The 228,763-nt window shown below is 67.3% G+C and carries 199 protein-coding genes, 1 pseudogene and 1 riboswitch (1 of these 201 cut by a window edge); of the genes and pseudogenes, 86 read left to right on the top strand and 114 right to left on the bottom strand.

The genetic code is table 11. The features are described 5' to 3' along the window. Positions 1–137: the 5' portion of a TetR/AcrR family transcriptional regulator gene (locus BCO18175_RS16735; protein ID WP_174982567.1), read on the bottom strand. The gene continues 553 nt to the left of window position 1, outside the view; 137 of the gene's 690 nt are visible here — the first part of the coding sequence; its start codon is at positions 135–137; the stop codon falls past the left edge of the window. A gap of 606 nt (positions 138–743) precedes the next feature. Here BCO18175_RS16735 and BCO18175_RS16730 point away from each other — a divergent pair. From BCO18175_RS16730 to BCO18175_RS16705, 6 genes are all read left to right on the top strand, one after another. Beyond that, positions 744–1,259, top strand: a complete 516-nt coding sequence (locus BCO18175_RS16730; RefSeq protein WP_174982565.1) for a hypothetical protein — start codon at positions 744–746, stop codon at positions 1,257–1,259. A gap of 74 nt (positions 1,260–1,333) precedes the next feature. After that, on the top strand, positions 1,334–2,707 hold the full coding sequence (locus BCO18175_RS16725; RefSeq protein ID WP_254608101.1) for an NAD(P)/FAD-dependent oxidoreductase: 1,374 nt from the start codon (positions 1,334–1,336) through the stop codon (positions 2,705–2,707). Between the two features lie 255 nt (positions 2,708–2,962). Continuing rightward, positions 2,963–3,466: a YbaK/prolyl-tRNA synthetase associated domain-containing protein gene (locus BCO18175_RS16720; protein ID WP_174982563.1), complete on the top strand. Its 504-nt coding sequence runs from the start codon at positions 2,963–2,965 to the stop codon at positions 3,464–3,466. Positions 3,467–3,528: 62 nt separating this feature from the next. Then, positions 3,529–4,167: a helix-turn-helix transcriptional regulator gene (locus BCO18175_RS16715; protein WP_174982561.1), complete on the top strand. Its 639-nt coding sequence runs from the start codon at positions 3,529–3,531 to the stop codon at positions 4,165–4,167. 61 nt (positions 4,168–4,228) lie between these two features. Beyond that, positions 4,229–5,203: a threo-3-hydroxy-L-aspartate ammonia-lyase gene (locus BCO18175_RS16710; protein WP_174982559.1), complete on the top strand. Its 975-nt coding sequence runs from the start codon at positions 4,229–4,231 to the stop codon at positions 5,201–5,203. 117 nt (positions 5,204–5,320) lie between these two features. Continuing rightward, positions 5,321–5,569 carry a hypothetical protein gene (locus BCO18175_RS16705; protein ID WP_174915545.1) on the top strand — a complete coding sequence of 83 codons (249 nt, stop codon included), beginning with the start codon at positions 5,321–5,323 and terminating at the stop codon, positions 5,567–5,569. A 35-nt stretch (positions 5,570–5,604) separates the two neighbouring features. On the opposite strand, the gene BCO18175_RS16700 is transcribed toward BCO18175_RS16705, so the two are convergent. The 5 genes from BCO18175_RS16700 to BCO18175_RS16680 are packed head-to-tail and all read right to left on the bottom strand — an operon-like array spanning position 5,605 to position 9,345. Next, positions 5,605–6,429 (bottom strand): SDR family NAD(P)-dependent oxidoreductase, encoded by an 825-nt coding sequence (locus BCO18175_RS16700; RefSeq protein ID WP_174982557.1) that lies wholly within the window; start codon positions 6,427–6,429, stop codon positions 5,605–5,607. Between the two features lie 5 nt (positions 6,430–6,434). Next, entirely contained in the window at positions 6,435–7,310 is an 876-nt protein-coding gene (locus BCO18175_RS16695) for an SDR family NAD(P)-dependent oxidoreductase (RefSeq protein WP_174982555.1), read from the bottom strand. Positions 7,311–7,341: 31 nt separating this feature from the next. Continuing rightward, positions 7,342–8,334, bottom strand: coding sequence for an NADP-dependent oxidoreductase (locus BCO18175_RS16690; protein ID WP_174982553.1), 993 nt, complete (start codon positions 8,332–8,334; stop codon positions 7,342–7,344). A gap of 44 nt (positions 8,335–8,378) precedes the next feature. Further along, a complete protein-coding gene (locus tag BCO18175_RS16685) occupies positions 8,379–9,011 on the bottom strand; it encodes a Dabb family protein (RefSeq protein ID WP_174982551.1) in 633 nt (210 codons plus the stop codon). After that, positions 9,001–9,345, bottom strand: a complete 345-nt coding sequence (locus tag BCO18175_RS16680) for a hypothetical protein (RefSeq protein ID WP_174982549.1) — start codon at positions 9,343–9,345, stop codon at positions 9,001–9,003. Before BCO18175_RS16680 ends, BCO18175_RS16685 begins: the two co-directional genes overlap by 11 nt. A gap of 167 nt (positions 9,346–9,512) precedes the next feature. Here BCO18175_RS16680 and BCO18175_RS16675 point away from each other — a divergent pair, with 167 nt between their 5' ends. The 4 genes from BCO18175_RS16675 (at position 9,513) to BCO18175_RS16660 (ending at position 14,876) form a co-directional block, all read left to right on the top strand. Next, complete coding sequence (locus tag BCO18175_RS16675; RefSeq protein ID WP_174982547.1) at positions 9,513–10,550, top strand: helix-turn-helix transcriptional regulator; 1,038 nt, start codon at positions 9,513–9,515, stop codon at positions 10,548–10,550. 109 nt (positions 10,551–10,659) lie between these two features. Further along, a riboswitch (cobalamin riboswitch) is annotated at positions 10,660–10,852 on the top strand. Between the two features lie 342 nt (positions 10,853–11,194). Further along, positions 11,195–13,123: a TonB-dependent receptor domain-containing protein gene (locus BCO18175_RS16670; protein ID WP_174982545.1), complete on the top strand. Its 1,929-nt coding sequence runs from the start codon at positions 11,195–11,197 to the stop codon at positions 13,121–13,123. A gap of 223 nt (positions 13,124–13,346) precedes the next feature. Then, a complete protein-coding gene (locus BCO18175_RS16665; protein WP_174982543.1) occupies positions 13,347–13,916 on the top strand; it encodes a YdeI/OmpD-associated family protein in 570 nt (189 codons plus the stop codon). A 114-nt stretch (positions 13,917–14,030) separates the two neighbouring features. Beyond that, entirely contained in the window at positions 14,031–14,876 is an 846-nt protein-coding gene (locus BCO18175_RS16660; RefSeq protein ID WP_174982541.1) for a GNAT family N-acetyltransferase, read from the top strand. Between the two features lie 415 nt (positions 14,877–15,291). On the opposite strand, the gene BCO18175_RS16655 is transcribed toward BCO18175_RS16660, so the two are convergent. Continuing rightward, on the bottom strand, positions 15,292–15,969 hold the full coding sequence (locus tag BCO18175_RS16655; protein WP_174982540.1) for an NUDIX hydrolase: 678 nt from the start codon (positions 15,967–15,969) through the stop codon (positions 15,292–15,294). Between the two features lie 679 nt (positions 15,970–16,648). Between BCO18175_RS16655 and BCO18175_RS40615 the strand changes: the two genes are divergently transcribed. Next, positions 16,649–16,786: a DUF6331 family protein gene (locus BCO18175_RS40615; protein ID WP_254608100.1), complete on the top strand. Its 138-nt coding sequence runs from the start codon at positions 16,649–16,651 to the stop codon at positions 16,784–16,786. Here BCO18175_RS40615 and BCO18175_RS16645 read toward each other — a convergent pair. Continuing rightward, positions 16,783–17,415, bottom strand: coding sequence for a LysE family translocator (locus BCO18175_RS16645; RefSeq protein WP_174982536.1), 633 nt, complete (start codon positions 17,413–17,415; stop codon positions 16,783–16,785). The two genes, BCO18175_RS40615 and BCO18175_RS16645, sit on opposite strands and share 4 nt — an antisense overlap. A gap of 116 nt (positions 17,416–17,531) precedes the next feature. Here BCO18175_RS16645 and BCO18175_RS16640 point away from each other — a divergent pair, with 116 nt between their 5' ends. Next, complete coding sequence (locus BCO18175_RS16640; protein WP_174982534.1) at positions 17,532–17,993, top strand: Lrp/AsnC family transcriptional regulator; 462 nt, start codon at positions 17,532–17,534, stop codon at positions 17,991–17,993. A gap of 121 nt (positions 17,994–18,114) precedes the next feature. On the opposite strand, the gene BCO18175_RS16635 is transcribed toward BCO18175_RS16640, so the two are convergent. Beyond that, on the bottom strand, positions 18,115–19,416 hold the full coding sequence (locus BCO18175_RS16635) for a collagen-like triple helix repeat-containing protein (protein WP_174982532.1): 1,302 nt from the start codon (positions 19,414–19,416) through the stop codon (positions 18,115–18,117). Positions 19,417–19,778: 362 nt separating this feature from the next. Between BCO18175_RS16635 and BCO18175_RS16630 the strand changes: the two genes are divergently transcribed. Beyond that, complete coding sequence (locus BCO18175_RS16630) at positions 19,779–20,243, top strand: cupin domain-containing protein (protein WP_174982530.1); 465 nt, start codon at positions 19,779–19,781, stop codon at positions 20,241–20,243. A 96-nt stretch (positions 20,244–20,339) separates the two neighbouring features. Here BCO18175_RS16630 and BCO18175_RS16625 read toward each other — a convergent pair whose 3' ends face one another. The 3 genes from BCO18175_RS16625 to BCO18175_RS16615 all read right to left on the bottom strand — a co-directional run bounded on the left by BCO18175_RS16625 (position 20,340) and on the right by BCO18175_RS16615 (position 22,262). Beyond that, positions 20,340–21,131 carry a DUF2182 domain-containing protein gene (locus tag BCO18175_RS16625; protein WP_174982528.1) on the bottom strand — a complete coding sequence of 264 codons (792 nt, stop codon included), beginning with the start codon at positions 21,129–21,131 and terminating at the stop codon, positions 20,340–20,342. Further along, a complete protein-coding gene (locus tag BCO18175_RS16620; RefSeq protein ID WP_174982925.1) occupies positions 21,128–21,772 on the bottom strand; it encodes a DUF1326 domain-containing protein in 645 nt (214 codons plus the stop codon). Before BCO18175_RS16620 ends, BCO18175_RS16625 begins: the two co-directional genes overlap by 4 nt. Positions 21,773–21,962: 190 nt before the next feature. Beyond that, entirely contained in the window at positions 21,963–22,262 is a 300-nt protein-coding gene (locus BCO18175_RS16615) for a hypothetical protein (RefSeq protein ID WP_085037508.1), read from the bottom strand. Here BCO18175_RS16615 and BCO18175_RS16610 point away from each other — a divergent pair. Further along, positions 22,195–22,470 (top strand): hypothetical protein, encoded by a 276-nt coding sequence (locus tag BCO18175_RS16610; protein ID WP_174982281.1) that lies wholly within the window; start codon positions 22,195–22,197, stop codon positions 22,468–22,470. The two genes, BCO18175_RS16615 and BCO18175_RS16610, sit on opposite strands and share 68 nt — an antisense overlap. 56 nt (positions 22,471–22,526) lie before the next feature. On the opposite strand, the gene BCO18175_RS16605 is transcribed toward BCO18175_RS16610, so the two are convergent. The 6 genes from BCO18175_RS16605 to BCO18175_RS16580 form a co-directional block, all read right to left on the bottom strand. After that, on the bottom strand, positions 22,527–22,775 hold the full coding sequence (locus BCO18175_RS16605; RefSeq protein ID WP_174915528.1) for a hypothetical protein: 249 nt from the start codon (positions 22,773–22,775) through the stop codon (positions 22,527–22,529). A 109-nt stretch (positions 22,776–22,884) separates the two neighbouring features. Next, positions 22,885–23,412 carry a transferase hexapeptide repeat family protein gene (locus BCO18175_RS16600; protein WP_174982526.1) on the bottom strand — a complete coding sequence of 176 codons (528 nt, stop codon included), beginning with the start codon at positions 23,410–23,412 and terminating at the stop codon, positions 22,885–22,887. A gap of 3 nt (positions 23,413–23,415) precedes the next feature. Further along, entirely contained in the window at positions 23,416–24,360 is a 945-nt protein-coding gene (locus tag BCO18175_RS16595; protein ID WP_174982524.1) for an electron transfer flavoprotein subunit alpha/FixB family protein, read from the bottom strand. A 16-nt stretch (positions 24,361–24,376) separates the two neighbouring features. Continuing rightward, on the bottom strand, positions 24,377–25,126 hold the full coding sequence (locus BCO18175_RS16590; protein ID WP_174982522.1) for an electron transfer flavoprotein subunit beta/FixA family protein: 750 nt from the start codon (positions 25,124–25,126) through the stop codon (positions 24,377–24,379). 38 nt (positions 25,127–25,164) lie between these two features. Then, entirely contained in the window at positions 25,165–25,953 is a 789-nt protein-coding gene (locus tag BCO18175_RS16585; protein ID WP_174915524.1) for an SDR family NAD(P)-dependent oxidoreductase, read from the bottom strand. Positions 25,954–26,020: 67 nt separating this feature from the next. Then, the gene (locus BCO18175_RS16580) at positions 26,021–26,857 is read right to left on the bottom strand and encodes an alpha/beta fold hydrolase (RefSeq protein WP_174982520.1); all 837 of its coding nucleotides are present in this window, start codon (positions 26,855–26,857) and stop codon (positions 26,021–26,023) included. Positions 26,858–26,994: 137 nt separating this feature from the next. Between BCO18175_RS16580 and BCO18175_RS16575 the strand changes: the two genes are divergently transcribed. The 6 genes from BCO18175_RS16575 (at position 26,995) to dmpG (ending at position 33,770) form a co-directional block, all read left to right on the top strand. Beyond that, a complete protein-coding gene (locus BCO18175_RS16575) occupies positions 26,995–27,774 on the top strand; it encodes an SDR family oxidoreductase (RefSeq protein WP_174982518.1) in 780 nt (259 codons plus the stop codon). 154 nt (positions 27,775–27,928) lie between these two features. After that, on the top strand, positions 27,929–29,494 hold the full coding sequence (locus tag BCO18175_RS16570; protein ID WP_174982516.1) for a DUF1302 domain-containing protein: 1,566 nt from the start codon (positions 27,929–27,931) through the stop codon (positions 29,492–29,494). Between the two features lie 40 nt (positions 29,495–29,534). Next, entirely contained in the window at positions 29,535–30,917 is a 1,383-nt protein-coding gene (locus BCO18175_RS16565; RefSeq protein ID WP_174970044.1) for a DUF1329 domain-containing protein, read from the top strand. 109 nt (positions 30,918–31,026) lie between these two features. After that, positions 31,027–31,809, top strand: coding sequence for a 2-oxopent-4-enoate hydratase (gene dmpE, locus BCO18175_RS16560; protein ID WP_174915519.1), 783 nt, complete (start codon positions 31,027–31,029; stop codon positions 31,807–31,809). Between the two features lie 13 nt (positions 31,810–31,822). Then, a complete protein-coding gene (locus BCO18175_RS16555; RefSeq protein ID WP_174982514.1) occupies positions 31,823–32,722 on the top strand; it encodes an acetaldehyde dehydrogenase (acetylating) in 900 nt (299 codons plus the stop codon). 16 nt (positions 32,723–32,738) lie between these two features. Beyond that, positions 32,739–33,770 carry a 4-hydroxy-2-oxovalerate aldolase gene (gene dmpG, locus BCO18175_RS16550; protein ID WP_174915518.1) on the top strand — a complete coding sequence of 344 codons (1,032 nt, stop codon included), beginning with the start codon at positions 32,739–32,741 and terminating at the stop codon, positions 33,768–33,770. Positions 33,771–33,870: 100 nt separating this feature from the next. On the opposite strand, the gene BCO18175_RS16545 is transcribed toward dmpG, so the two are convergent. Next, positions 33,871–35,319: a DUF1254 domain-containing protein gene (locus BCO18175_RS16545; RefSeq protein ID WP_174982512.1), complete on the bottom strand. Its 1,449-nt coding sequence runs from the start codon at positions 35,317–35,319 to the stop codon at positions 33,871–33,873. Positions 35,320–35,603: 284 nt separating this feature from the next. On the opposite strand from BCO18175_RS16545, the gene BCO18175_RS16540 reads away from it, so the two are divergent. Next, positions 35,604–36,935 carry an MFS transporter gene (locus tag BCO18175_RS16540; RefSeq protein ID WP_174982510.1) on the top strand — a complete coding sequence of 444 codons (1,332 nt, stop codon included), beginning with the start codon at positions 35,604–35,606 and terminating at the stop codon, positions 36,933–36,935. 48 nt (positions 36,936–36,983) lie between these two features. On the opposite strand, the gene BCO18175_RS16535 is transcribed toward BCO18175_RS16540, so the two are convergent. The 3 genes and pseudogenes from BCO18175_RS16535 to BCO18175_RS16525 all read right to left on the bottom strand — a co-directional run. Then, complete coding sequence (locus BCO18175_RS16535; protein ID WP_174982508.1) at positions 36,984–37,232, bottom strand: hypothetical protein; 249 nt, start codon at positions 37,230–37,232, stop codon at positions 36,984–36,986. Further along, positions 37,229–38,476 carry an alkaline phosphatase family protein gene (locus BCO18175_RS16530; protein ID WP_174982507.1) on the bottom strand — a complete coding sequence of 416 codons (1,248 nt, stop codon included), beginning with the start codon at positions 38,474–38,476 and terminating at the stop codon, positions 37,229–37,231. The genes BCO18175_RS16535 and BCO18175_RS16530 overlap by 4 nt, the downstream gene beginning before the upstream one ends. Positions 38,477–38,645: 169 nt before the next feature. Further along, positions 38,646–38,798 (bottom strand): annotated as a pseudogene (locus tag BCO18175_RS16525) (AraC family transcriptional regulator); the annotation flags it as partial. 147 nt (positions 38,799–38,945) lie between these two features. On the opposite strand from BCO18175_RS16525, the gene BCO18175_RS16520 reads away from it, so the two are divergent. Further along, the gene (locus tag BCO18175_RS16520; protein WP_174982504.1) at positions 38,946–39,743 is read left to right on the top strand and encodes an alpha/beta fold hydrolase; all 798 of its coding nucleotides are present in this window, start codon (positions 38,946–38,948) and stop codon (positions 39,741–39,743) included. 176 nt (positions 39,744–39,919) lie between these two features. Here the strand turns inward: BCO18175_RS16520 and infA are convergent, their stop codons facing one another. The 23 genes from infA to BCO18175_RS16405 all read right to left on the bottom strand — a co-directional run bounded on the left by infA (position 39,920) and on the right by BCO18175_RS16405 (position 62,583). Then, positions 39,920–40,183, bottom strand: coding sequence for a translation initiation factor IF-1 (gene infA / locus BCO18175_RS16515; RefSeq protein WP_011355053.1), 264 nt, complete (start codon positions 40,181–40,183; stop codon positions 39,920–39,922). Positions 40,184–40,652: 469 nt separating this feature from the next. Next, on the bottom strand, positions 40,653–40,856 hold the full coding sequence (locus BCO18175_RS16510; RefSeq protein ID WP_006483056.1) for a cold-shock protein: 204 nt from the start codon (positions 40,854–40,856) through the stop codon (positions 40,653–40,655). 285 nt (positions 40,857–41,141) lie between these two features. Beyond that, the gene (locus BCO18175_RS16505; protein ID WP_174982502.1) at positions 41,142–42,221 is read right to left on the bottom strand and encodes a Rieske 2Fe-2S domain-containing protein; all 1,080 of its coding nucleotides are present in this window, start codon (positions 42,219–42,221) and stop codon (positions 41,142–41,144) included. Positions 42,222–42,289: 68 nt separating this feature from the next. Further along, positions 42,290–44,752: an efflux RND transporter permease subunit gene (locus BCO18175_RS16500; RefSeq protein ID WP_174982500.1), complete on the bottom strand. Its 2,463-nt coding sequence runs from the start codon at positions 44,750–44,752 to the stop codon at positions 42,290–42,292. Between the two features lie 55 nt (positions 44,753–44,807). Then, positions 44,808–45,779, bottom strand: a complete 972-nt coding sequence (locus tag BCO18175_RS16495; protein WP_174982498.1) for a WD40/YVTN/BNR-like repeat-containing protein — start codon at positions 45,777–45,779, stop codon at positions 44,808–44,810. 150 nt (positions 45,780–45,929) lie between these two features. Further along, positions 45,930–47,135: an acetyl-CoA C-acyltransferase gene (locus BCO18175_RS16490; RefSeq protein ID WP_174982496.1), complete on the bottom strand. Its 1,206-nt coding sequence runs from the start codon at positions 47,133–47,135 to the stop codon at positions 45,930–45,932. Between the two features lie 18 nt (positions 47,136–47,153). Continuing rightward, the gene (locus tag BCO18175_RS16485; RefSeq protein ID WP_174915594.1) at positions 47,154–47,639 is read right to left on the bottom strand and encodes a MaoC family dehydratase; all 486 of its coding nucleotides are present in this window, start codon (positions 47,637–47,639) and stop codon (positions 47,154–47,156) included. After that, positions 47,639–48,439: an SDR family oxidoreductase gene (locus BCO18175_RS16480; RefSeq protein ID WP_089447760.1), complete on the bottom strand. Its 801-nt coding sequence runs from the start codon at positions 48,437–48,439 to the stop codon at positions 47,639–47,641. Before BCO18175_RS16480 ends, BCO18175_RS16485 begins: the two co-directional genes overlap by 1 nt. Then, entirely contained in the window at positions 48,436–49,638 is a 1,203-nt protein-coding gene (locus BCO18175_RS16475) for an acyl-CoA dehydrogenase family protein (protein WP_174982494.1), read from the bottom strand. The genes BCO18175_RS16480 and BCO18175_RS16475 overlap by 4 nt, the downstream gene beginning before the upstream one ends. Then, entirely contained in the window at positions 49,635–50,873 is a 1,239-nt protein-coding gene (locus tag BCO18175_RS16470) for an acyl-CoA dehydrogenase family protein (protein ID WP_174982492.1), read from the bottom strand. Before BCO18175_RS16470 ends, BCO18175_RS16475 begins: the two co-directional genes overlap by 4 nt. A gap of 3 nt (positions 50,874–50,876) precedes the next feature. Beyond that, positions 50,877–51,755 carry an SDR family oxidoreductase gene (locus BCO18175_RS16465; RefSeq protein WP_174982490.1) on the bottom strand — a complete coding sequence of 293 codons (879 nt, stop codon included), beginning with the start codon at positions 51,753–51,755 and terminating at the stop codon, positions 50,877–50,879. Positions 51,756–51,788: 33 nt separating this feature from the next. Then, positions 51,789–52,940, bottom strand: coding sequence for an acetyl-CoA C-acetyltransferase (locus tag BCO18175_RS16460; RefSeq protein WP_174982488.1), 1,152 nt, complete (start codon positions 52,938–52,940; stop codon positions 51,789–51,791). Then, complete coding sequence (locus BCO18175_RS16455) at positions 52,940–54,007, bottom strand: acyl-CoA dehydrogenase family protein (RefSeq protein ID WP_174982486.1); 1,068 nt, start codon at positions 54,005–54,007, stop codon at positions 52,940–52,942. The genes BCO18175_RS16460 and BCO18175_RS16455 overlap by 1 nt, the downstream gene beginning before the upstream one ends. Positions 54,008–54,042: 35 nt before the next feature. Continuing rightward, positions 54,043–55,212: an acyl-CoA dehydrogenase family protein gene (locus BCO18175_RS16450; protein ID WP_174982485.1), complete on the bottom strand. Its 1,170-nt coding sequence runs from the start codon at positions 55,210–55,212 to the stop codon at positions 54,043–54,045. Further along, on the bottom strand, positions 55,209–56,018 hold the full coding sequence (locus BCO18175_RS16445) for an enoyl-CoA hydratase family protein (protein ID WP_174982483.1): 810 nt from the start codon (positions 56,016–56,018) through the stop codon (positions 55,209–55,211). The genes BCO18175_RS16450 and BCO18175_RS16445 overlap by 4 nt, the downstream gene beginning before the upstream one ends. Positions 56,019–56,043: 25 nt before the next feature. Beyond that, positions 56,044–57,132 carry an NAD(P)H-dependent flavin oxidoreductase gene (locus tag BCO18175_RS16440; RefSeq protein WP_174982481.1) on the bottom strand — a complete coding sequence of 363 codons (1,089 nt, stop codon included), beginning with the start codon at positions 57,130–57,132 and terminating at the stop codon, positions 56,044–56,046. Then, on the bottom strand, positions 57,129–58,055 hold the full coding sequence (locus tag BCO18175_RS16435) for an enoyl-CoA hydratase (protein ID WP_174982479.1): 927 nt from the start codon (positions 58,053–58,055) through the stop codon (positions 57,129–57,131). Before BCO18175_RS16435 ends, BCO18175_RS16440 begins: the two co-directional genes overlap by 4 nt. An 8-nt stretch (positions 58,056–58,063) precedes the next feature. After that, positions 58,064–58,861, bottom strand: coding sequence for a CoA-transferase subunit beta (locus BCO18175_RS16430; RefSeq protein ID WP_174915497.1), 798 nt, complete (start codon positions 58,859–58,861; stop codon positions 58,064–58,066). A gap of 10 nt (positions 58,862–58,871) precedes the next feature. Beyond that, entirely contained in the window at positions 58,872–59,765 is an 894-nt protein-coding gene (locus tag BCO18175_RS16425) for a CoA transferase subunit A (RefSeq protein ID WP_174982477.1), read from the bottom strand. Between the two features lie 9 nt (positions 59,766–59,774). Then, on the bottom strand, positions 59,775–60,671 hold the full coding sequence (locus BCO18175_RS16420; RefSeq protein ID WP_174982475.1) for a VOC family protein: 897 nt from the start codon (positions 60,669–60,671) through the stop codon (positions 59,775–59,777). A 199-nt stretch (positions 60,672–60,870) separates the two neighbouring features. After that, positions 60,871–61,341, bottom strand: a complete 471-nt coding sequence (locus BCO18175_RS16415) for a type II toxin-antitoxin system VapC family toxin (RefSeq protein ID WP_174982473.1) — start codon at positions 61,339–61,341, stop codon at positions 60,871–60,873. Continuing rightward, a complete protein-coding gene (locus tag BCO18175_RS16410) occupies positions 61,274–61,510 on the bottom strand; it encodes a FitA-like ribbon-helix-helix domain-containing protein (protein WP_039351245.1) in 237 nt (78 codons plus the stop codon). The genes BCO18175_RS16415 and BCO18175_RS16410 overlap by 68 nt, the downstream gene beginning before the upstream one ends. A gap of 395 nt (positions 61,511–61,905) precedes the next feature. After that, the gene (locus BCO18175_RS16405) at positions 61,906–62,583 is read right to left on the bottom strand and encodes a hypothetical protein (protein WP_174915493.1); all 678 of its coding nucleotides are present in this window, start codon (positions 62,581–62,583) and stop codon (positions 61,906–61,908) included. 1,006 nt (positions 62,584–63,589) lie between these two features. On the opposite strand from BCO18175_RS16405, the gene BCO18175_RS16400 reads away from it, so the two are divergent. Then, on the top strand, positions 63,590–64,315 hold the full coding sequence (locus BCO18175_RS16400) for a lysozyme inhibitor LprI family protein (protein ID WP_174982472.1): 726 nt from the start codon (positions 63,590–63,592) through the stop codon (positions 64,313–64,315). Between the two features lie 54 nt (positions 64,316–64,369). Here the strand turns inward: BCO18175_RS16400 and BCO18175_RS16395 are convergent, their stop codons facing one another. The 7 genes from BCO18175_RS16395 to BCO18175_RS16365 all read right to left on the bottom strand — a co-directional run bounded on the left by BCO18175_RS16395 (position 64,370) and on the right by BCO18175_RS16365 (position 72,654). Next, positions 64,370–65,143 (bottom strand): SDR family NAD(P)-dependent oxidoreductase, encoded by a 774-nt coding sequence (locus BCO18175_RS16395; RefSeq protein ID WP_174982470.1) that lies wholly within the window; start codon positions 65,141–65,143, stop codon positions 64,370–64,372. 32 nt (positions 65,144–65,175) lie between these two features. Then, a complete protein-coding gene (locus BCO18175_RS16390; RefSeq protein ID WP_302480656.1) occupies positions 65,176–66,762 on the bottom strand; it encodes a FadD3 family acyl-CoA ligase in 1,587 nt (528 codons plus the stop codon). Between the two features lie 39 nt (positions 66,763–66,801). Next, a complete protein-coding gene (locus tag BCO18175_RS16385; protein ID WP_174982466.1) occupies positions 66,802–67,851 on the bottom strand; it encodes a ferredoxin--NADP reductase in 1,050 nt (349 codons plus the stop codon). 15 nt (positions 67,852–67,866) lie between these two features. Then, positions 67,867–68,385, bottom strand: a complete 519-nt coding sequence (locus BCO18175_RS16380) for a flavin reductase family protein (RefSeq protein ID WP_085037932.1) — start codon at positions 68,383–68,385, stop codon at positions 67,867–67,869. After that, positions 68,382–70,142 carry an FAD-dependent oxidoreductase gene (locus tag BCO18175_RS16375; RefSeq protein WP_174982464.1) on the bottom strand — a complete coding sequence of 587 codons (1,761 nt, stop codon included), beginning with the start codon at positions 70,140–70,142 and terminating at the stop codon, positions 68,382–68,384. Before BCO18175_RS16375 ends, BCO18175_RS16380 begins: the two co-directional genes overlap by 4 nt. A 10-nt stretch (positions 70,143–70,152) precedes the next feature. Then, on the bottom strand, positions 70,153–71,346 hold the full coding sequence (locus BCO18175_RS16370) for an acyl-CoA dehydrogenase family protein (RefSeq protein WP_166952133.1): 1,194 nt from the start codon (positions 71,344–71,346) through the stop codon (positions 70,153–70,155). A gap of 168 nt (positions 71,347–71,514) precedes the next feature. Next, entirely contained in the window at positions 71,515–72,654 is a 1,140-nt protein-coding gene (locus BCO18175_RS16365; protein ID WP_011355016.1) for an LLM class flavin-dependent oxidoreductase, read from the bottom strand. Positions 72,655–72,914: 260 nt separating this feature from the next. Between BCO18175_RS16365 and BCO18175_RS16360 the strand changes: the two genes are divergently transcribed. Continuing rightward, positions 72,915–73,265, top strand: coding sequence for a VOC family protein (locus BCO18175_RS16360; protein WP_011355015.1), 351 nt, complete (start codon positions 72,915–72,917; stop codon positions 73,263–73,265). Between the two features lie 51 nt (positions 73,266–73,316). On the opposite strand, the gene BCO18175_RS16355 is transcribed toward BCO18175_RS16360, so the two are convergent. Continuing rightward, positions 73,317–74,177 (bottom strand): LysR family transcriptional regulator, encoded by an 861-nt coding sequence (locus BCO18175_RS16355; protein WP_174915485.1) that lies wholly within the window; start codon positions 74,175–74,177, stop codon positions 73,317–73,319. Between the two features lie 159 nt (positions 74,178–74,336). Here BCO18175_RS16355 and BCO18175_RS16350 point away from each other — a divergent pair, with 159 nt between their 5' ends. Then, entirely contained in the window at positions 74,337–75,725 is a 1,389-nt protein-coding gene (locus BCO18175_RS16350) for a DHA2 family efflux MFS transporter permease subunit (protein ID WP_174982462.1), read from the top strand. A 9-nt stretch (positions 75,726–75,734) separates the two neighbouring features. On the opposite strand, the gene BCO18175_RS16345 is transcribed toward BCO18175_RS16350, so the two are convergent. Beyond that, complete coding sequence (locus BCO18175_RS16345; RefSeq protein WP_174970009.1) at positions 75,735–76,115, bottom strand: DUF4377 domain-containing protein; 381 nt, start codon at positions 76,113–76,115, stop codon at positions 75,735–75,737. 240 nt (positions 76,116–76,355) lie between these two features. On the opposite strand from BCO18175_RS16345, the gene BCO18175_RS16340 reads away from it, so the two are divergent. From BCO18175_RS16340 to BCO18175_RS16330, 3 genes are all read left to right on the top strand, one after another. Further along, a complete protein-coding gene (locus tag BCO18175_RS16340) occupies positions 76,356–77,531 on the top strand; it encodes a helix-turn-helix transcriptional regulator (RefSeq protein WP_174982460.1) in 1,176 nt (391 codons plus the stop codon). Positions 77,532–77,642: 111 nt separating this feature from the next. Beyond that, complete coding sequence (locus BCO18175_RS16335) at positions 77,643–78,398, top strand: SDR family NAD(P)-dependent oxidoreductase (protein ID WP_174982459.1); 756 nt, start codon at positions 77,643–77,645, stop codon at positions 78,396–78,398. Between the two features lie 94 nt (positions 78,399–78,492). Beyond that, a complete protein-coding gene (locus tag BCO18175_RS16330; RefSeq protein ID WP_174982457.1) occupies positions 78,493–79,686 on the top strand; it encodes a tyrosine-type recombinase/integrase in 1,194 nt (397 codons plus the stop codon). 46 nt (positions 79,687–79,732) lie between these two features. Here BCO18175_RS16330 and BCO18175_RS16325 read toward each other — a convergent pair whose 3' ends face one another. The 4 genes from BCO18175_RS16325 to BCO18175_RS16310 form a co-directional block, all read right to left on the bottom strand. Further along, complete coding sequence (locus BCO18175_RS16325; protein WP_174982455.1) at positions 79,733–80,131, bottom strand: lysozyme inhibitor LprI family protein; 399 nt, start codon at positions 80,129–80,131, stop codon at positions 79,733–79,735. Positions 80,132–80,324: 193 nt separating this feature from the next. Next, the gene (locus BCO18175_RS16320) at positions 80,325–80,546 is read right to left on the bottom strand and encodes a YXWGXW repeat-containing protein (protein WP_174982453.1); all 222 of its coding nucleotides are present in this window, start codon (positions 80,544–80,546) and stop codon (positions 80,325–80,327) included. A gap of 58 nt (positions 80,547–80,604) precedes the next feature. Further along, complete coding sequence (locus tag BCO18175_RS16315) at positions 80,605–81,762, bottom strand: DUF1501 domain-containing protein (protein ID WP_438820501.1); 1,158 nt, start codon at positions 81,760–81,762, stop codon at positions 80,605–80,607. A gap of 2 nt (positions 81,763–81,764) precedes the next feature. Next, positions 81,765–83,159, bottom strand: coding sequence for a DUF1800 domain-containing protein (locus BCO18175_RS16310; RefSeq protein ID WP_174982450.1), 1,395 nt, complete (start codon positions 83,157–83,159; stop codon positions 81,765–81,767). Between the two features lie 388 nt (positions 83,160–83,547). Here BCO18175_RS16310 and BCO18175_RS16305 point away from each other — a divergent pair, with 388 nt between their 5' ends. Both BCO18175_RS16305 and BCO18175_RS16300 read left to right on the top strand, forming a co-directional pair. Next, positions 83,548–83,697, top strand: coding sequence for a hypothetical protein (locus BCO18175_RS16305; RefSeq protein ID WP_174982448.1), 150 nt, complete (start codon positions 83,548–83,550; stop codon positions 83,695–83,697). A gap of 109 nt (positions 83,698–83,806) precedes the next feature. Next, the gene (locus tag BCO18175_RS16300) at positions 83,807–84,613 is read left to right on the top strand and encodes an alpha/beta hydrolase (protein ID WP_174982446.1); all 807 of its coding nucleotides are present in this window, start codon (positions 83,807–83,809) and stop codon (positions 84,611–84,613) included. A gap of 142 nt (positions 84,614–84,755) precedes the next feature. On the opposite strand, the gene BCO18175_RS16295 is transcribed toward BCO18175_RS16300, so the two are convergent. From BCO18175_RS16295 to BCO18175_RS16280, 4 genes are all read right to left on the bottom strand, one after another. After that, complete coding sequence (locus BCO18175_RS16295) at positions 84,756–85,259, bottom strand: periplasmic heavy metal sensor (protein WP_174982444.1); 504 nt, start codon at positions 85,257–85,259, stop codon at positions 84,756–84,758. Next, positions 85,256–85,672, bottom strand: coding sequence for a hypothetical protein (locus tag BCO18175_RS16290; protein WP_174982442.1), 417 nt, complete (start codon positions 85,670–85,672; stop codon positions 85,256–85,258). The genes BCO18175_RS16295 and BCO18175_RS16290 overlap by 4 nt, the downstream gene beginning before the upstream one ends. Next, the gene (locus tag BCO18175_RS16285; protein ID WP_174982440.1) at positions 85,669–86,433 is read right to left on the bottom strand and encodes an RNA polymerase sigma factor; all 765 of its coding nucleotides are present in this window, start codon (positions 86,431–86,433) and stop codon (positions 85,669–85,671) included. The genes BCO18175_RS16290 and BCO18175_RS16285 overlap by 4 nt, the downstream gene beginning before the upstream one ends. Before the next feature lie 247 nt (positions 86,434–86,680). Then, positions 86,681–86,980 (bottom strand): YXWGXW repeat-containing protein, encoded by a 300-nt coding sequence (locus tag BCO18175_RS16280; protein WP_174982438.1) that lies wholly within the window; start codon positions 86,978–86,980, stop codon positions 86,681–86,683. Between the two features lie 322 nt (positions 86,981–87,302). Here BCO18175_RS16280 and BCO18175_RS16275 point away from each other — a divergent pair, with 322 nt between their 5' ends. From BCO18175_RS16275 to yddG, 3 genes are all read left to right on the top strand, one after another. Further along, positions 87,303–88,988 (top strand): purple acid phosphatase family protein, encoded by a 1,686-nt coding sequence (locus BCO18175_RS16275; RefSeq protein ID WP_174982436.1) that lies wholly within the window; start codon positions 87,303–87,305, stop codon positions 88,986–88,988. Positions 88,989–89,085: 97 nt separating this feature from the next. Beyond that, positions 89,086–89,373: a hypothetical protein gene (locus BCO18175_RS16270; RefSeq protein ID WP_174982434.1), complete on the top strand. Its 288-nt coding sequence runs from the start codon at positions 89,086–89,088 to the stop codon at positions 89,371–89,373. Between the two features lie 207 nt (positions 89,374–89,580). Beyond that, complete coding sequence (gene yddG, locus BCO18175_RS16265; protein WP_174982432.1) at positions 89,581–90,525, top strand: aromatic amino acid DMT transporter YddG; 945 nt, start codon at positions 89,581–89,583, stop codon at positions 90,523–90,525. A gap of 72 nt (positions 90,526–90,597) precedes the next feature. Here the strand turns inward: yddG and BCO18175_RS16260 are convergent, their stop codons facing one another. Both BCO18175_RS16260 and BCO18175_RS16255 read right to left on the bottom strand, forming a co-directional pair. Next, positions 90,598–91,230: a LysE family translocator gene (locus BCO18175_RS16260; RefSeq protein ID WP_174982923.1), complete on the bottom strand. Its 633-nt coding sequence runs from the start codon at positions 91,228–91,230 to the stop codon at positions 90,598–90,600. 105 nt (positions 91,231–91,335) lie between these two features. Continuing rightward, positions 91,336–92,250 (bottom strand): LysR family transcriptional regulator, encoded by a 915-nt coding sequence (locus tag BCO18175_RS16255; protein WP_174982431.1) that lies wholly within the window; start codon positions 92,248–92,250, stop codon positions 91,336–91,338. Between the two features lie 320 nt (positions 92,251–92,570). On the opposite strand from BCO18175_RS16255, the gene BCO18175_RS16250 reads away from it, so the two are divergent. Then, entirely contained in the window at positions 92,571–93,419 is an 849-nt protein-coding gene (locus tag BCO18175_RS16250; protein WP_174982429.1) for a sulfite exporter TauE/SafE family protein, read from the top strand. Positions 93,420–93,771: 352 nt separating this feature from the next. Here BCO18175_RS16250 and BCO18175_RS16245 read toward each other — a convergent pair whose 3' ends face one another. Further along, positions 93,772–94,728: a LysR substrate-binding domain-containing protein gene (locus BCO18175_RS16245; RefSeq protein ID WP_174982921.1), complete on the bottom strand. Its 957-nt coding sequence runs from the start codon at positions 94,726–94,728 to the stop codon at positions 93,772–93,774. 88 nt (positions 94,729–94,816) lie between these two features. On the opposite strand from BCO18175_RS16245, the gene BCO18175_RS16240 reads away from it, so the two are divergent. From BCO18175_RS16240 to BCO18175_RS16230, 3 genes are all read left to right on the top strand, one after another. After that, entirely contained in the window at positions 94,817–96,157 is a 1,341-nt protein-coding gene (locus BCO18175_RS16240; RefSeq protein ID WP_174982427.1) for a D-serine ammonia-lyase, read from the top strand. Between the two features lie 53 nt (positions 96,158–96,210). Continuing rightward, on the top strand, positions 96,211–96,465 hold the full coding sequence (locus BCO18175_RS16235) for a hypothetical protein (protein WP_027791787.1): 255 nt from the start codon (positions 96,211–96,213) through the stop codon (positions 96,463–96,465). Positions 96,466–96,745: 280 nt separating this feature from the next. Beyond that, positions 96,746–97,045 carry a DUF4148 domain-containing protein gene (locus tag BCO18175_RS16230; RefSeq protein WP_089447804.1) on the top strand — a complete coding sequence of 100 codons (300 nt, stop codon included), beginning with the start codon at positions 96,746–96,748 and terminating at the stop codon, positions 97,043–97,045. A 99-nt stretch (positions 97,046–97,144) separates the two neighbouring features. Here BCO18175_RS16230 and BCO18175_RS16225 read toward each other — a convergent pair whose 3' ends face one another. The 3 genes from BCO18175_RS16225 to BCO18175_RS16215 form a co-directional block, all read right to left on the bottom strand. Then, positions 97,145–98,947: a GGDEF domain-containing protein gene (locus BCO18175_RS16225; RefSeq protein WP_174982425.1), complete on the bottom strand. Its 1,803-nt coding sequence runs from the start codon at positions 98,945–98,947 to the stop codon at positions 97,145–97,147. Further along, positions 98,944–100,074 carry an extracellular solute-binding protein gene (locus tag BCO18175_RS16220; protein ID WP_174982422.1) on the bottom strand — a complete coding sequence of 377 codons (1,131 nt, stop codon included), beginning with the start codon at positions 100,072–100,074 and terminating at the stop codon, positions 98,944–98,946. Before BCO18175_RS16220 ends, BCO18175_RS16225 begins: the two co-directional genes overlap by 4 nt. A 157-nt stretch (positions 100,075–100,231) precedes the next feature. Then, complete coding sequence (locus BCO18175_RS16215; RefSeq protein WP_174982420.1) at positions 100,232–100,954, bottom strand: FadR/GntR family transcriptional regulator; 723 nt, start codon at positions 100,952–100,954, stop codon at positions 100,232–100,234. A 268-nt stretch (positions 100,955–101,222) separates the two neighbouring features. Between BCO18175_RS16215 and uxuA the strand changes: the two genes are divergently transcribed. The 6 genes from uxuA to BCO18175_RS16185 all read left to right on the top strand — a co-directional run bounded on the left by uxuA (position 101,223) and on the right by BCO18175_RS16185 (position 108,148). Beyond that, the gene (gene uxuA, locus BCO18175_RS16210; RefSeq protein ID WP_174982419.1) at positions 101,223–102,287 is read left to right on the top strand and encodes a mannonate dehydratase; all 1,065 of its coding nucleotides are present in this window, start codon (positions 101,223–101,225) and stop codon (positions 102,285–102,287) included. Between the two features lie 71 nt (positions 102,288–102,358). Beyond that, positions 102,359–103,669: an MFS transporter gene (locus BCO18175_RS16205; RefSeq protein WP_174982417.1), complete on the top strand. Its 1,311-nt coding sequence runs from the start codon at positions 102,359–102,361 to the stop codon at positions 103,667–103,669. Positions 103,670–103,798: 129 nt separating this feature from the next. After that, positions 103,799–105,232, top strand: a complete 1,434-nt coding sequence (locus BCO18175_RS16200; protein WP_174982416.1) for a PLP-dependent aminotransferase family protein — start codon at positions 103,799–103,801, stop codon at positions 105,230–105,232. A gap of 110 nt (positions 105,233–105,342) precedes the next feature. Next, entirely contained in the window at positions 105,343–105,738 is a 396-nt protein-coding gene (locus BCO18175_RS16195) for a hypothetical protein (RefSeq protein WP_174915461.1), read from the top strand. Between the two features lie 197 nt (positions 105,739–105,935). Further along, complete coding sequence (locus BCO18175_RS16190) at positions 105,936–107,720, top strand: nitrite/sulfite reductase (RefSeq protein ID WP_174982414.1); 1,785 nt, start codon at positions 105,936–105,938, stop codon at positions 107,718–107,720. After that, positions 107,717–108,148: a DUF934 domain-containing protein gene (locus BCO18175_RS16185; protein WP_174982412.1), complete on the top strand. Its 432-nt coding sequence runs from the start codon at positions 107,717–107,719 to the stop codon at positions 108,146–108,148. Before BCO18175_RS16190 ends, BCO18175_RS16185 begins: the two co-directional genes overlap by 4 nt. A 78-nt stretch (positions 108,149–108,226) precedes the next feature. Here the strand turns inward: BCO18175_RS16185 and BCO18175_RS16180 are convergent, their stop codons facing one another. From BCO18175_RS16180 to BCO18175_RS16165, 4 genes are all read right to left on the bottom strand, one after another. Further along, positions 108,227–109,510, bottom strand: a complete 1,284-nt coding sequence (locus BCO18175_RS16180; protein WP_174982410.1) for a virulence factor family protein — start codon at positions 109,508–109,510, stop codon at positions 108,227–108,229. Continuing rightward, entirely contained in the window at positions 109,507–112,101 is a 2,595-nt protein-coding gene (gene mprF, locus BCO18175_RS16175; RefSeq protein ID WP_174982408.1) for a bifunctional lysylphosphatidylglycerol flippase/synthetase MprF, read from the bottom strand. The genes BCO18175_RS16180 and mprF overlap by 4 nt, the downstream gene beginning before the upstream one ends. A gap of 424 nt (positions 112,102–112,525) precedes the next feature. Continuing rightward, a complete protein-coding gene (locus BCO18175_RS16170; protein ID WP_174982406.1) occupies positions 112,526–112,960 on the bottom strand; it encodes a hypothetical protein in 435 nt (144 codons plus the stop codon). Between the two features lie 80 nt (positions 112,961–113,040). Continuing rightward, complete coding sequence (locus tag BCO18175_RS16165) at positions 113,041–113,955, bottom strand: LysR family transcriptional regulator (RefSeq protein WP_174982919.1); 915 nt, start codon at positions 113,953–113,955, stop codon at positions 113,041–113,043. Between the two features lie 95 nt (positions 113,956–114,050). Between BCO18175_RS16165 and BCO18175_RS16160 the strand changes: the two genes are divergently transcribed. After that, positions 114,051–114,488, top strand: a complete 438-nt coding sequence (locus tag BCO18175_RS16160; RefSeq protein ID WP_174982404.1) for a GlcG/HbpS family heme-binding protein — start codon at positions 114,051–114,053, stop codon at positions 114,486–114,488. Between the two features lie 4 nt (positions 114,489–114,492). Beyond that, positions 114,493–115,269, top strand: a complete 777-nt coding sequence (locus BCO18175_RS16155) for an SDR family oxidoreductase (protein ID WP_174982402.1) — start codon at positions 114,493–114,495, stop codon at positions 115,267–115,269. Between the two features lie 45 nt (positions 115,270–115,314). Here the strand turns inward: BCO18175_RS16155 and BCO18175_RS16150 are convergent, their stop codons facing one another. Genes BCO18175_RS16150 through BCO18175_RS16135 form a run of 4 tightly spaced genes read right to left on the bottom strand, consistent with a single transcriptional unit; the run spans position 115,315 to position 123,849 of the window. Continuing rightward, positions 115,315–119,502: a bifunctional nitrate reductase/sulfite reductase flavoprotein subunit alpha gene (locus tag BCO18175_RS16150; protein WP_174982400.1), complete on the bottom strand. Its 4,188-nt coding sequence runs from the start codon at positions 119,500–119,502 to the stop codon at positions 115,315–115,317. A gap of 16 nt (positions 119,503–119,518) precedes the next feature. Beyond that, entirely contained in the window at positions 119,519–119,866 is a 348-nt protein-coding gene (gene nirD, locus BCO18175_RS16145) for a nitrite reductase small subunit NirD (RefSeq protein WP_174982398.1), read from the bottom strand. Between the two features lie 38 nt (positions 119,867–119,904). Then, the gene (gene nirB / locus BCO18175_RS16140; protein ID WP_174982396.1) at positions 119,905–122,502 is read right to left on the bottom strand and encodes a nitrite reductase large subunit NirB; all 2,598 of its coding nucleotides are present in this window, start codon (positions 122,500–122,502) and stop codon (positions 119,905–119,907) included. Positions 122,503–122,523: 21 nt separating this feature from the next. Continuing rightward, positions 122,524–123,849: an MFS transporter gene (locus BCO18175_RS16135; protein WP_174982394.1), complete on the bottom strand. Its 1,326-nt coding sequence runs from the start codon at positions 123,847–123,849 to the stop codon at positions 122,524–122,526. 665 nt (positions 123,850–124,514) lie between these two features. On the opposite strand from BCO18175_RS16135, the gene cobA reads away from it, so the two are divergent. The 7 genes from cobA (at position 124,515) to BCO18175_RS16100 (ending at position 130,550) form a co-directional block, all read left to right on the top strand. Further along, complete coding sequence (cobA, locus tag BCO18175_RS16130) at positions 124,515–125,285, top strand: uroporphyrinogen-III C-methyltransferase (protein WP_174982392.1); 771 nt, start codon at positions 124,515–124,517, stop codon at positions 125,283–125,285. Between the two features lie 156 nt (positions 125,286–125,441). Next, positions 125,442–126,038, top strand: coding sequence for an ANTAR domain-containing response regulator (locus BCO18175_RS16125; protein ID WP_174915449.1), 597 nt, complete (start codon positions 125,442–125,444; stop codon positions 126,036–126,038). 5 nt (positions 126,039–126,043) lie between these two features. After that, a complete protein-coding gene (locus BCO18175_RS16120; RefSeq protein WP_174973970.1) occupies positions 126,044–127,096 on the top strand; it encodes a CmpA/NrtA family ABC transporter substrate-binding protein in 1,053 nt (350 codons plus the stop codon). A gap of 122 nt (positions 127,097–127,218) precedes the next feature. Next, entirely contained in the window at positions 127,219–127,818 is a 600-nt protein-coding gene (locus tag BCO18175_RS16115) for a uracil-DNA glycosylase family protein (RefSeq protein WP_174982390.1), read from the top strand. A gap of 61 nt (positions 127,819–127,879) precedes the next feature. After that, the gene (locus tag BCO18175_RS16110) at positions 127,880–128,665 is read left to right on the top strand and encodes a YkgJ family cysteine cluster protein (protein ID WP_174982388.1); all 786 of its coding nucleotides are present in this window, start codon (positions 127,880–127,882) and stop codon (positions 128,663–128,665) included. Positions 128,666–128,784: 119 nt separating this feature from the next. Then, entirely contained in the window at positions 128,785–129,726 is a 942-nt protein-coding gene (locus BCO18175_RS16105; protein WP_089442303.1) for a helix-turn-helix transcriptional regulator, read from the top strand. Positions 129,727–129,851: 125 nt separating this feature from the next. Beyond that, positions 129,852–130,550, top strand: coding sequence for a fumarylacetoacetate hydrolase family protein (locus BCO18175_RS16100; protein ID WP_174982386.1), 699 nt, complete (start codon positions 129,852–129,854; stop codon positions 130,548–130,550). A 63-nt stretch (positions 130,551–130,613) separates the two neighbouring features. Here BCO18175_RS16100 and BCO18175_RS16095 read toward each other — a convergent pair whose 3' ends face one another. The 6 genes from BCO18175_RS16095 to BCO18175_RS16070 form a co-directional block, all read right to left on the bottom strand. Next, the gene (locus BCO18175_RS16095) at positions 130,614–131,153 is read right to left on the bottom strand and encodes a DUF4303 domain-containing protein (RefSeq protein WP_174982384.1); all 540 of its coding nucleotides are present in this window, start codon (positions 131,151–131,153) and stop codon (positions 130,614–130,616) included. Positions 131,154–131,288: 135 nt separating this feature from the next. Further along, positions 131,289–132,500, bottom strand: a complete 1,212-nt coding sequence (locus BCO18175_RS16090; protein ID WP_174982382.1) for an MFS transporter — start codon at positions 132,498–132,500, stop codon at positions 131,289–131,291. Positions 132,501–132,726: 226 nt separating this feature from the next. After that, positions 132,727–134,307 (bottom strand): trypsin-like peptidase domain-containing protein, encoded by a 1,581-nt coding sequence (locus BCO18175_RS16085; protein WP_174982380.1) that lies wholly within the window; start codon positions 134,305–134,307, stop codon positions 132,727–132,729. Positions 134,308–134,643: 336 nt separating this feature from the next. Then, positions 134,644–135,546: a hypothetical protein gene (locus tag BCO18175_RS16080; RefSeq protein ID WP_174982378.1), complete on the bottom strand. Its 903-nt coding sequence runs from the start codon at positions 135,544–135,546 to the stop codon at positions 134,644–134,646. 87 nt (positions 135,547–135,633) lie between these two features. Beyond that, the gene (locus tag BCO18175_RS16075; protein ID WP_174982376.1) at positions 135,634–136,479 is read right to left on the bottom strand and encodes a CPBP family intramembrane glutamic endopeptidase; all 846 of its coding nucleotides are present in this window, start codon (positions 136,477–136,479) and stop codon (positions 135,634–135,636) included. Positions 136,480–136,906: 427 nt separating this feature from the next. Continuing rightward, positions 136,907–138,379 (bottom strand): PLP-dependent aminotransferase family protein, encoded by a 1,473-nt coding sequence (locus tag BCO18175_RS16070; protein ID WP_174982374.1) that lies wholly within the window; start codon positions 138,377–138,379, stop codon positions 136,907–136,909. Between the two features lie 188 nt (positions 138,380–138,567). On the opposite strand from BCO18175_RS16070, the gene BCO18175_RS16065 reads away from it, so the two are divergent. Further along, complete coding sequence (locus BCO18175_RS16065; RefSeq protein WP_254608098.1) at positions 138,568–139,770, top strand: GNAT family N-acetyltransferase; 1,203 nt, start codon at positions 138,568–138,570, stop codon at positions 139,768–139,770. 32 nt (positions 139,771–139,802) lie between these two features. Here the strand turns inward: BCO18175_RS16065 and BCO18175_RS16060 are convergent, their stop codons facing one another. After that, positions 139,803–140,282, bottom strand: a complete 480-nt coding sequence (locus BCO18175_RS16060; protein WP_174982370.1) for a DUF3331 domain-containing protein — start codon at positions 140,280–140,282, stop codon at positions 139,803–139,805. Between the two features lie 38 nt (positions 140,283–140,320). Then, positions 140,321–141,568, bottom strand: coding sequence for an MFS transporter (locus BCO18175_RS16055; RefSeq protein ID WP_174982368.1), 1,248 nt, complete (start codon positions 141,566–141,568; stop codon positions 140,321–140,323). A 565-nt stretch (positions 141,569–142,133) separates the two neighbouring features. Between BCO18175_RS16055 and BCO18175_RS16050 the strand changes: the two genes are divergently transcribed. The 4 genes from BCO18175_RS16050 to BCO18175_RS16035 all read left to right on the top strand — a co-directional run bounded on the left by BCO18175_RS16050 (position 142,134) and on the right by BCO18175_RS16035 (position 147,342). Next, positions 142,134–143,198, top strand: coding sequence for a 2,3-butanediol dehydrogenase (locus tag BCO18175_RS16050; protein WP_174982917.1), 1,065 nt, complete (start codon positions 142,134–142,136; stop codon positions 143,196–143,198). 459 nt (positions 143,199–143,657) lie between these two features. Continuing rightward, complete coding sequence (locus tag BCO18175_RS16045) at positions 143,658–145,595, top strand: sensor histidine kinase (RefSeq protein ID WP_174982366.1); 1,938 nt, start codon at positions 143,658–143,660, stop codon at positions 145,593–145,595. Positions 145,596–145,737: 142 nt separating this feature from the next. After that, positions 145,738–146,394 carry a VC0807 family protein gene (locus BCO18175_RS16040; RefSeq protein WP_174982364.1) on the top strand — a complete coding sequence of 219 codons (657 nt, stop codon included), beginning with the start codon at positions 145,738–145,740 and terminating at the stop codon, positions 146,392–146,394. 81 nt (positions 146,395–146,475) lie between these two features. Further along, the gene (locus tag BCO18175_RS16035; RefSeq protein WP_174982362.1) at positions 146,476–147,342 is read left to right on the top strand and encodes a CPBP family intramembrane glutamic endopeptidase; all 867 of its coding nucleotides are present in this window, start codon (positions 146,476–146,478) and stop codon (positions 147,340–147,342) included. Between the two features lie 20 nt (positions 147,343–147,362). Here the strand turns inward: BCO18175_RS16035 and BCO18175_RS16030 are convergent, their stop codons facing one another. From BCO18175_RS16030 to BCO18175_RS16010, 5 genes are all read right to left on the bottom strand, one after another. Beyond that, positions 147,363–148,343: an aldo/keto reductase gene (locus BCO18175_RS16030; RefSeq protein WP_174969031.1), complete on the bottom strand. Its 981-nt coding sequence runs from the start codon at positions 148,341–148,343 to the stop codon at positions 147,363–147,365. 186 nt (positions 148,344–148,529) lie between these two features. Next, the gene (locus BCO18175_RS16025) at positions 148,530–149,201 is read right to left on the bottom strand and encodes a MarC family protein (protein WP_174982360.1); all 672 of its coding nucleotides are present in this window, start codon (positions 149,199–149,201) and stop codon (positions 148,530–148,532) included. Between the two features lie 138 nt (positions 149,202–149,339). Next, positions 149,340–150,140 (bottom strand): enoyl-CoA hydratase-related protein, encoded by an 801-nt coding sequence (locus BCO18175_RS16020; RefSeq protein WP_174969030.1) that lies wholly within the window; start codon positions 150,138–150,140, stop codon positions 149,340–149,342. A gap of 38 nt (positions 150,141–150,178) precedes the next feature. Then, on the bottom strand, positions 150,179–151,501 hold the full coding sequence (gene paaK, locus BCO18175_RS16015; RefSeq protein ID WP_174982358.1) for a phenylacetate--CoA ligase PaaK: 1,323 nt from the start codon (positions 151,499–151,501) through the stop codon (positions 150,179–150,181). Between the two features lie 59 nt (positions 151,502–151,560). Beyond that, positions 151,561–153,117, bottom strand: a complete 1,557-nt coding sequence (locus BCO18175_RS16010) for a 3-hydroxyacyl-CoA dehydrogenase (protein WP_174982356.1) — start codon at positions 153,115–153,117, stop codon at positions 151,561–151,563. Positions 153,118–153,668: 551 nt separating this feature from the next. Between BCO18175_RS16010 and BCO18175_RS16005 the strand changes: the two genes are divergently transcribed. Beyond that, complete coding sequence (locus BCO18175_RS16005; RefSeq protein WP_174918589.1) at positions 153,669–154,757, top strand: calcium:proton antiporter; 1,089 nt, start codon at positions 153,669–153,671, stop codon at positions 154,755–154,757. Positions 154,758–154,842: 85 nt separating this feature from the next. Here BCO18175_RS16005 and BCO18175_RS16000 read toward each other — a convergent pair whose 3' ends face one another. From BCO18175_RS16000 to BCO18175_RS15965, 8 genes are all read right to left on the bottom strand, one after another. Continuing rightward, complete coding sequence (locus BCO18175_RS16000) at positions 154,843–155,976, bottom strand: transporter substrate-binding and LysM peptidoglycan-binding domain-containing protein (RefSeq protein ID WP_174982354.1); 1,134 nt, start codon at positions 155,974–155,976, stop codon at positions 154,843–154,845. Between the two features lie 20 nt (positions 155,977–155,996). Continuing rightward, the gene (locus BCO18175_RS15995; protein ID WP_174918587.1) at positions 155,997–156,773 is read right to left on the bottom strand and encodes a hypothetical protein; all 777 of its coding nucleotides are present in this window, start codon (positions 156,771–156,773) and stop codon (positions 155,997–155,999) included. Positions 156,774–157,439: 666 nt separating this feature from the next. Beyond that, a complete protein-coding gene (locus BCO18175_RS15990; protein WP_174982352.1) occupies positions 157,440–158,264 on the bottom strand; it encodes an amidohydrolase family protein in 825 nt (274 codons plus the stop codon). Continuing rightward, entirely contained in the window at positions 158,261–159,283 is a 1,023-nt protein-coding gene (locus tag BCO18175_RS15985; protein ID WP_174982350.1) for a hydroxyacid dehydrogenase, read from the bottom strand. Before BCO18175_RS15985 ends, BCO18175_RS15990 begins: the two co-directional genes overlap by 4 nt. After that, positions 159,280–160,350, bottom strand: a complete 1,071-nt coding sequence (locus BCO18175_RS15980) for a LacI family DNA-binding transcriptional regulator (RefSeq protein ID WP_174982348.1) — start codon at positions 160,348–160,350, stop codon at positions 159,280–159,282. Before BCO18175_RS15980 ends, BCO18175_RS15985 begins: the two co-directional genes overlap by 4 nt. 22 nt (positions 160,351–160,372) lie before the next feature. Beyond that, positions 160,373–162,259, bottom strand: a complete 1,887-nt coding sequence (locus BCO18175_RS15975) for a TRAP transporter large permease (protein WP_174982346.1) — start codon at positions 162,257–162,259, stop codon at positions 160,373–160,375. Positions 162,260–162,262: 3 nt separating this feature from the next. Continuing rightward, a complete protein-coding gene (locus BCO18175_RS15970; RefSeq protein WP_174918582.1) occupies positions 162,263–163,291 on the bottom strand; it encodes a TRAP transporter substrate-binding protein in 1,029 nt (342 codons plus the stop codon). A 281-nt stretch (positions 163,292–163,572) separates the two neighbouring features. Then, complete coding sequence (locus BCO18175_RS15965; protein WP_174969022.1) at positions 163,573–164,481, bottom strand: LysR substrate-binding domain-containing protein; 909 nt, start codon at positions 164,479–164,481, stop codon at positions 163,573–163,575. 113 nt (positions 164,482–164,594) lie between these two features. Between BCO18175_RS15965 and BCO18175_RS15960 the strand changes: the two genes are divergently transcribed. Further along, positions 164,595–165,533, top strand: a complete 939-nt coding sequence (locus BCO18175_RS15960) for a 2-hydroxyacid dehydrogenase (RefSeq protein WP_174982344.1) — start codon at positions 164,595–164,597, stop codon at positions 165,531–165,533. A gap of 72 nt (positions 165,534–165,605) precedes the next feature. After that, positions 165,606–166,970: an MFS transporter gene (locus tag BCO18175_RS15955; RefSeq protein ID WP_174982341.1), complete on the top strand. Its 1,365-nt coding sequence runs from the start codon at positions 165,606–165,608 to the stop codon at positions 166,968–166,970. Between the two features lie 49 nt (positions 166,971–167,019). Here BCO18175_RS15955 and BCO18175_RS15950 read toward each other — a convergent pair whose 3' ends face one another. Beyond that, positions 167,020–167,988: a LysR family transcriptional regulator gene (locus BCO18175_RS15950; protein ID WP_174969019.1), complete on the bottom strand. Its 969-nt coding sequence runs from the start codon at positions 167,986–167,988 to the stop codon at positions 167,020–167,022. 364 nt (positions 167,989–168,352) lie between these two features. Between BCO18175_RS15950 and BCO18175_RS15945 the strand changes: the two genes are divergently transcribed. The 4 genes from BCO18175_RS15945 (at position 168,353) to BCO18175_RS15930 (ending at position 172,698) form a co-directional block, all read left to right on the top strand. Next, positions 168,353–169,528, top strand: coding sequence for an HPP family protein (locus tag BCO18175_RS15945; RefSeq protein WP_174982340.1), 1,176 nt, complete (start codon positions 168,353–168,355; stop codon positions 169,526–169,528). Between the two features lie 132 nt (positions 169,529–169,660). Continuing rightward, positions 169,661–170,074: a MarR family winged helix-turn-helix transcriptional regulator gene (locus BCO18175_RS15940; protein WP_085037382.1), complete on the top strand. Its 414-nt coding sequence runs from the start codon at positions 169,661–169,663 to the stop codon at positions 170,072–170,074. Between the two features lie 20 nt (positions 170,075–170,094). Beyond that, on the top strand, positions 170,095–171,882 hold the full coding sequence (locus BCO18175_RS15935) for a chloride channel protein (RefSeq protein WP_174982337.1): 1,788 nt from the start codon (positions 170,095–170,097) through the stop codon (positions 171,880–171,882). 480 nt (positions 171,883–172,362) lie between these two features. Then, positions 172,363–172,698: a hypothetical protein gene (locus tag BCO18175_RS15930; protein ID WP_059240325.1), complete on the top strand. Its 336-nt coding sequence runs from the start codon at positions 172,363–172,365 to the stop codon at positions 172,696–172,698. Positions 172,699–172,789: 91 nt separating this feature from the next. Here the strand turns inward: BCO18175_RS15930 and BCO18175_RS15925 are convergent, their stop codons facing one another. Together BCO18175_RS15925 and BCO18175_RS15920 are read right to left on the bottom strand one after the other, a co-directional pair. Continuing rightward, on the bottom strand, positions 172,790–173,110 hold the full coding sequence (locus BCO18175_RS15925) for a pyrimidine/purine nucleoside phosphorylase (protein WP_006478890.1): 321 nt from the start codon (positions 173,108–173,110) through the stop codon (positions 172,790–172,792). A 209-nt stretch (positions 173,111–173,319) separates the two neighbouring features. Then, positions 173,320–174,222, bottom strand: coding sequence for a LysR substrate-binding domain-containing protein (locus tag BCO18175_RS15920; RefSeq protein WP_174918575.1), 903 nt, complete (start codon positions 174,220–174,222; stop codon positions 173,320–173,322). Between the two features lie 182 nt (positions 174,223–174,404). On the opposite strand from BCO18175_RS15920, the gene BCO18175_RS15915 reads away from it, so the two are divergent. The 3 genes from BCO18175_RS15915 (at position 174,405) to BCO18175_RS15905 (ending at position 177,725) form a co-directional block, all read left to right on the top strand. Next, the gene (locus tag BCO18175_RS15915) at positions 174,405–175,589 is read left to right on the top strand and encodes a M20 aminoacylase family protein (protein WP_174982335.1); all 1,185 of its coding nucleotides are present in this window, start codon (positions 174,405–174,407) and stop codon (positions 175,587–175,589) included. Positions 175,590–175,633: 44 nt separating this feature from the next. Beyond that, entirely contained in the window at positions 175,634–176,953 is a 1,320-nt protein-coding gene (locus BCO18175_RS15910) for an MFS transporter (protein WP_174982333.1), read from the top strand. A 229-nt stretch (positions 176,954–177,182) separates the two neighbouring features. Next, positions 177,183–177,725, top strand: coding sequence for a cysteine hydrolase family protein (locus tag BCO18175_RS15905; protein WP_174982331.1), 543 nt, complete (start codon positions 177,183–177,185; stop codon positions 177,723–177,725). A gap of 455 nt (positions 177,726–178,180) precedes the next feature. Here the strand turns inward: BCO18175_RS15905 and BCO18175_RS15900 are convergent, their stop codons facing one another. The 6 genes from BCO18175_RS15900 to BCO18175_RS15875 all read right to left on the bottom strand — a co-directional run bounded on the left by BCO18175_RS15900 (position 178,181) and on the right by BCO18175_RS15875 (position 188,060). Next, positions 178,181–181,942 carry an ATP-binding protein gene (locus tag BCO18175_RS15900; RefSeq protein ID WP_254608097.1) on the bottom strand — a complete coding sequence of 1,254 codons (3,762 nt, stop codon included), beginning with the start codon at positions 181,940–181,942 and terminating at the stop codon, positions 178,181–178,183. 938 nt (positions 181,943–182,880) lie between these two features. After that, the gene (locus BCO18175_RS15895) at positions 182,881–183,987 is read right to left on the bottom strand and encodes a porin (protein WP_011354901.1); all 1,107 of its coding nucleotides are present in this window, start codon (positions 183,985–183,987) and stop codon (positions 182,881–182,883) included. Positions 183,988–184,050: 63 nt separating this feature from the next. Next, entirely contained in the window at positions 184,051–184,470 is a 420-nt protein-coding gene (locus BCO18175_RS15890; protein ID WP_174982327.1) for a DoxX family protein, read from the bottom strand. 184 nt (positions 184,471–184,654) lie between these two features. Continuing rightward, entirely contained in the window at positions 184,655–185,932 is a 1,278-nt protein-coding gene (locus BCO18175_RS15885; protein ID WP_174982325.1) for a cytochrome c, read from the bottom strand. A 2-nt stretch (positions 185,933–185,934) separates the two neighbouring features. After that, positions 185,935–187,554, bottom strand: coding sequence for a GMC family oxidoreductase (locus BCO18175_RS15880; RefSeq protein ID WP_174916495.1), 1,620 nt, complete (start codon positions 187,552–187,554; stop codon positions 185,935–185,937). Beyond that, on the bottom strand, positions 187,554–188,060 hold the full coding sequence (locus BCO18175_RS15875; RefSeq protein ID WP_041493268.1) for a sugar dehydrogenase complex small subunit: 507 nt from the start codon (positions 188,058–188,060) through the stop codon (positions 187,554–187,556). The genes BCO18175_RS15880 and BCO18175_RS15875 overlap by 1 nt, the downstream gene beginning before the upstream one ends. Before the next feature lie 306 nt (positions 188,061–188,366). Here BCO18175_RS15875 and BCO18175_RS15870 point away from each other — a divergent pair, with 306 nt between their 5' ends. From BCO18175_RS15870 to BCO18175_RS15845, 6 genes are all read left to right on the top strand, one after another. Continuing rightward, positions 188,367–194,414: an alpha-2-macroglobulin family protein gene (locus tag BCO18175_RS15870; protein ID WP_174982324.1), complete on the top strand. Its 6,048-nt coding sequence runs from the start codon at positions 188,367–188,369 to the stop codon at positions 194,412–194,414. A gap of 10 nt (positions 194,415–194,424) precedes the next feature. After that, positions 194,425–196,662 (top strand): penicillin-binding protein 1C, encoded by a 2,238-nt coding sequence (gene pbpC, locus BCO18175_RS15865; RefSeq protein ID WP_174982322.1) that lies wholly within the window; start codon positions 194,425–194,427, stop codon positions 196,660–196,662. A gap of 270 nt (positions 196,663–196,932) precedes the next feature. After that, positions 196,933–197,220 carry a hypothetical protein gene (locus tag BCO18175_RS15860; protein ID WP_174982320.1) on the top strand — a complete coding sequence of 96 codons (288 nt, stop codon included), beginning with the start codon at positions 196,933–196,935 and terminating at the stop codon, positions 197,218–197,220. Positions 197,221–197,390: 170 nt separating this feature from the next. Continuing rightward, positions 197,391–198,080, top strand: coding sequence for a hypothetical protein (locus BCO18175_RS15855; protein WP_174982318.1), 690 nt, complete (start codon positions 197,391–197,393; stop codon positions 198,078–198,080). 470 nt (positions 198,081–198,550) lie between these two features. Continuing rightward, on the top strand, positions 198,551–201,763 hold the full coding sequence (locus BCO18175_RS15850) for a DEAD/DEAH box helicase (RefSeq protein WP_174982316.1): 3,213 nt from the start codon (positions 198,551–198,553) through the stop codon (positions 201,761–201,763). A 3-nt stretch (positions 201,764–201,766) separates the two neighbouring features. Continuing rightward, entirely contained in the window at positions 201,767–202,711 is a 945-nt protein-coding gene (locus tag BCO18175_RS15845) for a hypothetical protein (RefSeq protein WP_174982314.1), read from the top strand. Positions 202,712–202,810: 99 nt separating this feature from the next. Here BCO18175_RS15845 and BCO18175_RS15840 read toward each other — a convergent pair whose 3' ends face one another. Next, positions 202,811–204,064: a multidrug effflux MFS transporter gene (locus BCO18175_RS15840; protein ID WP_174982312.1), complete on the bottom strand. Its 1,254-nt coding sequence runs from the start codon at positions 204,062–204,064 to the stop codon at positions 202,811–202,813. A 366-nt stretch (positions 204,065–204,430) separates the two neighbouring features. After that, a complete protein-coding gene (locus BCO18175_RS15835) occupies positions 204,431–205,327 on the bottom strand; it encodes a glutamate/aspartate ABC transporter substrate-binding protein (protein WP_174982310.1) in 897 nt (298 codons plus the stop codon). A 421-nt stretch (positions 205,328–205,748) separates the two neighbouring features. Here BCO18175_RS15835 and BCO18175_RS15830 point away from each other — a divergent pair, with 421 nt between their 5' ends. The 3 genes from BCO18175_RS15830 to BCO18175_RS15820 all read left to right on the top strand — a co-directional run bounded on the left by BCO18175_RS15830 (position 205,749) and on the right by BCO18175_RS15820 (position 211,687). Further along, positions 205,749–207,386 (top strand): S8 family peptidase, encoded by a 1,638-nt coding sequence (locus BCO18175_RS15830; RefSeq protein WP_174982308.1) that lies wholly within the window; start codon positions 205,749–205,751, stop codon positions 207,384–207,386. A gap of 714 nt (positions 207,387–208,100) precedes the next feature. Next, on the top strand, positions 208,101–210,866 hold the full coding sequence (gene mgtA / locus BCO18175_RS15825; protein ID WP_174982307.1) for a magnesium-translocating P-type ATPase: 2,766 nt from the start codon (positions 208,101–208,103) through the stop codon (positions 210,864–210,866). 77 nt (positions 210,867–210,943) lie between these two features. Further along, positions 210,944–211,687 (top strand): transporter, encoded by a 744-nt coding sequence (locus BCO18175_RS15820; protein ID WP_174968992.1) that lies wholly within the window; start codon positions 210,944–210,946, stop codon positions 211,685–211,687. A 57-nt stretch (positions 211,688–211,744) separates the two neighbouring features. On the opposite strand, the gene BCO18175_RS15815 is transcribed toward BCO18175_RS15820, so the two are convergent. Both BCO18175_RS15815 and BCO18175_RS15810 read right to left on the bottom strand, forming a co-directional pair. After that, positions 211,745–212,029 carry a transcriptional regulator gene (locus BCO18175_RS15815; RefSeq protein WP_174916507.1) on the bottom strand — a complete coding sequence of 95 codons (285 nt, stop codon included), beginning with the start codon at positions 212,027–212,029 and terminating at the stop codon, positions 211,745–211,747. Between the two features lie 98 nt (positions 212,030–212,127). Further along, positions 212,128–213,003, bottom strand: a complete 876-nt coding sequence (locus BCO18175_RS15810) for a LysR family transcriptional regulator (RefSeq protein WP_174982305.1) — start codon at positions 213,001–213,003, stop codon at positions 212,128–212,130. A 51-nt stretch (positions 213,004–213,054) separates the two neighbouring features. Here BCO18175_RS15810 and BCO18175_RS15805 point away from each other — a divergent pair, with 51 nt between their 5' ends. The 6 genes from BCO18175_RS15805 (at position 213,055) to BCO18175_RS15780 (ending at position 217,575) form a co-directional block, all read left to right on the top strand. Beyond that, complete coding sequence (locus BCO18175_RS15805) at positions 213,055–213,354, top strand: hypothetical protein (RefSeq protein WP_174982304.1); 300 nt, start codon at positions 213,055–213,057, stop codon at positions 213,352–213,354. 242 nt (positions 213,355–213,596) lie between these two features. Further along, positions 213,597–214,691, top strand: a complete 1,095-nt coding sequence (locus BCO18175_RS15800; protein ID WP_174968988.1) for a serine hydrolase — start codon at positions 213,597–213,599, stop codon at positions 214,689–214,691. A 41-nt stretch (positions 214,692–214,732) separates the two neighbouring features. After that, the gene (locus tag BCO18175_RS15795; protein WP_174916511.1) at positions 214,733–214,966 is read left to right on the top strand and encodes a DUF7661 family protein; all 234 of its coding nucleotides are present in this window, start codon (positions 214,733–214,735) and stop codon (positions 214,964–214,966) included. Positions 214,967–215,037: 71 nt separating this feature from the next. Continuing rightward, positions 215,038–215,493: a MarR family winged helix-turn-helix transcriptional regulator gene (locus BCO18175_RS15790; protein ID WP_174968987.1), complete on the top strand. Its 456-nt coding sequence runs from the start codon at positions 215,038–215,040 to the stop codon at positions 215,491–215,493. 67 nt (positions 215,494–215,560) lie between these two features. Beyond that, on the top strand, positions 215,561–216,124 hold the full coding sequence (locus tag BCO18175_RS15785; RefSeq protein ID WP_174982302.1) for an isochorismatase family protein: 564 nt from the start codon (positions 215,561–215,563) through the stop codon (positions 216,122–216,124). Beyond that, complete coding sequence (locus BCO18175_RS15780; RefSeq protein WP_174982300.1) at positions 216,121–217,575, top strand: DHA2 family efflux MFS transporter permease subunit; 1,455 nt, start codon at positions 216,121–216,123, stop codon at positions 217,573–217,575. Before BCO18175_RS15785 ends, BCO18175_RS15780 begins: the two co-directional genes overlap by 4 nt. Positions 217,576–217,620: 45 nt before the next feature. Here BCO18175_RS15780 and BCO18175_RS15775 read toward each other — a convergent pair whose 3' ends face one another. Further along, the gene (locus BCO18175_RS15775; protein ID WP_174982298.1) at positions 217,621–218,220 is read right to left on the bottom strand and encodes a LysE family translocator; all 600 of its coding nucleotides are present in this window, start codon (positions 218,218–218,220) and stop codon (positions 217,621–217,623) included. Between the two features lie 95 nt (positions 218,221–218,315). Here BCO18175_RS15775 and BCO18175_RS15770 point away from each other — a divergent pair, with 95 nt between their 5' ends. Beyond that, positions 218,316–219,191: a LysR substrate-binding domain-containing protein gene (locus tag BCO18175_RS15770; RefSeq protein ID WP_174982296.1), complete on the top strand. Its 876-nt coding sequence runs from the start codon at positions 218,316–218,318 to the stop codon at positions 219,189–219,191. A gap of 12 nt (positions 219,192–219,203) precedes the next feature. Here BCO18175_RS15770 and BCO18175_RS15765 read toward each other — a convergent pair whose 3' ends face one another. Continuing rightward, positions 219,204–220,922, bottom strand: a complete 1,719-nt coding sequence (locus BCO18175_RS15765; protein ID WP_174982294.1) for a SulP family inorganic anion transporter — start codon at positions 220,920–220,922, stop codon at positions 219,204–219,206. Positions 220,923–221,417: 495 nt separating this feature from the next. Between BCO18175_RS15765 and BCO18175_RS15760 the strand changes: the two genes are divergently transcribed. After that, complete coding sequence (locus tag BCO18175_RS15760; RefSeq protein ID WP_174982293.1) at positions 221,418–222,668, top strand: mechanosensitive ion channel family protein; 1,251 nt, start codon at positions 221,418–221,420, stop codon at positions 222,666–222,668. 55 nt (positions 222,669–222,723) lie between these two features. On the opposite strand, the gene BCO18175_RS15755 is transcribed toward BCO18175_RS15760, so the two are convergent. Beyond that, entirely contained in the window at positions 222,724–224,145 is a 1,422-nt protein-coding gene (locus BCO18175_RS15755; RefSeq protein ID WP_174982291.1) for a PLP-dependent aminotransferase family protein, read from the bottom strand. Between the two features lie 155 nt (positions 224,146–224,300). Here BCO18175_RS15755 and BCO18175_RS15750 point away from each other — a divergent pair, with 155 nt between their 5' ends. Both BCO18175_RS15750 and BCO18175_RS15745 read left to right on the top strand, forming a co-directional pair. Continuing rightward, positions 224,301–226,625, top strand: coding sequence for an FdhF/YdeP family oxidoreductase (locus BCO18175_RS15750; protein WP_174982289.1), 2,325 nt, complete (start codon positions 224,301–224,303; stop codon positions 226,623–226,625). Between the two features lie 12 nt (positions 226,626–226,637). Then, positions 226,638–227,558 carry a bestrophin family protein gene (locus BCO18175_RS15745; RefSeq protein WP_174982287.1) on the top strand — a complete coding sequence of 307 codons (921 nt, stop codon included), beginning with the start codon at positions 226,638–226,640 and terminating at the stop codon, positions 227,556–227,558. Between the two features lie 462 nt (positions 227,559–228,020). On the opposite strand, the gene BCO18175_RS15740 is transcribed toward BCO18175_RS15745, so the two are convergent. After that, entirely contained in the window at positions 228,021–228,668 is a 648-nt protein-coding gene (locus BCO18175_RS15740; RefSeq protein WP_174982285.1) for a DUF3466 family protein, read from the bottom strand. Between the last annotated feature and the right edge of the window lie 95 nt (positions 228,669–228,763).

Raw genomic sequence — 228,763 nt, 5'->3', positions numbered from 1 at the left:
ATTTTGTTCACGGTGTTCTTGCCGCGTTCGGTCAAGACGCGTCCGTTATCGAGAACCGCCCTCTTCACGAATTCCTCCTGCTGCCCTGTGAGCGAATGCCCGGGCAATGGTGCTGATGACGCGTCGGCGCCGCTCATGCCCGGCCGCATACCGACCGCACCGCGCCCGCTCGGTACACGGGTAACCGGGATATAGGTTGGTCGACCGGATATTGCGAAGCATCGATGCCTGACACTGGGTCGTGTCGATCGACCTGCATTTGCCGTCGGCTTCCAGGCACCGGTCCATTGTGGAAGCCGAGATGCCGAACCTGACGGCGACATTCTACGCAGGTTTCCGAATCGCGGAGACGAGACGGTATCCATCGGCGAGCGTACATGCGACTCGTTCGGCGCCCGTCTCAAGCATCGGTGCACGTTCATCGCCGATGTTGCACAAATAGGTCACGTGACATATTATCGTCGTTACGCACCGGCGTATTGCATACGGGGCAGATTGCCCGACACCACGCACACGGGCTCACAAGGATCACTTTCCTCGCGGGACGCGGTACGGAGTTGTCGAGCGCGAGGCTGACAGCGTTTCCAGCGGTCGAGTACCCAACCCATCGTTCCGGCCATTGATGGATGCCAGACCTTAATTTTTAGGATTGCTTTTCTATCACTCGAATCGACCGACATGCCGGCATGGCAGGGAACCGCTTTTCCTGCCAAGCGCCGGCCTTAAATGAGCGGGATATCTTGATGCCGACCAACGCATTCACCGCCGGATTTCACTACGAGATCCAGAACCGCGCGTTCGCCTTGCGCGCCATTGGGAGACTTGCGGGGCGCCTCGACGGTGATCCGCGCCAGCGACTTTGGGCCGCCTACCTGAAACTGGAAGCGTTCAATGCGCCGATTTACCACGCCGCGGCAACGCGCTGGGGGATGGATGCTACGCCCTCGTTGACCACGCGGGTGAAGGCCTGGGTGGTGGGTTCAGTCCCGACGAGCCTGCTGACGCCGCTCCTGAAGTACGTCTACGCGGAGACTATCGCCTACTGCGAAGTGTTGCGTCGGCTTCGAGACATCGGCCCTTCCGATGTGCGTGCCTTTCTCGACTACATGGTCGATCAGGAGGAATTCCAGATCGACATGATGAGGCGCTCACTGGATGGCGATGATGCGGTGCTGGCAAGCCGCGTCGACGCGTTCATTCTTCAGAACGAGAAAATTATTATGGATACCGAAATCAATAGCCGAAATCAACAAGTGTGAGCCCTTATAACCCGTGAAATCGACCGCTGCGCCCTCACCGTCATTCGTGGAGCGGCGACCGGATCTCCCCACATGTGAGCATCGTCATGGCATTCGACCCAACATCACCGCTGCAGGCCAGGTCATTCTGGCAGCAAGCCTACGGAGAATATGCGCCCAACCCGTCGCTGATCGGGGATCTCAAGGTCGATGTCGCCATCATCGGTGGCGGCTTCACCGGGCTGAACACCGCGTTTCAATTCAAGAAGGACAATCCCAACGCCCGAGTCGTCGTGCTGGAAGCCGCCATCGTGGGATTCGGCGCCAGCGGTCGCAACGCCGGGTTCAGCACGAAGATGTTCGGCCTGGAGCCGGAAATGGTCGTGCTGCGCTGGGGCAAGCAAAAGATGGTCGATGCCCATCACTACCTGAAGCTCGCCGTGGCGCACACCCGGCAGCTCATCGACCAACACGGCTTTCAGTCCGACTACTGCCATGGCGGCCTGGTTCGCGCGAGCTACACGAAACAGCAATTGGGCCGCATGCAGAAGACGTTTGAATTGTTCCAGCAGCTGGGTATCGACACGGACATGGTGTGGCACGACGCGCACCAGTTCCAGCAGGACTTCCATTCCGAACGCTTCGCAGGCGGCATCTACGAGTCGGACACCGGGTATCTCGACCCGTGCAAGCAGGTCCGGTCGCTGAAGGCCCTGGCGATGTCGAGCGGGGTCTCGATCTACGAGCTGACACCCGTCACGAGCCTGGAAAGAACGCGATTGGCGGTACGCATCGCGACGCCGCACGGCCGGATCGAGGCGGACAGGATCGTCGTGGCGACGAATGCCTATTCTCGCCAGGTTCCCGGCTCGTCGAAGCTGAAGACGCGCCAGTATCCGCTCTGGACGTATCAGGTCGTCACCGAACCCTTGAGCGATGCGCAATGGGAAAGCATCGGCTGGAAGGAACGACAGTCCTTCGGCGACAACCGGCAGATGCTGCACTATTTCCGGCCGACGGCCGATGGTCGCATTCTCATGGGAGGCGGGGATGCGATCAGCTACAGGACGGATGCCACGGAAGAAACGCCGGCCCCCGCGGCGTGGCGGCATTGCGAGGAGCACCTGAAATGGATCTACCCGCAGCTACGAAACACGCGCATCGACTACCGATGGGGCGGCCCGGTTTCGGTGACGATGGACATGGTTCCGGAGATCGGTTTCGTCGATGACGAACGCATCATCTACTCGGGCGGATGCTTCGGTCATGGCGTCGCCTTGACACACCTCAACGGCCGAACGATCGCGGATCTGCTGAGCGGAAAGCAATCGGCCTTGACGGACTTCTGGATCGTGAACAGGAAATCGATGTCGATGAAGAGCGACACCCTGTCGTTTCTGTTCGGCAGGGTGGCCCGTCAGGCACTGAAGACGTGGGACCGATGGGAGGAACGAGGATTGACGAAGTAACGGCGGGCGGTCGCGCGTTCCCGTCGCAGCCGGCGGCACGACGGCGTCGTCGCGATCACCGCCCCGCCCCATTCCGCAACGCCCCATTTTTCGACGAGCCCCTTTTCGCCCGCCACTCGCTCCACTCCCCGGCCTCCCGCCCCTTTGCCACACTCATGACAAAACGTCTATAATTGGACAATCCATCGACCGGCACGCTGAAGCATTCGAACCCGAGCGCGCCTCGATTCCCCGGCCCCATTTGCCCGGAGCGACATGAGCGACCACCCCGTTTTCGACACGCTTTGCGATCTGCTGGTTACGTCCGGCGCACGATTCCGCGTGCTGGAGCATCCGGCCGAAGGGAAATCCGACGCGATTGCCGCGCTGCGCGGTACACGCCCCGAACAGGGCGCGAAAGCGATGCTCTGCACGTTCAAGGATGGCGGCGACGCCACCGCGCTCGCGGTGATTCCCGGCCATCTGAAGATCGATTTCCGCAAGGTCGCCGATGCGGTCGGCCGCCGCAAGGCAACGCTCGCGTCGCCCGACCTCGCGGCCACCGTCACGCGCTGCGTGATGGGCGCCGTGCCGCCGTTCGTGTTCGACCCCAGCGTGACGCTCGTCGTCGATCCGGTACTGGTCGAACGCAACACCGAGATCGCCTTCAACGCGGGCCGCCTCGACCGCTCCGTCGTGCTCGACGCGGCCGACTACGTGCGGATCGCGCAACCGCTGCTCGCCGACATCACGCGGCCGGAAGCCGCGGACGGTGAGTAACACGCCGGTTGCCCCGTTCCCGAAGCCGTCGCCTCGATCCGAAACCTGAACGCGAAACCATCATGACCACCACCCGGAAACTCGTGCTGTCCGAGCAGGCATCGCTGATCGAACAGGTTCAGCGCATTGCCGAAGGGCTCGGCGCGATGTTCGCGCCGTTCACCGAGGTCGTGGTCCACGACCTGCGCACGCCGAAGCACGCGATCCTCGCGATCCACAACAACCTGTCGGGGCGCGCAGTCGGCGATCCCGCGACCGAGCTCGGCCTCGCCCGCATCGCGGACGACGATTTCCCGCCCGTGCTCGCGAACTACCCGAACCGCTTCGCCGACGGCCGCACCGCGAAAAGCACGTCGATCGGCATCAAGGATTCGACCGGCCGCTATGTGGCCGCGCTGTGCCTGAATGCCGACGTCACGCTATTCCGCGGCTTCCAGGGCATGCTGAACCAGTTCTGCAGCACGGACAGCGAAGCCATCGCCGAAACGCTCGACCCGGCCGGCGCGGATGCGATCCGGCAACGCATCGACGCGTTCGCGATGCGCCTCGCGACGACGCCGCGCGAACTGAAGACCGACCAGCGCCGCGAGCTGATGCAGACGCTGAAGGCTGACGGTTTCCTCGAAGTGCGCCGCGCGATGGAGATCGTGTCGCAGCATCTCGGCGTCTCGCGCGCGACCGTCTACAACGATGCGAAATAGCGCAAGCGCGATACTCGCGCTGCTTTCCTGCTGACCGATTTTCATGACCACCGGGCAACCCATGAACTCTCCGACTCTCCCCACGTACGACGACGTTGCCGCTGCCGCGGCGCGGCTCGAAGGCCATGCGCACCGCACGCCGGTGATGACGTCGCGGACGATCGACGAAGCGCTCGGCGCGCAGGTGTTCTTCAAGTGCGAGAACCTGCAGCGCATGGGCGCATTCAAGTTCCGCGGCGCGTTCAACGCGCTGTCGCGCTTCGACGCGGAGCAGCGCCGCAACGGCGTCGTCGCGTTCTCGTCCGGCAACCATGCGCAGGCGATCGCGCTGTCGGCGCGCATGCTCGGCATTCCCGCGACGATCGTGATGCCGCAGGATGCACCGGCCGCGAAAATGGCCGCGACGCGCGGCTACGGCGGCAAGGTCGTGACCTACGACCGCTACACCGAGGATCGCGAGCAGATCGGGCGCGATCTCGCGGCACAGCACGGGCTCACGCTGATCCCGCCCTACGACCACCCGGACGTGATCGCCGGCCAGGGCACGGCGGCCAAGGAACTGTTCGACGAAGTCGGCCCGCTCGACGCGGTATTCACGCCGCTCGGCGGCGGCGGGCTGCTGTCGGGTACCGCGCTCGCCACGCGCGCGCTGTCGCCGAAAGCGACGCTGTACGGTGTCGAGCCGGAAGCCGGCAACGACGGCCAGCAATCGTTCCGCTCCGGCGCGATCGTGCATATCGACACGCCGCGCACGATCGCCGACGGCGCGCAGACACAGCACCTCGGCAACCTGACCTTCCCGATCATCCGCCGCGACGTCGACGACATCCTGACCGCAACGGACGCGGAATTGATCGACTGCATGCGCTTCTTCGCCACGCGTATGAAGATTGTGGTCGAACCGACCGGCTGCCTGTCGTTCGCCGCCGTGCGACGGATGAAGGACGTGCTGCAGGGCAAGCGCGTGGGCGTGCTGATCAGCGGCGGCAACGTCGATCTCGAGAACTTCTGCGCGCTGGTGTCGGCGCCGGCATGAACGTCGCGGCGCGCATGAACATTCCGTCATCCGCGCCGCACCACACCTTCACGTCGCGTTAAGTTTCGCGCCCTAGACTGATTACGTTGTCCCGTAGTCAGTCGTGAAGGAGCCACCATGAAATCGCACGCGATCGTCGCCGCCGCCCTGGCGGCCGCTTCCCTTTCGGCGTTCGCTCAACCGGGCGTGACGTCATCCGGTTTTCCCGCCGCGTCGCCCCACGACGCCGTCGCGCAAGCAACGCACCGCTCACCCGGCGCGTTGCCGCACGCCGGCTTCGTGCTCGCGAAGATCGATCAGAACAATACGCCACCCGATCGCGGCGGCGACCCGAGCGGCCGCACGCATTCCGGTACGCACATGTGACGGTACGCGCCGGGCGCGGCTGCCGCGCCCGGCCCTCAGAACGACGGCAACGACGGATCGCGTGAATCGAGGATGTCGTCGGTGCGCCGCTGCAGCGCGCCGTCGATCGTCTCCGGTTGCGGAATCAGCCAGTAGCGCCCTGCACGGATGCCGTCGAACACCCGCTCGGCGAACGCGTCGGGCGTGAGCCCGTGCGCGTTCAGCATCGAGCGCATCGTGTCGACGAAGCCGCGCACCTCGGGCCGGTCGTGCGCCGCGCCGAACGGATCATTGAAGATGCCCGACTGCACGGGGCCCGGTGCAAGCAACGACACGCCGACCGGCGCACCCAACATCTTCAGTTCTCCATACAGCGATTCGGTCAGCGCAACCACCGCAAATTTCGTCGCCGAGTAAGGCGACATCAGCGGGCTCGGCAGGAACCCGCCGACCGACGCGGTATTCACGACGCGCGCCGGCACGTTGCGTTCGAGCATCCTCGGCACGAAGCTGCGGATCCCGTTCAGCACGCCGTGCACGTTGATCGCGAAGCTGCGCTCGAAGCGTTCCGGCGTGATTTCCCAGGTGAAGCCGGTCGCCATCACGCCCGCGTTGTTGAACAGCAGGTCGACGCCGCCGAAGCGCTGCCAGGCCGCCTCCGCCAGCGCGTCGACGGCTTCCGGCCGGCTGACGTCGGTCGGCACGCACAGGACGTCGGCGTCGAGCGTCGCGGCGAATGCTTCGAGCTTTACCGGGTCGAGATCGGCGAGCACGACGCGCATGCCGAGCCCGGCTGCGTGGCGCGCGAGCCCGCTGCCGATGCCGCTGGCCGCGCCGGTGATCACGGCGGTGCCGCCGTCGAAGCGAATCGAGTTCGTCATATCAATCAGAGTCCTGTCGGGTCGATGTGGGGATGCGCATACGCGGGAATCACCGGCGGCGGCAGCGCCGTGCGGCCGTCGAGCGAGCGCACCGCGAACTGCTGCGCGAGCGGGAAATGCAGGCTGTGCGTGACGAGGCCCGTGCGTTCGCGCGCCGGCAGGCTGCACAGCGCGAGCGCGGTTTCGGCGAGGTAAGCGACGTCCTCGGTCGGATAGCCTTCGGGGATGTAGCGCGCGGCGCCCGGCGTGCGGATCGCCGTGCTCGGCGCGACGAGATTCACCGCGATCCCGTCGGCTTCGAGTTCGGCCGCGAGCCCCTGCGTGAAGCGCGACAGTGCCGCCTTCACCGCCGCATAGACGGTCGCGCCGCCCGCACGCGAGAAATCGTCGAACGGCCGCAGCGGCGGCAGCGCCGTCACCGAGCCGACGTTCACGATCCAGCCGGCGCCGCGTGCGCGCATCAACGGGATCGCGGCTTGTGCCAGCGCGAACGGAATCCGCAGATAGTGTTCGATCGTCGTGTCGAACATCGTCATCGGCATCGCGTCGACGCAGGCGTAGTCGGCCACGCCCGCGTTGTTGACGAGGATGTCGAGGCCGCCGGCCGCCTGCGCCGCGCGCCCGACGAGCGCATCGCGCTCGGCCGCGTTCGACAGGTCGGCCGCAACCGCGATCGCACGGCCGCCGGCCTGCTCGATCAGCGCAACCGTTTCGGCGAGCGTGCCGGCGGTCGTCGCCGATTGCACGAGGCTGCGCGCCGTCACGACGACGGTCGCGCCTTCCGATGCGAGGCGCTGCGCGATCGCACGGCCAATGCCGCGGCTTGCGCCCGTCACGAGCGCGCACTTGCCGGCCAGTACGCCGGTTCGGGTATCGGTCATCGTTGTCTCCTGTGATGTGCGTGCGGGCCGCTCAGCGGGCGATATCCGCAACATGAAGCACCAGCTTCGTTTTCGCCTCGCCCGTTTGAACGAGATCGAGTGCGCGGGCCGCCTGTTCGAGCGGGAAGCGATCGAAACGCGGCACGCGCAGCGTGCGCTGCTCGAGTTGCGTCGCGATCCGGCCGAGCGTGTCGCCGCTCGGCATCCGGCTGTAGGTCATCGCGGTGCGCAGGCCGCGTCGTGCAGCTTCGGCCGCCGTCGCGGCGAGCCGCTCCGCATCGCCGGCCGCGAGCGTCATGATGTTCACCAGCGTGCCGCCCGGCGCCAGCAGGTCGAGCGCATCGGGCAGCGTGTCGCCGCCGACCGCGTCGAGCACGAGGTCGACACCGCCGGGCGCCCATGCGCGCAGCGCCGCGGCGATGTCCTGCGCGCGATAGTCGATGCTGGCCGCCGCGCCCAGCGATTCGACCGTCTCGCGGTTGCGCGCCGAACACGTCGCCGCGACGCGCGCGCCGGCCTGCACCGCGAGCTGGATCGCGAACATGCCGACCGCGCCCGCGCCGCCGTGCACCAGCACGGTCTTGCCCGCCTGCAACCCGCCGTCGTCGAACAGGCCGGCCCACGCGGCAAGCGCGGGCGTCGGCACCGTGGCGGCTTCCGCCAGGCTCACCGCGTCGGGCACGCGCACGACCGAGTCGTGCCGCACGGCCACGTATTCCGCATACGCGCCCCAGCGCCCCGCGCCGACGTCGGTCTGCGCGAACACACGCATGCCGGGCGCGAAACCGTCGACGCCGTCGCCGACCGCTTCGACCACGCCCGCCGCGTCGAAGCCGATCACGAACGGAAACGTGTATTGCATGAATGCGCCGAGGTGGCCTTCGCGGCATTTCCAGTCGGCAGGATTGACGCCTGCGTACGCGACGCGGATCAGCACGTCGCCGGGGCCCGGCGTCGGTGCCGGCACGTCGGCCATCCGGAAAGCGTCGGAATGACCGACGCGATCGATCAACAGGGCTCGCATCTTCGTGTCTCCAGGGTTGTTGTCAGCTTGATGTGTGCGGCGCGTCACGCCGCCGTATCGGCCAGCAGGCTCGACGCGAGCGGACAGAACGCATGCGAGATCGCATCGACCGTCCAGTCGGGGCTTTCGGCATCGAACCGGCGGTCGACCCAGCCCCAGTGATACGGGTGCATCAGGTATTCGCCGAGCAGATCGCCGACGTGCGCGAATTCCTGCTGCCACACGTGCGTCCATGCGTCGGGCGTGTCGATCCGGCTCAGTCGCCAGTTACGGATGCCGGGCATGAACGCGGGCATCTGCAGCAATTCGCGTTCGAGCGCGGCGATCTGCGCCGCGCTGGCCTGCGGGCGCACGCGCAACATCAGCGTGCGCCACACGCCGTCGCGCAGCGCCGGATCGCGCAGGCCGCCGCCGATCGCACGGCATCCGGCGCCGTCGATGCGCTCGATGCCCGGCAATTGCGCCAGCGCGGCGAAATTCCCCGTGCGGTCGGCCGCCGACTCGTCGCGCAGCACGTCGAGCGTGTAGTCGCCCGCGCCCCAACTGCCGTCCAGATTGCGTGCCAGTGCCACGCGTTTCGTGCCGGCCAGCGCGTGCGCGGCTTCGTGCAGCGCACGTTCGATGGCACCGGCGTTGCAATCCGCCGACACGAATACCTGTGCCGTGTCATGCCGCATGGTCGACCTCCGTCAGCGCGGGCAGCGGCGCATCGGCGTCCGTCATCACATGGCGGCGGCGCACGTCGCACAGCGCGTCGACGGCCATCCAGAAGCCGACCACGCCGGCATCCGTCAGCGCACGCATCCGGTAGTAGGACAGCGCGTCGGCCACGTGCCAGGTCAGCCACAGCGTGCTCGGCTGCCCCGGCACCGCGACGGGCGGCGACACCCAGCGGCCGGCCGCCGTCAGCCCGCGTGCCGCGTGGCCCGGCAGGTAACGGTCGCGCAGCAGTGCAAGCACGTCGGGAATGCGCTCGGGCGCGAGCGTGATTTCGTCTACGATCTGGATCATTCGCGTGTCGTCCGTGGTCGTTCGTAACAGGGATGCGCGGCCGGCCTACGCCGTTCCGGCGAGGCCGAAGGCGGTCGGCGTGGATAGCATTCTTGCGTGGTGACGGTCAGCAGACCCCTACCGGCTCGCTCACCGGCCCCTGTCGCAACGATCAGATCGGGAAACACATGAAACAGCGCGCCATGCCGGCCCGCGGCCGCGTCCTGCCGGGCCTCGGCGCGCGCCTGCTGAGCGAACTCACGCGCAGCGGCGCGCCGCCTGCCGACCGCGATGCGCAGCCGCCGCAACCGGCAGCGACGCCGGGCGATTTCGTCGCGCTGTACCGCGACGCGATCGAGCGGCTCGAGGCGCAGGTCGCGCGCGGCGACGGGCACCCGCCGATGCGCAAGCGAGAAGTCGACCTGATGTGCCGCTGCCTGTTGAGCTGCGCGACACTGGCCGACGCCATCCGCTGCGCGCGCGAATTCTGCGAGATGCTGACGCCGCGCGCCGGTGCGCTGTCGCTCGCCGTGCGCGACGGGCGCGCGACGTTCCGGATGGATTCGCTGCGCCGCACGCGCAGTCCGGCCGCGTGCCTCGTCGACCTGACGGGGTTGTTCTGCTATCTGCAGCTGTTCGGCTGGCTGATCGGGCAGCCGCTGCGGCCGAGCGACGTATGGCTCGGTCATCCGCGCCGCGACGACGCGATGCCGCTGCTCGGGTTGTTCAATGCGCCGGTGGAGGTGGGCCGCAAGACCTACGGCTTCGCGTTCGATGCGACGCGGCTCGAGTGCCGCGTGATCCGGCAGCCGGCCGAGCTCGACGCGTTTCTCGTCGATTTTCCGTTTCGTCTGATCGATGCGGCGCCGGCCGTCGTGTCGTGGGCGCAGCAAGTGCGCGGTTTTCTCGATGCGGCGCTCGCGCACGAGCAGGCGTTGCCGGCGCTCGCGGATCTGGCCGCGTGGCTGGGCGTGAGCGAGGCGACGTTGCGGCGGCGGCTGGTGGCCGAAGGAAGCGGTTATCACGTGCTGCGGGAGCAGTGTCTCGCCGAGGCCGCGCAACGCTGGCTGCGCGAGTCGGACTGGCCGGTCGCGCGGATTGCCGCGCATCTCGGGTTCGGCGGCGAGGAGGCGTTTCGCCGCGCGTTCGTCAGGTGGACGGGTGTCGCGCCGAGCCGGTTCAGGCGCGATCGCATGGCCGCGAACACCCCGTTTCGTCAGACATGAAACGCGGTACCGACGCATGAAAGAAAGGATTTCGAAAGTTTTTGCTCGCCGGTGACGTTTTTTCGCATCCCCGCGCAGCCGGACAATTGACGCGCCCGAGCGCACGCCATTACCCTTGCGCGCTGATGGTTCCCAGGGATGGGATCAAAAGGGAACGCAGGAGAGGCCACGCCTCGAATCTGCGGCTGCCCCCGCAACTGTGAGCGGCGAATCCGTGCCACCGCATGCCACTGGGAAACCGGGAAGGCCGGCACGAATCACGACCCGCGAGCCAGGAGACCTGCCATCGACCCGAGGTCCAAGCAGCCGCACCGGGCGGGGTGTCCCGGAGCGCCAAGCACCGCCGTTGGCGGTCGCCCGTTGCATGGACGGCCCGACCTCAGGATCCGCCCGATGTCCACTGTTACCGCATCCGCTTCCGCACCGGAAGCGCCGCGCCGGCACGCCGCCGGCATGCACGGCCCGCCCGCTCGCGCGCGTCGTTCCCTATCGATCGCGTCCGCCGGCATGCGCTGCGCCGACGCTGGCGACACCGGCCCGCTCGGTCCGGTCGCCCGATAACCCGATCACCGATAACAAGTCCGGCGCTGCCCGCCGCCCGCTCACGATCGCCGCATGCGCAGCCCGACGACAACGACAGCCTCATGAAGATTCGACACCTCCTAGCCACGTCCGCCGCGACCGCGCTCCTCTCGCCCCTCGCCCACGCCGCCGGCGACACCGCGGCTTCGCAATCGGCCCCGGCCGCCGAAGGCGCCGACCTGCCGACGATCAATGTGACCGACACGCGGCGACTGCCCGAGTCGTTCGACCAGCGCTATGCGACGACCCAGGTGCTCACGCGCACCGATCTCGACCGGCTGTCGCCGAGCGACCCGAGCATCACGCAGGCGCTCGCGACGCTGCCCGGCGTGACCGTCTCGCAGAACGGCGGACCCGGTTCGTCGGCGTCGGTCAGCATCCGCGGCTCGTCGGCCAGCCAGGTCGCCGTGTTCATCGACGGCATCCGGATCGGCTCGCCGACCACCGGCATCGCGCCATGGGCCGACCTGCCGACCGAAGCGTTCGAACGGGTGGAAGTGATTTCGGGGCCGGCCGCCGCGTCGTTCGGCGCCAATGCGATGGGCGGCGTCGTGCAGCTCTTCACGCGCCGCGCGGCCAACCAGCCGAACCAGACCACCGTGTCGTTCGGCGGCGGATCGAACAAGACGTTCGACACGCAGCTCCGCACGTCGGGCACGGTGCCGTCGACCGGGCCGCTCGCCGCACTCGGCGGGCTCACCTACTCGCTCGGCCTGCACTCGTACAACACGGCCGGTATCGACTCGACGCGCCCCGTGTTGCCGTACCACGAGGATGGCCGCAATCCGTACCATGCGCAGGATCTCGATGCGCGCCTCGGCTACGCGCGCGACAACTGGTCGGTCTCGACGTTCGCGCTGTATCACCGGTCCGATCTGTCCTACGACAACAGCGGCTATGCGAACCGTCAGCTCGATCATCAACTGACGACCGGTATCGCGTTCCACCTCGACATCACGCCCGATACGCAGTTCGACCAGTCCTTCGGTTATTCGAACGATCGCCAGTTCCTCTATGCGAGCAATCCGGCCATCCCGACCGACCAGATCAATTCGCAGCGCATCAGCACGTCGACGTCGCTGACGCATCAGGAGCGCGGATTCCATCTGTTCGGGCTGCCGCTGTCGGGTGAAACCAAGCTCGCTTACGACTTCACGCGCGAGCAGGCGTTCCTGCCGATCGACAATCCGGGCGGCGTGCCGACCCGCAACGATTCCGCGTTCTCGCTGCATCAATCGGCGACGCTCGGCAGCGTGACGATGTTCCTCGCGGGGCGTCATGAAATCATCGCCGGGCAGTCGGTGAATACGGGCAACGCAGCGCTGGCGTGGGCGATCACGCCTGTTTATACGGCGCGCGTGTCGTACGGCAATGCGTTCAAGCTGCCGTCGTTCAACGACCTGTACTACCCCGGCTACGGGAATCCGAATCTCCGCCCGGAACGCAACACGTCGGTCGAGGCTGCGCTCGATGCGAACACGTCTTACGGCACGTTCTCGGCCGCGATCTACGACACGCGCGTCACCAACCTGATCGCATACAACCCGGCGACGTTCTCGCCGATGAACATCGGCCGCGCGCATATTCGCGGCATCGACCTGTCGTACAAGGGGACGATCGGCCGCTCGACGCCGGTGAGCCTCGCGATCGGGATCCTGAATCCGCAGGACAAGACCAACGACACGTGGCTCAACCGCCGGCCGCGCCAGACGGTCAGCCTCAACATCGATCACACGTGGGATGAGTTGCACCTGCATGCGTTGAGCACGGGGGCATCGCTGCTTTACGGCGGCACGACGTTCGACGATCCGGCGAACTCGACCTATCTGCCGTCGTATCTGACGGTGGGCCTGCGCGCGTCGTACCGGATCAATTCGCACCTGACGGTGTCGGCAACGGTGTCGAATCTGTTCGATCGGCAGTACATGACCGCGTATGGGTACAACACACTCGGGCGGACGGCGTTCGGGAAGGTGAGTTATACGTTCTGATTTGGGATGGGGAGGCCTTGGCGCAGGGTGTGGTCAGGCCTCCCTTTGGAAAAGGGCGCCACTGGATTGTTGAAACGGGTGATTCCGACCCTAACCAGGCAAAGTGCGAGTGGCTACCGAAGGGCCGGTCTTTGGTTCCGCCACGGACGTTGATGTCAGTATCGACGCTGTTAGACTGCGGACGCCTTCCCCGCACATCTAGTCAACCATTCAGGACCGTGACATGACCGAATGCGCGCTAACCTTTACCAGTCAGATCGAATGGGAAAGCTGGTTAGGGCAAAACGGCACCACTTCGACCGGAGCATGGCTGCGTCTGGCGAAAAAAAGCACCTGCCAGCGCACCGTCACCTACGAACAGGCGCTGGAAAGCGCCCTCTGCTATGGCTGGATCGATGGTCAAAAGCGGGCTGAGAACGAGCAATACTGGTTACAGCGCTTCACCCCGCGCTCCGCAAAAAGCATCTGGTCCCAACTCAACAAAGACAGGGCTGAAGCACTGATTGCCTCAGGCAGAATGCGCCCGCCCGGCATGGGCGAAGTCGAGAAAGCCAGGAAGGACGGCCGCTGGCAGGCCGCTTATACGTCGGCAAGCAATTCGACCGTGCCGGACGACCTGCAGGCCGCTTTGGACGCCAATCCGGGCGCTAGGAAGTTTTTCGCAACGCTGAACAGCCGTAACCGCTATGCCATTCTGTTTCGGGTACAGAATGCCAAAAAGCCGGAAACACGGGCGCGTAAAATCGGGGAATTCATCGACATGCTGAACCGTGGCGAAACCATCCATCCCTAGATTTTTCGCTGACGGAGAGGTTGCCAAACTGGGCATATAACCCGTCATGGCCGCTTCGGGTCGGCAGCCGGTAACGCAACGCGCGCTCTCGAGCGCAGCGACTGAGGGTGAACCATGGATCAAGGCGGAGACTTCATCGTACGCACCATGTCGGCCGACGAGGTCGCCATGTCGGTCGAATGGGCGGCTGCGGAAGGCTGGAATCCCGGCCTGCACGATCCATCCTGTTTCAGGGAAGCAGACCCGGCCGGGTTCTTCGTCGGCGTCTGGCGCGGCGAACCGGTCGCGTGCCTCTCCGCTGTCGCCTACGACGAACGCTTCGGCTTCATCGGCCTCTACATCGTCAAACCCGGGTTTCGCGGCCAAGGCTTCGGCATGCGAATCTGGCAACACGGCATGCGTTACCTCGGCGACCGCAACATCGGGCTCGATGGTGTCCTGGCCCAGCAGGCGAACTACAGGAAGTCCGGGTTCGCGCTCGCGTACCGCAACATCCGCTATCAGGGGCGCGTGGACGGCATCGGATGCGCGCACGCGGCGGCAGCGGCCGACGTGCCGTTCGAGCAGTTGCTTGCCTACGATCGCGAGTGCTTTCCGTCGGCACGCGAGCGTTTCGTGTCCACCTGGATCGCGCAACCGGATGCCGTTGCGCTCGCAACGGTCGACGGCGGCCGTGTCGCCGGATACGGTGTCGTGCGCCGCTGCAAGGCGAGCTGCAAGATCGGCCCGCTGTTCGCCGACGACGCAGGCGTTGCCACCGGGCTGTTTCGCGCGCTCGCGGCACGCATGCCCGGCGAGGTCGTCGTGCTCGACGTGCCGGAAACGAACCCCGCGGCCGTCGCGCTGGCGGAGCGCCACGGCATGACGAGCGTGTTCGAAACCGCACGGATGTACACGAAAGAAGCGCCGGCGATTGCGATCGACCGCGTGTTCGGGGTGACGTCGTTTGAACTCGGGTGATCGTCACGGGCATCGCGGATGCTGGGATGGCGGCGGAGCGCGCTTCGATCTGGATCACGGGACTGCTTTCGCCGTTGTCCGGCACACGGATGAATGGCGGCTCGTGGCCAACCGCCGCCCGACGAGACAGGAAGTGTTGGCCCCGAGCCAAGGTTCGCCGTGCGCTGGAGCCGCCGTTTCGGCCATACGTCGGCGTTGCCACTCAACCTCATTTGCTCCCGGTAGGCGAGCCCCTTGGATTACCGCCTTCCAGCCGTTGCCGACTCTGGTCGCTCCTCGCACTTTCGCCGTTGAATCCGGTTTTTTGTGAAACCGCCCCCGGTTACAGCGTTTACCCGGACATCAACAGCTGCTTTACGTTAGCCCGATTCCGCCTGTGCCAATAACGAAATAGCGCACCGCCCAAATCGATCACCTACTCTTTCAGACCAAAAATATCAACTCGCAGGTATTTGAGGACGTGATAATACCAATTTATGGCACTATTGCTTTCCCACTTTTTGATTTTGTCCCATGTCGCTTGATCCGCGATATTCCAGCACTCGACCCTTTCCAGCTCATTATCCACCGGCCATGGAGAAATATTATTTTTCCGAACAAACTCAATAACCTGATCGTATTTCGTGTATTTCTTGCTCTTTATTTCCGCAATAATTCTTTTTGAATTTGGAAGCGATTTTTGAGATATTTCGTCAACCACCTTCCGCACATCCCCAAGATCCGCACGGAAATACACTCCCGAGTAGGCTCCGCCTTCAAATGATTTGACTATATCCTTGTAAAATCCCGTACTCTGCGGCAAGTCCACTCCAGTCTCTTCCCGAAATTCACGCCGGGCACATGCCCTGGGATTGTTCTCTTTATCTCCTCCTCCGGGCAACGCATTCAATCCCGGGCCTTTTGAAGGAGGAAGTTTATATCCATTATAATAAACGGACCCCGTACCTCCACTTAAAAAATAGTACGATTCCATAACCTTCGTCGCCACGAGAAATTTACGATCGTTATCGTATAGAACTGCGTAAGCAGACGGCGTCGACACCGCGAGAGACGGCTCACCCTCTTCGCGCACAGCTTGCTGGTCAGAAGACATGATGATTTCCCATATTTAAGTTAAATAATATGCCATCCAGCCCACCACTATCCTGATGGGCAATTACGCCACCTTTGACGCGCAAATAATTTAAACGATCAACAACTTTATTTCTCCGACAGGAATAAGCTTGAGCACAACGCACGAAAGTCTGCACACGTCATGAATATCTGATCTCGCTCGCATCGTCCATTACACTCAATTACACATTGGCAACGCAATCATATTGAGCAATTAGGACGTAAATGAATTGGCTAACAAAACTGCATATCATTCAACTAATGCGATCGTCTCCATAACATGCAGTCTGGCGACCAGGGGAGGCGAACGTGTCGTTCACTGCGGCGGCGATCCTGATCTCCCTGCTGGCCAGATGGCACGCCAGCCCGATCACGTCGAACGGCGCCGCCGCACACATGCGGACGAGATTCCGCGCCGTGTGATCGTGCTCGACCGCAGCGTACTGGCTAGCGATCGCGCAATCGGCGGCCGCGACCTTGCCGGCCGGTACCGTGCCGTTTATCGATGCACTGGGGGCAGACTTGTCGCCGGATATTGCGGCATCGGCGCGTTTGTTTTCTGACCGGAAGAAATGGCATCTGCGATGAGCACGTAGGAACGCGATGCGCTGGCGCGACTCGCCGACGATCTGCTGTCGGTTCAGCGTTCGATCGACGCGTTGCCATCCGATCTCGTCGTCAGCACACGAATGAACCAGTATTTCCGGAAAGCGGTCGTGCTCGAGTTGCTCGCGCATATCCGGACGACGATCGATGCCATCCGGTCGCAACGCGATACGTGCGGCGCATCGACCTAGATGACACCGCGCACGCCCGCGACCACCTGAATCACGCCGAATACCGCGATGACTGCGGCCGACACGCGCGACAGCCCATGCATGAACGCGAACGACATCTTCGTGCGCAGCGCGGCGGTCGTACCGCTCAGGCACAGCCACCATGTCGCGGAGCCGATGAACACACCGGCGACCATCAACGTCACGGCCGGCCACATCGCCCCTTGCCGCGCCCCCGACAGCGGCCCAAGCGCCGCGAAGATCCCGACGAACGACAGGATCGTCATCGGGTTCGACAGCGTCAGGCCGAACGTCGTCACGAAATCGCGCAGGACGGTCGTGCGCGGCAGGTCGCGCTGCGCCGTCGACGCGGCCGGCGCCTGGCGCGCGATGGTCCACGCCAGCCACACGAGAAACGCGCCGCCACCGATTTTCAGGCCGACGGTCAGCATCGGGAATGCCGTGACGATACCCGCGATGCCGAGCGCACCGAGCAGGCCGTAGATCGCATCGGCGCATGCGGCGCCGACGCCCGTCGCGAATCCCGCCTGAAAACCGCGGCTCAGGCTGCGCTGGATGCACAGCATGCCGATCGGCCCGACCGGCACCGCGATCGACAGCCCCATCACGACGGATTTGATGAACAGCATCGCCTGCTCCTTGCGAGATGCAACGGGTGGAACAGGCATCGTAGGGAAAGTCCCGTCATCGCTGAATGCGGTTTTTAAGGAAAAATAGCTACTCCACCTTAAAAATTCCCGCCTCGATGGACGATCTGGACTGGAAGGTACTGTCGCTGTTGCAGGCCAACGGCCGCATCAGCTACACGGAACTGGCGCGCCAGGTGCACCTGTCGGTGCCGGCGGTGACGGAGCGCGTGAAGCGCCTAGAGTCGGCCGGCGTCGTCGAGGGCTACACGGCCCGGATCAATCCTGTCGCGGCCGGCTATCCGGTCAGCGCGCTGATCGGCATCACGGTGTCGCAACCGGCGAAAGCGAAATTCCTCCGGTTGCTGGAGACGATTCCCGAAGTCGTCGAATGCCATCACGTGACGGGCGCGGACTCGTACATGCTGCGGCTCGCCGCGATCAGCATGACCCATCTCGAACAACTGATCGAACGCATCAACCTGTACGGCGAAACACGCACGTCGATCGTGATGTCGACGCCGCTGCCCGCACGCGGATTGGCGCGGCCGCCATCGCAACGCAACGTCATTCGCGATTGACGCATCGAGAGGCCCCGTCGATCCGCTTCCCGCAGGAGATCATCCAGCCATTCCGGTCGGCGGTAACCGGAGGCCGAGGTTCGCTTGGCCGGTTACCGCCGTGACGATCGGAATCGATCGGCTACTTGCCGGCCAAGCCGCCAAGCAGGCCGCCCACCAGCCCCGTAATGGGCGCGAGCGGATTGGAGAGCCCGCCCAACGGTGAACCGCCGCCCGTGCCGGTCGCGGAACCGTTGTGGACGGTCGCCGGAATGCCGCCGACCACGCTCGTCACCAGGCCGGCGACCGGCACCGCACCGTTCGCGCCGCCCGGGTTCACGAGGCCGCCCGCATTGGTCACGGTGTTGCCGACCGCGCGCACGAGTTCGCCGACGCCGCCGACCAGCGGCTGGGGCGACGTGGACGTCACCTTCCATCCCGCCGACGTGATCGCGCCGCCGATCTGCCCGAGCAGGCCCGCGACGGGCTGACCGAGGCCGCTCGCCGTGCCGACCTGCTGCGTGACCTGGCCGACGGTCGTCACGAGCGGTGTAATCGCCGTGCTGATCGCCTGAGTCGCCTGCTGGACCGGGCCCGACGAAAGGGCCGAGCCGAGCATGGTGCCGCCCGTCTTGATGCCGCCGGCCACGGTGTCGAGCAGGCCACCGACCGGTGTCGTGAGCGGCGCCAACGGCGACAGCGGGCCGGCGCCGAGCGCCTTTACGGTATCGCTGAGGCCAGTGACCGGATTGCTGACCGAGCCGACGATGGAGCCCAGCCCGGCGACCGTCGTGCCGACGGGGTTCGCCGTGAAGCCGGTTTGGCCGATGCCGTTGCTCACGGCGTTCGTCGTGTCGCGGATGATCGTGCCCGCGCCCGTGACCGTGTTGCCGAGACCGGTGGTCACGCCCTTGCCCACTGGTGGGCTCACGCCGCTGATCGTGACGCCGGCGTCCATGACGACCGCGCCGACGGAGCTGATGATGCCGTTCGTGCCAGGGGTGCCGCTGGTTCCGCTCGTACCGCCGGTTCCGCTTGTGCCACTGGTTCCACTCGTGCCACTGGTTCCACTCGTGCCACTGGTTCCACTCGTGCCACTGGTTCCACTCGTGCCACTGGTTCCGCTCGTACCGCTGGTCCCACTCGTACCGCTGGTCCCACTCGTGCCGCTGGTTCCGCTCGTGCCGCTGGTTCCACTCGTGCCACTGGTTCCGCTCGTGCCGCTGGTTCCGCTCGTGCCACTGGTTCCACTCGTGCCACTGGTTCCGCTCGTGCCACTGGTTCCGCTCGTGCCACTGGTTCCGCTCGTGCCACTCGTACTCGTTCCGATGTTGTTACCACTCGGCTTTGGCGCCGCAACATCGCTGCCGCCACACGCAGCCAGTGCGCAAGCCGCGGCAATGGCAGCGAGCGCAACGTTCGCCTTGATGAAATGATTTTGCATGGAAGCCCCCGTTCGCTTTTCAGCTCGATCATCCCGACAAGCATCTATCGTGCCATTGCGATCGGCATCCCCGACGGCTACACACCCATGCCAGACTGCCGCGCCCCGACGGCCGTCCGTGGCGCGACGCACTGCATCCGTGCCCGACCTCGCAGCGCCGATCAAGCCTTGCGGCCCGGGTAACGCGTGCGTAACGCGAGCCCTGCGTTACGTAGCATCGCGTGGCGAAAGACGCAGCCCTGCCCCTGTCGCCATCTTTCAGGCACGCGTAACGATGCTGCCACCAGCCCCAGCCCCCCATAATTCACACTCGCCGCACCACTGCCGCCCCGATTCCCGGACAGGAAAGGACAGGAACGACAATGAACACCCCGCGTGAAGTGCTGAAAGCCGCCGACATCGCGGCGATGGAACCGGAACATTCCGTTCATCCGTTGAACGAGAATGCCGTCCGCCTGAAGCAGTCGCTTGGCGACGCAACCGGGCTGACGCAACTCGGCTTCCATCTGATGACCTTGATGCCCGGGCACGAATCCACCGAATACCACCGGCATCTCTACGCGGAAGAATGCGTCTACGTCCTTTCGGGAACCGGCGAAGCAATCGTCGACGGCCAAACCTGTGCGATCGGCCCGGGCGACTTCATGGGATTTCCGCGCGGAGGCGCCGCGCACACGATGCTGAATACCGGAGATCTGCCGCTGGTCTATCTCGTGGCGGGCGACCGGCCGGAACACGACGTGTGCGACTATCCGAAGCTCGGCAAGCGGCTGTACAAGGCGGGCGCCGACAAGGTCTTCGTGAATCTCGGCACCGCCCCTGAGTGATACACCGGCATCGCTCGACGCAAGACCGGCCGCAGCCAGCCGTCACACGTACACAGCGATTCCTCATGTCCGCGCCGGCTTGCCCATTACAGGCCGTCACACGATCAACGTCACGCCGGCCCAAGCAATCAGCACGACGCCCAGCGCACGCCCGATGCGTTCACCGCCGGGCAGGATCTTTTCCGCGAACACGAAGAACGACAGCACAGCGATCCACACGACATTCATCACGCCGCCGACGAACAGCAGCGCCATCAGCAACCAGCAGCAGCCCACGCAATACATGCCGTGCCGCGTGCCAAGCAGAAAACTGCCCGCGACGCCCGGACGCCAGTGCGCGACCAGGAACCCGGCCGGCGCCCGGCATTGCCGAAGGCACGCGCGTTTCAGCGACGAGAATTGATAGAGCCCGGCGAGCGCCAGCACGATCGCGGAAAGGACGGCGCTCTTCGACCACAGCATCATCGCGGAGATCAGCCCGGCCGGCTGCAGCATCGCCTGAACCAACGCAGCGCCGATCGAGAAGGCGAGCCATGCGGCCAGGTAGCCCGCCAGCAGCGACACCGACGTGAACGTCGAACCCGCCCCGTCCGCGCCGTGCTGCCGCAATACCCGCCGGTACAGCATCACGAGCGGCGCCGCGCTGGGCGTCATCATCGCGATCATCATCACCCACCACATCACGATCACGGCCGGCAGCGACGGATCCATGCTGCCCATCGCGTCCGTCAGGCGATGCGGAAAGAGCGCGACGGTGGTCATCTCCAGCGCCGACATGCCGGTTCCCGCCCCCGTCCAAAGATAGAACCAGCACAGGCCGACGAGCGCTGCCATGCCGAGCAGCGTGATGACGCGCTCGCGCCCGAGCCAGTGGTCGACGGGAGTCATGCCGCGACGCGATGCCGGACCACCCCGTGGTTGTTCAGGTGCAGTCGCGCGAACTGCGCATAGGTGCCGTCGAGCGTCAGCGGAATGTGGCCTTGCGAGCGCGATGTACCGGAGCCGATCTCGGCCAGCTCGTATTCGAAACCGTGCGGCAGGTCGATCCGTGCGCGATGCTCGGCACCCGTCACCGGATTGCGGATGGGATCGCCCGCGAGATCGAACACGCCGTCGACGTGAATCCGGCCACGCCGCGCATCGACATCGACGTCGAAATCGATCTTCGCGAAGATCGGATCGAACGCCTGCTCGAGCGTCGCCGCGTAGACCGAAAACATCGTCGCAAACGGATCGGTATCCTGACCAGTCATGATCTTCAGCACCGCCTCGCGCTGCGCCGGGCTGGCGCGCTCGTCGACGATCGGCTGGCACCGGCCCCGGCCCTCGTGGACCGCCCCGGGCCACTCGAACACGACCGCAATCCTGACGCCGTCGAGCACCACGTCGCCGTAGTGGCCGCTGTCGATCGAAATCGCCCCCATCGCCGCGCAATTGCCGTTGGTCGGCAGCGCATTGAACTGGCACGGGCAACCGTATGAGCAATTGCAATTCATCAATTCGGTGCCCTGAATCTCCCACGGCGTCATGGTTTCACCTCGCGCTCGGTTGCACATGAATGTTTCGAATCTAGTGCACCGCACTGGGGAAATCAAAGCCGTCATGGCGGCCCGAATCGACGCATGAAAACCGTCCGTCGAGCGCTCGCGGAAGACGTTTCGACACGCTCGTGCAAGACCGCACCGGCGGACGTCGGCTCATGCGAATCCTGCACGGATCTCACACGACCAGCGACGCGACGATCGCACACCACAACGCACTTGCACCGCACAGAAACACGCGCCGCGCGACGAACATCCGCGACTCGTCGTCGGGTGTCTTCATCGGCGATGTGGCGAGAAACGGCACGCTGACGAGGCACGCGAACCCGGCCAGCGCCGGCAGGATCACGATGTAGTCGCCGAACCGCCAAGGCAGCGGCTCGTGCCAGCCCCAGTAGCCGAGAAACAGCATGCCCATCGAAAACATCGTCGCGGCGGCCGAACTGAGCGCGACCACCGATCCCGTCGGAAATTGCATGGGAGCCTCCCCTCGCGCGGCGTGCGCGACGCCGGATCATTATCCCGGCACGGAAGGAAAAAGCACAACGACAGCCGATGGCGGCGGATGGGTGACGAGTGCCGGTGTCCGCGCCGACCATCGCGTCGACAGACCGGAATCCGGCCCCGTTGCTCCCGCGGCGCGGGAATCCGGAAGCGGCATTGACGATTGCGGCGATGCCGCATGAATGATCGTTGTCACGGATTGACAGCAATCGGTTTCAGGTGAAGGAAATGGCCGCCGTCAACCCGGCTTCTTCGCGGCCTGCATGACGGAAATCCAGCCCACCACCGCCGCGGCGACCCAGCAGCAGGCGATCATCAGGTCAAGATCCATCCAGCCTTCGAAATTCGTGCTGTTCTCGAAACTGCAACGCTGATGGCCCCTGACCCACACGCAGCCACTGATGAACTGCTCGATGTGCATGTAAACGCTGTAGACGGCAAAAGCCGACGCAATGACTGTGAGCCGCAAAAGGACGTTCTTTTTCATGTGACGCGGGTGCCGGTGGGAAAGCCTGTGCCGATCTTACGGCAACGGCAACCCGCCCGGCAATCCGTCGCTTCCTGAGCCGCCCGGATGCCGGTTGTTCACCTGCTGCTCACCCGTCGATCCGCCTGATCGTCCTCAGGCAGTCCGCCGCCAACTGCTGATAGATCCGCGTGCCGTTCGCCTTCGCTTCGATCTCCGCGTCGCTCAGCCGCCGCACGACGCGCCCCGGCATGCCCGCGAGCAGCACGCCGCGCGGCACGTCGTAGCCGGCCTTCACGAACGCGCACGCGGCGACGATCGTCGTGGCGCCGATCGTCGCGCCATCCATCACGACCGCATTCATCCCGATCATCGTGTCGGGTTCGAGCGTCGCGCCATGCACGATCGCGCCGTGGCCGATGTGGCTGTTGACGCCGAGCCGGCACGTCTCGCCGATCCCGACATGCAGCACGCAGCCGTCCTGCACGTTGCTGCCGTCTTCGACGACGATCGCGCCGAAGTCGCCGCGCAGGCTCGCATGCGGGCCGATGTAGCAGCGCGCGCCGATCGTCACGTCGCCGATCACGACCGCGCTCGGATCGACATACGCGGACGGATCGACGCGCGGCCGCATCCCGTTGAACTCGAACAGCGGCATCGGTCAGAGCGCCGCGGCCGCTTCCGGCACGAGCGTGAACAGGTCGCCGACGAGGCCGTAGTCGGCCACGCTGAAGATCGGCGCCTCCGGATCCTTGTTGATCGCGACGATCACCTTCGAATCCTTCATGCCGGCCAGGTGCTGAATCGCACCCGAGATACCGACCGCGATGTACAGCTGCGGCGCGACGATCTTGCCGGTCTGGCCGACCTGGTAGTCGTTCGGCACGTAGCCGGCGTCGACTGCGGCGCGCGAGGCGCCGAGCGCCGCTTGAAGCTTGTCGGCCAGCGGCTCCAGCACCAACGCGAAGTTCTCGCCGCTGCCCAAGCCGCGACCGCCCGACACGACGATGCTTGCGCTCGTGAGTTCCGGACGGTCCAGCTTCGTCACTTCACGGCTCACGAACTGCGACTTGCCGGCATCGGCTGCCGCTTCGATCTTCTCGACCGCCGCGCTGCCGCCTTCGGCCGCCACCGGATCGAAACCCGTCGCACGTACCGTGATCACCTTGACCGGATCGCCCGACTGCACCGTCGCGATCGCATTGCCCGCATAGATCGGGCGCTCGAACGTATCGGCCGACACCACCGCCGTGATCTCGGAGATCTGTGCGACATCCAGCTTCGCGGCAATGCGCGGCGCGATGTTCTTGCCGTAGGCCGTAGCCGGCACAACGATGTGCGAGTAGCCGTTCGCGACGCTCATCACCGTCGCTTCGACGTTCTCGGCCAGACCGTCGGCCAGCTGCGGCGCATCGGCCAGCAGCACCTTCGACACACCGGCAATCTTCGCCGCTGCGTCGGCCGCCGCCTGCGCGTCGTGTCCCGCGACCAGCACATGAACGTCGCCGCCGCCCGCAGCATTAAGCGCCTGCGCGGCAGCGACGGCATTCAGTGTCACGGCCTTGATCGACGCGTTGCCGTGTTCCGCAATCACCAGAATCGTCATTTCCTTGCGTTCCCTGTTACAGCACCTTGGCTTCGGTCTTCAACTTCGCGACCAGCGTCTGCACGTCCGGCACCTTCACGCCGGCCGCGCGCTTCGGCGGCTCGTTCACGTTGAGCACCTTCAGGCGCGGCGTCACATCCACGCCGAGGTCGTCGGGCTTCACGACGTCCAGCGGCTTCTTCTTGGCCTTCATGATGTTCGGCAGCGTCACGTAACGCGGCTCGTTCAGGCGCAGGTCGGTGGTGATGACGGCGGGCAGTTGAAGCGACAGCGTCTCCGCGCCGCCGTCGACTTCGCGTGCAACCGTCGCACGGCCGTCGGCCACCACCACCTTCGATGCGAACGTCGCTTGCGGCAAACCCGCCAGCGCCGCCAGCATCTGGCCCGTCTGATTCGAATCGTCGTCGATCGCCTGCTTGCCGAGAATCACCAGTTGCGGCTGCTCCCTGTCGACCAGCGCCTTCAGCACCTTCGCGACGCCGAGCGGCTCGACGCCTTCATTCGATTCGACGAGGATCGCGCGATCCGCGCCGATCGCGAGCGCCGTGCGCAGCGTTTCCTGCGCCTGCGCGACGCCGACCGACACGGCAATCACTTCGGTCACGACGCCGGCCTCCTTCAACCGCACGGCCTCTTCCACCGCGATCTCGTCGAACGGGTTCATCGACATCTTCACGTTCGCGATGTCGACGCCCGTCCGGTCGGATTTCACGCCGACCTTCACGTTCGCGTCGACCACGCGCTTTACTGCCACGAGCGCTTTCAACTGCCTGTCTCCTGTTCCGTTGCGTGCGCCGCGTCGCGTCAGCGCGCGGTAAATCCGCCGTCGATCACGAGCTCCGCGCCCGTCACGTAGCGGCCTGCCGGCGACACGAGATACAGGATGCCCGCCGCGATATCGCGCGGGCTGCCGATCTTCGCCATCGGCACGGTGGTCTGCATGTACTCGAAGGCCCGATCGGGGTCCTGCCCCATCTGGCGGAATGCTTCCTCGAGCATCGGCGTGCGGATATAGCCGGGATGCACCGAGTTCGCACGGATGTTCTTCGCCGCGTACAGCATCGCGTCGACCTTCGCCATCATCCGTACCGCGGCCTTCGACGCGTGATACGCGGGCACGTCGGGCCCGCCGACGATCCCGTACATCGACGACAGGTTCACGATCGAGCCGCCGCCGGCCGCGTCGATATGCGGAATCGCGGCACGCGTGCACAGGAACACGCCATTGACGTTCACGTCCTGCACGCGCTGCCACTGCGCGAGCGTGAGCTCGTGCGTCGGCACGTTGTGGCCTTCGATGCCCGCGTTGTTCACGAGCACGTCGAGGCGCCCGAAGCGCGCGACGATCTCGCCGAACACGCGCGCCACATCGGCCTCGTGCGTCACGTCGAGCGACCAGAACGCGGCCTGGCCGCCCTGCGCGCGGATTTCCTCGACCAGCGCTTCCGCCGGTTGCGACAGCACGTCGAGAATCGCGACGCTCGCGCCGGCGGCAGCCAGCGTGCGCGCGGTCTCCGCGCCGATGCCCCGTGCACCGCCGGTGATCGCGGCCACCTTGCCGCGCAGGTCGAACAGGTCTTCGATGAGTTTCATGTCGTCTCCATGGTTTTGTTCAGACGGGCTCGCCCGCATCGGGGCCAGCCCTCAAGGGCATCTGGCGTTATCGCGTATTCCGCGTCGCAAGAAAATCGAGGCATTCCCGATTGAAATAGTCGGCGTGTTCCACCATCACCCAGTGGCCGCACCGGTTCATCAGCACGAAGCGCGCGTCGCGGCAGCGTTCGAGGAACTTCAGCGCGCCGCCGACCGGATTGAAGCGGTCGTCCGTGCCCCAGAAACCGAGCACCGGGGTACGCAGGTCGCCGAGCGCGCCGGTCAGGTTCGGCACGCTCATCGTCGACAGCACTTCGGTCGGCTGTTCGGCGCACACCTTCATCCGCTCCGCGACCAGCGCGTCGGTGACGATCGCCGGGTCGTGCACGAGCAGCGTCAGCAACTCGCGCATCGTGTCGTCATTCATCTGGCGATTGGTGAACAGCTTCACCATCCGCTGGATGCCTTCCATCCGGAAATAGGTGTCGCGATCCTCGACGCCGCCCGGCGCCATCATGATCAGCCCGTCGACTTCGTCCGGATAATCGAGCGCGTACTTCAGCGCGATCGCGCCGCCGAGCGAGTTGCCGAGCAGCACGGCCGGCCCGATGCCGAGCGCGGTCAGCTGCGCATGCAGCGCGCCGACGAAGAAATCGAGCGTATAGGCGACGTCGGACGGCTTCGACGACTGCCCGTAACCGGGCAGGTCGACGACGATCGCGCGATAGCCGGCCGCCGCGAAGGCGGGCACGTTGTGCTTGAAATTGCTGAAACCGCTGGCGCCCGGGCCGCTGCCGTGGATGAACACCACGGGCCGGCCTGCGCCCGCCTCGTAGTGGTGCAGGCGCAGGCCGCCCGGCACGTCGGTAAAGATGCCGGCCGGCGGCGTCGTGGGGATCGTCATCGCGGATTGTCTCCTTCGTCGTTCGATGGATGTCTGCCACGATGATTGCGCCGCCGGCGCTGGCCGGCATCATCCTTTCAGACTACGAAGCCGCGCGCGCTTCTTCCTATCATCGGCCCACCGAAACGGAGGCAACGATGAACGGATTCGACTACAGCGGCAAGACGGTGCTCGTGACGGGCGGCACCAAGGGCATCGGGCGGCGCATCGCCGAACGGTTTCTCGCGGCGGGGGCGCGTGTGTTCGTCTGCGGACGCAGCGCACCCGACACGCCGGCTTCGGCCGGCGGCCGCACGGCGACATTCGTCGCGGCCGACCTGCGCGACATCGAACAGGTCGACGCAATGCTCGCGACGATCCGCGATGCGGCGGGCGGCCTCGACGTGCTCGTCAACAACGCGGGCGGCTCGCCGTTCGCGCTCGCGGCCGATGCGTCGCCGCGCTTCACCGAATCGATCGTGCGGCTGAACCTGATCGCGCCGCTGCAGCTCGCGCAGCGCGTGAACGCGATCATGCAGCCGCAGCCTGACGGCGGCGTGATGCTGTTCATCGCGAGCGTCAGTGCATCGCGGCCCTCGCCCGGCACGGCCGCGTACGGCGCCGCGAAAGCGGGCCTCATCAACGCGGTCACGTCGCTCGCGGTCGAGTGGGCGCCGCGCGTGCGCGTGTGCGCGATCAGCCCGAGCCTCGTGCAGACGGAATCGGCTACCGAAGGCCACTACGGCGATGACGATGCGCTCGACGCGATCCGCGCGACGATTCCCGCCGGACGGCTCGCGACACCCGACGACGTTGCCTCTGCGTGCCTGTTCCTCGCATCGCCCGAAGCGTCGTACACGTCGGGGGCGAACCTGCGGCTCGACGGCGGCGGCGAGCGGCCCGCGTTCCTGGCGGCCGCGCAGGCGGTTGCGCGCTGATGCGCACATGGCAAACGGTACGGCACGAATCGTTGCCAGTCCTAGGGAAGTCATCTAGTTCATTTTGACGATTCCCTGCTACCGCGATCTCCCTACTCTGCCTCTCACGACAACACACAGTCGACCGTCGTCGATACCCCCAAGAGGAGACACCATGCATCAACGGATTTCGCGCCGTACCGACAAGCGGGCAACCGCCACGCTGTCGACGCTGGCCGCCGCGCTGCTGACGTGCGCCGTGCCCAGCGCACACGCAGGCAGCACGATCGAGCTGGGCGCCGACACGACGCTGGACTACACGTTCACGCTCAGCTACGGCCTCGGCATGCGTACGCGTGCACCGAGCGGCAATCTCCTCACGCCGGCGAACATCAACGGCGACGACGGCGACCGCAACTTCGCGAAGAACAAGCTGATCGAGAACCAGGTCAGCCTGCTCGGCGAAGTGAACCTGAAGCACGACGACTGGGGCGTGTTCGTGCGTGCCGACACGTTCTACGACCAGGCGTATCACCGCCCGAACTACAACGATGCGCCGGGCACCGTGAACCAGTCGGGCCAGTACAACAACTTCACGAGCGACGCGCGCTACTGGTCGGGCGGCCACACGACGCTGCTGGCCGCGTATGCGTACAACACGTTCCACATCGGCTCGACGAGCCTGAACGTGAAGGTCGGCGACCAGGTCGTCGCGTGGGGTGAAAGCCTGTTCTTCCCGAACATCGCGGGTGCGCAAGGGCCTGCCGACGCGACCAAGTCGTACATGGCCGGCGCCGAGGTGAAGGACATCCTGCTGCCGGTGCCGCAGATCTCGACGCAGTGGCAGATCACGCCGAACTTCAGCCTGCTCGGCTACTACCAGTTCTCGTACCAGCAGAACCGCCTGACCGCACCCGGCACGTACTGGAGCTACTCCGACGTCACGGGCCCCGGCGCGCAGTTCATCATCGGCCCGGGCGGAATGATCATTCCGCGCGGCCCCGACGACAAGCCGAGCGCCCGCAACCAGTGGGGTATAGGCGCACGTTTTCGCGTACTCGGCGACACCGAGCTCGGCCTGTACCACCTGCACTACAACGACATGAACCCGAGCGTCGTCACGACGTACTTCCCGACGCTCCAGTACCAGCAAAAGTATTTCAGCAACATCAAGCTGACCGGCGCGAGCTTCTCGACGCAGGTCGGCCCCGTGAACGTCGCGGGCGAAGTGTCGTACCGCCAGGGCGCGGCCGTGCTCGTCAACACGCCGACGGGCCTGCAGTCGACCCGCGCGAACGTGCTGCAGACCAACCTGTCCGGCATCTACTCGATCGGGCCGAGCTTCCTCGCGAATTCGCAGTCGCTGATCGGCGAACTCACGTACGTGCATGCGGGCAGCATCTCGGAGCTCGACGGCTCGACCACGCTCGCGAATTCGCGCAACGCGCTCGCGATGGAGATCGCGTGGACGCTCAGCTACAAGAACGTGTTCAACGGCTGGGATCTCGACGTGCCGCTGACCTATACGCACGACCTGACGGGCACGTCGCCGCTCGCCGGCGCGCTCGGCTCGCTGACGGGCCAGGGCGACCACCGCGTGACGGCCGGCGTGACCTTCACGCGCCTGAGCAACCTGCAACTGTCGCTCGTCTACGCGAAGTTCCTCGGATCGCCGAACCCGGTTACGCGCCCGCTCGCGGATCGCGACTACGTGCTGGCCACGGCGACCTACCACTTCTGAGCGGCCCAGCCGCTCGTCATTCAGCACTATGAGGACCGATATGAAACGCATTCATCTCCCCCTCCTGCGCGCGTCGGTGATGGCCGCGTGCGCGGTCGTCGCGACGGCGTCGTTCCCGAAGGTCACGCCGGACGACCTGAAGGCACTCGACGGCCCGCTGACGCCGATGGGCGCGGTGCGCGCCGCGAGCAAGGACAGCGGCGTGCCCGAGTGGTCGGGCAAGTGGCTCGGCACGCCGCCGGACGTGCAGTACAAGCGCGGCAGCCGCTACCCCGATCCGTTCGCGAGCGACAAGCCGGTCGCGACGATCACCGCGGAAAACATGGCGCAGTACGCCGAGCACCTGACCGACGGCCAGAAGGCGATGTTCAAGCGCTACCCGGCCACGTTCAAGATCAATGTCTACCCGAGCCATCGCGACTTCCGCTACGGAGATTCCGTCTACAAGGACATCCGTGCGTACGCGCCGGATTCGACGATGACGTCCGACGCGAACGGCCTCACGAACGCGCCGCCGACGGTGCCCTACCCGATCCCGAAGACCGCCGCCGAGCTACTGTGGAACCAGCGCTTCTCGTCGGCGATCGGCGCCGAGCAGGCGACCTACGATCAGGCGGTCGTGTACTCGGACGGCAACATCGCGTGGGGCAAGGTGCGCTACGATATCTACTCGCCGCGCAACTCCGGCAAGTTCGACGTGAAGAGCGACGCGAACAACCGCACGTACTACCGCAACGCGACGGAGTTGCCGCTGTCCGACCGCGGCTCGCTGATCGTCGGCTTCACGAACTGGGACAAGGCCGGCGCGGACAACTCGTCGCGCACGTGGATGTACAACCCCGGCACGCGCCGCGTGCGCCAGGCGCCCGAATACGGCTATGACCAGCCGCAGGGCCCGGGCGGCTTCCGCACCGTCGACGACGACCGCCTGTACAACGGCCCCGGCGACCGCTACGACTGGAAGATCGTCGGCAAGCGCGAAATCTACGTGCCGTACGACAACTACAAGGCGATGGACAGCTCGGTGAAGTACGCCGACCTGCTGACCAAGGGCCACGAGAACCCGTCGTACCTCCGCTACGAGCTGCATCGCGTGTGGGTGCTGCAGGCGACGCTGAAGAGCAACTACCGTCACCAGTATGCGAAGCGCGTGCTGTATATCGACGAGGATTCGTGGATGACGCTGCTCGCCGACAACTACGATGCGCGCGGCCAGCTGTGGCGCACCAACGTCGCGACGACGCTGTATGCGTATGACGCGAAGGTGTTCTACCCGGGCGTCGTTTTCTATCACGACCTGATCTCCGGCGCGTACATGGCCGACCGCCTGACGAACGAAGGCCCGATGCCGAAGCTCGACAACAGCCCGCAGTTCAACGAGGCGTACTTCTCGCCGGACGCGATCCGCAGTTCGGGTAACTAAGCAACCTGTCGACGCGGCACGCCCGCGACCCACGCGCCGGAGCCCCGCTCCGGCGCCCGACGCCGCCCGCGACGGCGGCCTTTTCCATTCGAGATTCGAGGGCCCTTTCATGTCTTCCCGCCTGCATACGACGCTCGGCGACGAGCTGTACGCCGCGTGGCACGCGCGTGCGCCGGTCGCGCCGCTGTCGAGCCGCCCGCGCCGCCTGTCGCTCGACGACGCCTACCGCATCCAGCAGCGCTTCATCGAACGCCGCGTCGAACACGGTGAGGCTGTGGTCGGCAAGAAGATCGGCGTGACGAGCCAGGCCGTGCAGGACATGCTGAACGTGCGCCAGCCCGATTTCGGCATCCTGCTGTCCGGCATGCACTACGCGGCCGGCGAAGCGATCGCCGCCGATTCGCTGATCGCGCCACGCGCCGAGGGTGAAATTGCATTCATCCTCGCGCGCGACCTGCGCGGCCCCGGCATCGACCGCACCGACGTGATCGCCGCGACGGCTGCCGTCGCGCCCTGCTTCGAGATCGTCGACTCGCGCATCCGCGACTGGGCGATCCGCATCGAGGACACCGTCGCCGACAACGCATCGTGCGGCGTGTACGTGCTCGGCGACGCGCGCGTCGATCCGCGCACGCTCGATCTCGCCGCGTGCGAGATGACGATCGACAAGAACGGCGAGCCAGTCGCGCAAGGGCGCGGCGACGCGGCGCTCGGCCATCCCGCCGATGCGGTCGCGTGGCTCGCGAACACGCTCGCCGCGTACGACGTGCCGCTGCTCGCCGGCGAGATCGTGCTGTCCGGCTCGCTCGCGAAACTGATTCCGGTCACGGCCGGCGACGCGCTGTCGATGCATATCTCCGGCATCGGCAGCTGCGACGTCCGCTTTATCTAAAGGAAGAATCGTGATGAAGAAAATCAAATGCGCACTGATCGGGCCCGGCAACATCGGCACCGACCTGCTCTACAAGCTGCGCCGCTCGCCGGTGCTCGAACCCGTGTGGATGGTCGGTGTCGATCCGGCGTCCGACGGCCTCGCGCGGGCGCGCGAGTTCGGCCTGAAGACCACCGACAAGGGGGTCGACGGGCTGCTGCCGCACGTGGCCACCGATGATATCCGCATCGCGTTCGACGCGACATCGGCGTACGTGCACCGCGACAACTCCGACAAGCTCACCGCGCTCGGCGTGAAGATGATCGACCTGACGCCCGCCGCGATCGGGCCGTACTGCGTGCCGCCGGTGAACCTCGACGCGCACCTCGACAGCGCGCAGGCGAACGTGAATATGGTGACCTGCGGCGGCCAGGCGACGATCCCGATGGTGTACGCGGTATCGCGCGTGCAGCCGGTTGCGTACGGCGAGATCGTCGCAACCGTGTCGTCGCGCTCGGTCGGCCCCGGCACGCGCAAGAACATCGACGAATTCACGCGCACGACGTCCGGCGCGATCGAACAGGTCGGCGGCGCACGCAAGGGCAAGGCGATCATCGTGATCAATCCGGCCGAGCCGCCGCTGATCATGCGCGACACGATCCACTGCCTGACCGACGGCCCGCCCGACGTCGACGCGATCACCGCGTCCGTGCATGCGATGGTCAAGGAAGTGCAGCGCTACGTGCCCGGCTACACGCTGAAGAACGGCCCCGTGTTCGACGGCAATCGCGTGTCGGTCTTCATGGAAGTCGAAGGGCTCGGCGATTACCTGCCGAAGTACGCGGGCAACCTCGACATCATGACCGCCGCCGCGGCCGCCACGGCCGAGCGTTTCGCCGAACAGATGCTGGCCGCGACGGCCGCCACCGCTTGAGTTGAGGAGCCACGCGATGTCACTTGCAGGCAAGAAGATCACCGTCCACGACATGTCGCTGCGCGACGGGATGCACCCGAAGCGCCACCAGATCACGCTCGACCAGATGCGCAGCATCGCGCGCGGGCTCGACGCAGCCGGCGTGCCGCTGATCGAGGTCACGCACGGCGACGGGCTCGGCGGCGCATCGGTCAACTACGGTTTCCCCGCGCATACCGACGAGGCGTACCTGAGCGCCGTGATTCCGGAGCTGAAGCAGGCGAAGGTGTCGGCGCTGCTGCTGCCGGGTATCGGCACCGTCGAGCATCTGCGCATGGCGCACGAACTCGGCGTCGGCACGATCCGCGTCGCGACGCACTGCACCGAGGCCGACGTATCGGAGCAGCACATCGGCCTCGCGCGCACGCTCGGGCTCGATACGGTCGGCTTCCTGATGATGGCGCACATGTCGTCGCCGGAGCAGCTCGTCGTGCAGGCGAAGCTGATGGAATCGTACGGCGCGAACTGCATCTACATCACCGATTCGGCCGGCTACATGCTGCCCGACGACGTGACCGCGCGCATCAGCCAGGTGCGCGACGCGCTGAAGCCGGAGACGGAACTCGGCTTCCACGGCCACCACAACCTCGCGATGGGCGTCGCGAACTCGGTCGCAGCAGTCGCCGCCGGCGCGAACCGGATCGACGCGGCCGCGGCCGGCCTCGGCGCCGGTGCCGGCAACACGCCGATGGAAGTGTTCGTCGCGGTGTGCGACCGGATGGGGATCGAGACGGGTGTCGACGTATTCGCGATCTCGGACGTCGCCGAGGATCTCGTCGTGCCGATCATGGACGCGCCGATCCGCCTCGACCGCGACGCGCTGACGCTCGGCTATGCGGGCGTCTACTCGTCGTTCCTGCTGTTCGCGAAGCGCGCGGAAGCGAAGTACGGGATTCCCGCGCGCGACATCCTCGTCGAGCTGGGCCGGCAACGGCTCGTCGGCGGGCAGGAAGACATGATCGAGGACGCGGCGCTGACGATGGTGCGAGCGCGGGAAGTGGCGGCGTAGTCGACGTACTCAACGCGGTATCGGGTTGCATCGCCCGATACCGCGTCGATCATGTGAAACGGGGCGCGATGCGCCCCGTTTTCTTTTCTGAGTGCGCCGGCTATTGCACCGGCTCCGCCGACGGCATCGCGAACGTCCCTTGCAGCACGCTGCCGGTCGGCTCATAGGCCCGCGCGAACAGCGTGAACGGCCGGCCGTCGGCCGGCGTCGGCAGCCAGTTCGATGCCGACACGCCATCCGGCTGCGACGCCTGCAGCACGATATCGATACTGCCGTCCGGATTGACGGTCAGGCCGCGCGTGCGGCTGCTGATCTGGTATCGGCCGATCGGATTCGTATTCAGGAACTGGCCGTCAGGATCGACCGCGTACAGCGACACCGACCAGAATGCGTTCGACGGAATCCCGCCCGGCGGCAGGCGCAACCGATAGCGGCGGCTGCCGAGCAACGGCTGCGCGTGCGCGTCGCGGAACGTGATCCAGTAATTGGCTTCGTCGCGGCTCACGCCAAGGATGCCCATCCCCATCGCCAGGGCGAGCGCACGCAATGCGTAATCGCGCTGTTCGGTCGTACCAAGTTTCGAACCCGGCGGGTTGTAGTTGATCCAGCCATGCGAACCTGCCGCGGCGAGGTAGGTCTTCACGAACTGCTGCTCCAGTCCGGGATAGGCCGCCGTCCACGCGGCGCGGACGTCGTCCGGCAGTCGATCCCACGCACATTCGGCGCCACAGATGCCGATGCGGCGATACCGTTCAATCAGCGCGCGGTCGTGCGCGGGCGGCGGATCGAGCGCCAGCATCTGGTTCGCGATCGCGACGAAGTTCTGCGCATCGTCGTCGCGCGGCCGGATGCGCGCCGGCGCGTGCGCGTTCATGTCCGTTGCGGCAACTTCGGGCGTAATGCGAAACCCGTCCTGCACGGCATGGGCGGCCGCGAGATCGGCCGGCCCGTCGACCGCGACACGCAGGTTGACGTAGACGTCGTTGGCCGGCGCACGAACCAGCCTCACGCCCTCCGGAACGGCCCCCTGCCAGCCGGGACCGGCCAGCAGGTAATGCTGCGGCGCGGTGCCCGTCGTGCGATGCCCCGCATAGAGGAACGTGTTCGAGTAGAAATCGATCAATGTCAGGACCGTATAGCGCCCGGCCGTGTCGGGCGTATCGATCATGACCGGGCCATGTGCGAGATCGATCCAGGCGATCGAATACAACGCGTCGACGATCGGCGAATTGGCCCAGCGGTCGTCGGGCGTCGCGATCGCGCGCGCGTGCGCGAACCGGTTCAGCGTCGTACTGGTGCGTGCGCCGGTCGTTTCCAGCGCCGTCCAGCGGTACTGCGACAGCTTGAAAAGCGGAAACGCGTAGTCGTAGGCTTCGCGGATCAACGCGCCGGTTGCCGGTTCGTTCGCGCGGGCAGCCGGCGCGGACAGCATGACCGACACCGCGAGCGCGGTGGCACAAACGATGCGCCGAACCAATGGACGACGGGTGAAAGGCGCGCGGCGGGAGAACGGGGCCGAACCGGTCGGCTTGCGGGCGGACAGTGTCATGCGGATCCTCTGTCGATGATGACGGATGGCGGGGGCGCACGTATACGCCATGACAGACGCTATCGCCCGCGTACCGGCGCCGAATCGTCCGAGCGGATGACCGACCGCCCGGCATGAATCGTGCAGATCGTCCCGCCTTGGCGCACCCGATGCAGCGCCTGCTGACAGCACGTTGTCAGCAGCCGCGGCGCAGCATGGATCGAACGACGTTCAAGGAGCGACCTATCGTGCCGAATTCTGGTCATCTCGCCCCGGCCGCCTGTGCCACCGCCGAACGACGCGGCATGACGCTGCTGACCCTGTGCCTCGCCGTGCTCGTCGCACAGGTCGACACAGCCGTCGTCAATCTCGCGACACGCGCGATCGGCGACTATTTCCATGCGGGCGTCGGCGCATTGCAATGGGTGGTCGACAGCTACAACCTCACGTACGCGGTGCTGCTGCTGACCGGTGGGCTGCTTGCCGACCTGTACGGCCGGCGCCGCATCTTCATCGCAGGCACGGCCCTCTTCACCGCCGCATCGCTGCTGTGCGCGCTAGCGCCTTCGGTATCGGTGCTGATCACCGCCCGCGCGCTGGCCGGCGTCGGCGCCGCGCTGCTGCTGCCAGCGTCGCTCGCGATCGTGCGCGTGGTGTGGCGCGACCCGGTCGAGCGTGGCCGCACGCTCGGCATCTGGGCCGCGTGCAACGGTGTGGCGATGGCGATCGGCCCGACGCTCGGCGGCGTGCTGATCCGGCACTTCGGCTGGCGCGGCATCTTCTTCGTCGTCGTGCCGCTGAGCGTCGCCGCGATGCTGCTCGCGATCCCGGCGGTGCCCGAGTCGTCCGATCCGCGCGGCCGGCATGTCGACGTCGGCGCGCAAGTCACGGGCGCGCTCGCACTCGGCGCGCTTGCGTATGCGGCGATCGTGTTCCGCGATTCGCCTGGCGTGTGCGCACTCGCGGGCTGCGTCGCGATCGCTTCGCTCGCCGCATTCGTGTCGATCGAACGGCGTCACGGCGCGGCCGCGCTCGTGCCGCTCGAACTCTTCCGGATCGGCGCGTTTCGCGGCGCGATCGCCGCCACCATGGGCATGACGTTCGGGATGTACGGCGTGCTGTTCCTGCTGCCGCTCTACTGGCAAGGCAACGGCCGCCTCGATTCGACCGGCGCGGGCCTCGCGCTGCTGCCGATGGCGCTCGTGTTCGTCGTCGTATCGCCGTGGTCGGGGCCGCTGTCCGAGCGCATCGGCTCGCGCGCGACGACCTCCGGCGGTGTCGGACTCATCGCGAGCGGGCTCGCCATGATCGGCGCGTCGGCCGATTCGTCGAGCCTGCTCGGTGCCGAACTCGGGCTTGCGTTGACAGGACTCGGCATGGGGATCGCGACGGGGCCGCTGATGACCGTCGCCGTCGGTACGGTCGACGCCGCGCGCTCAGGCACCGCGAGTGCGCTCGTCAATGTCGCGCGAATGACCGGCGCGACGCTCGGCATCGCGGTGCTCGGCACGCTGTTCGCGGCCGCGCATGGCGGTGCGGCCGGCTTGCGCGCGGCGATGTTCGCCGGCGCGGCCGTTCAGTTGACGGGCGCCGCGGTGTCGGCGGTCAGCATGCAGCGGGCGCGGCACGCGGCGTGACGCAACGCATCCGGGTTGATGCGAGACAGATATGCGCCGCCCTTGCCGTCAATGATGCTGCCCGCCGTGCCGCTTGCGCCGATGCGCTTCGCGCGCCTGCAGCAGCGACGGCATCAGTTCCTCGATGTATTGCCGCGCCTGCCCGCGCGTCACGATCTCGCTGAAGCGCTGATGGGCCTTGTCATGGCCGACCAGCGCCGCATGCGCTTTCTTCAGGATGTGCAGAAACGCGAGCAGGCTCGTGCCGTCGTGCACGGGCAGCGCATCGCGCGGGTCGGGTGCCGGTGTCGTACTCATGATCCGATCCTTTGCGGGCAGTCGGTGCGGCACGTCGTGGTGACGAGCGCCAGCAGGTCGTTCGCGAGACGGTCGCGGTCGGTCAGCGGCGCGAGGCCGAACAGCCGCTCGAGCGTCGCGGCCACCGACGCGTGATCGTACTGCGTATGGTCGACCTGCCCGGCCGCGACCCACGGCGAAATCACGATCGCCGGCACCCGCACGCCGTATACGTCGAACCCGAAGCCGTTCGCATTCAGCGTCGCCGCCGCGCCGTCGTTCGGCGGCGGCGCGGCACCCGGCCTGACCGAATCGTAGAAGCCGCCATGCTCGTCGTAGCAGATCACAAGAAGGCTGCTGTTCCACACCGGCGAATTGCGGATCGCGTCGTACACGCGCGCGGCGAGCTGGTCGCCGCCGGCCAGGCCATCCATCGGGTGTTGGGAGCTGCCGTTCTGGTAAGTGCCGTGCACGATGTCGCCGTAACCGGGCTCGATGAACGTATAGCGCGCCGTATAACCGGCCGCGAGATCGGCCTCGAAATGCGCGAGGTCGTCGACGTCGAAGAAGCTGATGCCCTTCAGCGACGCGACCTGCGGCACGTGGCCGAGCGGATTGCCCGTCTGGTCCTGGTAGATGCGCCAGTTGCCGTCGCCGAGCGCGGCGAAGATCGAACCCTTCGGATAGGGAAAGCCGCCGAACGCACTCCACCCGCCCATTTCTTCCGTGGTCGGCGAATGGTCGAGCCCGGCCGACGACGCGCCGTGCAGGAAAAAGCGGTTCGGCCAGGTCGGCCCCGGCATCGACGCATGCCACGCATCGCACAGCACGAACGCGTTCGCGAGCGCGGACAGTGACGGCGCCTGCGTCGCGATATTGACGCCCTGCATGATCTTGCCCGCATCGGCCGACTGCGGCGGCGTGCCTTCGGAATGCGAGGTCGCGTAGTTCGACACGAACCCGGTGTTGCTGACCGGCGGATACGGCTGCCCTTTCACGAACGGCGCGCCCGCGCCGCAGAGCTGTTCGAGCACGTCCTTGAATTCATGGCACGGATCGGTCGGCATCCGGTCGGGTGCACCGCCGCCGAACGGATAGACCGCGCCGCCATACGCGTTGCTGTTGCCCGGCGACGCGGCGACGATGTCCGGATAGCCCGACAGCGCGAACAGGTGATCGAAGGAACGGTTCTCGAGCATCAGCACGAACACGTGCTGGATGCGGTCCTGAACCGACGGGGATGCGGGGGCTGCGTCTGCACTCATGGCGCCTCCTGGCGTCGCGCGACGATAGTCCTGCTGGCACGGGCGTTGGCCCGCTGAAAGCCACTGAAGGGATTGAAAGCCACGGCGCGGGCCGCGAATTGCCGACGAGTGTACGACCGCGCCGGCCCGCGCGTAAAGCCGCACGCGAACCGCGTTGCGGCGTGTGCGTTCAGCCGTCGGCTGCGGCGGTTTTCAGCGTGACGACATCGCGCCGCGGCGGCGCACCGAACATCCGCGCGTATTCGCGGCTGAACTGCGACGCGCTTTCGTAGCCGACGCGATACGCGGCCGTCTCCGCATTCGCCGCGCCCGTCACCATCAGCGCATCGAGGTGTCGGGCGGGATGGCGCTCTGAGCGTTGACTTTCGCCGATCGGCCCGATACGATCGATGCACTTTCAAGACGCCCTCCCGGTCCGCCGGGAGGGCGTTTCGTTTTGGTTCCTCCAACCAAAAGGAAACCCCTTGAAATGAACCGTATCGACACCCTCGCCTCCCGCCCGAACGGCGGCCTCGGCTACCTGCGGCACGGCACGGGCCCCGAATGCGTGATGGTCCTGCACGACTGGCTCGGCGACCATACGAACTACGCGGCACTGCTGCCGTATCTCGACGAAGCGGCGTTCACGTACGTGTTCGTCGACCTGCGCGGCTACGGCGAATCCATCCACCTGACCGGCACCTGTACCGTCGACGAGATCTCGGCCGACTGCCTGGCGCTCGCGGATCGCCTCGGCTGGCAGCACTTTCACGTGATCGGCCATTCGATGACCGGCATGGCGACACAACGGCTCGCCGCCGACGCACCATCACGCATCAAGAGCGCGATCGCCGTGTGCCCGGTGTCGGCGGCCGGCAATCGCCTGAACGACGACGCGCGCGCGTTCTTCGCGAGCACGGCCGTCGATGACGATGCGTTTCGCCGGCTCATGCGATTCGTGACGGGGGGATTGTCGGCGCGCTGGGCCGACGTGAAGCTGCGGCAGAACCGCGAGCGCGTGGCGCCCGATTGCAGGCTCGCGTATCTCGACATGCTGACCAAAACGGATTTCGTCGACGACATCCGCGGGCTCGACGCACGCTTCCTGGTGATCGTCGGCGACAAGGATCCGGGGCTCGACGCAGCGGCGATGCAGGCGACGTTCCTCGCGTGGCATCCGAACGCGCGGCTCGTGACGATACCGAATTGCGGGCATTACCCGATGCAGGAATGTCCGCCGTACTTCGCGATGATCGTCGAGGATTTCCTGCGGGACGCGGCCGCTTGAGCGTTGCACACGCGCGGCGGCCGGTGAAGGCTGTGTCGGCCGCCTCGGCATGACGACGCCGGCGGCGACCGGTGAACGGCACGCGATGTGTCGTCCACCCGGTTCGTCCGGCCTCGTCGGCCGGACGGGATTCGATCGGCGAGGCGGTGCTGCGTGCCCGCGCCGATCGTTACCGCTTAACGGCGCGGCTGGCCGGTTCGCGGCGGACGCGGCGAATTCGCGTCCTTGTGACGGAAGTTGATGCGGCCCTTGGTGAGGTCATAGACCGACAGTTCCAGCGTCACGCGATCGCCCGCGAGAATGCGGATGTGGTTCTTGCGCATGCGGCCCGACGCGTAAGCGCCGACCACGACGCCGTTTTCCAGCGTGACACGGTATTTGCTGTCCGGCAGCACTTCGTCGACGATTCCGTCCAGTTCCAGCAGTTCTTCTTTTGCCAAACCAATTCCTCCAGACAAGGTAATTGACCGCAGCCGCGGCGATCTGCCCGGCGCCGTGTCCCGCAACGGGACGGCGGCCGGCAGGCTGCCGGGGATCGGTTCGTTCAGACGGGCCATGGGCCTGTCTTGCGATCGGAGCCCGGCGCGTTACGGCGTTCAGGCGGTCGGTGGCGGCGGCGTATTGAGCGCCGCGCAAGTCGGGACCGCGCCTGCTACGGCATGGCGGCGGTCTGCTCGGGTTGATGCGTTGAAGCGGTGATGCGCTCGCGAAACGGCGGGCGCTTCACGAAGGCGTTGCGTCGCACGCGGGTCACGCATGCGATGAGGGAGGCGTCACGACCGATGCATCGTGGATGTCGCGATGCATCGGTCGTGCGCATCGGAAGCGCGCCGGCTGCCGCCAAAGCGGCGCCCTGCGCGCGAATCCGTCCGGCGGCGGCCACCGTTTGGCGGCTGCCGCCGATGCGGCTTACTGCGGCGTGATGTTCGACGCTTGCAGACCCTTCGGGCCGCGCTTCACTTCGAAGCTGACCTTCTGGCCTTCGGCCAGGGTCTTGAAGCCCGTGCCGCGAATTTCAGAGAAATGGGCGAACAGATCGTCGCCGCCGTTGTCAGGGGAGATGAAACCAAAGCCCTTGGTTTCGTTGAACCACTTGACGGTACCGGTATCCACAATTACTTCCTTAATACAATTGACGATTGAACATGCGCCCGCAACGGGCACAGAAAGAATCAAAGAGGGAGAGACCAACGACCGCCGCACGGAGTGCGGCCAATGATGAGCAATCGAACTTCTTGAACACTTCGGTCATGGACACTACGCGACAGTGGCCGTTCCGTCAAGCTATTTTGATGCGGCGCACAAGCAAGCCCGCCGCGTGCGCCTTATGCGGCGGGTGTTGCCGGCCGACGGAACGTATTTCGATGCGCCCCCCTTTTTCGGCCGGCCCGCCGGCTTTTACTGCGGCTCGAACACGTGATGCAGTGCCGGCGGCGCGTCGCCTTCGCGAATCCGCATCTCGAACGCCTTGCGCGCGACGCTCGTCGGCCGCACGTCCGCCACGTCCAGGTAGAACTGCGAATACCAGTCGCGCATCTGGTACAGCGGCCCGTCGCCTTCGCACAGCAGCGGGTTGTCGATCCGCGTCTTGCTGTGCCAGATGTCGACGTCCTCGTAGAACGCGCGCTGCGCTTCCTTCACGTACGCGTTCGCGATCTCCATGTTCTGCGCGTCGGTCAGCCCGGCCACCTTCTTCACGATCACGCCGTAACGCAGCTCGAAGCTGTTCATGTCGATCGGCACGTGGCAGTTCAGCAGCACCGAGTGGATCGGCTGCCCGCCGCTCTGCCCCGTCATCTGCGTGATGTGCACGGCCGGCCCGAAATACGTCGACAGCGCGGTCAGGGCGTCGCCACCGAGCTTCTCGCTGCGGCCGACCATCAGCTGCGTCGCCTTGTGGTCCTCGAACAGGTTCGCGAAATAGTCGATCGGCGCGTGGTGCACGGTCGCGAAGTGCGCGACGTCCGAGATGTTGTCGACCAGCTCGCGGCAGTTGGCCTGGATCACCATCTTGTCGACGACCCAGTCCGACCATTCGTCGGAGAAGCACACGTCGAGGCGCGGAATCGCGACTTCCTCCGGCGGCGCATTGCCTTCCGGGTCGTTCCACACGAACAGCAGGTTGTTTTCCTCGCAGGTCGGCCATGCACCGATGCGCGCCTTCGGCGGGATCCGCTTGCAGTACGGGATCGATGCGCACTGCCCTTCGCCGCTCCATGCCCAGCCGTGGAACGGGCACACGAGGTTGTCGCCCTGCACCGTGCCGAGGCTCAGGTCGGCGCCCATGTGCGGGCAGTACGCGTCGACGATGTTGACCTTGCCGGTCGAATCGGCGAACGCGGCGAGCTTGCGGCCGAACGCGTTCAGCGTGTGCGGCTTGCCGTCCTTGAAGTCGCGGGCGAGCCCGAGGCAGTGCCAGCCGCGCGCATAGCGCTGCGCGAGCGGCTGGGCTTCGATCTTGTAAGGGCGTGCGGACATGTGGGTTGACTCCTCTTGTGGAGAGCGCGCGGCAGCCGGCCGCGCGCGGGGGAAATGGGGGGCGCCGGTCAGCGCATCGGGTTGCCGGGTTCGAGCGCGGGCGACGGCTTCAGCGGTGCCGGGGCCGCCGGCGACGGCTGCTGCCTGTGCAGCGCGCGGCGCTCGGCACGCTCGACGCCGAGCCAAGCCGCGAGCGCGGGCAGCACAAACACCGCGCCGAACAGGTTCACGAGGAACATGAACGCGAGCAGCACGCCCATGTCGACCTGGAACTTCAGCGCGGAGAACGCCCACGTGCCGACGCCGATGAACATCGTGACGGCCGTGAACAGTGCCGCCGTGCCGCGCTGGCGCATCGCGTCGGCGAATGCGTCCGGCAGCGTCGCGCCGTGACGGATGTCGTGCTGCAGGCGCTCGTACAGGTAGATGCCGTAGTCGACGCCCACGCCCACGCCGAGCGTGATCACCGGCAGCGTCGCGACCTTCAGCCCGATGCCGAGCAGTGCCATCACCGCGTTGCACAGGATCGACACGAGCGTGAGCGGCACGATGATGCACAGCACCGCGCGCCACGAGCGGAACGTGACCGCGCAGAGCAGCGCGATCGCGCCGAAGATCGACAGCAGCATCGCGATCTCGGCGTCGCCGACGGCCTCGTTGGTCGCGGCCATCACGCCGACGTTGCCGCCCGCGAGCCGGAACGCGACGTTCGGCGTCGGGTTCTCGGCCGCGAAGCGCTTGATCTCGTCGACGATGTGCGCGATGGTCGTGCCTTCGTGGTTCTTCGTGTAGATCAGCACCTGGATCGCCTTGCAGTTCGCGGTGTTCATCCCGTTGTCGGGGTCGAACGCGTTGGAACCCTGCGTGAGCCCGTCGCTGGAGCGCGGCAGCGCGGCCCAGCGCGGGTTGCCCTCGTTGAACGCGGCGATGAACACCTTGCCCTGCGACGACACGCTCGTCACCGACTGCACGCCGGCCACGCCGCGCATGTTCATCTCGAACTTCTCGATCGCGCTCATCACCGGGTAATGCAGGCACGCGTCGTCGAAGCCGGTCGTCTCGACGATCACCGACAGCACGTCCACACCGATGTTGTACTGGTGCGTGATCGCCGCGTTGTCGACGTTGTAGCGCGAATTTGCACGCAGTTCCGGCGCACCGGTGCCGATGTCACCGATCTCCAGCTTGCGCGATTCGAGCGTGCCGTATGCGAGCAGCGCGAGCGCCACCGCGAACACGCCGAGCGCCGGCGCCGGCCGCGCGAACACCGCGAAGCGCGACCACATCGGGCTGCCGCCGGCCGCCGCCGTGCGCTGTGCTCGTGCCAGCGTGCCGCGTTCGAGACGCGTGTACGACAACAGGATCGGCAGGAACACCTTGTTCGTCACGATCATCAGCAGCACGCCGAGGCACGCGGTGATGCCGAGTTCGCGCACGATGTCGATCCTGATCCGCATGATCACCATGAAACCGAGCGCGTTGGTCAGCAGCGCGACCGTGCCCGGCACGAACAGCTTGCGAAACGCGTCGCGCGCGGCATCGACCGACGACGCACCCCGCACCAGCGCCTGCTTCCATGCGTTGGTCATCTGCACCGCGTGCGACACACCGATCGAGAAGATCAGGAACGGCACGAGGATCGACATCGGATCGATGCCGAGGCCGAGCAGCGGCAGCGCGCCGAGCAGCCACACGACCGGCAGCAGCGCGACGACGAGCGCCAGCACGGTGGTCTTCAATGACCGCGTGTAGGCGAACAGCAGCGCGGCCGTCACGAGGAACGCGAGCGCGAAGAACGCCATCACGCCCGCGATGCCGTTTTCGACGTCGCCCACCAGCTTCGCGAAGCCGATGATGTTCACGTCGATGCCCTGCTTCGCGTACTTCGCGCGGATCTCCTCGAGCTGGCGCGCGACCGCGCTGTAGTCGAGCCGCTTGCCGGTGGCCGGGTCGGTCTCGCGCAGCTCCGCGCGGATCAGCGCCGACTTCAGGTCGTTGCCGACGAGGCGGCCGATCTGCCCGGAACGCGCGACGTTGCGGCGCACCTTCGCGAGATCGTCCAGGTTCGCGCTCGAGAACTGGCCCGGCACGACCACGTCGCCGCGAAAGCCGGCTTCGGTCACCTCGGTGTAGTGGACGTTCGGCGTGAACAGCGAGAACACGCGCGAGCGGTTCACGCCGGGGATGAAGAACACGTCGTCGGTCGCGTGGCGCAGCGCGTCCATGAACGTCTGGTTGTAGATGTCGCCGTCGCCCTTCCAGCGCAGGCTCACGAGGATCGTGTTCGCGCCGGGGAACGCACCCGCATAGCGTTCGAACACCTGCATGTACGGGTGCTGCATCGGGATCATCTTGTTGAAGCCCGGATCGAGCTTCAGGCGCGTCGCGGACAGCCCGAGCGCGAGCGTCACCGCGACGCACAGCAGCATCAGCAGCCGGCGCTGCCGGATGATCGTGTTGGCGCAGCGCTCGACGAACGCGGCGAGGCGCGATGCGGAAACGGCTTCAGGGGGGCGTGACAGGTCGTTCATGGAATTCTCTTGTCGATGCGAAACGAACGGAAGCAGGCAGCAGGACCGCCGCGCGTCAGGACGGCGTTGACGCAAGCGAGCCGGCCAGCGGTGCGACGCCGGCCTCGCCGCCGAGCAGCAGCGCGCCGTGGCCCATGTCGAGCACCGCCGCAAGACTCTGCACGCCGCCGAGCTTGCGCACGTCGAAGGTCAGCCCGCCGTCGCGCGACGCGACGATCGCGCCGCCCTGGCCCACCAGCACGAGTTCGCCGTCGGCGAGCTGGGTCGCGCCGAAGTACGACACCGGCACGTGGCTGTCGACATGCGCCCAGGTCGCGCCGCGATCGGTGCTGCGCACCACGTTGCCGCGCATCCCGTACGCAACCCAGTCGCCGTTCGCGAGCATCAGCGCGCCGAACAGCGAACCCGCGTACGGCGACGGCAGCTTGTCCCACGTCGCGCCGTTGTCGGTCGAGCGCAGCAGCGTGCCGCTCTCGCCCGCGACCAGCAGGTTGCCGTGGCCATCGCCGACGATCGCGTTCAGGTGACGGTCGCCGGCCGGCGTCTTCACGGTCTGCCAGTTGAGGCCCGCGTCGTCCGAGCGCAGCAGCTGGCCGAAGCTGCCGGCCGCGAACAGCGGGCCGTCGGCCGTGCCCCACACGGACAGCAGCGGATCGGAATGCGCGTGGTCCATGTGCACTTCGCGCCAGTGCATGCCGGCGTCGTCGCTGCGCATGATCCGGCCGTCGTGGCCGACCGCGATCCCGAGCGTCGGCGTGATGAAGCGCACCTGCGTGAGTGTCGATGCCTGGTCGGGTGTGATCGATGCCGGACGCCAGTGGGCGCCCGCGTCGTCGCTGAGCAGGATCACGCCGCGTTCGCCGACCGCGACGATGCGCGCGCCGGCCCGGGCGAGCCCGTTGATCTGCAGCCGGTCCGCGTGGATCGCGGTGACCGGGAACGCCGGCAGCGGGCGCGGCGAAAACGCGAACAGCGCGGCGCCGAGCACGAGCGCCGACATCGCGAGTCCGGGCAAAGTTCGTTTCATCGCTTGTCTCCTGTGTCTGCGTTCGACGACGGTTCGCGCCATCGCGCCCACCGCCGTCGCCAGCAAGTCTCCGGGCCGTCGGTCGTTGCCGCGGCCTCGAATGGTCCTGAATGGAGGGCCGCCCATACGGTGCGGCCCGTCCGCGTACCGCTACGCGCCGACTTCGAACAGCGCGGCGGCACCCATCCCGCCGCCGATGCACATCGTCACGACCGCGTGCCGCACGCCGCGCCGCGCGCCTTCGAGCAGTGCGTGCATCGTCATCCGCGTACCCGACATCCCGAACGGATGGCCGAGCGCGATCGCACCGCCATCGACGTTCAGACGGTCGTCGGGGATGCCGAGCGTGTCGCGGCAGTACAGCGCCTGGCACGCGAATGCTTCGTTCAGCTCCCACAGCCCGATGTCGCCGACGGTCATCCCGAAGCGCGCCAGCAGCTTCGGAATCGCGAACACCGGGCCGATGCCCATCTCGTCCGGCTCGCAGCCGGCCACCGCGAGGCCGCGGAACGCGCCGAGCGGCGTCAGCCCGCGGCGTACCGCTTCGCTACGCGACATCACGACTACGGCCGCCGCGCCGTCCGACAGCTGCGACGCATTGCCGGCCGTCACGAACTCGCCCTGCTCGACGACCTTGCCACCGCTCCACGACGGCTTCAGCCCCGCGAGCCGCTCGGCCGTCGTGTCGGCGCGCACGCCTTCGTCGCGCGCCGCGTTCACGTCCTCGTAACCAGCCGGGTTGCCTTCCTTGTCGAACAGCGCGCGCCGCACGTCGAGCGGTGCGATTTCCGTGTCGAAGCGGCCCGCCGCCTGGGCCTCTGCCGTGCGCTGGTGGCTCTGCAGTGCGAATTCATCCTGTGCGGCGCGCGAGATCCCGTAGCGGCGCGACACGATCTCGGCCGTTTCCATCATCGCCATGTACGCAGCCGGCTGGTGGTCGAGCACGGCCTGCGAACGCGCGCGATACGCGTTCTTGTGCTTGTTCTGCGTGAGCGAGATCGACTCGACACCGCCCGCGACGACGATCCGCGCATCGCCCGCGCCGATACTGCGCGCGGCGCTCGCGATCGACATCAGGCCGGACGAGCACATGCGGTCGATCGCCATGCCGGGCACCGACGCCGGCAGCCCGGCCGCCGCGGCCGACAGGCGGCCGATGTTGTAGCCCTGCGTGCCCTGCTGCGCGGCGCAGCCGATCAGCACGTCGTCAACGTCGGCCGGCGCGATGCCCGCGCGTTCGAGCGCGGTGCGCACGACGTGGCCGCCCAGCGCGGGCGCCTCGGTGTCGTTGAACATGCCGCGAAACGCCTTGCCGATCGGCGTGCGTGCGACGGAAACGATGACTGCGTCTTCCATGTGTCTGGCTCTCTGAATCTAGAAGTAGTAACGGCTGATCGTGTCGGCCACACAACCGGGCTTGGCTTCGCCTTCGATCTCGACGGTCACGCGAATCCATGCCTGCACGCCGCCTTCGAGCGGCTCGACGCGCAGCAGCTCGCCGACGCCGCGCACGCGCGCGCCGACCTTCACCGGCGCGGGGAAACGGATCTTGTCGCAACCGTAGTTGACGCCGAGCCGCGCACCGTCGATCCGCACGATCTGAGGCAGGAAGTAATTCACGAGCGACAGCGTCAGGTACCCGTGAGCAATGCACGCGCCGAACGGGCCGTCCTTCGCGCGCAGCGGGTCGACGTGCACCCACTGGTGGTCGCCCGTCGCATCGGCGAAACCGTCGATGCGGATCTGGTCGATCGCGAGCCACGCGCTTGCGCCGAGCGTGTCGCCGACGGCCGCCGCCAGTTCGCCGGGATGCGCGAACACGCGGGGCGTCGCCCGCACGGGGTCGAGGGTCGTGCTCATCATGCGTGCTGGCTGCTGACCGACAGCACTTCGCCCGTCATGTACGACGCGTAATCGCTTGCAAGGAACACCATCACGTTCGCGACCTCCCAGACTTCGGCAGCGCGCCCGAAGGCTTCGCGCGACGCCAGTTGATTCAGCAAGTCGGCAGGGGCCGACTTCTTCAGAAAATCGTGCATCGCGATGCTCGGCGCGACCGCGTTGATGCGCACGCCGTACGGCGACGCCTCGAGCGCCGCGCAGCGCGTGAGCGCCATCACGCCCGCCTTCGCGGCCGCGTAGTGCGCCTGTTCCGCCTGCGCGCGCCAGCCGAGCACCGATGCGTTGTTGACGATCGCGCCGCGGCCTCGGGCCTGCATGTGCGGCAGCATCGCGCGCGTCATCCGGAACGTCCCGGTAAGGCTAATGTCGATCACGCGCGACCATTCGGCATCGTCCATATCGACGATGCGGGTCGAGCCGCCGAGCCCGGCGTTGTTGATCAGCACGTCGACGCCGTCGAGCTTGTCCTGGGCCTCCGCGACAAGCGCCTGCACGTCGGCCTCGACCGCGACGTTGCACAGGCGGCCATAGACCTGTTGCAGCCCCGTTTCGGCGCGCAGCGTCTCGACGGCCTGTTCAAGGCGCTTTTCGTGGATGTCGGAAATGAACAGCGCGCGGCAGCCTTCTTCCGCGCAACGGCGCGCGGCCGCGAAGCCGATGCCGGCACCGGCGGCAGCCGTGATCAGCACCGATTTGCCGGCGAGCAGCTGGTGGCCCGGCACGTAGGCCGGCGCTTTCTGGATCTGGGGTTCGGTCATGCTGTTCCTCTTGCTTCCCTGGGCATGCCGAGCCCGCGCTCGGCCATGATGTTGAGCTGGATTTCGTTGGTGCCGGCGTAGATCGTGTCCGCACGGGAGAACAGGAACACGCGCTGCAGATGGGTGAGCTTTTCGTCGGCCGGATCGATCACGTTCGCGCGGGGCCCAAGCGCATCCATCGCGAGCTGGCCGAGGTCGCGGTGCCAGTTCGACCAGAAATACTTGTAGATCAGCGCCTCGCGGCGCAGCGGCGCGGCGGCCCCGCCATCGGCGTCGTCCGCGCCGGACAGCATCCGCAGCGCGTTGTAGCGCATCACGCGCAGCCCGGCCCACGCGCGGCCGATCCGCTGGCGCAGCACGGGGTCGCGGTCCGCGCCCGATTCGCGCGCGGCGTCGATCACCCATTCGAGCTCTCGGACGAACTGCATCTGCTGGCCGAGCGTCGACATTCCGCGCTCGAAGCCGAGCAGCGTCATCGCGATCCGCCAGCCGTCGCCGGGTGCGCCGACGAGGTCGCGGGCTTCCGCGCGCGCGCCGTCGAAGAACACTTCGTTGAATTCCGCGCCGCCGTTGAGCTGCTTGATCGGCCGGATCTCGATGCCCGGCTGGTCGAGCGGCATCAGCAGGAACGACAGCCCCTTGTTGCCCTTCGACGCGGGATCGGTGCGCGCGAGCACGAAGATCCAGTCGGAATCGTGCGCGAGCGACGTCCAGACCTTCTGGCCGTAGACGCGCCACGTACCGTCCGCATCCTGTTCGGCGCGCGTGCGCACGTTGGCCAGGTCGGAACCCGCGCCGGGCTCCGAGTAGCCCTGGCACCAGAACTGCGTGCCGGCCAGGATGCCCGGCAGGAAGCGCGCGCGCTGGTCGTCGGTGCCGCACGCGACGAGCGTCGGCCCCAGCAGCCCTTCGCCGATGTGACCCATCCGCCCGGGGCCGCCGGCGCGTGCATATTCCTCGTGGAAGATCACCTGCTCGGCGACCGAGAAGCCACGCCCGCCGGCATCCGTCGGCCAGCCGAGTCCGGTCCAGCCGCCCTTCGCGAGTTCCTGCTCCCAAGCCTTGCGCAGTTCGGGCCACGCTTCCTCGTCGCCGGGGCCGCCGCGGTATTTCAGGCGTGCGAATTCGCCGGTCAGGTGTGACTGCACCCAATCGGCCACTTCGTGCCGTAATTGCTGTTCGCGCGTTTCGCTGTTCATTGCAGGGCTCCTGCGCGTGCGGCCGATGGACGGGATGCCACCGCGGCGGGGGGTGCGAACGCTTCGTCGCGATGCGATGCGGCGCCGTCAATCGCATGGGACGCGATCCATTCGAGCAGTTGCGGCGTGCTGCCGAACTGCGCACCCGACGCCTGTGCGCGCTTGAAATAGAGATGCGGGTCGTATTCCCACGTAAAGCCGACACCGCCGTGCAGCTGGATCGCTTCCTGTGCGCAGAACGCATACGCGTCGTTTGCGGCAGATTTCGCGGCAGCGATGTCGGCGCGCAATGCGTCGCTCGGCAGCACGCTGCCGGCTTCCGCGTCCCACGCGTGCGCGGCGCCGAGCACGGCCGAACGCGCCGATTCGATCAGCACCATCATCTGTGCGCAGCGGTGCTTGACGGCCTGGAACGACGCAATCGCGCGGCCGAACTGCACGCGCTGGCTCGTGTAGTCGAGCGTCAGGTCGAGGCATTGCTGGGCGCCGCCGAGCTGTTCGGCGGCCAGCGCGAGTGCTGCGAACCAGGCGGTGCGTTCCAGCCCCTGTGCTGCCACCGAGCCGCAGGCGAGCAGCGCGTCGCGGCTCATGCGGGCTTCGTTGAATTCCACGCGTGCGATCGGCCGCGTGCCGTCGAGCGTGTCGAGCGGCGTGACTTTGAGCCCCGATGCCGTTGAGACATCGATTGCGAACAAGCCGATCGACTGCCCTTCGTTCGCGATTCGCGCGGGCACCAGCAGCAGGTCGGCTCGCGCGCCGTCGACCACCTGCTCGATCGTGCCGGACAGCGCATAGCCGCCCGCCGTTTCTTCCGCGACGACCGGCAACGACCGTAAAACGATCGACAGGTCGAACGGCAGCGCGAGCGTCGCACTGCACGCGCCTTCGGCGATCTTTGCCAGCCAGCCTGCCGCTAGCGGCGTATCAGCGCAGCCCGCCAGCGCGGTCGCCGCGAGGCACGCCGTCGAAAAATACGGCACGCACGCGACACGCCGGCCGAGCTGTTCCATCAGCACCGTCTGCTCGACCGCACCGAGCCCCAGCCCGCCGGCCGCCTCGGGCAATGCGAGCGCATTCCAGCCGAGTTCGCCTGCCAGCGTGCCCCACAGCGCATCGTCGCGGCCGGCCGACTGCTCGATCGCGCGGCGCACGTCGGCGGACGCGCTGCGTTCGGCGAGCACGTCGGCTGCCGCGTCGCGGATCATCGCCTGTTCGTCGGTGAGCGCCAGATCCATCGGTCAGCTCCCGTACACGCGCTGCGCGGGACGCGCATCGGCGAGCAGTTGCGCGACCGCCGGGCCGACCTCGGCCGCCGCCCAGCGCGTGCCGCGATCGACGCTCGGGCCCGTACGCCAGCCTTCCGCAACCGCGATCATCCCGCCCGCGACCTCGAACACCTGGCCCGTCACGTCGGCCGACAGCGCGCTGCCGAGCCACACGACCAGCGGCGCGACATTGGCCGGATCGAAATAGTCGAAGCCGCCGTCCTCGGGCTTCTTCATCATGTCGGCGAACACGCCTTCTGTCATCGACGTGCGTGCGGCCGGCGCGAGCGCGTTCACGCGCACGCCGTAGCGCTGCAGCTCGGCCGCCTGCATCAGTGTGAGCGCGGCGATCCCGGCTTTCGCCGCACCGTAGTTCGACTGGCCGATCGAGCCTTGCAGCCCGGCGCCCGAACTCGTGTTGACGATCCGCGCGTCGACCGTGTGGCCGGCCTTCGCGGCGTCGCGCCACACACGCGCCAGCACACTCGACAGGCAGAAGTGGCCGCGCAGGTGCACGCGCATCACGTCGTCCCAGTCGGTTTCGGTCATGCTCGTGAACATCTTGTCGCGGCAGATGCCCGCGTTGTTGACGAGCACGTGCACGTCGCCGAACGCTTCGCGTGCCGCGTCGACGATCCGCTGCGCCGTATCGACGCGCGTGATGTCGTCCGCATTCGCGAGTGCCCGGCCGCCGCGCTGCGTGATCTCGTCGCACACGGCCTGCGCGGCCTCGTGCCGGATGTCGTTGACGACGACCGCCGCGCCTTCGGCCGCGAACGCAAGCGCGTATTCGCGCCCGAGCCCGCCGCCCGCGCCGGTGATGATGACGGTGCGTCCGTTACAGATTCCCATGCTTGTGCCTCGTGGATCGTGAAGGTGACGCGCTCACAGGCGCTCGATGATCGTGACGTTCGCGAGGCCGCCGCCTTCGCACATCGTCTGCAGCCCGTAGCGGCCGCCCGTGCGTTCCAGCTCGTGCAGCAACGTCGTCATCAGCCGCGCACCGGTCGCGCCGAGCGGATGGCCGAGCGCGATGCCGCCGCCGTTCGGGTTGGTCTTTTCGTGCGGGAAACGCGTGTCGGCGAGCCACGCCTGCGCGACCGATGCGAATGCCTCGTTCATCTCGACGACGTCGATCTGCGACCAGTCGAGGCCGGCTTTCTCGAGCGCGGCCTTCGTCGCCGGGATCGGTGCGGTCAGCATCCACAGCGGATCGTCGCCGAGTACGCTCAGGTGATGGATGCGGGCGCGCGGCGTGAGGCCGTAGCGCTTCAACGCGTCCTCCGACACGATCAGCAGCGCCGCGGCCGCATCGCAGGTCTGGCTCGCGACGGCAGCCGTCAGCGAACCGCCCGGCGTCAGCGGTTCGAGTGTCGCCATCTTCTCGAGCGACGTGTCGGGACGCGGCGTCTCGTCGTGCATCACGCCTTCGAGCGGCACGATTTCCCGCTTGAAGTGCCCGGCCTCGATCGCCGCAACCGCGCGGCGATGGCTTTCGAGCGCATAGCGCTCCATCGCGTCGCGCGACAGGTTCCAGTGATCGGCGATCCGCTGCGCGGCGACGAACTGCGACACCGGCGCATCGCCGAAGCGCGCGCGCCAGCCGTTGCTGCCCGAGAACGGGTCGTTGAAGCCGAGCGGCGCCGCGCAGGTCATCGCGGACGAGATCGGGATCTGCGTCATCGTCTGCACGCCGCCCGCCACCACCACGTCCTGCACGCCGCTCATCACGGCTTGCGCGGCGAAATGGACGGCCTGCTGCGACGACCCGCACTGACGGTCGACCGTCACGCCCGGCACCTGCAGCGGCAGCCCGGCCGCGAGCCAGCAGGTGCGCGCGATGTTGCCCGCGAGCGGGCCGATCGTGTCGACGCAGCCGAACACCACGTCGTCGTATTCGTCGGCGGGAATCGCGTTGCGCCCGACGAGCGACTTCAGCACGAAGCCGCCGAGGTCCGCCGCATGCACATGCGCGAGACCGCCCTTGCGGCGGCCGGTCGGCGTGCGCAGCGCGTCGACGATATAGGCTTGTTTCATCAGTTCAATTCCTCGAGGTCGAAGGTCTGCGCGGGGCCGATCGGCAACGCGTCGCCGAGGATCGCGTCGGCCACGCGGGCCTTGTGGAACGCGCTGTCGCCCCAGCTGCCCGAGAGCGCCCAGATGCGTTTCATGAAGATCTGCAGGTCGAGCTCCCACGTGTAGCCGATCGCGCCGTGCACCTGCATCGAGTGGCGCGCGGCCAGTTGCGCGGCCGACATCGCCGCAAGCTTCGCGTGCGACACGAACACCGCGCGCTGCGGGTGATCGTCGGCGATCGCCTGCGCGGCGCGTGCGACCACCGGCCGTGCGAACTCGTAGCGGATCGCCACATCGGCGAGCAGATGCTTGAGCGCCTGGTACGAACCGATCGCCTTGCCGAACTGCTTGCGTTGCGCGCTGTAGTCGATCGCGACGTCGAGCACGCGCTGCGTGAGCCCGAGCAGTTGCGCGGCGACCGCGAACGCGCCGTGGTCGAGCGCGCGGTTCAGCAGCGGCGCGGCTTCGTCAGCGCTCGCGATGCAAGTGGCCGCCGACGGCTCCCAGTCGAGCGTGAACAGCCGCCGCGACGGGTCGACGCTGTCGACGCCTCGCCATGCGCACTGGGCCGGATCGACGCGGTGCAGCTCGCCGCGGTGCTCGCACAGCAGCGTCTGCGCGACGTGCACATCGGCCGCATACGGGTTCACCGGATGCACGAGCGCAACGCGTGCACGCCCTTCGGCGATGTCGCGCAGCAGCGTGTCGCGCCAGTCGCTCGCCGGCAGCCGCGCCAGCACGCCGGCCGACACGAGCGCCGTGTCGAGCAGCGGCTCGGGGCTGCCGAAATAGCCGTAGGTCTGCGCAAGCAGCGCCCATTCCGCTTCGGTCAGGCCGAGGCCGCCGTGCGCCTCCGGCACCGACACGGCGGTCAGCCCCTGCGACGCGAACAGCGCCCACAGGTCGTCCGACCGCCCGGTCGGCGTGGCCCAGAGCTCGCGGATCAGCTCGGGCGTCATCTCGGTCATCAGCAGGCGCTTCACGCTGTCCGCGAGCGCTTCCTGGTCTTCATCGAATACGAAATCCATACGATGTCCGTTCTGTAAGGGTGGCGCCGGCGCGCTTACGCGCGCGGCATGCCGAGCATCCGTTCGGCGACGATGTTGCGCTGGATCTCGTTGGTGCCCGCGTAGATCGTGCCGGCCTGCGCGAACAGGAAGCCGTCGAGCCAGTGGCCGAGCGTCGCGTGCTGCGCGGCCGTCTGCGGGACGACCTCGCCGTGCGCGCCGAGGATGTCGAGCGCGGTCTGGTGCATGCGCAGGTCGAGCTCCGACCAGAACACCTTGTTGGTGCTCGACTCCGCGCCGATATGGCCGCCCTTCAGCAGCCGGCTCGCCGTCGCGTAGGTCGACAGCGCATACGCCTGCGCATCCATCCACGCCTGCACCACGCGTTCGCGCAGCGTCGGATCGCGGTCCGCGCTGTCGCGGTGAGCGAGATACAGGTCGCGCAACGCCTGCGCGGTGCGCTGGAACCGTGCCGGCGAACGCAGCATCAGCCCACGCTCGAACCCGGCCGTCGCCATCGCGACCTGCCAGCCCGCGCCTTCGGCCGCAAGCCGGTTCTCGACCGGCACGCGCACGTCGTCGAAGAAGATTTCCGCGAAGCCCGTCTGCCCGTTCAGCTGGCGGATCGGCCGCACCGTGATGCCCGGCGCGCACAGCGGCACCATCAGGAACGTGAGCCCGTGGTGGCGCGACGATTCGGGATCGCTGCGGAACAGGCCGAACAGCCAGTCGGCCCACACCGCGCGCGTCGACCAGATCTTCTGGCCGTTCAGCACGTATTCGTCGCCGATGCGGGTGGCCGTCGTGCGGATCGCGGCCATGTCCGAGCCTGCGTTCGGCTCCGACCAGCCCTGCGCCCACACGTGCTCGCCGGCCGCCATCGCGGGCAGGAAGCGCGCCTTCTGCTCCGGCGTGCCGAAATCCATCAGCGTCGGGCCGAGCAGGAAGATGCCGTTCTGGTTCACGCGCATCGGCGCGTCGGCGCGCCAGTACTCTTCCTCGAAGATCAGCCACTCGATCAGGTCGCAGCCGCGCCCGCCGAGTTCGCGCGGCCACGTGACCATGCTCCAGCGGCCCGAGTGCAGCGTGCGCTCCCATTCACGGTGCGCGGCGAAGCCTTCCTCGGTGTCGAAGCTCGGCAGCCGCTCGCGCGGCACGTGCGCGGCGAGCCATTCGCGGATCTCCGCGCGGAACGCCTGTTGCTTTGGCGTATAGGTCAGGTTCATGCGCGTGCCTCCTCGGCGGTTGCCTGCGCGTCGAAACGCGCGTCGCGCTTCTCGACGAACGCGGCGCGCGCCTCCGTCGAGTCGTTCGTCATGTACGCCTGTAGCGTGAAACCCTGCTCCCAGCGGTACTTGTCCTCGAGATCGCCGTCCTCGACGCCGTTCAGCGCCTCCTTCGCGAGCCGCACCATCGCCGGGCTCTTCTCGGCGATCTTGCGGGCGATCGCGAGAGCCGCGTCGCGCAGCGTGTCGCGCGTCACGACCTGCTCGACCGCGCCGAGCCGGTACGCTTCGGCCGCGTCGATCATGTCGCCGGTGAAGTACATCGCGCGCACCTTCTGCACGCCGAACAGCCGCTGCAGATGCGCGCCGCCGCCCATCGCGCCGCGGTCGATCTCGGGCACGCCGAAGCGCGCGCAGTCGGCCGCGACGACGATGTCCGCCGCGCCGCAGATGCCGATCCCGCCGCCGAGCACGAAGCCGTGCACGGCCGCGATCACCGGCTTCGGGTTGCGGTGCACCGCGCGAAACGTCTCGTAGTTGCCTGCATTGACCGCCACGATTCGCTCCGGATGCGCGGCCAGTTCCTTGATGTCGACGCCCGCGCAGAAGCCGCGCCCTTCGCCGCGCACGACGATCACGCGCACGTCGTCGTCCTCGCCGAGCGCATCGAGCGCGTGCGAGAGCGCGTGCCAGCCCTGCGCGTCAAGCGCGTTCACGGGCGGATGGGCGATCACCAGTTCGGCGATGCCGTCGGCGCGATCGATCCGGAACGGCGTCGCGCCGGCCGGTTGGTTGGATGCTGTCATCTCGTCTGCCTCCCTGTGATTGTGTTCACGCGGCCTGTGCGGCCGGCGTGCCGCGCATCGCCGCCAGCGCGTCGAGCCGCTCGCCGGCTTCCGCGACGATCCGCGCGATCAATGCGTCGCATGATTCGATCGCACCGATCATCGCGGCCGCCTGGCCGCTCGGCAGCACGCCTTCATCCGGGCGGCCTTCGACGATCGCGCGCTGGATCAGGAACGGCGCGTTCGCCGCCATCAGCGTCTGGCTCGCGGTGTAGTCGTGCGAGCGAAGCGCCTTGATCGCGAGGCCGAGCATGTCGCTGGTGCTCAGCCCGTTCTGGCGCCGCCACGCTTCGGCGGTCTTCAGCGCGAACCACGTGCGGCGCAGCGGGCCGAAGCGTTCGAGCTTCAGCAGATACGGGTTGTCGATCATTCGTTGCGGCAGCCCGTCGAGTGCGTCCGATACGCGGATCCGGGCCGGGTCGCCGACCGCGACGTAACGCTCGAGCGTCTCGCGCGGCACCGGCGATTCGGCGCTCATCAGGAAGCGCGTGCCCATCGCGATGCCGGCCGCACCATACGCCAGCGCGGCGGCCAGCCCGCGCCCGTCGAAGAAACCGCCGGCCGCGACCACCGGCACCCGCACCGCGTCGAGCACCTTCGGCAGCAGCAGCGTGGTCGGCACCGAGCCGGTGTGGCCGCCGCCTTCCGCGCCCTGCACCGTCACGATGTCCGCGCCGAGTTCGACCGCCTTGGCCGCATGCTTCGGCGCGCCGACGGTCGGCATGCAGACGATGCCGGCATCCTTGAAGCGGCGGATCGTCTTCGCATCGGGCCCGCGGCCATAGCTCACCGCGCGCAGCCTGTGCTTGATCGCCAGCTCGACGACCTGCTGCGCGTTCTTCTGGAACATGTGGAAGTTGATGCCGAACGGCTGGTCGGTCAGCGACTTCACTTTCAGGATCTCGGCCTCGACCTGCTCGGGTTCGAGTGTCGCGCCGGCCAGGAAGCCGAAGCCGCCGGCGTTGCTGGTGGCCGCGACGAGCCGCGCATCGGCCACCCAGCCCATCGCGGTCTGCACGATCGGGTAGCGACAGCCGAGCAGGTCGCACAAGGGCGTATGCAGCGTCGTGCTCATGCGGCGGCTCCGTTGACGGCGACCGGTGCCTGCGTCTGCGCGTCGCTACGGTCCGCGCCGTTCGGCTGGCGCTGCGAGCTGGCCATGCTGCGCGCGTCGTAGCCGCCGAGGCGGTCGCCGCTCACCAGCTCGTTGTGCGCATGCGCAAAGTGATGCCACGCGAATGCCGCATCCATCGCCGCGCGCTTGCCCTGCAGCTCCTCGACGTGATTCAGTGCCTGCTTCGTCAGCGTGAGCCCGAGGCGCGGCATCGTCGCGATCTTCGCGGCGATCGCGTAGGTCGCGTCGTGCAGCCGCTCGCGCGGCACCACGCGGTTGACCATCCCCATCTGGTACGCGCGCTCGGCCGGCATCCGCTCGCCGAGGAACAGGAACTCCTTCGCGATGCGGGGGTTCAGCTCGTACGCATGCGCGAAATACTCGACGCCCGGAATCCCCATCCGCACGACCGGATCGGCAAAGAACGCATCCTCCGACGCGACGATCAGATCGCACACCCACGCGAGCATCAGCCCGCCGGCGATGCACGCGCCCTGCACCATCGCGATCGTCGGCTTCGGCAGGTCACGCCAGCGCCGGCACATTCCGAGGTACACCTCCTGCTCGCGCGCATAGAGGAATTCGCCGCCTTCCTTGTCGACGTGGTCGTACCACAGCGATGCGCGGTCGAACGACTCGTGGATGTCGCGGCCCGGCGTGCCGATGTCGTGGCCCGCCGAGAAATGCTTGCCGGCGCCCGCGAGCACGATCGCCTTCACCGCGTCGTCGTGCGCCGCGCGCCGGAACGCCGCGTCGAGCGCATACGTCATCTTCGAGTTCTGCGCGTTGTGATACTCGGGGCGGTTCATCGTGATCGTCGCGATGCCGCCTTCGACCGCGTAGTCGACGACACCGTCGCCGAAGGTCACCTGGGTCGCTTCCATGTCTGACCTCATCCCCGGCGCGGCGCCGGATTGTTGCGCACGATCGTCGCGCGCAGGTTGTGCGGATCGAGCGCGCGCACGATGCGCAGGTCTTCCGCGTTCGGCGGGGCCGTCGTGCCGAGGTCGGGCGCAGCGATCAGCGGGAAGCCCGTTGCGTCCTGCACCTCGTCGAAGCTCACGCCCGGATGCAGCGAACGCACGCGGATCGCGTGGTCCGGGCCGCCAAAGTCCATCACGCACAGATCGGTGACGATGCTGCGCAGGTCGACGAAAGTCTTCATCCCGGGCAGCCGGCGCGCCGGGTTGTAGCCGACCGTGCACACCATGTCGACTTCGCGTTCGACGAACGTGCGCTTGCCGTGGCCGCTGACGAAGAACGAGTTCGCGTGGTTCGTCGTGTTGCCGGGGAAGCCGCGCGCGCCGAGCAGTTGGGTTTTCGGACGCGCATAGTCGTCGCCGAGCCACGAGATGTTGGCCTGGCCGAAACGGTCGATCTGTGTCGGCATCACGAGCGCATGACGGCGGCCGTGCCACAGGCAGTCGAACACGCGCTCGTAGGTCATCCAGCCGCTCGCCTTCACGCGATAGCCGTCGGGGCGCGGGCCGAGCGGCACCGGCTCCTCGACGAGATACGCTTCGCCGTCGGTCAGCATCAGCCCGTTGTTGTACGCGAGCCGCGCGAGGCCGGCCGCGAGCCGCGGGCCCGTGCCGATGCCGGTCGCCAGCACTTCGCCGTCGTCGCGCCAGAGTCGCGCGGACGCGACGATCATCAGTTCCGCGAGGGAATGGTCGAGAGATTCGCTCACAGGCGCTCCTTTACAGAATCGGCAACGGCAGCGTCGTCACGTGCGACAGCCCGCCGACGCCTTCGAGGTACTGGCGTTCGTCCTGGCCCACCACGTCGCGCAGGTACGCCGTCGTTTTCGCGTCGTCTTCCGCGCTGGCGCAGTACGCGCGCAGGTGCGGCAGGTCCCAGCCGTAGGCCGGCCCGCACGACGTCGGGTGCGCGCCGCCCGGCGCCTGCACGACGCCGGTGACGAGCGAGCGCTCGAACGGGTTGCGTTTGGCGGCGTCGAGGTCTTCGCTCGCGAGCGATGCGTCGACCGTTTCCGCCGACACGTAGCAACGCTGCGCGGCACGCGCCATCCACGCGTCGAAGAACGGATCGGGGCCGTCGATGCGCGTGTTGCCCATCCGGTCGGCCGCGTTCACGTGCAGCAGCGCGACGTCGAGTTCGATCGCGGGCATCGCGAGCAGCGTCTCGCCGTCGTCGTACGGCGATTGCACCGTGCGCAGTTGCGGCGCGTGATCGAGCAGCGCCGTGCCGAGCCCGGCGCGGGTCGGCAGGAACGGCAGGCGCGCGGCGGCCGCGCGCAGGCCGAGCTGCAACATCCCTTCGTCGAGTTCGAGCACGTCGACGCGGCCCTGCTCACGGGCCCGGCGGAAATGCGGTTCGAGCGGAATCACGTCGAGCGACACGAAGCCGAACACCACCTTGCGCACCTTTCCGGCCGCGCACAGCAGGCCGACATCGGCGCCGCCGTACGCGACGATCGTCAGGTCCTTCAGGGTCGAGCGCGCGATCTCGCGCACCAGCGCCATCGGCTTGCGCCGCGGCCCCCATCCGCCGATGCCGATCGTCATGCCGTCGGCGAGTTGCGCGACCACGTCGCGCGCGGACATCGTCTTGTCGAGAGGTTTCATCGTCATCGTGCTGGCTTACCGGTATCCGATGCTGAAATCGTGGCCCCACTGGCTCACCTTCGTGGCCTCGAACACCGCGTGCTTCGACCAGTCGACCGTGAGGCCGCCGAAGCCGTATTCGAGATCGAAGCCGCCGGGGGTCTTCATGTAGAAAGAGATCATCTGGTCGTTGCAGTGACGACCGAGCGTCGCGGACATCTTCACGTCGTGCGCAGCCACGCGGTCGAGCGCGCGGCCCACTTCGTCCATCGAGTCGACCTCGGCCATCACGTGCACGCAGCCCGACGGCACGGCCATCTCGAACAGCGCGAGGCTGTGATGGCGCGCGTTGCGGCAGTGCATGAAGTGGATGCGCTTCTCGGGTTCCGCCGGATCGGGCGTGAACTTCACGCGAAAGATGTCGGACAGCTCGAAGCCGAGCACGCCGCGCACGAATGCGTCGGTCGCGTCGAACTGCGGCGCGGGCAGCACCGCGTGGCCGAGGCCCATGTCGCCGGTGACGAAGTGCGAGACGCCCAGCGGCGACACGAAGCGGCGGAAGTCGCAGCGCGCGCCCCAGTACAGCTCGTGGCGGTTGCCGGACGGGTCGGTGCACCACGCCATCGCCTGCACGCGGCGCAGCGCGGCTTCGTCGCGGGTCGCGCGCACCGGCTCGACGCCCGCACGCTGCAGTGCCGCAAGCGCGGCGTCGAACGCCACGCCGTCGGGCAGTTCCCAGCCCGATGCGAAATAGCGGTCGGTCGAGCCGGGAACGATCACGTAGCGGAAATCGCGCTCGTCCATCTTCAGGTACAGCGCGCCGTCGGGCGCATCGAGCGCCTGCATGCCCAGCACGTCTTCCGCGTAGCGGCGCCACGCATCGACGCGCGTCGCCTCGACGACGACATAGCCAAGCGCACGGACATCGATCATGTCGGCCTCCTCCTGGTTCAGAATCCGTTGTTCGTGAAAGGATTCTGGCCGGTCGGGGGTGGCGTTACATCGTCTGTTGGGACGAGAGGCGGCGGGGAATTCGCGCGGCGTGGGCGCAGGCGGAAGCCCGGCGGAACGGGCTAGGCGTGCGGGAGGGGACAGGGAACAGGTGCGGGTTGCCGCAGCGCGGCAATCCGGGTCAGTCGAACGGGTTCAGCAGCCTGACGCCGGTGCGGGCGAAATCCGTGACATTGCGCGTCACCACGGTGAGATCGTTGATCAGCGCGGTGGCCGCGATCAGCTTGTCGAGTTCGTGCGTTGGATCGGGCACGCGCAAATGCCCCCACATCTGGCTGATCTCGATGTCGACCGGCAGGATGTTCGGCGCATAGCCGGACAGGATGGTCGCCATCCAGGCCTCGAGCGCCGACGCCTGCGGGAGATCGCCGCGATGACGGATCAGATCGACGCCACGGCGAAGTTCAGCAACCGTTACGACGGACAGGTAAAGCGGACTTGCGTCCGCCGCGGCCTGCCTGAAGAACGCCCGCACGCCACGGTTGGTTCGCTTGCCCTTCCTGATTTCGCTGATGACGTTCGTATCAATCAAATACACGCCTGGCCTCGCCGGAATCCTGAACACGTTGAAAATCCGCGTCGTCGCCAACATCGGGCATGCTCATCAGCACTTGCGCAAATGTCTTTCGCTTCGGCCGGCCAAGCGCATCGGCCAGAATGGCTCGATGTTCGGCCTCGGCACTCCTGCCATTTGCCGCAGCCTGCTCGCGCAGGCTCTGAACGATACTGTCATCCACGTTACGCACCAGTAGATTTGCCATGATTCCCTCCATCCAGGTTTGATATCAATGATAGCGACACGACTGCGAATTGCAATCATTGCTATCACCGACATTGACGGAAGGAGGACGGTGGTTGGCGTCGGCGACCGGCAACGGGCCGCATGAATCCTCCCGGCGCGCGCTGCTCGCCCGACACGTCGAACTGCTGTTTGAAAGGTATGCCGGATCGGAACGGCGGGAAAGACGGCCGATCGGCCATTTACCGCTGAAACGCCTGCGCGGGCGCGCGCCGATCGAAGCGTGGCGGCGGCATTCAGCGCCGCCGCACGCCGTACTCGCGACAGCCGTCAGCCGCCGCACCAGCCCCCGGTGCCCGCCCGTATCGGCGCTGCCGGCAATCCCCCGCCCGGCACGCGCAACGCCAGCTCAACCGCTCAGAACCGATACGAAATCCCGATCTGCAACACCGGGTACCACCGATAGCGCGACATCACCTGCCGCAGCGAATCCAGCCCGCTCGCGACAAGGATCTGGCTCTTCGCCGGCCCAACCGCGGCCGCCAGTTCCGGCGACAGCGTGTACGAACATTTCGGTATCCCGTACGCCACGCCGAGATCGGCGACGAATCCCAGCCCTTTCGACGCCGGCCGGTGCCCGTAGCCGATCCCGAAGTACGGCATCACGGTCGGATAGCGCGCTTCCGCCACCGCGTTCATCCCCGGCATCGCCGGATAACGCTTGCCGCCGAACACGTAAGTCCCATTGGTCGGCACCGATACGCCGCGAATTTCGTCGTCGTTGAAACGCAGGCCGAGCGTCGCCCGGAAGCCGCTGCCGCGCCACGGAAAGATGTCCGCGTACAGGCCGCCCTGGCGCAGCTTCAGGTCGTCCTGATAGCGATTGCCGGCCACCGTGAAGTCATGCGAAAGGTCGATCGCATTGAAGTCCGCATGCGCACCCAGCATCGAATTGAAGCTCACGGCCGCGCCGATGCCGACGCCCTGCGTGCCGCCCTGCAGGTAGATCTCCTGCGCGTGCGCACTCGCGGCGCACATCACCGCGACCGCTGCCCATTGGTTCACTCTCGTTTTCACGGGCGCCTCCCCCGACATGTGCCGGGCGCGCCTCGCCAACGCATGGGGCCTACGCCGCCCTGCGTGATGCGAACCCCGGCACGACACCTTGCAAGCACGCTTGCTGTTCGACGGATCGGGAACGCGTTGCCCCGTGCGCATGGCCGATACGACATGCGCGGCATGTACGCCGCTCCACGCAGCGCCCACGGCCCGATCCGATTCCCCGTTTTTTTCGATGTCGTTGCATGCCGCCGATGCGTTCATCGTTGTTGCGCGTTTCGTTTGCACCGGCGGCACCGCGTCCACCGCAAAGCGCGTGCCATGCGGCGCAAACCGAAGCGGGACAAGCGTCATCGCAAAACGCGGACGGTCACGCAGGCTTGTAATCGGAGGAAATGTTTCAGGAACGCATCGCTATTCGGCAGACGAAGCCGGAGCACGGGATCCGACGTGTCGCGCATCGATGCCGCAATGCGTGTTGAACTAGGCGGGACGGACTTCAGCGCATATGCGTCGTCGTTGCCGTCAACGGCGTGCGGCGCAATACGCCGACGAATACGTTGCAGGGATGTGACCTCGCGCCGGTCGAGCGCGAGGCCGATGTGCGATTGCGCGTGGCGATGCAGGGTGAATACCGATGCCGGCGGGTGTTTTTCATTTGAATGCCACCACGACGCTCTAACTTATTGGCTTTCTAGATCACCATCCGAACAGGGCAGCTTGGTACAATCCATCGACCAAGACCAAGCCGACTTATATATCAATCCGGCCACCGGAAAATTGCAGACGAGGCATTTCACCTCGAATATCCGCGCCAACCATCGGCAATTTATAGGACCAATCGATTAGCGGGGGAACTGTGAAACACATCGCAATTCTTTTGTTGGTTGCAGCCACTGTTGCTGGTTGCAATTCGAAACAATCCGACAGTAGCGCTCAGTCGTCAGCGACGAGTCCCAGCACGTCAAGCGACACTTCCACGCCACAGCAACCACCTCAAGTGGTGGCTCCAGCACCTCCGCCTCCCTCCCACAACTACGCAATGAGTCAAGATGGCACATATGGTTACGAGCCTGCGCTTAGTGAAGATGACGTGAGAGCAGGGAAAGCCACGAAGGCGCTTGTCATGATGCGCTACGTTGGCCTTAGGGATGGCAGCTATATTCTGCTTCTGGTCGATGAAGACAATCCGAATATTTCGAATCGCATTACTTGTTCCGCTCCGTGCAATTTCGCCAAATCGCAAACGATGGCCGGCGATTCGGTTCTAAAAACTGAAACCATACGGGTTGTACCTAATTCCCTGATCGGCGCGATGATCGAAGACGCGATGTCAGGGCAACTGACACCCTATGGTCAACACACGGCAACGTTGAACCAATCTCAACAGTCAGCTACTACGGCACTCTCGACACAATCGAATTTGCCTATTGCTCAGCCGGTGGCGAATCAATCCGCAAGCGACGCTGCGGCCTCCCCGCTGCAACAAACCAGCTTCGACTGTGCTAAGGCAAAGTCCATTCCGGAATTTCTGATCTGTCACGATTCCGATCTTGCGGCTTCAGATCGGGATCTTGCCGCGACATACCAACAAGCGAAAGATGCCGTCATCGACAAGACTGCCTTTGTTGAACGGACACGCAAACAATGGAATTTTCGCGAAAAGAATTGTCGCGACAAAGACTGTCTGACATCGTGGTATGCGTACCAGAAGCGTGTTCTGACGAAGATCGCCCAAACCGGCGATGTCAACGTTCAAGACAACTGACCCGACTCAAGCGACGCTAAAGCCTGCTCGTCCGAGCAGGCTTTTTTGCCCCCGCTACAACCCATACCCCCCCGACACATTCAACTGCTGCCCGGTAATGTAATTGGCCCGGTCCGACGCCAGAAACACCGCCGCCCGGCCGACATCGTGCTCCTTCCCCCAGCGCTTGAGCGCGAGCATCTTCTGCGTCTCGTCGATCCACACCTGGTCGAACTGCCCCTGTTCGAGCAGCACCGGAAACATCCCGGCCTCGATCACGCCGACCAGGATCGAATTCGCGCGAATGTCGTAACGCCCCTCCTCGCGTGCCAGCCCCTTGACCAGCGCCTCGTTCGCCGCCTTCGGCGCGACCGACAGCCCGTCGCGGTCGGGCCAGCGCAGGTGCCCGGCCGAGCCGAGCGTCACGAACGAGCCGCCGCCCGACGCGCGGAAGTGCGGCAGCGCGGCCTTCGCCGCCACGAAGAAGCCGATCGTCTCGACGTCGATCGCGCGGCGCCAGTCGTCGTGCGTCATGTCGCCGATATGGTGCTGGTTCACGAACGGCCCGGCTGCCCAGACGACCGTGTGCACGCGGCCATGCGCGCCGATCGCGGCCGCGAGTGCGGCGTCGACCTGGGCGGGATCGGTCACGTCCACGCAATGCGTGGTGGCCGCGACACCTTCACCGCGAATGTCACGCGCGACGCGCTCGGCCACGTCGGCCTTGCTGCGATAGCCCACCGCGACCGGCACGCCGGCGCGCGCGAACTCGAGCGCGACACCCTGCCCGATCCCGCCGCTGCCGCCGAACACCAGCACCGCGCCCTGCGGAAACCCGTTGTCGTTCATGCGTTCATCCCGTTCGTGTGTCGCGGCGGCGCTCAGGCCGCCGCCTCGGTTCCCGCCCGCAGGCGGTACTTCAGCACCTTGCCGGCGGCACTCGTCGGCAATTGCTCGACGAATGTGAAATGCCGCGGCACCTTGTAGTTCGCCATGTTGCGGCGGGCCCAGTCGTTCAGTTCGTCGGCATCGGCATGTGCGCCCGGCCGCAGCACGACATACGCGTGCCCGACTTCACCGAGCCGCGTATCGGGCACGCCGACCAGCGCAACCTGTGCGATCGCCGGATGCGCGGCAAGCAGTCGCTCGATCTCGGCCGGATAGCAATTGAAGCCGCCGACGATGAACATGTCCTTGATGCGGTCGGTGATCTTCAGGTTGCCGTTCGCATCGACGCAGCCGAGATCGCCCGTATGCAGCCAGCCATCGGCATCGACGGTTTCGCGCGTCGCATCCGGCTGGTTGAAGTAGCCGCGCATCACGTTGTAGCCGCGCACCCAGATCTCGCCGGTCTCGTCCGGCCCGAGCGGCTCACCGCCTTGGCCCGCGATGCGCAGTTCGACATCCGGCATCGGGCGCCCCGACGTATAGGCAACTGTTTCCGCATCGTCGCCCTGACGGCACAGCGTCGCGAAGCCGCACGACTCGGTCAGTCCGTAGCCGGTCAGCACCGTCTCGAAGCCGAGCTCCGCTCGCATCCGCTCGATCAGGCTCGGCGCGATCGCCGCCGCGCCCGTCACCGCGATCCGCAGCGACGACAGGTCGCGCGTCGCGCGATCGGGCGCGTCGAGCAGCGCGAAGTACAGCGTCGGCGGGCCGGGCAGCACCGAGACGCGGTCGTCGGCGACGCGTCGCAGCACGTCGGCCGGCTGGAACACAAGATGCGGCAGCACGGTCGCGCCGCTCGACAGCGCGGCGAGCCAGCCGGCCTTGTAGCCGAACGTGTGGAAGAACGGATTGACGATCAGGTAGCGGTCGTCGGCGCGCACGCCGGCGATCGCCGCCCACGCCTGCGCGGCGCGCAGGTTCTGGCCGTGCGCGGTCATCACGCCCTTCGGGCGGCCCGTCGTGCCGGACGTGAACATCAGGTCCATCACTGTGTCGGGCCTCACCTGTGCCTCGCGGTCGCGCACCGAGGCCAGCGGCACCTCGGCGCCGCGCGCGAGGAACGCGTTCCAGGTCTCGTCGCGCGCGCCGGGCGGCGGCTCGCCGTCGAACACGACGACCCGCTCGAGCGTCGCGGGCCGGTGCGGCGCGAGCATCGCCGGATAGGATTCGCCGAGGAAGGAGCCGCAGCAGAACAGCAGCCGTGCGCCGCCGTCGTGCAGGATGCCGCCCACCTCCATCCCCTTCATCCGCGTATTGACCGGCACGAGGATCGCGCCGACCGTGTGGATCGCCAGTGCCGCGACGATCCATTCCGGCAGGTTCGGCGCCCACACCGCGATGCGGTCGCCGGCCTCGATGCCGCTCGCGAGCAGCGCGCGGGCCGCGTCGAGGCGGGCCGCGTCGAGTTCCGCGTAGGTCAGCCGGCCATGCTCCGACTCGATCGCCGGATGCGCGCCGTGGCGCGCGGCTGCCCGCGCGATCAGCGCGGGCGTGGTCAGGATTTCGTTGTCCATCGTCATAGATCAGGGTGGCCGTGCGCGCCGCCGGCGCGCCGCGGCTCAGTCGGGAAACACCACGCGCAGCGCATCGCTCGCGGGTCGTGCGCAACAGGCGAGCGTCCAGCCGGCCGCGATCTCGTCGTCGTCGAGCACGTGGTTGCTGTCGAGCGCGACCTCGCCGCGCTCGATCCGGCACATGCACGCGCCGCATTGCCCCATCCGGCAGGAATTCGGCGCCGGCACGCCCGCGCGCAACATCGCGTCGAGCAGCGTTTCGCCAGGCGCGCTGTCGAAAGCGAACGCGTCGCCGTCGAGCACCGTCTCGATCGCCGCGCCGTCGCCGGACGCTGCGGCCGCCGCTGCGTTCGACGCCGCCGTATCAGCAGCCTGCACCGGCGCATCGGGCAACGACGCAAAGCGCTCGACGTGCACGCGCGCCCTCGGCAGCCCGAGGCCGAGCATCGCGGCCAGCGCGTTCTCCATGAACAGCGCGGGCCCGCAGATGAACGTCTCCTGCTGGCTGAACGGCCGAGCCAGTTCCTCGAGATGGCGCTGCTGCGGGATTCCCTGCACGCTGTCGAGCCAGTGGATCACACGCACGCGGCCCGGATGGCGCTGTGCGAGCTGCTGAAGCTCGGCGCGGAAAATCACCGAACGTTCATCGCGGTTCGCATAGATCAGCGTCAGCATCCCGCGCCCGTGCACGAGCGCCGATTTCAGGATCGACAGCACCGGCGTGATGCCGCTGCCGCCCGCGAACAGCAGCAGGTCGCCGTCGAGCGTGCGCGGCGTGAACACGCCGGCCGGCGGCAGCACATCGAGTGTGTCGCCCGCCTTCACGCGGTCGCACAGCCAGTTCGACGCGCGGCCGTCGCGCACGCGCTTGACGGTGATCTTCGGCGCGGCGTCGATGCCCGGCGCGCTCGACAGCGAATAGCAGCGCGCGACGGTCGCGTCCGCGCACGGCACGTTCAATGTCAGGAACTGACCGGGCCGGTACGCGAAGGCGTCACGCAACGCGGCCGGCACGTCGAACACGAACGAGCACGCGTCGTCGCTTTCGGCAATCACTTCGGCAACGGTCAGCCGATGGAAGCGCGAATCGCTCATGGCCGGCTCCTCACGTCACGCGGCCGCACGGGCCACCGGCGCGCCGGGCGTCGTGTAGGCACCGTCGAGATAGACGAGCGGATCGACGTCGCCGCTCATCAGCACCTCGCGGATGCGCCCGATGAACACCGTATGCGTGCCGTATTCGAAGCGGCCGTCCTGCTCGCACACGAGGCTCGCCTGTGCATCACGCAGATACGGCACGCCGTGCGGCGACGTATGCCAGTCGCCGGTCGTGAAGCGCGCCTCGCCCTTCAGGCGGCCGCTGCAGTCGATCGCGATGCCTTCGTGGGCCGCCGACAGCACGTTCACGCAGAACCCGGCGCCCGCGTCGAGCGGCGGATACAGCGATGCGGTGCGGTTGATGCAGATCAGCAGCGAAGGCGGATCGGTCGACAGCGAATCGACCGCCGTCGCGGACATCGAGTAGCGCCGGCCGTCGTGCGCGCTGCTGATGACCGTGACGGAGCGCGCGAGGCGGCGCATCGCGAGCAGCATGTCGGTGCGCAGCGGATGGGTGGTGAGATCGCTCATGATCGGACTCCGTCAAGTTCAGTCGTGGATGGCCGGGCGGGCTGCCCGCCGGCGTCGGCTGCGCGAGCAGCCAGGTGGTCGGCGGCGAGATACCCGAAGGTCATCGCCGGACCGAGCGTCGAGCCCGCGCCGGGGTAGCTCGCGCCCATCATCGAGGCGCTGGTGTTGCCGATCGCGTAGAGGCCGTCGATCGGCTCGCCGTCGGCGCGCAGTACGCGAGCGTGCACGTCGGTGACGAGCCCGCCCTTCGTACCGATGTCGCCCGCGTCGATCCGCACCGCGTAGAACGGCGCCTGGTCGACCGGCCCGAGGCACGGGTTCGGCTTGTTCTGCGGATCGCCGTAGTACGTGTCGAACAGGTTGTCACCCTTGCCGAACGCTTCGTCGATCCCGGTGACGGCGTAGCGCGCCATGTCGCGCAGCGTCGCGTGCAGGCCGGCCGCGTCGACGCCGATGCGCGTGGCGAGCGCGTCGATCGTGTCGGCTTTCACGATCACGTCGCGGAACGCGGCCGGAATCCGCGAATCGGGCATCATCGACGCCGGCATGATCGGCCCGCACGGATACTTGCGGCGAAACCGCGCGTCGAACACCATCCATGCCGGCACGCTCGCACCGGTGCGCGCATGGTCGCGATACATCGCCGGCACGAATTCCGAATACGGCGCGGCTTCGTTGACGAAGCGCTTGCCGAGGCTGTTCACGATCACGCAGCCCGGCAGGTTGCGTTCGACGAACAGCGCGCGCTGCTTCTCCTCGCCGGCGACACCGACCGTCGGCGCGCCCCACACATGCTCCATCAGCGCCAGCGCGCCGCCGAGCCGATGGCCTTCGGCGATCGCGTCGCCGGTATTGGCGGGCGGCGTCGCACTCCACTGCGCCTGTGTCGGCTGCGGCAGGTAGCGCTCGCGCATCGGCTGGTTGCGCTCGAAACCGCCCGCGCCGAGGATCACGCCGCGCCGCGCGGCGATCGTCACGGGTTGCCCGAAGCGCTGCGCGCGCACGCCGGTCACGCGGCCGTCCACGTCTAGCAGGTCGCGCATCGGCGTGTCGAGCCACACGGGCACGTTGCGGTCGAGCAGCGCGCGGCGCAACCCGCCGATCAGCGCGTTGCCGAGCGTCAGGCGCCGGTCGCGCCGCGTGCGGCGGCGCATCCCGATATCGAGCCAGTAGCGGCCGAACTGCGCGATCGCGAGCTTCATGAAGCCCGGCCCGCGCGCGAACAGCGTGTGCGCTTCCTTCGACGTCACGGCCACGCGCCCGCCGATCAGCGTACCGGGCGACGCCGGCCGCAGCCGGTCGAATTCGTCGCCGAGCAGCCCGCCGTCGAACGGCATCGGATCGAGCGCGCGGTAGCCCGGCATCGCGCCCGGCACCTTCTGGAAATAATCCGCGTACTTCGGCAGCGACTGGTAACGCACCGGCGTCTTCGATTCCAGGTAGCGCAGCATCTCCGGCGCGCGGTCGAGATACGTGTCGATCTTCTCGGGCGTCGATTCGCCGGCCACGCAGGCGTCGATGTAGCCGCGCGCGGCCTCGCGCGAATCGGTCGCGCCCAGCTCGGCGATATGGTGGTTGCACGGCACCCAGATGCCGCCGCCCGAGACGGCCGACGTGCCGCCGTACAGCGCCGTCTTCTCGATCACGACGACGGACAGGCCGCGGTCGGCCGCGCGGCACGCGGCGAGCAGCGCGCCCGCGCCCGAACCGACGACCACCACGTCGAACACGTATTGCTGTGCTTGCGGGTCGTTCATCGTGTCCCCGTCAGATGAAGAAGTCGGTGTTCTCGCGGCCGAGCATCACGGCGCCGAGGTTCTGGCCGAAACGGTCCACGTTGTTCGCGTAGTGCGCGCGGGCCGCATGCAGGTCGAGGAAGCGGCGCACCAGCGGATTGCGGTGATAGATGCCGTTGCCGCCCGCGTAGCGCAGCAGCGCGTTCGCGGCCTGTGCGCAGCGCTCGGCGACCTGCGCGGACTGGTAGCGGAAATGCACGCGGCGCTCGATCGACACGGCCGGGCCGCCGGTGACCGACGCCATCAGTTCCGCGAAATTGCGCTTGAGCAGCACCTTCATCTCGTCGATCGCGACGGCCGCGTTCGCGCACGCGTTCTGCGCACCCGGATCGTCGGTCGTCTTCGCACCGCTGTTGGCCGACACGCGCGTCGCCGCATAGCCGGTGAAATCGTCGAGTGCGCCCTGCAGCGCGCCGATGCACGACGTGCACACCGCGCGCACGAAGATCTGCGCGAACGGCAGCTTGAACAGCGGCGCATCGTTGACGGCGAGGCCGGGGCTCGTGCCCATCATCCCGTCGATCGCCTTGTGCGTGCGGTACGCGGGCACGAACACGTCGTCGACGACGATGTCGTGGCTGCCCGTCGCACGCAGGCCGAGCACGTCCCAGTCCTGCTGGATCCGGTAGTCGGATTTCGGCAGCAGGAACGTGCGGTATTCAGGCGGCTGGCCGGCTTCGGCCGGCGGCACGAGCGCGCCGAGGAACACCCATTCGCACAGTTCGCTGCCGCTCGAGAACTTCCAGTGGCCCGACAGGCGGAAGCCGCCGTCGACCGGCGTCACGCGGCCGACCGGCATGTAGGTCGACGCAATCAGCGTCGCCGGGTCGTTGCCCCACACGTCCTGCTGCGCGCGCTCGTCGAACAGCGCGAGCTGCCAGTTGTGCACGCCGACGACGCCGTACACCCACGCGGTCGACATGCAGCCGCGCGCGAGCGCCATCTGGATGTCGAAGAACGCCTGCGGATCGAGCTCGTAGCCGCCGTAGCGCTTCGGCTGCAGCACCTTGAAGAAGCCGGCTGCCTGCATGTCGGCGATCGTCTCGGCCGGGATGCGGCCCTGCGCTTCCGCCTGCGCGGCGCGGCCGGCCAGCGTCGGCGCCAGTGCCTCGGCCCGGGCGATCAGCGTGGCGGCCAGTGCGTTCGAATCGTTGTCGCGATGCACGGATGTCTCCTGTGAAGCGGGTGATGCGCCGCGGCGCGTGCCCCGCTCTCGTTCAAAGTTGTTCGGCGCGGCCTGGCCGCGGGCGATGCTCGCCACCACCGATGGTCGGCTTCGCACGACCGCGCCGCATCGTCCGACCGGACGGGACGACGGGCGCGGCCCGGTGCATCACGCGCAGGCGCGCTCCTTCTCCTTGTTGAAGAACGGGATCACGTGCTCGCCGATGTTGCGGATCGTCTCCATCTGCGCTTCATGCGGCACCGTGCCCATCTGGCACAGGAACAGCACTTCGTCGACACCGGCTTCCTGCAGGCGGCCGACATAGCCGATGCAGTCGTCCACCGTGCCGTACGCATGGTTCGGGTTCATCATCGCGAGCGCCGGGTCGGCGAAGTTCACGACGACTTCCTCCGACGCAAAGCGCGAGCGGATCACCATCTCGCCGGTATCGGCCTGCACGAGGTCGTCGCCCCACTTCGCCGGGTCCGGACGCTCGCCGCCCGTGTACCAGTACGCGAGCGATTCCATGAAGTAGCGCTGGCCGCGGATGCCGATCTTGCGGGCGGCCTGGCCGTCGGCCATCACGACCGTCGGGCACAGTGCCGCGAGGTGCTGGGTCGGGCGGAAGCCGACCTGGTCTTCCGGCTTGCGGTTCGCCCATGCTTCGCGGTACACGGCGTTCTTCTTCGCGACTTCGTCGGGGCCGCCGAAACCGAGCACCAGCGCGCCCATCCCGCGCTGGCCGGCGCGCAGCAGCGCGTCGGTGTTGGTGCACGCGAGGTACATCGGCGGGTGCGGATCCTGGAACGGCTTCGGATGGATCGGGCGCTTCGGAATCTTGATGTACTTGCCGTCGTGCTCGATCTCGTCCTGCACGAACATCTTCGGCACGAGGTACATCGATTCGTCGATCATCGGCTGCAGTTCGTTGAGGTCGTAGCCGAACGCGCCGGCTTCCTGCTGGCTGCCGCCCTTGCCGACGCCGAAGTGCACGCGGCCGCCGGACAGGATGTCGAGCAGCGCGACGCGCTCCGCGACCTTGATCGGATGGTTCATCGCCGGCGGCAGGCACACGACGCCGTGGCCGAGACCGATGCGCGTCGTGCGGCCGGCCAGGTACGCAAGGAAGGTTTCCGGCGCGCTCATGTGCGCATAGTTGGTCAGCGACGTGTGCTCCACGCACCAGATCGTGTCGAATCCGACCTGCTCGGCGAGCAGCGCCTGTTCGACCGTTTCCTTGAACACCCGGTGGTCGCCCTCGCGCGATGCGTCGGTGGTCTGGGCTTCGTAGATGAGGGAAAACTTCATTGCGTGCGTCTCCATGTATGTTGGACGAGTCGGGGTCGTGCAGCCCGCCCGCACGATACGGACGAAGCGCGACGGTCCACGAATGGAAGTGTCGGCGCGCCGGCTGGCGCGGGCATCATCTGTTCGGAGTAGCTACACGCCTGCGGGGACAGAGGGGTTTCACCGTCGTCCGATCGGACTGCGTAGGCGCGCGAACGGCGCGCTAGCATCGAACGGCGGCGCGTTGCACGCCGCCCACATCAAGACAAGGGAGATCCGGGATGAAGGTATCGATGCTGCTGTATCCGGTCGACGACATCGACACGGCGCTGCCGCTGTTCGTCGACGGGCTGGGCCTGAACGTGAAGTTCCGCGACGGCGACCGCTATTGCGCGCTCGACGGCGGACCGCTGACGATCGCGCTGGTCGCGGGCGACGAGCAGATCGTCGAGCGCGCGGCGCTCACGCTGCGCGTGGACGAGGACGACGACCTGTATGCGGCGATGGCGCGGGTCGTGAAGGCCGGCGCGTCGGTGCGCGTGCCCGTGCAGGCCGGGCCGCACGAATACCGCGCGGTGCTGGAGGACAAGAACGGCGCGCTGCTCGTGATTTCGCAGAAACGGGCCGCATGACCTCATACGGCACGGGCGCCGGATGCGGGTACCGCGCGCGTGGCGAGCCGGTTACGCGTCTGCGCCCGGCGTGCTCAGGTCGCTCGCTTCCAGCAATTCGAGCAGCGTGCGCGCCGGTGGGCTGAGCCGCTTCGCGGCCAGCGCGATGAATTCGATGTCGGGCAGCACGGGCAGCGCGTCGCCGTTGACCAGCGGCGCGAGCCCGCGGGTCGACAGATAGTGCGAGGTCGCGGTCAGGCCGAGCCCCGCGCGCGCGGCCGCGATGCAGCCCGGCTGGCTGCTGCTCGAACACACCACTTCCCAGCCGATCCCCTTCTCCGCGAGCGCGTTCAGGACGATCGCGCGCGTGACGCTCGGCTCGGCGACCAACACGAGCGGCAGCGGCCGCTCCGGATCGACCACGGTGCCGGGCCGCGCGACCCATTCGAGCCGCGTGCGCAAGAGCGGCGTGCCGCGCCGCTCGCCGAGCCGCCGCTTGCCGATCATCAGGTCGAGCGCCCCCGCGTCCAGCCCTTCGTAAAGCCGGCTCGTCATGCCGGTGGTGATCTCCAGTGCGACGTCCGGGTGCGCGGCGCGAAACCCGGCGAGCACGTCCGGCAACGCGACGAGCGCGAGGTCGTCCGGCGCGCCGAGCCGCACCAGCCCCTGCAGCCTCGGCTTACGGAACTGCGATTCCGCGCGGTTCAGCGCCTGCAGGATCACGTTCGCATGCACGAGCAGCGCCTCGCCGTCGGCCGTCATCGCGATCGAATGCGTGTCGCGCACGAACAGCCGCCGGCCGACGCTCTCTTCGAGACGGCGGATGTGTTCGCTGACGCTCGACTGGTTGAGCCCGAGCTGCCGGCCCGCTTCGGTGAAGCTGCGGCAGTTCGTGACGGTCGCGAACGTGTTGAGCCAGACGGGATTGAGCATCCCGCATTGTCATCGGCATTCCCGATGACAGTCAACGTCTTGAGGCGGCTTCCCGATGACCAAAGGAATCGGTACCATCGTGCGCTTGAGGACCGGCAGGCGCCGCGCGACCGCGCAACGGCGCCACCCGCGCCGGGCCTTCGCACCACCGATTTCGCCATGTCCCGGGAACCCACACACTCCGCGCTGCTCTGGATCGTCGCCGCTGCGTTCTTCATGCAGTCGCTCGACACGACGATCGTCAACACCGCCTTGCCTTCGATCGCGCAAAGCCTGCACGCGTCGCCGCTCGCGATGCAGCCGGTCGTGGTCGTCTATACGCTGACGATGGCGATGCTCACGCCGGCGTCCGGCTGGCTGGCCGACCGGTTCGGCACGCGCCGCGTGTTCTCGCTCGCGATTCTCGTGTTCGTGCTCGCATCGATCGGCTGCGCGGCGTCGCATACGCTCGGCCAGCTCGTCGCCGCGCGCGCGCTGCAGGGTATCGGCGGCTCGATGCTGCTGCCGATCGGGCGACTCGCCGTGCTGCGCCGCGTGCCGGGCGAACAGTACGTCGCGGCGATCGCGTTCGTGTCGATCGCCGGCCAGCTCGGCCCGATCGTCGGGCCGACGCTCGGCGGCTGGCTCACGCAGGCGATTTCGTGGCACTGGGTGTTCATCGTCAACGTGCCGGTCGGCGTGGTCGGGTTCGTCGCCGTGCAGCGCTACCTGCCGCACGACCAGGCGCAACAGCCGCCGCCGTTCGACTTCGTCGGCTGTGCGCTGCTGTCGGTCGCGATGATCGCGCTGTCGCTCGCGATCGACCCGCCGATGCCCGCGCATCGCGCCGCGTGGGCGGCCGGGCTCGCGGCGGTCGGGCTGGCGAGCGCGCTTGCGTACCTGCCGCATGCGCGGCGCCGCGCGCAGCCGCTGTTCCGGCTCGGGCTGTTCCGCGAGCCGAACTTCGGTTCGGGGCTGCTCGGTAACCTGCTGTGCCGGATCGGCACGAGCTCGGTGCCGTTCATGCTGCCGCTGCTGATGCAGGTGCAGCTCGGCTATACGCCGCTGCAATCGGGGCTGATGATGCTGCCGGCCGCGATCGCGGGTGTCATCGCGAAACGCTGGATCGCGCCGCTCGTGAAGCGTTTCGGTTACGCGGCGTTCCTGGTCGTGAATACGGGGATCGTCGGGTGCGCGATCGCGGGGTTCGCGCTGGTGTCGGCGCGGCCCGCGCCGCTACTGGAAGGCGCGCTGCTGATCGTGTTCGGCGCGGCGAACTCGATGCAGTTTGCGGCAATGAACGGCGTGACGTTGAAGGGGCTGTCGCATGCCGACGCCGGCAGCGGCAACAGCCTGTTCACGATGATGCAGATGCTGGCGATGGGGCTCGGCGTGTCGATCGGCGGCGGCCTCGTCAACCTGTTTGCCGCCTATTGGGGCTCGATGGCGCACGGGTTCATGCTGTCGTTCACGTGCATGGGCGTGGTGACGCTGCTGTCGTCCGTCGTGTTCCGGCGGATCGATACGGCCGCGCCGCCGGCCAGTGCGGCAGCGCGCCCGTCCGCGTGAGCGCGGCCGTCAGTTCGCCTGGCGGCGCTCCACAACGCGCTTGAGCACCCAGCGAATCGAGGAACCGTCGGCCGGCGGCTGCGCGACGCGGTATTCGTCGATTTGGAGCGTGTACAGGTAACCGGGCTGGTACGCGAAGCCTTCGATACCGGCGTACCACAGGCTCCACGGCTCGTTCGGGCTGTTGCGCACCTGCAGGCACTCCATCGGCGCGACGCCCGTGCAGCGCGCGGATTGCGGCGCGACATAGACAGTCTTGGTCACCGGCTTGCTGTCGGCCGGGCGCACGGCGTTCGACGCCGTGGCGACTGCGTCGGTCTGGCATCCGACGAGGAGCGTGCTGCCGGCAATGATGGCCGCGCCGAGCAGCGTTCTGGATTGGCGAATCATCTGATGTTCCTCAGGAAGCGTTGGAGGGCCGATTAGAGGCCCCCTCGGCAAGAAAGTTCACAAACAGCTTACAGAAGACGATCCGCCACATTCATTCGTGGGATGTCGCGCGCGAGCCGATACGTTACCGTGATCCGGTTCAGCCGCGCGCATCGCCGCCGGCGGCTCGCACGTGCACACCGGGCGACGGGGCCTGTTCCCACCCTGCCGACCCGGTGGCCGCAACAGGAGACAACCCGAATGACCACGGCGCCCGCGGCCCTGCCGCCCCATCTTGCCCAGTCGAAACTGACGCTCGAACAGTTCGACGCATTGCTCACGACGATCTACGAAGGCCCGCTGGAAGACGTGCCGTGGGGCCGCGCGCTGGAGCAGATCCGTATCCACCTGCACGCGAACTACGTGACGATGATCCTGCGCTGGCCCGCCAGCGGCCATGCGGGGCTGATGATCAATGCGTCCGAGCACAATGCGCCGCTGCCGGGCGTCGCGTCGTACAACACCTACTACTACGCGCTCGATCCGTTCGTGAACCTGCCGAGCGATCGCGTCGTCACCGTCGACGAACTGCTCGGCGTCGGCGTCTGGCGCAACAGCGCGATGTATCGCGAGTTTCTCGAGCCGTTCGACGTCGGGTACCTGATGGGCGCGGACCTGCGCACGCCCGACGGCATCGAGTGCCGTTTCCGCGTGTGCCGCTCGCATCGCGGCCGCGCGTTCTCGGCGACCGACAAGGCCGTCTGCAACGCGCTGCTGCCGCACCTGAAGCGCGCGGTGCGGCTGCACGCGAAGTTCGGGATGGTCGAATCCGAGCGCACGCTGTACGCGAGCACGATCGACCGCATGCTCGTCGCCACCGCGATCCTCGACGAGCGCGGCGCGATCATGAAGACCAATTGCGTCGCGGACGAGATCTTCGCCGAATGCGACGGCCTGCGCGTGCGCGGCGACGCGCTCGAAGCGTCGTATCCGCTGGAGGATCGCAAGCTGCAGAAGCTGATCCGGCAGGTGCTCGCGGAGCGCGCGGGCGGCGCGCCGTCGGTCGCGCAGGCGATCGCCGTGCCGCGCCCGTCCGGCAAGCCGCCGCTCGGCGTGCTGATCCGCGCGGTGCCGCTCAGCGAATGGTCCGAGGACAATCCGCGCCGGCCGGCGTGCGCGATCTTCATCCGCGATGCCGAGCGCAAGTCGCAGGCATCGCACGACATCGTGCGCAAGCTGTTCGACCTCACGCCGGCCGAAACCGCGCTGGCGCTCGCGCTCGTCAACGGGCAGACGCTCGAGGAAGCGGCCGACGAGCTCGCGATCAGCAAGAACACCGCGCGCTCGCATTTGCGCGCGATTTTTTCGAAGACGGGGGTCACGCGGCAGGCGACGCTCGTCAGGACGTTGCTGAACAGCGTGCTGTCGCTGGGGTGATGCTTTCGTGATGACGGCCCCGCCATCGAATCCGCCTAGTCCGTTTCAACGTCGAAGCACCGGCGCTTGCCGCCTAACCTGTCTCTCCACTCAGTGCCCCAGGAGACAGGCATGGAAAGCTTCGCAGGAAAAGTCGCCGTCGTGACCGGCGCCGCGACCGGCATCGGACGACAGGCCGCACTGTGCTTCGCCGAAGCCGGCGCGCGGGTCGCGCTGCTGGACACTGTCGTGTCCGCTGCCGAAGACGTCGCGCACGCGATCGAGCGCACCGGCGCGAAGGCGATCGTGCTGCGCACCGACGTATCGCGCGCCGACGACGTGCGCGACGCGATCGACACGACGGTCGCCACGTTCGGCCGCCTCGACATCGCATTCAACAACGCAGGCATCGCGCCTCGCGGCGCGCCCGTCGCCGAATTCGACGAGGACGAATGGGATCGCACGATCGCCGTGAACCTGAAAGGCGTGTGGCTGTGCATGAAACATGAATGCCGGCACATGCTGTCATTCGGCGGCGGTGCGATCGTCAACACGTCGTCGATCATGGGGCTCGTCAGCGGGCCCGGGCTCTCCGCGTATTCGGCATCGAAGAGCGGTGTCATCGGCCTCACGAAATCGGTGGCGATCGACTATGCGGGCCGCGGCATCCGCGTGAATGCGGTATGCCCCGGCGGCATCGCCCATACCGCGATCACCGACCGCCCGGAAAACCGCGACGACATGGCACGACTGACGCAGGCCACGCCGATGGCGCGGCTCGGCGAGCCGCGCGACATCGCGGAAACGGTGATGTGGCTGTGCTCGCCCGCCGCGCGCTTCGTCACCGGTCAGGCAATCGCCGTCGACGGCGGATTCACCGTGTGGTGATCGTGTACCATCGGCGCTTCCCGATACGCTTGATCGCGCTGCGTTCGTCTGCCCGATCACGAGCGTACGATCCGCACACCGCACCCCGCTTCGCATGACCTCACCCGTTCCGTCCGACACCGCGCTGCGCCCGCTGCCTATCGATGCGCTGACCGTGCCGGCCGCACTCGACGGACGCACGGGCACCAACCGCTCGAACAGCGCGCATCCGCAGATTGCCGCGACCAACGACCTCGACGCGGTGCGCGCCTGGCTCGCACGCTTCGTCGATACGCCGACCACGTTCCAGAACTATCGCAAGGAAGCCGAACGCCTGCTGCTGTGGGCCGTGATCGCGTGCGGCAAGCCGCTGTCGTCGCTCACGCACGAGGATCTGGTCGTCTACCGGCAGTTCCTGCTCGCCCCCGCGCCGGCCGAGCTGTGGTGCGCGAACGGCGGGCGCAAGCATCCGCGCGACGATCCGCGCTGGCGGCCGTTCTACGGGCCGCTGTCGGCGGCCAGCCAGCGGCAGGCTTTGGTGATCCTGAACGTGATGTTCTCGTGGCTCGTGCAGGCCGGCTATCTGGCCGGCAATCCGCTCGCGTTGTCGCGGCAGCGACAGCGCCGGCCCGCGCCGCGCGTCACGCGCCATCTCGGGCAGCCGCTGTGGCAGTCGGTCAAGGACGCGATCGCCGCGATGCCGCGCGACGACGCACGAGCAGGCTTCCATGCGGATCGTGCGCGCTGGCTGTTCACGCTGCTGTATCTCGGCGGGCTGCGCATCACCGAAGCGGCCGACACGACGATGGGCCAGTTCTTCTGCCGGCGCGACACGGACGGGCGCGACCGCTGGTGGCTCGACGTGACGGGCAAAGGCGGCCGGCAGCGGCTCGTGCCGGCCACCGATGAGATGATGGCCGAGCTGTCGCGCTACCGGCGCGCGCATGGCCTGCCCGCATTGCCTTCCGACGGCGAGCCCACGCCGCTCGTGCTGCCGGTCGGCCAGGCGCGCAAGCCGCTCACGCGCGCGGCGCTGCACCGGATCGTGAAGCAGGTGTTCCGGCACGCGGCCGACCGGCTGCGCGCGAACGGCGAAGCCGGCGAGCAGCAGGCGCGCGTGCTCGAACAGGCGTCCGCGCACTGGCTACGCCACAGCGCGGGCTCGCACATGGCCGACGGCCGCGTCGACCTGCGGCTCGTGCGCGACAACCTCGGCCACGTGTCGCTCACGACGACGAGCCAGTACCTGCATGCGGACGACGATTGGCGGCACCGCGAGACGGAGGAGAAACACCGGATCGGGTGGTAGGTGTGCACCGATCCGACGGGTCGCGGCTCGCGCAACGCGTCCGCGCTCAGTGATCCAGTTCGAGCCCGCCCAGGCCGCCGTTGCTGCGGCATTTCGCGCGTTCGCTTTTCTCCGGCACATCGATCTGGCCGCACAGCACGTCGATGCGCTTGCGGTAACTGTCGATCAGGCACTGCGTCGTCGTGCAGCGGTTACGCGCCTTCAGCCACGCCCTCTGGGTCGCCATGAACTGCTCGTACTCGGGCGGATCCTCGACCGGATAGTTGCTGAAATCGTAGAGCATGTGCTGGTAATCCGCGTTGAGCGCATCGTCGAGACGCGACAACGTCGGATTGGCGCAGATTTCGCGCTCCACGAACGTGGACGCCTTCGCGCAGTTGAACGACGCGGCGTGCGCGCCGGTCATGCCGGCCGCGACGGCCAGCGCAACGAGCCATGCTTTCATGTGGGTGCCGTAACGAAGAAAACGGCGGCCGCGGATCGGCTCGCCGTGACGGGACGAACGGGAACGTCCGTCGCCGGATGCCCGTCGCCGGGACCCGGCAGCTTAGGCCAACGCGCGTCGCATTTCAATACGCTGCCCCGCATCCCGGCACCTGCGCCGCATGGCATGGCATGGCACGGCACGGAATGCCCGATCAGTACACGGCCACCCAGTGCCCAGGCACCCACGCCCAATGATTGCCGGCCCAGCGGTAATGCCCCTTCGCCCAGTGATAGCCTGGCGCGGGCATCGGCGGCGCCACCTCGACGACGGGCGCCGGCTGCGGCGGCCGCACCGGTTCGACCACGCACGCGGACATCAGTGTCGCACTGGCCGCTACCAGCACGGTGAGCGAAACGGTTCGGATCTTCGTCATGTTGCATTCTCCCTTTTGTGTAATGGATGGGTCGCTGGCGATGCGGCAACGCGTTACGTCATGCGGCTCCGCGAATCAAGCCGCTCATCGGCCGCGCCGCACCGCTTTCCGCGAACAACGCGGACGCGGTACGGTGCGGATCGAGCCGCAGGCTTTCGGCGGCGGCGCCCGCGATCAGCGCGTCGAGCGACGCGGTCGGCTTCAGGTCGCGCCCTTCGTACAGGTCACCCGGCCGCAAACCCGGCCAGTCGGCAATCACGCGGCCGCCCGCGACCGCACCGCCCGCGAGCATCGCGACCGACGCCTGCCCGTGATCAGTCCCGCCCGTGCCGTTCGCGGCGGCCGTGCGGCCGAACTCGGTCGCGACCAGCACCGTGGTCTGCTGCCACACGGGCCCGAGGCCGTCGCGCAGCGCGGCGAGCATCGTGTCGAGCGCTTTCAGCTGATTCGCGAGCCGTGCGTTCTGCGCGCTGTGCGTGTCCCAGCCGCCCGTCTCGATCATCGCGATGCGCGGGCCGTCGTCGCGCGCGAGAAACGTCGCGGCGAGCTTGCCGACACCCGCCGGGTCCTGCCGCGCATGCGCATCACCGGCGAGGCCGCGCGCGTCCATCGCCGATTGCCACAACGGGCCGAGCTGCGCATCGGCCTCGTAGAGCGCCGACACGCGCGCGAGCAGGTCGTCCGGCGCGGCCGGCAAGCCGGACGGCGCGTACGACGCGGCCTGCACGGTGCCGCGCAACGCGAGCGGCACGGTCGGCGCGAACGCGATCGCGCTTTCACGCGTGGCCGGCAGCAGCGCGGCGAGCCGGTTCAGCCAGCCGTCCTTCACCTGGTATGGCGCGCGGCCGCCCGTCTCGAGCACGTTCTGCCCGTCGAAGTGCGAGCGGTCGCGATACGGCGATGCAATCGCGTGAACGAACAGCGCATGCCCGTCGCGGTACAGCTGCGCGGTCTGCACGAGCGACGGATGCAGCGCGAACGTGCCGTCGAGCCGCGTCGCGGCCGCCGTGTCGATCGCGAGCGGGCCGCGCAGCGACGCATACGCGGGTTCCGCATACGGGACGACGATGTTCAGGCCGTCGGCCGCGCCGCGCTGGATCACGAACACGAAGCGCCGGTCGGTCTCGACGTTCGCGAACACGATCCGCGGCGCGACGAGGATCGCGCCCGCGCCGGCGGCGGCCACGCTCAGGAATTGTCGGCGGGACAGTGTCATGGTCATCTCCGTTGGAAATCAGGCGATACGAGCAGCAGCGCAAGCGATGTGGTTGCGCTTTCGGCGCGCGACAGCGCGGTTGCCGTCGGCGCGCTCAACGAACCGGCGAGCAGCGTGTTACCGAGCGTGCGCGCGTCGAGCCGGTCACCCGTGCGCGCGGCCAGCCGCTGCGCCAGCTCGACGCGGCGCACGAGCGCGTCGGGCGCGGCCCAGCTCGCGGCAACGTCGTCGTAACCGGCCGGCGAGCCCGGCCGCCACACCGGCTGGCCGAGCTGCGTGAGCAGCGGCGCGGCCTTCAGGTCGCCGGTGTCGTGCCAGCCGAGCCCGCGCAGCGACGACACGGCCCACTCCCACGGCGTCTTGAACTTGCGGTTGACCGGCGACCACGCATCGGGTGCATCAACGAGTGCGCGATAGACGGTCGGCAAATCGCCGCCGCTCGCATCGAACGCGCGGGCCAGCCGGTCGGTCAGCGCGGGCGGCGGATTGTCGGCGACAAAATGACGGGCAAGCTGGAACGCGATATGCCGGCCGGTCGCCTCAGAATGCGCGAGGTCGTGCAGGATCGCGCGCGCCTGCGCTTCGCCGGGCTGGTCGTAGCTGCGCCCCATCACGGTCCGCGCGCCGGGCTCGTGCAATTTCGGGCGGAACACGAACGCGCCGGGCGCCGCATCGCCGGGCTGCGGGCCGCGCCCGCCGGCGATGCTCCAGCCGGTCAGCGCACGCGCGAATTCCGTTACGTCGGCCTGCGTGTAACCCGTGCGTACGCCGAGCGTGTGCAACTCCATGATTTCGCGCGCGAGGTTTTCGTTGAGCCCGCGCCTGCCCGACGGATTGCGCGCTTCGGCACGCAACGCGGCCGGGCTGTCGGGGCCGACCGAGCGCGCCTGGTCGAGGAAGAGCTGCATCGCGGGATGCTGCTCGGCGGCGACCAGCATGTCCTCGAAACGGCCGAGCACGTGCGGGCGGATCGCGTCGCGTTCGAACGCGCCCGCGTAGGCCGCCACCGGCCCCTTGTCGATCGACACCGCGAAATGGTTCGCCCAGAAATGTACGAGACGCTCGACGAACGGCGCGGGCGTGTTCAGCGCACTGTTCAGCCGCGCGACGACGGCGCTGCGATACGTGTCGTTGCCGTCGCGCCGGATCGACTGCTCGGTCGCGCGCTTCGTTGCCGGATCGTCGCCGGTCATCGCATTGCGCGCGTTCGCGAAGCGCGTGGCGAGCGCGACCGCGTCGGGCTCGCCGGCCCACGCGGCCGGCCGCGCGTCGTAACGGTCGAATTGCGCGACGAGCGCCGCCTTCGGGTCGGCTGGCGGCGCTTCGTCGGCCCGCGCGCCGAGACCGAAGCGGTTCAGCGCGATGGCGGCCGGTGTGATGTCGTTCGGGTGGTCCATGACGGGGCTCTCGCGATGCGTACCCGTGTTTAACGTCGGTCGGCGGGAAATCCGTCGCTGCGAAGACGAATTTTCTGGATTCGTCGCGTGGGGTTGAATGCGTGCGGGCTGCCGTCTTAATTTCCATCGCGGATTCGACTGACGGATGCAGCGAATCGCGGGATCGCCCAGCCGCCGAATCGTCGTTCCGTGCGTTGCCGCAGGCTGTGCATGCTTCGAAATCCGGGTGAAAGGTCTTCACCTTTCACAAACCTGACCGGCTCGGATCGACACGCTCGCGGGTGGAAACCCGGAATCGGCGCATCCCTGCTCGCCGCGTCGAAGCCGCCAGGCGCTTGCCCTTCCCGGAAAGCGATCTAGACTCGTGTAACGACGTTCGTATGAAGGCATGAAGGACGGCACGCGCTGCCTCAAGCGCGATAACGGCGAAATCGTTCAGTTCGTCGAATCGCATTGGGCGCCGCGCGTCGGGAAGAAGACGACGGTTCGGGCAGCCACGGCCCGGCACGATCGCGTCGACGTGGCGCCACTACATTGACCAGGAGAAGCTGCCGCACTCCGGCCGGCCACGGCGGAGTGCGCCGGCCACCGTCACGATGCCAAACCGTCCCGTCAGCCTGCGTGCGCGATTTCGTCGCTTCCGTTCGATGCGCCCGCCTTCGCGCTGGACAACCGCGTGGCTGCTCGCCGTCGTGTTGACGCTGCACGGCCATGCGGTGCATGCGCAGAACCAGCCCAAGGTCGTCGACATTCCGACCCGTCCCGGCGTGACTCAGCGGTTTCTCTTCATCGCGCCGGACGCACCGAAGGCCGCGGCCATTCTTTATGCCGGCGGACACGGCGGGCTGCAACTGGAGCCGTCCGGACGGTTCGGATGGGGCGCAGGCAACTTTCTCGTCCGCACCCGGCAGCTGTTCGTGAATGACGGTATCGCTGTCGCGGTCATCGATGCACCGAGCGACCGCCAATCCGAGCCCTACCTCAACGGCTTTCGACTCTCGAAGGAACATGCCGACGACGCACGCGCGGTGATCGCCTGGTTGAGGGAGCAACTGCACGTACCGGTCTGGCTGGTCGGGACGAGCCGCGGCACGCAGTCCGCTGCTGCCATTGCGATTGCGCTGGCCGGCGGCGGCGGGCCCGACGGTATCGTGCTGACGTCCACCATCCTCCGCGAAGGTCGAGGCGGTACCGCGGTCACGGACATGAACCTTGCCAGCCTCAGGATTCCGGTGCTCGTCGTGCATCACGAGAAAGACGGCTGCAGGAATTGTCCGGTATCCGAAACGGATACGCTGATGAAGAAGCTGGACCAGTCGCCGAAAGCCGACCTGATGATCGTGTCGGGCGGCACGTCCCGGGGCGATCCGTGCGAAGCATTTGCCTATCACGGCTTCAATGGCCTGGAGAACGGCGTGGTCGACGCGATCTCCACGTGGATGCTTGCCCGTTGAATGCGCCCGCCGCGTAACGACTCGCGGCTTCTTTGCGATCCCTTGCTGAAGCGTGCCCGCAAGCGTTGCCGATCAGCCTTCAGCACATGCGTTGCACATGACTGACAAGGCGCGCCGCCGCGCGTCGTCCGCGCGGCGTTCCTTACTGACTCCCCGCGTCACCCTGCTTCTTCTGCCACTTCGGCGGCAGCCGCCAGTTGCCGCTACGCCGCAATCCGTCGACGAACTTCGCACGCTCGTCCGGCGTCAGCGTCGCCGCGAAATCGACGACGCTGCGCTCGACCTGCGCACGCAGCGCGGTATCGGCCGCGCGCGTGCGGTCGAGCGCGGCGTCGATCGCCGTACGATCGAGTTGCGGCGCGGCGAGCAGATCGAGCACGGTGATCCGGTCGTCGCGCCCTTCCCGCGCGAAATCGCGGCCGTCCTTGCGCGCCGCCTTCAGCGCCGCGACGAATTCCTGCTGGCGCGCGTCCGGCAATCCGTCCGCGGCGAAACGCAACGCGGTGCGCGACGCCGGTGCGCCCGCGGCCCGCAGGTCGCGATGCGTCGAGAACCACTGATACGCACCGCCGCCGATCGCGCCGAGCATGAATACGTTCAGCACGACCGAACCGACGAGGACGAATTTCCAGCCACGCTCACTCATTCATCACTCCAGTCCACGCTCGGTCCGCCGAACGTCGTTGTCAGATAGCCCGGCTCATGCGCAGGCGGCACGCTGCCGAGCATCAGCATCGACACGGCCACCGCGCCCGCGAGCGCGCCGGCCAGGCCCACGCCCGCGAATGCCGCGCCCGACCACCACACGTTGCCCCGCCGCCGCGCGCGGCGCGGTGCGGGCGCCGTCGCGACGATGCGCTCGACGAGCGCCGGCGCGGGCGGTGCGACCGTATCGTTGGCGAGCCACGCATCGAGTTCGGCGGCATCGTCCAGCGCGGCCAATGCGTCGCCCGGATGCGCGCGCGCCCATGCCTCGGCGGCTGCGCGCTCGCCGTCCGGCCAGCGCCGCGCATCCGAGCCGTACGCGGCGACGATGGTACGAAATCGTTCGGGTGTCATCGGATGTCCTCGCTAGGTGAATCGCCGGCCAGTTGCGCGCGCAAGTTTCGCCGTGCGCGCGCGAGCAGGCTTTCCAGCGCGTCGACGGTAATGCCCATCAGGTTGGCCGCCTCCACGTTCGACATTTCCTGATAGTACTGGAGCACGAGCGCTTCGCGCTGCCGCGCGGGCAACGCCGCGAGCGCCTGCCGCACACGCGCGTCGCGCGAGCGGATCTCCGCGCGGGTAGCCGGCTCCGGTTGAGGATCGGGCACGTCGGGCAACACGTCGACCGGTTCCTCGCGGCGGCCGCGCAAACGGTCGTAGCACAGATTCAGCACGACGCGATGCAGCCACGTGTCGAACCGTGCCTCGCCTTCGCGCCAGCCCGGCGCCTGTTTCCAGATCCGCAAGAACGTCTCCTGTGCGACGTCCTCGGCTTCCGTGCGGTCGCCGAGCATGCGCGTCGCGAGTGCGAGCAGCCGCGGCAGCTTGCGCGCGACGAGCATGCGCACGGCCGACGCGTCGCGCGCGCCGACCCGTGCCACCAGTGCCGCGTCCGGATCGCCGTCGCTCAACGCAGGGCGCTCCAGTGCATCGCGCGTCTGTGCCGCGGCGCGATCGTTGATGCGCCCGCCGGCAGACTGAAGCTCATCGTCGTGCTCTCCTTGCATGCGCCGCGCCATTACCCGGCCCCGCCACACCGGCGGTTCGGGATCGCCGCACGCATCGCGCACGGCCTCGGCAAGGTCCGTTTCATCGGCATCCGTTTCAGGCTGCATGGCGATCGTGTCGATCGGGTGCCGGCCGCCCGGTCGCGTTCGCGTGAGCGGCGGCCGGCGCGCTCAATATACGACGACCGGCGCGGGCCGGTAATAGGCCGGACGCGCCGGCACCACGACACAGCCGGCCAGCACGATGGCTGCGGCCGCCAGTATCACCACGGTTCGAAAAGGCATGGTCGCGCCTCATGACGTTGCGGGAAAGAGCCGCCGCGCCGGCACCGCGTGCCGTGCGGCGACATGCGCATCAGGCCCAGTGGCCCGGAACCCAGCGCCACGCCGGGCCGCGCGCGGCCCAGTGGCCCGGCACCCAGTGATAGCCGACGCGAACCAGTTGCCAGTGGCCCGGAATCCACACGTAGCGGCCCTGCCGCCAGTGCCAGTGGCCCTGGTCCCACACATAGCCCGCGCGCGGCGCCGGCATCACTTCGACGCGAGGCGGCGGCGGCGCGTAAGGCGCGACGATGACGGCCTGCGCGAAGGCGGCGGACGCAGCGAGCGCGGCCATGCATGCGGCGGCAAACCGCAACGGATTGGAAAGCTTCATGAAAGACTCCGGGGTAGCGGGTATCGACCGGAAGCGGCCGTTCATGCGTTAAACGGCGCGGGCAAACAGAATCCGTCGCGACGCCGGCAAATAAATTTCGGCCGAACCGGATGCACGTCGGCGCAGGCCGGATGCCGCGATCCGCACGCTCGGGCAGGTGCCCACGCTCACGCGGGGTTGCCGTGCTGTCACAACCCGGCAAAACTGCCCTCCGACAATGTTCGCACCGGGATCCCGCTCGTTTCCGGCCCACGCCCCGGCCACGTTCGCACGCGGCCAGGCGGTTCCACATCTCGCGTCTCCACCAACGAAAACACCGACCATGTCGAACCAGGACAACTCCCCGATCCAGCCGAACGAGCCGGCCGCGTCCGTGTCGCGTCGCGGCTTCCTGAAACTCGCCGGCGTATCCGGCCTCGCCACCGCCGCAGGCGGCCTCGCGGCAGCCAGGGCCGCCGCGTCGAACCCGGACGGCACCCCCGAACAGGTCCACCTGACGTGGGGCAACGACCCGACGTCGGAAGTCGTGATCTCGTGGGCCTCGCTCGCGCCGGCCGTCAATCCGCGCGCGCGCATCGTCGCCGACGGCGAGCCGGCACGCACCGTGCACGGCGTCCAGCGCCTGTACACCGACGGCCTGAACGGCGAAACCGTGTTCGCGTACCACGCTCGCGTGCACGGGCTGAAGCCGAATACGCACTACCGCTACGAGATCACGGCCGACAACGACAGCAACGCCGCGCAGCCGTTCTCCGCGAATTTCTCGACCGCGCCGCGCGGCCGTGCGCCGTTCCGCTTCACGAGCTACGGCGATCTCGCGACGCCGAACGGCGCGTGGGTGCTGTCGTCGCCGCAGAGCCGCTTCGCGGTACAGGCCGTCGAGCAGTTCCAGCCGCTGTTCCACCTGCTGAACGGCGACCTCTGCTACGCGAACCTGAACCCCGCGCACCAGCCCGAGGTGTGGCGCGATTTCGGCAACAACAACCAGACGTCGGCCGCGAATCGTCCGTGGATGCCGTGCCCCGGCAATCACGAGATCGAGTTCAACAACGGCCCGCAGGGGCTCGACTCGTATCTCGCGCGCTATACGCTGCCGGAGAACGGCACGCGCTTCCAGGGCCGCTGGTACAGCTTCCGCGTGAGCTCGGTGCTGTTCGTCTCGCTCGACGCCGACGATGTCGTGTACCAGGACGCCGCCGCATTCGTCGGCGGCCCCGCGCCGCTCGTGCCGGCCGCGAGCACCGGCCACCCGCCGATCGAGCCCGGCACGTCGTTCTACGTGCGCGGCTACAGCAACGGCGAGCAGACGCGCTGGCTCGAACACACGCTGCGTCACGCCGCGCATGACGACGACATCGACTGGATCGTCGTGCAGATGCACCAGGACGCGCTCAGTTCGTCGAAGACGGGCAACGGTTCCGACAAGGGCATTCGCGAAGCATGGCTGCCGCTGTTCGACCGTTACGGCGTCGACCTCGTGCTGTGCGGCCACGATCACGACTACGAGCGCAGCTACCCGGTGCGCGGCTGCAATCACCGCGCGGGCGTGGACGCGACGACCGGCGAAGTCGTCGAGACGCTGCAGCCGCGTCCGGTCGGCTCGAACGACCCGGACCGCACGAAGTTCGACACGAGCCACGGCACGATCCACCTGATCCTCGGCGGCGGCGGCACCAGCGCGCCGCTCGACGTGTACGGCGAGAACCCGGCGACCGGCTTTGCGCGGGCGAAGGTGTTCACGAAACCGAACCGGCCGGTGCCGGGCACGGCGCCGAATACGTTCGTGCGCCAGCCGGCCGACGCGCTCGAGGATGCGATCTGGTCCGCGCGCCGCGATACGGGCACCGGCTACGGGATCGCGGTGTTCGACCACGACCCGGGCAAGCCGGGCGGGCACACGACGATCACGATGCGCTACTACCACGCGCCGGGCGCCGACCAGCACCCGACCGCCGACTACGAGCTGTTCGAGACGATCGAACTGAGCAAGAAGCGGAACGAACGGTGATGTGGCAGGCGCCCGTTGCGACGGGCGCCTGATATCGTGCCGTTGCCGGACGTTGTGCGATGACACGCGCTAGACTGCGCGCCTCGCATACCGGCCCATGAAGATGAGTTTCGAATACCGCATCCACACGACGCCGTCGGCCGACGCATTCGATGCCATCGCGAATGCGTTGCGGCAAGCGCACGACGATATCGACATCGATCCCGACCGGCGACAGCTCGAAGTCCGTGGCGACGCCGGCGGCTGGCCGCTGATCGCCCTGTCGACCGACAAAGACGGTTTCTTCGTTGTCACGACACTCGGGCCGACGCGAAACGCGATACTCGACTCGATCGGCCACGCGTTGTCGGCAATCGGCGCGGCATGGCGCATCGACGACGCGTGACCGGTTGCCGCGCGACACCCGTGCTCCCGGACCGGCCGCAAGCGCCGGGCTGATCACCGCCAACGCCGCGGCTCGATCTCCGTCACCCCGTTAAACTACGCGTTTTCGTCGACAATGGCCGTCCCGCATGCCGAATGCGCGCGTGGCTCATGCAGGCGGAACCGAATCATCCGAAATCGAATTTGAATGTTGAAACAGGCAGGAAGCATGAAGCGCAAGAATAAGGCAACGCTCGCCGGGCTCGGCGCGGTGTTGTTGTGGGCCTCCGTGGTCGCCCTCGTTCGTGGAGTCAGCGAAAACCTCGGCGCGACCGGCGGCGCCGCGATGATCTATACGGTGGCATCCGTGCTTCTGCTGTTTACGATCGGCTTCCCCGATCTGAGCAAATTCCCGAAAAACTACCTGATCTGGGGCGGGTTGCTGTTCGTCGCGTACGAGCTGTGCCTGTCGCTCGCCATCGGCTATGCGAACACCGGCCAGCAGGCGATCGAAGTCTCGATGGTCAACTATCTGTGGCCGAGCTTCACGCTGGTCGCGGCGATCGTGTTCAACAAGCAGCGCGCCAACCTGCTGGTCGTGCCCGGCGTCCTGCTGTCGATGCTCGGAATCTGCCGGGTGCTCGGCGGCGCCCAGGGCCTCGACCCGGCCGGGATGCTGCACAACGTCGCGGACAATCCGCTGAGCTACGGCCTCGCGTTCTTCGGCGCGCTGATCTGGGCCGGCTATTGCACGGTGACGGCGCGTATCGCCGACGGGAAGAACGGCGTCACGCCGTTCTTCATGCTGGTGGCGCTGGTGCTCTGGATCAAGTTCGCGATCGAAGGCGGCGGCGGCATGACGTTCAGCCTGCATGCGGTCATCTACATCGTGCTGGCGGCATCCGCGCTGGGGTTCGGCTATGCGGCCTGGAACACCGGCATCATGCACGGCAACGTGACGGTCATCGTCGGCGCGTCGTACTTCACCCCGGTGCTCGCCGCCATGCTCGCCGCGACGCTGCTGCATGCGCCGCTGTCGATCGAATTCTGGCAAGGCGCATCGATGGTATGCGGCGGGTCGATCCTGTGCTGGCTCGCGACCCGCAGCCGGCGCAGTGCAAAAGCCGCACCCGTCCGGGTCGGCAACGAAGCGCAGGGCAATTGCCAGGGCTGACGATGCCGGGGGCTTTCGCCGGGATGCAGTTCGGACGCACACGACGCCCCTGCAAACCGGCAACGACTCGCGCTAGCTGCGCGATTCCAGCGCGATACGCACGGCCAACCCGGCCAGCACCGTGCCCATCAACCAGCGCTGGGCCGACGCCCAGACCGGCCGCCCCGCCAGAAAGCCCGCGATGCCACCGGCCATGCAGGCAATCAGCGCGTTTACGCTGACGCTCACCGCGATCTGCACGCAGCCGAGCGCCAGCGATTGCGCGAGCACACTGCCGTGCCCCGGCGTAATGAATTGCGGCAGCAGCGACAGATACATCACCGCGATCTTCGGATTCGCGAGGTTCGTGACGAAGCCCATCGTGAAGAGCCTGGCGCGGCTATCGTGTGGCAGCTGCCTGACCTGGAACGCCGAGCGACCGCCCGGCTTCAGCGCCTGCCACGCCAGGTACGCCAGATAAAACGCACCGGCAAAGCGCAACGCGTCGTACGCAAACGGCACGGCCATCACCAGCGCGGTGATGCCCAGCGCCGCGCACACCATGTAGAAAACGAACCCCAGCGCGACGCCGCCGAGCGACACCAGTCCGGCACGGCGCCCCTGGCAGATCGAACGCGAAACCAGGTAGATCATGTTCGGCCCGGGTGTCAGCACCATGCCGAGCGACACGAGTCCAAATGCAAGCAAGGTGGGCAAGGCCGGCACGGCAATCTCCTTCGGGGCGAAGCGGTCAGGGGGCGGGTCCGAACAATGTAGTGCATCCCAACGACCATCGGCATGAATAAAGTTCAAGTTGCCCATGAGCGCGGTTCATCGCACCGGCCGTTCGTTACTGCCCTTTCTCGCACGCGCGTGGATCGCCTTCGCCGCCTTTGCCCGTTGCGCGTCGACGAGCCGCACGAACGCGTCGGTGATCGCATTTCCGGCCGCATTCCACGACAACCGCACCGAGCGATGCAACCTCGGCGACAGTTCCAGCACGCGACCACCGAACGGCGTATACGTGAGCGTGATGCGCGGAACGATCGACACCCCCATGCCGGCTTCAGCCATCGACAGAATGGTACGCATCTCGACCACGTTGAACGCAGCCCGCAGCGGCACGCCGCCGCGCGCGAAGTAATCCGCGATCACCGGCCCGCAGCCCGCCTTCGAGAAAATGAACGGCGCCGCGGACAACTGCTTTGCCGACACGCTCTTGCGGCCGGCGAACATGCCGTCCGCCGCCACCGCGACAAAATCCTCGTCGAGCAGCGGCAGGTTGTGCGCGAACGTCTTCGTGCCGGCCACCACGCCGACATCGGCCGTACCGTCGTCGATCCACCCTTCGACCTCGCTGTCCGTGCCTTCGAGCAGCACCGCCGACACGCCCTGGTGCATCTCCTTCAACGCCTCGAGCGCAGGCACGACGAACGCCAGCGACACGCTCGGCAGCGACGCGACCACCAGCTTCCCCTCGAGCTTGCCGCGCGACAGGCTGAACTGCTGGCGCAGCAGCTGCGCTTCCCGCACCACGTTCTGGACGTACGGCCACAGGCGCTCGCCCGCCGCCGTCAGGACGACCGGCTGCCGGTCGCGCCAGAGCAGCTTGACCTCCGTGATGTCCTCCAGCTCGGTCAATGCATGACTGATCGCGGATTGACTGCGGCTCAACCGGTCGGCCGCGGCCGTGAGTGAGCCGAGTTCGACCACGGCCGCCAGGGCCTGCAACTGGGCAAGCGTCATCGGGTCTCCTTGTTCAAGGGTATGTATGCCACGCATGAGGCGACAAACTTTCATGAATTATATTGAACCGTGGAAATGATCGCGCCGACGCTACCGATGGCGCGCCGCCGCCAGTGCCGCATGTCCTCCGCAACGCTCAGGTAAGATGCATCCTCGAATCGCCTGTCGATTGCCTGCTGACCCGGCCGCACGACGGTACGGCGCCATGCGATCGACTTCCGGTTCAAGCCAACCCAGAACAAATGCGTGCGACACGCACGCGACCGCAACGGGCTGAGTCGACAGCGCTCGCTGCCGGATATGCCGCGACATGCCATTCCATGATGCATTTCAATCTGACTGAAGGTGTGCTGGTCTCCAGCCTGCAGGGGCTCAGTGCGTTCGATCTGGCCGGCATCGCCGTCGCGCTGTTGCTGGGCGGCATGGCCAAGGGGATCACGGGCATCGGCGTGCCGCTGATCGCGATGCCGATACTCAGCCAGTTCCTGCCGATCCGGCATGCGGTGCTGCTGCTGTCGATGCCGATCATCCTCGGCAACATTCCGCAGGCGCTGGAAGGCGGCCAGGTGCTGGCGACGGCACGCAAGATCGCCGCGCCGATCGCGGGCACCGTGATCGGCAACATCGTCGGTGTCGCGATCCTGCTGTCGCTCAATCCGGGTCATGCGCAGGCGGCGTCCGGCGCGCTGCTGATCGTCGCCGCGGCGCTGATGCTCGCCGCGCCGAAGCTCAACCTGCCGGACGCGTGGCAGAAGCCCGTCGGCTTCGCGCTCGGCTTCGGTGCGGCGCTGATGGAAAGCATCGCGTCGGTTCCCGGCCCGCTGCTCGCCACCTACCTGATTTCGTCCGGTGCGACCGGCCGCGTCTTCACGAAGCAGATCGCGATCATCCTCGTGGTGTCGATCGTCACGCTGATCACGACGTTCAGCGGCGCCGCGCACGCGAGCGGCGCCGACCTCGCGATCTCGGCGGCGGCCAGCCTGCCGGCCATTGCCGGCATGTGGCTCGTTCGCCCGCTGCGGGACAAGATGTCGCCCCGCCTCTTCAGGATGGTCGTGCTGCTGTTCGTGCTCGTCGCGGCATCGCAGATGATCTGGAAATCGGGCGTGTTCCGGCACGGCGGACCGCACGTTACCCAGGCCGGCAACGCGCACGTGGGCAAGAACTAGCAGGCGACGCATCGCCATCGATCGCGCATGCGTTCTGAAAGCTGCCAGGCGTAGTATTCGCGGACTCGGCGTATCGCCCCGCCCGACGGTGCGGACGATACGTCACCGACTTTGCTGCTCGCGCGCCGATGCCCACATTGGCGCTGCCGCGCTTTCAGAGGCATGACATGGAAACCTACGTATTGCTCGGCTGCGGATTCGGCCTCGGCCTGTTGATCGCCGTCTGGGGCATCTGGCAACTCAAGTAACGCTCGCCAGCGCCGTCCGCGCGCAAGCGATCCGTATGGAGATGGACGGGAAACTGTAGTTTGCGGCGACGTTCATCGCCCAATTATTTCGCACTCCGATCGAGCTACCCGTGTCGGCTTCCGTTCGAAAGCAAGCGCGATCGAGCTGCATCGAAGCGCCCGCACTCGGTCTTGAGCCAGTCCGAAAAAGCCGCAGTACGCGGATCGTCGGGATTGCGCGACAACAGCATGTAGCGCGCCGGCGCACGCACATGCCTGCCGAAGACATCCACGAGCCGTCCGCTCGCGATCTCGTCATGCACCAGCGCGGCGCGCCCCATCGCGACGCCCTGATGGTTCAGTGCGGCCGTGATGGCCAGGCTGGAGAAATTGAACTGCGGGCCGTCAAGTTGCGCAGCCCAAGCCGGACGGACTGCTTCCAGCCACGTGCGCCACTCCACGAACTCGGGTGCACCGCCCCACGGAGCAGCGTCGTGCAGCAGGACGACGCCGTCCAGCGATTCCCCGCTGGCAAAGGACGGATGCTGCGCCAGATACGCAGGCGTGGCGACCGGAAACAGGATTTCGTCGAGAATGGCCTCGGCATGCAGACGATCGTATTCCACCGGGTCGTAGCGCACCGCCACATCGATGTCGTCGGTCTCCATGGCCTGACGATCCAGCACCTGAAACTCGGCCTTCACGCGAACCGGCACGTTCGGTTGTTGCCGGTGAAATTCGGACAGGCGCGGCATCAGCCATTGCAGCGCGAGCGACGGCAGGCAACTCACCTGCAGTGGCGCGTCCGACATGCCAAGCGCCTGAAGCGTGCGATTGATGTCGACGAACGCGCTCGACATCGTCCCGAGCAGGATTCCGCCCTTCTCGGTCAGCTTCAGCCCGCGCGCCTGGCGCACGAACAGCGGATAACCGAGCCGGTCCTCCAGGTGGCGGATCTGCTGGCTCACGGCGCTCTGCGTCAGGTTGAACGCCTGCGCCGTCTTCGTGAAGCTCAGCAACCGGCCTGCCGTTTCAAAGCAGAGCAACGCACCAAGGATCGAACCGTCGAGTCGCATAAATATAAGCCAGGCTAATGCATCCATTAGAAATCGGCGCTTTTGCGCAGCCGTCCTGAATCGTAGCATTCCGGCCATATGTCCCACATACCAGATGAAAGGCCGATCCATGACCATCACGCTCCAGCCCGCCGATCTATTAGCCAAACTGCAATCTCTCCACCCGCTGCTGTGGCTGAATCCCCATGCCGGCGGCCCGCTGCCGCACGACGCGCCGGGGCTCGGCGCCATCTCGATGGCCGAAGCGCGGCTGGCGCGCTGCGAACCGCTGATGGCCGAGCTGTTTCCCGAGCTCGCGGCGAGCGCGGGAAAAATCGAATCGCCGCTGATGCCGGCAGACAGGCTGCAGCGCATGCTGTCGCTCCCGGCAGACGCACACGGCGCGTGGTTCATCAAGCGCGACGACGCGTTGCCGGTCGCCGGTTCGATCAAGGCGCGCGGCGGCTTTCATGAAGTGCTCGCACTCGCGGAGTCGATCGCGATCGAGCACGGGCTGCTCGCCCCCACGGGCGACCGGCGGATCCTCGCATCGGCCGCCGCACGCGACCTGTTTGCCGCGCACACCGTCATCGTCGGCAGCACCGGCAATCTCGGCCTGAGCATCGGCGTGATCGCCGCCGCGCTGGGGTTCGAGTCGGTCGTTCACATGTCGACCGACGCAAAGCCGTGGAAGAAGGCGCGCCTGAGAAAGCGCGGCGTTCGCGTAATCGAACATGACGGCGACTACGCACAAGCGGTCGCGGCCGGACGCGCGCAGGCACGCGATCGGCCGCGCAGCCACTTCGTCGACGACGAAGGCTCGCTGATGCTGTTCCTCGGCTACGCGGCCAGCGCCCGGTATCTCGCCGCGCAGCTCGCCGAGGCGGGCCGCCGCGTGGACGCGACGCACCCGCTCTTCGTCCATATCCCGTGCGGCGTCGGCGGCGCACCGGGCGGCATCGCGTATGGTCTCAAGGCGCTATTCGGCGAGCACGTGCATTGCTTCTTTGCCGAACCCGTCGCTTCGCCGTGCATGCTGGTTCAGCTGGCCGCCGGCCCCGGGAAACCCGTGTCCGTCTATGACGCGGGGCTCGACAACCGGACCGAGGCCGATGGCCTGGCCGTCGCACAGGCATCGCACCTCGTCAGTCCGCTGATGGCTTCCCTGCTGTCGGGCGTCTTCACCGTCAGCGACGCGCAGCTCTACGCCCAGTTGCTCGCGGTTCAGCGCGCGACGGGCGTGGAACTCGAGCCGTCGGCCGCCGCTGCCATCGGCGGTCCCGGCTGGCTGACGCAGTCCCCGGCCGGCCGCGACTACGTGCATCGCCACGCGATCGACCTGCGCCAGTCGACGCACATCATCTGGGCAACGGGTGGCTCGCTCGTGCCGCCGGAAGAACATCGCCGCTTCCAGTCTCATGCGAAAGCGCTCGCCGGTGCTGCAGTCGACATGTGACGCGTTGGGGCCGGCGTCCAGCCTCGTTCCCGAAGACACGTTAGACTGTCTCGATGGAACAATGCCGTTATTGCCAGAGAATCCGCGATGAATGGGATTGCCACGGTGACGAATGCCGCCGGGCAATCGCCAAGGCGCTGCGCCGGCAGCGTGCGGGCCTGCCCATGGTGCCCGATCGCATCCGCAACGAACTGCCGTCCGGCGCGCCGACCCAGCAGGTGATCGCCGTGCTGTCGCGCCAGCGCCTGCGCGCGCGCCGCGGCAACGAGGAACGCCGGGAGCGCAAGGAAATCGACGACGACGTCTGATCCGGCAGCGTCGCCGCCTGTCCGCCTCCCCTCCGCCCGCGCCTCCGCCGCCGGGCGCCCATCCGTGCGCGTCATCCGCGCGGCGCACGTCCGCCCGCTCCCTTGCAAATCCGGCAACGCCGAATAGGGACAGAACGCATTTATCTCGAAATTATTGTCTCGGCTGCAACGATCTTTCGCCAAAACTCACGTTTACCCTAGGTCGACCGGCGCCTACGATGTAATCAACCGCTTACGACATGGTGTCGAACGCGGAAAGCCAAAAACATCGGAGGTCATCATGAAATCGCTCGTTTCCGCAGTCGTTGCCGCTGTCGCCCTGTCCGCCTCGTTCGGCGCATTCGCCCAAAGCACCGTGACCCGCGCCCAAGTGCGCAACGAGCTGGTCCAGCTCGAAAGCGCCGGCTACAAGCCGAGCCAGTCGAGCCCGTACTACCCGGCCGACATCCAGGCCGCACAAGCACGCGTGCACGCCGCCGACAACAGCGGCTACGGTGCGCAACCGGCCGCGACCGTCCAGGGTGGCGCACCGGCAGCCAAGGTGCAAAACCCGCGCGACTCGGTCTACTTCGGCCACTAAGCCAGCCGCTGCGCGCCTTCGCGCGCAGTCCGCACCGGCAACGAGCCCGTCCCGCGACGGGCTCGTTGCGTTTGCATCGTACCCGTCAGCCGCCGGCCGTCACCGGCTGCCGCCCGACGCGACACGGCCGGCCGCTTCGTCCGTCCCGCTGCCTGTGCCGCCGCCTGAGCCGCTCCCGCTGCCGACCAGTTCCTGATAGCGCACGAACGCGCACTGCGTGGACGCCTTCGCCGCGTACATCGCAGCGTCGGCCTTGACGAGCAGTTCCTCGGCCGACGCGCCATCGGCCGGAAACTCGCTGACGCCGATGCTCGCGCCGACGGCCACGCGCCGGTCGCCGAACTCCAGTTCCTCGGCCATCACGAGCTGGATGCGCGACGCGACGTCACCGATCACCGACGGCGAACGCACGTCCGAAATCAGCACGATGAATTCGTCGCCGCCGAGCCGCGCGACCATGTCACCGCCGCGCAGCGCGAGGCTCAGCCGCTTGGCGACCGCGACGAGCGCGCGGTCGCCGGCCGAGTGCCCGTGCTGGTCGTTGATCTGCTTGAAGCGGTCGAGATCGACGAACATCACGGCCAGCCCCTCATGCACCGCGGCCGCCCGCCGGATCGCGGCATCGAGATGCTCCATGAACAGCAGGCGATTCGGCAGCGCGGTCAGCGCATCGTGGCCGGCGAGGTGCGTGAGCTCCAGCTGCTTCGCACGCAGCATCCCGACCTGCGTGCGGATCTCGACACGCATGCTGTCGAAACAGCGCGCGAGGACGCCGATCTCGTCGGCGCGCCCGACCGGCAACTGCTCGGCGACCGGATCGTCGAACACGTGCGTCGCGGCGCGCGCGAGTGTCTGCAGCGGCCGCGTCATCGCACGCGCGAACAGGATCGCGAGGATCACCGCCATCAGGCTCGACACGAGCACCATCCGGACGATCCGTTCGCCGAGCATGCCGGCCGGCGCCAGCACATCGGTGAGCGGACGCCCCATCCCGAGCACGACGAAGCGGTTGCCTTCGTCGTGACCGAACGGCGTGCGCGCGAACGCGAACATCTGTCCCGGCGCTGCGTCGGGCTCCGCGAGGCCATTGAGCGTCACGCTCGCGCGTGCGCTGTCGAACAGCGCGCGGGTGGCGGCAAAGCGGTCCTGCATCAGCACGCGCCTGCCGCGATCGAAACCGAACGTCTGCGACGGATCAGGGTGCACGAGGAAATCGCCCCACTCGTTCGCGAGATACACCGCGTAGTCATCCGGCAGGTCGCGCTCGAGCCGGGCGAACACGCGCGACAGCTCGACGTCGACGACGAGCGCGCCAACCGTCTGGCCCGACGCATCGACGACCGGCGTGCCCACGCGCAGGATCGGCAGCCCTTCGGCCGCGTGCGACCCCGTCTCGTGGTTGATCACGATCGGCGACAGGTAGATATGACCGGGCGCCGTCGCGAGCGTATCGAATACGTAGGAAAACTGTCCTTTCTCCTGGAACGCACTGTCCGGCAGCACGACGATGCCGTGCGCATCGCGATCGACGCGGATGCGTTCGAGCCCGAAATCCCCGCGCGCGATCAGGCGGATCTGCAGATACTCCGGGTGATTTCTCATAAAGCTGACGAAGACCTGCTCGAGCCGCGCGCGTGGCGCGCCATCCTGGTTGCCGCCGCCCGAGACCAGAGCGCACGACGGCAGCTGCGCGAGCACGAGCGCATCGTCAGCGACGTCGGCCAGCGCCGTGGTGAAGCGTTGCCCGAGCAGTTGCGTCGACATCAGCAGGCTGTGCTGCGCTTCCTGCACGAGCATCGTGCGGTTCGCGCGATACGCGTAATAGCCGGTCGTGCCGGAGGCGATCACGCCGATGCACGCAAACAGCACCGACAGTTTCGACGTGAGCCCGAGCCGGATCATTTTCCGAACCGCTCCGGACGGTCGCCCGACACGATGCGGCTCCACAGCGATTCGCGCCGCGCGATGTCCTCGACGGGCTGGAGCCAGACGAGATGCTGGTGCCCGGTGTCGAGGCCCGGTGGCGCCGCGAGCGTGTTCGCGAGGCCCTGGCGTTCGGTCAGCAGCGCACCGATCGCCGGCTCGAGCATGTAGTTGATCCATGCGAACGCGAGCTCGGGATGTTGCGCGCCGCGCGTGACGGCCCAGCAGTCGAGCCACGCGAGCGCGCCTTCATCCGGAATCACGTAGCCGACGTCCGCGCCGGCCCGCCGCAGCAGTTCGACCTGCTGCGTGCCGTAGTTGCCGAACATCAGCGCCGCGCGATGCTGGACGAACAGCTCGGTCGCCTCTTCAGGAAGCGTGTAGTACGTCAGCAGGTTGCGGCGCAGGTCGATCAGCTTGTGCGCGACGGCGAGCGTCTGCGCAGGCGACAGGCGAAACGGATCGGAATAGCCGAGCGCCAGCGCCGCGAACGAAAAATTGTGCTGCGCGCTGTTGAAGTCGAGCACCTTGCCGCGGTAGCGCGGATTCCACAGCTCCCGCATCGAGCGCGGCGCGGCCGGCACCTGCTTGCGGTCGTAGATCAGCCCCATCGATGAATACGTGAACGGGATCGCATACGTGGCGCCCTCTTCGACGAGCCCGTCGATCGTCGCGAGCTGCTGGAAGTTCGGCAACTGGCGCCGCCGGTTCGGGATGCGCGACAGGTCGATCGGCGCGAGCAAGCGTTCGTGCGCATAGCGCTGGATCTCGGCCGTGTTCGCGGCCAGCACGTCGTACGGCGGTGGCGCCGCGCTGTGCATCCGCGCCCACAGTGCTTCGTCGGAGTCGACGAACGTCACTTCGACACGTGCGTGAAATTGCGCCTCGAACGCGCTGACGACGTCGCTGTCCGCATAGCCGGGCCATGCAAGCACGCGCAGCACGTTGTCGTTGACGGCTTCGGGAGACGCGGCGAACGCCGCGAGCGCAGGGGCAAGCAAGCCCACTGTCAAAATGATGAGCAGCCTGCGCACGGCGATACGTACGCGCGTACGTGCGCCGATTCCCCTGATGAATAGGACCCCGTGTGAATCGCCCGGCTGCATTCGACTGTCCTTTTTCGAGTCGATGCGATATCCCGCAACAAGACCATAAAACCTACGGTCGCGCAATCGGAAGAAGCCGTACAAGGGGTGTGCGCCGGTCGCCACCGCCGCATGAGGGTGGCGTTACGCCGGCCCGTTTCCTCTGATGGAACGAACGTCAGCGCCACGCCTGCGTGAATTCCGCGATCACGCGCGACAGGTGTGCACGCATCGCTTCGCGTGCCGCGGCCGCGTCGCGCGCCATGATCGCCGCGAAGATCCGCTGGTGATCTTCCTGCGACGCCTCGCGCAGCGCGGTCGAGTGAAAATGCTCCTCGATCTTGTCCCACAGCGGATCGCTGCGCGCGCAGTCCCACATCGCGGTGACCATGTGCAGCAGCACCGTGTTGCCGGTCGATTCCGCGATACGCAGGTGGAACTGGCGATCGGCCGCGTCATACGCGGCCTTGTCGTCCATCTGCTCGCGCATCGTCGTCAGCGAGAAAAACAGCCGGTCGAGATCCGCATCCTTGCGTTCGGTGGCCGCGAGCGCCGCGACTTCCGCCTCGATCAGCCCGCGTGCGCGCAGCGTCTCGATCGGCCCCGGGCCGCGCGGCACCTCGAACGTCACCGGCCGCGCCGCGTCGGCCGCCGATACGTAGATGCCCGAGCCGATCCGCACCTCGACGATCCCCTGCACCTCGAGCGCGATGATCGCTTCGCGCACCTGCGTGCGGCTCACGCCGAACTGGTCGGCCAGGCTGCGCTCGGACGGCAGCCGCGCGCCCGCCTCGAACGCACCGGCGGCCACCATCGCGTGAATCTGCCGCGCAAGGCCGATATAGGAGCGGTCCGCGGCATCGGTGTCGCGGCTGGCTGGCAGGCTGGAAAGATCGGTCATCGAAAGGCTCGCAACAGGCTGGCCGGCGCCGTCGCGGCGCCGGATCGCCAAAATGGTACACCAATTCCGGCCAGCATCCGATTCCGCTTGTTGACCGGTGTGTACGGGCTTTTCCTGAAGCGCCATGCCAGCCAGATCTGAACCCGACAACTGGTAAACCACTATCCCGCACAACTGGCATACCAATCATAATCCGCACACCGGAGACGGGCCGGCACGCTGCCGCCCGTCCGCCCGATGCAACAACCGCCAGCCAGGAGCCGCTCCAGTGAAGATGTCATTCCGTTGGTACGGCGAGTCCGATCCGGTCTCGCTGCAATACATCCGCCAGATCCCGGGCGTCACGCATATCGTGTCCGCGATCTACGACGAACCGGTGGGCGAAGTCTGGCCCGCGTACAAGATCGACGCGCTGAAGGCGACGATCGAGCGCGCCGGCCTGCAGTTCGAAGTCGTCGAATCCGTGCCCGTCCACGAGGACATCAAGCTCGGCAAGCCGGGCCGTGACCGCCTGATCGACAACTACCGTCAGACGATTCGCCATCTCGGCGCGGCCGGCGTGCGCGTCATTTGCTACAACTTCATGCCCGTGTTCGACTGGACGCGCACCGAGCTGTCGAAGACGCTCGACGACGGCTCGACCTGCCTCGCGTTCAGCACCGACGCGGTCGACCGGATCGATCCGGACGACGGCATCGCGCTGCCGGGCTGGGATTCGAGCTACCGGCCCGAACAGTTGAAGGCGCTGCTCGCCGAATATCGCGACGTCGACGAAGCGGCGCTGTGGGCGAACCTCGAATACTTCCTGAAGGCGATCATCCCCGTCGCCGAGGAAGCCGGCGTGAAAATGGCGATCCACCCCGACGATCCGCCGCGCCCGATCTTCGGGCTGCCGCGCATCGTGAAGAACCGCGACGATCTCGCGCGGATCGTGCGCATCGTCGACACGCCCGCGAACGGGCTGACGCTGTGCTCGGGCTCGCTCGGCGCGGGCCCGCAGAATGATGTCGAGGCACTCGTGCGCGAATTCGGCGCGATGGGCCGCATCCATTTCGCGCACATCCGCAACGTGAAGGTCGACCCGAACGGCGATTTCGAGGAAACCGCCCACCTGTCGAGCTGCGGCTCGCTCGACATCGCCGCGATCGTGAAGGCGTACCACGACACCGGCTTCACCGGTTACGTGCGCCCCGACCACGGCCGCATGATCTGGGGCGAGACGGGCAAGCCCGGCTACGGCCTCTATGATCGCGCGCTCGGCGCGGTCTACCTGAACGGCCTGTGGGAAGCGCTCGCGAAGTTCGACCGCACGCCGTCGCAAGCCACGCGATAACTCGCCCATCGAGGCCGCCGGCGCTGCGGATCGCCGACGGCCCGCCACGACATTCCGCGCGGAGACACCGCATGCCACGCATCCGATGGGCCATGATCCTCATGTGCTTCCTGGCCAACGTCATCAACTTCATCGACCGCGCGAACCTCGCGATCGCGGCGCCCAGCATCCGCGCCGATCTCGGCCTCGACGCTGTCGGCATGGGGCTCGTGCTGAGCGCGTTCTTCTGGACCTACGCGTTCCTGCAACTGCCGGCCGGCTGGTTCATCGACAAGGTCGGCGTACGCGTGAGCCTCGCGCTCGCGGTCGGCTGGTGGTCGGTGTTTACCGTCGCGACCGGCGCCGCGCGCGGCCTCACGCAGCTCGTCGGCGTGCGGCTGATGCTCGGCGTCGGCGAAGCGGCCGCGATCCCGTCGTTCGCGAAGGTCGCGTTCAACTGGTTCCCGCGCAGCGAACGCGGGCTCGCAAGCAGCATCTTCGACAGCGGTTCACGCGTCGGCTCGGCGCTGTCGCTGCCGCTCGTCGCCTGGCTGATCTCGATCGTCGGCTGGCGCGGGTCGTTCGTGATCACGGGCGGCATCGGCATCGTGTGGGCACTGGCGTGGTGGTTCATCTATCGCGACCCGGAACGCTATCGCGCGATCGCGCCCGACGCCGTCGATGCACTGCTCGCGCAACGCGGTGCACCGACCGTTGCGGCCGCAACCGACGGCCCGAAGGTGTCGTGGCTCGACCTGTTCCGCTACCGCACCGTGTGGGGCATGATGATCGGCCTGTTCTGCCTGAACTTCGCGATCTACTTCTTCATCACGTGGTTCCCGAGCTACCTGCTGCAATCGCGCGGCTTCTCGCTCGCGTCGCTCGGCACGTGGGGCATGCTGCCCGCGCTGCTCGCGATTCCGGGCGGCTGGCTCGGCGGCTATGTGTCGGACAGCCTGTTCCGCCGTGGCTGGAGCGCGACCGCCGCGCGCAAGACCTGCCTCGTGCTCGGGATGCTGCTGTCTTCGTCGATCGCGCTGTCGGCGTTCGTCGAAAGCGTGTGGGCCTGCCTCGGCCTGTTCGCGCTGGCTTATGCGAGCCTGTCGTTCGCGGGCGCCAACGTGTGGACGCTCGTCGGCGAAGTCGCGCCGACGCCGGCGCATGTCGCATCGCTCGGCGGCATCCAGAACTTCGCGGGCAACCTCGCGGGAATCTTCATCACGACGTTCACGGGCGTGATGCTGTCGATCACGAAGGGCTCGTTCGTCGTGCCGCTCGCGGTGGCCGGTGCGTTGTGCGTGGTCGGCGCACTGTCGTACCTGTTCATCGTCGGCAAGGTCGAGCCGTTGCCGCCGCTGCGCGGCGGTGCGAACCCGCGAAACGTCGAGCCGAACGCGGCCTGACGCGGCAGGAAAGCGCGGCCGACGCGCCCGCGCTTTCCTTTTCGGGCCGCGCATCGGACAATGAGCCGCGCCCGCCGGCGCGGCGCCACTCCGGCCCGCGCGCGGCGACGGCGCGCGCCACCCTCGCCGATGAAACGCTACGAAACCCTCGCCCACACGATCGCCGACGACATCCGCAACGGCAACCTCGCCGTCGGCACGCGCCTGCCGTCGCTGCGGCAGATCATCGCGCAGCACGGCGTGAGCCAGTCGACGGTGTTTCGCGCGTACTACCTGCTCGAACAGTGGGGGCTGATCCGCGCACGCGAACGCTCGGGCTACTACGTCGCGCCGGGCGCCACGCCGGAGGCGAGCCCCGCTGCCAAGCGCCGCGCAAGCCGTCCCGGCGCCACGCGCAAGGTCGACATCAGCAGCCTCGTGTTCTCCGTCCTCGATGCGGCCACGCAACCCGGCATCGTGCCGCTCGGCTCCGCCTTCCCGTCGCCGCAACTGTTTCCGCTGCCGCGTCTCGCGAAATCGCTCGCGCAGGCCACCCGGCTCGTCAGCCCGTGGAGCACGGTCGTCGACCTGCCGCCCGGCAACGAGGCACTGCGCCAGCAGATCGCCCGGCGCTATCTCGCGACGGGCATCTCACAGCCCATCGACGAGATCGTCGTCACGAACGGCGCGCTCGAAGCGCTGAACCTGTGCCTGATGGCCGTCACGCGGCCCGGCGACGTCGTGGCCGTCGAGGCGCCCGGCTTCTATGCGGCACTGCAGGCAATCGAGCGGCTCGACCTGCGCGCGGTGGAGATTCCCGTCGATCCGCGCACGGGCCTCGATCTCGATGCGCTCGCGCACGCGCTCGACCGGCACGACATCCGCGCGTGCTGGTTCATGACCAATTTCCAGAATCCGACCGGCGTCACGCTGTCCGCCGAGAAAAAGCGCGCGCTCGTCGAGTTGCTCGCCGCGCGCGACGTGCCGCTGATCGAGGACGACGTGTACGGCGAGCTGCATTTCGGCCCCGACTATCCGCTGCCCGCGCGCGCGTTCGATCGACACGGCCTCGTGATGCACTGCAGTTCGTTCTCGAAGACGCTCGCGCCCGGCTACCGGATCGGCTGGGCCGCCGCCGGCCGGTTCGCGGAGAAGGTGCAGCGGCTCAAGCTGATGACGACGCTGTCGGCCAGCATTCCCGCGCAGGTCGGTATCGCGAACTATCTCGAGCACGGCGGCTACGACCGGCACCTTCGCAAGCTGCGCGGCGCGCTGCACACGCAGCTCGACCAGATGGACGACGCGCTGCGGCGCTGGCTGCCGGCCGGCGTCGAGTGGGTGCGGCCCGAAGGCGGCTATTTTCTGTGGCTCGCGTTTCCGGACGCGATCGACGCGATGGAGTTGCATCGCCAGGCGATCGCACGCGGGATCAGCTTTGCGCCCGGGCCGCTGTTTTCGGCCGCGCACGGCTTCGAGCGTTGCGTGCGCGTGAACTTCGGCCATCCGTGGAGCCGCGACATCGAGCGCGCGATCCGTGTGCTCGGCGAGCTCGTCGCACAGCCTTCGGTCCGCAAGGGCGGTTGAATCGCACACGATTCACGCGATGCATGTGATGCGCACTGCCTGCGCTACGACGATGCACGCAATCCACGCGCGGGTTACAGTGCTGATCCCGCCGCCCTTCATGATTTCCGATGAGTCAACTGCCCTACCTCGATCACGACGCGCTGTTGAAACTGACGGCTGAAGCCGCGCACGTCACGCAGCCGTGCACCTGCACGAAAACGCCGCTCGCCGGATGGACGACCCTGCCGTTGTCGCTGCAGGACGCGCAACTGACCGAAGTCGCCACGCTCGCGCCGCCCGGCGAGACGGAGCCGACCTACGCCGAATATCATCCGGGCGGCACGCGTTACGCGTCGGACGACGCGCCGATCGCCCTGCGCCATTTCCCGTACAACCGCTGCACCGTCAACCGCTGCCGCTCGTGCGGCCGCCTGTTCCTGCGCTACCAGGAAGGCGGCGGCTACTTCATCGACCAGCGCATCCGCGCGCTCGATCCAGCACTCGTCGTCGACGCCGCCGCATAAACACCCGCCACGGGCATGCGCGCATGCCCGGCCCGCGCCGTCGTCACGCCGGCCATCTGCTGCGCCCTTTTCGTCCCCATCTGCTGCTTGTCCCGCCTCACTGCGTTCCCTACGCTGTCTCCGGTTGCCTGACACCCGTCGCAACGTCTCTCCCGAGCCGCGCGCTTCGCGCCGTGGCTCCACTCGCGTATCACGTCATGTATCGATATACCGTTTTCGACCGGGCGCTCGTGCACAGCCGCGCCGCCCAGTTCCGCGACCAGCTCGAACGCTGGCAGCACGGCACGCTGAGCGAAGATGCGTTCCGGCCGCTGCGCCTGCAGAACGGCTGGTACGTGCAGCGCCATGCGCCGATGCTGCGCGTGGCCGTACCGTACGGCGAACTGTCGAGCGCGCAGTTGCGCGTGCTCGCGCGGATCGCGCGCGACTACGACGTGCCCGACGACGCCACCTACCGCGCCGCATGCGACGCACAGTCCTTGCTCGGCACGCTGCGCCTGCCGACCCGCAGCGCGCACTTCACGACGCGCACCAACGTGCAGTTCAACTGGATTCCGCTCGCAAAAGCCGCCGACGTGATGGACCTGCTCGCGACCGTCGACATGCATGGCATCCAGACGAGCGGCAACTGCATCCGCAACATCTCGTGCGACGAACGCGCCGGCGTCGCGCCGGACGAGATCGCCGATCCGCGCCCGTTCGCCGAAGTGATGCGCCAGTGGACGACGCTGCACCCCGAGTTCGCGTTCCTGCCGCGCAAGTTCAAGATCGCGATTACCGGCGCGGCTGAAGACCGCGCGGCCACCGACTGGCACGACGTCGGGCTGAAGCTCGTGCGCGACGAAGCGGGCGCGCTCGGCTTTCGCGTGAGCGTCGGCGGCGGAATGGGCCGCACGCCGATGATCGCGACGCTGCTGCGTGCATTCCTGCCGTGGCAACACGTGATGAACTACATCGAGGCGATCGTCCGCGTGTACAACCGCTACGGACGGCGCGACAACAAGTACAAGGCGCGCATCAAGATCCTCGTGAAGACCGAGGGGCAGCGCTACATCGACGACGTCGAGGAGGAGTTCCGCCAGATCGTCGATCACGACGGCGGGCTGCACACGATTCCGCAGGTGGAATTCGACCGCGTCGCCGCATCGTTCGTCCCGCCGCGGCTCAAGCCGCGCACGGCCAGCCTGCGCGATGCAAACCTGCGCATGTCCGCCCAGGCGGCACGCCATCCGGCCTTCGCGCGCTGGCTCGCACGCAATGTCGCCGACCACCGCGACCCGGCACTGCGCATCGTCACGCTGTCGTTCAAGCGCCGCCTGCAGGCACCGGGCGACGCGTCGCCGGACCAGCTCGACGCGCTCGCCGATCTCGTCGACCATTTCTCGGCCGGCGAGGCGCGCGTCACGCACACGCAGAACGTCGTGCTGCCGTGGGTGCACGTCGACGACCTGTTCCTGCTGTGGGAAAACGCCCGCACCATCGGGCTCGCGAGCGCGAACGTCGGACTCCTGACGGACATGATCGCGTGCCCGGGCGGTGACTTCTGCGCGCTTGCCAACGCACGCTCGATCCCGATCGCCGACGCGATCACCGAACGCTTCCAGGATCTCGACATGCTGCACGACGTCGGCGACATCGACCTGCACATCAGCGGCTGCATCAACTCGTGCGGCCATCATCACAGCGGCCACCTCGGCATCCTCGGCGTCGACAAGGACGGCGCCGAGTGGTACCAGGTCACGCTCGGCGGTTCGGACGGCTCGACCGCGAGCGGCCCCGCGCGGCCGGGCAAGGTGATCGGCCCGTCGTTTTCGGCGGACGAGATCGTCGATGTCGTCGACGCGATCGTCAACGCGTATCTCGACGCACGGATCGATGACGATGGCCGCAGCGAGCGATTCATCGACACCGTCCGCCGCGTCGGCATTGAACCCTTCAAGGCCGCCGCGAACGACGCGCGCCATCAGGTGGAGCACGCATGAAACAAGCGCACCCGACCGACCGCATGCGGCTGCTGACGCCGGCCGAACACGCCGGCGACGCGCAGCAGCACGACGCGGCGACGCTGACGATCGGCAACGACGAGGAACTGCCGCCGCTCGCGGGGCAAATCGCGCAGGCTGCGCGTATCGACCTGGCGTTCCCGTCGTTCACCGACGGCCGCGCCTACAGCCAGGCGTACCTGCTGCGCAAGCGCTATGGCTTCGCCGGCGACTTGCGCGCGACCGGCGAGGTGCTGGTCGACCAGTTGCTGCTGATGGAGCGCACGGGGTTCTCGAGCGCGGTGCTCGGCGACGGCACGGACATCACGGCCGCGCAGCGGCAACTCGACCGGTTCCCGGGCTTCTACCAGCACGATGCGCGAACGGCGACGCCGCAACAGGACGCGGCAACGCCAGCCGGAAAATGAAACGGGCGGCCCGCAGGCCGCCCGTACGATGAACCGGAAGCTGCCGGCCGGCGCCCGCCGCGAAGCGGGCGCCGGCGTTCAGCGTGCCGCCACCGGCTTGCCGAACGCGCCGAGAATCTTCTTCTCGAGCGCGATGTAGTCGCGGCCGAAGTGGTGATCGCCCTGCGTCTTGACCACGTCGGCGCCCGTGTTCACGAGTGCCGGACACATCGTGTCCTTCTCTTCCGCGCCATAGAAGCACTGCACGAGCTGCGGCGGCACCTTCGCGATTTCCGGCGCGACCTTCAGTGCCTTGTCGCTCGCAGGCATGCCGAGCCAGCCCGTCACGCGGATCTGGAAATCGGCGGCCGGCGCGAAGCCGAGCAGCGACATCACGGCGACCTTGTCGCGCAGGTCGGCCGGCAGCCGGTTGTACGCGAACGGCATCACGTCGGCCCCGAACGAGTAGCCGACCAGCGCCACGCGGTTCGCATGCCAGCGCGCCATGTAGGTGCGCATCACGCGCGCGAGATCGCGGCTCACCTGCGCCGGCGGCTTCTCGCTCCAGAAATAGCGCAGGCTGTCGATGCCGACCACCGACACACCGTCGCGCTGCAGCGCCTCGGCGATCGTCTTGTCGAGATCGCGCCAGCCGCCGTCGCCGGAGATCACGATCGCGAGCTGGCCGCTGCCGCCCTTGGCCGGCAGCTCGACGAGCGGCAGGTCGGACACGTCGAGCTCGTCCCCGCTGCTGCTGCTGTCACGCAGATGCGACGTGACGAGCGACACGAGCTTCGCGGAGTCGCCTGCGGCCGCCGTTTCGACAAAGCCCGGCATCGCGCGACGCACGATCGTCGGATCGGGCGGGCACGGCTTGAAGCGCGGATCGAGCTTGGCAGCCGGATCGACCGAGACGACGCCGGCGATCGTGTTCTCCGGCGCCATCGACAGGATCTGCTTCGCGATCGCGCCGCCCTGGCCCACGCCCGCGACGATCGGCGTGAAATAACGCGACGATTGCGCAAGGCGTTCGAGCTGGTGGCTGACCGCTTCGGCGTCGCCGTCGAGGTGGTGGCAGGCCTCCTGCTTCGCGGCGAGATTCATCGCATAACGCTCCGAATCGACGCCGACCGTCATCGCACCGGCCTTCGCGAGTGCATCGGCGGCCTGCTGGTCGGCCGCATTCCAGCCGGCCTCACGCGAGAACAGCACGACGAAGCCGCGCAGCGGCCCGCTGGGTTTGGTCACCGTCACGGGCCCATAGCGGCCGCCCGATACGGTTTCGGCCTTCACTGCGGCTGGCTGCGTGGCGCACGCGGCGCCGGCCAGCATCATTCCCGCGCAGGCGGCTGCCGCCCGCGCGATTCCCTTCTTAAACATCATGAACGCCGACCTCCAGCCAGCAATGACAGATCCGCCAGCGTGACGAACACGCCGACCGTGCCCGAGGCCGCGAGGTAACGCGGCTCCCAGTGCGGTTCGAACTTGCTCTTGAATGCGCGCAAGCCGCGGAAGTTGTAGAAGCGGCCGCCGAAGCGCCAGACCATCAGGCCGATCCGGTGCAACGGCGACGGCATCTTCGCCGCCCCCATCCCCGAGAACGGCGCGATACCCAGGCTCAGCTTGCGGAAGCCTGCTTCCTTCAGATGCAGCGCGAGCTGCGTAAACAGATATTCCATCGCGTACGGCGACGCGTCCGGCAGATGGCGCATCACGCCGACCGTCGCCTCGGTGTTGAGGTCGGTCGTCATGAACGTGACGAACGCGATCGGCTTGTCGGCCTGCCGCACGAGCATCACCGACTGCGTCGCCAGATAGCCGTCGTGGAACGCGGCGACCGAGAAGCTCTTCTCGCGCGCGTCGCGGCTGTCGAGCCAGCCGTCCGAGATGTCGCGCAACGCCGGCAGCGCGGCCGGCACATCGCTCGGCGAGATCACCTCGACCGTCAGCGCATCCTTGTCGCCGCGACGCAGCGCGTAGCGCAGGTGCGAGCGGTTCGAACCTTTCAGGTCGAACCGCTCGAGTGCGATATGCGCTTCCTCGCCGAGCTTCATCAGCGTGAGCCCCGCGTCGAGATACAGCGGCAGCGCGTTCGCGCGCACCTGGTAGAACGCCGCACGGCCGCTATGCGCGTGTGCAAGCGCAATGAACTTGCTGATCAGCGCAGGCCATTCCTCGCGCGGCCCGACCGGGTCGTGCAGCGCGGCCCACGTGCGGCCGTTCTTCGCATACATCAGGAACGCCTGGCGGGACTCCGAGAACAGGAACGACTTGTCGCCCATCAGCGCGAGGCCCGCATCGCTGCATTCCTGCGCGCGGATGATCCGTTCGGCATCCGACAGATCCTGCTCCGCAGGCTTCACGAAGCGGCCCGGCGCCGGGCGCAGCAATTGCCACAGCGCGAACAGCGCGACGAACACGCCGGACGCGAGCGTCGCGCGCAGCGCACGCGGCGCACGCGCGTCGAACGAGAAATGCGACCACAGCTCGCGCGTGTACGGCACGTCGCGGAACGCGAAGAACAGCACCCACACCGCCAGCATCAGCACCATCGCCACCGACACGAACCAGCTCACCGTGAAGCGCTCGGCCAGCAGCGACGAATGGCGGTTGAAGCGGCGGCGGCTGACCAGCAGCAGCACCAGCAGCGTGCCGAGCACGCCGGCCTCGACGAACGCGAGCCCCTTCGCCAGCGACAGCGCGAGGCTGGCGAGCGTCAGCGCGAAAGTCATCCACCATGCGCCGTCGAGGCGGCGCAGCAGCCCGCGCGCGACGAACAGCAGCGCGACGCCGAGCACGCTGCAGATCACCTGCGAGCCTTCGAGCACCCACAGCGGCACGAGGTGACGCAGGATCGCGATCCGGTACCAGAACGCGGGCGTCGCGCTCGAGATCACCAGCATCCCGCCGACCGCGAACGTCACGAGGCTCAGGAACACCGGCGCGAGCTGCGACACGCGCACGGCCTGCCGCGTCACGAGCCGGCGCCGTAGCGCGCGGCCTTCGAAACCGGCCAGCAGGCCGGCCGACAGCACGAGCGGCACGCCGAAATAGATTGCGCGATACGCGATCAGCGCGGCGACCATCGAGTGCGGCGGCACTTCGCGACCGAGCGTGAAGACCATCGCGGCTTCGAACACGCCGATCCCGCCCGGCGTATGGCCGATCATCCCGAGCAGCAACGCCGCTGCGTAAACAGTAATGAAGGTCGGGAAGCCGACCGGCGCGGCCGGCAGCAGCACCCACAGCGTCAGGCCCGCCGCGACGACGTCGAGCACCGCATAGACGACCTGCGCGACGAGATCGCGCCGCGCCGGCACGTCGAACGACAGCCACTTGAAGCGCGTGACGACGGGGCGCGCGGTGTTTCCGCACATCACCACCATCGCGGCCAGCACCACGAGCAGCGCCGCGCCGGTCCACGTCAGCACGCCGGGCGCGACGTGCAGCATCGCGGCGAGCGCCTCCGGCACGCAGACCATGCCGATCGCCGTCATCCACACCATCGCGAGCGCCAGCGTGCCGCTCGTAAACACCGTCATCCGGCCGATCTGCGCGGGCGTGACGCCCGACACGCCGTACACGCGGGCGCGGACCGCGCCGCCCGTCAGCGCGCCGAAGCCGGTCGCGTTACCGAGCGCGGACCCGGCGATCGCGCCGATCCACAGCGCGACGCGCGGCACCTTCGCGGCGACATAGCGCAGGCCGACCGCGTCGCGGGCAACAAGTGCGAGATAACTGAGGGCCGTCGCGGCCAGCGAAGCACCCCACTCGCCGGCGGACATGTGACGCAGTTGGCGGATCACCGACCGGTAGTCGACGGATTCCGACAGGTGCTGGAAAACCACGATCAGCAGCAGGCCGATGCCGAGCGCGAGCAGCGGCGACAGCACACGCTCGTTGCGGATCAACGCCCGGACACGGGCGATCACCGCCGCGGCGCGGCCGGGCGAACCAGAGTGGCGGGAAGACATAGGTTGTTCAGTGGTGGTGCATAGCGTGTCGCGGCGCAAGACGGCCAGGCGGCGACGTATCTGGTTGTTCTGCGTGGGCGGTCGGCCGAAGGAAGTGGCAGGCGGCGCCTGGATCAGAACTTACGAGTATACGGAATTTATATTACAGAATCTTTCAGGTTCGCATTGTGCGGTTTTGTAGCGCCTTGCACATCAAAATCGCGTAAAAAATATCGCGTCCGACAAACGCAAGGTGCGCATCATACCGGGAACCGGAGGGGTTTTTTCATCGGATGAATAGCCGTTAACGGAATTGGGAGAAATTCTCCCGCCCGGGTTGCGCGGGTGAGGACGAATTCACGGACTGGAACAGCGCGTCAGAAATGGGGATGGGTTGATCTGCGTTACCGGCACCCGCCGCGTCCAACGCCAGGCACACATGCTCTCACTCCGCCCGCTCATGCTCCCCCAACCCGATCGCCTTGTAGTCGTAAGTCGGATAGAACTCCGTCCGGTACGCGCCCCACGCCGTATCCTCCAGCACGCGATTGACCTCGCGCAGTCGCGACGCCGGCAGCCGCAGCACGACGATCTGCCCGATCCCCATCGTCACGGTCCAGCTCACCACTTCCACGCCCGGCGGCGGAAACGCCTTGTAGAACCCCTGCTTCGCGAGCTGCGCATTCAGCTCGGCAAGCGGGCGCGACTGGTCGTGTTTCAGGAATACCGTGAGCAGTACCGCGTTGTCGGGTGTCGCGGCAGCCGAACCGGCCGGCACGGTCGACGTCTGGCCAATGGCCGGTGCGCTACAGAGCGCGGCGCCCGCCAGCACTGCGGCGATTGCAAGGGTTCGAATCGGGGAATAAGGGAATGCCGTCATGACGCGACTCCATGGCTTCGTGGCCGGAGCCGCCATCATGCGCCGCCGGACCCATCGCTGCAGCCGGCCGGCCGATGCGGCTATGCGTCGTCCGCGCCGTCGCGTTCGCGCAGCACGTCGATGAACGCACGCAGCTTGGCCGGCACGTGCTTGCGATTGACGTAGTACAGCCACATCGGCGGCAGCGTGCGGCACGCACCGGGCAGCACCTCGACGAGCGTGCCGTCGCGCAAGTCCTGCTCGATCCGCTCGCGCATGAACGCGAACGCGATGCCGACACCCGCGCGCGCCGCATCGATCACCGCGTCGGCATCGTTCGTCACGAACACGGCGTCCGGATCGAGATCGACGTCGCGCTGCCCGTCGCGCAACAACCATTTGTGCAGGCGCCCGCTCTCCGAGAAGCGAAAACGGATGCACGCATGCCGCTCGAGCTCGCCAATCGACGCCGGCGCACCATAACGCGCCAGATAACCGGGCGATGCAACCAGCGCACACGTCAACGCCGGCGCGATCCGCACGCCGATCATCCCCGGCTGCAGCCGGTCGGCCAGGCGAATCCCCGCATCGAACCCGTCCTTTGCGATATCGACCAGTTCGTTCTCGTAGCGGATCTCGAGCCGGACTTTCGGGTAGCGCTCGCGGAACGTGGCGAGCACCGGCGCAATCACGAGCGCACGCGCCAGCGGCAGCGCGGTCACACGCAACAGCCCGTTCGGCTCGCTGCGCGCATCCTTCAGCTCGTCGCGGGCCTGCATGACCTGCCGGTACGCAGGCTCCGTCTGCCGCCAGTAGCGCTGGCCGGCTTCCGTCAGGCTCACGCCGCGTGTGCTGCGATTGAACAGCTTCACGTTCAGCTCGCCCTCGAGCTGCCCGATCGCGAGGCTGACGGCCGCCGGCGTCAGGCCCAGTGCGGCGGCGGCGCGCGTGAAATTGCCGGCCGTCGCGACGGTCATGAACACGTGCAGCCCGGCCATCGGATCGCGTCTGCTCATCATTAAAAAAACTTGAAACTCCTTCGAGCGGAATGCGGATTCTCCCATATACCGCAACTGCCTACACTGGCACTGTCGTCCCACCGGAGCCTCGCATGAACCCGCCCACCGCCGCGCTGCCGCTCGCGGCCGCCCGCCGCACGATCGACGCGGCACTTGCGCATGCCGCATCGCTACAGGTCGCCGGCATCGCCGTCGCGATCGTCGATGGCGGCGCGAACCTGCTCGTGTTCGCGCGCACCGACGACTGCTTTCTCGGTGCGATCGATCTCGCGCAACGCAAGGCGCTGACGGCAGTTCGCTTCCGTGCATCGACCGGCGCCCTTGGTGCGATGTCGGGCGACGGTCCGCTGCGCGGCATCGAACACAGCCACGGCGGGCTCGTCACGTTCGGCGGCGGCGAACCGCTCGTCGACGGCGACGGGCGCTGCGTCGGCGCGATCGGCATCTCGGGCGGCAGCGTCGACGAAGACACCGCGATCGCGCAGCACTGCCGCGACCGCTTTCCGGCAACGTTCCACTCCACAAGGTAAGCACATGGCACAGAAACGCATCCTCATCACCGGCGCGGGCACCGGCTTCGGCCGCGAAGTCGCGCTGCGCCTCGCCGAACGCGGTCACGACGTGACGGCCGGCGTACGCGTCATCGCCGAAATCGACGCACTGACGGCCGCCGCCACGCAGCGCGGCACCGCGCTGCGCGCGATCAAGCTCGACGTCACGTCGGCGCACGATCGCGCCCGCGCGGCCGAGCTCGAGATCGACGTGCTCGTGAACAACGCGGGCGTCGGCGAAGCCGGCGCGCTGGTGGACCTGCCGGTCGAGATCGTCCGCGACCTGTTCGACGTGAACGTGTTCGGGCCGCTCGAACTCACGCAGCAGATCGCGCGCGGCATGCTCGCGCGCCGGCACGGCAAGATCGTGTTCGTGTCGTCGATCGCGGGCCTGATCACGGGGCCGTTCACGGGCGCCTATTGCGCGTCGAAGCACGCGGTTGAATCCGTGGCCGAGGCGATGCAGGCGGAACTGGCGCCGCACGGCATCCGCGTCGCGGTCGTGAACCCCGGCCCGTACAGCACGGGCTTCAACGACCGGATGATGGAGACGACACAGCGCTGGCGCGATCCGGCCGTCCATACCGTGACGCCCGAGCGGCTGACGTTCCCGCTCGAACAGCACGACCCGGAGGAAATGATCGCGAAGATGGTTGAAGTGATCGACAGCGACGGCGGCGCGTTCCGCAACCTGCTGCCGCAGTCGTCGGAAGCGTTCGTGCGCGCAGAGCAGGCGCGCGCGTGGGAGCGGCAGCAGTAACGAGCCGAGCGGCAGGCACCGGATGGCGGCCCGCCGCTCGCGTGCTCAGTACACGTCCCGCATGTAGCGCCGTGCCTTCGAAAGCCGCGCGACGTAGTCGTTCGCGGCCTCGTCCGACATGCCGCCGTGCTCGGCGACCACCGCCTTCAGCGCCGTATCGACGTCCTTCGCCATCCGCGCCGCATCGCCGCACACGTAGAAATGCGCGCCTTCCTCCAGCCACGCGAACAGCTCGGCGCCCTGCTCGCGCATCCGGTCCTGCACGTAGATCTTGTCGGCCTGGTCGCGCGAGAACGCGAGGTCGAGCCGCGTCAAGAAGCCGCTGTCGTGCATCGCGCCCAGCTCGTCGCCGTAGTAGAAGTCGGTCTGCGCGTGCTGCTCGCCGAAGAACAGCCAGTTGCGCCCGCGCGCGCCGCGCGCCTGCCGCTCGTGCAGGAAGCCGCGGAACGGCGCGACACCGGTACCGGGGCCGACCATCACGATCGGCACGTCGCCGTTCACCGGCGGACGGAAATGCGCGGACTTCTGCACGAACACCGGCACGCGGCCGTCGTCCGCGCGATCGGCGAGGAACGTCGACGCAACGCCTTTGCGTGCGCGCCGGCCGTTGTGATAGCGCACGGCCGACACGGTCAGGTGGATCTCGCCCTGGTGCGCGCTCGGGCTCGACGCGATCGAATAGAGGCGCGGCTGCATGCGCTTGAGCATCCCGACCAGTTCCGTGCCCGACAGCTCGACCGGAAACTCGTGCAGCACGTCCGCGAGCTGCTGCCCCCACAGCCATTGCTTCAGGTCACCCTTGCGTTCGTCGCCGAGCAGCGACTTCAGCGCGCCGTTCGCGCTGCGCGACGCGATGAAGGCAAGCGCGTCCGGATGCGGGCGCGTGATGTCGAAATGACGCGCGAGCGCGTCGCCGAGGCGCACGTCGCCGACGCCCGCCACCGACACGGGCGCATCGGCCTTCAACGCGGTAACGGACAGCAGTTCGTCGACCAGCTCCGGGCAGTTGGTCGGCCACACGCCGAGCGCGTCGCCGGTTTCGTATTCGAGGTTCGCGCCTTCGGTCGACAGCGACACATAGCGCGTGTCCTTCGCCGCGCCCGGACGGTTGAGCCGCAGGTTCGCGACGAGTTTCGACGGCGCCGGATGCGCCTTCGTCGGCAGCAGCCCCGACGGGCTCAATCCACCGGTCTGCACCGCGTGCAGCGCGGCATCGGCTTCCTTGATCCGCGCGACGACGCGTTCCAGCCACTGGTCGGCGTCGCGCTGGAATTCGACGTCGCAATCGACGCGCGCGCAGAGACGCGCCGCACCGAGTTCCGCGAGCCGCGCGTCGAGCCGGCGGCCGTGGCCGCAGAACTGGTCGTAGTTGCGATCGCCGAACGCGAGCACCGCAAAGTGCACGCCGTCGAGGCGCGCGGCGCTGCCGGCCTGCAGCGCTTCCCAGAATTCGCTGCCGTTGTCGGGCGCATCGCCGTCGCCGAACGTGCTCGTCATCAGCAGCACGTATTGCGCGCCGGCGAGCGACGCCACCGGATAGTCGGACATGCACGCAGTGCGGATCTCGAAGCCCGCGTTCATCAGCTGCGTCGCGTAATCCTCGGTCAACGATTCGATGTTGCCGGTCTGCGACGCCCACAGCAGCACGACCTTCGGCCGCGTGCGCACAATCCGCACGCCGCCGGACGCACCGGCATCGGCCGGCAGCGACGGCGCCGCACCATCCTGCGTCCGAGCCGGCAGCGAGCGGCTGAACAGCCCCGCGAGCATCCCGTCGAGCCAGAACCGCACCGGCGGCGTGAGCGGTGCACCGGCCGGCAGCACGGGCACGCTGCCCTCGCGCCGGCCGGCGCTCGCCTTCAGTCCGCTCACGAGCCCGGCCACGTACAGCCGTTCGGTGTCCGTCAACGGCGGCGGCGCGAGGTCGGCCACGCCGAGCGCGGCCGCGAAAGTGTCGATGTCTGCCATGTCGGATTCCTGTGAAGCAGTCGCCTGCGCCATCACCGGCGCGGGCCGCGCGTCGTCGGCGCAGGCGTCGGGTTGCGTCGTCTCTTCGTCGGCGGACGCGAACGCGTCGGTTTCGACGCGCCGCAGCGCGACCGCGCAGTATTTCAGTTCGGGTTGCTGCGATTCGGGATCGATCGCGTCGTTCGTCACCGCGTTGATGCACAGGTCGTCGCCGTACACGTCGTTCCAGTGCATCGGCGCGAAGCAGTTACCGCGTTGCACGCGCTCGGTCACGACGGCGGGCAGCACCGCGCGGCCGCGTGCCGAGCGGATCTCGACGCTGTCCTTCGCGGCGATGCCGAGCGCGCTCGCATCGTCCGGGTGCAGCTCGACGAACGGGCGCGGGTTGAGCTTGTTCAGCATCGCGACCTTGCCCGTCTTCGTCATCGTGTGCCATTGATGCTGCAGCCGCCCGGTGTTCAGCACGATCGGGAACGTGTCGTCGGGCAGCTCGGCCGGATCGACATGCGGCCGCGCGAAGAAGCGCGCCTTGCCCGACGGCGTCGGGAATGCGAGGCGCGGCGCGTCGTTGCCGTCGGCGGCCGGGCGCAGCGACTGGCTCACGCCGTCGTTCAGGTAGCGGATCGGGTGCCGATCGCGCGCGGTGCCCGGCGCAACCGGCCACTGCACGGGCCCGTCGCGCAGCGCCGCATGGCTCGCGCCGCGCAGGTCGTAGCCGGTCGACGGATTCGAGAAGCGGACGATCTCGTCGAACACGTCAGCCGCCGACGCATAGTCGAACGCATCGCCGAAGCCCATCGCGCGCGCGACTTCGGCGACGATGCGCCAGTCGGGCAGCGCGTCGCCCGGCGGCGCGACCGCCGCGCGCATCAGCGTCATGTTGCGCTCGGAGTTGATCATCACGCCGTCGCCCTCGGCCCACAGCGCACCGGGCAGCAGGACGTCCGCATAGCGGTTGGTCTCGGTGTCGAGGAACGCGTCCTGCGCAATCACGAGCTCGGCGGCCTGCAAACCGGCGATCACGTTCTGCCGGTTCGGCACCGTGGCGACCGGGTTCGTGCAGATGATCCAGCATGCCTTGATGTCGCCGGCCGCCATCCGCGAGAACAGGTCGACCGTGCCTTGCCCGGTCTCCTTGCGCAGCGTGCCGGCCGGCACGCGCCACAGGTTCTCGACGAACCGGCGATCGTCGTCGGATGCCACCGAGCGCTGGCCCGGCAGCCCGGGGCCCATGTAGCCCATCTCGCGCCCGCCCATCGCGTTCGGCTGGCCGGTCAGCGAGAACGGCCCGCTGCCGGTGCGGCAGATCTTGCCCGTCGCGAGATGCAGGTTGCAGATCGCGTTGGTGTTCCACACGCCGTGCGTGCTCTGGTTGAGCCCCATCGTCCAACAGCTCATCCATTCCTGCGCGTCGCCGATCCATTGCGCGGCCGTGCGGAGGTCGGCTTCCGCGAGCCCGGTGATTTCCGCGACACGTTCGGGCGTGTAGTCGGCGAGGAACGCCGGCATCGCGTCCCAGCCTTCGGTGTACGCGCCGATGAACGCGGCATCGGTGCGGCCGTTCGCATGCAGCAGGTGCAGCAGCCCGTTGGTCAGCGCGAGATCCGTGCCCGGCCGGATCTGCAGGAACAGGTCGGCCTTGTCGGCCGTGCCGGTGCGGCGCGGATCGACGACGATCAGCTTCGCGCCGGCCTTCACGCGATCCATCATCCGCAGGAACAGTATCGGATGACAGTCGGCCATGTTCGCGCCGATCACGAAGAACAGGTTCGCGCGATCGAAGTCCTGGTACGACCCGGGCGGGCCGTCCGCGCCGAGCGACTGCTTGTAGCCGGTGCTCGCGCTCGCCATGCAGAGGCGCGAGTTCGACTCGATGTTGTTGGTGCCGACGAAGCCCTTCGCGAGCTTGTTGACGAGGTATTGCGCCTCGATCGACATCTGCCCCGATACGTAGAACGACACCGCATCCGGGCCGTGTTCATCGAGCACCGCGCGCAGGCGGCGCGCGGTTTCGGCGATCGCATCACGAGCCGGCAGCGGCACCAGGTCGTCCTCGCGCGCCCGGCGCACGAACGCGCGGTCGAGCCGCCCGGAGCGGCGCAACGCGACGTGCGCCGACGAGCCCTTCGTGCACAGCCGCCCGAAGTTGGTCGGATGGTCGGAGTCGCCGGACACCTTGACGACTTCGCCTTCCTCGACGTGCAGCACCATCCCGCAGCCGACGCCGCAGTACGGGCACACGCTCTTGACGGGGGTGGCGGTCATGCGCGCTCCGGGGCGATCAGGCCGCGATCCACACGAAGCCGTCCTCGACCCGCGACGGATACGCGCTCACCGACTGCTCGGGCGCCTCTAGGCATTCGCCGGTGCGCAGGTCGAAATGCTGCTTGTACAGCGGCGACGCGACGACGACGCGCTCGCCGAGGCTGCCGATCAGCCCGCGCGACATCACGGCCGCCTGCGACACGGGATCGACGTTGTCGATCGCGAACACGCCGCCTTCTGCGGCATGCGCGACGTGAAAGACCGCGACCTGCTCGCCGTTGACGAGTGCACACACGCCGGTGTTCGGCACGATGTCGTCGAGCGGGCACACGCGGGTCCAGGACAGCGGAAGACGATCGTTCATGATGGGCTCCTTGGAAAAGACACTGGTGTCGGTCAGGGTCAAACGGTTGCGGGTTCGGTGGCGGCTTGCGTCACGCCTTCGGCCACCACGGGAATCGATACGGGCTTGCCGCCCGTCCGTTCGCCGGGCGTCGCGGGCCGGATCTGGCCGCGCGTCTCGACGAATTCGATGGTCGTGTCCGGCGCGTCGCTGTTCACGAAGTGGCGGAAGCGCTTGCGCGTGTCGGGATCGGTGACGGCCTTCTTCCATTCGCACTCGTAGGTGTCGACCACGTGCTGCATGTCGGCCTCGAGTTCGGCGCCGATCCCGAGCTTGTCGTGCACGACGACGTCGGCCAGGTAGTCGAGGCCGCCTTCGAGGTTGTCGCGCCACACGCTGGTACGCTGCAGCCGGTCGGCGGTGCGCACGTAGAACATCAGGAAGCGGTCGATGTAGCGCATCAGCGTGGCGCGGTCGAGATCGGACGCGAGCAGTTCCGCGTGGCGCGGCTTCATCCCGCCGTTGCCGCACACGTACAGGTTCCAGCCCTTCTCGGTCGCGATGATGCCGACGTCCTTGCCCTGCGCTTCCGCGCACTCGCGCGTGCAGCCGGACACGCCGAACTTGATCTTGTGCGGCGCGCGCAGCCCCTTGTAGCGGTTCTCCAGGTCGATCGCGAGGCCGACCGAATCGTCGACGCCGTAGCGGCACCACGTCGACCCGACGCACGACTTCACGGTGCGCAGCGCCTTGCCGTATGCATGGCCCGATTCGAAACCGGCCGCGATCAGCTCCTCCCAGATCGACGGCAGCTGCTCGACGCGTGCGCCGAACAGGTCGACGCGCTGGCCGCCGGTGATCTTCGTGTAGAGCCCGTACTTCTGTGCGACCTGGCCCACCGCGATCAGGCCTTCCGGCGTGACTTCGCCGCCCGGCATGCGCGGCACGACCGAGTACGTGCCGTCGCGCTGGATGTTCGCGAGGTAGTAGTCGTTCGAATCCTGCAGCCCGGCGTGCTCCTTCTTCAGCACGAATTCGTTGAAGCACGACGCGAGAATGCCCGCCACCGCCGGCTTGCAGATGTCGCAGCCGAGGCCGTGGCCGTGCTTCGCGAGCAGTTCGTCGAAGGTCGTGATGCGCTCGACGCGGATCAGGTGGAACAGCTCCTGGCGCGAATGCGGGAAGTGCTCGCAGAGATGGTTGTTGACCGCGAGGCCCTGCTTCTTCATCTCGGCCTTCATGATCTGCGTGACGAGCGGCACGCAGCCGCCGCACGACGTGCCGGCGCCCGTGCACGATTTCAGTGCACCGAGGCTCGTCGCGCCGTCGGCGACCGCCGTGCAGATCTGCGACTTCGACACGTTGTTGCACGAGCAGATCTGGGCGGCCGCAGGCAGCGCTTCGACGCCGATCGCCGGCTTCGCGACGCCGTCCGACGACGGCAGGATCAGGAATTCCGGCGACTCCGGCAACTCGATGCGGTTCAGCATCATCTGCAGCAGCGTGCCGTATTCGGCTGCATCGCCGACCATCACCGCGCCATGCAGGAACTTGCCGCAGTCGGACACCACGAGCTTCTTGTAGACCTGGCGGCGCTCGTCCGCGTACTGGTAGGTGCGGCTGCCGGCCGTCGTGCCGTGCGCGTCGCCGATGCTCGCGACGTCCACGCCCATCAGCTTCAGCTTCGTGCTCATGTCGGCGCCCGCGAATGCGGCTTCGGCCTCGCCGTTCGCATCGCCGCCGAGCTGCTTCGCGACCACGCGCGCCATGTCGTAGCCGGGTGCGACGAGGCCGTACACCATGCCGTTCCAGGCCGCGCATTCTCCGATCGCGTAGATGTCGGCGTCGCTCGTGCGGCACGCGTCGTCGATCGCGACACCGCCGCGCGGGCCGACGTCGAGCCCGCATGCGCGGGCCAGCTCGTCGCGGGCACGGATGCCGGCCGAGAACACGATCATGTCGGCGTCGAGGTGCGAGCCGTCGGCGAACGCCATCCGGTGCGTACCTTCCTCGCCATCGACGATTTCCAGCGTGTTCTTGCCCGTATGCACGGTCACGCCGAGCGCCTCGATCTTCGCGCGCAGCATCCGGCCGCCGCCGTCGTCGACCTGCACGGCCATCAGCCGCGGTGCGAATTCGACGACGTGCGTGTCGAGCCCCATGTCGCGCAGCGCCTTCGCGCATTCGAGGCCGAGCAGCCCGCCGCCGATCACGACACCGCGCTTCGCGTGCACGCCGCACGCCTGCATCGCCTCGAGATCCTCGATCGTCCGGTACACGAAGCAGCCGTCACGATCGTGCCCCGGCATCGGCGGCACGAACGGGCGCGAGCCCGTCGCGAGCACCAGCTTGTCGTACGCGAGCGTTTCTCCGGACGCGAGCGTGACCGTATGCGCGGCGCGGTCAATCGACGCGACTTGCGCGTTCAGGCGCAGATCGAACTGCGGATGACGCTCGAAGAAGCCGGGTTCGACGAGCGACAGGTCGTCCGCCGACTTGCCCGCGAAGAATTCGGACAGGTGCACGCGGTCGTACGCCGGGCGCGGTTCCTCGCCGAGCACGGTGACCTGCAGCGCGCCCGCGCTGCCCGCCTCCGCCGCGACGCATTCGAGGAGCTTGTGGCCGACCATGCCGTGGCCGATGACGATGAGTTTCATGGTGACGTTTCCTTCGGTCGATCAGTTCGCGACGGTGCTGGCAGCCAGCGCGCGATCGCGCAGCTCGGCTTCGCGTGCCTTGTGTTCTTCGCTGAAGCGCACGGCCATCGCGCACAGCGCGGTCGCGGTGACGGCGAGGCCGAGCAGGCTCAGCGTGTGCTGCACGTCGCCGACACCCTTCAGCAGGAAGCTCGCGGCCACCGCGCCGACGTTGCCGCCCGCGCCGACGATCCCCGCGACGCCGCCGAGTGCCTTGCGGTCGATGAACGGCACCAGCGCGTAGGTCGCGCCGCAGGCCATGTGCGTGAAGAGGCCGAACGTGAGCATCGCGACCAGCGCGATGCCGACGCTTTGCGCATGCGAGAACCAGATCAGCCCGAGCCCTTCGCCGACGATCAGCGCGCACAGCAGCGTCGCGCGCACGTCGAGGCTGCGGCGCGCGGCGATCTTGTCGGACAGCCAGCCGCCGAGCGCGCGGGCAAACAATGCGAGCAGCCCGAACAGGCCGACCGCGAAACCGGCGTCCTTCAGCGACAGGCTGAAGTGATCGACGTAGTACAGCGCGGCGATGTTGTGGATGAACACCTCGACGCCGAAGCACGCGCCGTACGTGACGAACAGCATCCACACGCGATAGTTGCCGCAGGCCGCGACGAAGCTCGCCCAGCCGCCCTTCTTGCCGCTGTCGACCGTCACGCCTTCCTTGCGCAGCGCGATGATGTCGCCTTGCGGGCAGTCCTGCGTGAAGCGCCAGTACGCCCAGGCCATCACGAGCATCGCGGCGCCCGGCACGACCAGCGCGATGCGCCACGACGAATCCTCGCCGAAGCCGAGCATCAGGCCGGCGGCAACGAGCAGCGGCATCAGCGCCTGCGTCGCGCCGGCACCGGCGTTGCCCCAGCCGGCCGTCGTCGCGTTCGCGGTGCCGACCACGTTCGGCGCGAACATCACCGACGTGTGGTACTGCGTGATCACGAAGCCTGCGCCGATCGCACCGATGCCGAGCCGGCAGATCAGGAACGACAGGTAGTCATGCGTGAACGACACCGCGAACACGGGGATCGCGCCGAGCAGCAGCAGGCCGACGTACACACGGCGCGGGCCGAAGCGGTCGCACATCGGGCCGACCAGCAGCCGCACGGCGATCGTCGCGGCCACGGCCGCGATATTGATGTTGGCGACCTGCGCGGCCGTCAGGTGGAATTCGCGTGCGATCAGCGGCATCAGCGGCGCGCACGCGAACCATGCGAAGAAGCACACGAAGAACGCCATCCACGTCAGGTGGAACGCGCGCATCGGCGCGGTGCGGAAGCTGAAGAGATCGATACGGGTAGCTTTGTCGGTCATGTCATCCGCCAAACGAAAAACGGCGTCCTGCGCACCCGGTCTCGTCGAGACCCGATGCGTAGGACGCCGTTGCCCATGAAGCCCGTTGCCGGGCGCGTCTGTAATCGGTACTGCCGGACGAATCGCCGTTGATCCGCCCGAACCAGCTAACGCAAGCGCCGTGCCATGTCGTTGCAAATCGGGCCGGCAGCCCCGCCGCGCAAGGCGCATCGGGCGTTGTGCGACGCGCGGCGACACGCGGCACGCGATGCGCCGTGAGGCAGCAAAGCACAGATGTGGTGCGCTGCAGCACTGTCGCCGTGCGACATCGCGGTGCGCGCTGACGGGGCACGATGCACGCCGATGCGGCATTGCGGCTGCCCGCGCGCGGCGGCTACATGGGCATGCGTGGCCATCGCGCGGCGCGATGCACGCTGTTCCCGCCGTACCGGCACGACATGTCATGCCGGTTGGCCCGGATATTGCTGAATCCGATGCATGACACCGGCAACGGCGCCGGTGGGCAGTCCCCGCAAACCATGCCCGTCATTCAGGCGGGCCGATCAGGACAACGGTGTCCCTCCGTGCGCGGCACGGCCGGATGCCGGTGCGTTTCGACCGCCCACCGTCGCCGCGCAAGACAACGCGCTATCGACCGCCGCATGCAGGCGGCACAGGAACACGACATGACGACAGGCAAAGTGACGCTGCTGGGCGCCGGCCCCGGCGATCCCGATCTCCTCACGCTGAAGGCCGTGAAGGCACTGGCCGCTGCCGACGTGCTGCTGCTCGACGATCTCGTCGCGCCCGGCATCGTCGAACTCGCGCCGCAGGCACGCGTGATCCGCGTCGGCAAGCGCGGCGGCTGCCGCTCCACGCCGCAGGCATTCATCGAGAAGCTGATGCGCCGCTACGCGCTGCGCGGCGCGCACGTGGTGCGCGTGAAAGGCGGCGATGCGCTGCTGTTCGGGCGTGCCGGCGAAGAACTCGCGACGCTGCGCGCCGCCGCGATTCCGGTCGAGATCGTCAACGGCATCTCGTCGGGCTTCGCGGCCGCCGCGAGCCTCGGCATCTCGCTCACGCACCGCGAGCATTGCCACGGCGTCACGTTCGTCACCGCGCATCGGCAGGACCACGGCGAACCCGACTGGGCACGTCTCGCGGCGACCGGCACCACGCTCGCGATCTACATGGGAATGAGCCGCGTCGACAGCATTGCCACCGGCCTGCTCACCGTGCTGCCGCCCTCGACGCCGGCCGCGGCCGTGCAATGGGCCGGCACGCCCGACGAACGCCGCTGGACCGGCACGCTCGGCGGTCTCGCGCGCGGCATCGACGAAGCGCGGCTCGGCAGCCCGGCGGTGATCCTCGTCGGCGGCGCGATCGGCGAAGCGGCCGTGCAGGACGTGACGGACGCGGGCGCCGCGATCGAAACGGCCTTGTCCCGGGCCGCATAGCATGCGCGACACCACGCGGCACCGGCCGCCCACCTATCATGAAGACAGCGGCACCGGCCGCCGGGCCGCCGTGCGCGGCACCGACACGATGTCCGCGCCGGGCCGCCGCCCCCGATCCGCCCATCGCGCCACGATTTCGCCGCCGCCGTTCGCGTCATGAGTACGTCTGCTTCTTCCGCCCGCCTGCGCGTGCTGCTCGTCACCGACACCGACAAACCGATCGGCGAGCTCGGCGACGCGCTCGCGCACCTCGGCTACGAGATGCTGAACGACGTCGCAACGCCCGCGCGCCTGCCGGCAGCCGTCGAGGAGCAGCATCCCGACGTCGTGATCATCGATACCGATTCACCATCGCGCGACACGCTCGAGCAGCTCGCGGTAATGCACGCCACCGCCCCGCGCCCCGTGCTGATGTTCAGCCACGACTCGAACCAGTCGCTGATCCGCGCGGCAGTCGGCGCGGGCGTCAGCGCGTATCTCGTCGAAGGGCTGTCGGCCGAGCGCCTCGCCCCGATTCTCGAAGTCGCGCTTGCCCGCTTCTCGCACGACGACGCGCTGCGCCGCCGGCTGGCCGACGTCGAGCGCGAACTCGCGGAGCGCAAACTGATCGACCGCGCGAAGCGCCTGCTGATGGACCAGCGCAAGCTGTCCGAACACGACGCGTACGCGGCGCTGCGCAAGCGCGCGATGGATCAGGGCCTGCGCATCGTCGACGTCGCGCGGCAACTGCTCGACGCGTCACCCCAGTCATGACCGCCATGGATACCTCAACTCCCGTCGCGCCGGAACGCGCGCATCTTCGTCTCGGGTTCGTCGCGCTGAGCGATGCGGCCCCGCTGATCGTCGCTCAACGCCTGAACCTCGGCGCACGGCACGGCCTCACGCTCGAACTCAGCCGCCAGCCGTCGTGGGCCACCGTCCGCGACAAGCTGCTGAGCGGCGAGCTCGACGCCGCGCATGCGCTGTACGGGCTCGTCTGCGGGCTGCAGCTCGGGATCGGCGGCCCGCAGGCCGACATGGCCGCGCTGATGGTGCTGAACCGCAACGGCCAGGCGATCTCGTTGTCGCGCGGCCTCGCCGACGCGTATCGCAACAGCGGCAGCGTGCGCGACGCGTTCGCGACGCTCGGCCGCAAGCCGCTCCTCGCGCAGACATTCCCGACCGGCACGCACGCAATGTGGCTGAACCACTGGCTCGCGTCGCACGACGTCGATCCTTTGCGAGACGTGCGCAGCGTCGTAATCCCGCCGCCCGAGATGGTGGCCGCGCTCGCCAGCGGCGAACTCGACGGCTTCTGCGCCGGCGAGCCGTGGCATGCGGTGGCGGAAGCCTGCGGCGCGGGGCGCACCGTTGCCGTCACGAGCGAGATCTGGCCCGATCATCCGGAGAAGGTGCTCGCGACCCGGCGCGATTTCGTCGCGCTGTATCCGGCCACTGCCCGCGCGCTGATCCGCACGCTCGTCGATGCCTGCGCATGGCTCGACAACGCCACGCACCGTCGCGAGACGGCCGACTGGCTCGCGTCGCCCGACGCGCTCGGCGTGCCGGCCCGGCTGATCGCACCGCGCCTGCTCGGCGACTACGGATCGGGACCGTTCGCCGTGCCGCCGCTGCCGATCCGCTTCCACGACGGCGGCGCCGTGAACCGCCCCGATCCGCGCGAAGGCGAGTGGTTCCTGTCCCAATACCGGCGCTGGGGCATGCTCGACGGTTCGCACGACGACGCGGGGATCGCCCGAGCGATCGCGCAAACCGCGTTGTATGATGCTGCCGTCGCCGAAAGCGGCGCACCGGGCCTGTCGCAGGCGTGATGCGCACCGCGTGATGCAGGCGGCGCGCGCTCCCGCGCCACGCCTGTCCGGGCCGCCTGTCGGCGCCCGGCACGCATCCCCCGGGTGACGCCGCATGACCACTCCGTCCCCGATCAGATTCGATGCCGAAACCAACGCGCGCGCCGCTCGACGTGCTGCTCACTGAAATCCGCGCGTGCCGTGCCTGCGAAGCCGAGCTGCCGCTCGGCCCGCGCCCCGTCGTGCGTGCCCATCGCGACGCGCGCATCCTGATCGTCGGGCAGGCGCCGGGCGCACGCGTCCATGCGAGCGGCATCCCGTGGGACGATGCGAGCGGCCAGCGGCTGCGCGGCTGGCTCGACGTCGACGCCGACACGTTCTACGACGAGACGCGCTTCGCGATCGTGCCGATGGGCTTCTGCTACCCGGGCCGCGGCGCGAGCGGCGACAACCCGCCGCGCCCCGAATGCGCGCCACTGTGGATCGACCGGTTGCTCGCCGAGCTGCCGTCGATCCGGCTCACGCTGCTGATCGGCCAGTATGCGCAGCGGCATTTCCTGCGCGACACCCGCAAGGCCACGCTGACGGACACCGTGCACGCCTGGCGCGACTATGGCCCCGACGTGCTGCCGCTGCCGCATCCGTCGCCGCGCAACCAGGCGTGGTTCAAGCACCACCCGTGGTTCGACGCCGACGTCGTGCCCGAGCTGCGGCGCCGGGTCGCGACGCTGGTCGCCCGGTAAACACGACCGCTGCCAAGTCGCGACGCTTCGCGACACCCCCGTTATCCGGATCGAATCAAGAATGAACGACACCCCCACCGACCTCGACTTTGCCTGCAACGGCTGCGGCGGATGCTGCCGCGACCTGCGCATTCCGCTGACGATCGACGAGGCCACGGCGTGGCTGCAGCGCGGCGGCCACGTGGAGCTGCTGTGCGATGCGATGCCGTGGCTCGTCGAGCCCGAGCCCGACAACGCGTTCGCCGCGTACAAGCGCGTGCGCTCGAGCGCCGCGCTCAGCGGCTCGCTGCCCGTCCGCATCACCGTCATGCTCACCGCGACCCATGCCGGGCCGTGCCCGAACCTGCTCGACGACCTGCGGTGCGCGATCTACGACGAGCGCCCGCTCGTGTGCCGGATCTATCCGGCCGAAGTGAATCCGTTCGTGCCGCTGGTGCCGGGCGGCAAGCAATGCACGCCCGACGCGTGGCAGCAGGCGCCGTTCGTCCGCGGCGGCACGATCGTCGACGCGGACACCCGCGAGAACATCGCGCGCTCGCGTGCGGCGAGCGAAGCCGAGACGCCGCTGCGGGCGCGGTTGTGTACGGTCCTGGGGATCGATACGGCGGCCGTGGCAAACGAAGGGTTCGCGGTCCACACGCCGCCGGCCGCCACGCTGCTCGCCGCGCTGACGGCGCTGCGCGCATCGGAGCCGGCACCCGCCAGCGCCGACGACGCCATCGCGTGGACGCTCGTGTCGAACCGTGCATCGACGGTGGATGCGCTCGTGTCGGTCGGCGCGGCGAGCCAACGTGCCGGCAGCGGCAGCCCGCACGCCGGTTATCTCGGCTTCCACCCGGACGAATGATCGCCGCGCGGCACGCCGCGAGCGACACCGGGCAAAGACGCACGGCCGCGCAGATCGCCGTCGCGCCCGGTTCGCTGTACCATCGCGGCTCAACCGCGTCACGAACAGCAGAATCCTTCATGCCCTCCACCGCCCCGCCGCGCCTGTACGGGATGCCCGAACGCAGCGACCGGCTCGATTTCTACATCCGCGACCAGGCGTCGCGCCAGGCGATCACCGAGCCGCACCGGCACGCGTATTTCCAGATCCAGTTCAATCTCGGCGGCGACACCGAGCAGCGGATCGGCGGCGTCACGCGGCCGTTTCCGCGCGGCGCGCTCGCGTTCGTGCTGCCGCACCGCGAGCACCTGATCCCGCATCCGGAAGGCGCGCACTTCATCGTGATCAACTTCAGCCAGGCGTTCCTGCGTGCCGATCTCGACGTCGACCCGCTCGATCTCGAGGACGTGCCCGCGCACCGCTTTCCCGAGCTGACGCCGTTCCGCTTCCAGGAACACCTCGACTTCATCCTGACCGGCGACACCTACGAAGAAGCGCGCCGCCTCGCGCTGTGCATGCTCGACACCGATCGCGTGCGCACGTTCGGCTCGACCACGCTGCTGCGCGGCTACCTGCTGCAACTGATCGGGCTCGTCTGCACGCAGTACGCGGGAGCGCTCGACAAGCTCGCCCAGCGCGGCGCCCAGCGGGCGGGCCGGCGCGACGCGCTCGCGCGCGTGCTGCGCCATGTGCGCGCCAACCTGACCCGCGAGGACCTGACGCTCGCCGCGACCGCCGAGGCCGCGTTCCTGTCGCCCAACTACCTCGCGCACCTGGTCCGCAAGGAAACCGGCAGCACCTTCACCGATCTCGTGACCGAGCGCCGGATCGCGCTCGCGCAGTCGCTGCTGGCGCACACGAGCCGGCGCATCGCGGACATCGCGCGCTCGGTCGGTTTCCGCGACGAAGGGTATTTCGCGCGGCGCTTCCGCGCGCGGGTCGGCGTGTCGCCGAAGGCGTACCGCGACGCGAATGCCGCGCTGCCGGACGGCGACGACGCACCGGCGGCGGCCGACGCGTAGTTTTGTCCCGGTAAAACGCAGTTGCGTCGCATCCGGCCGCGCGGGCGTCGGGTATCGTTGCACGCATGCCGGCCCGTGCACCGTACGGGCGCGGCATCCGTCTTCCCACCGAACGAGGCCATCCGATGTCCGCTTATGTCATCGACGCTGCCGAGCGTCCTTCCGTCGAAGTCGACCAGTCGTCCGCGCGCTTTCCGGTGCGCCGCGTCTTCTGCGTCGGCCGCAACTACGCCGACCACGCGCGCGAAATGGGCGCCGATCCCGACCGCGAACCGCCGTTCTTCTTCACGAAGCCGGCCGACGCGATCATCCCGGCCAGCGGCACCGTCGCCTATCCGCCGCTGACGAACGACCTCCACCACGAAATCGAGCTGGTCGTCGCGATCGGCAAGGACGGCCGGTCGATCGACCCGGCCGACGCACTGTCGCATGTGTGGGGCTACGGCGTCGGCGTCGACCTCACGCGCCGCGACCTGCAGGCCGAAGCGAAGAAACTGAGCCGTCCGTGGGACTGGGCGAAGGGCTTCGACGCATCGGGCCCCGTGACCGCGCTGCGCGCGGCAGCGGCCACCGGCCACCCGGTGACGGGCCGCATCTGGCTGGCAGTGAACGGCGACACGCGCCAGCAAGGCGACCTGGCCGACATGATCTGGGCCGTGCCCGACGTCATCGCGTATGTGTCGCGCTCGGTCGAGCTGAAGGCCGGCGATTTGATCTTCACCGGCACGCCGGCCGGTGTCGGTGCGCTGCAGCCCGGTGACCGCGTCACGGGCGGCGTCGACGGCGTCGCGACGTTCGAGTTCGTCGTGGGCGCGAAGCCGTAAGCCGTCACGCAGCACGCATGGCGGCCGCCTGCCCGGGGCCGCCGTGCGCTATCCCGATTTCGGTCAGTCGTAGCGGCGCAGGAATGCGTCGGCGACGGCCGGTGGATTCAGCACCTTCGCCGATTCGTTTTCCAGCACCTCGGCAGCGTCGTCGTCGCTGATCGACACGAACAGCGTGATCGCCGCCCTTTCGTCGCCCGTGCCGAACAGGCCCTCACGGTCGAGCAGGCGCAACGCCGCGATCATGTCGGCGTGCAGTTGCCGCGAAAATTCCGGGAATCTCGACCGGACAAACTGCGGGCTCAGCACGTCATCGGCGAGCTTGCCGCAGATCGCATTGAACGGCGACGCTTCCGCCGCCGCGTACGCCCATTCGGAAAAGCCCCACGCATACCACGGGTCGTCGTCCGGGACGACCTGTTGCTCGCGGATCTGGCGCAGCCCCTCGACCGAATTCGCCGCCGGCACCACCGTCATCGCGCCGCTGTCGGTATACAGCGCGAACGCGTAGAAATGCTCGTCCGGGTGCTGCGCCCGCAGCGCCTTGAATGTCGCCCTCGCGGCGTCGGCAATTTCTCGCTGAAAATCAGAAAAGTCGCTCATCGCATCCTCGTCCAGTCGCCCTTCACGCGTCGGAGCGTGCTCGGCGCGCGGAGGGTTCGTCGTCTCCCGATATTCGGCCGATTGTCCGCCAATCGCCCGCGGCACGGTAGCGTGCCGGGTTCCGCGCGCCTGCGTTCACGGCCCCGCGTCCCGCGCATCGAACACCCGCACGCAGACGGCCGCCGCCAGCGCGATCGCGGCCGACAACAGCATCATCGCCAGCGGTGCATAACGCGCGTTGCCGGGTGTCAGCACCGCCCCCGTCAGCGACGAAAGCGCGGCGCCACCGGCGATCGTCATCGCACCGGCCAACCCAGACGCGCTGCCTGCCAGTTCCGGGCGCACCGACACCGCGCCGGCATGCGCCCCCGGATTGGACAGCCCGTTGCCGATGCCGACCAGCACGCACGGCCCGAACCATGCGATCGCATGCGTCGCGCCGCCGAACATCAGCGCGAGGCCGATCAACGGCCCCGCACACGCGACGATCCGTCCGCACAGGATCGTCGTGGCCAGCGCGTAGCGGCGCGCGTAACGCGCGGCCAGGAAGCTGCCGCACACGAAGCCGGCCGTGATGGTCCCCATGTAGAAACCGATCTCCGCGGGCGCGATGCCGAACACCGTTTGCGCGGCGAGCGGCGCACCGGCCAGGAATGCGTAGAACGCGCCGGTCGAAAACGCCATGCAGAGCGCATAGGCCCAGAAACGGCGCGCACGGAGCAGCGCCGGATACGCGCGAAGCTGCTGCCCGAGGCTCGACGACCGGTTCGCATGGGTTTCGACGAGATCGAACGCACACCAGACGAACAGCGCGATGCCCGCCGTGCCGAGCAGCCAGAAGCTCGCGCGCCAGCCCATCGTCTGGTCGAGCGTGCCGCCGAGCGTCGGGCCGAGCATCGGCGCGAACGCGGCCGCCATCGCCGCGTAGCCGATCCGGCTCGCCGCGCGCGCACCGCCGCCGGTGTCCCGGATCGTCGCCATCGACACCGGATAGACCGACGTGATCGCCGCCTGCATCAGCCTGCACGCCAGGAATGCACGAATATCGGTCGCCATCGCGCAGCCGAGCGAGCCGAGCGCGAACACGCCGACGCTCGCCAGCACGACCGGCCGCCGCCCGAACCGATCCGACAGCGGCCCCATCACGAACTCGAGCGACGCGGCCACCGCCGCGTAACCACCGAGCGACAGCGCGACGAGCGCATAGTCGGCACGCAGGTCGCGTGCGATGGCCGGCAGCGACGGCAGGAACAGACTCAGCGGCAGCACCGAGCACGCGCACAGCAGGATCAGCGTCGCGTGTCTCGGCGACGCCCGTTCGGAAGCGATCGGCAGGTTCGATTGCAAAGGATGCCCTCCACGCACGTGCCACCCGGCCGTGCGCAATGCAAAAAAAAGCCCCCGAACGAGTCGGGGGCGCATGGGTGCCGGCGCGGTGCCGCTACCGGACCCTGCGCCTGTGGACAACTACGATGATGAATGCTGCTTTCATGCCGGATGGCTCCTGGTTGCCTGGCTGACTGCGTGCGATACCGGACGATGGTAGGTGGACGATACCGGCCGCGTCAACGCCCTAACGCGCACGCACCGACACGAACTTCCGCGCGTTGTTGCGCTGGATCAGCACCGCGATCACGCTGCCGCCGTTCGCTTCGAGCGACGGTATGTCGTCCGGCGTCTCCAGCAGCGTGTCGTTGAGCTCCAGCACGACATCGCCCGGCAGGATGCCGGCCTTGGCTGCCGGGCCGTGCACCGCGTCCACCATCATCCCGACCGCGAGCCCCGTCGAACGGCGCTCGTCGTCGCTCAGCGCGTGCATCGTCAGCCCGAGGCGGTCGCCGCCGTCGCCCGCGCCGGGCCCCGGCGCCGGTCGTGCAGCCGCCTTCGGCGCGGCCATGGCGACGGCCGGGCCCGCGTTGCCGGCAGCCTCGTCGGCCCCCGTGATCGTCAGCATCACCGGCGCGCGGTTGCGGATCAGCCGCAGCGGCGCCTTCTGGCCGGGCGGCAGCGCGGCGGCCAGGTCGTTCAGCTCGGCCGAGCGGCCGATCGTCTTGTCGCCCAGCTTCACGATCACGTCGCCGGGCTTCACGCCGGCCGCGGCGGCCGGCGAACCGGACGCGACGCCGTTGACGAGCGCGCCCGCCGGACGCGGCAGCCCGAACGCGGCGGCCAGCCCGATGCCGACATCCTGCACGTCGACGCCGATCGCATTGCCGGACGACGACTCGCCCGGCGCCTGGGACTGCTGCGCCTGCGCCTGCATCTGCTTCTGCAGTTGCGCACGCACCTTTGCGGCAAACGCGATCGGAATCGCGAACGTCATGCTCGCGTAGCGGTCGGCGCCCGTATAGACCTGCACCGCGATGCCGATCACGTCGCCCGCGCGATTGAACACGGGGCCGCCGGAGTTGTCGGGGTTCGGCGCGATGTCGGTTTCGAAGAACGGAAACGCGCTGCCGTCCGGCAGCCGGTGCGACGTCGCGCTGACGATGCCGGCCGTGACCGTGTTGCCCGATCCGTCCGGCGCGCCGATCGTCATCACCGGCTCGCCCGCGCGTACCTTCGACGAATCGCCGACGCGCACGAACGGCAGCTTCGTCGCGTTGACGCGCAGCACGGCAACGTCGCTTTGCGGATCGACGGCCAGCACGGTCGCCTTGAATTCGCGGCGATCGGTGAGCCGCACCGTCACGTCGGTCGCATCGTCGACCACGTGGGCCGAGGTCAGAATCAGGCCGTCGGCGCTGACGATGAAACCCGAGCCGCTGCCCGATACCGCGCGCGGCGCCGTGTCGGGTGCCGGTGCCTGAGCCTGAGCCTGCGGGCCCGGCGCGGGCGGCGGTGCGTCGCGTCGGAAAAACGCGGCGAGCGGATCGTCGGGATCGAGGATCGCGAAGGACGGGCCGCCCGTCTGCTGATCGGGTGCGGCGGTCATGACGGTCACGACCGCCGGGCCGTAGCGGTCGACGATCGCCGGAAAATCGACCGGCATCGCGTAAGGCGCGGCAGCCGTCCGCTGCTTCAAGGTGTGCGGCGTAACGGGCGGCGAGAGGGTTCCGGCAAGGACGGCCGGCAAGGGCAACAAACAGCCGGCAAACACGCCCCCGATCAACGCGGTGCGAAGCACGGCGCGAGCAAGCGTCTGGCGAACCACGGTGCACCTCCCCCGGGAGTCGCGGCGCCGACATGCGCGAGTCGCGCAGGCACCCGACAAGCACCGGTACACGCATCCATTTATAGTCCACTCGGCCTGTTCGAACATACGAATCGAAACCCGAATACCGGGCGGCGCTGCAGGCGCGGAGCCGCGACGGCATTCGTTTCGAACAAAGTGCGCGGTTCGTCAATCCGCACATCCACCACGCATCGACACGCGCGCAGGCGCCGGATCATTGCCGGCAGCCGCGAGCGTCATCGTTGCGGTCTGCTACGGATCGTCCGCCTGTCACGCGTCACCGACGGGCGGCACGCACGCGTGCGCCGGCCCGGTTCAGTGGCACGAGAGGATCACCACCCCGCCAACCCCTTGCGTGTTCGGCAACGCAGCCGAGTAACCGACAGCCACCAGCGGCTGCGTCGCGTCATGTCCGACGACGATCGACTGAATCGTCGCGGGCCCGGTGGTCTTCAGCACACCGTTCAATGGCACCTGCGTATACGTCAGCCCGTATTGAGCCGTCGCCTGCTTGATCGACAGGTTCAGCGTGGTGAGCTGGCGGGTGCCCGGATCCAGCGTGGCCGAACTCGAAACGAGGGTACCGGCCGTGCTGCCGTCGTTGCTCGCCACCGTGTCGGCAATCACCTGGGTACATGCAAGCGGGCCACCCGTTGCAGGTAACGACAGCGGCGTACCGACCGCGTAGTGAACGCCTTGCGTATCGGTATAGGTATTGCCGTCGGTATCCATCGCTCGATTCCAGCGGCCGATCGCAACATCGGTGCCGACGCCCTGGATATCGGTGACGGCGCCATGGTCGAGCCCGAGGCAATCGGTCGCCGCAGACGACGATGCCAGCGTCGTGAACGCGCCGCTTCCCTGTTGCACCAGGCTCGCGGCAGGCACACCGGCCGCCGTCATGTTGCGGTTCTTCGCGTATTCGCTCGGCAGATTCGGCACCACGAGCACCGCCAGCTGGCCGTTATTCGCCGTGACCGGAGACGCAGCACCCGAGTAGCTGAAGTTGCCGTTCGGTCGGCATGCCGCCTGGGCTGACGGTTGCGGGGAAGCATTCGCCGGTGGAACCGCAGGCGACGTGGCAGCCGGCGTCCCGCCCGTAGTGTTGCTCGATGCGTTGCTTCCCGTATTGGCGGCGCCGTCATCGCCACCGCCGCATGCCGTCAGCAGCAACGCGGTACTTGCCACACCTGCCAACCAGACCTGCTTTCCCCACATGACTTACCTCGTTTTATCGTTTTGGATAATTACCGCGCAACACCAGCATCCCGTGAATTCACAGGAACGCTTGCCAATACAACGTTCTCAACGCAAGCCGTTGCTGCCCGACGCGCTTGCTTGAGCCAATCTCAGCGCATCGAGCGACTTGACCAGAAGACACGCGCCGATCACCCCTGCCGCGAGCGCGCCGAACCACCACGATGTGGGCCAGACGGCCAACAGGCTTTCCCTGGAAAATTCGAATGGCGTTTTCAGTGCGACGATCACCACGGCGGTGTTGTAGCAGGCGTGGATCAGGATGCCCGGCAGCAGCGACCGGGTGGCCGCGTACAGTTTCCCGATCAACAATCCGAGTCCGAATGCCAGGACGAACTGATACACGTTCAGGTGTGCAAGACCGAACACGGCGGCCGAATGCGCGATGGCCGTTCCCGTCGGATACTGTTGCAGAAAGCTGCGCAGCATCACGCCGCGAAACAGCATTTCTTCAAGTAGCGGCGCAATCAGGCAGGTCAACACGATCAGGCCAAGCCCGCCGTTCGTGTAAACCTCGCGAGCGTCATATCCGCTTCCGCCCCAAGGGAAAAACTGCCCGACGCCGACTTCGATCACGCTGACCGCCACGATCAATCCCGGCGTCATCAGCAAGATCGGGACGAAAAATCGTCCGAGCGTCGATCGCCAGGAATCGACGCTGTCATGCAGCAGGCTTCGGTAGGTCAATTTGCCGTGGTGAAGCAGCACCGTAAATACGAGCCCGTTCGCGAGAACCCGGCCGATGCTGGCAATCGCCATGGGTTGAAGCCCGGCGCTTCGGCTGATCGACCAGATGACCGAATTCATCAGGTACTCGATCATGATCAGCACGACGACGATAAAAAATGCTTCCAGCAAACTCGGGAAGCAATAGCGGTGTGAATCGGATCTCATCGAGATTGATATAGTTTTTTAACGGCATCCGTGATGACCACGGTCTCGGTTGTCTGCCGCGGACCTCGCGACGCTCAGTATTATTATTTCTCCGGGCAATCCCAACGTGGCTCGTCACGGCTCTCCAGACCATCGCCTTCTGGAGTCGATTCATTACGAAAGCCATCGATCACGGCATACAAAACCGGGGCGGCGTGAACGGCCGCGCATTAATCCACGAAAAGTAACCGTTTGTTACAGTGAATTCATCGTCGCTCATCCCATTAGCACTTGCAAGCACCGTTGACCATTTTTGACGATCAAGACCGCAGCACGTTCAGCTCGGGGAGCAAGACCAAAAATCGACGAATATCAACCTTGTTTTTAAAAATTTAATATTTAAAAGGTTAAGGAAATATATTGCGGTGATTGAACGGCGAGTCCCGCCTCAATCCCCGCCCACCCGCTCCGCGATCGCCGACAGCATCCGCAACATCGGCTCGAACGCGTCGGCCGACGTATTGCCGAAACCGAGCACGAGCCCGTTGCCCGCCGATGCCGCATCGATCGAAAAACCCGACAGCGGGAACGGCCCGATGCCGTGCGCACGCGCCGCGTCGACGATCGCGCGATCGCGGTAGCGCGCAGGCAGCCGCAGTGCGAGATGCAGCCCGCACGGCCCGCCCTCGATCTGATGCGGCACGCTCAGGCTGCCGTCGAGCGCGGCGAGCAGCAAGCGCCGCCGGTCGCGGTACAGCCGGCGCATGCGGCCAAGGTGGCGGCCGTACTCGCCCGTCTCGATGAAATCGGCCAGCGCGAGCTGCACGTGACGCGTCCCGCCGCGCAGCATCTCCGGCAGCACCGGCCGCACCGCGGCCAGCAGCGCGTCGGGCAGCACGAGAAAACCGATCCGCAGCGCCGGAAACATCGTCTTGCTGAACGAGCCGAGATAGACGACGGGCGAATCGGGCGCGAGCCCGTGCATCGCGCCGATCGGCTCGCCGGTGTGACGGAATTCGCTGTCGTAGTCGTCCTCGATGATCCACGCGCGATGCCGGCGCGCCGCATCGATCAGCGCGAGCCGGCGCGAGATCGACAGCACGGCGCCGGTCGGGAACTGGTTCGACGGCGTCGTATAGACGAGGCGCGGCGTCCGCTCGCGCCAGTCGTCTTCTTCCGTGCGCAGCCCTTCCGCGTCGACCGGCATCGGCACGACGTCGAGGTCGGCCACCTGCATCGCGGTGCGCGCGCCGCGGTACCCGGGCTCTTCGACCCACACCGTATCGCCCGGGTTCGTCAGCAACTGCGCGCACAGCGCGATCGCGCCCTGTGCGCCTTCCGTGATCACGATCTGCTCGGGATCGCAGCGCACGCCGCGGGTCACGGCCAGGTGGCGCGCGATCGATTCGCGCAGCGCGCGCTCGCCGAGCGGATCGCCATAGCCGAGCAGGTCGCGGCCGGCGCGGCGCAGCGCGCGGTCGATCGCGTGGCGCCACGCGTCCGCCGGGAAATGCGTCAGTGCGGGCACGCCCGGCCGGAAGCCCTCCGATTCGCCGGTGCCGATGCGGCTCGGGCGAATCCGGCCGAGCCGCTGCGCAACGGCCGGCGGCGCGGCACGACGGCGCGGCGGCGCCGGCCGCGACAGCCCGACCACGCGCGTGCCGCGGCGGTCGGACTGCAGGAAGCCTTCGGCGACCAACTGCTCGTAGACGGCGGCCGTCGTGTTGCGCGACACGCCGAGCGTCTCGGCCAGCGCGCGTGTGCCGGGCAGCCGCGTGCCGGCCGGCATCGCGCCGCCGAGAATCGCGTCGCGCACGCGGCGCAGCAGCTGGCGCTGCAGCGAAGGCGCGCCCGGCGTGCGCGCCAGCGGCGCGTCGAGCGGCAGCAACGGCGCATCGCCGGAAGGAAGGACAGTCGTCATCGGAACATCGCAGCGTAAAAATGTTGGAACGTGGCGGACGGCTAGTTGCGGACGGCTAGTGGCTCGCGCCCCATAACCCGTGGCACCATAAATTTGCCGATCTCTGGCGCTTCTCATGGTACCTCGCCGCGACTACGATCGTCTGCATGCCGGCATGTCGCCGGCCGCCAACCGAAGCGAGATCGACCTTGTCCACGCTCACCAACGCTTTCCAGCAACCCATCGGCCACCCCGTTCCCGACTGGTCCGCGCGCCCGCGCCCGGAGCGCATCGTGCTCGAAGGCCGCTACTGCCGGCTCGAACCGCTCGACGCCGAGCGCCACGCGGCCGACCTGCACGCCGCCTACGCACAGGCGCCGGACGGCAGCGACTGGACCTATCTCGCACACGGCCCGTACGCCGACGAATCGAGCTACCGCGACTACGCGCGTACCGCCCAGGCGAGCCCGGATCCGCTGCACTACACGGTGATCGACCGTGCGACGGGCCGCGCGGTCGGCACACTCGCGCTGATGCGCATCGATCCGGCCAACGGCGTGATCGAGGTCGGCTCCGTCACGTTCTCGCCGCTGCTCAAGCGCACGCCCATCTCGACCGAAGCGCAGTTCCTGCTGATGAAGTACGCTTTCGACACGCTCGGCTACCGGCGCTACGAATGGAAGTGCGACGACCTGAACATCCCGTCGCGCAAGGCCGCCGCACGGCTCGGCTTCCGCTACGAAGGCACGTTCCGGCAGGCGATCGTCTACCGCAGCCGCAATCGCGACACCGCGTGGTTCTCGATCATCGACGGCGAATGGCCGGATGTCCGCGCCGCGTTCGACGCGTGGCTCGCGCCGGAGAACTTCGACGCGCAAGGCGAGCAACGCCAGTCGCTCACCGAGATCCGTCACGCACAGGCGCGCGAGCGCGATGCGGCCAGCCGCGCGCACGACGCGACGCGCGTCACGGTGCGCCCGCTCGTCGCCGCCGACGAAGCCGCGTGGCGCCCGCTGTGGCAGGGTTATCAGAAGTTCTACGACACCGCGCTGAGCGACGCGGTGTTCGCGACGACGTGGGCGCGCCTGATGGATCCCGCCGAGCCGATGTTCGTGCTCGGCGCATTCGACGCATCGGGCGCGCTGGTCGGGATCGTGCATTCGATCTACCACCGCTCGTGCTGGACCGAAGGGCCGTACTGCTACCTGCAGGACCTGTACACCGCGCCCGACGCACGCGGGCAAGGCGCGGGCGGCGCGCTGATCGAGGCCGTGTACGACCATGCCCGCGAAGCCGGCGCGAGCCGCGTGTACTGGCTCACGCACGAAACCAACACGACGGCGCGCGCGCTGTACGACAAGCTCGCGAACAACGCCGGGTTCATCCAGTACCGGCACGACGTGAAGAAGTAACCCGCTGCCGCGGCCGGCCGGCCGGCCGGCGTTCAGCCTGGAACGTCGGCCGGCGCGTGTGCGTCGTCACCCTCCGCCGTGACGCCACACGCCACGCCGGTTGCACCCGGCACCGACGCCGGGCGGATCATCTCGTCGCCATTGGCCGGCACGGGCCGCCGCACCGGCCGGAACACCGGCTCGCCCGGCTCGATCGGCTGCCCCGAGATCGCGCAACGGCCCGGCTGCAACGCGACACGCAAGCGCCAGCGCTGTTCGCCGTAATGGCACCGGCCGCTCTCGACCCAGCGAATCAGCAACGCATCGTCGCCGGCCTCCAGCACCGTGACGAACAGTTGCGGGCGCAACGGCGACGCGGCCGCTGCGGCGTGCTCGGGAACCGGCGCTCGGCCGATCGTCACGAGCGGATGCGCGACGCCGCCAGGTAGCGGCATCGCATCGTCTTCGACCCATGCCGGCGCATCGCACGGCACGTCTTCTTCGCAAATCAGGCTTTCCATGGTGTTGAGCATGCTTGACGGATTTCCGTGCAGGTTGAACGGCGCCGCGCTCAGCGCCGGCCCATCGGTTCGCGCAGCAGCGACAGGCCGATCGCCGCGCCGGTGACGGCGGCCGCGAGCATCAGCCCGATGCCGCCCGACCAGCCGAATGCACCGACGATCGCGCCGATCGCCAGCGGCCCGATCACCTGCCCGAGATAGTTGCCCTGCACGACCCAGCCGATGCTGAGCGGCGCCAGCGAAGGCGTCGGCGCGGAGCCCGGCGCGCACGCGAGGATCGTCGCGGGCAGCATCCCCGCGATCGCCGAGAACGCGAAACCCAGCGCGACCGCGAGCGGGGCCGGCGTGGCCGCGCTGAAGAGCCCTGCGCCGGCCGCGCCGATCGCGACCGACGTCGCGGCCATCACGATCCCGGGCCGTGCGCCGCGCGACAGCAGCCAGCCGGCCGTCAGGTTGCCGATCACGCACGCGGCGACGATCGCCGCGCTGATCAACCCCGCGGCGCCGACCGCGACGCCGAGGCGCTGCATCAGGAACACCGGCAGGAACGTCATCGCCGCGAAAAACTGCACGTTGTAGGTGGCGAAACCCAGCGCGAGCAGCGTGGTCGACCGCGACGCGAGCACGTCACGCAGCGCGAGCACGTCACGCAGCGCGAGCACGTCACGCAGCGCGGGCCCGATGCGCGGCGCGGCGGCCTGCCGCGACGGCGCATCGGCGGACGTCGTGACGGGCACCGCAGCCGCCGCGACGAGCGTCAGCGCCGCGGCCGCGAGCCAGCCGTTGCGCCAGCCGCCGAGCAGCGGCCCGACCAGCATCGACAGCGCCATGCCGGCCGGCATGAACGTGCTCCACAGGCCGAACGCGAAATTGCGCCGCGCGGGCGGCGTCACGCGATTCAGCACGGCCGGCGCCGCGACCACCACGATCACGAAACCGAGCCCCTCGGCGAAGCGCGTGGCCAGCAGCAGCGCGAAACTGCCGGCCCATGCGCCGGCGACGCTCGACAGGCCGAGGATGACGAGGCCCGCGATCAACAGCAGCCGGTCGCCCCAGCGCCGCACCAGCAGGCCGGCCGCGATGCCGCCGAACACCCCGACGAACGGAAACACCGACATGATCCCGCTCAGCGACGCGAGCGAGCCGCCGAACTCGTGCTGGAGCGACGGTAACGCGATCGTCGCCTTGCCGACGTGCAGCGCCGACACGATGCTCGCCAGCACGACGTTCGCGACGGCGGCCCGGTAGCTGCGCGACGGCAGCATGGCGGCATCGGCCGCGACAGGCGATTCGGTCATCTCCACCTCCGTTGAAGCGGCCGCGTGCAACGGGATGCGTCACGCGTCCGCGATCGGACTGGCGCACATGATACAAATTGAAGTTAACTTCAAGTAAAGGGGTAATGTGCGCAACGATCCGTTCCGCCGATCGCGGCAATGGGCCGGCCCGCCGCTGTACCGCGCCGCCGGATTCGTGCTGCTCGCGTCGGCCGCGGTCGACGAAGTCGTCGCCTGAACGCGCATCGAACCGCACCGGTCATCGCCGCGCGTCTCGCGATTCGTCTCATTGCGCTGAGACGAACGTCCCAGCGTCTCACCCACCTTGCCGTTTAGCTGTCGCAGCAAACTTCGCGTCACGCCCTCGTCAAACCGTTTCCCGTCAACGAACCGGGAGATGACGCATCGCACCACGCCCATCCCGTCCAATCGCCGCCCTGCGCCCCCACTCGAGCTGGCCCCGTTCCTGCATACCGATCGTTCGCGCAATCGCGCGACGGGTGCACCGGCAGCCCTGCCTCGCGCCCGACGACAACCTGATGGAGACAGCAACGTGAGTACACCGGCATCGACCACCGCTCCGAGCATGAAAGCCGCCGTCTGGCACGGCCGCCACGACATCCGCGTCGAACAGGTTCCCGTTCCGGAGCGCCCGCCGGCAGGCTGGGTCACGATTCGCGTGCATTGGTGCGGGATCTGCGGCTCCGACCTGCACGAATACGTCGCGGGCCCCGTCTTCATCCCGGTCGACGCGCCGCATCCGCTGACGGGCCTGAAGGGCCAGTGCATCCTCGGCCACGAATTCAGCGGCGAGATCGCCGAACTCGGCGCGGGCGTGACGGGCTTCGCGGTCGGCGATCGCGTGACGGCCGACGCCTGCCAGCATTGCGGCACCTGCTGGTATTGCAGGCATGGGCTGTACAACATCTGCGAGAACCTCGCGTTCACCGGGCTGATGAACAACGGTGCATTCGCCGAGTTCGTGAACGTGCCGGCCGAGTTGCTGTACAAGCTGCCCGACAACTTCCCGACCGAGGCCGGCGCACTGATCGAGCCGCTCGCGGTCGGCCTGCATGCGGTGAAAAAGGCCGGCAACATCGTCGGGCAGACCGTCGTCGTGGTCGGCGCGGGCACGATCGGCCTGTGCACGATCATGTGTGCGAAGGCCGCGGGCGCCGGGCGCGTAATCGCGCTGGAAATGTCGGCCGCGCGCAAGGAGAAGGCGCTGGAAGTCGGCGCGAGCGTCGTCATCGATCCGAAGACGTCCGACGCGATCGCGGAAGTCAAGGCGCTGACCGGCGGCTACGGCGCCGACGTGTCGTTCGAGTGCATCGGGCACACGGCCACCGCGAAGCTCGCGATCGACGTGATCCGCAAGGCCGGCAAGTCGGTGATGGTCGGCATCTTCGAGGAACCGGCGCCGTTCAACTTCTTCGACATCGTGTCGACCGAGAAGGAAGTGATCGGCTCGCTCGCATACAACGGCGAATTCGCGGACGTGATCCGCTTCATCGCGGACGGCCGCATCGACGTGCAGCCGCTCATCACCGGGCGCATCGCGCTCGGCGACATCGTCTCGCACGGCTTCGAGGAACTGGTCAACCACAAGGACCGGAACGTGAAGATCATCGTTCAGCCTGCCGTCGCCTGACCGCTCGCGCGGCCGCGGCGCCAATTCACCAGTTCACCGGTTCGCGCCGCGGCACGCCTGCCGCAGTGTCGCCCTGATGCGTCGCCCGTGCGCGGGCGGCGCGCCTGTCTGCCACTCCCCTCCAGCGCCCTCTCCTTGCTGCCGTCGTCCGATGCGCACTTGATGCCGTGCACCACGGCAGACACGACGATCAGGAACCTTCGCAATCCAAACCATCCGCCGTAACGCGCCACGCACCCGATACGCGATCAGGGTTTCTCCGGATCAAGCGTGATTCGTCCGGTGTCGACAGGACACTGACGCAAGGTGATCCTGTGCAAGCACGATCCGGCCTCCCTGCCGGGATTGTTGCCACCCCGTGGAGGCGGCCCCCCGCCCCCCACAAAACCTTACGGTGTCATGGCGCCGACAGGCCGAGAATACGGGCCCACCCGGGATAGCTTGCAAACATGGTGTGTCATGAATCGTTCATTCTCGTTTAGCCGGGAACACGCATACAACTTTCGATCGCTGACGATCCAGCAGAAGACGCATATCGGCTTCGCACTCGTCACCACGCTGCTGGCCTTGCTGTGCGGCACGATCATCTGGGGGAGTTTCCGGCAATACCGGCAGGAGAACGTCGACCTGCAGAGCTTCGAATTCGTCCGCGGCGCGATGAGCACCGCCAACGTGATCTCGGCCGAGCGCGGCCCGACGAACGACCTGCTGGTGCGCCTGCAGGACGACGGCGCCACCGAGGTCCGCAACCTGCTCGCCGCGCGCACGCGTTCCGACCGGGCGCTCGAACACTTTCGCACCGGCATCGCGCAGGCGACCGTGCTCGACGATCGCGAACGCAGCAACCTGCTGCATGCACTCGACTCGGTCCGGATCACGCTCGCCGATGCGCGCGCCGAAGTCGATGCGCTCGACGCGCGGCCGCTCGCGTCACGCACGGTTCACGACATCCAGCACGCGCAGGCGCGCCTGTTCCGGATCGTCGACACGCTGTCGCTGCTGATCGACGGTGCGATGACGGACACGGCGATGCGCGACCCGCGCACGTCGGGTGCGATCCTGCTCGCGCGGCTCCTCGGCGATCTCCGCGAATACACGGGCCGCACGGGCTCGCTGCTCATTGCGCCGATGTTCGCGCGGCAAGCGCTCGACCGCACGCAGTTCGCGGACATCATGCGGATGCGCGGCCGCATCGAGCAATTGCGCGCGCTGATCGACGGTACGATCGGCGCGCAGCTCGACGACCCCGACGTGGCACGCGAATATGCGCAGCTCAACGCGGCCTTCGACACCCACATCCTGCCGCTCGTCGACGCGACCGTCACCGGCGGCAAGAACGGCGCCTATGCGATGAGCGCCGCCGATTTTTCCCGCGCGATCGTGCCGCACTTCCTGCCGAGCGAGCTGCTGCGCGACCGCGTGATCGACCTTGCCCGGCGCCGCGCGATCGGCGACCGGAATGCCTCCCGGATCAAGGTCGGGTTGTCGGCGTTCGCCACGACACTGTGCATCGCGATCCTGGCCTCGCTCGCGCGCGGCATGCAGCGGCTGCTGTCGAAGCCGCTCGATACGCTCGGCCGCCGGATCGTCGCACTCAGCGACGGCGATACGTCGCATGTCGCGATGCCGCGCGGCATCGGGCCCGAGATCACGCGGATCCATGACGCGCTGGAGACGTTGCGCAACGCGACCGTCCGCCGCGACATGCTCGAGCGCCAGCGCAACGACATGCTGACGCTGTTCTCGCACGACATGCGCGCCCCGCTGACCTCGCTGATCATCCTGATCGACACGCAGGCGCGGCGTGCCGGCGATGCGCAGATGAAGCAGCAGTTCGCGAGAATCGGCAAGCTGGCGCGGCACACGCTGGCGATGGCCGACGGTTTCGCGCAACTCTCGCGTGCGGAAGCCAGCGAATACGAACGCGTGCCGGTCAACCTCGCCGACCTGATGAACGAGGCACGCGACGCGGTGTGGCCGCTCGCGCACCGGAAATCCATGTCGATCGACGACGTGCCTCGGCGCGACGACACGATCGTGCTGGGCGACCCGGCGCTGCTGTCGCGCGCGCTGATCAACCTGCTGGACAACGCGATCAAGTACAGCGCATCGCTGACGAGCGTCGAATGCAGGGTCGAGCCGGGCGCCGACCGCAAGACCGTGCGCTGCACGATCCGCGACAGCGGATGCGGAATCAGCAGCGCGGACCAGACGCGGCTGTTCGAGCGCTATCGGCGCTTTCGCACCGCCGGCCAGCCGGAAACCAGCGGCGTCGGGCTCGGCATGGCGTTCGTCAAGGCCGTCGTCGAACGGCACGGAGGCACCATCCACGTGCAAAGCGTCGTGCTGCAGGGCACCACGGTCACGATCACGCTGCCGGCGGCGGCGAATCCATGACGACGGCACCGGCGGCAAGCGCCCGAGGCGGTACCGCAGTCCCGCCCGATTCTTCGATATACTGAACCGAACCCTTTTCGGGGCAACCGGGGGCCACCATGCCCTTTGCGCGTTCGCCCCAACCTGCGTGGAATTGCTCACCGTGAAACCGCGAGCCGGACTGATTCTCGAACTCTTCGTCAACCTGGTGCTGCCCTGGGTTGCCTACCGGGCCGCGCAGCCATATTTCGGCGAAACCGGCGCGCTGTACGCGTCGGCGATCCCGCCGATCATCTGGTCGATCGTCGAATTCATCCGCTCGCGCCGCGTCGACGCGGTAGCGGCCATCGTGCTGCTCGGCATCGCGCTGTCGATCCTCGGGATGGCGCTCGGCGGCAGCCCGCGCACGCTGCTGATGCGCGAATCGCTCGCGTCGGGCACGATCGGCGTCGTGTTCCTGCTGTCGCTGTTCCGCGAACGCCCGCTGATCTTCTATCTCGCCCGCGCCACCGTGGCCCGCGAGATGGATGGCGGCGCCGCGCATTTCGAAGCCGTCTGGAACGAACAACCGGGGCTGCGGCAGATGCTCCGGCGGATGACCTTCGTCTGGGGCGCGTTCATGACGCTGGAAATGCTGCTGCGCCTCTGGATGGTCGTGACCTGGCCGGTCGAACGCGTGCTGGTCGTGTCGCCGGTCATGGGCTACACCGTGTTCGGCTGTCTGCTGCTCTGGACGTTCTGGTACCGGCGGCGGATGCGCGAGCGCAACAGCGTCCACATCCCGGGTCGCGACGGCGTCACCGAAACCGCCGGCCGCTGACTGCCGACAGCCGCCGGCCGGTATGGCAACGCGGCTGCTGTATGATGCGCGGCGTCTCGTCCGACGAATGCCGCCCTTGTCATGTCCCTTTCGCTCCTTCCGTCCGCCACGATCTGGCTCGCCCTGTTCGCGGCCGCCGCGTTCGCGTGGCATCGCCCGCAGCATGGCCTGAGCGTCGGCCTCGCCGCGCTCGGCTATGCGTGCGCGTTGGCGTTCGGCAAGCTCGCGCCGCTCACGCTGGCGCCGCTCGCGTTGCTGGCCGCGGCCGCCTGGGGCGTGATGCCCGAGCGCCCGCGCGCGGTGCGCATCGCCGCACACGTCGTCTTTGCGGCGGTCGCGATCGCGCTCAGCCTGCACCTGATTCCCGGCTTCCACAATCCGCGCGTGATCGGCCCGACGCGCTTCACGCCGGATGCCGTGCCGTTCACGATGTACCTGAATCTGGACAAGCCGCTCATCGGCCTGTGGCTGGTGTGGGCACTGCCGTGGGTCGCCCCCGACATCCCGCTGTTGCGCGCCCTGCGCACCGGCGCGGTGGCCGCTGTCGCAACGGCCGCCGCGTGCCTGGCCGGCGCGCTCGCGTTCGGCATGGTCGGCTGGGCGCCCAAGTGGCCGCCGTCGGGCTGGCTGTGGCTCGTGAACAACCTGCTGCTCGTGACGCTCGCCGAGGAAGCGCTGTTCCGCGGCTACGTGCAGGGCGGGCTGACGCGCGTGCTACGCGCGTTCGCATGGGGGCCGTGGGCCGCGCTTGCGATCGGCGCGGTGCTGTTCGGCGCCGCGCATGCGGCCGGCGGCTGGCAATGGATCGTGCTCGGCACGGTGGCCGGCGTCGGCTACGGCCTCGCCTGGCGGCGCGGCGGACTGCTCGCGTCCGCGCTCGCGCACGCGGGGCTGAACCTCGTCCACTTCGGCCTGTTCACCTACCCGATGCTCGACGCCGCGCGCTGACGGCCGCGCGGCGCCGCCGCTCAGTTGAGCCCGGCGACCGCGTGCGGCACGTACGGGCGTTCGAGCGTGGCGATCTCGTCGTCGGTCAGCTTCAGTTCGAGCGCGGCCAGTGCGTCGTCCAGCTGCCGCGGCTTCGAAATGCCGACGATCGGCGCGGTGACCCCGCGCTTCTGCGCGACCCACGCGAGTGCGACCTGCGCACGCGGCACGTTGCGCGCGGCGGCGATCGTCGCAACGGCGTCGACGACCGCCTTGTCCGACTCCGCCGTCGCATCGTAGAGCCGCTGCCCGACCGCGTCGCTCTGCTGCCGCTCGGTCGACTCGTCCCAGTTGCGCGTCAGGCGGCCGCGCGCGAGCGGGCTCCACGGAATCACCGCGATCCCTTCGTCTTCGCACAGCGGCAGCATTTCCCGCTCTTCTTCCCGATACAGCAGGTTCAGGTGGTTCTGCATGCTGACGAAGCGGGCCCAGCCGTGCTGCTTCGACGTGTGCAGGGCCTTCGCGAACTGCCACGCGAACATCGACGACGCGCCGATATAGCGCGCCTTGCCGGCCTTCACGACGTCGTGCAGCGCCTCGAGCGTCTCCTCGAGCGGTGTGCCGTCGTCCCAGCGGTGAATCTGGTAGAGATCGACATAATCGGTGCCGAGCCGCTTCAGGCTCTGGTCGATGTCGGTCATGATCGCCTTGCGCGACAGCCCCGCGCCGTTCGGCCCCGGGCGCATCCGGTAGAACACCTTGGTTGCGATCACGATCTCGTCGCGTTTCGCGAAATCGCGCAGCGCGCGGCCGACGATCTCCTCCGACGTGCCGTCCGAATACATGTTCGCGGTATCGAAGAAGTTGATGCCGGCTTCGACCGCCCGCTGGATGATCGGGCGGCTCTCCGCTTCCGGCAGCGTCCACGGATGCGAGCCGCGTGACGGTTCGCCGAACGTCATGCAACCCAGCACCAGCTTGGACACTTCCAGCCCTGTCGATCCGAATTTCACGTATTCCATTGCACGCCTCGCCATTGAAGTTGAGCTGACGGCCGGATGCGCGCCGCGCATCCGCCGGACCGTCGCATGGTATCTCGGGTGGCGAAAAGGCGTGCGGCGTCGCCGCATCGTACGAAGGGGGTGGTCGTCAGCGCGAGGTCGTGCGGGGCACCGGCTGCGCAGCACGTGCGCAGCGGCGCCGGCCGCTTACTTTGCCTGGTCGGCGATCGGCTGCAGGAACGCGGAAAAACCGGTCAGCATGATCTGCACGCCGATGCACAGCAGCAGGAACGCCGACACGCGCTTCGCGACCTTGGTACCTTCGCTGCCGAGGTAGCGCGACAGCAGCGCGGAGCGGCTGTAGACCTGCCAGATCACGATCGCAACCAGCACGGAGACGGCGATCGACACGACGCTCGACAGCGCGAACTCCGACAGCTTGTGCGTGCGGTTCGCGTTCAGCGCGATCGCGGTCGCGATCGAGCCGGGGCCGACCGTCAGCGGCATGGTCAGCGGGAAGAACGCGCGCGTCATGATCGCGTTCGCGTCGATCGGCTTGACCGGCGTGTCGCCGCCGCCCGGCCCGTCGGGCTCGTTCAGCATCTGCCAGCCGGCCACTGCAACCGCGAAGCCGCCGCCGATCCGCAGCGCTTCCATCGAGATCCCGAAGAAATGCAGCACCGGCGTGCCGGCGAAGAACGCGACCATCAGCACGACGAACGCGTTGAATGCGACCTTCCTCGCGAGCAGATCGCGTTCTTGCTCGGTGAGCGCCTCGGTCCGTTCGAGAAACAGGAACGCGATGCCGATCGGGTTGATGATGCCGATCAGGCCGGTGAAGCCGAACAGGATCTCGGAGATAAGGCGGTTGACGATCATCGGATGAAGAATCGGTCGGGGCTGGGCCGGCAGCGCGCCGGAGGTCACGCATTGTAGAGCAAGCGCCCGAGCCCGAGCCGCAAAATTCGGCCGTGCCCGCCGTGCCGCCGATCGTCGCCGTTTCCCCTTGGTTTCTCCTTACTCGGCGCCCGCCTCCCAGGCCGGCGGCCGCTTCGCGAAGAACGCGGTGAAGCCCTCCTTCGCTTCCGGCGTCGCACGCACGCGGGAGATCGTCTGCGCGGTGAATGCCGCGCGCTCGTCCGACGGCGGATACTCGCCGATCGCGTCGAAGAAGCGCTTGATCTCCATCAGCGCGTTCGGGCCGTTGCGGCCGAGTTCGGCGAGCGTCTTGTCGAGTGCTTCGTCGAGCGAATCGAGCGGCACGGCCTGGTGGATCAGGCCGATCGCGACCGCTTCGCCCGCGGCGAGCTGGGTCGCCGTCAGCGCGAGCCGGCGCGCCTGGCGCTGGCCGACCGCCTCGACCAGATACGGGCCGATCACGGCCGGCAGGATCCCGAAGCGTGCCTCGCTGACCGAGAAGCGCGCGTGATCGCTCGCGATCACGATGTCGCACGCCGCGCACAGGCCAACGCCGCCGCCGAACGCATGGCCCTGCACGCGCGCCACCGTCGGCTTCGGGCATTGCCGGATCGCGCGCATCATCGCGGCGAACCGCTCCGCATCGCGCAGGTTCGCCGCCGCATCGTTCGTGCTCGCGCGCTGCATCCACTGCAGGTCGGCACCCGCGCAGAACGCGCGGCCGTCCGAACGCAGCACGATCGCGCGCACGTCGTCGCGCCGGCCGAGCGTGGTGAACGCGTCGGTCAGTTCGGCGATCATCGTCTCGTCGAACGCGTTGAGCACGTCGCCACGCTGCAGCGCGACGGTTGCGATGCCGCGCGCATCGACCGCGACGGCCAGGGTCTTCAATCCATCCATCGAACAGGTTTCCTCGGGTTGAACGGCAAACAGGGGAATCAGGCGGCCTGGCGGCGGTCGATCACGCGCCGGGCCTTGCCGGTCGCGGTCGCGGGAATGCCGCCCGCCGCCAGCACCGTCACGCCGGACGACACGCCGACCATCGTCTTGATCCGGTGCTGCAGCTCACGCGCGAGCGCCGCGCGATCGCTGTCGGTGACGGACGCGGCCGCTTCGGAACGCAGTTCGACCGCGAGGTCGAGCCGGTCCATGTGACCGTCGCGCGACAGCGTGATCTGGAACTGGCCCGACAACTGCTGCAGCGCGACGACGATCTCCTCGATCTGGCTCGGGAACACGTTCACGCCGCGCACGATCAGCATGTCGTCGGAGCGGCCCGTGATCTTCGCGAGACGGCGCATCGCGCGCGCGGTCGGCGGCAGCAGCGCGGTGAGGTCGCGCGTGCGGTAGCGGATCACCGGCATCGCTTCCTTCGTCAGCGACGTGAACACCAGCTCGCCCTGGCTGCCGTCGGGCAGCACTTCGCCCGTGACGGGGTCGATGATCTCCGGGTAGAAATGGTCTTCCCAGATCACCGGGCCGTCCTTCGTCTCGACGCATTCGCACGCGACGCCCGGGCCCATCACTTCCGACAGCCCGTAGATATCGAGCGCGTCGATGCCCACGCGCGTCTCGACTTCCTCGCGCAGCGCCTGCGTCCACGGCTCGGCGCCGAAGATGCCGATCTTCAGCGACGACTTGGCCGGGTCCATCCCCTGCCGCACCATCTCGTCGATCAGGTTCAGCATGTACGACGGCGTGACGAGGATGATCTTCGGCTCGAAATCGCGGATCAGCTGCACCTGCTTCTCGGTCTGGCCGCCCGACATCGGCACGACCATGCAGCCGAGCCGTTCCGCGCCGTAGTGAATCCCGAGGCCGCCCGTGAAGAGCCCATAGCCGAACGCGTTGTGCAGCGTGTCGCCGGGGCGGCCGCCGGCCGCGCGGATCGAGCGCGCGGTCACGTTCGCCCAGGTATCGATGTCGCGCGCGGTGTAGCCGACCACCGTCGGCTTGCCCGTCGTGCCGCTCGACGCGTGCACGCGCACGACCTGCTCGCGCGGCACCGCGAACAGCCCGAACGGATAGTTGTCGCGCAAGTCGTTCTTGGTCGAGAACGGGAATTTCGCGAGATCGGCGAGCGACTTCAGGTCGTCCGGATGCACGCCCGCCGCATCGAACGTGCGGCGATAGTGCGGGACGTTGTCGTACGCGTGGCGCAGCGACCACTTGAGGCGCTCGAGCTGCAGTGCCTGCAGTTCGTCACGGCTGGCGGTCTCGATCGGCTCAAGGGCGGCGGCGGGATGCGTCGGGTGAATCATCGGGGTGCTCCTCCAATGGAGTGATGTCGTTATCGTGTTCGAAGTAACAGGGGCGGCGGCTACGACCGGAACGTGCGGCCGGCCGCATGCAGCGCGGCGATGCGCGGCGACACGCGATAGCGGTCCTCGCCGTAGCTCGCCGCCAGGTTCGACAGCACGCGGTGCACGCGGCCGATGCCGATCGCATCGGCCCACGCGAGCGGGCCGCACGGGTAGTTCACGCCCTTCTCCATCGCAAGATCGAGATCGGCGGGCGAGCACACACCCTGATTCACCGTGTCGGCCGCCTCGTTCGCGAGCATCGCGACGGTGCGCATCGCGACCATGCCCGGCACGTCCGCGACGCCGACGACGCGAAAACCCGCCTGCTGGAACAGGCCGACCGCGTCCGCATACGCTGCATCGCTGCACTGGAGTGCACGCGTCAGCGCGACGAGCCCGGCCTGCGCGTAATCGCGCGCAAGGTCGACCAGCACGAGATCGGCCGCGCCCGTCTGCGCGGCGCGCGCGGTCGCGGTGCGGCCGTCGGTCAGCGCGATCGATGCGCGGCCGGCCGTCGCGAGCAGGTCGTCGGCATGTGCGCCGGCCTGCCGGGCACCCGGAATGCGTTCGGTGAAGCGCGCTTGCAGCGCGGCGGCCGGGCCGTCCTGCGCAAACAGCGCGACGTCGTCCGGCGCGTCGCACGGTGCTTCGAGATCGGGCGCGGGCGGCGTCGCGCCGTCCGCATACGAATAGAAGCCACGCCCCGACTTGCGCCCGAGGAAGCCCGCGTTCACGAGTTCCTGCTGGATCAGCGACGGCGTGTAGCGCGGATCGTTGAAGTACGCGCGGAACACCGATTCGGTCACCGCGAAGTTCACATCGTGGCCGATCAGGTCCATCAGCTCGAACGGCCCCATCCGGAAGCCGCCCGCCTCGCGCATCACCGCATCGATCGATGCCGGCGCGCCGCCCTGCTCGTTCAGCACGCGCAGCGCCTCCGCGTAATACGGCCGCGCGACGCGGTTCACGATGAAGCCCGGCGTCGATTTCGCCATCACGGGCTGCTTGCCCCACGCGGCGGCGGTCGCAACCAGCACCTGCGCGACCTCGGGCGCGGTCGCGAGCCCGCTGACCACCTCGACGAGCGCCATCAGCGGCGCCGGGTTGAAGAAATGCAGGCCGGCGACGCGCTGCGGCACGCGCAGCCCGGCCGCGATCGACGTGATCGAGATCGACGACGTGTTGGTCGCCAGCAGGCACGCGTCGTCGACATGGCGCTCGAGCGTCGCGAAGATCTCGCGCTTCACGTCGAGCCGCTCGGCCGCCGCCTCGACGATCAGCGCGGCGCCCGCGAAATCGGCCAGTTCGCGCACGGCGCGAATCCGCGCGCCGGCCGCATCGGCCTGGGCCGGTTCGAGCCGGCCTTTCTCCGCGAGCCGCGCGAACTGCGCGCGGATACCGGCCAGCGCCTTGTCGCAGGCGGCTTCGTTCAGGTCGTACAGCAGCACCGTATGGCCGGCCGCCGCCGCGACCTGCGCAATGCCCGCGCCCATCGCGCCGGCGCCGATCACGCCGACGACGGCCGACGGCGCCAGCGCGCCCGAGTTCACCGAATGTGCAGAAGAAACAGCCATCGCTTGCGATCCGTCATGAAGTGGAGGTGCGGGCTATTATAAACCGACCGGTCGGTAGATTTATGTCAGGGCGAGCCCGAATTTGTCGTGCAAGAAACCGTTACGGAAACTGCAAAGACAAAAAAATTGAAAGGTAGGGGCACTTTTTGTAAACCGAAAGGTCAATGAAAGCGTTCGAATATGAGATAGTGACCCCCGAACGCCTGATAAAATTCGACAAACAGCCGGATTTCAGGGGGAACCCGCGTGTCACGCCGCCACCGCCGTCCATCGCCGGCCGCCCTTCCGGGGTCGGAACCGAGCCTCCGGCCCGCGCGTCGTCACACGTGCTCGCCTCGCCGCTCGCGGCCAGCCGCATCGAACCGTTTCATCCAGCGACGGGCTCCGGCCCGCCCGCGCCCCTCGCCGCCTCACGGCGGCGAACCCAGGGCAGCACCATTGCGTGCCGCCACCCTTCGGTTTCAACATCCTCGTTCGGCGGATAGTACGGCCGGGCTTCGTCAACCCGTGACGGCGCGTCGCGCGCCGCCACTCGCATAAGGAAACCCTCCATGCCGCTCTCGTCCAACCAGCTCCCGCGCTGGACCCTCGTGGCCCCGCTTGCCGCATGGCTGGTCCTCGCGCTGTCGCGCGCCGTACCGGCCGAAGGCCTCGTCATCGCGGTGTTCGCCGCCGCACTCGCCGGCGCCGTGTTCGCCGCCGTCCACCACGCCGAAGTCGTCGCGCACCGCGTCGGCGAGCCGTTCGGCACGCTGGTGCTCGCGGTCGCCGTAACCGTCATCGAAGTCGCGCTGATCGTGTCGGTGATGCTCGGCGCGGGCCCCGAGAAATCGGGCCTCGCACGCGACACCGTGTTCGCCGCCGTGATGATCATCTGCAACGGCATCGTCGGCATCTGCCTGCTGGTCGGCGCGTGGAAGCACGGCGAACAGGACTTCCAGGGCCGCGGCGCAAGTAAGGCGCTCGCGGTGCTGGCGTCCCTGTCGGTGCTGTCGCTCGTGATGCCGAACTACCTGAACGCCGCACCGGGCCCGTTCTTCTCGAAATCGCAGCTCGCGTTCGCCGGCGTGTCGTCGCTCGTGCTGTACGGCGCCTTCGTGTTCGTGCAGACCGTGCGCCATCGCGACTACTTCCTCGCCGCGCACGACAGCGCGAACGAGGCGGTTCACGCGGCGGCGCCGAGCAACCGCACTGCCGTGATCAGCATGGTGCTGCTGTTCGTGAGCCTCGTCGCGGTCGTGCTGCTCGCGAAGCTGCTGTCGCCGGCTGTCGAACATGCCGTGATGCAGCTCGGCGCGCCCGAAGCCGCTGTCGGTATCGTGATCGCCGCGCTCGTGCTGCTGCCGGAAGGGCTCGCGGCCGTCACCGCCGCGCGCGCGAACCGCCTGCAGACCAGCATGAACCTGGCGCTCGGTTCGGCGCTCGCGAGCATCGGGCTCACGATCCCGACCGTCGCGGCCGTGTTCATCTGGGTCGGCCAGCCGCTCACGCTCGGCATCGGCCCGATGGAAACCGTGCTGCTGGCGCTCACCCTGCTGGTCAGCACGCTGACGCTCAGCCAGGGGCGCACGACGGTGCTGCACGGTGTCGTGCACCTGTCGCTGTTCGCCGCGTACCTGTTCCTGTCGATCACTCACTGACGCAGAAAAGCACGCGGCCCGGCGGATCACCTCCGCCGGGCCGCGCGCAGTCTTTCACGTCCCTTCCCGCTTCATTCACTTCACGCTACCGCACCGGAATCACCAGATGCTGGCCCGCCAGAATCAGGTTCGGGTTGGCGAGGTTATTGCGGCGTTGAATCTCGCGATAGCGCTGGCCGCTGCCGAGCTTGCTCGCGGCGATCATGTTCAGCGTGTCGCCCGCCTTCACCACGTACGTATGTTCGCCCGACGCGGCCGCGGTCGTCACCGCCTGGTCGCTGACGAAATACTTGCGCAGCAGGTCGAGATACTGCGGCGACTGCTTGAGCTTCGCGATCGCGGCGTTCAGGTAGATCAGCAGATCCTGGTCGTCCGTGCGCACGCCGATCTTGTACGCGATGTTCGAGCCGTCGAGCTTCGTCACCGCGAACTTCAGGTCGGTGCCCTTGATCGAGCTGACCGCGAACGGATAGTCGTAGATGAACGCATCGACCGTATGGCCGTCGATGCTCTTCGCGATGAACGCCGGATCGGAATCGTCGACCTCGACAAACTTCACGTTCGGATACTGGCGCGTGACGAACGCGCGCACGTCCGGGTCGCCCTTCAGGATGCCGACCGTCTTGCCCGCGAGATCATCGGTCGAGCGGATCGCTGAGCCCTGCCGGACGATCAGCGAGTAGCCGAAATCGTCGACGTAGGGCACCGAATAGACGACGCCCGACGGCGTGTTGTCCGGGAACGTCAGCCCGTCCATCGCCACGTCGACCACATGATTCCCCTTCGCATCCGTATCGAGCAGCTGCTTCGGCACGCCCGGATACGTGTCGACCTCGTGACGCGTATCGACGACGACCGGCTTGCCGCCATGCGAGAACGACGGATCAGCGAACAGCAGCCGCGCGAATTCGACGTTGAAGCCGTGCGCCGTGCCCTTGTCCTCGCCGAAGAACGGTTCGCTCGGATTCTGCACGGAGACCCGCACGATGCCGTTTTCGGCAATCGATTTCAACGTGCTGGCCTGCGGGGTGAAGCCGGCCGGGAGCACGTTGGACGACGGCGATGTCTGCGTGGACTGGCCGGTGTCGCCACTTTGCGCGGACGTCGAGCCCGGGGCCGCGTCATGCGCGGGAATCAGCGACGACAGGCCGCCCTGATGCACGATCCATACGCCGACGAGCACGACCAGAAACGCGATGGCGCCAAGAAGTTTTTTCATGGTTGCGAGCCTGCAGGAAGTTATTGTTGTTGTTTCGACGGCAACTGCGCGGGATTAGCCGCATCGAGCCCGGGCGCGTGCGGGGCGTTCATCACCGCCTGCTGCTGTGCCTGCTTGACCTCGGGGTTATCCATCAGCGACGTCTCCATTTCGGAGAACGCCTTGTTGACCGAGCGCATCACCGAATCGACGGCCACGTCGGTCTTGATCTGCTCGAACGTGTCGGACGCCTGCCGGCCGGCGAGCTTGTTCATCTGCTGCGCCGCCTGCGACATGTCCCACATCGCCTTCGCGCGGTCGATCGCCGACGCGAAATTCTTCAGTTCGGCCTGCACCTGTTTGTAGCGCCCCTCGCGGAATGCGAGCAGCTGTTTCATCGTGTCGAGCTGCTGACGGAAGCGTGGCGCATCGTCCGGATACTGCTTCTCGAACAGCTCCGTCTTGCTCTCGAAGTTCTTCACCTCGGTGCGGAACGCGGTGATGCTGTCCGCAAATTTCTGGGCCGCCTGGCGCTTTTCCGCGAGCTGGTTGATCAACGTCTCGATCGGATTGGCCTGCGCCTCCGCGACGATCATCTTCACCTTCTGGTTCGCGAACTTCATCGCGACGACCGGCGCGAAATAGATCGCGCCGAGGCCGATCACGCCCGCCGTGACGAGCGCGATCACCCCCTTCAGGATGAACAGCGCGGCCGGTGCCGCGATCGCGACGCCGGCGATGATGATCGCCCACTTGATCAGCTTGACCTTGCCACTCCCCGAACTGCCGTTTGCTTCTTCATTCGAAAGCTGCGACATGAGTTTTTCTCCTTGAACCTCGAACCGAACTGCTTGCGTTTGCTTTTTCAAGCTCAATCGAAATGCTTCGGACTTCGGTACCGCCGGGCAGTCATGCAAGCCCGCGGTGCAATACAAGGATGGGCGCGACCGGCGTCACGACACGCCGGTGTAGGCGCCGTTCGGGATGCGGTGATCGGGGGTGGCGTGCGGCGGTGCGATGCGGCGCGCCGGACTGGCGCCGTTCATCGTCGCGGCTCGCGCGCGAACGGGAAAGTGTACCGATGCACGGTACGAAACGGGATGACGGATACGTGACGCGACGGGCGTCGGGAGAAGCGTTGTTCCGGCGGGCCGACAAACGCGGGGCCGGTATTCCGGTACGAGGGCGTAAAGGCTCATCGTTGTTCTTTTGCGTGTCGCGGGTGCAGGAACCGCGCGGCCGGCGCGTCCCGCTCCAAATGCACGGACGTATCGTGCGCCGACCGGCATGCAGCGTCAAGCAGTTGTCGCAGTGCAGCGAAGCGCTGCGTTCCTCCGTTGGAACACCGGTAGCGAAACAGCTTTCAACACGGTAAGAATTCGCAGGACTACGACCTGTCGTGCCCGGTCAGGATTGCTTGCCATCGCATGCGCAAGCTTCCGGATTGAAAGCTTGTCACACGCTGCCCCGTACTTGCGGACGGCTCAGAATCCGTAAAGCACGGCCGGGTTGTCGGCCAGAATCACGCGGGTAACCGCGTCGTCCGCCGTGCAGTCGCCCAGCCAGCCGAGCAGGTTCATGTCATCGGGAACCGGCGACGCGTTCGGGTGCGGCCAGTTGCTGCCCCATACGCAACGCGCCGGATGGTGGCGAGCCAGCACGGCGGCGAGACGCGCGACATCGTCGTAACCGGGTGCACCCGAGCGCGACGTCTCGTAAGGGGCGGACAGCTTCACCCATGCGTGGCCGCGATCGAGCAGGCGCCGCAGCGCGAGAAACTCGGGCGCGTCCGGCGCGACGGGTGTCAGGAACTTGCCCGTGTGATCGATCACGACACGCGCCTGTAGCACGGACAGCAACGGCAAGACCTCGGGCAGCGTCCGGCCGTCGAGCTGCAGGTCCACGTGCCAGCCAAGCGGCCCGATCCGCGCGGCCACCCGCTCCAGTTCGTCCCATCGCGCCAGGCCGCCCGCCAACATCATGAACCGGACGCCGCGCACGCCCGCAGCGTGCAACCGCGACAGCTCGGCGTCCGGCACGTCGGCCGGCAACGTCGCGACGCCGCGCGCCTGCTGGCCGAATGCGGCCAGCGCGTCGAGCAGGCAACGGTTGTCGACACCATAGCCGGTCGGCTGCACGATCACGACGCGGGCAAGGCCGAGCGCCTGCTGCACCCGGCGATACGCATCCACCGGCGCGTGCGGCGGACGGAACGTCGCCGTCGGCGCGAGCGGATAGGCGTCGTCATAGATGTGGATGTGGCAATCGCACGCGTCGGCCGGCCGCACGGTGGGCTCGTCGGGTCTCATCGCGAGCCCGGGCGGGTATCTGCCCCTGCCGTGCGCCAGCGCGCCAGCCGCGTTGCGTGCCCCGCGTTGACGGCGCCGCGCGGCATGCTTCCGGCGAGCAGCGCGGCGAGCTGATCGACCGTCTCGAGCGCCTGGTGCTCGACCGCGGGCATCGTCAGGCCGCCGACATGCGGCGTCGCGATCACCCGCGGATGCGCGGCGAGCGCGGGCGTCGGCATCTGGTCCGCCGCGCGCCCGACGTCGAGTGCACAGCCTGCGAGCCGGCCACTGTCGAGCGCGTCGGACAGCGCCTGCTCATCGACCAGTTCGCCGCGCGATGCATTGATGAAATACGCGCCCTGCTTCATGGCCGCGAACGCACCCGCATCGATCAGGTTCGCGGTGGCCGGCGTGGCCGGCGCGAGGCACACGACGAAATCGGCCGCTTGCAACAGCGCCGCGACCTCGACCTGTTCGAGTGTCGGCGCGTCGACACGCACGTACGGATCGCTGACGAGCACGCGCATCCCGAGCGCCGTCGCGATCGGCGCAAGGTGGCGCGCGATCTGCCCGTAACCGATCAGGCCGAGCGTGCTGCCGCGCAATTCGCGCCCCATCTGCGGCGCCAGCGGCATCCCCTGGTGGTAGGCCGACGCGTAGCGGCCGATACCGCGCGCGAGATCGATCATCGCGCCGATCACCCACTCGGCGACCGCCGGCGCGAAGCCGGGGCTCGCCTGCGTGACCAGCACGCCGAACGCGCTCGCCGCGTCGACATCGACGGTCCGGATATCGACCGCGCAACGCAGGAACGCCGCAAGTGCGGGCAGCCCGGCGAACAGCGCACGCGGCGCGGGTGTCTGCCGGTACGCGATCATCGCGTCGCAGCCCTGCGCGGCCGCGACCAGTTCGTCCGTGCCCAGCTCGCGATCGAGCGGATTGCAAGTGACGTCCGCGATCGCCTGCAGCGCGCGCATCGCCTTCGCGCCGAAATAATGGTCGAGCATCCCCGACGGATGGGTGACGAAGACGCGCGTCATGCGGCCCCTCCGTGCAAGTGGTCCGCTTGCGGCGGCGACGCGACCGATGCGCGCTCGATGAGGGTCACGCCGGAGAATACGTGCGGTTCGGGCGCCGGCGGCGTGTCGCCGTCCGGCCGCATCACGCGCCGCACCATTTCCTCGGCCATCTCGGTGACAGGCAGTTGCACCGTGGTGAGCGCCGGATTGGAAATCGCCGACAGGAAATGACCGTCCATCCCGACGACCGACACGTCGTCCGGCACGCGCAGGCCACCGTCGCGCAGCCCGGCCATCAGGCCAAGCGCGAACAGGTCGTTGACCGCGACGATGCCGGTCGGCCGCGCCGGATCGGCGGCAAGCGCGACGCCCAGCGCGCGCCCCACGTCGACGATCACCGCATCGCCGTACTCGTTCGCCGGACCGCCGTCGAGCACCCGCGCGTGTGCTTCGACGCCCGCGTCGCGCGCCGTCGCGAGAAAGCCGCGGATCTTGTCGCTGCGGCTCACGGTCATGCCGGCGACCGTCGCGAACGCGAGCCGCCGGTGCCCCGCATCGACGAGGCAACGCGTCGCGAGCCGCGCGGCGGCCTCGTTGTCGGCCGTGACGTGATCGACCTTCGACAGCTCGCCGGGCGTCGCGCGCCGGTCGTAGCTCACGACCGTCATCCCGCGCTCGGCCGCGCGCTCGAGGTGGCTTTCGTCGGCCAGCGACGAGATCACGATCACGCGCCGCACGCCATGCGCGAACAGGTCGTCGAAGAACGACGCCTCCTTCTTCGCGTCGCGATACGTATTGCCGATCAGCACGCGATGACCGTACCGTTCCTGCGCGCAGGCCTCGACCTCGCGCGCGATGTAGCCGTACATCGGGTTCGCCATCGACGGCACCAGCAGCCCGACGAGCGGTGTCTGCCCCGTCTTGAGCTGGCGCGCCAGCGTGCTGGGCCGGTACTGCAGCACTTCCATCGCGGCCTTCACGCGTTCGAGCGTTTCCTGCTTCATCTGGTCGGTACGGCCGTTGAGCACGTTCGAAACCGTGCTGACCGAAACGGCCGCATGACGGGCCACGTCCTGAATCGTACTCATGTCGTCTTGCTGTAAAAGGCGGCTACAGGCCGAAATGGGCCGGCAGCCACAACGAAAACGCCGGCACGAGAATCAGCGCCACGAGGGCGGCGACCAGCACCAGCAGATATTTCACCATCGGCCGCGCAACGTGCCGGACTTCGGTGCCCGTGATCGCGCAGGTCGTGAACAGACCGAGTCCGACCGGCGGCGCGAACAGGCCGAGCCCCATCGCCACCACCACGACCGTGCCGAAATGCAGCGGGTTGATGCCCAGCTGCAGCGCGATCGGCGCAAGCAGCGGCCCGAAGATGATCAGCGCCGGCGCCCCCTCGAGCACCGCGCCGAATACGACCATGACCAGCGCCGCGAGCAGCAGGAACATCGTCGCACCATACTGGTGGGCGAACGCGGTCATTGTGCCCGAGACCAGCGCCGGAATTTGCTCGATCGACAGCGCGAACGACACACTCGACGCCGCGGCCACGATGAACAGGATGCCGCCGGCCATCGACGCGGCACGCACGAACACGCGCCCGACCGAACGCCAGGTCAGCTCGCGAAACGCGAGCCAGCCCGCCACGAGCGCATAGACCACCGCGAACGCGGACACCTCGGTCGACGTCGCGATCCCCGAGGTCACGCCCTTGCCGATCATCGCGACCATCACCAGCGCGACCAGCGCGCCGCCCGCGAGCGGCAGCCACGCGCGGCGTTCCGCGAACACCGCCGAGACGTCGATCCTGCGCCCGGCGATCACCGTGACCACCGCGAGCGACACGGCCAGCACCGCGGCCGGCACGATGCCCGCGACGAACAGCCCGGCAATCGAGATGTTCGCGACGAAGCCCATGATGATCATGTTCACGCATGGCGGGATGGTCTCGGCCATCACCGCGCTGCACGCGAGCAGCGCGGCCGTTTCGTCGGGATCCTGGCGCGCGCGGCGCACGGCCGGCATCACGACGCCGCCGACTGCCGCGATATCCGCGAGCTTGGAGCCCGACACGCCGGAAAAGCAGGCCGTCGCGAGAATCACGATCAGCCCGAGCCCGCCGCGCACGCGCCCGAAGATCCGCAGCAGCAGTTCGACGAGCCGCGCGGACATGCCGTTCGACTCCATCAGCAGCCCGGCCAGCACGAAGAACGGCACGGCGAGCAGCACGAAGTGATCGGCGCCGGCCATGACCTGCTGCGAATAGACAAGCAGCGGCAGTGTCGGGTCGGCCAGGAAATACAGCAGCGCCGAGAACGCGAGCACGAATCCGATCGGCACGCCCAGCACGAGCCCGCCGACGAAACCCGCGGCCAGCAGCACGCCCGGCGCGATCGCGTGCGCCGGCACCAGCGCGTTCCATCCGTACAGCGCCGCCGCGAATCCCGCGCAGCACGCGAGCGTGCCGGCCACGCGGCGGCGCGGCGCGTCGAGCGCGTTGGCCAGCGCGAACACGGTCATGAACAGCGCGCCGAACATCATCGGATACACGTTGATCCAGCCCGGCAGCCCGCCCGGCGTCAACTGGTCGTACGAATCGGCCAGCAACTGGCACGACGACACCAGCAGGTTCAGCGAGACGGCCGCGACGATCCAGTGGCCGATCTGCACGAGCGCGCCCTGCCAGCGCGCCGGGAGCCAGCCACGAAACAGGTCGATGCCGACGTGCTGGCTGCGCCCGAGCACCGTCGCCGCACCGAAAAACACCAGCACGATCATCAGCGCGCTCGCGACCTCCTCGGTCCAGTCGAGCGGGTCATGCAGGAAATAACGGAACACGACCGAAACGAACACGACGAGCACATCGACGGCCAGCACCGCCGCGGACACGTATTCGATCGCGCGCAGCATTGCGTCCAGCACGCGTGCGACGCGGCGTGCCGGACGGCCGGCGCCAGGCGCCGCCGCGGCGCCCGAAACGGAACAGGTCTCCATCGCTCAGCCCCGCACAGCGGCAATCGCCGGAAACAGCGGCGCGGTCGCCGGGTACTGCTTGGCGAATGCCGTATAGAGCCGGTCGTGCATCGTCTGCCGCAACGCCGCGCGTTCGGCCGCCGCCATCGGATGGAAGCTCATGCCGTGCTGCTTCAGTGCCTGCTCGGCCTGGTCGGCCTTCTGCGCGGCAATCGCACGCTGCTGTGCGGTTGCGTCGGCCACCGCGCGATCGAACGCGGGGCGCAGGTTCGCCGGAATCCGGTCGAGCGCCCGTCGCCCCATCACGACGGTCATCGCGGCAAACACGTGATGCGATTGCCAGCACGACTTCACCACTTCGTCGAACTTGCTCGCGAGCACCGTGGCCGGATCGTGCTCGAGCCCGTCGACAACACCCGTCTGCACGGCCATGTACAGCTCGCCGAACGGAATCGGTGTCGGCACCGCCCCCATCGCCTTGAAGGTGTCCATGAACGCCGGCGTCGGCAGCACGCGCAGCTTCGTGCCCTTCAGGCCCTGCAGCGCAAGCACGGGCTGCTTCGTGAATACGCAGCGTCCGCCGAAGTGCGAGCCCCAGGTCAGCACCGAGCAGCCCGCGCGCTTTTGCAGCAGCGCGTTCAGGCTTGCACCGACCGGACCGTCGAGCACCTTCGCAACATGCGCATAGCTGTCGAACAGATAGCCGAGATCGAGCATCCCGAGTTCCGGCGCCACCGTCGCCCAGATCGACGAACCCGCGATCATCATGTCGATCGCGCCGATCTTCACCTGCTGCGCGACATCGCTCTCCTTGCCGAGCTGGCTGTTCGGGAAATAGTCGACGCGAATCGCATCGCCGACGCTCGCCTTCAGGTTTGCCGCCAGACGCTCGTACCACACGTAGTGCGCGGCGTTCTGGTCGGCCGGCATCGACGACGAGCAGCGCAACGTCACCGCAGGCTGCGCGCGTACCACGCCGGGCAAGCCGCCTGCGGCCGCGAGCGTGGCGACGGACGCCGTCTGCAGAAAACGCCGCCGGGTCAGGGTATTCATGGGCCGTCTCCTTTGCTTGTGCGCATCGCAGCGCAACTGTATCGATTTAGTGTATCGATACAGTAATACGACGACCGACGAATCCGGAATGAGGGTTTCCCCGTGCCGAGCGACAGGAAATACGGGGCATGAACACCTGAACCCGCTTCAGGAAAGGCGTTTCAACGGGTCTGAAGCGCCTGCGGATGGGGTATACCGCGGTTCGCGGGCCGTGTCGTCAATCGTCAGACAACCGACTTATCGACGCGAGGCTGGCGCGTACCGCGCGCCGCCGCCCGCATTCACGCGCGTCCGTCTTCCGCGCTTCCCGACAGGAACCGCTCGACCATCGCGTTGAACACCGGCAGCGCCGGGTTGTCGTTGTCCGCGCGCCATGCGAGATACAGCTCCGCCGCCACGTCGGCGCCCGCCAGCGGCCGGAACACCACGCCGTCCACATGCAGTTCGCGTGCCGACGCCGGCACGAGTGCGGCACCCAGCCCTGCGCGCACGAGGCCGAGGATCGTATGCGTCTGCCCGACGTAGTGCAGGTAGTTCGGCAGCCGCCCCGCGTTCGCGAACAGGCCCGAGATCAGGTCGTGAAAGTATTTCCCCTCGTTCGGCGAATACGCGATGAACGGCTGCCGGTCGAGATCGTCGGGGCCGATGCGCTCGCACGCGGCAAGCGGCGCGCCCTCCGCGACCGCGACCAGCATCGGCTCGCGCTGCACGAGCCGGTATTCGAGCGGCTGGCGCGCGGCCCGCTGGCGCACGAAGCCCGCGTCGAGCATCCGCGACGCAAGCGCGTCGATCTGCACGGTCGACACCATCTCGCGCAATTCGACGTCGACGTCCGGCAGCGCGTGCGCGGCGTGCGCCAGCAGCATCGGAATCATCCGGTACGCGCTGACCGCGGTGAAGCCGAGCGTGATGCGGCCTGCACCGCCATGCGCGACGCGCTGCGCGGCCTGCTCGGCCCGTGCGGAGAATTCGAGGATGTGCCGCGCGTCGCGCAGGAACCGCTCGCCTGCCGCGGTCAGGCTGACCTGCCGGCTGCTGCGTTCGAGCAGCGCGATGCCGAGCGCATGCTCGAGCAGCTGGATCTGCCGGCTGAGCGGCGGCTGGGTCATGAAGAGCCGCCGGGCCGCGCGACCGAAATGCAACTCCTCGGCGACCGCGACAAAGCAGCGAAGCTGGTGCAGTTCAATCATCCAATTCTTGAATCAATCGATAGTCTTTTGATGTTAGACGCATATCGATCCGATTTCTATACTCGGTTGCACCTGATGCGCGGCCCGCGCCGCGCACGACGACCGAGACCTTCATGACCATCGACATCCTGCTCACCCAGCCGCTCCCCGACACCATCGACGCCGAACTGTCCGCCCGTTACTCGGTGCACCGGCTGTATGCGGCCGAGCAACCGGACGCGCTGCTCGACCGCGTGGCCACGCGTATTCGCGGCGTCGTGACCGGCGGCGCGAACGGCCTGTCCGGCGCACTGATGGACCGGCTGCCCGCGCTCGAGATCATCGCGATCAGCGGTATCGGCACCGACGCCGTCGATCTCGACCGCGCCCACGCGCGCGGCATCCACGTGACGACGACACCCGACGTGCTGACCGACGACGTCGCCGACATGGCGATGGGGCTGATCCTGATGACGTTGCGCGACCTCGGCGCCGGCGAGCGCATCGTGCGCGCCGGCCGCTGGGGCAAGACAGCCCAGCCGCTCGCGACACAGGTGACCGGCAAGCGGCTCGGCATCGTCGGGCTCGGCCGCGTCGGGCGAGCGATCGCGCAGCGCGCGCAGGCGTTCCGGATGCCCGTCAGCTACTTCGGCCCGCGCGAGCATCGTGACAGCGGCTATCGCTTCGTGCCCGACCTCACCGCGCTCGCGCGCGACAGCGACGTGCTCGTGATCGCGGCATCGGCCGATCACGGCAACGTGCTCGTGACGGCCGACGTGCTCGCCGCGCTCGGCCCCGAAGGATTCCTGATCAATGTCGCGCGCGGCAAACTGGTCGACGAAGCCGCGCTGATTCGCGCGCTCGCCGACGGCACGATCGCCGGCGCCGGCCTCGACGTGTTCGCGAACGAACCGCACGTGCCGGCCGCGCTGCTCGAACTCGACCGCGTCGTCGTGCAGCCGCACCGTGCGAGCGCGACCCGCGAAACGCGCGAAGAGATGGGCCGGATCGTGCTCGCCAACCTCGCCGCATGCTTCGCGGGCCAGCGTCCGCCGACCAGCGTCACGCACTGATCGCCACACGCCGCACGGCGGCCCCCGTTACAACACCGGATGCCTCCGCGCGACGGAGGCCAGGAGACACGCATGCCCAATCGATCCAGCGGCGCCGCGCTCGCCGCGTCGCCCGCCACCTCGCGCACGATCGGCCGCGTCCGCTATGCGGTTCTCGCGCTGATTTTTGCGGTCACCGTCATCAACTACGCGGATCGCGCGACGATGTCGATCGCCGGCACCGGCGTCGCGCACGACCTCGGGCTGACGCCCGTGCAGCTCGGCATCGTCTTTTCCGCGTTCGCATGGGCCTATGCAATCGGCCAGATCCCGGGCGGCTGGCTGCTCGACCGCTTCGGCGCACGGCGCGTGTACGGCCTGAGCCTGCTGCTGTGGTCGGTCTTCACGATGCTGCAGGGTACGGTCGGCTGGCTCGCCGTGCCGGGCGCGTCCGCGACGCTCGCGCTGTTCGTCATGCGCTTCATGCTCGGCCTCGTCGAATCGCCGGCGTTCCCGGCCAACTCGAGAATCGTCGCGTGCTGGTTTCCGACCGCCGAACGCGGCACGGCGTCGGCGCTGTTCAATTCGGCGCAGTACATGGCCGTCGTGCTGTTCACGCCCGCAATGGCCTGGCTCACGCATGCGCTCGGCTGGGAGCACGTGTTCCTGTGGATGGGGATGCTCGGCATCGCGCTCGCCGCGCTGTGGTTCGCGTGGTATCGCGAGCCGCACGGCCACCCGCGTGTAAGCGACGCGGAACGCGACTACCTGCGTGCGCACGGCGCGCTCGTCGATCTCGAAGCGAACCGCGTGCGCCATCGGCCGCGCGTGTCGTGGCACGACGTGTCGCAACTGTTCCGCCACCGGAACCTGTGGGCGATCTACATCGGCCAGTACTGCATCACCGCACTCACCTACTTCTTCATCACGTGGTTCCCGATCTACCTGATCAAGGGACGCGGGATGACGATCATGGAGGCCGGCTGGGTCGCCGCGCTGCCGGCGATCTGCGGGTTCACGGGCGGCGTGCTCGGCGGCGTGCTGTCGGACTGGCTGATCCGGCGCGGCATGCACCCGTCGAAAGCACGCAAGACGCCGTTCGTCGTGGGGATGGCAATGGCGACGCTGCTGGTGCTCGCGAACGGCGCGTCGTCGAACGCGGTCGTGATCGCACTGATGACGATCGCGTTCTTCGGCAAGGGGCTCGCGGCGGTCGGCTGGGCCGTGCTCGCCGACACCGCGCCGGAAGGGATGGTCGGGCTGAGCGGCGGCGTGTTCAACGGCCTCGGCAACATCGCCGGGATCGTCACGCCGCTCGTGATCGGCTACTTCGTCGCCAGCACCGGCTCGTTCGCCGGCGCATTGTGGTTCGTCGCCGCGCACGGGCTGATCGGCATTGCCGCGTACGGATGGCTCGCGGGACGCTTCGAGCGGATTCGCATCGCGTCGCGCGCATGAACCTCGCCACGGCGCGTGCGGTTCGTGCGGCGCGCACCCGCGCGGATCGTCAAGCGTGCTTGCGGCCGCCCGGCGTCTGCTCGGTGGTCAACCGGTCGAGTTCGCGCAGGTCGTTTTCCAGTGCGGGCGTGAGCGTCGTGCGCAGGTGGTCGAGGAACGTGCGGATCTTCGCATCGAGATAGCGGCGCGTCGCGTAGACGGCATACACGCTCACCGTCTGCAGCCGGTAGTCGGGCAGCACGCGAATCAGCCGCCCTTCGCGGATGTCGTCGAGCACCGTATACAACGCGACGCACGCGATCCCGCGCCCGGCGCGCACCGCGACGCACAGCGCGTCCGGCACGTTGACCTGGAAAGGCGCGGGCTGCAGCTCGTAGACGGCCTCCTCGCCATCGTTGCGCTCGAGCCGCCATTCGCCGGCCGGCGACGCGGGCGTATCGAGGCGCAGGCACACGTGGTTCGGCAATTCATCGGGCGATTGCGGCGTGCCGTGGCGCGCCAGGTATTCGCGCGACGCGACGAGCACGCTGCAGCTCGTGCCGCAGGTCTGCGCGACGTAGCCCGAATCGGGCAGCTGCGACGCCGTCACGATCGATACGTCGTAGCCCTCCTCGACGAGATTCGGCATCCGCTGCGCGAGCGTCAGCTCGACCGACACGTCGGGGTTGTCCTCCTGGTAGCGGACGATCGACGACACGACATGACTCTGCCCGAGCCCCGTCATCGCATGGATGCGCATCTTGCCGCTCGGCCGCAGCAGCGCGTTGCGCGCCTCCGCGTTCGCGTAGTCGATTTCCGCGAGGATCGATTTCGCGCGCTCGAAATAGCGTTCGCCGCTTTCGGTGAGGCCGAGGTGGCGCGTCGTGCGATGCAGCAGCCGCGTCTGTACGTGCGCTTCGAGGTTCGATACCGCGCGCGACACCTGCGCGGTGGTCGCGTCGATTTCCTTCGCGACCGCAGTAAAACTGCCGGCTTCGACAACGCGCACGAACAGGCGCATGTTTTCGAGCATGTCCATTGAATTGGCTTGGGGAGAGTCAGTGGGGAGGCGTCGGCAGCGCTCGCGTCAGGTGGGGAACGGAACGCGGCCGCGAACCACGTCGTATCGATCACCGTGCCGGGAGAAAGGCGGGAGAGCGGGCATCGCGTACGTGGTTCTGGCATGACGGGGGATTCAGTGGCCCGAATTGTACGCCGCTGCAGACAAATTTGCGCGATTGCCCCGCCCCCAAAGCTCTCATCGAATGAAAGGTTTTTGCAAGGCATTCGCGTCGCGCACGTGCAACGGCTTGATGCAGCGCGACAATTTGTATCACAACACGATATAATTCGCGGCTTGTCGCTGCGCGCCTCCGCGCAGTCACTTTTACCGCTTACCGTCCATGTCGTCAGGCTCCCCTTCGTCGCGCCGCACGTTGCGGCAATGGCTGCACAGCTTCATTCCCCATCCGATGTCGCTGGGCTGGCGCGAGCGCCTGCGCTCGTGCACGGGCGCGCTCGTCGGCATCGCGACGGTCGGCGTGACGATGCGGCTGCTGCCCGGCGTGCCGGGCCTCGTGCCGCTGCTCGTCGCACCGATGGGCGCGTCGGCCGTGCTGCTGTTCGCGGTGCCGGCGAGCCCGCTCGCACAGCCGTGGTCGATCATCGGCGGCAATCTCGTCGCGGCGACGGTCGGTGTCGCGTGCGCACAATGGATCGCCGATCCGATCACGGCCGCCGCGGTCGCGATCGCGTGCGCGATCGGCGGCATGTTCGTGCTGCGCTGCGTGCACCCGCCGTCGGGCGCCGTTGCGCTGACGGCCGTGGTCGGCGGCCCGGCGATCCATTCGCTCGGGTTCAGCTTCGTGCTGGAGCCGATCGCGCTGCAATCGGCCGTCCTGCTGTCGGCCGCGCTCGCGTATCACGCGCTGACCGGGCATCGCTACCCGCACGGCGGCGTGCGGCCTGAAACGAAACCGCAAGCAGGCGGCGCTGCACCGGCGCGCGGCGGCTTCACGCGCGGCGACCTCGACGCGGTGCTGAAGCGCCGCGGCGAATGGCTCGACGTCGATCCGGACGATCTCGAAGCGCTGCTGCGCGAAACCGAGATGCAGGCGTATACGCGCACGTTCGGCCAGCTCTCGTGCGCCGACCTGATGACAAAGAACGCGATCGAAGTCGCGCCGTCCACGTCGGTGACGGCCGCGCTCACGCTGCTCGACCGCCACCGCGTGAAGGCGCTGCCCGTCGTCGACGGCGACGGCCGCCTGGCCGGCATCGTCACGCGCGCCGACCTCACGCGCCAGTTGCGCCGCCCGACCCCGCTGTGGCAACGCCTGTCCGCGCGGCTGCCGCAATCGTTCGGCGGCCAGCCGGCGAGCGTCGCCACCGTGATGACGCGCGACGTCGCGTGCGTGCCGGAAACGATGCCGATCACCGCGCTCGTCCCGCTGTTTACACATTCGGGCCACCACCACATTCCGGTCGTCGATGCATCGCGCCGGCTCGTCGGAATCATTACCCAGACGGATCTCGTCACGGGCCTTTATCGGCAGACGCAAATGCTCGAGGCCGCGTAACGCATGCGGCGCACGTAACGGCACGTAACGGCCGGTGCAACGCAGAATGCACTCCATTCGCCGAAATTCGGCCATTTATATCATGTTGTGATATATTACCCGCTACCGAAACTGACTGTCCGACCGACCTCGATGAACGATACCCGACGCGCGCTGGCGAAAAGCGATTTCCAGCAACTGTCCGAGTTCCGCTACCAGATGCGCCGCTTCGAGCGCTTCTCCGAACGCGCCGCGCAAAGCGAAGGCGTGACGCCGCTGCAATACCTGCTGCTGCTGCACATCAAGGGCTACCCGCATCGCGAATGGGCGACCATCGGCGAACTCGCGGAACGCCTGCAGGCGCAGCATCACGGCGTCGTCGCGCTGGTCACGCGCTGCGAAGCGCTCGGCCTCGTGAAGCGCAAGACGAGCGAAGCGGATCGCCGGCAGGTCGAGGTCCACCTCGAGCCAGCCGGCGAGACGCTGCTCGCCCGCCTCGCGGCCATGCATCGCGCCGAGCTGAAGTCGCTCAAGGACGCGTTCCAGGTTCCCCAGATCGATTACTGACCCTTGTTTTTTCCACGCCGATGAACGCACCACACAAACGCGATTTCGCGACCAACGACCGCCTGCCCAGGATCGCGTTGCTTGCCGCCGGGATCGGCCTGCTCAGCACGCTGGCCGCATTCGTGCTGTTGAGCCTGATCCACCTGTTCACGAACCTGTTCTTCTACCAGCAGTTCTCGTTCGTCGACCGTTCGCCAGCGAACAATACGCTCGGCGCATGGGTGATCGTGATCCCGGTGATCGGCGGGCTGATCGTCGGGATGATGGCGCGCTTCGGTTCGGAAAAGATCCGCGGCCACGGCATTCCCGAAGCAATCGAGGCGATCCTGTTCGGCAAGAGCCGCATGTCGCCGAAGGTCGCGATCCTCAAGCCGCTGTCGTCCGGCGTCGTGATCGGCAGCGGCGGCCCGTTCGGCGCCGAAGGCCCGATCATCATGACGGGCGGCGCGCTCGGGTCGCTGATCGCGCAGTGCGTGCACGTGACCGCCGCCGAGCGCAAGACGCTGCTCGTCGCCGGTGCCGCTGCCGGCATGACGGCCGTGTTCGGCACGCCGGTCGCCGCCGTGCTGCTCGCGGTCGAACTGCTGCTGTTCGAATGGCGTCCGCGCAGTTTCCTGCCGGTCGCGCTCGCCTGCGCGGTGGCCGGTTTCGCCCGCGCCGTGTTCTTCGGCGTCGATCCGCTGTTTCCGCTGACGACGGCCGCGCCGACACCCGTCGCGCTGCTGTCGTGCATCGTCGCAGGCCTGCTGTCGGGCATCCTCGCGTGCGGCCTGTCGGCTGCGCTGTATCGCGTCGAGGACACCTTCGCGAAGCTGCCGGTGCACTGGATGTGGTGGCCTGCGCTCGGCGCGATCGTGATCGGCATCGGCGGCTGGCTCGAGCCGCGCGCGCTCGGCGTCGGCTACGACGTGATCGGCGACCTGCTGCATCAGCACATCGCATTGAAGATCGCGCTCGCGCTGCTGATCGTGAAGGCCGTGATGTGGGTGATCGCGCTCGGCTCGGGCACGTCGGGCGGTGTGCTCGCGCCGCTGCTGATGCTCGGCGCCGGCCTCGGCACCGTGCTGTCGCCGATGCTGCCGGGCGGCGACCCGGCGCTGTGGCCGCTCGTGTGCATGGCCGCGACACTCGGTGCAACGCTCGGCGCCCCGCTGACCGCGATCGTGTTCGCGTTCGGCCTCACGCATGACGCGAACGCACTGCTGCCGCTGCTCGCGGCGACGCTCGTCGCGCACGGCTTCTCGACCATCGTGATGAAGCGCTCGATCATGACGGAAAAGATCGCACGCCGCGGCTACCACATCTATCGCGAGTACGGCGTCGATCCGCTCGAGCGACACGACATCGGCGAAGTGATGACGTCCGCCGACCGGCTCGTCGCGGTCGACGGCGCAGCGACGCTCGATACCGTCGAGTCGCAGTACTTCGGCGCGAAGCAGACGCACCGTGCGTACCCGGTCGTGCAGAACGGCCGCCTGCTCGGTCTCGTCGATCGCGCGACGCTCGATGCGCAGCGCACACAGGCTGCGGCCGACACGCCGATCTCGGGTGCGTTCGCCAACCGCGCCCCTGCCGTCGCGCAGGCGCACGAAACGTGCCGTGTCGTGGCGTCGCGGCTCGCGATGCTCGGGCTCGAGCGCCTGCCCGTCGTCGCCGACGAGCAATCGATGCGCATCACCGGCATCGTGTCGCGCAGCGACCTGATCAAGCCCGCGCTCCAGCACTTCGACGACGAACAGAAGCGCGAGCGCTTCCGCCCGATCGTCCCCGCCAACCTGCGCGACATCGGCACGCGCAAGGCCGGCTGACCCACCGCGCTGCGCGGCACCCTAGCCGCGCACGACCCGCTCGTCTCGATTCGCTGCACGATGCGGCACGCCCCTCGCGTGCCGCATCGCTTTCCGCCGCTTTCCGTGTTTAAAGTTGGTTAACAATTCGACGGGCGAAAGTTTGTCATCATGGTGCTCATGCGACGGGGCCACCAATCAGCCATTCCACTTCGCGATCAAATAAAGAGTCGCGGCACGGCATGCAGACACATGCCGTTCGCCGCGACCGTCACGTCACCACACGACCGGGCTGCGCGCCGACCACGCAGCGCATGACGTCGTGCCGCACACGACGCATGCCGTGCCGCAGCAAAGTGCACTGCATCGCAGCCGCCATTTGGCAAGCGCGTTAACAACTTGTTTCGGAATAGCCGGAACCGTGCTCGCCTGATGCGATCTCACTGTTACGCAGTCCTGCTGCGCATCCCACTCAATCAATCACGACTCGAGGGAGATAACGTGAACGCTAAATACCTACCGCTCATCGCATTGACCGTGGCATTTTCTGCTCATGCAGCCGATTCTGCCCTGCAGAACGTGGGACAAAGCCAAAAGCCCGCAGATCAAGTGGCGCAGTGCATCGCCAAGACGTGGGCCGACAAGTCGCAACAACAAGTGACGTCGCAGTATGAACTGGCAAACGGCCTCGCAATGGCCGTGTATGCGCCGGGCCAGCAGCCGCCGAACGGCGCTGCCGCCGTGGTCCGCCCGGCCAACGCCGGCAACGCGAAGACCTGGGTCGGTTTCCGCGGCGGCGATGCATCGTCGGCCGGCGACATCAACGCCTGCCTGTAAAGAGAACAGGCGCTCCGGATGGCCTGGGTGCCATCCGCTTGCGACCAGCCCCGCTTCGGCGGGGCTTTTTCTTTTGCTGCGCGCTTGCGTGTTACAGGTAGCTGCAGACGTAATCGAGCGTCTCGAGCACTTCGATGTCGAAGCGGCTCTTGCCCGGCACCGAGAACGATTCGCCGGCGCCGTAGGTCTGCCATTCGCTGCTGCCGTCGAGCTTCACGCGGCACTTGCCGGCCTGCACTTCCATCAATTCGGGTGCGTCCGTGCCGAAGTTGAGCGCGCACGGCAGGATCACGCCGAGCGTCTTGCGCGTGCCGTCCGGGAAGAGCACGGTATGCGACACGCACTTGCCGTCGAAATAGACGTTCGCACGCTTGACGACCGATACGTTGTCGAATTGGGTTGCACTGGTCATGAAATGCCTCTGATTGCTGGATGCCGGATGGCGATGTTGTTGGAGGCCGGCCGAAGCGGCGGGCCGGCCGCTATGATACCGGCTCGCGCGGCATGCGCCGGAATGGCGTGCCCGCTGCGCAAGCCACGTGCCCGCCGGACGACGACAACGCCACGCACTTGATCGTCAGGATAACGATGCAATGACGGTTCCCAACCACGGGCACCGGTTCACCGCAGCCCCTTACGTCGAGCGGAATCGCGCAGGCAGTCGAGCAGCATCGCCGCGGCCGGCGTCAGCGGGCTGTCGCGACGCGTGATGACCTGCACCGAGACGCCCGGCAAGCGCTCGCGGATCGGCAGCACCGCGAGCTGGTCGCGCGCCCACTCGCCCTGCAGTAGTTGCTCGGGCATCGATGCGATCAGGTCGCAACCGGTCATCAGGCTGTGTGCGAGCCCGAAGCTCGGACATTCGACGACGCGCGCCGGCACCGGCAGCCCGTACGCGACGAATGAATTGAACAGCACCTGCGTCGAGCTTTCCGGCGACGGGTTCATCAGCCAGTCGGCCTCGACGAGATCGGCGAGAGACGTGGCCGAGGCGAGCGGATGCCCCTTGCGGGCGACGATCAGCGACCGGCTCGCATAGAGTTCCGCGTGATCGAATTCAGCCGCCAGCAGTTCGGGCACGACGACGGCCACCGCGAAATCGAGCGAGCCGTCGTGCAGGCGCGGCAGCGCAACGCCCGGAAAGCCTTCGATCAGGTTGACGCGCGCCACCGGGAAGCGGCGCCGGAACGCGCGAAACGCATCGGGCAGGATCGTCACCGCGGCGGCCGGTGTGATCGCCGCCGCGACGGAGCCCGTCATCGCGCCCTGCGCTTGCTCGATGTCGTCACGGGCGCGCTGCATTTCGGCGACGATCAGCCGCGCGCGCACCTGCAACTGCTGGCCGAACGCGGTGAGCTGCACGCCGCGCGCGGTGCGCACGACGAGCGACACGCCGAGCGCGATCTCCAGCTCCTTGACCGCCTTCGTCAGCGCCGCCGGCGACACGTTCAGGCGCCGCGCGGCCGCGCGAATGCTCCCCTCTTCCGCGACGGTGACGAACGCTTTCAGCTGATGGTATTTCATGGCGGCAATGCGTGATCCGTGGAAACCCTGTGCTGCGCGGCACACGCCGGCTCAGGGTATTCCCGAGCGGCAACCGGTGGTGAGCACCAAAGCAATTTATCAGCTTCTGGTACGCAAAAGAAATTTATATGCTTGCTCGTCATATGTGCGTCAAACGCCCCACCTGCCCCACAGGAGACACCATGCTGCAAGCCGTGAACCCCATCATCCCCGGCATCGCCGCGATCGCACCTGAGCTGGTCGAGGTACGCCGCCGCATCCACGCTCACCCCGAGCTCGCGTTCGAGGAAACGCTCACGAGCGATCTCGTCGCCGAGCTGCTCACCGGCTGGGGTTATGAAGTGCATCGAGGCATCGGCAAGACGGGCGTGGTCGGCGTGCTGCGCGAAGGGCAAGGCGCGCGCACGGTCGGGCTGCGCGCCGACATGGACGCACTGCCGCTCGCGGAGGCCACGGGCCTGCCGTACGCGAGCCGCCATGCGAACAAGATGCATGCGTGCGGCCACGACGGCCACACCGCGATGCTGCTGTGCGCGGCGCGCCACCTCGCCGCCACGCGCCAGTTCTCCGGCACGCTGAACCTGATATTCCAGCCGGCCGAGGAAAACTTCGGCGGCGCGAAAGCGATGATGGACGACGGCCTGTTCGACCGCTTCCCGTGCGACGCGATCTTCGCGATCCACAACATGCCGGGCCGCGCGGCCGGCGACATGGCCTTCCGCACCGGCGCCGCGATGGCGTCAGCCGACCGCGTGACGATCACGCTGCGCGGCGTCGGCGGCCACGGCGCGATGCCGCATTTCGCGCGCGATCCGATGTCGGCCGCGGGCAGCATCATGGTCGCGCTGCAGACGATCGTCGCGCGCGAGGTCGATGCGCAGCATGCGGCCGTGATCACCGTCGGCAGCGTGCAGGCCGGCGAGACGTTCAACATCATTCCCGAAACCGTCACGATGAAGCTGTCGGTACGCGCGCTGAACGCCGACGTGCGCGCGCTGCTCGCGCGCCGCATCGAAGCGCTCGCGAAAGGCCAGGCGGAAAGCTTCGGCGTCACGGCGGAAGTCGACTACGACTACGGCTACCCGGTACTCGTCAATCACGCGGAGCCCACCGCATTCGCGGCCGACATCGCGCGCCAGATGCTCGGCGCCGAACGCGTCGAAACCGACTCTGCGCCGCTGATGGGCAGCGAGGATTTCGCGTTCATGCTCGAAGCGCGCCCCGGCTGCTACGCGTTCATCGGCAACGGGATCGGCAGCAAGGGCGGCTGCATGGTGCACAACCCCGGCTACGACTTCAACGACGACATCCTCGCGATCGGCGCGAGCTACTGGGTTCGCATCGCCGAAGCCTGGCTCGCGGCCTGACGGCCCTTCATCCCATCGTTTCGCGCCCACCCGGGGAACCCCACATGGAAACGTCCGCCCTTTCGTTCGCCGGCACGCCGGTCGATGCTCGCGCCGCCGCGAAGAAACGCCGGCTGATCGCGGCCGCCGCCGTCGGCAACGCGCTCGAGTTCTACGACTTCACGGTCTACAGCTTCTTCGCAATCCTGATCGGCAAGCTGTTCTTTCCCGTGCATTCGTCGTTCGGGCAATTGATGCTCGCGGTCGCGAGCTTCGGCGTCGGCTTCGTCACGCGCCCGCTCGGCGGGCTCGTGATCGGCATGTATGCCGACCGTGCCGGCCGCAAGAAGGCGATGATCCTCACGCTGCTGCTGATGGCGCTCGGCACCGCGACGATCGCCGTCGCGCCGACCTTCGCCCAGATCGGCCTCGCCGCACCGCTGCTGCTCGTGCTCGCGCGCCTGCTGCAAGGGTTCGCGTCGGGCGGCGAAGTCGGCGCGTCGACGACGCTGCTGCTCGAGCAGGCGCCGCAGCATCGTCGCGGCTTCTACGCATCGTTCCAGTTCTCGAGCCAGGGGCTCGCCGCGCTCGCCGGTGCGCTGACCGGCGTCGCGCTGACGTCGACGCTGAGTGCCGCGCAGCTCGAAAGCTGGGGCTGGCGCGTGCCGTTCATCATCGGCACGCTGTTCGTGCCGCTCGGCTACTGGCTGCGCCGCACCGTCGAGGAAGTGCCGGCCGCCGCACCCGCCGCCACGCACGACGAGCCGGTCGCCTCGCTGCCGCTCGCCGACGTGCTGCGCCATCACGGCAAGGCCGTGTTCGCGGGCCTCGGCGTGACGATCGGCGGCACGTCGATCCACTACATCATCGTGTTCTACATGGCGATCTACGGCGTGCAGGTGCTGCACCTGCCGACCTGGCTGTCGATGACGGCCGGCTGCGTCGCCGGTGCGATCCTGATGCTCGTGACGCCGATCGGCGGCCACCTGTCCGACGTCTACGGGCGCAACCGGATCGTCTGGTGGACGCGCATCGTGCTGATGGCCGCGATCTACCCGGCGTTCATCGCGCTGAATCGCTGGCCGGGCGCCGCGTCGCTGCTGTCGATCATCGCCGCGCTGTCGATCGTGCACGCGATCAACATCGGCGCGACGGGCGCGATGCTCGGCGAACTGTTCCCGCGTGCGGTGCGCGCGACCGGCGGTGCGCTCGTGTACAGCGTCGGCGTCGCGATCTTCGGCGGCTTCGCGCAGTTCTTCGTCACGTGGCTGATCGCGGCGACCGGCAATCCGAACGCACCCGCGTGGTATGCGATCGGCTGCGGCGCGATGACGCTGCTTGCCGTCCGCTGCATGGATGAAAAGGCCGGGAAGGCACTCGACTGACCGGTGGCCGATGCACGATGCACGATTGACGTGGTGCGCGCGCATCGTGCATGATCACTCCATGCGCCACATCACGACCACCTCCTCGACCACGACGCGCACGACCGCCTTCGGCGGGCTCGTGCGGCGAGTGCGCGCAAGGTCGTAGCGCCATCCCTCACAGGCCCCGCCGGTTCCGGACGGGGTCTTGTCGTTTCTCCGTCCGTATTGGTCACTCAGGAGAAACGCAATGCCCGAAGTCCCTTCCCCGAAACGCGCACTGCTCGTCGTCGACATGCAGGTCGGCCTGTTTCACGGCCCCGAGCGTCCGTACGACGGCGAACGCGTGCTCGCGAACATCAACCGGTTGATCGGTCGCGCGCATGAAGCCGGTGCGCCAGTGTTTGCCGTCCGGCACACCGGGCCCGCCGGTTCGCCGATCGCACCCGGTACGCCGCTGACCGCGCTGGTGCCGGAGCTCGCGATCGATACGGCGCGCGACATCGTGTTCGACAAGGCACAGTCGAGCTGCTTCGCGGGTACGCGGCTCGCCGAATGGTTGCACGAGGCTGGCATCGGCGAGATCGTCATCGCGGGAATGAAGACCCAGTACTGCGTCGACACGGCGTGCCGTGCGGCCGCCGATCACGGCTTTCGCGCGGTGCTCGCGACCGATGCGCACACCTGCATGGACACGCCGGAACTACCGGCCGAGCGGATCGTCGCGCATCACAACGCGACGCTTGGCGGGCCGTTCGCGACGCTGGCCACGACCGATGCCCGGGTGTTCTGACCGGCAGCAGTCGCCAGACTACAAAGGACGAACGCATTTGCTTGTTGCAATCGCTTCAGCAAGAAGCCGCCGCACCGATTGCCGTGATGCACGAGGAAGTGTCGTGGGCTGAAACGACCTTCCTCGGCAGTGCCGCGTCTCCAGACAGATATCCGCTGAGCTGCTTGTCGATGCGATCTGAGAGCTTGAGCAAATCGACGGTGTTTGAAGGTCTCCTCGGCTCATGTCCCTCGACTGGCCTACGATGCAAACCTTCACGCATCAGACTCTGATCAATCACACATCCGAATGCTCGAGCATGAAGTGTTCAGCATGGGCACGAAGAAATCGTGCCCACCGATCAGCGCGATTTCTGTTCCCAAAAGGGGAAGCCACTGGAAGCTGAATTCAATTGGCTCACCACCCGTGAGCGGCTGAGATGCGCCGCAAGCACAGCACTTAGAGCGGGTTTCCGCCTACAGCACGACGAAATCTTTCGCGAACCATTGGGAAAAGGTCCGATGGATGTGCGCGTGAGTCTGAAAGACTCGCCGTCTGCCCTCGTTCGGAAGTAAGCTGTATCCTTCCATCGTCTTCAGCCAGTCACGTTCGCCCCAGTTGCACCAGACGAGGACCTGGCGGGTTTCTTTGAGGTAGCGGCGAAGCAAGTCGGCCCGGACGTAGAGCAGCTTGTGCTTGTCGCCAAAATAGCCCTCGCCTGCTTCTCTGTAGAGTGTTGCAGGACGGCCGCTTGAATCGAAGAAGTCGATTTCGCGGTTACAGCAGGAGAGGCCAAGACGCTGGATCAGGCTTGGCGCTGGGATCTCAAAGCCCGAGAATGTGTTGTACGCGGAGTGGTAGGATTCCCAACCAAACTGGATAGACGGCAGCTCGATCCGGACACCCGGGATATGTCGGGTGGTCGGAACGTCGAACTCAAGGGCAGACGCTTCCTCATCGCCCGTTGCCACGCCGGACATCGATGCAATCTTGATGCTGATGGACCGCTTGCCACCGGCACTGTAGTCCGCCAAGTATTCATCGAACGCCTCCACCGTCTGGCGGCGGTATTCGTCGTTGCGATTGAGAAGATGCCGCGCAAAGCTATACCGGTGTCCCGGCTCTCCTGCGAACAGATAGTGCTCGTTGGCGCCGTCCGGGATCTTGTGGTTCCCTGGGTAGTCAATCGATAGGAATCTCGACCTGAGCGTGTTCACGTCCTTCATGGCCACGAACATCCCGCGCAGAAATGCGAAGAGCTTACGATCGTGCGCGCTGTCAGCCCCTTGGACAAATCCTTTAACGAGCACCCATTCACCTTGATGCCCGTTGATCTCGGGGACAACCAGGAGCGGGTGCCAGTTCGGCGTGTATCCGCCGGCAACCCAGTCCTCGGTAGTCGCAGCAGGCTGTCCAAAGAGATCCGGCAAGGGGGGCGTCCAATCGGGGGGTGCCTTTGGGAAAGTAGGATCTACACCACAGTCGGCAGTCCGACTGCCTTGGCGCCAATCGGGTAGCTTCCGATTTGCGTCGCGCTCACCCCACATCTCGAAGAATGCGATCCAGGAATACTTCTTCCCGTAGCGATCAACCTTATTTTCGTCGTCAGCATTCCAGGAGTCCCGGCCAATCTGGGACTCTATATGCTTGAACCGCTCGTCCCGGTACCCCAGGTCGAACATGCGCCGCTCGATCTTTGCTCGCACCCGAACGTAGTCGGGTTTGGTCTCGTCGTAGTTTGCCCTGTTAGGGATCAGACCACCGATGGTGTAGTTGCCGAAGTCCATCCGGATGGCGTTCCCAATCGCATCCTTGACTGAGTCGTCAGGCGTTCCATCGCTGAAGAATGGCGATGTGGTATTTGGGAATGGTCGGCTGAGGTAGCAGACAGCCGTCTTCGGCAAATTGACGCACCCCGCTCGCTGCGCCACCTCGATGATGCCAAGCGCGTAGTCCCGCATGAGCGCGTGGTGCGTCGCGTGGCGCGCGCGAGGAGCGAACATCTGCCGGTAAACCCTCTGAGCCAAATCTCCGAGTAGCGGTCGAAACGAAGTCGTCCTCTTCGAATCGACCAGCGACAGAGCCGTCCCGTAGGCGGCGGCAAGCATCCGTTCCGGCAGATACGGGTCATTGAAGCTGAAGCATGCCACAACGTGCGAGAACAGCACGTCCGGATGTTGCTCTCCAATCAGTACGAGTGCCTTAGTCGCAAGATCGCGATCGCTGCGAACAACAGTCGTCAGGACCAGGGAAAACAGCACCACAAGCTCGGTTGCCGCATCGCGAGTCATGTTCACGGTGTCAAGTTTCTCTGCCCATGTCAGCAGTCGATGAATGGTCGGTGACGCATATCTACGTCGCAGGTATTCAGACCAGTGCAGGTCGCGGTCGGCCATCGGGTAGCGCGACAGATACTTGTATAGTCGCTTGGCGTGATAGGGATGGTTGGGCTTCGTTGCGACGGCCGTCAATGCATCCACGACGCGCTCCCAGGTCATGGAACCTACGCCCAAGTACTTGTTGATGATCATCCGCGTACCCTCGGTGAACGCGGTCGGACTCCTCCAGAAAAGGCCCTCGATGAACGGCTCGAAATACGCGTCCAGGTCCTGCGCGTCCTCTGGCAACGCGAAAAAGAGCTCGCGGTGCCTTGGAGGGATTGTTTTCCCGACGCGCTCCGGAAACTCTGTGATCAGTGCTTGCGCCCATCCAGGCTCTGCATATTGGCCGAAATTTTGATTGGTCAGCCGGAAGACTTTCGCGAGCGGGGAGGTGGCCGCAAAGCTGCGCTTGATGGCAGCTGGTGATGACACATCTAGGTATGCCTTGAGTAGGTGTCTAGCTATCAAGTGGTCACTAAACCTCTGATAGGGCAATCGGTACACCACTCTGGATTTGTACTGTCCGGATTTCGTTGAGTACCAGATGGCGTCCTCTTCGATAAGCCCGTTCGTGCGCATCGTCTCCAGAAGCCCGCGCCGTTGAGCAGGTCGTAATGCAGGGTAGCTCGCGGCGACAATTCGGTCCGCCTCTGACGGGAGAACATAACCGCGCAGGTTCGCGGCCATGCAGGGCGCAAAACCGGCAATCCGTTTGTCGGCGAACTGATCGCCACCTTTCAGCAAGACCCAGCACCCCTTGAGCGGCAGCCCGAATCCGCGTTCGATTGGTTCCCCAATACGATTAACGAACGACTCCAACACATACGTCATACCGCGCTGTCCAGAGGCGATGCCTGCGAAACCCTTTGCAAGCTTCTTGCCCGACAGGTTCTGAAGCGATTGGCATATGAGCTTAAGCGTGAGGGGGCGCGAGAACTCGCGATCCAACAGCGGAACCTCCGGTAGCGGCAGCTGATAGTACTGAAAGAAGGCCGCCTGTGCATTGAACTCCTGATCGTCGAAACCGTAATGCTGAAGACGATGAAATTTCTCCAGATCCGACTTTTCAATGGCTATGGCCTCGAACGGAGTCCGACATGTCACGACCAACCCAATGTTTGGGTGCTCAGCAACGAGCGAGAGCAAGGCGCCGATCGCCTTTCGCCACTCGCGCCGCCGCCCCTCATTGACGCCATCGATGATGACAACAGTCCGCCCCCTTGCCCCCCTTCCAACACTTTCTAGCTCGGCAAACTTATCCTCAACCGAAGTCAGCTCTCCGAGACGCGCGCAAATATCTGCAAGTACGTTGCCCTCGAAGTTCTTTGCCAACACCAAGACTGTGGGATCTTCACGGATGAGGCGTTCGCTGGTGACATCGCACAGCAGGTGTGTCTTACCCGTACCCCACTCACCGCCGATCAGGAGGATTGGATCGAAGAGCAGCTTAAACGAGGAACTGGCCACATACTCAGCTTCGTCGCGAACGACACGCAGGCAGTTGCCAATCGCATCCATGCTGGCGCGTACCGTGTTATGCGCGGAAGAGTAGCTCCCGTTGTCCGGGGCCAGCTTGGCTTCCTCTGCCCGCCAATGGGCGAGATCCTCCATCAAGCTGGCGTCGATCTGAGACAGTCGGTCTGCCCATTCATCGCCCGCAGTGCTATCGCGAGAACGCAGGCGGCTCATCATCGCCGGCAGCGATGCGCCGGCGGCGTCAACCAGTTGCTCAATCTCTCCGGGTCTTTGGCTGTGATGCTTGGCACGGTCCCAAGCCAGGGAGAACTCGTCAAGGACCGACTGGAAGCGCGCTCGTGCGGTATCGCCACATGCGACGTTGTCGATGGCAACGGACAAGGCGGCAATCCGGAGGTTGGGTGCGCTTGGATCAATGCCGGGCGTATACCTATGCCCAGCCTGACGTATTTGGTCCCTGCAAAGACTGGCCAGTACCGCTGAAAATGATATCGGATCAAAGGGCATAGTTCACTGTATGGCAGCTAAAAGGCATCGCAATCTCAGCGGTATGGAGTTGCTCGCGCTCGTTAGATTGTTGAATGACGGCCGTGGAATTCCCTGGAAAGTCAACAGTGTTTTTCGGCACACGGAGCCTGCTGCACAGCCTATTGAGAAAAGGCACCTACAGCAAGCGAATTGCGAGGTGCCCATAATCGCAAACACTCATTATGCTGCCCTACACCTACGTCGAGCCGCTGGTCGTCTGTCGGCCAAGTCTGCTTGTGATACCAATTATGTTTATCATTTTCTGCTTGTCGAGATACAAAATACTGTTGCCGACGATCTCTTATGATGCATCCATTGAGGACTTGTCTGCGCGAGCGCCAGCTCCAATGCTCCACTTGCTTGGCGGGGATATAGGGCTCGCTAGCAGGAGTAGGAGGCGGGTAGGCAACGGATGGACGCTGGGCTCATGAATCATTAAAGACGCATTAGCGGCCGCTTGCATCCCAATGCCCTCGCTGCGCCGCACGATGACAGGTCAACCTCGGATTACGGACACCCCAATTTCTAGTTTGTTAAAATTTTATAGAATGTGAACCTACCGAGCACGCTTAATCGGTAGCGCGATATCTCATAACTTCTGGATACAATATTGTCGAAAAAATGTCAGACGAATTACGCTCAGTGAACATATAACGTCACTTAATATTAGTGCAACACATTAAATGAGTTGATAAATTCAACCGAGCGTGGCAGCCATCCGGCAAGCCTCACAAACGCAAAAAAGCACGGGCCTTCACGCCCGTGCCTTTTACCTGAGCACGCCACCCCACTCAGAACGTATGCATCATCCCCACATACGCCCCCGTCTGCGACTCGCCCGTCATCGGGCTCGTCCCCGACGTCGCATCACGCGGCGTCGCGAGCAGCGAGAAGTTCGAGTTGCCGCCGTTGCGCACATACGCGACCGTGCCATACAGGAACGTGCGCTTCGACAGGTTGTACGTGGTGCCGAGCACGTACATCATCGCGTGGCCCGACGGGTCGTGCGACGCATCGCCGCCGCCGTCGCCCACCTTCACGTAGTACCCGCCACCCGTCACCGCCCATTGCGGCGTCGCCGAATAGGTCGCGCCGAGCCAGTAGTGATCGGCACGATCGGCCACGCCCGCCGGGCTATCCGGTGCCTGGTAGTGCGTATACGCGCCCTGGATCTTGAACTTCGACACCTTCACGTTCGCACCGACGAAGTACTCGCGCGACGCGGTGAAGATGTTGCTGAACTTGCCGTTGTTGTCGCGCAGTTCGTCGTAGATGCCGCGCACGTCGAGCAACGGCGAGTGGTACGAGATCATGATCCCGTCCGAGCGGCCGAAATCATCGGCCGCGCCGTAGTTGAAGCCGCGCGACTGATTGCCGAACGCGTATTGCGCCTGCACGTCGAAGCCGCCGATCACCGGGCTGTGATACTCGATGTTGTTGCTGGTCTGCTGCCAGTTGCGGCCGCGCACGAGCGACGCCGACGAAAACGCCTGCTGCACGAACGGGTCGAATTCCCACACGCCGTCGCTGTCGATGAACAGGTTGCGGCCGGCCTGCAGCTGGCCCCACGTGTTGCTCTTCAGCCCGACATACGCACGCCGCGACCACATGCGGCCGCCGCCCGTCTGGCCGTTCATCACCTGGAACGCGGTTTCCAGGTTGAAGACCGTCGACAGCCCGCCGCCGAGATCCTCGATGCCCTTCAGCCCGAACATGCTGGTGCCCCAGTCGCCGCTTTCGGCGCTCCAGCGGGTCCCGCTGCCGCCGTTCGGCTTCGCGATGTGGTTCAGGTATTCGATGCCGCCGTCGACGCGGCCGTACAGCGTCACGCTCGTCTGTGCAAAAGCGGCCGCCGGTGTGGCGGCCGCGATCAGCCATGCGAAATGTTTGAGTCGCAAAATGATGCCCCCTCGGAGTCTCGACCTTCCAGCGCGCGCCCCATGCGCGCGCCCCGGGCCTGTTTATCCGCGATCGATCGAAAAACGCCCGGGGCCCGCCGCGCAAAGCGCGAGCAGGCCGCCGGAGATCGCGATGTTCTTGTAGAAATGAATCATGTTGTCGATCTGCTCGCCGCCCGTCATCGTCCAGTAATGGTGGCCGATGATGCCGGTGCCGATCGTATAGAGCGCCAGCAGCAGCGCGAGCGCCCGCGTCTGGAAGCCGACCAGGATCGCGATCCCCACTAACAGCTCCATCACGACGGAGATTGCAGCGGAGATGATCGGCGCGGGCGCGCCTTCCGAACCCATGAACGCGATGGTCCCGGGGAAGTCGACGATCTTCTTCCAGCCGAACATGATGAACAGGATCACGAGCAGGATCCGGGCAAGCAGCAGCAGCACATCGCGCTGGGACGCGAGAAACGGTTGATTCGGTGTCATGGTGTCGATCAACGAAAGCGATGCGCGTAGCGGGAACAGCCCCCGCGCACCGGATTGCGAATGAACCAGGACGGGCGGCCGCCTGCGCCGCCCGCCCCGCTCTGCAACAACCGGCATCGGGCAACAACCCGATGTGCAGTGCTCCTCCTCTTGTCAGTTATCGCCCTGCTTCGTCACGCGCGCATCAACGCAGCTTCGCGACGTCCTGCTCGGTCACCTTCGCGGCCGGATTGCCGAACTGCCCGGTCAGGTAGTTCGTCAGCGCGGCGATCTGCGCATCCGACAGCTCGTGGCGGAACGCCGGCATCCCGACGTCCTCGCTGCCGGCCTTGCGCTGCACGCCGTTCAGGATCACCTGCACGAGGTTGGTCGGATTCGACGCACCAACCGTCGAGTTGTGGAACAGCGGCGGGTAATAGCCGTCCGGCGTGCCCTTGCCCTGCATCTGGTGGCAGGTCGCACAGTTGCCGAGATAGAGCCGCGCCGGATCGATGCCCGACGTTGCCAGCGGCACGCCGCGCAGCTTCTCGCCATCGTCGGACGGCTTGCCCCACGACGCGCGCGACTGCTTCGCGTCGCCATTGGCGACGGCCGGCACCGTGCGGATGTACGTCGAGATCGCGCCGATGTCGGCTTCCGTCATCTTCGAGAAGCTGTGCTCGATCGCCTCGGCCATCGGGCCGGCCGCCTGCGCGAGGCCCGGCACGCTGCCGGTGCGCAGGTACTGAACGAGCTGCTGCTGCGTCCAGCCGCCGATCCCCGCGTTCGCGTCGGACGTGATGTTGTAGCCGTCCCAGCCCGCCAGCACCGAACCCGACAGGAAGCTACCGCCCGTCTCGTCAAGCGACTTCTCCTGCATCGCAATGCCGCGCGGCGTGTGGCACGTGCTGCAGTGAGCGAGACCCTGCACGAGATACGCGCCACGGTTCCACTCGGCGCTCTGCGCCGGCTTCGGCTCGTACGCACCGTCCTTCAGGAACAGCCAGTTCCAGATCTTCAGCGGCCAGCGCATGCTCAGCAGCGCGGGGATCTCGTTCTTCGGCGGCGCCTGCTTGACCGGCTCGACGCCATGCATGAAGTACGCATACAGCGCCTTCACGTCGTCGTCGTTGATCTTCGCGTACGACACGTACGGCATCGCCGGATACAGGTTGTCGCCGTTCTTCGACACCCCATGGCGCACCGCGCGCTCGAAGTCCTCGGCCGACCAGTTGCCGATGCCCGTCTCGGGATCGGGCGTGATGTTGCTCGTGTAGATCTTGCCGAGCATCGGGATCGGCATGCCGAGACCGCCCGCGAACGGCTTGCCGCCCTTCGCGGTGTGGCAGGCCATGCAGTCGCCCGCGACCGCGAGATATTCGCCGCGCTTGACCAGCGCCGGATCGGCCGCGTCGGCCGCGCGTGCGAGACCCGGCAGCGCGAGGCAGCCGGCGAGGAGGAAGGTGAGAGTAGATTTCCGCACGGTCAGACTTCCTTCTTCAGCGTGTCCGACATCCGCAGCGCAAGCGCCGCGATCGTCAGCGTCACGTTCACCGTACCGACGGTCGGCATCGTCGAGCTGCTCGAGATGAACAGGTTCGGATGGTCGAACGTGCGGCAGTCCTTGTCGACGACCGAGTCGCGTGCATCCGCGCCCATGATCGTCGCGCCCGTGATGTGATTGTTCGGCGCGAACTCGTCGTTGAAGACGACTTCGGTGCCGCCCAGCACCTTCGCGGCCGTCGCGTAGACCTCGCGCGTGTGCACGGCGCCGCGCTTCACGTAGTCGTCGATCGCATACGTGATCTCGGGGCGCGGGATGCCGATCGCGTCGGTGGCCGTCTTGCTCGGCACGATGCGGTTCTCGGGTTGCGGCAGGATTTCGTGGAAGCAGTCGAACTGCACGTAGCGCGCGGAACGGTCGCGGATCTGCGCGTCGAGCTCCTCGGGCTTCATCAGCTTGCCGCCCTTGAAGATCTTCTGCGTTTCCTGGTTGATGCGCGACATGTTCGACAGGTGGATCTTCTTCGCGGCTTCGGTCGCGCGGAACGGGCCGTCGCGGAAACCGATCAGCGACGTCATCTCCTGCGGGCCGCGGCCCGGCCACAGCTTCTCGTTCGCGTAGAACGACACGCCGGTGCCCGGGTGGTCCATCAGGTTGCGGCCGACCATGTCCGAGCTGTTCGCGACGCCGTTCGGGAAATCGCGGTTCGCGGACATCAGCAGGATCTTCGGCGTCTCGATGCCGTTCGCGGCGATCACGAAGTACTTGCCTTCGACACGATGGTCGGCGCCCGTCTTGTCCTTGTAGACCGCGGCGGTGATGCGCTTGTCCGGCCCGGTCTCGAGCTTGTAGACGACCGCGCTGTCGATCAGTTTCGCGCCGGCCTGCTCGGCCTTCTCGACGTGCACGATGCCGTTGTACATCGCGCCGATCGGGCAGATCGGCATGCAGTTGTTGTTCCCGCAACAAGTCGGCCGGCCGTCGTACGGGCGGCTGTTGCGCGCGACCGGCTCGGTCACCACGTGGAACTTCGGGTCATAGCCGTTGAGCGCGCTCTTGATCGTCTGCTCGTTGAACGACAACGGCAGCGGCGGCATCGGATACGGCTCCTTGCGCGGCGAGTACAGGTCTTCCTCGGGGCCCGGGCCCCACACGCCGAGTTCCTCTTCGGCGCGCTGGTAGTAATGCTCGATATCGTCGTACTGGATCGGCCAGTCGCGGCCGACGCCGTACACGGTCTTCATCTTGAAGTCGTTCGGGATGAAGCGCCACGCCGACGCGGCCCAGTGCCACGTCGTGCCGCCCACCGCGCGGATGTACTGCGAGTTGAACTTGTGCTCGCCCTTCAGGACCAGGTAGTCGTTCGGCGGGCCGTATTCAGGATGCGGCGCCCACGCGCTCGACGGGTACGGCGCCATGAAATCGGTCTTGTCGACCTGGTTGCGGAAGCGCTCGACGATTTCCCAGCGCGGCATGCGCGGGCCGGCTTCCAGCAGGATCACGGACTTGCCCGCCAGCGCGAGCTGGTGAGCGACGATCGCGCCTGCGACACCCGACCCGACGACGACGACGTCGGCCTTTTGCGTATCGGTATCGGCCATCAGGCTTGCCTCTCGATCGGTTTTTCGGCCCAGAAGCCGGGTTTGTTGGGGCAATACGACGGGATCACGAGCGTATCGGAGACGACGCTGAACATTAATGCTTCTTCGTAGGTAATCACGACGTTGTCGACGATGCCGAGATACCACGCTTCAAGAATCTTCAGCGCGAGTGCTTCCTGGTCGGGATTCAGCGAGCCGGACGCGAGTGCGCCGGCGAGTTGCGGCAGGCTGTCGGCCGTCTTGAACGAGCCCTTCTGCAAGGCCTGCAGGAAGCGCTGGCCGAGCACGCGGCTCAGCCCCTTCTTGCCTGTCAATGCTTCGGAGAGCGTCATGAACGTATCGAGCGGCGCGGTGCCGGGATCGTCGGCCAGGGCCCGCAACGCCAGCGAGCCCGTGAGGCCCGCCGCCGTCAGCGCCAGTGCGCCCTGCAGCCATTGACGCCGTGTGATGCCAGTTACGGCTGCGTCGCCAGTGCGACGCGAGTGGGGAGTGTTGTCGTTGTGCATGTTTCCTTCTCTCGAACACCGGATTCGGGAAAACCACGCTTGATATTTCTCAAACATTGGCGCGGACCTGAAATGTACGCGCACAAATCGGATCGAACAATCTTTTTATAGTCCATTAAATGTTCCGCAATCCGAGACAATCGACATTTCGCTGCAATTTTGTATCGTCGACGCGACAAATCTGCGGCACGAACGTGCGTGTGTCACGGGCCGGTGACATCCTGCCGGATGCGTTTCGCCCGCGTGGCGGTCGGTTAGAATCCCGTGCAATCAAACAGAAAGCTTCCCTCCGAGGGCGATCGAGCGATGAAGCAGCACGACAAACAGAACAAAGCAAAACGAACCGACCACACCACCCGGCTGCTCTGGCGCATCGGCGCCGTCGCGGCGCTCGGCGGCGCCACCGCGCTGTCGCTGCATGCGGGCGCGGCGCGCACGGTGAGCGTGTCGCCGCAAGGCACCGTCACCGAAGTCCGGCAGTCGGTCGTCAAGTTCGACGAACCGATGGTCGCGTTCGGCTCGGCCTCCGCGCCGAATCCCGCGCGCGTCACCTGCAACGATTCCACGGCCGCGCGCGGCCAGGGTCACTGGCTCGACGACAAGACCTGGGTTTACGATTTCGAAAACGACCTGCCGCCCGGCGTGCGCTGCTCGGTCGCGCTCAACGACACGTTGCGCTCGGTCGCCGGCAATGCGGCCAGCGGCCCGCGCCGCTTCACGTTCCAGACAGGCGGCCCGTTCCCGGTGAACGTCCGCCCCGGCTCGCGCGAGATCGAGGAACGGCAGATGTTCGTGCTGAAGCTGAACGGCCCGGCCGAACCGCGCTCGGCGCTCGCGAACATCTGGTGTGAAGCGGCCGGCATCGGCAACCGCATTCCCGTCACGGCCGCCGACGACGATGCGCGCAACGCACTGCTCGATCATTTCGGGCTGAAGAAAGATGCCGCGCGCGTGCTGACGCTGTCGTGCGCGCAAGCGCTGCCGGCAAGCGCAAAGATGCAGCTCGTGTACGGCAAGGGCGTCACGAGCCCGAGTGGCATCCCGAACGAAACGGAACGGCGCTTCGATTTCACCGTGCGCGCACCGTTCGCCGCAAGCTTCTCGTGCGAACGCGAAAACGCGAAGGCGCCCTGCACGCCGCTGCGCCCGCTCACGCTGTCGTTCAACGCGCCGATCTCGCGCAAGAACGCCGAGGCAATCAAGGTGCGCAGCCCTGACGGTTCGCTGTCGCCGACCTTCGCGGCCGACGACAAGAGCGAGGAAGTCACCACCGTCACGTTCAACCCGCCGCTGCCCGAACAGGCTGCCCTGACGATCGAATTGCCGTCGGGCCTGCGCGACGTGACCGACCGCTCGCTGTCCAACGCCGACCTGTTCCCGCTCGCGACGCGCACCGCGCCGATGCCGCCGCTCGCGAAGTTCTCGTCGGGCACCTTCGGGATCGTCGAGCGCTTTGCCGAACCCGATTCGCCCGCGCTCGTGCCCGTCACGCTGCGCAACGTCGAGGCCGACCTGCATATCGACGGCCTCAACACCCAGGGTGCGCAGTTCTCGAACCTGAAGGTCGACGACGACACCGCGATTCGCCAGTGGATGCGCACGGTCGACCGCTTCGACAACTGGTCGATGACGGCCGGCTCGATCGACCGCCAGATTCCCGGCCTGCTCGAACGCAAGGGCCAGCATCCTGTCTACGTGCCGCGCGAAGCCGGCGAGAAGGCGCCCGCGCCGAAGGATCGCCGCATCGACGTGCGCTCGCTGACGCTGCTCAAGGGCCAGCCCGGCGTGCAGGCGCTGACGCTGCCGAAGGCGGACCCGAAGGCGCTGCGCCCGTTCGAAGTCGTCGGCGTGCCGATCGACAAGCCCGGCTTCTACGTGCTCGAACTCGCGTCGCCCGCGCTCGGCCGCTCGCTGCTCGCGAAGCCGTCGAGCATGTACGTGCGCACCACGGTGCTCGTCACCAACCTCGCCGTGCACCTGAAACAGGGCCGTGAGAACAACCTCGTGTGGGTCACGACGCTCGACAAGGGCAAGCCCGTGCCGAACGCGCAGATCCGCGTGTCGGACTGCAACGGCGACGAGATCGCATCCGGCAAGACCGATGCACAGGGCCTGCTGAAGATCGACGGCGCGTTCGAATCGAAGCGCGCATGCAGCTCGTCCGATTCGGAGCAACGCTTCGACGACTACTTCGTGTCGGCCCGCGTGAACGATCCGAAGACGGGCCCCGACATGGCGTTCGTCAGCTCGGGCTGGAACCGCGGGATCGAATCGTGGCGCTTCAATGTGCCGACCGACACCGACAGCGCACGGACCGTGCGCGCGCATACGGTATTCGACCGCACGCTGCTGCGCGCCGGCGAAACCGTGTCGATGAAGCATTTCATCCGTGCCGAAACGCTGCAGAGCCTCGCGTTCCCGGCGCAATACCCGACGCGCGTGACGATCCGCCATCTCGGCACGGGCCAGACCTACAAGCTGCCGCTCACGTGGGCGGCCGACCACAGCGCGGACACGCAATTCACGCTGCCGGCCGCCGCGAAGCTCGGCGAATACAGCGTCGAACTCGAAGGCGGCCCGGAAGACGCACCGACCGCCACCTATTACAGCGGCAGCTTCCGCGTCGAGGCATTCCGCCTGCCGGTGCTGAAGGGATCGATCGGCGCGCGCGACGCGCAGAAGAGCCCGCTCGTCGCCGTGAAGGAAGCGCCGCTCGCGGTGCAGATCGACTACGTGTCGGGCGGCGGCGCATCGAACCTGCCGGTGCAGGTGTCGGCGCTGATGAAGTGGGCCTCGCCGCCGTTCGCGGATCGCTTCGAGGATTTCAGCTTCACGCCGTATCGCGCCGACAAGAGCGACGGCAATGCCGACGACGATTCGCAGGACGGCGACAACGCATCGGCGTCGAACAACGATCCCGACGCAACGAAATTGATCGCCGACAAGCTGCCGCTGACGCTCGACCGCAACGGTGCGGGCTCGGTCACGCTGAAGGGCCTGCCCGACGTCGATGCACCGAAGCGCATCGCGCTCGAAGCGACGTTCGCCGACCCGAACGGCGAAGTGCAGACGATTCGCGGCGACACGATCCTGTGGCCGGCCGCGGTGGTGGCCGGCATCAAGGCGGGCCGCTGGGTATCGGTCGGCCAGCGCGTGCCCGTGCAGGCACTGGCGGTCGACCTGCAAGGCAAGCCGCGCGCGTCCGTGCCGATCGAGATCAAGGGCGTCGCGCACATCACGACGTCGTCGCGCAAGCGGATGGTCGGCGGCTTCTACGCGTACGACAACAAGAGCGACACGCGCGACCTCGGCGTGCTGTGCTCGGGCAAGACCGACGACAAGGGCCGCATGGCCTGCGACGCGACGCTCGAACAGGCCGGCAACGTGCAGCTGATCGCGGTGGCCAAGGACGGCGACGGCCGCACGTCGAATGCCTCGACGTCGGTATGGGTCACGCGCGAGGATGAACTCTGGTTCGGCGGCGACAACACCGACCGGATCGACGTGATCCCGGAGAAAACCTCGTACGAACCGGGCGAAACCGCCCGCTTCCAGGTGCGCATGCCGTTCCGCTACGCGACCGCGCTGGTGGCGGTCGAACGCGGCGGCGTGATGGAAACGCACATCGTCGAGCTGAACGGCAAGAACCCGACGGTCGACCTGAAGGTCGACGAATCGTGGGGGCCGAACGTCTACGTGTCGGTGCTCGCGCTGCGCGGCCGGATTCGCGAAGTGCCGTGGTATTCGTTCTTCACGTGGGGCTGGAAGGCACCGGTCGAATGGGCGCGCGCGTTCTGGCGCGAAGGCCGGCACTATGAAGCGCCGACCGCGTTCGTCGACCTGTCGAAGCCCGCGTTCCGCTACGGGCTCGGCGAGATCAAGGTCGGCACGGGCGTGCACCGCCTCGGCGTGACCGTGACGACCGACGCGACCCGCTACACGGTGCGCAGCAAGGCGCAGGCGCACGTGAAGGTTACGCTGCCGAACGGCCAGCCCGCGCCGGCCGGCACGCAGATCGCGGTCGCGGCCGTCGACGAGGCGCTGCTCGAACTGATGCCTAACAACAGCTGGGACCTGCTCGACGCGATGCTGCGGCGACGCGCGTACGGCGTCGAGACGGCCACCGCGCAGATGGAAATCGTGGGCCGCCGCCACTTCGGCCGCAAGGCCGTGCCGGCCGGCGGCGGCGGCGGCAGCGCGCCGACGCGCGAGCTGTTCGACACGCTGCTGCTGTGGAATCCGCGCGTGACGCTGGACGCGAACGGCAGCGCGACCGTCGAGGTGCCGCTGAACGACGCGCTCACGCGCTTCCGGATCGTCGCGATCGCGGCGGTCGGCCCCGACCGCTTCGGCACCGGCAGCACGTCGATCCGCAGCACGCAGGATCTGCAGCTGATTTCCGGCCTGCCGCCGCTCGTGCGCGAAGGCGACGCGTTCCGCGCGCAGGTCACGCTGCGCAACACGACCGACCGCGCGATGCAGGTCGTCGTGACGCCGCGCGTGACCGGCGTCGAGGTCGCACCGCAAACCATTTCGCTCGCGGCCAATACGGCAACCGAAGTCGCATGGACGATCACCGTGCCCGAGCAGGCGCTCGACGCGGCCGGCGCGCTGAACTGGCGCATCGAAGCGGCCGAGCAAGGCGGCAAGCGCGCGGCCGACGCGCTGGCGGTCGCGCAGAAGGTCGTGCCCGCGCTGCCGGTCACGGTCCAGCAGGCGACCCTCGCGCAAGTCGACGGCACGCTGACGGTGCCGGTGGCCTCCCCGGCCGGCGCCGCGAACAACGCGCAAGGCTTGCCGCGCGGCGGCATCGCCGTGTCGCTGCAGTCGAAGCTCGCCGATGGCCTGCCCGGCGTGAAGCGCTGGTTCGAGCGCTATCCGTACCGCTGCCTCGAACAGCAGACGTCGCGCGCGATCGGCCTGCGCGATCCGGCGCAATGGCAGGCGCTGATCGCACGCATGCCCGTCTATCTCGACAGCGACGGGCTCGCGAGCTACTTCCCGCCGTCGTCCGACGATTCGCATGCCGGCAGCGCGACGCTGTCGTCGTACCTGCTCGTGGTGTCCGACGAGGCAAGCCGTCTCGACCCGCGCTTCGCGCTGCCGGAAGACCTGCGCACGCAGCTCGAGGCCGGGCTCGCGCGCTTCGTCGACGGTCGCCTCGAGCGCAACACCTGGGCGCCGCGCCAGGATCGCGACCTGCGCAAGCTCGCCGCGATCGAGGCGCTGTCGCGCTACGGCGCCGCGCAGGGCCGCATGCTCGGCTCGATCGAGATCGCGCCGAACCAGTGGCCGACGTCGGCGGTGATCGACTATCACGCGATCCTGACGCGCGTGAAGGACATCCCGCAACGCGACGAGAAACGCGCGCAGGTCGAACAGATCCTGCGGGCACGCCTCACGTACCAGGGCACGCAGCTCGTGTTCTCGACCGCGCGCGACGACGACCTGTGGTGGCTGATGACCAGCAACGAGACCAACGCGGCACGTCTGGCGCTCGAATTCGCGGGCGACCCGGCGTGGAAGGACGAGATGCCGCGCGTGACGGCCGGCCTGCTCGCGCTGCAGCGCCAGGGCGCATGGCAGACCACGACGTCGAACGCGCTCGGCCTGCTCGCGGTCGAGCGCTTCTCGCGCACCTACGAGAGCACGCCGGTTGCCGGCGCGACGAAGGTCGCGCTCGGCGGCGCCGAGCGCACGATCTCGTGGTCGCAGGCACCGGCTCCCGCGCCCGCCGACACGGCTGCGTCGGCCACCCCGGCCACCCGCGCCGCCGCGGCCCGCAGCGTGATGCTGCCGTGGCCGCGCGCGTCGCAGGCGCCCGCCACGCTGTCCGTCACGCAGGACGGCACGGGCCGCCCGTGGGCCACGATCGAAAGCCTCGCGGCCGTGCCGCTGCGTTCGCCGTTCGCGGCCGGCTACCGGATCACGAAGACCGTCACGCCCGTGTCGCCCGCCGTCAAGGGCGTGCTGACGCGCGGCGACGTCGTGCGCGTGCATCTCGACATCGATGCGCAGAGCGACATGACGTGGGTCGTCGTCAACGATCCGGTTCCGGCCGGTTCGACGATCCTCGGTTCGGGCCTCGGCCGCGACTCCGAAGCCGCGACCCAGGGCGAGAAGACGCCGGACGGCGCGTGGCCGGCGTTCATCGAGCGCGACTTCGACGGCTACCGCGCGTACTACGACTACCTGCCGAAGGGCAAATTCTCGGTCGAGTACACGGTGCGGCTGAACAACGTCGGCACGTTCGGGCTGCCGCCCACACGTGTCGAGGCGCTGTACGCGCCGTCCGTGTACGGCCTGTGGCCGAACCCGCCGGTGACCGTGAAGCCGGCCGACGCAGGCAAGTAACGAGTAAGCGATGATCGATCTGGTATTGCCGCGGCCGGCGCGTTTCGCCGGCCGCGTATTCATCGCCATCGTGCTGGCCGCACCGCTCGTCGCGCATGCGCTGCCGAGCTACGACGAAGTGCGCCGCAACTGGCGCAGCTCCGACTGGGTGCTGCTCGCGCGCGACGGCACGCCGCTGCAGCGCACGCGTGTCGACCTGACCGAACGACGCGGCGACTGGGTGTCGCTCGCCGACGTGTCGCCCGCGTTTCGCGAGGCGATCGTCGTATCGGAAGACAAGCGCTTCTATGAACACAGCGGCGTCGACTGGCGCGGGATCGCCGGCGCCGCATGGGGCAACCTGTGGAACGAGCGCACGCGCGGCGCATCGACCGTCACGATGCAGCTCGCCGGGCTGCTCAGCGATTCGCCGCGCCGCTCGGGCCAGCGCTCGCTGCCGCAGAAGGCGTCGCAGGCGGTCAACGCGCTGCTGCTCGAACGCGGCTGGCGCAAGGACCAGGTGCTCGAGGCGTACCTGAACCTCGTGCCGTTCCGCGGTGAGACGATCGGCCTCGCCGCGCTGTCGCAGGTGCTGTTCGGCAAGGCGCCGTCGGGCCTCGACGCCCGCGAAGCCGCGATCGCGGCCGCGCTCGTGCGCGCGCCCAACGCAACGCCCGCGAAAGTCGCCGAGCGCGCGTGCCGGATCCTGCGCGACATGCACGCCGAACAGGCCTGCGCGTCGCTCGACGGCTACGTGCAGCTCGTCACCGCACGCCCGGCCAGCGCCGCGCGCGACGACGGTGCCGCCCTCGCCCCGCATTTCGCGCGACGCATCGCGGCCGAGGTCCGGCCGGTTGCCGGCGCGCAGGTGCGCACGACGCTGGATGCTTCGCTGCAGCGCTTCGCGCGCGACACGCTGATGCGCGCGCTGACCGAACTCAACGCGCCCGCGCACCGGCGCAACGTGCAGGACGGCGCGGTCGTCGTGATCGACAACGCAACCGGCGAGATTCGCGCCTGGGTCGGATCGTCCGGCGCGCTGTCGAGCGCGCGCGACGTCGATGCCGTGCTCGCGCCGCGCCAGGCCGGCTCGACGCTCAAGCCGTTCCTGTATGCGCAGGCAATCGACGAGAAACGGCTGACGGCCGCGTCGCTGCTCGACGATGCGCCGATCAACCTCGCCACCGGCGGCGGCCTGTACATTCCGCAGAACTACGACAAGGACTTCAAGGGCTGGGTGAGCGTGCGCAGCGCGCTCGGCGGCTCGCTGAACGTGCCGGCGGTGCGCACGCTCGTGCTCGTCACGCCGCACCGCTTCGCGCGCACGCTGACCGCGCTCGGCCTGCCGCTTGCGCAGGAAGGCGACTACTACGGCTTCAGTCTCGCGCTCGGCAGTGCGGACGTCACGCTGCTGTCGCTGACCAACGCATATCGCGCGCTCGCGAACGGCGGCGTTGCCCGCAAGGCCATCGACCGGCCCGCGCCGGCACCGGCATCCGGCGCAGTGGCCGCTGCGCAAGCGGACGCCGGCACGCGCGTGTTCAGCGAGGCGGCCAGCTTCGTCGTGACCGACATCCTCTCCGACAACAACGCGCGCGTGCGCACGTTCGGCTTCGACAATCCGCTCGCGACGCGCTTCTTCTCGGCGGTCAAGACCGGCACGAGCAAGGACATGCGCGACAACTGGACCGTCGGTTTCACGTCGCGCTATACGGTCGGCGTGTGGGTCGGCAATGCGGACGGCTCGCCGATGTGGGACGTGTCGGGTGTCACGGGCGCGTCGCCGGTGTGGTCGGCCGTCGTCGGCTATCTGCACCGCGACCAGCCGAGCCGTGCGCCGCGCGCGCCGGCGGGCGTCGAGACGCGCCGCATCACGTTCGAACGCGATATCGAACCGTCACGCAACGAGTGGTTCATCGCGGGAACGGCGGTCGACACGATCCGGCTCGCCGCCCCCGTCACGCCGGGCAAGGACGGTGCACGCGCGCCGCTGACGATCGGGACGCCGACCGACGGCACGATCTTCGCGATCGATCCGGACATTCCGCCGAAGAACCAGCGGATCTGGTTCGAGCGCTCGGCCGGGCGCGCGACGAAGTTCGCGTGGCGGCTCGACGACAAGGTGATCGGGCATGCCGATCGCATCGCGTGGATGCCGTGGCCGGGCCGGCACCGGCTCGAACTCGTCGACGCGCGCGGCAATGTGGCCGATGCGATCAGCTTCGAGGTACGCGGCGCGTTCGCGAAGGCGGCCGCGCGCAAGCCCTGAGTGCGTGAGTGCGTGAGTGCGTGAGCCGGCGTTACTCGCCGGCCGCATTTGCCTTCCGCGGCTTCGACCAGCAGCCTGCCGTATGCAGCGCATTCGTACGCGGTTCTTTCGAGGCCCTGAAGACGCGCGTGCAGATGGTCGTGAAGCACGTTGCGTGGTCGACGCGCAATCCATTGTGTGTCGTGATGGATTGGGTCGACAATATCGAGCACGCGATGCATTCGGACACCGACGACAAACCGACGCAGGCCGATTCCGGAGTCGACAAGAATGACAACCGAAACCGAGGGGAAGCTGCTCCAGTACGGCGTACAGATCGTCCCGCTCTTCCTGGGACTGTATTCGGGCGATGCGCTGTGGGATGCCTATCTGCATGGCGGCATCCAGGAGTGTCACCAGGCTCGAATGCGCCCCATGACGTGCTGGTGGATCACGCCGGATATGGGCGAGCACTATCAGAGGCTGTTCACCGGCCATTGGCACACGCTCGTGCTCAGCGTCGTACTGAGCCTGTTGCTCGCCTACGTGATGGCGCCGGCCCGTCCGCCGCGCACCTGACGCCCGCTACCGGCAAAGCCGGGCGGCGCACGACACGCTCGACGGCAGGCCGCCCCCGGTCACAAGCGGCGCAAACGGGCAAGCAGCGCCCCGATTCGCGACCTAGAATGTGAACGGCACCGCATCTTCGGCGCCGACCGGTTGCCCCACTCCCCTCAAGGCCCGCGACCATGAACCATCGCCCCAGGCGCTTCATCCGCCCCGCGCTGGGCACGCTCTGCCTCGCCACCCTCGCGACGCTTCAGGCGTGCAACGGCGATGCCTGCTTCGGCGTGGATGTCTGCTTCAACAACAACACGCAGACCGTCGCAATCTCGGGCACTGCCGCGACGGGCGACGCGCTCGCCAGTGCGCAGGTGACGGTCAGCTGCGCGGCGGGCTCGGCGACCACGCTGACGGACGGCGGCGGCAACTACCGCGTGGCGGTCAATGCCGCACTGCCGTGCGTGATCACCGTGACGTCGGGCGGCACGAGCCTGCATTCGCTTGCTTACGCGGGCGGCACGTTCAATACGACGCCGGAGACCGAGCTGATGCTGGTCTATCTCGCCGCCCAGCTCGGCACGAACACGGCCACATTGATCGGCAATTTCCAGGGGAATACGCGCTACCAGCAGGCGATGAACAGCTCGAACACCGTACAGGCCGCCCAATCGGCCGTAGTGACGAACCTGCAGCAGCGCTATTCGGTCACGCTCGCGGCACCGGCATTCCTGACCACGTCGTTCACGGTCGGGCAACCGGGTGTCGACAGCGATCTCGTCGCACTCGCGAAAGCCGGCGCGATCGACTCGAACGGGATGCCGGATCCGGTCGCCATTTCGCTGCTGACGCAGGCGGGGTCGGCCCATCCGTTGTAAACAACGGTCACGGAATCAATGCCCGCAAGAAATGATCGCCCCGAATCACAAGCCGAACCGTCAACGCTGCCGTCATGATTAAACTCGGCCACGCGGGCGGATATTCCCCGTCGATTGCCCGGCAATCCTGCACGCATATTCCCCACCAATCGTTTGAAACTCATCCTGAGCCCCCGTTTTCCGCGCCGAAACCGATATATTTCATCCCCCCTTTAATCGTCACGCGCTTGCCCATTACATTCGAAACCAGACCGCCGAAGGCGATTTCGATAACCTGAAGACGTCGACATAGAGCATATTCGCGTCATCTTTTCCCTCATTCGAATAAAAATCGGTCTGTCGGACATTTTTCAGCGATCTGCACTAAGACTTCCCATTTCCCATCCGCCGGACATTTAGGTAAAGTGCCCATCATCCGACGACGCAGGTGCTTCACACGCCGCACGTAGCGCAATATCCCTCAGAGTCACATGAATACGAAAGCACAGATTCTTCGTTATTGGCGCGCCGCTGAAATCTTCAACCCGCAATCCGCTCCGGATATTGACCTGAAATCTGGAAAGCGCACGAAACAAACGGACCGGGTTTCCCGGGACGACGTTCTCGCGCCCTGGCAGCCCGGTTTCAAGCGTCTTCCGGCCGCGGAGGAGGATTCCGTATGGCGTCACGATGTCTACGGCGGCGTCTACCTGGTTCGGCGCGTACGCGAATTTCTCGAATCGATCTTCGGAAAGGATCCGCAATCGTTCGACTCTCGGCTCGACAGTCTCTCCGCATGCTTCCTGATTCGTGTCGATCATGACGGGCGTCCGCTCTTCGACACCTTCGTGCTGTCCGCGTGTGTCTGGGCGTGGGGCCGCACGGTCACGCAGGGACCCGATTCGCCGGACTGGCTCAGCGGGTTCGAACCATTCGCCGACGACTTTCTGATCCAATTGCGCCAGATGTTCGCCGTTCCTGACGACGACGAGGAAGGCAAAGCACTTCTCGCAAAGGAACTCGATATCGGGCGCAAACTGACGTTGGGCGACGTCGACGCGATCACCGTATTACTGTTCAAGGAGATCGGCCTCGCGAAAGAAGTGCCGGACGAACGAGCCCGCATCCAGTCGCGGCAGGTCGAGACCGGGAAGGAATACCAGGTCGACCGTGTCGATTTCCTCAACAGCTTCTTTGTCGACGATCTGAAACGGGTCGCTGACGCCTTCGAGCGGAACGACACGGGAACCGCTTTATCGTCCTACCTGACGCCGGATCGCGAAATCGACAGCGCTGCACGCACCGACACGCGGAAATCGGTCGATACGATGTACGACACGCTTGCGCCCGACCGCTTCCCGTCCGGGCGCTGGCCGGCGAACGGGCATCACCCGCTGGTTTTTAGCCAGCAGTTCGCGATCAATCGCATGATTCGCGAACTGGACGACGGCGCCGGAATGTTCAGCGTCAACGGGCCGCCCGGCACCGGCAAGACCACCCTGCTTCGCGATCTCGTCGCACATGTCGTCGTCAAGCGGGCTGAACGGCTTGCGTCGCTGCGCAGCCCGGAAGATGCATTCGATGGCGTCGATGGCTGGGAATCCGACAATCGCCAGCGCGCCATCTATTTGTGGAAACCGGAGTTCGCGGGCTTCGAGATCGTTGTCGCCTCCGCCAATAATGGTGCTGTCGAAAACATCACGCTCGAACTGCCGGGTGCCGATGCGATCGACGACATCTGGAAACCGAGCGTCGATTACTTCCCGGATCTCGCCGCCCGCGCACTTGGCGGCGACAAGCCGGTATGGGGCTTGCTGGCCGCCCGCCTCGGCAACAAGACGAACCGGATGGCGTTCCTGCGCGACGTCTGGTGGGATGAAAAAAAGGACGATCCCAAATCGGGCGAGGAACCAAAGAACGAAAAAGCGTTGCCCGGCCTCTTTAGCTGGCTTGGCGAGCACGCCAAGCGCCGGCCTTTGATGTGGCGCGAGTCGGTCGCGCGCTTTCGGCAAGCCTGTGCCGAGGAGTCGAAATTGCGGGCGCAACGAGAAGACTGGGCCCGGCAGGCCGACGTGCTTCGTGCCGCGCGGTCGCGCCTGGGTGCGCTGAACGCGCTCGCCCGGGAACGCAATCGGGCAACAGCAAACGCGGCAAACGCGCACGAAGCCGCACAGACAAGTCACACGGCAGCCATCGAACGAGCAAGTCAGGCGCGTACCCAAAAGACCGATCAACTGCATGCGCGCCCAGGCTTCTTCGAGAATGTTTTCAGTTTCGGTCGCGCGCACCGCGACTGGCGAATCAGATTTCTCGCATGTGTCGACGCCGAACAACAGGCCTCCGAGGCGATGAACACGACCGCCGGCATCGCGAATCAGGCCGATGTCGCGCGTCGAGGGGCGGAGAAACTCGAACGCGAGACCCACGACGAAATTGCGTTGTCGTCGGACGAAATTGCGCGACTCGATGCCGGACTCAAACCGGCGCGCACCATACTGGGCAAGCATTTCGTCGATCGAGAGCACACCGATCGCACGGATGCCGACCAGGAGCAGTCGTCGCCGTGGACCGACCGGGCATGGAACGACGCCCGGTCGAAGGTGTTCCTTGAAGCGCTGAATCTGCATCAAGCATTCGCGGCTGAAAATGCCCATATCTTCCGTTCCAATCTCTTCGGCATGGTCGACATTCTGCAGGGGTCGGTGCCGGGAGACATCTCTCGCCAGGCCGTGAAATCCGCATGGCAAACACTTTTCGCCGTGGTTCCGGTCATATCCAGCACGTTCGCGTCGTTCGGTCGCCTGTTCTCGAATCTTCGTCGCGAGGAAATCGGCTGGCTTCTGATCGACGAGGCCGGGCAAGGTTTGCCGCAGGCAGCCGTGGGCGCGCTCTGGCGCGCCAGGCGGGCCGTCGTTGTAGGCGATCCGCTGCAGCTTGAACCGATCCTCCCGCTTCCGTTTACGTCACAACAGGCATTGCGCGCCCGCTTTGGCGTCGAAGAGACGTGGACGCCCGGCCGCCAATCAATCCAGCGACTCGCGGACAGGATCTCGACGGTCGGCACCTATCTGCCCGACCACGAAGGCAACCCGCTCTGGGTCAGCGCCCCGCTTCGGGTTCATCGCCGCTGCGACTGCGACATGTTCAAAGTCGCCAACAAAATTGCGTACAACGGGATGATGGTATTCGGGACCGTCACGCGGCCGAAACTCGCGCTTCCCGATACGACATGGATTCACGTCGCAGGGCGCGACGCGAACGGACACTGGATCCCGGACGAGGGACGTACCGTCGCCACGATTCTGGACGACATTCACGCACACGAGGACGCCTCCGGAACGATCTATGTCATCTCGCCGTTCCGCGAGGTGACGCAAGGCCTGAAGGACACGCTCGGCAGTCGGTACGAGAATGTCAAGATCGGCACGATCCATACCGTGCAGGGCAAGGAGTCGGACATCGTCCTGCTCGTACTCGGCGGCCACCCTGACCGCCCTGGCGCAAAGGCATGGGCGTCGGAAAAGCCGAACCTGCTCAACGTCGCGGTCAGCCGTGCCAAACGCAGACTCTATGTGATCGGCAATCGCGATGCGTGGCGAGATTACCCGTTTTTCAAGGAATGTGCGGCCTTACTCGAACATCGCACCGCATGGCCGGGCGTCGTCGGGCACGATACCGCAACGCTCCTGCGCGACGAGGCGTAACGAATGGACGTCGGGATCGAATTCGCAAAACATCGCTCCGGAGCCGTCGATACGATCGACGCCGATACCTATTTCCAATGGCTCCGACTCGCATGCGCGGCACGCGATGTGGGCGACGACGTGATCGCAGCGCTGCGCTCGGCCGGCACACCGAGTGCCGATGCGCAAGCCATCGCATGTGGTCTCGACATGCTCGACGACAAGCGTTCCGGACCGGCCTTGTCCGCCAATGTCGTGTCGGACGGGCTGCCGGACCACGGAATCGACGCACGCCGCAGCATCACGCAACGGAATAGGCGTCTCTCCTCGCGCGCACGATCCGGACGCAGGATCGCAGCCGGCGCGGCACTTGTCGCCCTGATGACCGTCGGGACCGTAGCTCTGGTTCATCGCCCATCCGAGCGTCCAGCGGTGGCATTCGTCCGGCCCACCGGCCCGGGGCAAGCGACGGCGGCAATCGAAAGCCGCCCGGAACCGATACCGCGTCAACAAAGCGATACCCTGCGCGCCCGGCCGTCGTCACCGACTCCGGAGGTAGCTGCGCGCACTCGCTCAATATCTCGCCACACATCGCCCAAGCAAACAAACGATGCAACCGCACCCGATACGGCGGCACCGATACCAATGGATGCGCCTCGTCCGGAATCCTGTCCACCGGGCGTCGATCGCCTCGGGTGTCCCAACGCCTTGGGTCGCGCCGAACTTGAATCTCCGTGCCCGATCGGCTTCAGTCGCGTCGGTTCGTCATGCGTGCCGACCGCAATTCCGCAGCACGCGCACGCGGTACCGACCGGATTCGGATGGGAATGCGACGTCGGCTTTATCCAGACCGGCCGAAGCTGCACGAAACTGCGTGTGCCGTCCAACGCACACATCGATTTCACCGGACGCTCTTGGGAATGCGATTCGGGTTACGAACGTGCCGGCGAGAGTTGTCGCCCATCGTGACCGCACATGCGTCCGGACCGCGGAATCGCGCCGGACAATGGCGACATGACAGGCATTCGCGATTAACGTCCCCCCGGCCTTCGTCCCGTCGCCGGCCTCCTATGCAGCCTCTCCCCGCCCGCACACGACGGGCGCGGCCTGCGCCTGCTGCTGCGACAGGTACCGCAGCAGCTTGGTGACCATCCACACGACGATGCACGACAGCGCGACGAAGAACACCGCGAGCGGCGTCAGCACGTGAATCGACACGAAACCGGCCAGCCCCATCATCGCGGACGACACGAGCAGCAGCGCGCATCCGAGGATCGCGCTCGTCAGGCCGGCGATATGCGGAAACAGCGAATTGCCCTTCGCCATCAGCGTCGGGTACATCGCGCCCGCGCAGAAGCCCATCACGAGCACCGGCGTCGCGAGCGTCCACACCCGCAGCCCGACCGTCAGCGCCAGCACCAGCATCGCGACCGACGCCCCTGCCATCACGCGCGCGCCGATGCGCAGCCGTTGCTCGGCGCTCGGCAACCCGGGCCGGTGAATCCGGTTCGACAGGCCGCCGAGGAAATACATCAGCCCGATCCCGAGCGCGAGATAGCCGAAGAAGGTCGGCGGCTTGTGCAGCGTGGTCTGCACCATGAACGGCCCGACGATGTTGAACACCAGCAGGATGCTGTAGCACAGCCCTTGTGCGAGGAAGCAGCTCTGGAACACCGGGCTCGCCAGCACCTTGCCCGCGTTCGTCATCAGCGTGCGCGGCTCGAGATGCACCGGTTTCGGCAAGGTTTCGCGGTAACGCCACAGCAGCGCCCACATCACCAGCGAGTACACCAGCAGGAACACGAGGCACGCGCGCCAGCCGAACCATTCCTGCAGGTGCGCGCCGATCACCGGCGCGACGATCGGCGCGAGCCCCCACGCGATCGACATGTACGTAAACGCGTGCATCAGCGCCTGGCCGGAAAACGAATCGGTGATGATCGCCTTCGCGAGCAGGTTGGTGGTCGCGATCCCGAAGCCCTGCAGGCAGCGCGCCAGCACGAACATCTCCAGGTTCTGCGCGCCGAGCGACAGCAGGCAGCCGATCGTGTAGATCACGAGCCCGAACGCGAGCACGCGCTTGCGCCCGTATGCATCGGCGACCGGCCCGAAGACGAGCTGGCCGAGCGCGTAGGCCGCCATGTAGCCGGACACGCTCGACTGGATCGCCTGCGGCGTGGTCGCGAACGATCGTGCCATGTCGGGCAGCGCAGGTACGTAGATGTCGATCGCGAGCTGGCCGGCGGAAGCGAACAGGCAGATCAGGAACAGCAGGAAACGCGGCGAATTCGACTCGCGCGCGGGAGTGGGCGTGGCGTTCATGACGACTGGGAAGGATATCGGACAGCAGTGACGCAGCCGTGCGATGTTCGAACTGCGAACACGCGTGCGTCGTGGCGAATCCCGTATTGTGCCTGTTGTCGCGTCGCGCAGCCGGATTCCCCTGGCGTGGACGAGGTTGAATGCCGATTGCGGCATACCCGGAAATCCGCTACCGGCGCGGCAGCGCTCGCCGGGGGCGGCGTCGCCGTCGGCGGCAAACCCGGGCGGGCTCGGCGTCCCGGTTCCGCGCGGACCGGAAATGAGTACATCGCGTGTTTCGTGCCGCTCGCCCCCGCCGTGCTGTCGGCACCGCCGGCACGCGCCGGCGGTTTTTCATTGCCGAACGCCGATCGGCACTACCTCGAATCAATACTGCGCCTGATCCGTCGGATTCCTGAACAGCTGCTTCATCTCTGCCGACAGCGGATAGTTGAGGCTCACGCCCTTCGGCGGAATCGGCTGCGTGAACCACTGGTTGTAGAGCTTCTCGGCCGCGCCCGACGTCTGCATCTTCGCGATCACGCCGTCGACGACATGCTTGAACGCCGGATCGTCCCTGCGCATCATGCATGCGTAGTTCTCGTGGACGAGCGGCGTGCCAGTCACCGCGTACGCGCCCGGGTTGCGGTCCTTGGCGATCTCGCCGTACAGCAGCGGCTCGTCCATCACGAACGCCACCGCGCGCCCGGTCGTGACGTTCATGAACGCTTCGGCGTGATCCTTCGCGCTGATGATCGTCATGTTCATCGCCTTCTCTTCGTTGAGCTTGCGCAGCAGGCGCTCGTCCGACGTGCCGGCCGTCGTCGCGACCGTCTTGCCGGCCAGGTCCGCGAAATCCTTCACGCCTGAATCCTTGCGCGTACTGAAGCGGATGCCGTAAAGAAAGATACTGTTGGAAAACGCGGCCTGCTTCTGCCGTTCGAGCGTGTTCGTCGTCGATCCGCATTCGAAATCGATCGTCCCGTTCTGCAGCAGCGGAATCCGGTTCTGCGACGTGATCGGGATTTCCTTCACCGAGAGGTTCGGCAGGTTCAGTTCCGTCTTCAGCTGGTCGATGATGCGCGAGGCGATGTCGCGCGAATAGCCGATGTTCTTCTGCTGGTTGTCCGAATACGAGAACGGCACCGACGATTCGCGAATGCCCAGCGACACGACGCCCGTGTCCTTGATCTTCTTCAGCGTGCCGGTGAGGGCCTGCGCGTGCGCGGTACCCGCCAGCGCACAGGACAGCGCGACGGCCAGCCAGCGTAAGCGGCGATCCATGCTTTTCTCCTGACGAAACGTTGATCGAATCGCGATCGTACGCCCGACAAAATTCGCGTCGCATCAGGGAAAGCGTAAACAACCTTCCACCCTGACCGCGGGTTGAAAGACGTTTGCGGTGCCGCGCAAACCACCCCGCACCGCACATTTCGCCCGACCTGCCGCGCACGGGCTCGCCCAACCTTCTGTGCCACACGTTCCAAACACGTGTTCATGCTGCAACGCACCAACGTAATCGTTTGCGCCCGCCCCGTTTTTTCTCGTGAAACGTACTCAAGAAGCCGCCACGCCGGCCGTTACCCAGTGCATGGCGCGACGCAGCAACCCTGCCTCGACCGCCAGACAAAAAAGACAAGGTCCGGGTCAGCCGGACCAGCGCCACCGCCGGCACGACGGTTATCTACGAGGATCGAGTTTCAACATGAGAACCAAGCCTTTCAATTTTGCGCTGGCGCGCTCCGCACACGCGCGCATGCTCGTCGGCATGCTGTCCGCCGCCGCCCTCCTGCCCCTCGCCGGTTGCGGCGGAGGCGGCGGCGACGGCAGCAACCCGTCTTCTTCCAACGCAGCGCCGGCCCCGACGCCCGCTCCCACCACCCCGACGACCCCGCCCGCCTCGACCGGCAGCAATGCATGCACGACGCAGCAGGCCGCCGTGCAGATGGCGGCACAGACCGCGCCGGCCGAACCGCCGGTCGATCACCTGATCGTCAAGCTGAAGACGCTGACGGCCACGCGTGCGATGGCGGCCATCGACAACGGGACGCGGCTCGACGCAGTGATCCAGCGTTCGATGACGCGCTGGACGGCGCCGGTCGCCGGTAGCGCACGTGCGTATGCGAGCACGGTCGGGCAAGCGACACCGAACGTGCAGGTCGAACGGACGATCTCGAACGGCGGCGCCGTGCTGTCGCTCGGCCAGCGCATGGCCGCCACCGATGCAGCCGCGCTCGCGCAGGCATTCGCGGCCGATTCGGACGTCGACTACGCGGAACCGGATCACCCGATGCAGATCCGCGACACGCCGAGCGATCCGCTCTACAACCAGCAGTGGTACCTGTCCGATCCGACGGCCGGCATCGACCTGCCGCCCGCGTGGAACGTGACCAAGGGTTCGCCGACCGTCGTCACGGCCGTGCTCGACACCGGCTACCGGCCGCATGCCGACCTCGTCGGCAACCTGCTGTCCGGCTACAGCTTCATCAGCAACGTCAACACCAGCAACAACGGCCTGACGCGCGGCCCCGATGCAACCGACCCGGGTGACTGGGTCACGCAGCAGGAACTCGACAACGCAAACGGTCCGTTCTATCACTGCGCGCTCCAGCCGAGCGACAGCAGCTGGCACGGCACACGCGTGATGGGCGTGATCGGCGCGACCGCCAACAACGGCGCCGGCATCGCCGGCGTGTCGTGGCTCGGCCAGATCCTGCCGGTTCGCGTGCTCGGCAAGTGCGGCGGCACGACGAGCGACATCGCCGACGGGATGCGCTGGGCAGCCGGCATTCCGGTGAACGGCGTGCCGAACAACCCGCGGCCGGCTAAGGTCATCAACCTGAGCCTCGGCGGTGTCGGCGCGTGCAGCACGACGTTCCAGCAGGCAATCGACGACGTGAACGCGAAGGGCGTGACCGTCGTCGTCGCCGCCGGCAACGACGGCCTGTCGACCGGGCTCGACCAGCCCGCGAACTGCCGCGGCGTGATCAGCGTCGGCGCGACCGACGCAACGGGTCGCCGCGCTTCGTTCAGCAACTTCGGCGCCGATGTCGCGCTGAGCGCGCCGGGCGTCAACATCCTGTCGACGTCGAATACCGGCACCACGACGCCGGGCTCGGACACCTACGGCCTCGCGAACGGCACCAGCCTCGCGACGCCGCAGGTGACGGGGGTCGCCGCGCTGATGCTGTCGGTGAACGGCAACCTCACGCCCGCGCAGATCCAGCAGAAGCTGCAGGGCGGCACGCGCACGACCAAGCTCGCGGCCGGCACGTCGTGCACCGCGATGCCGGCGGGCTCGGGCATCCTCGATGCAGGGGCCGCCGTCGCATCGGCCAACTGATACCCCCCCCTGCTTCGACCCGGCCGCGCGCATGCCGATATCGCATGCGCGCGGCCATTTCATTGGCGGCGATCCGGCGATGCGTCGCGCACGCATTACCCCGATTACGTTTCTCGAAATAACGACTGACAAAAGGGTTGACGCTTCGCACAGCGACCCATTACCATCGCTCCCGTCTAATTACATGGAGTGTTCTGTGAACACCGATGCGAGTTGTAGTTGGTCCTTGACCAACTTGACTGCTGCCTGAGGAAAACGCGCAGAGCCTCGTCTTCTGCCGCATCCCGGGAAGCAGGATGCGGCGTCCTTCCGGCCTGACTGGCCAGATCTCCCGCCGAATTTTCTAAGTTGTCGAATGCACGCGACGCGCCGTCGCGCGCGTGCATTCGTGTTGCGCGCAGCGTCAGCCGCGCGCACTTTCCGTTCGCGTGCCGTCCGGCCGCGCGCCTTCGTGCGTGCGTCGCTGTCGATCGCCCGTGCCGATTATCCGCAACCGACAGGAGTGCAGATGAACTCAGACGACAGTAGTCGATTACCGCTCGCCGGTGCGACGCTGCACATCGCCCCTCCGGCCGCACCGCACGCGCCGGCGAGCGTTCCCGCCTTCACCGATCCACAGCCGATCGCGCCTGACGCGACGCGGCGGGGAGCGCTCGTGCGTCGATAACGTCACGGCCGCTCCCCGCCCGCCGCCTCGTGCGCAAGGAGCGACTCATGACAACACGACACAACACATCGCAAAAGAAGCAGCGTGGCTTCATCAAGGCCGGCGCCGGCCAGCAGAACGAAGCACGCATCATGCGCGCCGCGCAGGAAGCGGCCCGTCCGCTCGAAGACACGCTGAAGTCGCTGAACACCAGCACGCGCGGCCTCACCTACGAGCAGGCCGCCGATCGCCTGCAGCACTACGGCCCGAACGAAATCGCGCACGACAAGCCGCCGCACTGGACCCGCCAGTTGCTGCTCTCGTTCCACAACCCGTTCGTCTACGTGCTGCTGGTGCTCGCCGCCATCAGCTTCTTCACCGACGTCTACTTCGCAGCCCCCGACGATCGCGACTACGTCGGCATGACGATCCTGCTGACGATGGTCACGATCAGCGCGCTGCTGCGCTTCGTGCAGGAATTCCGTTCGCTTCGTGCGGCCGAAAAACTGAAGGCGATGGTCCGCACCACGGCGACCGTGCAGCGCGCGGTGACCGACACGTCCGAACCGTCGCGCCGCGAAGTACCGATGCGCGAAGTCGTGGCCGGCGACATCGTGCACCTGTCGGCCGGCGACATGATCCCGGCGGACGTGCGCCTGCTCGCGTCGCGCGACCTGTTCATCAGCCAGGCCGTGCTGACCGGCGAGGCGCTGCCGGTCGAGAAGTACGACACGCTCGGCGCGGTCGCCGGCAAATCCGCCGACACGCGCGCGGCCGGCGCGGCGGCCGATACGTCGGCCTCGCTGCTCGATCTCGAGAACGTCTGCTTCATGGGCACGAACGTCGTCAGCGGCACGGCGACGGCCGTCGTCGTCGCGACCGGCGAGGACACCTACTTCGGTTCGCTCGCACGCAACGTCGTGAGCCACAAGCGCATCGAGACGAGCTTCGACCGCGGCGTCGCGAGCGTGAGCTGGCTGCTGATCAAGTTCATGTTCGTGATGGTGCCGATCGTGTTCATGATCAACGGGCTGACCAAGGGCGACTGGCTGAGCGCGCTCACGTTCGCACTCGCGGTGGCCGTGGGCCTCACGCCCGAGATGCTGCCGATGATCGTCAGCGCGAACCTCGCGCGCGGCGCGGTCGCGATGGCGCGCCGCAAGGTCGTCGTCAAGCGGCTGAACTCGGTGCAGAACTTCGGCGCGATGGACGTGCTGTGCACCGACAAGACCGGTACGCTCACGCAGGACAAGATCATCCTCGAACATCACCTCGACCTGTCAGGCTACAAGGACGAGGAGATCCTGCGGCTCGGCTGGCTGAACAGCTTTCACCAGAGCGGCCAGAAGAACCTGATCGACATCGCGGTCGTCGCGCGTGCCGACGAGATCGGCGAGCGCGTGAAGCCGCAGGGCTACAAGAAGATCGACGAATTGCCGTTCGACTTCGTGCGGCGCCGCCTGTCGGTCGTCGTCGAGGATACGCGCGGCACGCACCTGCTGATCTGCAAGGGCGCGGTCGAGGAAATGCTGGCCGTGTCCACCCACGTGCAGGATGAAGACGGCGTGCGTCCGCTCGACTTCGTCGCGCGCAAGCGGCTGCTCGAACAGGCCAGCGCATACAACGAGGACGGCTTCCGCGTGCTCGTGCTCGCGACGCGCACGATTCCGCGCGGCGACGAGCGCCAGCAGTACCGCACTGCCGACGAACACGACCTCGTCGTGCGCGGCTTCCTGACTTTCCTCGATCCGCCGAAGGAATCGGCCGCGCCGGCGCTCGCCGCACTGCGCGAAAACGGCGTCGCGGTGAAGGTGCTGACGGGCGACAACCCGATCGTCACGATCAAGGTGTGCCGACAGGTCGGCCTCGAACCCGGCAAGCCGATCCTCGGCACGGAAATCGAGGCGCTCGACGACGCGACACTCGCGCAGGTCGTCGAACGCACGACCGTGTTCGCGAAGCTCACGCCGCTGCAGAAGGCGCGCATCGTCAAGGCGCTGCAGGCGAACGGTCACACGGTCGGCTTCCTCGGCGACGGCATCAACGATGCACCCGCGCTGCGCGACGCCGACGTCGGCATCTCGGTCGACAGCGGCGCCGACATCGCGAAGGAAACCGCGGACATCATCCTGCTCGAAAAGAGCCTGATGGTGCTCGAGGAAGGCGTGATCAAGGGCCGCGAGACGTTCGGCAACATCCTGAAGTACCTGAACATGACCGCCAGCTCGAACTTCGGCAACGTGTTCTCGGTACTCGTCGCCAGCGCATTCCTGCCGTGGGAGCCAATGCTCGCGACGCAGCTGCTCGTGCTGAACCTGATCTACGACACGTCGCAGATGCTGCTGCCGTGGGACAAGATGGATCCCGAGTTCCTGAAGAAGCCGCGCAAGTGGGAAGCCGGCAACATCAGCCGCTTCATGCTGTGGGTCGGGCCGACGTCGTCGGTGTTCGACATCACGACGTACATCCTGATGTGGACGGTGTTCGGCGCGGGTGCGATGTATCACCTGAACGGCGGCACGGGCGGCCAGATCGTGATGAACTCGGGCTGGTTCATCGAGAGCCTCGTGTCGCAGACGCTCGTCGTGCACCTGCTGCGCACGCAGAAGATCCCGTTCCTGCAGAGCACGGCCGCGCTGCCGGTGCTGCTGTCGACGTTCACCGCGATCGCGATCGGCTGCTGGCTGCCGTTCTCGCCGTTCGCGGAGTCCCTCGGCTTCATGCACCTGCCGGGCACGTTCTGGCTGTGGCTCGCCGCGACGATGGTCGGCTACATCCTGCTCGCGCAGATCGTCAAGACGATCTACGTACGCCGCTACAAGCAGTGGTTCTGAACGTCCAGGTTTGAAGCCGGCCGGCCCGCGCGCTCCCGTGCGGACCGGCCGGCTCGCCACGCATGACAGGTGATCCAATGAAGAGAATGCTTCCGCTCGCAGCCGCGAGCGCCCTCCTCGCGCCGTTCGATGCCCTTGCCACCCATCCGCTCGTCAGCGACGACACGGGCACGCAGGGCAACGCGAACTGGCAGTTCGAGTTCAACGCCGAGGAAACCTCGAAACAGGAAGAAAACGGCCGCCACCAGCTGTGGAACGCGACGCTCACACGCGGGTTCGGCGAACACGTCGATCTCTACGTGAACGTGCCGTACACGCATCTGCAGACGCGCACCGACGAGAACGGCGCCGGCGTCGGCGATGTCGAGATCGGCATGAAATGGCGGTTCGTCGAGCGCGGTCCGCTGTCGATCGCGCTGAAGCCGAAACTGACGACGCCGACCGGCAACGACCGGCGCGGGCTCGGCACCGGCCGCGTGGGTGCCGGCGCAACGCTGCTCGCGCAGCTCGACGTTGCGCGGTTTTCGTTTCTCGCAAATGCGGGCATGACGTACCAGCCGAATCGCCAGGGCGACCTGACGTCGATCTGGGCCGTGTCGGGCGCGGCGATCTACAAGGCGACCGACAAGCTGCAGATCGTGGCCGACATCGGCACGTCACGCAACACGGCAAGCGGCCCCAGTGCGAATCCCGCCTTCGTGATCGCAGGCGCGATCTATTCGCCGAAGCCGTGGCTCGATCTCGACATCGGCTACCGGCACGGGCTGAACGACCAGACCTACGATCATTCGGTGATGGGCGGCGTGACGGTGCGGTGGTAGCGCGCGAGTGCCCGTATCGCACCACAAGACGACGGGCCGCTTCCAGCGGCCCGTTTTTTATTGCGCGTCGTTCGCGCCGAACAGTTGCGCGCACACCGCGCGCCCTTCGTCGGTCAGCGCGGCGCTGCCGGTGCCGTCCTCGTTCAGCGTCGTCGCGCTCAGGCCCGCGGCGTCAAGCTGCGTCAACACGCGGCGCAGCGTGCTCATCGGCAGTTGCGTGCGTTTCGCGATCTTCGGCAACGACCAGGTCTTGCCAGCCGGATCGCTCGCGGCATCGTTCAGCGTCGCGAGCGTCGCAACGAGTGCGGGATCGAGCTGGGAGTCGTCGGATTCTGAAGTCATGGGTTGAGGTCGGTGAGCGAGACTGGGGCTTTCGTTCGGGCGGCCGGCACGCGATCGGGCGACCGCAGCCGGCTGCGGACACTATACCGCTTCGTCCGTCATGCATTCTTGATCGCGGCACGCATGAACGACACGAAGCGTGTAGTGACGGGATCGTCGCGGTCCGACAGCCATGCGAGCCCGACGCGCCACTTCGCATCCTTGCCGTCGAGCGGCAACACCGTCGCGTCGCGCAGCAGATATTGCGCACGCGACGGAATGAACGCGACACCCGCGCCGGCCGCAACCGACGCGAGCACCGACTGCACGTCTTCAGCCTGCTGCGTCACGTGCGGCACGAAGCGGCGCTCGACGCACCACCGGTCGACCTGCGCGGCCAACCCTTGCCCGCGTGCGCGCTGCAACGCGATGAAGCCGATCTCGTTGAGCGTGCCGAGATCGGCCGGCACGCGCTTCAGGCCGAGATGGGGCGGCACCGCCAGCGCCAGCGCCTCGTCGATCACCTTGAACGACGACAATCCTTCGTCCGACGGCAAACGCAGGAATCCCGCGTCGAGCTTGCCCGCGCGCAACCGGCGCGTCTGCTCCGCGGACGACAGGTCGCTCAGCGTGACGGCAATGCCCGGATTCCGGCTGCGAAACTCCGCGACGAGCCGCGGGACGAGCGTCAGCACCGACAGGCAGATGCCCAGCCGCAAATGGCCGCGCTGCCCGCTCGACAGCTCGCGCGCGCGGACGAGGATCTCGTCGGCATCGCGCACGAGCGCCTGCGCGTCGGGCAGGAAGCGCTCACCGAACGGCGTCAGCTCTGCCCCGTGCCGGCCGCGCTCGAACAGCTTGCCGCCGAGGCTCGCCTCGAGCGCGCCGATCTGCTTGCTCAATGCCGGCTGGCTCATGTGCAAAGCATCGGCCGCGCGGCTGAAATGGCACAGCTCGGTGACCGTCAGGAAGGTTCGCAGCAGTTTCAATTCCATTCTTAAAAGGAATCACAACGATCAAAACATTCATTTTACCGATCGAATGCGATGACGTTCAATACGGACATGCCCTTTCAGGAATCGACCGTCATGTCCCTTGATCCCGTCTGTGAATGTCCGCTCGACGAACCCTCGTGCGCGCCGGCCGCCATCGACGAACGCGCGGCAACGGCCGATCCGCGAGCACCGAAACGTCGTGCCGAACGTGCCGACGGCCGCGGCCGCCGCTTTCGTTTCGGCGATGCGGTAGATGCGATGAGCGCGCCGAGCGACGCGCCGCCGCGCCCCGTGACCGGCTCGATCGCGATCAGCTTCGCGGTGGTGTCGCGGCGGAACTGGCCGCGTTGAGCGTCGGCGCAATCGACCCACGATCGCGCCGCATACCCCTTCAGATTGAGAGCGGCCGCAAGCGCGCACGCCGCCGCGCCCCGCTCCAATCGCCGGCCAGCACCGCCGCAATTCATCGAATCGCGCATCTTTTCCCGCCTTCAATCGTCATCGCACCGCGATCGACCGTATAATTTTCCGCATCCCGCTGACCACCCACGCATTCCACGCAGCCTCACCTCGCGTGAAAAGGAGACTTTCGCTTGACCGGCCTCATCGCGCGCCTGCCATTCGCCCGGACCACCCTGCTCGTCATCCTGTCGATGCTGATGTTCGCCTTCTCGACGAACGCGTCGTCCACGCCACGCAACCCGCCGCCGCGCGCCGCGCATGCTCATGCGCCTGCGAAGGCCGTGAAGAAAACCGTCAGGAAGAAGCCGGCCCAGCGCCACAAGAAAGCCGTCAAGCATCGCCGCCCGCGCGTCAAGCACCAGGCGGTCAAGCGTCACGCGGCGCCGGCCCCGCAGCAGCGCCGCGCCAAGCGCACGACCGCCGTGCGCCCACGCCCGGCCGACAAGCCGCGCCTGATGGCAAGCTGCGGCTACAGCCCGCGCGCGGTCAATTCCCTGCATTCACGCGCGGCCTACGTGCTCGATGTCGACTCCGGCACGCCGCTGCTGGCCCGCAACGCGCGCACGGTGCGGCCGATCGCGTCGATCTCGAAGCTGATGACGGCCGTCGTCGCGCGCGATGCCGACCGTCCGCTGAACGGCGTGCTGCGCGTCACCGCGCACGACCGCGACACGATCAAGTTCACCGGGTCGCGCCTGCAGGTCGGCTCCGAACTGTCGCGCCGCGAGATGTTCCATATCGCGCTGATGTCGTCGGAAAACCGCGCGGCCGCCGCGCTGAGCCGCGACTATCCGGGCGGGCGCGCCGCGTTCGTCAACGCGATGAACCGCGAAGCGCGCCGGCTCGGCATGCGCCATACGCACTTCCGCGAGCCGACCGGCCTGTCGCCGCACAACGTGTCGACGGCCGAGGATCTCGCGAAGCTCGTCGGCGCGGCGGCGCAGGATCCGCTGATCCGCTATTTCTCGACGGATACGTCGACCACCGTGCGCCCCGGCGACGGCGAACTGCTGTACGTGAATTCCGACCCGCTCGTCCGCTACCGCCGCCTGCCGATCCGGCTGCAGAAGACCGGCTTCATCAACGAGTCGGGGCACGGCGTCGTGATGCGCATGCGTGTGAAGGGCCGCCGCGAAACGGTCGTGCTGCTCGGGGCACCGACGCGCGCGGGCGTCTCGAGCGATGCGATCAAGATCCATCGCTGGCTGTCCTGCTCGATCCAGTGAGCGCGCGGCAGCCGGCGCGTTCACCCCAACGGAGCGATGCCATGCAGGACGAATACCGCTTTAACGCATTTGGCCGGCTACTCGCCGTCGTGCGCAAGAACGGCCGCTGGGCCGTGTTCGACCTTGGCACCGAAGGCAAGCGGCGCCCGGCCGACCTGCACATTCCGTCCGCGCTCGCCGCCGACGAACTCGCGCAATACCTCGGCGATCTGCTGCACGAGGACGCGACCCCGAGATACAGCGAAGTCGTACCGGTCCCGCTCCGCAGCGCGTAACCCCCTCCGGCCACACCTCGATCCGGCGATCAATTCGACAGTTAAACTTGCAAGTTTAACTGTCGTGTCCTATGATCCGCCGCATGAACCCGCCACGCAAACCCGGCGTTTCCGCCGATATCGTCGCCGCTGACCTGACCCTCGCGGTCGGCCAGCTGATCCGCCGGCTCCGCTCCGAGATCGAATCCGGAGGGCTCGGCATGTCCCAGACGAGCGCGCTCGCGCGACTCCAGCGGCACGGGCCGATGACGACCGCCGATCTCGCGCGCGCCGAAGCGATGAAACCGCAGTCGATGAAGGCGACGCTTGCAAGCCTCGAGGAAGACGGTCTCGTCGAGCGCGAACCGCATCCGACCGACGGTCGCCAGATCCTGTTCCGGCTGACCGCGGCCGGCCTCGACGCACGGCTCAAGCGCAACGCCGCGAAACACAAGTGGCTCGGCGCCGCGATCGAGCAGCTCGATCCTGCAGACATCGACACGCTTGCCGCCGCGATCCCGCTGATCCGCCGGATCGGCGAGCAATGAATCCGGCCCGCGCGCGCCACGGCATGCACGCGCACGGCTTTCTTCGCCCCTTTCACGGAGTCCCATCATGAGCGCAACCCGTCTCGACACGAACACGGCACTCGTCGTCATCGACCTGCAGAAAGGCATCGTCGCCCTCCCCACCGCGCACCCGGTCGAACCGGTGATCGCGCACACCCGCGCACTGCTCGACGCATTCCGCAGCCGCGGCCTGCCGGTTGTGCTCGTCAACGTCGCGGGCGGCGCACCGGGCCGCACACAGCAGCAGGTGCGCCTGGACGCCCTCCCCGCCGACTGGGCCGAGCTCGTGCCCGAACTGGACCGGCAGCCGGGCGACCACCTCGTGACGAAAATGACCTGGGGCGCATTCACCGGCACCGGCCTCGACGCGCACCTGAAGGCGGCCGGCGTCACGCAGATCGTGCTGACCGGCATCGCGACGAGCATCGGCGTCGAATCGACCGCACGGCAGGCCCATGAACTCGGCTACAACGTCACGCTCGCCGTCGACGCGATGACCGACCTCAACGCGGATGCGCATGTGAACAGCGTCGAGCGCCTGTTCCCGCGTCTCGGCGAAACGGGCACGACGCAGGACATCGTCGCGCTGCTCGACCGACGCGGCGCGTGAGCGACCAACACGCCCGGCCGGCGCAGGACCACTCAGCTGGCCGGCTCGATCCGTCGATCTGGAAGGTCAGCGCAGTCGCGGTGCTGGGTTCCCTGCTGTCGCAGCTGGACGCGACGATCGTCAACGTGTCGCTGTCGAGCCTCGCAACCGACCTGCACACGAGCCTCGCGACGATCCAGTGGGTGACGAGCGGCTACCTGCTCGCGCTCACGCTGGTGCTGCCGCTGAACGGCTGGCTCGTCGACCGGATCGGCGCGAAGGCGCTGTACCTGTGGTGCTTCTCGGCATTCACGCTCACGTCGGCACTGTGTGGGCTCGCGTGGTCCGCGCCGTCACTGATCTCATTCCGCGTGTTGCAAGGCGTGAGCGGCGGGCTGCTCGCGCCGATGGCGCAGATGATGATCGCGCGTGTCGCCGGCCAGCAGATGGCGCGCGTGATCGGCTACGTGGCCGTGCCCGTGCTGCTCGCGCCGATCCTCGGCCCGGTCGTCGCCGGCGCGATCCTGCAGCACACGTCGTGGCGGTGGTTGTTTCTCGTGAACCTGCCCGTCGGCGTGCTGGCGCTCGCGCTGGCCGCGCGGTTCCTGCCGGGCGACCGCGACGACACGCAGCCGCGCGAACTCGACTGGGTCGGTCTCGCGCTGCTGTCGCCGGGGCTCGTGCTGTTCCTGTACGGGATCGAGCGGATCAACGAAGCGCTCGGCATCGCGGCGATCGTCGCGGCGACGCTGTTGCTCGTGGCGTTCCTGCGGGTCGAAACGCGCAAGGGCGACCGCGCGCTGATCGATCTTGCGCTGTTTCGCCGCAAGGTGTTCGGCGCGGCCGCGTCGACGCAGTTCCTGTCGAACGGCGCGCTGTTCGCGGGCCAGATGCTGATTCCGGTGTTCCTGATCCAGGCGTGCGGCCGCACGCCCGGCGAAATGGGCTGGCTGCTCGCGCCGATGGGCCTCGGCATGCTCGTCACGTATCCGTCGATGGGCGCGCTGACGAGCCGGTTCGGCGTGCGCCGGCTGGCCGCCGCCGGCGCATTGCTCGCGCTGTTCGCGACGCTGCCGTTCGTGTTCCTCGCGCTGACCGGCTACGATCCCTACCTGCTCGTGCCGGCGCTGTTCCTGCGCGGCATGGGCCAGAGTGCGATCGGCGCGCCGTCGATTTCCGCCGCGTATGCGTCGGTCGAGCGTCGCAACCTGCCGATGGCGACGACCTCGCTCAATATCGTGCAGCGTCTCGGCGGCCCGACGTTCACGACCGTGTGCACGTTGTTCCTCGCGTGGCGGCTGCAGGCCGAATCGGTGGCAAGCGGCGGCACGCAGGCGAACGCGTATGCGTGGGCGTTCGCCCTGCTTTGCGTGCTGCACGCGGCGAGCTTCGTCACGACGCTGCGGCTGCCGCTGTGGTCGGCCGGTGCGGGCGGGCAACCCGCCGGCGCCGCGCGCGCCGGTTCGCGCTGAACGCGGACATAGGTCACGCTGCGCCGCGCTGCGCACGCAGCGTCGCTACGGCAGCCACATCGGCACGATCGACACCACCAGCAGGACGCCGAGACCGGCATTCAGCCAGCGCCACTGCCGCTCCGTGCGCAACACGCGCGCGAACAGCAGCCCGGCGAAACACCAGAGCGACAGCGACGCCATCGCGGCCACGCCGAACGCCAGCCCGAGCAAGACGCCGAGCCGCGCCGGGCCGGATGCGAGCGCGGCGAACGACGCGGCCGCGCCGAGCGTCATCGCCCAGCCTTTCGGGTTGTGCCAGAGCATCCAGACGCCGCTGACGAACCCCTGTGGCCGATGCACCTCGGCATCGAGCCGCGGCTTGCCGCCGCGCCCGATGCGCACGGCCAGCCACACGAGATACACCGAACCGACGGCCTTCATCGCGAGTTGCAACGCAGGCAGCGCAAGCAGCACGCCACCGAGCCCGGCCGCCGCAGCGGCGGCCATCGACGCCAGGCCGGCCGCGATACCCGCCATCAGCGGCAGCGAACGCCGATAGCCGAAATGCGCGCCCGAGGCGGTCGCGAGCGTCGTCGCGCCGCCCGGCGTCACGGTGGACACGATCACGAACAGCATCAGCGGCAGGTAGTCGCGGAACGGCACGGAAGCTCCCGGTTGTCGTCGTCGAAGCCCCGTTTTACTCGCGATCCTTCCATTACGACAGCGAAAGCTTTTTATGCCTGCCATTAGCGCTCATAATGCATCGCATGGTACGCAATCTCGACATCGCGCTACTGCGCGCCTTCGTTACGGTCGCCGAGCATCGCAGCATGACGGCGGCCAGCCGTGCGCTGCACCTGACGCAAGGCGCGATCAGCCAGCAGGTCGCACGGCTCGAAACGCTGTCCGGCTCGCTGTTCGTCCGCGAGCATCGCAACCTGCTGCTCACGGCGGACGGCGAGCGGCTGCTCGGGCAGGCACGCCGGCTGCTCGCCGTGCACGATGCGCTGCTGACCGACATGACGGCCGGCGCGGTCGAAGGCGCCGTGCGGCTCGGCGCGCCGCAGGATCTCGTCGGCACCTGTCTCGCACCGATCCTGAAAGGCTATGCGCAGGCGCATCCGCAGGTCGCGCTCACGCTCGTGTGCGCGGCGTCGCCGGAGCTGCGCCGGGGGCTCGCCCAGGGCGAGCTCGACGTCGCGTTGATCGAGGCGCCGGTCGGGCCGTCGCGCGGAGAGTGCATCGCCGTCGACCGCCTGGTCTGGGTCGGCGCTAAAGGCGGCACCGCGTACCGGAATACACCGCTGCCCGTGTCGATGGTCGCGCACGCCTGCGCGTTCCGCCCGACGGTGCTCGACGCGCTGCGCGGCTGCGATCGCGCGTGGCGCACCGTGTTCGAGAACGGCAGCATCGACGCGACGACCGCAACCGTGCGCGCCGATCTCGCCGTGACCGCCTGGCTCGCGTCGACCGTGCCGGCCGACCTCGACATCCTGCCGGCCGGCAGCGACCTGCCCGCGCTGCCGAACTTCGCGATCAACCTGCATCTGCCGCGCGGCCAGCGCACGCCGGCCGCAACGGAACTCGCCCGCCACCTGCGCAACGGCTTCGCACGCGTGCGCGCGGCCGCCTAGCGTCGGCTCCCGCTACACGATGCCTGGCTCCTGCGGCGCCGGCGTCGTGCCGGCGGCTTCGAGCGCCTGATGCAGCGTCGGGAAGATGCATGACGCGCCGACGATCTCCGTAATCTGGTGACGATCCATGTCGGCCCGCAGGTAGCGATTGACGCGCCCGAACAGCACGCCGATCCCGCGTGCGTGCAGCATCCTGACGAGGTCGGTCAGCGTCCGCGCGGCCGAATAGTCGATGTCGGTGACCGCACCCGCATCGACGACGAACCAGCGCGCCGGCACCGGCGCCGCTTCGACCAGCTCGGTCACTTCGGCGGCGAACAGATGATCGTTCGCGAAAAACAGGTCGGAGCCGAACCGGTAGACGATCAACCCCGGCGCCGTCATCGCGCCGCGCCGCGCGGGCACCGGCTGCCACCGCCCGTTGCCTTCGACCGGTTCGAGCACCATCGTGTGCGGCTGGTAGCTGTGACGCACGTGCCGCATCAGCGACAGCGCGACGGCCAGCAGGATGCCGTGCTCGACGCCGACCGTCACGACGGCCAGCGCCGTCACCAGCGCAAGCGTGAACTCACCGGGGCTTTCCTTGCGGATCGCGGCGAGGCTGCGCACGTTGATCAGCCCAAGCGCGATCGTGAACACGATACCGGCCAGCACCGCGTGCGGCAGGTACTGCAAATACGTGCTGAAGAACAACAGGACCACCGCCACCACGGCCGCGAACGCGAGATGCCCGATCTGGCTGCGCACGCCCGCGCCGTCGGCCATCGCCGTCTGTGTCGGGCTGCCGTTCACGACGAACGCGCCGCCCACCGCCGCCGCCGCGTTCGCGGCCGCGAGGCCGAGGATGTCGGCGTTGGTATCGACGTCCTCGTCGTACTGCTGCGCGAACACGCGCGCGGCGGCCGCGCTCTGCGCAATGATCATCACGAAGCACGACGCGGCGACCGGCACGAGATCGAGGCACTGCTGCCACGTGACGGACGGCCAGCGCAGCGGCGGCAGCCCGCCCGCGACCGGCCCGAGCACCGCGATGCCGTGCGCGGCGAATCCGAACGCGTAGCTGGCCGCGATGCTGCCCGCGACCGCGATCATCGGCATCGGCACGCGCGGCAGGAACCGCCTGCACGCGAGAATCGCGACGACGACGAGCGCCGCAAGCGCGAACGTCGGCCGGTTCGTGTGGACGAGATGCGTGACGACGTAGTCGAGCTGCGCCAGGCTGCGCGACGCCGGGTACGGCACGGCCAGCCCGAGCATGTCGCCGAGCATCGCGATCGATACCTGCACGCCGACGCCGGCGAGAAAGCCGACCAGCACCGTGCGCGACAGGAAATCGGCGAGAAAGCCCAGCTTGAAGATGCGCGCGAGCAGCAGCATCGCGGCGGTCAGCAGCGCGACCATGCCGGCCAGCGCCACATACTCGGCGCTGCCGGCCGGTGCCATCGACGACAACCGGCTCGCGAAGATCGTCGCGGTCGCGGAATCGGCGGCCACCACCAGATGCCGCGATGCGCCGAAGCACGCGAACGCGACGAGCGGCAGGAACACCGTATAGAGGCCCGTGACGGCCGGCATGCCGGCGATGCGCGCATAGCCGAGCACCTGCGGGATGTCCATCGACGCGAGCGAAATGCCCGCGAATATGTCGCGGATGGCCCCGCCACGGCGGATCGGGAGGATGCCTTTCAGCAGCCGCACGCCTGACGCGCGGCTCTCGTTGGAATCATGCATGCGTGGATTGCGTGAATACGTGGTGACGTGGTTCGCGAAGTCGTTCGCGCATCGTGCCCCGGGCAGGCATCGCATGGCAAGTGCGCGACGGCGGCGCGTGTCGCTCACCGTCGGCGGATGGGCCGCATGCAACGACGAACGGCGCACCGCCGATCGATGCGACGTCCGCATGATTGCATGGATCGCCGTTCACGCGCATTGAAGCGCGAAGGCCCACAGTAGCAGCGTCGCACCGATCGAGGCCCGGTGTGCAACGCATCCGACAATACGCGCGTGCGGCAGCTTGCGGTGACGCACTTTCATCGCCCGCCCTCACCCGATTACAGAGGAGAACTGCACAATGGTGAGGAGATTCGGGAGCCGATCACCGCGTATTCACGGCAACGTGGCAGGAACCCGATGGCACAATCACGGTCCCTTTCATGTGCCCTTCACCGGGCGCGCGCCGCACCGCGGCGCCGATTCAACGCACCAGAAGGCCCCCTGTTTGCCCCTATGACCCTGAACGAATCCTGGTTTGCGCCGCTCGTCGGCATCCTCATCCTGCTCGCTGCCGCCGGCGCGATCACCACCGCCGTCCATTTCCTGCTGTTCCGCGTGGTCGCGCGGCTCGCACGGCTTTCCGCCACGCGCGTCGACGATGCACTGTTCGAGTTCGGCGCGTTCAAGTGGCTGAACCGCATCGTCCCGTTCGTCGTGCTCAAGCTCGGCCTCGGCACGGTGCCCGGCATTCCCGAGACGGCAGCGCAGGCTGCCGACAAGGTGCTGTTCGCGCTGATCGTGTTCCTCGTGACGATGACCGTCAGCGCGACGCTGTCCGCACTCGAACACACGCACCGCACATACCAGCGCGATCAGCGCGGCCAGCCGCACCTGTCGCTGAAAGGCGCGATGCAGCTCGTCAAGCTCGTGATGTTCATCACGGCCGCCCTGGTCGTGATCGGCGACGCGACCGGCAAGCAGATCGGCCTGCTGCTGTCCGGCATCGGCGCGATGTCGGCGGTGCTGATGCTGATCTTCAAGGACACGCTGCTCGGCCTCGTCGCGGGTGTGCAGCTGTCGTCGAACGACATGCTGCGGATCGGCGACTGGATCACGATGCCGTCGGCCGGCGCGGACGGTACCGTGATCGACATCACGCTGAACACCGTCAAGGTCGCGAACTTCGATCACACGATCATCACCGTGCCCACCTGGAAGCTGATCACCGAGAGCTACCAGAACTGGCGCGGGATGACCGAAGCGGGCGGGCGCCGCATCAAGCGTGCGCTGTTCGTCGACGCGACGAGCGTGCGCTTTCTCTCCAACGACGAGATCGAACGGCTCGAACGCCTGACGCTGCTGAAGGACTATCTCGAGGACAAGGTCGACGCGATCGAGCAATGGAACGGCACGCTCGGCGCGGCCGGCGACTGCGCGGCGAACCGTCGCCAGCTGACGAACCTCGGCACGTTCCGCGCGTATGTCGCGAACTACCTGAAAGGCCATCCGCGCATCCGCCGCGACATGACCTGCATGGCGCGGCAACTGCCGCTCACGGCCGAGGGCATTCCGCTCGAACTGTACTGCTTCACCGATACGACGACGTGGGTCGACTACGAAACCATCCAGTCCGACCTGTTCGACCACCTGATCGCCGTGCTGCCGGAGTTCGGGCTGCGCGTGTACCAGCACCCGTCGGGCTTCGACATGCGGCAGATGGTCGGCGCCGCGCAAGCCGGGCTGCAGGCGCCGCACGCGGGTTGATGCGCGCGATGGCGGCCGGTCATCGGCCGCCGCTCGCCGCGTGGCCCCCCTGCACTCAGCGCGCCGCGCACTCCGACGCGAGCCGCCCGAGCACCTTCAACGCGTCCTCGATCTGCCGCGACCACGGATAGCTGTAGTTGAGCCGGATGAAATGCCGGTAATCGGTGCTCGCCGAGAACATATGCCCGGGGCCGACCGTGATCCCCTGCGCGAGGGCCAGCGCATACAGCTTCATCGCGTCGACCTGCTTCGGCAGCTCGACCCACAGCACGTACCCACCCTGCGGCTGCGACAACCGCGTGCCTTCCGGGAAGAAACGCCGCACCATTGCACTCATCAGGCTCGCCTGCTGCGCGTACTGCTTGCGCATGCGTCGCAGGTGGAAATCGTAGCCGTCGAATTTCAGGTACTCGGCGATCGCGAGCTGCTCGATCGCGGGCGTCGCGAGCGTGTTCAGGAATTTCAGCTTCTCGACCTGGTCGCGGTAGCGGCCCGGCATCGCCCAGCCGATCCGGTAGCGCGGCGACAGGCTCTTTGTGAACGACGCGCAATGCAGCACGAGCCCGTCGTGGTCGAACGACTTCAGTGCGCTCGGCGTCGTGTCGCCGAAGTGCAGCTCGTGATAGACATCGCTCTCGATCGCCGGCACGCCGTGCTTCCCCAGCAGTTCGACGAGCGCGCGCTTACGGGTGTCGGGCATCTGGAAACCGAGCGGATTCTGGAAGTTCGGCATCACCATGCACGCAGCGATGCGCTCGCGTTCGAGGATCCGTTCGAGCGCGTCGAGATCGATGCCGTCGACCGGGTGCGTCGCGACTTCCAGCGCGCGCATGCCCATCCGCTCGATCGCGTGCAGCATCGCGTAGAAGGTCGGCGATTCCACCGCGATCGTGTCGCCCGGCTTCGCGACGGCCTGCAGGCACAGATTGATCGCCTCGGTCGCGCCGATCGTCACCACGATCTCGCCGGGTTCGACCGCGATCCCGCGCTCCGCATAGCGCCGCGCAATCTGGCGGATCAGCTCCTGGTTGCCGGGCGGCAGATCGTCGATCACGCCCCAGCGCGTGCGGCGGCGGCCGATCGTCTGCGCATAGCGCGCGAGACGCTGCACCGGAAACTGCGACGCATCGGGATACGGCGAGCCGAGCGGCACCGCGTCGTCGCGCGAGATCGAGCGCAGCGTCGACAGCACCAGCCGGCTCACGTCCACGGCCGACGGCTCGGCGGCCGGCGCCGACATGTGCAGCTCGGCCTCGGCCGGCGCCGACGCGCGCGCGCGGACGAAATAGCCCGACTGCGGCCGGCTCTCGATCAGGCCGCGGCTTTCCAGCACGAGGTACGCGCGCAGCACGGTCGTGACGCTGAGCTGCTGCTGCCGGCTCGCCTGCCGCACCGACGGAATCCGCTCGCCGGGCCGGTACACGCCACGTTCGATCTGCGCCTGGAGATCGTCGGCCAGTTGTTCGTAACGCTTCATGCGCCTTCCTTTCAACTTCCCTTCAACAACACAGTTGCGATCCGCACTGTATGAATGGCCGCAACTGTACTCTTTTTTGAAGTGAACAGGTGTACACACAGCCGGACGGGGGCCGCGCGTACTCTGCACCCATCGACCCCGACACCCGTTGCATCATGAAAAAGAAATCCGCTACCGCGCGCATCGAACCGTACACCCACCCGGCCGCCGGCTGGGGTGCGCTGAAAGCCGTCACGATCAACCTGATCAAGGAAAAGGTCGCAGGCGGCAACTACCGTACGCTGCTGCGCCAGAACCAGCCGGACGGCTTCGACTGCCCGGGCTGCGCGTGGCCCGACCGCCAGCACGCGTCGACGTTCGAATTCTGCGAAAACGGCGTGAAGGCGGTGGCCGCCGAAGCGACGAGCAAGCGCGTGACGCCCGAATTCTTCGCCGCGCACACGGTCACCGAGCTGCTCGAACAGTCGGACTTCGAACTCGAACAGCACGGCCGGCTCACCGACCCGATGGTGTACGACGCGCAGACCGACCGTTACGTGCCGATCGCGTGGGACGACGCGTTCGAACTGATCGCACGCCACCTGAGCGCACTGCCCGCCCCGAACCAGGCCGCGTTCTACACGTCCGGCCGCGCCAGCAACGAAGCGGCGTTCCTGTACCAGCTGCTCGTGCGGCTGTACGGCACGAACAACTTCCCTGACTGCTCGAACATGTGCCACGAAGCGACGAGCCGCGGGCTGCCCGCGTCGGTCGGTGTCGGCAAGGGCACCGTCACGCTCGACGATTTCGAACATGCGGACACGCTGCTGATCTTCGGCCAGAACCCGGCCACCAACCACCCGCGGATGATGGGCGAACTGCGCGAGTGCGCGAAGCGCGGTGCGACGATCGTGTCGATCAACCCGCTGAAGGAGCGCGGCCTCGAACGCTTCGCCGATCCGCAAAGCCCCATCGAAATGCTGACGATGTCCGGCACGAAGATCGCATCGACGTTCATCCAGCCGACGATCGGCGGCGATTTCGCGCTGATCAAGGGGATGGCGAAGCGCGTGCTCGAACTCGACGACGCCGCGCGCGCCGCCGGTGCGCCGCGCGTGCTCGACACCGCGTTCATCGGCGAGCATACGGCCGGCTTCGACGCATTCGCCGACGACCTGCGCAACGAAAGCTGGTCCGCGCTGACGGCCGAAAGCGGCGTGCCGTACGAACAGATCGACAGCCTCGCGCAGCTCTATGCACGCAGCGAGCGTGTGATCGCGACGTGGGGCATGGGCATCACGCAGCACAAGCATTCGGTCGCGACCGTGCAGATGCTGACGAACCTGATGCTGATGCGCGGCAACATCGGCCGCCCGGGCGCGGGCCTGTGCCCTGTGCGCGGCCACTCGAACGTGCAGGGCAACCGCACGGTCGGCATCGAGGAAAAGCCGTCGCAGGCGTTCCTCGACCGGCTCGGCCAGGTGTTCAACTTCGAACCGCCGCGCCACCACGGCTACGACGTCGTCGAGACGATCGAGGGGATGCTCGAAGGCCACGTGAAGGTGCTGATCGGCCTCGGCGGCAACTTCGCGATGGCGACGCCCGACACGCCGCGCACGTGGGAAGGCATGCGCCGCTGCGACCTCTCCGTGCACATCACGACGAAGCTGAACCGCAGCCACCTGATCCACGGCCGCGACGCCCTGATCCTGCCCACGCTCGGCCGCACCGAAATCGACCTGCAGGACAACGTCGCGCAAGGCGTGACGGTCGAGGATTCGATGAGCATGGTTCACGTGTCGTACGGGATGAACAAGCCGGCGTCGCCGAACCTGATGTCGGAGCCCGCGATCGTCGCGCACATGGGCCATGCCCTGTTCGGCAGCGGCAAGATCGACTGGCTCGCGTACAAGGACGACTACGCGAAGATCCGCGACGCGATCGAGGCGACGCTCGACGGCTTCTACGACTACAACACGCGCATCGCGCGGCCGGGCGGCTTCCACCTGCGCGTCGCGTCGCGCGACCGCGAATGGCTCACGCCGACGGGCAAGGCGAACTTCATCGCGCACGCGATGCCGGCCGACACGCCGATCCAGCGCGCCCGCGCGCTGCACGGCGAACGGCTGATGACGCTGATGACGACGCGTTCGCACGACCAGTACAACACGACCGTCTACGGGCTCGACGACCGCTATCGCGGCGTGTTCGGCCAGCGCCGCGTGGTGTTCGCCAACCGCGACGACCTCGCGATGCTCGGCCTGAAGGCCGGCGAATGGGTCGACATGGAAACCGTGTGGCACGACGGCATCGAGCGGCGCGCGGACGGCTTCCTGCTCGTCGAGTACGACATCCCGCGCGGCTGCATCGGCGCGTACTACCCGGAAACCAACCCGCTCGTGCCGCTCGACAGCGTCGGCGACGTGTGCAACACGCCGACGTCGAAGTCGATTCCGGTGCTGCTGCATCGCGCGGTCGCGCCGGCGTCGATCGCCGCCTGACGGAGCACGGCGATGATCGTTCGTCCGCGCGAGCACTGGCTGCGGATGCTGCTCGTCTGGAACGGCTCGGTGCTGCCGACCATCCTGCCGCAGCTCGTGCTGACGCTCGCGATCAGCCTCGTCGCGGTATGGGGCGGCGGCCGCGTGCTCGGCGAGAAGGTGCCGCTGAACCCGACGCCGTTCACGCTGATCGGCCTCACGCTCGCGATCTTCGCGGGGTTTCGCAACAACGCGAGCTACGAGCGCTACCGCGAGGGTCGGCAACTGTGGGGCGGCGTGCTGACCGCCACGCGCACACTGGTGTCGCAGGCGCTCTGCTACGGTGCGATCGATCGTGACGATGCCTCGCGGCGCGTGTTCGTGCGGAAAGTCGTCGCGTACGTGTATGCGCTCAAGCATCAACTGCGCGGCACCGATCCGGCTGCGGACCTGCGCGGACTGCTCGACAGCACCGCCTATGCGCGCGTCGCCGCTTCGCGCTTCCGCCCGGTCGTGATCGTTCACGAACTGCGCGAAGCGTTCGCCGCACGCGCCGATGCGGGCCGCCTCGCCGACACGCGCCTGTGGATGCTCGACGCGCGCCTCGACGATCTCGTGTCGATGGTGAGCGGCTGCGAACGGATCGCGTCGACGCCGATCCCGTTTTCATACGACGTGCTGCTGCACCGGACCATCTACGCGTACTGCGTGCTGCTGCCGTTCGGCCTCGTCGACTCGATCGGCGCGGCGACGCCGTTCGTCACCGTGTTCGTCGCCTATACGCTGATCGCGCTCGACGCGATCGCGCATGCAATCGCCGAGCCGTTCGGCGACGGGCCGAACCATCTCGCACTCGATGCGATGACGCGCCAGATCGAGCGCACGCTGCTCGAACTGAACCGCGAGCCGCTGCCGGCGGAAGTCACGCCCGGCAAGGCTTATCGGCTCAGTTGATCCGGCCGACTCAGGCCGACGGCGGCACTCGTGACGGCTTCTGCATCGACTGACCCACTGCCAAGTCCTGCGTAGCACACGCTGATGATGCAGCAGTACCTGCGCCTTATATGACAGGGATCAGCGTGCAAACCTATGCCGCGACTTACGCTTACCCCTTCGAGGATCGACCGGTTCCGACCCTTCTCGCTCATTCGACAACAGCTCGCCTCGCTGTCTCTTCCGGTGGCACAGCGGCCATTCGCTTGCTGGATTCGCCGGCGCGTGCTCGAGCCGTTGGCTCGAAGTGAATGGCAATCTCTTTTATCGGAACCGCTTAAATTGCGGATCACGAAAGCCGAAGACTGCCATTGCCTTTGGCACGAAAACCGGGGCCGCTCAGTTAGGTAATGACGGGTCAATCATGCTCCGGCTCCTTGGCCGCTTTGCCGTTCAACGATCTTGACTGGCACCCCGAATATGCTAACGGCTCCATAGCACCGCGTGATTGACTCCGTCGCTTGTTTGCGACCACCCGACGACCTCACCTCTCTCGTTGATGCCAGTGGCAGCACTGTAGTTGCCACCAGGAAGCGCGCCTAGATCGATCATCACGCCCTTCTCAAACAGAAATGCGTGCACGACCCCGCTCGCGATATCCGAATAGCCGACCACTTGACCGCCATTGTTAATAGCAGCCGCTCCGCTCCTGCTCCCCCCAGGCAGTGTCCCGAGGTTGGTCATCACCCCATTGTCGAACAAGAATGCGTGCTCGTTCGTCGTTCCGCCTGAGATGCCAACGACTTGGCCGCGATCGTTGATTCCGGCAGCAACGCTATAGAGCGCGCCAGGAAGCACGCCCAGGTCCGCCATCACCCCGTTGTCATACAGAAAAGCATGTTTCCCGTTCTGGGCAATCGACGCACCCACGACTTGGCCGAGATTGTTGATCCCCGATGCGTCGCTGAAGTTACTACCAGGGAACACGCCAAGATCCTTCATCGTGCCTTTTTCAAAGAGAAAGGCGTGCCTGAGGTTGCCTGCGGTTCTCGACTGCCCGACAATCTGTCCTCGCTCGTTGATCGCGGAAGCGCTGCTCGTTATGCCACCGAGCGTTCCGAGGTCGGTCATCGCTCCATTCGCAAAGAGTGTTGATGTCCGCACAGAACTGACCCACTAGAGCTGAAAATTTTCATCGAATTTTGACCCACGTGATTGAATGCCCT

Origin of the sequence: Burkholderia lata, from assembly GCF_902499335.1 — a bacterium.
Taxonomy (GTDB): domain Bacteria; phylum Pseudomonadota; class Gammaproteobacteria; order Burkholderiales; family Burkholderiaceae; genus Burkholderia; species Burkholderia lata_B.
The sequence above is the reverse complement of the archived record's forward strand: the minus strand, read 5'-3'. Positions and strand labels throughout refer to the sequence as shown.

Excerpts from the sequence above, each read along its gene's own strand:
- BCO18175_RS15840 (WP_174982312.1), bottom strand. The coding sequence starts at position 204,064 with ATGAACGCCACGCCCACTCCCGCGCGCGAGTCGAATTCGCCGCGTTTC.
- BCO18175_RS16500 (WP_174982500.1), bottom strand. The coding sequence starts at position 44,752 with ATGAACGACCTGTCACGCCCCCCTGAAGCCGTTTCCGCATCGCGCCTC.
- BCO18175_RS15790 (WP_174968987.1), top strand. The coding sequence starts at position 215,038 with ATGATCCGCCGCATGAACCCGCCACGCAAACCCGGCGTTTCCGCCGAT.
- BCO18175_RS16035 (WP_174982362.1), top strand. The coding sequence starts at position 146,476 with ATGTCCCTTTCGCTCCTTCCGTCCGCCACGATCTGGCTCGCCCTGTTC.
- BCO18175_RS16255 (WP_174982431.1), bottom strand. The coding sequence starts at position 92,250 with ATGACGCTTGCCCAGTTGCAGGCCCTGGCGGCCGTGGTCGAACTCGGC.
- BCO18175_RS16300 (WP_174982446.1), top strand. The coding sequence starts at position 83,807 with ATGCGCCCGCCTTCGCGCTGGACAACCGCGTGGCTGCTCGCCGTCGTG.
- BCO18175_RS15750 (WP_174982289.1), top strand. The coding sequence starts at position 224,301 with ATGAAAAAGAAATCCGCTACCGCGCGCATCGAACCGTACACCCACCCG.
- BCO18175_RS16455 (WP_174982486.1), bottom strand. The coding sequence starts at position 54,007 with ATGGATTTCGTATTCGATGAAGACCAGGAAGCGCTCGCGGACAGCGTG.
- BCO18175_RS16570 (WP_174982516.1), top strand. The coding sequence starts at position 27,929 with ATGCATCAACGGATTTCGCGCCGTACCGACAAGCGGGCAACCGCCACG.
- BCO18175_RS15820 (WP_174968992.1), top strand. The coding sequence starts at position 210,944 with ATGAAGAGAATGCTTCCGCTCGCAGCCGCGAGCGCCCTCCTCGCGCCG.
- BCO18175_RS16195 (WP_174915461.1), top strand. The coding sequence starts at position 105,343 with ATGAGTCAACTGCCCTACCTCGATCACGACGCGCTGTTGAAACTGACG.
- BCO18175_RS16160 (WP_174982404.1), top strand. The coding sequence starts at position 114,051 with ATGAACCCGCCCACCGCCGCGCTGCCGCTCGCGGCCGCCCGCCGCACG.
- BCO18175_RS16000 (WP_174982354.1), bottom strand. The coding sequence starts at position 155,976 with ATGAAAAAACTTCTTGGCGCCATCGCGTTTCTGGTCGTGCTCGTCGGC.
- BCO18175_RS15910 (WP_174982333.1), top strand. The coding sequence starts at position 175,634 with ATGGAAACGTCCGCCCTTTCGTTCGCCGGCACGCCGGTCGATGCTCGC.
- BCO18175_RS16315 (WP_438820501.1), bottom strand. The coding sequence starts at position 81,762 with ATGACACTGTCCCGCCGACAATTCCTGAGCGTGGCCGCCGCCGGCGCG.
- BCO18175_RS16050 (WP_174982917.1), top strand. The coding sequence starts at position 142,134 with ATGAAAGCCGCCGTCTGGCACGGCCGCCACGACATCCGCGTCGAACAG.
- BCO18175_RS16405 (WP_174915493.1), bottom strand. The coding sequence starts at position 62,583 with ATGTCGGGGGAGGCGCCCGTGAAAACGAGAGTGAACCAATGGGCAGCG.
- BCO18175_RS16055 (WP_174982368.1), bottom strand. The coding sequence starts at position 141,568 with ATGACCGAATCGCCTGTCGCGGCCGATGCCGCCATGCTGCCGTCGCGC.
- BCO18175_RS16155 (WP_174982402.1), top strand. The coding sequence starts at position 114,493 with ATGGCACAGAAACGCATCCTCATCACCGGCGCGGGCACCGGCTTCGGC.
- nirB (WP_174982396.1), bottom strand. The coding sequence starts at position 122,502 with ATGAAACTCATCGTCATCGGCCACGGCATGGTCGGCCACAAGCTCCTC.
- BCO18175_RS16715 (WP_174982561.1), top strand. The coding sequence starts at position 3,529 with ATGACCACCACCCGGAAACTCGTGCTGTCCGAGCAGGCATCGCTGATC.
- BCO18175_RS15965 (WP_174969022.1), bottom strand. The coding sequence starts at position 164,481 with ATGATTGAACTGCACCAGCTTCGCTGCTTTGTCGCGGTCGCCGAGGAG.
- mprF (WP_174982408.1), bottom strand. The coding sequence starts at position 112,101 with ATGTCTTCCCGCCACTCTGGTTCGCCCGGCCGCGCCGCGGCGGTGATC.
- BCO18175_RS16185 (WP_174982412.1), top strand. The coding sequence starts at position 107,717 with ATGAAACAAGCGCACCCGACCGACCGCATGCGGCTGCTGACGCCGGCC.
- BCO18175_RS15785 (WP_174982302.1), top strand. The coding sequence starts at position 215,561 with ATGAGCGCAACCCGTCTCGACACGAACACGGCACTCGTCGTCATCGAC.
- BCO18175_RS15945 (WP_174982340.1), top strand. The coding sequence starts at position 168,353 with ATGTCGTCAGGCTCCCCTTCGTCGCGCCGCACGTTGCGGCAATGGCTG.
- BCO18175_RS16250 (WP_174982429.1), top strand. The coding sequence starts at position 92,571 with ATGATGCATTTCAATCTGACTGAAGGTGTGCTGGTCTCCAGCCTGCAG.
- BCO18175_RS15845 (WP_174982314.1), top strand. The coding sequence starts at position 201,767 with ATGGACGTCGGGATCGAATTCGCAAAACATCGCTCCGGAGCCGTCGAT.
- BCO18175_RS16310 (WP_174982450.1), bottom strand. The coding sequence starts at position 83,159 with ATGGACCACCCGAACGACATCACACCGGCCGCCATCGCGCTGAACCGC.
- BCO18175_RS16480 (WP_089447760.1), bottom strand. The coding sequence starts at position 48,439 with ATGACCGAACCCCAGATCCAGAAAGCGCCGGCCTACGTGCCGGGCCAC.
- BCO18175_RS15770 (WP_174982296.1), top strand. The coding sequence starts at position 218,316 with ATGCATCGCATGGTACGCAATCTCGACATCGCGCTACTGCGCGCCTTC.
- BCO18175_RS16460 (WP_174982488.1), bottom strand. The coding sequence starts at position 52,940 with ATGAAACAAGCCTATATCGTCGACGCGCTGCGCACGCCGACCGGCCGC.
- BCO18175_RS16600 (WP_174982526.1), bottom strand. The coding sequence starts at position 23,412 with ATGCCGCTGTTCGAGTTCAACGGGATGCGGCCGCGCGTCGATCCGTCC.
- BCO18175_RS16390 (WP_302480656.1), bottom strand. The coding sequence starts at position 66,762 with ATGACGATGGACAACGAAATCCTGACCACGCCCGCGCTGATCGCGCGG.
- BCO18175_RS16115 (WP_174982390.1), top strand. The coding sequence starts at position 127,219 with ATGCCGAAACCAACGCGCGCGCCGCTCGACGTGCTGCTCACTGAAATC.
- BCO18175_RS15940 (WP_085037382.1), top strand. The coding sequence starts at position 169,661 with ATGAACGATACCCGACGCGCGCTGGCGAAAAGCGATTTCCAGCAACTG.
- BCO18175_RS16705 (WP_174915545.1), top strand. The coding sequence starts at position 5,321 with ATGAAATCGCACGCGATCGTCGCCGCCGCCCTGGCGGCCGCTTCCCTT.
- BCO18175_RS16200 (WP_174982416.1), top strand. The coding sequence starts at position 103,799 with ATGAAACGCTACGAAACCCTCGCCCACACGATCGCCGACGACATCCGC.
- BCO18175_RS16350 (WP_174982462.1), top strand. The coding sequence starts at position 74,337 with ATGTCCCGGGAACCCACACACTCCGCGCTGCTCTGGATCGTCGCCGCT.
- BCO18175_RS15745 (WP_174982287.1), top strand. The coding sequence starts at position 226,638 with ATGATCGTTCGTCCGCGCGAGCACTGGCTGCGGATGCTGCTCGTCTGG.
- BCO18175_RS16635 (WP_174982532.1), bottom strand. The coding sequence starts at position 19,416 with ATGCAAAATCATTTCATCAAGGCGAACGTTGCGCTCGCTGCCATTGCC.
- BCO18175_RS15875 (WP_041493268.1), bottom strand. The coding sequence starts at position 188,060 with ATGCACAACGACAACACTCCCCACTCGCGTCGCACTGGCGACGCAGCC.
- BCO18175_RS15830 (WP_174982308.1), top strand. The coding sequence starts at position 205,749 with ATGAGAACCAAGCCTTTCAATTTTGCGCTGGCGCGCTCCGCACACGCG.
- BCO18175_RS16345 (WP_174970009.1), bottom strand. The coding sequence starts at position 76,115 with ATGATTCGCCAATCCAGAACGCTGCTCGGCGCGGCCATCATTGCCGGC.
- BCO18175_RS16645 (WP_174982536.1), bottom strand. The coding sequence starts at position 17,415 with ATGCTGTTCATCAAATCCGTCGTGATGGGGCTGTCGATCGCGGTGCCG.
- yddG (WP_174982432.1), top strand. The coding sequence starts at position 89,581 with ATGAAGCGCAAGAATAAGGCAACGCTCGCCGGGCTCGGCGCGGTGTTG.
- BCO18175_RS16290 (WP_174982442.1), bottom strand. The coding sequence starts at position 85,672 with ATGACACCCGAACGATTTCGTACCATCGTCGCCGCGTACGGCTCGGAT.
- nirD (WP_174982398.1), bottom strand. The coding sequence starts at position 119,866 with ATGAACGATCGTCTTCCGCTGTCCTGGACCCGCGTGTGCCCGCTCGAC.
- BCO18175_RS16485 (WP_174915594.1), bottom strand. The coding sequence starts at position 47,639 with ATGAGCACGACCCTCGACCCCGTGCGGGCGACGCCCCGCGTGTTCGCG.
- BCO18175_RS15960 (WP_174982344.1), top strand. The coding sequence starts at position 164,595 with ATGACCATCGACATCCTGCTCACCCAGCCGCTCCCCGACACCATCGAC.
- BCO18175_RS16440 (WP_174982481.1), bottom strand. The coding sequence starts at position 57,132 with ATGAGCACGACGCTGCATACGCCCTTGTGCGACCTGCTCGGCTGTCGC.
- mgtA (WP_174982307.1), top strand. The coding sequence starts at position 208,101 with ATGACAACACGACACAACACATCGCAAAAGAAGCAGCGTGGCTTCATC.
- BCO18175_RS16620 (WP_174982925.1), bottom strand. The coding sequence starts at position 21,772 with ATGACGCCGTGGGAGATTCAGGGCACCGAATTGATGAATTGCAATTGC.
- BCO18175_RS15970 (WP_174918582.1), bottom strand. The coding sequence starts at position 163,291 with ATGAATACCCTGACCCGGCGGCGTTTTCTGCAGACGGCGTCCGTCGCC.
- BCO18175_RS16640 (WP_174982534.1), top strand. The coding sequence starts at position 17,532 with ATGGACGATCTGGACTGGAAGGTACTGTCGCTGTTGCAGGCCAACGGC.
- BCO18175_RS16530 (WP_174982507.1), bottom strand. The coding sequence starts at position 38,476 with ATGAGTGCAGACGCAGCCCCCGCATCCCCGTCGGTTCAGGACCGCATC.
- paaK (WP_174982358.1), bottom strand. The coding sequence starts at position 151,501 with ATGATTCACCCGACGCATCCCGCCGCCGCCCTTGAGCCGATCGAGACC.
- BCO18175_RS16580 (WP_174982520.1), bottom strand. The coding sequence starts at position 26,857 with ATGACGATCCCCACGACGCCGCCGGCCGGCATCTTTACCGACGTGCCG.
- BCO18175_RS15835 (WP_174982310.1), bottom strand. The coding sequence starts at position 205,327 with ATGGATCGCCGCTTACGCTGGCTGGCCGTCGCGCTGTCCTGTGCGCTG.
- BCO18175_RS16280 (WP_174982438.1), bottom strand. The coding sequence starts at position 86,980 with ATGAAGCTTTCCAATCCGTTGCGGTTTGCCGCCGCATGCATGGCCGCG.
- BCO18175_RS15950 (WP_174969019.1), bottom strand. The coding sequence starts at position 167,988 with ATGGACATGCTCGAAAACATGCGCCTGTTCGTGCGCGTTGTCGAAGCC.
- BCO18175_RS16545 (WP_174982512.1), bottom strand. The coding sequence starts at position 35,319 with ATGACACTGTCCGCCCGCAAGCCGACCGGTTCGGCCCCGTTCTCCCGC.
- BCO18175_RS15975 (WP_174982346.1), bottom strand. The coding sequence starts at position 162,259 with ATGGAGACCTGTTCCGTTTCGGGCGCCGCGGCGGCGCCTGGCGCCGGC.
- BCO18175_RS15765 (WP_174982294.1), bottom strand. The coding sequence starts at position 220,922 with ATGCATGATTCCAACGAGAGCCGCGCGTCAGGCGTGCGGCTGCTGAAA.
- BCO18175_RS16060 (WP_174982370.1), bottom strand. The coding sequence starts at position 140,282 with ATGCTCAACACCATGGAAAGCCTGATTTGCGAAGAAGACGTGCCGTGC.
- BCO18175_RS16505 (WP_174982502.1), bottom strand. The coding sequence starts at position 42,221 with ATGTCCGCACGCCCTTACAAGATCGAAGCCCAGCCGCTCGCGCAGCGC.
- BCO18175_RS16685 (WP_174982551.1), bottom strand. The coding sequence starts at position 9,011 with ATGCGGCATGACACGGCACAGGTATTCGTGTCGGCGGATTGCAACGCC.
- BCO18175_RS16625 (WP_174982528.1), bottom strand. The coding sequence starts at position 21,131 with ATGACTCCCGTCGACCACTGGCTCGGGCGCGAGCGCGTCATCACGCTG.
- dmpE (WP_174915519.1), top strand. The coding sequence starts at position 31,027 with ATGTCTTCCCGCCTGCATACGACGCTCGGCGACGAGCTGTACGCCGCG.
- BCO18175_RS15990 (WP_174982352.1), bottom strand. The coding sequence starts at position 158,264 with ATGAGACCCGACGAGCCCACCGTGCGGCCGGCCGACGCGTGCGATTGC.
- BCO18175_RS16695 (WP_174982555.1), bottom strand. The coding sequence starts at position 7,310 with ATGACCGATACCCGAACCGGCGTACTGGCCGGCAAGTGCGCGCTCGTG.
- BCO18175_RS16305 (WP_174982448.1), top strand. The coding sequence starts at position 83,548 with ATGAAGGACGGCACGCGCTGCCTCAAGCGCGATAACGGCGAAATCGTT.
- BCO18175_RS15925 (WP_006478890.1), bottom strand. The coding sequence starts at position 173,110 with ATGACCAGTGCAACCCAATTCGACAACGTATCGGTCGTCAAGCGTGCG.
- BCO18175_RS16540 (WP_174982510.1), top strand. The coding sequence starts at position 35,604 with ATGACGCTGCTGACCCTGTGCCTCGCCGTGCTCGTCGCACAGGTCGAC.
- BCO18175_RS16365 (WP_011355016.1), bottom strand. The coding sequence starts at position 72,654 with ATGAAGTTTTCCCTCATCTACGAAGCCCAGACCACCGACGCATCGCGC.
- BCO18175_RS16275 (WP_174982436.1), top strand. The coding sequence starts at position 87,303 with ATGTCGAACCAGGACAACTCCCCGATCCAGCCGAACGAGCCGGCCGCG.
- BCO18175_RS16660 (WP_174982541.1), top strand. The coding sequence starts at position 14,031 with ATGGATCAAGGCGGAGACTTCATCGTACGCACCATGTCGGCCGACGAG.
- BCO18175_RS16190 (WP_174982414.1), top strand. The coding sequence starts at position 105,936 with ATGTATCGATATACCGTTTTCGACCGGGCGCTCGTGCACAGCCGCGCC.
- BCO18175_RS16080 (WP_174982378.1), bottom strand. The coding sequence starts at position 135,546 with ATGTGGGGAAAGCAGGTCTGGTTGGCAGGTGTGGCAAGTACCGCGTTG.
- BCO18175_RS16680 (WP_174982549.1), bottom strand. The coding sequence starts at position 9,345 with ATGATCCAGATCGTAGACGAAATCACGCTCGCGCCCGAGCGCATTCCC.
- BCO18175_RS15755 (WP_174982291.1), bottom strand. The coding sequence starts at position 224,145 with ATGAAGCGTTACGAACAACTGGCCGACGATCTCCAGGCGCAGATCGAA.
- pbpC (WP_174982322.1), top strand. The coding sequence starts at position 194,425 with ATGATCGATCTGGTATTGCCGCGGCCGGCGCGTTTCGCCGGCCGCGTA.
- BCO18175_RS16465 (WP_174982490.1), bottom strand. The coding sequence starts at position 51,755 with ATGGGAATCTGTAACGGACGCACCGTCATCATCACCGGCGCGGGCGGC.
- BCO18175_RS16410 (WP_039351245.1), bottom strand. The coding sequence starts at position 61,510 with ATGGCAAATCTACTGGTGCGTAACGTGGATGACAGTATCGTTCAGAGC.
- BCO18175_RS15955 (WP_174982341.1), top strand. The coding sequence starts at position 165,606 with ATGCCCAATCGATCCAGCGGCGCCGCGCTCGCCGCGTCGCCCGCCACC.
- BCO18175_RS16710 (WP_174982559.1), top strand. The coding sequence starts at position 4,229 with ATGAACTCTCCGACTCTCCCCACGTACGACGACGTTGCCGCTGCCGCG.
- BCO18175_RS15815 (WP_174916507.1), bottom strand. The coding sequence starts at position 212,029 with ATGACTTCAGAATCCGACGACTCCCAGCTCGATCCCGCACTCGTTGCG.
- BCO18175_RS15740 (WP_174982285.1), bottom strand. The coding sequence starts at position 228,668 with ATGACCGACCTCGGAACGCTCGGTGGCATAACGAGCAGCGCTTCCGCG.
- BCO18175_RS16225 (WP_174982425.1), bottom strand. The coding sequence starts at position 98,947 with ATGATCCGGCTCGGGCTCACGTCGAAACTGTCGGTGCTGTTTGCGTGC.
- BCO18175_RS16520 (WP_174982504.1), top strand. The coding sequence starts at position 38,946 with ATGAACCGTATCGACACCCTCGCCTCCCGCCCGAACGGCGGCCTCGGC.
- BCO18175_RS16670 (WP_174982545.1), top strand. The coding sequence starts at position 11,195 with ATGAAGATTCGACACCTCCTAGCCACGTCCGCCGCGACCGCGCTCCTC.
- BCO18175_RS16565 (WP_174970044.1), top strand. The coding sequence starts at position 29,535 with ATGAAACGCATTCATCTCCCCCTCCTGCGCGCGTCGGTGATGGCCGCG.
- BCO18175_RS16165 (WP_174982919.1), bottom strand. The coding sequence starts at position 113,955 with ATGAGCAGACGCGATCCGATGGCCGGGCTGCACGTGTTCATGACCGTC.
- BCO18175_RS16320 (WP_174982453.1), bottom strand. The coding sequence starts at position 80,546 with ATGACGAAGATCCGAACCGTTTCGCTCACCGTGCTGGTAGCGGCCAGT.
- BCO18175_RS16135 (WP_174982394.1), bottom strand. The coding sequence starts at position 123,849 with ATGACCGACAAAGCTACCCGTATCGATCTCTTCAGCTTCCGCACCGCG.
- BCO18175_RS16070 (WP_174982374.1), bottom strand. The coding sequence starts at position 138,379 with ATGACGACTGTCCTTCCTTCCGGCGATGCGCCGTTGCTGCCGCTCGAC.
- BCO18175_RS15995 (WP_174918587.1), bottom strand. The coding sequence starts at position 156,773 with ATGTCGCAGCTTTCGAATGAAGAAGCAAACGGCAGTTCGGGGAGTGGC.
- BCO18175_RS16215 (WP_174982420.1), bottom strand. The coding sequence starts at position 100,954 with ATGACCGATCTTTCCAGCCTGCCAGCCAGCCGCGACACCGATGCCGCG.
- BCO18175_RS16630 (WP_174982530.1), top strand. The coding sequence starts at position 19,779 with ATGAACACCCCGCGTGAAGTGCTGAAAGCCGCCGACATCGCGGCGATG.
- BCO18175_RS16470 (WP_174982492.1), bottom strand. The coding sequence starts at position 50,873 with ATGGATCTGGCGCTCACCGACGAACAGGCGATGATCCGCGACGCGGCA.
- BCO18175_RS16240 (WP_174982427.1), top strand. The coding sequence starts at position 94,817 with ATGAAAGGCCGATCCATGACCATCACGCTCCAGCCCGCCGATCTATTA.
- BCO18175_RS16555 (WP_174982514.1), top strand. The coding sequence starts at position 31,823 with ATGAAGAAAATCAAATGCGCACTGATCGGGCCCGGCAACATCGGCACC.
- BCO18175_RS16585 (WP_174915524.1), bottom strand. The coding sequence starts at position 25,953 with ATGAAACTCATCGAAGACCTGTTCGACCTGCGCGGCAAGGTGGCCGCG.
- BCO18175_RS16665 (WP_174982543.1), top strand. The coding sequence starts at position 13,347 with ATGACCGAATGCGCGCTAACCTTTACCAGTCAGATCGAATGGGAAAGC.
- BCO18175_RS16655 (WP_174982540.1), bottom strand. The coding sequence starts at position 15,969 with ATGTCTTCTGACCAGCAAGCTGTGCGCGAAGAGGGTGAGCCGTCTCTC.
- BCO18175_RS16380 (WP_085037932.1), bottom strand. The coding sequence starts at position 68,385 with ATGAGCGATCTCACCACCCATCCGCTGCGCACCGACATGCTGCTCGCG.
- BCO18175_RS16720 (WP_174982563.1), top strand. The coding sequence starts at position 2,963 with ATGAGCGACCACCCCGTTTTCGACACGCTTTGCGATCTGCTGGTTACG.
- BCO18175_RS16360 (WP_011355015.1), top strand. The coding sequence starts at position 72,915 with ATGAAGGTATCGATGCTGCTGTATCCGGTCGACGACATCGACACGGCG.
- BCO18175_RS16120 (WP_174973970.1), top strand. The coding sequence starts at position 126,044 with ATGGATACCTCAACTCCCGTCGCGCCGGAACGCGCGCATCTTCGTCTC.
- BCO18175_RS16395 (WP_174982470.1), bottom strand. The coding sequence starts at position 65,143 with ATGAACGACAACGGGTTTCCGCAGGGCGCGGTGCTGGTGTTCGGCGGC.
- BCO18175_RS16095 (WP_174982384.1), bottom strand. The coding sequence starts at position 131,153 with ATGAGCGACTTTTCTGATTTTCAGCGAGAAATTGCCGACGCCGCGAGG.
- BCO18175_RS15855 (WP_174982318.1), top strand. The coding sequence starts at position 197,391 with ATGAACCATCGCCCCAGGCGCTTCATCCGCCCCGCGCTGGGCACGCTC.
- BCO18175_RS15860 (WP_174982320.1), top strand. The coding sequence starts at position 196,933 with ATGACAACCGAAACCGAGGGGAAGCTGCTCCAGTACGGCGTACAGATC.
- BCO18175_RS15905 (WP_174982331.1), top strand. The coding sequence starts at position 177,183 with ATGCCCGAAGTCCCTTCCCCGAAACGCGCACTGCTCGTCGTCGACATG.
- BCO18175_RS16575 (WP_174982518.1), top strand. The coding sequence starts at position 26,995 with ATGAACGGATTCGACTACAGCGGCAAGACGGTGCTCGTGACGGGCGGC.
- BCO18175_RS16415 (WP_174982473.1), bottom strand. The coding sequence starts at position 61,341 with ATGTTGGCGACGACGCGGATTTTCAACGTGTTCAGGATTCCGGCGAGG.
- BCO18175_RS16475 (WP_174982494.1), bottom strand. The coding sequence starts at position 49,638 with ATGAACAGCGAAACGCGCGAACAGCAATTACGGCACGAAGTGGCCGAT.
- BCO18175_RS16450 (WP_174982485.1), bottom strand. The coding sequence starts at position 55,212 with ATGAACCTGACCTATACGCCAAAGCAACAGGCGTTCCGCGCGGAGATC.
- BCO18175_RS15985 (WP_174982350.1), bottom strand. The coding sequence starts at position 159,283 with ATGACGCGCGTCTTCGTCACCCATCCGTCGGGGATGCTCGACCATTAT.
- BCO18175_RS16230 (WP_089447804.1), top strand. The coding sequence starts at position 96,746 with ATGAAATCGCTCGTTTCCGCAGTCGTTGCCGCTGTCGCCCTGTCCGCC.
- BCO18175_RS16180 (WP_174982410.1), bottom strand. The coding sequence starts at position 109,510 with ATGATGTTTAAGAAGGGAATCGCGCGGGCGGCAGCCGCCTGCGCGGGA.
- BCO18175_RS16295 (WP_174982444.1), bottom strand. The coding sequence starts at position 85,259 with ATGAGTGAGCGTGGCTGGAAATTCGTCCTCGTCGGTTCGGTCGTGCTG.
- BCO18175_RS15890 (WP_174982327.1), bottom strand. The coding sequence starts at position 184,470 with ATGACACCGAATCAACCGTTTCTCGCGTCCCAGCGCGATGTGCTGCTG.
- BCO18175_RS16030 (WP_174969031.1), bottom strand. The coding sequence starts at position 148,343 with ATGGAATACGTGAAATTCGGATCGACAGGGCTGGAAGTGTCCAAGCTG.
- BCO18175_RS15920 (WP_174918575.1), bottom strand. The coding sequence starts at position 174,222 with ATGAAATACCATCAGCTGAAAGCGTTCGTCACCGTCGCGGAAGAGGGG.
- BCO18175_RS15760 (WP_174982293.1), top strand. The coding sequence starts at position 221,418 with ATGACCCTGAACGAATCCTGGTTTGCGCCGCTCGTCGGCATCCTCATC.
- BCO18175_RS16005 (WP_174918589.1), top strand. The coding sequence starts at position 153,669 with ATGCCGCTCTCGTCCAACCAGCTCCCGCGCTGGACCCTCGTGGCCCCG.
- BCO18175_RS16490 (WP_174982496.1), bottom strand. The coding sequence starts at position 47,135 with ATGGAAGACGCAGTCATCGTTTCCGTCGCACGCACGCCGATCGGCAAG.
- BCO18175_RS16220 (WP_174982422.1), bottom strand. The coding sequence starts at position 100,074 with ATGCAGCCGGGCGATTCACACGGGGTCCTATTCATCAGGGGAATCGGC.
- BCO18175_RS16150 (WP_174982400.1), bottom strand. The coding sequence starts at position 119,502 with ATGACCGCCACCCCCGTCAAGAGCGTGTGCCCGTACTGCGGCGTCGGC.
- BCO18175_RS16025 (WP_174982360.1), bottom strand. The coding sequence starts at position 149,201 with ATGATCGTCAACCGCCTTATCTCCGAGATCCTGTTCGGCTTCACCGGC.
- dmpG (WP_174915518.1), top strand. The coding sequence starts at position 32,739 with ATGTCACTTGCAGGCAAGAAGATCACCGTCCACGACATGTCGCTGCGC.
- BCO18175_RS16615 (WP_085037508.1), bottom strand. The coding sequence starts at position 22,262 with ATGCAATTTCCGACGGGATCGGTGGTCGCGCTCAGTTCGGCCGCCGCG.
- BCO18175_RS16325 (WP_174982455.1), bottom strand. The coding sequence starts at position 80,131 with ATGAAAGCATGGCTCGTTGCGCTGGCCGTCGCGGCCGGCATGACCGGC.
- BCO18175_RS16100 (WP_174982386.1), top strand. The coding sequence starts at position 129,852 with ATGTCCGCTTATGTCATCGACGCTGCCGAGCGTCCTTCCGTCGAAGTC.
- BCO18175_RS16690 (WP_174982553.1), bottom strand. The coding sequence starts at position 8,334 with ATGCGAGCCCTGTTGATCGATCGCGTCGGTCATTCCGACGCTTTCCGG.
- BCO18175_RS15850 (WP_174982316.1), top strand. The coding sequence starts at position 198,551 with ATGAATACGAAAGCACAGATTCTTCGTTATTGGCGCGCCGCTGAAATC.
- BCO18175_RS16075 (WP_174982376.1), bottom strand. The coding sequence starts at position 136,479 with ATGAGATCCGATTCACACCGCTATTGCTTCCCGAGTTTGCTGGAAGCA.
- BCO18175_RS16675 (WP_174982547.1), top strand. The coding sequence starts at position 9,513 with ATGAAACAGCGCGCCATGCCGGCCCGCGGCCGCGTCCTGCCGGGCCTC.
- BCO18175_RS15935 (WP_174982337.1), top strand. The coding sequence starts at position 170,095 with ATGAACGCACCACACAAACGCGATTTCGCGACCAACGACCGCCTGCCC.
- BCO18175_RS15805 (WP_174982304.1), top strand. The coding sequence starts at position 213,055 with ATGACGTTCAATACGGACATGCCCTTTCAGGAATCGACCGTCATGTCC.
- BCO18175_RS16235 (WP_027791787.1), top strand. The coding sequence starts at position 96,211 with ATGGAACAATGCCGTTATTGCCAGAGAATCCGCGATGAATGGGATTGC.
- BCO18175_RS16020 (WP_174969030.1), bottom strand. The coding sequence starts at position 150,140 with ATGGATGGATTGAAGACCCTGGCCGTCGCGGTCGATGCGCGCGGCATC.
- BCO18175_RS16605 (WP_174915528.1), bottom strand. The coding sequence starts at position 22,775 with ATGAAAAAGAACGTCCTTTTGCGGCTCACAGTCATTGCGTCGGCTTTT.
- BCO18175_RS16425 (WP_174982477.1), bottom strand. The coding sequence starts at position 59,765 with ATGACGATGAAACCTCTCGACAAGACGATGTCCGCGCGCGACGTGGTC.
- BCO18175_RS16170 (WP_174982406.1), bottom strand. The coding sequence starts at position 112,960 with ATGACGGCATTCCCTTATTCCCCGATTCGAACCCTTGCAATCGCCGCA.
- cobA (WP_174982392.1), top strand. The coding sequence starts at position 124,515 with ATGACGACAGGCAAAGTGACGCTGCTGGGCGCCGGCCCCGGCGATCCC.
- BCO18175_RS16445 (WP_174982483.1), bottom strand. The coding sequence starts at position 56,018 with ATGACAGCATCCAACCAACCGGCCGGCGCGACGCCGTTCCGGATCGAT.
- BCO18175_RS16270 (WP_174982434.1), top strand. The coding sequence starts at position 89,086 with ATGAAGATGAGTTTCGAATACCGCATCCACACGACGCCGTCGGCCGAC.
- BCO18175_RS16400 (WP_174982472.1), top strand. The coding sequence starts at position 63,590 with ATGAGTCAAGATGGCACATATGGTTACGAGCCTGCGCTTAGTGAAGAT.
- BCO18175_RS16610 (WP_174982281.1), top strand. The coding sequence starts at position 22,195 with ATGCCCATCGAAAACATCGTCGCGGCGGCCGAACTGAGCGCGACCACC.
- BCO18175_RS16435 (WP_174982479.1), bottom strand. The coding sequence starts at position 58,055 with ATGGAAGCGACCCAGGTGACCTTCGGCGACGGTGTCGTCGACTACGCG.
- BCO18175_RS16495 (WP_174982498.1), bottom strand. The coding sequence starts at position 45,779 with ATGAAACGAACTTTGCCCGGACTCGCGATGTCGGCGCTCGTGCTCGGC.
- BCO18175_RS15870 (WP_174982324.1), top strand. The coding sequence starts at position 188,367 with ATGAAGCAGCACGACAAACAGAACAAAGCAAAACGAACCGACCACACC.
- BCO18175_RS16355 (WP_174915485.1), bottom strand. The coding sequence starts at position 74,177 with ATGCTCAATCCCGTCTGGCTCAACACGTTCGCGACCGTCACGAACTGC.
- BCO18175_RS16330 (WP_174982457.1), top strand. The coding sequence starts at position 78,493 with ATGACCTCACCCGTTCCGTCCGACACCGCGCTGCGCCCGCTGCCTATC.
- BCO18175_RS16285 (WP_174982440.1), bottom strand. The coding sequence starts at position 86,433 with ATGCAGCCTGAAACGGATGCCGATGAAACGGACCTTGCCGAGGCCGTG.
- BCO18175_RS16010 (WP_174982356.1), bottom strand. The coding sequence starts at position 153,117 with ATGGCTGTTTCTTCTGCACATTCGGTGAACTCGGGCGCGCTGGCGCCG.
- BCO18175_RS16125 (WP_174915449.1), top strand. The coding sequence starts at position 125,442 with ATGAGTACGTCTGCTTCTTCCGCCCGCCTGCGCGTGCTGCTCGTCACC.
- BCO18175_RS15980 (WP_174982348.1), bottom strand. The coding sequence starts at position 160,350 with ATGAGTACGATTCAGGACGTGGCCCGTCATGCGGCCGTTTCGGTCAGC.
- BCO18175_RS16335 (WP_174982459.1), top strand. The coding sequence starts at position 77,643 with ATGGAAAGCTTCGCAGGAAAAGTCGCCGTCGTGACCGGCGCCGCGACC.
- BCO18175_RS16375 (WP_174982464.1), bottom strand. The coding sequence starts at position 70,142 with ATGAACGACCCGCAAGCACAGCAATACGTGTTCGACGTGGTGGTCGTC.
- BCO18175_RS16340 (WP_174982460.1), top strand. The coding sequence starts at position 76,356 with ATGACCACGGCGCCCGCGGCCCTGCCGCCCCATCTTGCCCAGTCGAAA.
- BCO18175_RS16045 (WP_174982366.1), top strand. The coding sequence starts at position 143,658 with ATGAATCGTTCATTCTCGTTTAGCCGGGAACACGCATACAACTTTCGA.
- BCO18175_RS16730 (WP_174982565.1), top strand. The coding sequence starts at position 744 with ATGCCGACCAACGCATTCACCGCCGGATTTCACTACGAGATCCAGAAC.
- BCO18175_RS16700 (WP_174982557.1), bottom strand. The coding sequence starts at position 6,429 with ATGACGAACTCGATTCGCTTCGACGGCGGCACCGCCGTGATCACCGGC.
- BCO18175_RS15915 (WP_174982335.1), top strand. The coding sequence starts at position 174,405 with ATGCTGCAAGCCGTGAACCCCATCATCCCCGGCATCGCCGCGATCGCA.
- BCO18175_RS16595 (WP_174982524.1), bottom strand. The coding sequence starts at position 24,360 with ATGACGATTCTGGTGATTGCGGAACACGGCAACGCGTCGATCAAGGCC.
- BCO18175_RS15795 (WP_174916511.1), top strand. The coding sequence starts at position 214,733 with ATGCAGGACGAATACCGCTTTAACGCATTTGGCCGGCTACTCGCCGTC.
- BCO18175_RS16205 (WP_174982417.1), top strand. The coding sequence starts at position 102,359 with ATGCCACGCATCCGATGGGCCATGATCCTCATGTGCTTCCTGGCCAAC.
- BCO18175_RS16385 (WP_174982466.1), bottom strand. The coding sequence starts at position 67,851 with ATGAGCGATTCGCGCTTCCATCGGCTGACCGTTGCCGAAGTGATTGCC.
- BCO18175_RS16420 (WP_174982475.1), bottom strand. The coding sequence starts at position 60,671 with ATGATCGATGTCCGTGCGCTTGGCTATGTCGTCGTCGAGGCGACGCGC.
- BCO18175_RS15810 (WP_174982305.1), bottom strand. The coding sequence starts at position 213,003 with ATGGAATTGAAACTGCTGCGAACCTTCCTGACGGTCACCGAGCTGTGC.
- BCO18175_RS16105 (WP_089442303.1), top strand. The coding sequence starts at position 128,785 with ATGCCCTCCACCGCCCCGCCGCGCCTGTACGGGATGCCCGAACGCAGC.
- BCO18175_RS16110 (WP_174982388.1), top strand. The coding sequence starts at position 127,880 with ATGAACGACACCCCCACCGACCTCGACTTTGCCTGCAACGGCTGCGGC.
- BCO18175_RS16535 (WP_174982508.1), bottom strand. The coding sequence starts at position 37,232 with ATGAGTACGACACCGGCACCCGACCCGCGCGATGCGCTGCCCGTGCAC.
- BCO18175_RS15880 (WP_174916495.1), bottom strand. The coding sequence starts at position 187,554 with ATGGCCGATACCGATACGCAAAAGGCCGACGTCGTCGTCGTCGGGTCG.